Annotated in this window: 178 protein-coding genes, 1 tRNA gene, 29 pseudogenes and 1 riboswitch (2 of these 209 running past the window's edge); of the genes and pseudogenes, 96 read left to right on the top strand and 112 right to left on the bottom strand. The window is 69.7% G+C overall.

What is annotated here, in order from left to right:
* Positions 1–150: the 5' portion of a helix-turn-helix domain-containing protein gene (locus QEG98_RS35600; protein ID WP_316564480.1), read on the bottom strand. It extends 96 nt beyond the left edge of the window; the window shows 150 of its 246 coding nt (coding positions 1–150); it begins with the start codon at positions 148–150; its stop codon lies beyond the left edge, outside the window.
* The gene (locus QEG98_RS35595; protein ID WP_316564479.1) at positions 150–815 is read right to left on the bottom strand and encodes a hypothetical protein; all 666 of its coding nucleotides are present in this window, start codon (positions 813–815) and stop codon (positions 150–152) included. The genes QEG98_RS35600 and QEG98_RS35595 overlap by 1 nt, the downstream gene beginning before the upstream one ends.
* Positions 816–1024: 209 nt before the next feature.
* On the opposite strand from QEG98_RS35595, the gene QEG98_RS35590 reads away from it, so the two are divergent.
* From QEG98_RS35590 to QEG98_RS35550, 9 genes and pseudogenes are all read left to right on the top strand, one after another.
* Positions 1025–1384 (top strand): hypothetical protein, encoded by a 360-nt coding sequence (locus QEG98_RS35590; RefSeq protein WP_316564478.1) that lies wholly within the window; start codon positions 1025–1027, stop codon positions 1382–1384.
* Positions 1385–1395: 11 nt separating this feature from the next.
* Positions 1396–2340, top strand: a complete 945-nt coding sequence (locus QEG98_RS35585) for a hypothetical protein (RefSeq protein WP_316564477.1) — start codon at positions 1396–1398, stop codon at positions 2338–2340.
* A gap of 245 nt (positions 2341–2585) precedes the next feature.
* Positions 2586–3584 carry an AAA family ATPase gene (locus tag QEG98_RS35580; protein WP_174257146.1) on the top strand — a complete coding sequence of 333 codons (999 nt, stop codon included), beginning with the start codon at positions 2586–2588 and terminating at the stop codon, positions 3582–3584.
* Complete coding sequence (locus QEG98_RS35575) at positions 3577–5328, top strand: hypothetical protein (RefSeq protein ID WP_316564476.1); 1752 nt, start codon at positions 3577–3579, stop codon at positions 5326–5328. The genes QEG98_RS35580 and QEG98_RS35575 overlap by 8 nt, the downstream gene beginning before the upstream one ends.
* Positions 5325–6311 (top strand): ABC transporter ATP-binding protein, encoded by a 987-nt coding sequence (locus tag QEG98_RS35570; protein WP_090488414.1) that lies wholly within the window; start codon positions 5325–5327, stop codon positions 6309–6311. Before QEG98_RS35575 ends, QEG98_RS35570 begins: the two co-directional genes overlap by 4 nt.
* A gap of 118 nt (positions 6312–6429) precedes the next feature.
* A complete protein-coding gene (locus QEG98_RS35565) occupies positions 6430–7836 on the top strand; it encodes an ABC transporter permease (RefSeq protein WP_316564475.1) in 1407 nt (468 codons plus the stop codon).
* 8 nt (positions 7837–7844) lie between these two features.
* Positions 7845–8689, top strand: a pseudogene (locus QEG98_RS35560) (DUF58 domain-containing protein).
* Positions 8690–8735: 46 nt separating this feature from the next.
* Positions 8736–10517 (top strand): annotated as a pseudogene (locus tag QEG98_RS35555) (BatA domain-containing protein).
* A 37-nt stretch (positions 10518–10554) separates the two neighbouring features.
* Positions 10555–13298, top strand: a pseudogene (locus QEG98_RS35550) (VWA domain-containing protein).
* Between the two features lie 364 nt (positions 13299–13662).
* Here QEG98_RS35550 and trxA read toward each other — a convergent pair.
* Together trxA and QEG98_RS35540 are read right to left on the bottom strand one after the other, a co-directional pair.
* On the bottom strand, positions 13663–13992 hold the full coding sequence (gene trxA / locus QEG98_RS35545; protein ID WP_316564474.1) for a thioredoxin: 330 nt from the start codon (positions 13990–13992) through the stop codon (positions 13663–13665).
* A 118-nt stretch (positions 13993–14110) separates the two neighbouring features.
* Positions 14111–15018 (bottom strand): annotated as a pseudogene (locus QEG98_RS35540) (LysR family transcriptional regulator).
* A gap of 348 nt (positions 15019–15366) precedes the next feature.
* On the opposite strand from QEG98_RS35540, the gene QEG98_RS35535 reads away from it, so the two are divergent.
* Positions 15367–16413 (top strand): hypothetical protein, encoded by a 1047-nt coding sequence (locus QEG98_RS35535; protein WP_316564473.1) that lies wholly within the window; start codon positions 15367–15369, stop codon positions 16411–16413.
* A 58-nt stretch (positions 16414–16471) separates the two neighbouring features.
* On the opposite strand, the gene QEG98_RS42465 is transcribed toward QEG98_RS35535, so the two are convergent.
* From QEG98_RS42465 to QEG98_RS35525, 4 genes are all read right to left on the bottom strand, one after another.
* Positions 16472–18664: a translocation/assembly module TamB domain-containing protein gene (locus QEG98_RS42465; protein ID WP_410477891.1), complete on the bottom strand. Its 2193-nt coding sequence runs from the start codon at positions 18662–18664 to the stop codon at positions 16472–16474.
* Complete coding sequence (locus QEG98_RS42460; protein WP_410477890.1) at positions 18639–19190, bottom strand: hypothetical protein; 552 nt, start codon at positions 19188–19190, stop codon at positions 18639–18641. Before QEG98_RS42460 ends, QEG98_RS42465 begins: the two co-directional genes overlap by 26 nt.
* Positions 19191–20505: 1315 nt before the next feature.
* Positions 20506–21198 (bottom strand): AsmA family protein, encoded by a 693-nt coding sequence (locus QEG98_RS42455; RefSeq protein WP_410477889.1) that lies wholly within the window; start codon positions 21196–21198, stop codon positions 20506–20508.
* Complete coding sequence (locus QEG98_RS35525; protein WP_316564472.1) at positions 21195–23342, bottom strand: BamA/TamA family outer membrane protein; 2148 nt, start codon at positions 23340–23342, stop codon at positions 21195–21197. The genes QEG98_RS42455 and QEG98_RS35525 overlap by 4 nt, the downstream gene beginning before the upstream one ends.
* Positions 23343–23498: 156 nt before the next feature.
* Between QEG98_RS35525 and QEG98_RS35520 the strand changes: the two genes are divergently transcribed.
* A complete protein-coding gene (locus QEG98_RS35520) occupies positions 23499–23810 on the top strand; it encodes a hypothetical protein (RefSeq protein ID WP_090488432.1) in 312 nt (103 codons plus the stop codon).
* Between the two features lie 54 nt (positions 23811–23864).
* Here QEG98_RS35520 and QEG98_RS35515 read toward each other — a convergent pair.
* Positions 23865–25414 (bottom strand): annotated as a pseudogene (locus tag QEG98_RS35515) (4-alpha-glucanotransferase).
* Between the two features lie 107 nt (positions 25415–25521).
* Between QEG98_RS35515 and QEG98_RS35510 the strand changes: the two are divergent.
* The 5 genes from QEG98_RS35510 (at position 25522) to QEG98_RS35490 (ending at position 28880) form a co-directional block, all read left to right on the top strand.
* Positions 25522–26106: a DNA-3-methyladenine glycosylase gene (locus QEG98_RS35510; RefSeq protein WP_316564471.1), complete on the top strand. Its 585-nt coding sequence runs from the start codon at positions 25522–25524 to the stop codon at positions 26104–26106.
* A gap of 35 nt (positions 26107–26141) precedes the next feature.
* Positions 26142–26756 carry an RNA polymerase sigma factor gene (locus QEG98_RS35505; protein ID WP_090488437.1) on the top strand — a complete coding sequence of 205 codons (615 nt, stop codon included), beginning with the start codon at positions 26142–26144 and terminating at the stop codon, positions 26754–26756.
* The gene (locus QEG98_RS35500; protein WP_316564470.1) at positions 26753–27061 is read left to right on the top strand and encodes an anti-sigma factor family protein; all 309 of its coding nucleotides are present in this window, start codon (positions 26753–26755) and stop codon (positions 27059–27061) included. Before QEG98_RS35505 ends, QEG98_RS35500 begins: the two co-directional genes overlap by 4 nt.
* Positions 27058–28134, top strand: coding sequence for a radical SAM protein (locus tag QEG98_RS35495; RefSeq protein ID WP_316564469.1), 1077 nt, complete (start codon positions 27058–27060; stop codon positions 28132–28134). Before QEG98_RS35500 ends, QEG98_RS35495 begins: the two co-directional genes overlap by 4 nt.
* A 125-nt stretch (positions 28135–28259) precedes the next feature.
* Positions 28260–28880: a DedA family protein gene (locus QEG98_RS35490; RefSeq protein ID WP_316564468.1), complete on the top strand. Its 621-nt coding sequence runs from the start codon at positions 28260–28262 to the stop codon at positions 28878–28880.
* Between the two features lie 166 nt (positions 28881–29046).
* Here the strand turns inward: QEG98_RS35490 and QEG98_RS35485 are convergent, their stop codons facing one another.
* Positions 29047–29433, bottom strand: a complete 387-nt coding sequence (locus QEG98_RS35485) for a hypothetical protein (protein ID WP_316564467.1) — start codon at positions 29431–29433, stop codon at positions 29047–29049.
* Between the two features lie 354 nt (positions 29434–29787).
* Here QEG98_RS35485 and QEG98_RS35480 point away from each other — a divergent pair, with 354 nt between their 5' ends.
* Together QEG98_RS35480 and QEG98_RS35475 are read left to right on the top strand one after the other, a co-directional pair.
* Positions 29788–30456 carry a hypothetical protein gene (locus QEG98_RS35480; RefSeq protein WP_316564466.1) on the top strand — a complete coding sequence of 223 codons (669 nt, stop codon included), beginning with the start codon at positions 29788–29790 and terminating at the stop codon, positions 30454–30456.
* A complete protein-coding gene (locus QEG98_RS35475) occupies positions 30453–31112 on the top strand; it encodes a hypothetical protein (protein WP_316564465.1) in 660 nt (219 codons plus the stop codon). Before QEG98_RS35480 ends, QEG98_RS35475 begins: the two co-directional genes overlap by 4 nt.
* A gap of 36 nt (positions 31113–31148) precedes the next feature.
* Here the strand turns inward: QEG98_RS35475 and QEG98_RS35470 are convergent.
* Positions 31149–34294, bottom strand: a pseudogene (locus QEG98_RS35470) (ABC transporter substrate-binding protein).
* A gap of 62 nt (positions 34295–34356) precedes the next feature.
* On the opposite strand from QEG98_RS35470, the pseudogene QEG98_RS35465 reads away from it, so the two are divergent.
* Positions 34357–35381: pseudogene (locus QEG98_RS35465) on the top strand (transglutaminase domain-containing protein).
* Between the two features lie 9 nt (positions 35382–35390).
* Here the strand turns inward: QEG98_RS35465 and QEG98_RS35460 are convergent.
* Positions 35391–36416, bottom strand: coding sequence for an arginine N-succinyltransferase (locus QEG98_RS35460; protein WP_090488449.1), 1026 nt, complete (start codon positions 36414–36416; stop codon positions 35391–35393).
* A 256-nt stretch (positions 36417–36672) separates the two neighbouring features.
* Between QEG98_RS35460 and QEG98_RS35455 the strand changes: the two genes are divergently transcribed.
* From QEG98_RS35455 to QEG98_RS35435, 5 genes are all read left to right on the top strand, one after another.
* Positions 36673–37821: a polysaccharide lyase gene (locus QEG98_RS35455; RefSeq protein WP_316564464.1), complete on the top strand. Its 1149-nt coding sequence runs from the start codon at positions 36673–36675 to the stop codon at positions 37819–37821.
* Positions 37822–38571: 750 nt separating this feature from the next.
* A complete protein-coding gene (locus QEG98_RS35450; RefSeq protein ID WP_316564463.1) occupies positions 38572–39162 on the top strand; it encodes a hypothetical protein in 591 nt (196 codons plus the stop codon).
* A 309-nt stretch (positions 39163–39471) separates the two neighbouring features.
* On the top strand, positions 39472–39894 hold the full coding sequence (locus QEG98_RS35445; protein WP_316564462.1) for a hypothetical protein: 423 nt from the start codon (positions 39472–39474) through the stop codon (positions 39892–39894).
* Complete coding sequence (locus QEG98_RS35440; protein WP_316564461.1) at positions 39792–41066, top strand: serine hydrolase domain-containing protein; 1275 nt, start codon at positions 39792–39794, stop codon at positions 41064–41066. The genes QEG98_RS35445 and QEG98_RS35440 overlap by 103 nt, the downstream gene beginning before the upstream one ends.
* Before the next feature lie 82 nt (positions 41067–41148).
* Positions 41149–42432, top strand: a complete 1284-nt coding sequence (locus QEG98_RS35435) for a TIGR04013 family B12-binding domain/radical SAM domain-containing protein (RefSeq protein ID WP_316564460.1) — start codon at positions 41149–41151, stop codon at positions 42430–42432.
* A gap of 47 nt (positions 42433–42479) precedes the next feature.
* On the opposite strand, the gene QEG98_RS35430 is transcribed toward QEG98_RS35435, so the two are convergent.
* The gene (locus tag QEG98_RS35430; RefSeq protein WP_316564459.1) at positions 42480–43895 is read right to left on the bottom strand and encodes a HEAT repeat domain-containing protein; all 1416 of its coding nucleotides are present in this window, start codon (positions 43893–43895) and stop codon (positions 42480–42482) included.
* A 412-nt stretch (positions 43896–44307) separates the two neighbouring features.
* On the opposite strand from QEG98_RS35430, the pseudogene QEG98_RS35425 reads away from it, so the two are divergent.
* The 5 genes and pseudogenes from QEG98_RS35425 to QEG98_RS35405 form a co-directional block, all read left to right on the top strand.
* Positions 44308–45104, top strand: a pseudogene (locus QEG98_RS35425) (IS4 family transposase); the annotation flags it as partial.
* Between the two features lie 16 nt (positions 45105–45120).
* Positions 45121–45513: pseudogene (locus QEG98_RS35420) on the top strand (TIGR02269 family lipoprotein); the annotation flags it as partial.
* A complete protein-coding gene (locus QEG98_RS35415; RefSeq protein WP_316564457.1) occupies positions 45510–46238 on the top strand; it encodes a double-CXXCG motif protein in 729 nt (242 codons plus the stop codon). The pseudogene QEG98_RS35420 and the gene QEG98_RS35415, both read left to right, overlap by 4 nt.
* Before the next feature lie 67 nt (positions 46239–46305).
* Entirely contained in the window at positions 46306–46644 is a 339-nt protein-coding gene (locus QEG98_RS35410; RefSeq protein WP_011556377.1) for a hypothetical protein, read from the top strand.
* Between the two features lie 67 nt (positions 46645–46711).
* Positions 46712–46954: a hypothetical protein gene (locus QEG98_RS35405; RefSeq protein ID WP_171441032.1), complete on the top strand. Its 243-nt coding sequence runs from the start codon at positions 46712–46714 to the stop codon at positions 46952–46954.
* Positions 46955–46957: 3 nt separating this feature from the next.
* On the opposite strand, the gene QEG98_RS35400 is transcribed toward QEG98_RS35405, so the two are convergent.
* From QEG98_RS35400 to aceB, 3 genes are all read right to left on the bottom strand, one after another.
* On the bottom strand, positions 46958–47212 hold the full coding sequence (locus QEG98_RS35400; protein ID WP_316564456.1) for a hypothetical protein: 255 nt from the start codon (positions 47210–47212) through the stop codon (positions 46958–46960).
* A gap of 330 nt (positions 47213–47542) precedes the next feature.
* Positions 47543–48829 (bottom strand): isocitrate lyase, encoded by a 1287-nt coding sequence (gene aceA / locus QEG98_RS35395; RefSeq protein ID WP_316564455.1) that lies wholly within the window; start codon positions 48827–48829, stop codon positions 47543–47545.
* A gap of 57 nt (positions 48830–48886) precedes the next feature.
* On the bottom strand, positions 48887–50512 hold the full coding sequence (aceB, locus tag QEG98_RS35390; RefSeq protein WP_316564454.1) for a malate synthase A: 1626 nt from the start codon (positions 50510–50512) through the stop codon (positions 48887–48889).
* Between the two features lie 248 nt (positions 50513–50760).
* Here aceB and QEG98_RS35385 point away from each other — a divergent pair, with 248 nt between their 5' ends.
* From QEG98_RS35385 to QEG98_RS35370, 4 genes are all read left to right on the top strand, one after another.
* Positions 50761–51114 (top strand): PspC domain-containing protein, encoded by a 354-nt coding sequence (locus tag QEG98_RS35385; RefSeq protein WP_228557770.1) that lies wholly within the window; start codon positions 50761–50763, stop codon positions 51112–51114.
* Between the two features lie 99 nt (positions 51115–51213).
* On the top strand, positions 51214–52614 hold the full coding sequence (fumC, locus tag QEG98_RS35380) for a class II fumarate hydratase (RefSeq protein WP_316564453.1): 1401 nt from the start codon (positions 51214–51216) through the stop codon (positions 52612–52614).
* Positions 52615–52719: 105 nt separating this feature from the next.
* Positions 52720–53331, top strand: coding sequence for an ATP-dependent Clp endopeptidase proteolytic subunit ClpP (clpP, locus tag QEG98_RS35375; RefSeq protein WP_141589324.1), 612 nt, complete (start codon positions 52720–52722; stop codon positions 53329–53331).
* Positions 53332–53596: 265 nt separating this feature from the next.
* Positions 53597–54046, top strand: coding sequence for a hypothetical protein (locus tag QEG98_RS35370; protein ID WP_316564452.1), 450 nt, complete (start codon positions 53597–53599; stop codon positions 54044–54046).
* Here QEG98_RS35370 and QEG98_RS35365 read toward each other — a convergent pair.
* The 3 genes and pseudogenes from QEG98_RS35365 to QEG98_RS35355 form a co-directional block, all read right to left on the bottom strand.
* Positions 53959–54231, bottom strand: a complete 273-nt coding sequence (locus QEG98_RS35365) for a DUF3293 domain-containing protein (protein ID WP_316568017.1) — start codon at positions 54229–54231, stop codon at positions 53959–53961. The genes QEG98_RS35370 and QEG98_RS35365 overlap by 88 nt on opposite strands.
* On the bottom strand, positions 54119–54421 hold the full coding sequence (locus QEG98_RS35360) for a DUF3293 domain-containing protein (protein WP_316564451.1): 303 nt from the start codon (positions 54419–54421) through the stop codon (positions 54119–54121). The genes QEG98_RS35365 and QEG98_RS35360 overlap by 113 nt, the downstream gene beginning before the upstream one ends.
* Before the next feature lie 265 nt (positions 54422–54686).
* Positions 54687–55909: pseudogene (locus QEG98_RS35355) on the bottom strand (M48 family metalloprotease).
* 360 nt (positions 55910–56269) lie between these two features.
* Here QEG98_RS35355 and QEG98_RS35345 point away from each other — a divergent pair.
* The gene (locus QEG98_RS35345; protein WP_186817743.1) at positions 56270–56896 is read left to right on the top strand and encodes a hypothetical protein; all 627 of its coding nucleotides are present in this window, start codon (positions 56270–56272) and stop codon (positions 56894–56896) included.
* A gap of 8 nt (positions 56897–56904) precedes the next feature.
* On the opposite strand, the gene QEG98_RS35340 is transcribed toward QEG98_RS35345, so the two are convergent.
* The 3 genes and pseudogenes from QEG98_RS35340 to QEG98_RS35325 all read right to left on the bottom strand — a co-directional run bounded on the left by QEG98_RS35340 (position 56905) and on the right by QEG98_RS35325 (position 59434).
* A complete protein-coding gene (locus tag QEG98_RS35340) occupies positions 56905–57390 on the bottom strand; it encodes an ester cyclase (RefSeq protein ID WP_316564449.1) in 486 nt (161 codons plus the stop codon).
* A gap of 63 nt (positions 57391–57453) precedes the next feature.
* Positions 57454–57849, bottom strand: a complete 396-nt coding sequence (locus QEG98_RS35335; RefSeq protein WP_316564448.1) for an acyl-CoA dehydrogenase — start codon at positions 57847–57849, stop codon at positions 57454–57456.
* Positions 57822–59434 (bottom strand): annotated as a pseudogene (locus QEG98_RS35325) (acyl-CoA dehydrogenase family protein). The gene QEG98_RS35335 and the pseudogene QEG98_RS35325 overlap by 28 nt, the downstream one beginning before the upstream one ends.
* 492 nt (positions 59435–59926) lie before the next feature.
* Between QEG98_RS35325 and QEG98_RS35320 the strand changes: the two are divergent.
* The gene (locus tag QEG98_RS35320) at positions 59927–61201 is read left to right on the top strand and encodes a phospholipase D-like domain-containing protein (protein WP_316564445.1); all 1275 of its coding nucleotides are present in this window, start codon (positions 59927–59929) and stop codon (positions 61199–61201) included.
* A gap of 2 nt (positions 61202–61203) precedes the next feature.
* Here QEG98_RS35320 and QEG98_RS35315 read toward each other — a convergent pair whose 3' ends face one another.
* Together QEG98_RS35315 and QEG98_RS35310 are read right to left on the bottom strand one after the other, a co-directional pair.
* Positions 61204–61926 (bottom strand): endonuclease III domain-containing protein, encoded by a 723-nt coding sequence (locus QEG98_RS35315; protein WP_011556357.1) that lies wholly within the window; start codon positions 61924–61926, stop codon positions 61204–61206.
* Between the two features lie 129 nt (positions 61927–62055).
* Positions 62056–62562, bottom strand: a complete 507-nt coding sequence (locus QEG98_RS35310; RefSeq protein WP_316564444.1) for a GNAT family N-acetyltransferase — start codon at positions 62560–62562, stop codon at positions 62056–62058.
* Positions 62563–62763: 201 nt separating this feature from the next.
* On the opposite strand from QEG98_RS35310, the gene QEG98_RS35305 reads away from it, so the two are divergent.
* Positions 62764–67050: a hypothetical protein gene (locus tag QEG98_RS35305; protein ID WP_316564443.1), complete on the top strand. Its 4287-nt coding sequence runs from the start codon at positions 62764–62766 to the stop codon at positions 67048–67050.
* A gap of 1155 nt (positions 67051–68205) precedes the next feature.
* On the opposite strand, the gene QEG98_RS42450 is transcribed toward QEG98_RS35305, so the two are convergent.
* Positions 68206–68664 (bottom strand): hypothetical protein, encoded by a 459-nt coding sequence (locus QEG98_RS42450; protein ID WP_410477888.1) that lies wholly within the window; start codon positions 68662–68664, stop codon positions 68206–68208.
* 27 nt (positions 68665–68691) lie between these two features.
* On the opposite strand from QEG98_RS42450, the gene QEG98_RS42445 reads away from it, so the two are divergent.
* The 4 genes from QEG98_RS42445 (at position 68692) to QEG98_RS35285 (ending at position 71359) form a co-directional block, all read left to right on the top strand.
* Positions 68692–69174, top strand: coding sequence for a CHAP domain-containing protein (locus QEG98_RS42445; protein ID WP_410477887.1), 483 nt, complete (start codon positions 68692–68694; stop codon positions 69172–69174).
* Between the two features lie 68 nt (positions 69175–69242).
* Complete coding sequence (locus QEG98_RS35295; RefSeq protein WP_316564442.1) at positions 69243–69650, top strand: hypothetical protein; 408 nt, start codon at positions 69243–69245, stop codon at positions 69648–69650.
* A gap of 63 nt (positions 69651–69713) precedes the next feature.
* A complete protein-coding gene (locus QEG98_RS35290) occupies positions 69714–71009 on the top strand; it encodes a hypothetical protein (protein ID WP_316564441.1) in 1296 nt (431 codons plus the stop codon).
* Positions 71009–71359: a DUF2019 domain-containing protein gene (locus QEG98_RS35285; protein ID WP_316568015.1), complete on the top strand. Its 351-nt coding sequence runs from the start codon at positions 71009–71011 to the stop codon at positions 71357–71359. Before QEG98_RS35290 ends, QEG98_RS35285 begins: the two co-directional genes overlap by 1 nt.
* Before the next feature lie 53 nt (positions 71360–71412).
* On the opposite strand, the gene QEG98_RS35280 is transcribed toward QEG98_RS35285, so the two are convergent.
* The 4 genes and pseudogenes from QEG98_RS35280 to QEG98_RS35270 all read right to left on the bottom strand — a co-directional run bounded on the left by QEG98_RS35280 (position 71413) and on the right by QEG98_RS35270 (position 76026).
* Positions 71413–72096 carry a hypothetical protein gene (locus tag QEG98_RS35280; RefSeq protein WP_316564440.1) on the bottom strand — a complete coding sequence of 228 codons (684 nt, stop codon included), beginning with the start codon at positions 72094–72096 and terminating at the stop codon, positions 71413–71415.
* Positions 72097–72378: 282 nt separating this feature from the next.
* Positions 72379–72462: pseudogene (locus QEG98_RS42440) on the bottom strand (DNA methyltransferase); the annotation flags it as partial.
* A gap of 76 nt (positions 72463–72538) precedes the next feature.
* Entirely contained in the window at positions 72539–73771 is a 1233-nt protein-coding gene (locus tag QEG98_RS35275) for a DNA double-strand break repair nuclease NurA (protein ID WP_316564439.1), read from the bottom strand.
* Between the two features lie 128 nt (positions 73772–73899).
* Complete coding sequence (locus tag QEG98_RS35270; protein WP_316564438.1) at positions 73900–76026, bottom strand: ATP-binding protein; 2127 nt, start codon at positions 76024–76026, stop codon at positions 73900–73902.
* 351 nt (positions 76027–76377) lie between these two features.
* Here QEG98_RS35270 and QEG98_RS35265 point away from each other — a divergent pair.
* Positions 76378–77612 (top strand): annotated as a pseudogene (locus QEG98_RS35265) (IS3 family transposase).
* 122 nt (positions 77613–77734) lie between these two features.
* On the opposite strand, the gene QEG98_RS35260 reads toward QEG98_RS35265, so the two are convergent.
* Together QEG98_RS35260 and QEG98_RS35255 are read right to left on the bottom strand one after the other, a co-directional pair.
* Entirely contained in the window at positions 77735–78463 is a 729-nt protein-coding gene (locus QEG98_RS35260) for a hypothetical protein (protein WP_316564437.1), read from the bottom strand.
* Positions 78460–80226, bottom strand: a complete 1767-nt coding sequence (locus QEG98_RS35255) for a protein kinase domain-containing protein (RefSeq protein WP_316564436.1) — start codon at positions 80224–80226, stop codon at positions 78460–78462. Before QEG98_RS35255 ends, QEG98_RS35260 begins: the two co-directional genes overlap by 4 nt.
* A 154-nt stretch (positions 80227–80380) precedes the next feature.
* Here QEG98_RS35255 and QEG98_RS35250 point away from each other — a divergent pair.
* The 7 genes and pseudogenes from QEG98_RS35250 (at position 80381) to QEG98_RS35220 (ending at position 95851) form a co-directional block, all read left to right on the top strand.
* A pseudogene (locus QEG98_RS35250) lies at positions 80381–89919 on the top strand (flagellar hook-length control protein FliK).
* A gap of 20 nt (positions 89920–89939) precedes the next feature.
* Positions 89940–90545, top strand: coding sequence for a hypothetical protein (locus QEG98_RS35245; RefSeq protein ID WP_316564435.1), 606 nt, complete (start codon positions 89940–89942; stop codon positions 90543–90545).
* Positions 90545–91237 (top strand): 7-cyano-7-deazaguanine synthase QueC, encoded by a 693-nt coding sequence (queC, locus tag QEG98_RS35240; protein WP_316564434.1) that lies wholly within the window; start codon positions 90545–90547, stop codon positions 91235–91237. The genes QEG98_RS35245 and queC overlap by 1 nt, the downstream gene beginning before the upstream one ends.
* A complete protein-coding gene (gene ddpX / locus QEG98_RS35235; RefSeq protein ID WP_141617423.1) occupies positions 91234–91890 on the top strand; it encodes a D-alanyl-D-alanine dipeptidase in 657 nt (218 codons plus the stop codon). The genes queC and ddpX overlap by 4 nt, the downstream gene beginning before the upstream one ends.
* A 99-nt stretch (positions 91891–91989) precedes the next feature.
* A complete protein-coding gene (locus tag QEG98_RS35230; protein ID WP_316564433.1) occupies positions 91990–93321 on the top strand; it encodes a YfbK domain-containing protein in 1332 nt (443 codons plus the stop codon).
* A 9-nt stretch (positions 93322–93330) separates the two neighbouring features.
* Positions 93331–95153 (top strand): annotated as a pseudogene (locus QEG98_RS35225) (sensor histidine kinase).
* Positions 95150–95851 carry a response regulator transcription factor gene (locus QEG98_RS35220; RefSeq protein WP_090488530.1) on the top strand — a complete coding sequence of 234 codons (702 nt, stop codon included), beginning with the start codon at positions 95150–95152 and terminating at the stop codon, positions 95849–95851. Before QEG98_RS35225 ends, QEG98_RS35220 begins: the two are co-directional and overlap by 4 nt.
* Before the next feature lie 2 nt (positions 95852–95853).
* Here QEG98_RS35220 and QEG98_RS35215 read toward each other — a convergent pair whose 3' ends face one another.
* Both QEG98_RS35215 and QEG98_RS35210 read right to left on the bottom strand, forming a co-directional pair.
* A complete protein-coding gene (locus tag QEG98_RS35215; protein WP_316564432.1) occupies positions 95854–96297 on the bottom strand; it encodes a hypothetical protein in 444 nt (147 codons plus the stop codon).
* Between the two features lie 475 nt (positions 96298–96772).
* A complete protein-coding gene (locus QEG98_RS35210; RefSeq protein WP_316564431.1) occupies positions 96773–98635 on the bottom strand; it encodes a protein-arginine deiminase family protein in 1863 nt (620 codons plus the stop codon).
* Between the two features lie 176 nt (positions 98636–98811).
* On the opposite strand from QEG98_RS35210, the gene QEG98_RS35205 reads away from it, so the two are divergent.
* A complete protein-coding gene (locus QEG98_RS35205) occupies positions 98812–100398 on the top strand; it encodes a DUF1800 domain-containing protein (protein WP_316564430.1) in 1587 nt (528 codons plus the stop codon).
* 47 nt (positions 100399–100445) lie between these two features.
* Here QEG98_RS35205 and QEG98_RS35200 read toward each other — a convergent pair whose 3' ends face one another.
* From QEG98_RS35200 to QEG98_RS35135, 14 genes are all read right to left on the bottom strand, one after another.
* Positions 100446–101777: a hypothetical protein gene (locus tag QEG98_RS35200; RefSeq protein ID WP_316564429.1), complete on the bottom strand. Its 1332-nt coding sequence runs from the start codon at positions 101775–101777 to the stop codon at positions 100446–100448.
* A 5-nt stretch (positions 101778–101782) separates the two neighbouring features.
* Positions 101783–102526: an outer membrane lipoprotein-sorting protein gene (locus tag QEG98_RS35195; protein WP_316564428.1), complete on the bottom strand. Its 744-nt coding sequence runs from the start codon at positions 102524–102526 to the stop codon at positions 101783–101785.
* Positions 102527–102545: 19 nt separating this feature from the next.
* A complete protein-coding gene (locus QEG98_RS35190) occupies positions 102546–103772 on the bottom strand; it encodes an ABC transporter permease (RefSeq protein WP_316564427.1) in 1227 nt (408 codons plus the stop codon).
* The gene (locus QEG98_RS35185; protein ID WP_316564426.1) at positions 103769–104497 is read right to left on the bottom strand and encodes an ABC transporter ATP-binding protein; all 729 of its coding nucleotides are present in this window, start codon (positions 104495–104497) and stop codon (positions 103769–103771) included. The genes QEG98_RS35190 and QEG98_RS35185 overlap by 4 nt, the downstream gene beginning before the upstream one ends.
* Before the next feature lie 17 nt (positions 104498–104514).
* On the bottom strand, positions 104515–105732 hold the full coding sequence (locus QEG98_RS35180; protein ID WP_316564425.1) for a beta-ketoacyl-[acyl-carrier-protein] synthase family protein: 1218 nt from the start codon (positions 105730–105732) through the stop codon (positions 104515–104517).
* 38 nt (positions 105733–105770) lie between these two features.
* Positions 105771–107006 carry a beta-ketoacyl-[acyl-carrier-protein] synthase family protein gene (locus tag QEG98_RS35175; RefSeq protein ID WP_316564424.1) on the bottom strand — a complete coding sequence of 412 codons (1236 nt, stop codon included), beginning with the start codon at positions 107004–107006 and terminating at the stop codon, positions 105771–105773.
* Positions 107007–107068: 62 nt separating this feature from the next.
* A complete protein-coding gene (locus QEG98_RS35170) occupies positions 107069–107842 on the bottom strand; it encodes a 3-oxoacyl-ACP reductase family protein (RefSeq protein WP_316564423.1) in 774 nt (257 codons plus the stop codon).
* Complete coding sequence (locus QEG98_RS35165; RefSeq protein WP_316564422.1) at positions 107839–108588, bottom strand: SDR family oxidoreductase; 750 nt, start codon at positions 108586–108588, stop codon at positions 107839–107841. Before QEG98_RS35165 ends, QEG98_RS35170 begins: the two co-directional genes overlap by 4 nt.
* Positions 108575–109282 carry a 3-hydroxyacyl-ACP dehydratase FabZ family protein gene (locus tag QEG98_RS35160; protein WP_316568014.1) on the bottom strand — a complete coding sequence of 236 codons (708 nt, stop codon included), beginning with the start codon at positions 109280–109282 and terminating at the stop codon, positions 108575–108577. The genes QEG98_RS35165 and QEG98_RS35160 overlap by 14 nt, the downstream gene beginning before the upstream one ends.
* Positions 109177–110037, bottom strand: a complete 861-nt coding sequence (locus QEG98_RS35155; RefSeq protein ID WP_316564421.1) for a beta-ketoacyl synthase N-terminal-like domain-containing protein — start codon at positions 110035–110037, stop codon at positions 109177–109179. Before QEG98_RS35155 ends, QEG98_RS35160 begins: the two co-directional genes overlap by 106 nt.
* Positions 110034–111245 (bottom strand): beta-ketoacyl-[acyl-carrier-protein] synthase family protein, encoded by a 1212-nt coding sequence (locus tag QEG98_RS35150; RefSeq protein WP_316564420.1) that lies wholly within the window; start codon positions 111243–111245, stop codon positions 110034–110036. Before QEG98_RS35150 ends, QEG98_RS35155 begins: the two co-directional genes overlap by 4 nt.
* Positions 111242–112012: an MBL fold metallo-hydrolase gene (locus QEG98_RS35145; RefSeq protein ID WP_316564419.1), complete on the bottom strand. Its 771-nt coding sequence runs from the start codon at positions 112010–112012 to the stop codon at positions 111242–111244. The genes QEG98_RS35150 and QEG98_RS35145 overlap by 4 nt, the downstream gene beginning before the upstream one ends.
* Positions 112013–112031: 19 nt before the next feature.
* A complete protein-coding gene (fabZ, locus tag QEG98_RS35140; protein WP_316564418.1) occupies positions 112032–112514 on the bottom strand; it encodes a 3-hydroxyacyl-ACP dehydratase FabZ in 483 nt (160 codons plus the stop codon).
* Positions 112507–112887 (bottom strand): phosphopantetheine-binding protein, encoded by a 381-nt coding sequence (locus tag QEG98_RS35135; protein ID WP_316564417.1) that lies wholly within the window; start codon positions 112885–112887, stop codon positions 112507–112509. The genes fabZ and QEG98_RS35135 overlap by 8 nt, the downstream gene beginning before the upstream one ends.
* Positions 112888–113005: 118 nt before the next feature.
* Between QEG98_RS35135 and QEG98_RS35130 the strand changes: the two genes are divergently transcribed.
* Positions 113006–113614 (top strand): hypothetical protein, encoded by a 609-nt coding sequence (locus QEG98_RS35130; RefSeq protein WP_316564416.1) that lies wholly within the window; start codon positions 113006–113008, stop codon positions 113612–113614.
* Positions 113615–113677: 63 nt separating this feature from the next.
* Here the strand turns inward: QEG98_RS35130 and QEG98_RS35125 are convergent, their stop codons facing one another.
* The gene (locus QEG98_RS35125; RefSeq protein WP_316564415.1) at positions 113678–114133 is read right to left on the bottom strand and encodes an acyl-CoA thioesterase; all 456 of its coding nucleotides are present in this window, start codon (positions 114131–114133) and stop codon (positions 113678–113680) included.
* Between the two features lie 546 nt (positions 114134–114679).
* Positions 114680–114891, bottom strand: a riboswitch (cobalamin riboswitch).
* A gap of 469 nt (positions 114892–115360) precedes the next feature.
* The gene (locus QEG98_RS35120) at positions 115361–115531 is read right to left on the bottom strand and encodes a hypothetical protein (protein ID WP_316564414.1); all 171 of its coding nucleotides are present in this window, start codon (positions 115529–115531) and stop codon (positions 115361–115363) included.
* 84 nt (positions 115532–115615) lie between these two features.
* Between QEG98_RS35120 and QEG98_RS35115 the strand changes: the two genes are divergently transcribed.
* The gene (locus QEG98_RS35115) at positions 115616–116227 is read left to right on the top strand and encodes a DUF1501 domain-containing protein (protein WP_316564413.1); all 612 of its coding nucleotides are present in this window, start codon (positions 115616–115618) and stop codon (positions 116225–116227) included.
* Between the two features lie 128 nt (positions 116228–116355).
* Here QEG98_RS35115 and QEG98_RS35110 read toward each other — a convergent pair whose 3' ends face one another.
* The 3 genes from QEG98_RS35110 to QEG98_RS35100 form a co-directional block, all read right to left on the bottom strand.
* The gene (locus tag QEG98_RS35110; protein ID WP_174257142.1) at positions 116356–116598 is read right to left on the bottom strand and encodes a mersacidin/lichenicidin family type 2 lantibiotic; all 243 of its coding nucleotides are present in this window, start codon (positions 116596–116598) and stop codon (positions 116356–116358) included.
* An 85-nt stretch (positions 116599–116683) separates the two neighbouring features.
* The gene (locus QEG98_RS35105) at positions 116684–117499 is read right to left on the bottom strand and encodes a lanthionine synthetase LanC family protein (RefSeq protein ID WP_316564412.1); all 816 of its coding nucleotides are present in this window, start codon (positions 117497–117499) and stop codon (positions 116684–116686) included.
* Positions 117424–119880: a type 2 lanthipeptide synthetase LanM family protein gene (locus QEG98_RS35100; RefSeq protein WP_316564411.1), complete on the bottom strand. Its 2457-nt coding sequence runs from the start codon at positions 119878–119880 to the stop codon at positions 117424–117426. Before QEG98_RS35100 ends, QEG98_RS35105 begins: the two co-directional genes overlap by 76 nt.
* A 203-nt stretch (positions 119881–120083) precedes the next feature.
* On the opposite strand from QEG98_RS35100, the gene QEG98_RS35095 reads away from it, so the two are divergent.
* The 4 genes and pseudogenes from QEG98_RS35095 (at position 120084) to QEG98_RS35080 (ending at position 123707) form a co-directional block, all read left to right on the top strand.
* Positions 120084–120893 (top strand): alpha/beta hydrolase, encoded by an 810-nt coding sequence (locus QEG98_RS35095; RefSeq protein ID WP_090488568.1) that lies wholly within the window; start codon positions 120084–120086, stop codon positions 120891–120893.
* Positions 120894–121053: 160 nt separating this feature from the next.
* Positions 121054–121938 carry an S-methyl-5'-thioadenosine phosphorylase gene (locus QEG98_RS35090; protein WP_090488570.1) on the top strand — a complete coding sequence of 295 codons (885 nt, stop codon included), beginning with the start codon at positions 121054–121056 and terminating at the stop codon, positions 121936–121938.
* A pseudogene (gene mtnA / locus QEG98_RS35085) lies at positions 121935–123039 on the top strand (S-methyl-5-thioribose-1-phosphate isomerase). Before QEG98_RS35090 ends, mtnA begins: the two are co-directional and overlap by 4 nt.
* Positions 123036–123707 carry a class II aldolase/adducin family protein gene (locus tag QEG98_RS35080; RefSeq protein WP_316564410.1) on the top strand — a complete coding sequence of 224 codons (672 nt, stop codon included), beginning with the start codon at positions 123036–123038 and terminating at the stop codon, positions 123705–123707. The pseudogene mtnA and the gene QEG98_RS35080 overlap by 4 nt, the downstream one beginning before the upstream one ends.
* On the opposite strand, the gene QEG98_RS35075 is transcribed toward QEG98_RS35080, so the two are convergent.
* Both QEG98_RS35075 and QEG98_RS35070 read right to left on the bottom strand, forming a co-directional pair.
* On the bottom strand, positions 123661–124887 hold the full coding sequence (locus QEG98_RS35075; RefSeq protein ID WP_316564409.1) for a metallophosphoesterase: 1227 nt from the start codon (positions 124885–124887) through the stop codon (positions 123661–123663). The two genes, QEG98_RS35080 and QEG98_RS35075, sit on opposite strands and share 47 nt — an antisense overlap.
* A 106-nt stretch (positions 124888–124993) precedes the next feature.
* A complete protein-coding gene (locus QEG98_RS35070; RefSeq protein ID WP_316564408.1) occupies positions 124994–125527 on the bottom strand; it encodes an FHA domain-containing protein in 534 nt (177 codons plus the stop codon).
* Positions 125528–125725: 198 nt separating this feature from the next.
* Between QEG98_RS35070 and QEG98_RS35065 the strand changes: the two genes are divergently transcribed.
* Both QEG98_RS35065 and QEG98_RS35060 read left to right on the top strand, forming a co-directional pair.
* Positions 125726–126643, top strand: a complete 918-nt coding sequence (locus tag QEG98_RS35065; RefSeq protein ID WP_316564407.1) for a hypothetical protein — start codon at positions 125726–125728, stop codon at positions 126641–126643.
* Complete coding sequence (locus QEG98_RS35060) at positions 126588–127769, top strand: hypothetical protein (RefSeq protein ID WP_316564406.1); 1182 nt, start codon at positions 126588–126590, stop codon at positions 127767–127769. The genes QEG98_RS35065 and QEG98_RS35060 overlap by 56 nt, the downstream gene beginning before the upstream one ends.
* Positions 127770–127835: 66 nt before the next feature.
* Here the strand turns inward: QEG98_RS35060 and QEG98_RS35055 are convergent, their stop codons facing one another.
* The 3 genes from QEG98_RS35055 to QEG98_RS35045 all read right to left on the bottom strand — a co-directional run bounded on the left by QEG98_RS35055 (position 127836) and on the right by QEG98_RS35045 (position 132116).
* Entirely contained in the window at positions 127836–129479 is a 1644-nt protein-coding gene (locus tag QEG98_RS35055; RefSeq protein WP_316564405.1) for a long-chain fatty acid--CoA ligase, read from the bottom strand.
* Between the two features lie 91 nt (positions 129480–129570).
* Positions 129571–130608: a 6-phosphofructokinase gene (locus QEG98_RS35050; protein WP_011556305.1), complete on the bottom strand. Its 1038-nt coding sequence runs from the start codon at positions 130606–130608 to the stop codon at positions 129571–129573.
* A gap of 80 nt (positions 130609–130688) precedes the next feature.
* Positions 130689–132116 (bottom strand): amidase, encoded by a 1428-nt coding sequence (locus QEG98_RS35045; protein WP_316564404.1) that lies wholly within the window; start codon positions 132114–132116, stop codon positions 130689–130691.
* Positions 132117–132183: 67 nt separating this feature from the next.
* On the opposite strand from QEG98_RS35045, the gene QEG98_RS35040 reads away from it, so the two are divergent.
* Positions 132184–132912 (top strand): glucosamine-6-phosphate deaminase, encoded by a 729-nt coding sequence (locus QEG98_RS35040; RefSeq protein WP_316564403.1) that lies wholly within the window; start codon positions 132184–132186, stop codon positions 132910–132912.
* Positions 132913–132927: 15 nt separating this feature from the next.
* On the opposite strand, the gene QEG98_RS35035 is transcribed toward QEG98_RS35040, so the two are convergent.
* The 3 genes from QEG98_RS35035 to QEG98_RS35025 are packed head-to-tail and all read right to left on the bottom strand — an operon-like array spanning position 132928 to position 134397.
* On the bottom strand, positions 132928–133659 hold the full coding sequence (locus QEG98_RS35035) for a lytic transglycosylase domain-containing protein (protein WP_090488589.1): 732 nt from the start codon (positions 133657–133659) through the stop codon (positions 132928–132930).
* A gap of 10 nt (positions 133660–133669) precedes the next feature.
* A complete protein-coding gene (locus QEG98_RS35030) occupies positions 133670–133855 on the bottom strand; it encodes a hypothetical protein (protein ID WP_316564402.1) in 186 nt (61 codons plus the stop codon).
* Entirely contained in the window at positions 133852–134397 is a 546-nt protein-coding gene (locus tag QEG98_RS35025) for a TetR/AcrR family transcriptional regulator (protein WP_316564401.1), read from the bottom strand. Before QEG98_RS35025 ends, QEG98_RS35030 begins: the two co-directional genes overlap by 4 nt.
* A gap of 98 nt (positions 134398–134495) precedes the next feature.
* Between QEG98_RS35025 and QEG98_RS35020 the strand changes: the two genes are divergently transcribed.
* The gene (locus QEG98_RS35020; RefSeq protein ID WP_090488593.1) at positions 134496–135056 is read left to right on the top strand and encodes a sterol desaturase family protein; all 561 of its coding nucleotides are present in this window, start codon (positions 134496–134498) and stop codon (positions 135054–135056) included.
* An 11-nt stretch (positions 135057–135067) separates the two neighbouring features.
* Here QEG98_RS35020 and QEG98_RS35015 read toward each other — a convergent pair whose 3' ends face one another.
* The 3 genes from QEG98_RS35015 to QEG98_RS35005 all read right to left on the bottom strand — a co-directional run bounded on the left by QEG98_RS35015 (position 135068) and on the right by QEG98_RS35005 (position 137605).
* Positions 135068–135613 (bottom strand): hypothetical protein, encoded by a 546-nt coding sequence (locus tag QEG98_RS35015; protein WP_090488595.1) that lies wholly within the window; start codon positions 135611–135613, stop codon positions 135068–135070.
* 18 nt (positions 135614–135631) lie between these two features.
* A complete protein-coding gene (locus QEG98_RS35010) occupies positions 135632–136258 on the bottom strand; it encodes a hypothetical protein (RefSeq protein ID WP_316564400.1) in 627 nt (208 codons plus the stop codon).
* A 141-nt stretch (positions 136259–136399) separates the two neighbouring features.
* On the bottom strand, positions 136400–137605 hold the full coding sequence (locus QEG98_RS35005; RefSeq protein WP_410477886.1) for a M28 family metallopeptidase: 1206 nt from the start codon (positions 137603–137605) through the stop codon (positions 136400–136402).
* A gap of 672 nt (positions 137606–138277) precedes the next feature.
* Here QEG98_RS35005 and QEG98_RS35000 point away from each other — a divergent pair.
* From QEG98_RS35000 to QEG98_RS34990, 3 genes are all read left to right on the top strand, one after another.
* Positions 138278–138532: a hypothetical protein gene (locus QEG98_RS35000; RefSeq protein ID WP_316564399.1), complete on the top strand. Its 255-nt coding sequence runs from the start codon at positions 138278–138280 to the stop codon at positions 138530–138532.
* 176 nt (positions 138533–138708) lie between these two features.
* A complete protein-coding gene (locus QEG98_RS34995) occupies positions 138709–139233 on the top strand; it encodes a hypothetical protein (protein WP_316564398.1) in 525 nt (174 codons plus the stop codon).
* Between the two features lie 113 nt (positions 139234–139346).
* On the top strand, positions 139347–140438 hold the full coding sequence (locus tag QEG98_RS34990; protein WP_090488601.1) for a hypothetical protein: 1092 nt from the start codon (positions 139347–139349) through the stop codon (positions 140436–140438).
* 10 nt (positions 140439–140448) lie between these two features.
* Here the strand turns inward: QEG98_RS34990 and QEG98_RS34985 are convergent, their stop codons facing one another.
* The 5 genes from QEG98_RS34985 to QEG98_RS34965 form a co-directional block, all read right to left on the bottom strand.
* Positions 140449–140937, bottom strand: coding sequence for an STAS/SEC14 domain-containing protein (locus tag QEG98_RS34985; RefSeq protein WP_244171591.1), 489 nt, complete (start codon positions 140935–140937; stop codon positions 140449–140451).
* Positions 140938–141037: 100 nt separating this feature from the next.
* Positions 141038–141754 (bottom strand): hypothetical protein, encoded by a 717-nt coding sequence (locus QEG98_RS34980; RefSeq protein ID WP_316564397.1) that lies wholly within the window; start codon positions 141752–141754, stop codon positions 141038–141040.
* A 38-nt stretch (positions 141755–141792) separates the two neighbouring features.
* Positions 141793–142374: a carboxypeptidase regulatory-like domain-containing protein gene (locus QEG98_RS34975; RefSeq protein WP_316564396.1), complete on the bottom strand. Its 582-nt coding sequence runs from the start codon at positions 142372–142374 to the stop codon at positions 141793–141795.
* Between the two features lie 272 nt (positions 142375–142646).
* Positions 142647–144434 carry a hypothetical protein gene (locus QEG98_RS34970; protein WP_316564395.1) on the bottom strand — a complete coding sequence of 596 codons (1788 nt, stop codon included), beginning with the start codon at positions 144432–144434 and terminating at the stop codon, positions 142647–142649.
* Between the two features lie 37 nt (positions 144435–144471).
* On the bottom strand, positions 144472–144837 hold the full coding sequence (locus tag QEG98_RS34965; RefSeq protein ID WP_316564394.1) for a hypothetical protein: 366 nt from the start codon (positions 144835–144837) through the stop codon (positions 144472–144474).
* A gap of 186 nt (positions 144838–145023) precedes the next feature.
* Here QEG98_RS34965 and QEG98_RS34960 point away from each other — a divergent pair, with 186 nt between their 5' ends.
* Entirely contained in the window at positions 145024–146430 is a 1407-nt protein-coding gene (locus tag QEG98_RS34960; protein ID WP_316564393.1) for an FAD-binding oxidoreductase, read from the top strand.
* A 12-nt stretch (positions 146431–146442) separates the two neighbouring features.
* On the opposite strand, the gene serA is transcribed toward QEG98_RS34960, so the two are convergent.
* From serA to QEG98_RS34935, 5 genes are all read right to left on the bottom strand, one after another.
* Complete coding sequence (gene serA, locus QEG98_RS34955) at positions 146443–147594, bottom strand: phosphoglycerate dehydrogenase (RefSeq protein WP_410478094.1); 1152 nt, start codon at positions 147592–147594, stop codon at positions 146443–146445.
* A 171-nt stretch (positions 147595–147765) separates the two neighbouring features.
* Complete coding sequence (locus QEG98_RS34950; RefSeq protein WP_316564392.1) at positions 147766–150531, bottom strand: hypothetical protein; 2766 nt, start codon at positions 150529–150531, stop codon at positions 147766–147768.
* A 457-nt stretch (positions 150532–150988) separates the two neighbouring features.
* The gene (locus QEG98_RS34945; protein WP_090488617.1) at positions 150989–151363 is read right to left on the bottom strand and encodes a hypothetical protein; all 375 of its coding nucleotides are present in this window, start codon (positions 151361–151363) and stop codon (positions 150989–150991) included.
* A 153-nt stretch (positions 151364–151516) separates the two neighbouring features.
* Entirely contained in the window at positions 151517–153160 is a 1644-nt protein-coding gene (locus QEG98_RS34940) for a serine protease (protein ID WP_316564391.1), read from the bottom strand.
* Positions 153161–153274: 114 nt separating this feature from the next.
* Entirely contained in the window at positions 153275–153652 is a 378-nt protein-coding gene (locus QEG98_RS34935) for an STAS/SEC14 domain-containing protein (RefSeq protein ID WP_011556283.1), read from the bottom strand.
* A gap of 215 nt (positions 153653–153867) precedes the next feature.
* Here QEG98_RS34935 and QEG98_RS34930 point away from each other — a divergent pair, with 215 nt between their 5' ends.
* The 4 genes and pseudogenes from QEG98_RS34930 to chrA all read left to right on the top strand — a co-directional run bounded on the left by QEG98_RS34930 (position 153868) and on the right by chrA (position 157368).
* A complete protein-coding gene (locus QEG98_RS34930) occupies positions 153868–154257 on the top strand; it encodes a hypothetical protein (protein ID WP_316564390.1) in 390 nt (129 codons plus the stop codon).
* A gap of 194 nt (positions 154258–154451) precedes the next feature.
* Entirely contained in the window at positions 154452–155432 is a 981-nt protein-coding gene (locus QEG98_RS34925) for a fumarylacetoacetate hydrolase family protein (RefSeq protein ID WP_316564389.1), read from the top strand.
* A pseudogene (gene maiA, locus QEG98_RS34920) lies at positions 155429–156087 on the top strand (maleylacetoacetate isomerase). Before QEG98_RS34925 ends, maiA begins: the two are co-directional and overlap by 4 nt.
* Before the next feature lie 69 nt (positions 156088–156156).
* Positions 156157–157368: a chromate efflux transporter gene (gene chrA / locus QEG98_RS34915; RefSeq protein WP_316564388.1), complete on the top strand. Its 1212-nt coding sequence runs from the start codon at positions 156157–156159 to the stop codon at positions 157366–157368.
* On the opposite strand, the gene QEG98_RS34910 is transcribed toward chrA, so the two are convergent.
* The 6 genes from QEG98_RS34910 to QEG98_RS34885 all read right to left on the bottom strand — a co-directional run bounded on the left by QEG98_RS34910 (position 157355) and on the right by QEG98_RS34885 (position 161817).
* Positions 157355–157840, bottom strand: coding sequence for a hypothetical protein (locus tag QEG98_RS34910; RefSeq protein ID WP_316564387.1), 486 nt, complete (start codon positions 157838–157840; stop codon positions 157355–157357). The genes chrA and QEG98_RS34910 overlap by 14 nt on opposite strands.
* Positions 157837–158295, bottom strand: coding sequence for a hypothetical protein (locus QEG98_RS34905; protein WP_316564386.1), 459 nt, complete (start codon positions 158293–158295; stop codon positions 157837–157839). The genes QEG98_RS34910 and QEG98_RS34905 overlap by 4 nt, the downstream gene beginning before the upstream one ends.
* The gene (locus tag QEG98_RS34900) at positions 158292–158414 is read right to left on the bottom strand and encodes a hypothetical protein (RefSeq protein WP_316564385.1); all 123 of its coding nucleotides are present in this window, start codon (positions 158412–158414) and stop codon (positions 158292–158294) included. Before QEG98_RS34900 ends, QEG98_RS34905 begins: the two co-directional genes overlap by 4 nt.
* Entirely contained in the window at positions 158399–159787 is a 1389-nt protein-coding gene (locus QEG98_RS34895) for a fused MFS/spermidine synthase (RefSeq protein WP_316564384.1), read from the bottom strand. The genes QEG98_RS34900 and QEG98_RS34895 overlap by 16 nt, the downstream gene beginning before the upstream one ends.
* 109 nt (positions 159788–159896) lie before the next feature.
* A complete protein-coding gene (locus tag QEG98_RS34890) occupies positions 159897–160721 on the bottom strand; it encodes a hypothetical protein (RefSeq protein ID WP_316564383.1) in 825 nt (274 codons plus the stop codon).
* A 25-nt stretch (positions 160722–160746) separates the two neighbouring features.
* Positions 160747–161817 (bottom strand): aminomethyltransferase family protein, encoded by a 1071-nt coding sequence (locus tag QEG98_RS34885; RefSeq protein WP_090488636.1) that lies wholly within the window; start codon positions 161815–161817, stop codon positions 160747–160749.
* A gap of 38 nt (positions 161818–161855) precedes the next feature.
* On the opposite strand from QEG98_RS34885, the gene QEG98_RS34880 reads away from it, so the two are divergent.
* From QEG98_RS34880 to QEG98_RS34860, 4 genes and pseudogenes are all read left to right on the top strand, one after another.
* On the top strand, positions 161856–162182 hold the full coding sequence (locus tag QEG98_RS34880; RefSeq protein ID WP_316564382.1) for a cupin domain-containing protein: 327 nt from the start codon (positions 161856–161858) through the stop codon (positions 162180–162182).
* Positions 162179–163596 (top strand): annotated as a pseudogene (locus QEG98_RS34875) (thioredoxin domain-containing protein). Before QEG98_RS34880 ends, QEG98_RS34875 begins: the two are co-directional and overlap by 4 nt.
* A gap of 18 nt (positions 163597–163614) precedes the next feature.
* Positions 163615–164004: a translation initiation factor gene (locus QEG98_RS34865; RefSeq protein WP_316564379.1), complete on the top strand. Its 390-nt coding sequence runs from the start codon at positions 163615–163617 to the stop codon at positions 164002–164004.
* A gap of 141 nt (positions 164005–164145) precedes the next feature.
* A pseudogene (locus QEG98_RS34860) lies at positions 164146–164298 on the top strand (imm11 family protein); the annotation flags it as partial.
* 70 nt (positions 164299–164368) lie between these two features.
* Here QEG98_RS34860 and QEG98_RS34855 read toward each other — a convergent pair.
* Both QEG98_RS34855 and QEG98_RS34850 read right to left on the bottom strand, forming a co-directional pair.
* Positions 164369–165373, bottom strand: a complete 1005-nt coding sequence (locus tag QEG98_RS34855) for an isocitrate dehydrogenase (NAD(+)) (protein WP_090488644.1) — start codon at positions 165371–165373, stop codon at positions 164369–164371.
* A 145-nt stretch (positions 165374–165518) separates the two neighbouring features.
* On the bottom strand, positions 165519–166289 hold the full coding sequence (locus QEG98_RS34850) for a DUF2270 domain-containing protein (RefSeq protein ID WP_090488647.1): 771 nt from the start codon (positions 166287–166289) through the stop codon (positions 165519–165521).
* Between the two features lie 13 nt (positions 166290–166302).
* Here QEG98_RS34850 and QEG98_RS34845 point away from each other — a divergent pair, with 13 nt between their 5' ends.
* The 4 genes from QEG98_RS34845 (at position 166303) to QEG98_RS34830 (ending at position 173021) form a co-directional block, all read left to right on the top strand.
* Positions 166303–168462, top strand: coding sequence for a response regulator (locus tag QEG98_RS34845; protein ID WP_316564378.1), 2160 nt, complete (start codon positions 166303–166305; stop codon positions 168460–168462).
* Between the two features lie 279 nt (positions 168463–168741).
* Complete coding sequence (locus QEG98_RS34840) at positions 168742–170931, top strand: serine protease (protein WP_316564377.1); 2190 nt, start codon at positions 168742–168744, stop codon at positions 170929–170931.
* A 148-nt stretch (positions 170932–171079) separates the two neighbouring features.
* Positions 171080–172672 (top strand): hypothetical protein, encoded by a 1593-nt coding sequence (locus tag QEG98_RS34835; protein WP_316564376.1) that lies wholly within the window; start codon positions 171080–171082, stop codon positions 172670–172672.
* A 106-nt stretch (positions 172673–172778) separates the two neighbouring features.
* Positions 172779–173021, top strand: a complete 243-nt coding sequence (locus QEG98_RS34830) for a DUF1059 domain-containing protein (protein WP_316564375.1) — start codon at positions 172779–172781, stop codon at positions 173019–173021.
* A 12-nt stretch (positions 173022–173033) separates the two neighbouring features.
* Here the strand turns inward: QEG98_RS34830 and QEG98_RS34825 are convergent, their stop codons facing one another.
* The gene (locus QEG98_RS34825; RefSeq protein WP_316564374.1) at positions 173034–173759 is read right to left on the bottom strand and encodes a double-CXXCG motif protein; all 726 of its coding nucleotides are present in this window, start codon (positions 173757–173759) and stop codon (positions 173034–173036) included.
* 6 nt (positions 173760–173765) lie between these two features.
* Positions 173766–174437 (bottom strand): TIGR02269 family lipoprotein, encoded by a 672-nt coding sequence (locus QEG98_RS34820; RefSeq protein WP_316564373.1) that lies wholly within the window; start codon positions 174435–174437, stop codon positions 173766–173768.
* A 3-nt stretch (positions 174438–174440) separates the two neighbouring features.
* Between QEG98_RS34820 and QEG98_RS34815 the strand changes: the two are divergent.
* Positions 174441–175747, top strand: a pseudogene (locus QEG98_RS34815) (tetratricopeptide repeat protein).
* A gap of 7 nt (positions 175748–175754) precedes the next feature.
* Here QEG98_RS34815 and QEG98_RS34810 read toward each other — a convergent pair.
* Together QEG98_RS34810 and QEG98_RS34805 are read right to left on the bottom strand one after the other, a co-directional pair.
* On the bottom strand, positions 175755–176369 hold the full coding sequence (locus tag QEG98_RS34810) for a DUF4230 domain-containing protein (protein ID WP_316564372.1): 615 nt from the start codon (positions 176367–176369) through the stop codon (positions 175755–175757).
* 41 nt (positions 176370–176410) lie between these two features.
* The gene (locus QEG98_RS34805) at positions 176411–176968 is read right to left on the bottom strand and encodes an XRE family transcriptional regulator (RefSeq protein WP_316564371.1); all 558 of its coding nucleotides are present in this window, start codon (positions 176966–176968) and stop codon (positions 176411–176413) included.
* 85 nt (positions 176969–177053) lie between these two features.
* Here QEG98_RS34805 and QEG98_RS34800 point away from each other — a divergent pair, with 85 nt between their 5' ends.
* Together QEG98_RS34800 and QEG98_RS34795 are read left to right on the top strand one after the other, a co-directional pair.
* Entirely contained in the window at positions 177054–177782 is a 729-nt protein-coding gene (locus tag QEG98_RS34800) for an SDR family oxidoreductase (RefSeq protein ID WP_316564370.1), read from the top strand.
* A pseudogene (locus tag QEG98_RS34795) lies at positions 177779–178803 on the top strand (S-adenosylmethionine:tRNA ribosyltransferase-isomerase). The gene QEG98_RS34800 and the pseudogene QEG98_RS34795 overlap by 4 nt, the downstream one beginning before the upstream one ends.
* A gap of 20 nt (positions 178804–178823) precedes the next feature.
* Here the strand turns inward: QEG98_RS34795 and QEG98_RS34785 are convergent.
* The 6 genes from QEG98_RS34785 to QEG98_RS34760 form a co-directional block, all read right to left on the bottom strand.
* Positions 178824–180044: a zinc-dependent alcohol dehydrogenase gene (locus QEG98_RS34785; protein WP_316564367.1), complete on the bottom strand. Its 1221-nt coding sequence runs from the start codon at positions 180042–180044 to the stop codon at positions 178824–178826.
* A 147-nt stretch (positions 180045–180191) separates the two neighbouring features.
* Entirely contained in the window at positions 180192–181709 is a 1518-nt protein-coding gene (locus QEG98_RS34780; protein ID WP_316564366.1) for a Ppx/GppA phosphatase family protein, read from the bottom strand.
* A gap of 106 nt (positions 181710–181815) precedes the next feature.
* The gene (locus QEG98_RS34775) at positions 181816–182712 is read right to left on the bottom strand and encodes a type VI immunity family protein (RefSeq protein ID WP_316564365.1); all 897 of its coding nucleotides are present in this window, start codon (positions 182710–182712) and stop codon (positions 181816–181818) included.
* Positions 182709–183509: a hypothetical protein gene (locus tag QEG98_RS34770; RefSeq protein WP_316564364.1), complete on the bottom strand. Its 801-nt coding sequence runs from the start codon at positions 183507–183509 to the stop codon at positions 182709–182711. The genes QEG98_RS34775 and QEG98_RS34770 overlap by 4 nt, the downstream gene beginning before the upstream one ends.
* A 49-nt stretch (positions 183510–183558) precedes the next feature.
* Positions 183559–184692 carry a phospholipase D-like domain-containing protein gene (locus QEG98_RS34765; RefSeq protein WP_316564363.1) on the bottom strand — a complete coding sequence of 378 codons (1134 nt, stop codon included), beginning with the start codon at positions 184690–184692 and terminating at the stop codon, positions 183559–183561.
* An 80-nt stretch (positions 184693–184772) separates the two neighbouring features.
* The gene (locus tag QEG98_RS34760; protein ID WP_225909537.1) at positions 184773–184976 is read right to left on the bottom strand and encodes a hypothetical protein; all 204 of its coding nucleotides are present in this window, start codon (positions 184974–184976) and stop codon (positions 184773–184775) included.
* A gap of 177 nt (positions 184977–185153) precedes the next feature.
* On the opposite strand from QEG98_RS34760, the gene QEG98_RS34755 reads away from it, so the two are divergent.
* Complete coding sequence (locus QEG98_RS34755) at positions 185154–186167, top strand: serine/threonine-protein kinase (protein ID WP_020478036.1); 1014 nt, start codon at positions 185154–185156, stop codon at positions 186165–186167.
* Between the two features lie 14 nt (positions 186168–186181).
* Here QEG98_RS34755 and queF read toward each other — a convergent pair whose 3' ends face one another.
* Positions 186182–186550: a preQ(1) synthase gene (gene queF / locus QEG98_RS34750; RefSeq protein ID WP_090488789.1), complete on the bottom strand. Its 369-nt coding sequence runs from the start codon at positions 186548–186550 to the stop codon at positions 186182–186184.
* 161 nt (positions 186551–186711) lie between these two features.
* Here queF and QEG98_RS34745 point away from each other — a divergent pair.
* Positions 186712–188609: pseudogene (locus QEG98_RS34745) on the top strand (ATP-binding protein).
* Here the strand turns inward: QEG98_RS34745 and QEG98_RS34740 are convergent.
* The 3 genes and pseudogenes from QEG98_RS34740 to QEG98_RS34730 all read right to left on the bottom strand — a co-directional run bounded on the left by QEG98_RS34740 (position 188593) and on the right by QEG98_RS34730 (position 192537).
* Positions 188593–189342: a carbohydrate deacetylase gene (locus QEG98_RS34740; protein ID WP_316564362.1), complete on the bottom strand. Its 750-nt coding sequence runs from the start codon at positions 189340–189342 to the stop codon at positions 188593–188595. The pseudogene QEG98_RS34745 and the gene QEG98_RS34740 overlap by 17 nt on opposite strands.
* Positions 189225–190388, bottom strand: a complete 1164-nt coding sequence (locus QEG98_RS34735; RefSeq protein ID WP_316564361.1) for an alpha/beta hydrolase family esterase — start codon at positions 190386–190388, stop codon at positions 189225–189227. Before QEG98_RS34735 ends, QEG98_RS34740 begins: the two co-directional genes overlap by 118 nt.
* 47 nt (positions 190389–190435) lie before the next feature.
* Positions 190436–192537, bottom strand: a pseudogene (locus QEG98_RS34730) (protein kinase domain-containing protein).
* Between the two features lie 179 nt (positions 192538–192716).
* On the opposite strand from QEG98_RS34730, the pseudogene QEG98_RS34725 reads away from it, so the two are divergent.
* Both QEG98_RS34725 and QEG98_RS34720 read left to right on the top strand, forming a co-directional pair.
* Positions 192717–194008 (top strand): annotated as a pseudogene (locus tag QEG98_RS34725) (amidohydrolase family protein).
* Positions 194009–194056: 48 nt separating this feature from the next.
* Entirely contained in the window at positions 194057–194587 is a 531-nt protein-coding gene (locus QEG98_RS34720; protein WP_090488685.1) for a peroxiredoxin, read from the top strand.
* A 17-nt stretch (positions 194588–194604) separates the two neighbouring features.
* On the opposite strand, the gene QEG98_RS34715 is transcribed toward QEG98_RS34720, so the two are convergent.
* The gene (locus QEG98_RS34715; protein ID WP_090488687.1) at positions 194605–195117 is read right to left on the bottom strand and encodes a GNAT family N-acetyltransferase; all 513 of its coding nucleotides are present in this window, start codon (positions 195115–195117) and stop codon (positions 194605–194607) included.
* 217 nt (positions 195118–195334) lie between these two features.
* Here QEG98_RS34715 and QEG98_RS34710 point away from each other — a divergent pair.
* A pseudogene (locus tag QEG98_RS34710) lies at positions 195335–196542 on the top strand (glycosyltransferase family 4 protein).
* 12 nt (positions 196543–196554) lie between these two features.
* Here QEG98_RS34710 and QEG98_RS34705 read toward each other — a convergent pair.
* The 3 genes and pseudogenes from QEG98_RS34705 to QEG98_RS34695 form a co-directional block, all read right to left on the bottom strand.
* Positions 196555–198587, bottom strand: a pseudogene (locus tag QEG98_RS34705) (chloride channel protein).
* A 262-nt stretch (positions 198588–198849) separates the two neighbouring features.
* Entirely contained in the window at positions 198850–199848 is a 999-nt protein-coding gene (locus QEG98_RS34700) for an acyl-CoA desaturase (RefSeq protein ID WP_410477885.1), read from the bottom strand.
* Positions 199849–199930: 82 nt separating this feature from the next.
* Complete coding sequence (locus QEG98_RS34695; protein ID WP_090488695.1) at positions 199931–201358, bottom strand: M50 family metallopeptidase; 1428 nt, start codon at positions 201356–201358, stop codon at positions 199931–199933.
* Positions 201359–201453: 95 nt separating this feature from the next.
* Between QEG98_RS34695 and dusB the strand changes: the two are divergent.
* A pseudogene (gene dusB, locus QEG98_RS34690) lies at positions 201454–202466 on the top strand (tRNA dihydrouridine synthase DusB).
* Positions 202467–202525: 59 nt separating this feature from the next.
* On the opposite strand, the gene QEG98_RS34680 reads toward dusB, so the two are convergent.
* A complete protein-coding gene (locus tag QEG98_RS34680; protein ID WP_316564358.1) occupies positions 202526–203833 on the bottom strand; it encodes a glycoside hydrolase family 1 protein in 1308 nt (435 codons plus the stop codon).
* Between the two features lie 355 nt (positions 203834–204188).
* Here QEG98_RS34680 and QEG98_RS34675 point away from each other — a divergent pair, with 355 nt between their 5' ends.
* The 4 genes and pseudogenes from QEG98_RS34675 (at position 204189) to pyk (ending at position 208554) form a co-directional block, all read left to right on the top strand.
* Complete coding sequence (locus QEG98_RS34675) at positions 204189–204428, top strand: hypothetical protein (protein WP_020478039.1); 240 nt, start codon at positions 204189–204191, stop codon at positions 204426–204428.
* 97 nt (positions 204429–204525) lie between these two features.
* Positions 204526–205982: pseudogene (locus QEG98_RS34670) on the top strand (NFACT RNA binding domain-containing protein).
* A gap of 383 nt (positions 205983–206365) precedes the next feature.
* Entirely contained in the window at positions 206366–207019 is a 654-nt protein-coding gene (locus tag QEG98_RS34665; RefSeq protein WP_316564357.1) for a hypothetical protein, read from the top strand.
* Between the two features lie 101 nt (positions 207020–207120).
* Entirely contained in the window at positions 207121–208554 is a 1434-nt protein-coding gene (gene pyk, locus QEG98_RS34660; RefSeq protein ID WP_316564356.1) for a pyruvate kinase, read from the top strand.
* Positions 208555–208558: 4 nt separating this feature from the next.
* Here pyk and QEG98_RS34655 read toward each other — a convergent pair whose 3' ends face one another.
* Positions 208559–210061: a GAF and HD-GYP domain-containing protein gene (locus tag QEG98_RS34655; protein WP_316564355.1), complete on the bottom strand. Its 1503-nt coding sequence runs from the start codon at positions 210059–210061 to the stop codon at positions 208559–208561.
* Between the two features lie 173 nt (positions 210062–210234).
* On the opposite strand from QEG98_RS34655, the gene rpe reads away from it, so the two are divergent.
* Positions 210235–210894, top strand: coding sequence for a ribulose-phosphate 3-epimerase (rpe, locus tag QEG98_RS34650; protein WP_140867369.1), 660 nt, complete (start codon positions 210235–210237; stop codon positions 210892–210894).
* A 13-nt stretch (positions 210895–210907) separates the two neighbouring features.
* Here the strand turns inward: rpe and QEG98_RS34645 are convergent, their stop codons facing one another.
* Positions 210908–211294: a two-component system response regulator gene (locus QEG98_RS34645; protein WP_044276566.1), complete on the bottom strand. Its 387-nt coding sequence runs from the start codon at positions 211292–211294 to the stop codon at positions 210908–210910.
* A gap of 253 nt (positions 211295–211547) precedes the next feature.
* Here QEG98_RS34645 and QEG98_RS34640 point away from each other — a divergent pair.
* A tRNA-Pro gene (locus QEG98_RS34640) sits at positions 211548–211624 on the top strand.
* A 1296-nt stretch (positions 211625–212920) separates the two neighbouring features.
* Here the strand turns inward: QEG98_RS34640 and QEG98_RS34635 are convergent.
* Positions 212921–213652, bottom strand: coding sequence for a hypothetical protein (locus QEG98_RS34635; protein WP_316564354.1), 732 nt, complete (start codon positions 213650–213652; stop codon positions 212921–212923).
* A gap of 698 nt (positions 213653–214350) precedes the next feature.
* On the opposite strand from QEG98_RS34635, the gene QEG98_RS34630 reads away from it, so the two are divergent.
* Positions 214351–215154, top strand: a complete 804-nt coding sequence (locus QEG98_RS34630) for a DNA alkylation repair protein (protein ID WP_316564353.1) — start codon at positions 214351–214353, stop codon at positions 215152–215154.
* 724 nt (positions 215155–215878) lie between these two features.
* Here QEG98_RS34630 and QEG98_RS34625 read toward each other — a convergent pair.
* Both QEG98_RS34625 and QEG98_RS34620 read right to left on the bottom strand, forming a co-directional pair.
* Positions 215879–216211, bottom strand: coding sequence for a hypothetical protein (locus QEG98_RS34625; RefSeq protein WP_316564352.1), 333 nt, complete (start codon positions 216209–216211; stop codon positions 215879–215881).
* A 208-nt stretch (positions 216212–216419) separates the two neighbouring features.
* Positions 216420–217529: a sterol desaturase family protein gene (locus QEG98_RS34620; RefSeq protein ID WP_316564351.1), complete on the bottom strand. Its 1110-nt coding sequence runs from the start codon at positions 217527–217529 to the stop codon at positions 216420–216422.
* Between the two features lie 310 nt (positions 217530–217839).
* Between QEG98_RS34620 and QEG98_RS34615 the strand changes: the two genes are divergently transcribed.
* On the top strand, positions 217840–219327 hold the full coding sequence (locus tag QEG98_RS34615) for an endo alpha-1,4 polygalactosaminidase (RefSeq protein WP_316564350.1): 1488 nt from the start codon (positions 217840–217842) through the stop codon (positions 219325–219327).
* Between the two features lie 127 nt (positions 219328–219454).
* Here QEG98_RS34615 and QEG98_RS34610 read toward each other — a convergent pair whose 3' ends face one another.
* Positions 219455–221707 carry a DUF262 domain-containing protein gene (locus QEG98_RS34610; RefSeq protein ID WP_090493580.1) on the bottom strand — a complete coding sequence of 751 codons (2253 nt, stop codon included), beginning with the start codon at positions 221705–221707 and terminating at the stop codon, positions 219455–219457.
* Between the two features lie 103 nt (positions 221708–221810).
* Between QEG98_RS34610 and QEG98_RS34605 the strand changes: the two genes are divergently transcribed.
* From QEG98_RS34605 to QEG98_RS34590, 4 genes are all read left to right on the top strand, one after another.
* Complete coding sequence (locus tag QEG98_RS34605; RefSeq protein ID WP_316564349.1) at positions 221811–222170, top strand: hypothetical protein; 360 nt, start codon at positions 221811–221813, stop codon at positions 222168–222170.
* Between the two features lie 467 nt (positions 222171–222637).
* Complete coding sequence (locus tag QEG98_RS34600) at positions 222638–222979, top strand: hypothetical protein (protein WP_316564348.1); 342 nt, start codon at positions 222638–222640, stop codon at positions 222977–222979.
* 191 nt (positions 222980–223170) lie between these two features.
* The gene (locus QEG98_RS34595) at positions 223171–224007 is read left to right on the top strand and encodes a TrmB family transcriptional regulator (protein WP_316564347.1); all 837 of its coding nucleotides are present in this window, start codon (positions 223171–223173) and stop codon (positions 224005–224007) included.
* Positions 224004–225833 carry an aspartyl protease family protein gene (locus QEG98_RS34590; RefSeq protein WP_316564346.1) on the top strand — a complete coding sequence of 610 codons (1830 nt, stop codon included), beginning with the start codon at positions 224004–224006 and terminating at the stop codon, positions 225831–225833. Before QEG98_RS34595 ends, QEG98_RS34590 begins: the two co-directional genes overlap by 4 nt.
* A 132-nt stretch (positions 225834–225965) precedes the next feature.
* On the opposite strand, the gene QEG98_RS34585 is transcribed toward QEG98_RS34590, so the two are convergent.
* The 6 genes and pseudogenes from QEG98_RS34585 to QEG98_RS34560 form a co-directional block, all read right to left on the bottom strand.
* A complete protein-coding gene (locus QEG98_RS34585) occupies positions 225966–226604 on the bottom strand; it encodes a DUF4476 domain-containing protein (protein WP_316564345.1) in 639 nt (212 codons plus the stop codon).
* A gap of 837 nt (positions 226605–227441) precedes the next feature.
* Positions 227442–228575 (bottom strand): alpha/beta hydrolase, encoded by a 1134-nt coding sequence (locus QEG98_RS34580; protein WP_316564344.1) that lies wholly within the window; start codon positions 228573–228575, stop codon positions 227442–227444.
* Positions 228576–228692: 117 nt separating this feature from the next.
* Complete coding sequence (locus QEG98_RS34575; protein WP_316564343.1) at positions 228693–229178, bottom strand: SRPBCC family protein; 486 nt, start codon at positions 229176–229178, stop codon at positions 228693–228695.
* A 4-nt stretch (positions 229179–229182) separates the two neighbouring features.
* Positions 229183–229536, bottom strand: a complete 354-nt coding sequence (locus tag QEG98_RS34570) for an ArsR/SmtB family transcription factor (RefSeq protein ID WP_011556213.1) — start codon at positions 229534–229536, stop codon at positions 229183–229185.
* A gap of 110 nt (positions 229537–229646) precedes the next feature.
* A pseudogene (locus QEG98_RS34565) lies at positions 229647–230398 on the bottom strand (SDR family NAD(P)-dependent oxidoreductase).
* Positions 230399–230526: 128 nt separating this feature from the next.
* Positions 230527–230686 carry the 3' end of a polysaccharide deacetylase family protein gene (locus QEG98_RS34560; RefSeq protein WP_316564342.1) on the bottom strand. Its footprint extends 1646 nt past the window's final position, so only the last 160 of its 1806 coding nucleotides appear in the window; its start codon lies off the right edge, out of view — the gene reads right to left on this strand; the stop codon is at positions 230527–230529.

The raw sequence follows: 230686 nt of genomic DNA, 5'->3' as shown, positions 1-230686 counted from the left end.
CGTCAGGTGCGCCGCATCCGAGAAGCCGGCCGCGTGGGCGGCTTCACTCAAGGTGTGGCCCGCGGCGATGGCGCCCGCGGCCCGCTGGAGCCGGAGCCACAGGAGGTAGGGCCGCAGTGGCACACCGACGGATTCGGTGAACGTGTGCATCAGCCTGCCGGGCGAGAGGCCCGCGACCTGGGCCAGGGCCTCGAGCGAGGTGTCTTCCGGCGCGGCCTCCGCGCGCAGGTGGCGCAGCAGCTTGCGCACGCGCGGGTGGAGGTGACGGGGGCTTCGGGCGTCCCGGAGAGGGTGGCCAGCGTGGACTCCATCCATCCGCCGACCGCCTCGTGTGCCAGTGCTCCCGCAGTGGGCAGCCCGCCGAGGAGGGCATCGCGCTGCGTCGTCTCGAACAGGCGTAGCGGACCGTCGAGCGCGGCCTGGAGTCGCGCGCCGTCGTCGCTCTCGGGTTCGACGAAGAGGATGATGACCTCGCGGTCTCGTGCGTCGAGCGCGTGGAGAATGTCCGGGCCCACGAGCACGCCGGCTGCCTGCTCGGCGGTCTTCATGCCTTGCGCGCGGACGGACAGGGTGCCCTGCCGGCACAGCACCAGGTGCATGGCGTGGTGGGCGTGCTTCGTCGTCGCGTCGCCGGGGCCCCACATCGCCAGCGCGGTGGGCCACACCACCAGGGGCATGTCCGGCCACGGCGCCTGGGGCGCCAGTTCTGGAGGGCGGGCGAGGAGCATCCGGAAGAGGGGTTGTAGCAGCAGTCCGGTGGGCTTGATGGCACTGGGGGACGGTGCGTGGGCCGTCTTTGCCGCGCGGGGCGGCACCTGGGGCAGTCTCGCGTGAAGGCGCGGCCATGGGCACTTCCTCCGCGGAGATGCTGCGTCGGTGTCCGCGAGGCTCGGGCGATCCGTGCCAGGCGGCGGAAAGGGGGCGTCAATGCACGGCGGGATGCGACCGCACACACCCGGACCGCGACGGCTGGGCGTCGCGTTGCTTGTGGGGAGTGGGCCGAGTAGTCGACACTCGCCGCTTCATGGCTGCCAGTGAAGAACGCCGCTTCCAGGCCCTGGTGCTCGCGCCCATCCGGCGTGTGCAGCGGCGCCTCAACGCGGTGGCATGGGCGGAGGCCGGCATCGTTCCGATGTGGGCCACCGCCACGGCCTGCGTGCTGGCCCGGTTCCTCCTGCGCGGCGCCTTCGTGTGGGCCCTGCCACCGCTTCTGGCGCTGGGGCTGGGCGCGTGGTTCTGGCGTGCGCGTTCCCGGCGGGTGTCGTTGGAGCAGGCGGCGGTGCTCGCGGACCGGTCGGCGAACGCGGGCGGGCTGCTCCTCACCCGACTGGAGCGCCCGGTGGGGAGTGGGAGCTGGCCGTCAATCAGTTCGCGGGTGGGGTGAAGCCTCCCGACGTGAAGTGGCGGCGCCCGGCCGCGGCGCTCGCGGGCGCGGTGCTGTTCGCGGCAGCGGGCTTCCTGTTGCCCCTGTCCGCGCCACGAGGCCGCGCCGTGAATGCCGCTGCCGCGGCGAAGGTGGCCGCGGTCCAGGCGCAGGCGGAGGCGCTCGCCAAGGAAGAGGTGCTGGAGGAGGCCGTCGAGGACGAACTGCGGCGCCTGGCCGAGGAAGTCGCCGAGGGTCGCTTCGACGCCGGAGACTGGGAGGCCGCCGACGCGCTGGAGAAGCGGTTGGCCGAGCAGGCCGCGGAGGCCGCCGCGCAATTGGCCCAGGCCGCGGAGGCCGCGCGGGCGTTGGAGGACGCGCTGGGCGCCGCGGGAGGCGCCGAGGCCGCCACGCGTGAGCGCGAGGCCTTGGAGCTGGCGCTGATGGCGCTGGAAGGCGGCAAAGAAGGTGGCTCGTCCGACGACGCGGACGGAACGGGGAGGACGGGGCGCCGCACGAGTCCGAGAACGGCGAAGCGGCACAGGCGGATGCCACGCGCGCGTCCGGGCAAGGAACGCAGGGCGCCGAGGGACAGCAGGGAACGGAAGGCTCGCGGAGTGAGCGCTCCGGTGAGGCGCAGAGCGCTGCCCGCGCGCGGGCCTCCGGTTCACCGGACCAGATTGCAAGCCTGCGCGAGGCGCTGGAGCGCAGGCGTCAGTCGCTGGAGAACCGCTTCGATTCGAACCGCCGCAACGGTTCCAATTCGCAGGCCCGTCGCCAGGGTTCTGGCGGCCAGGGGCGCCAGGGGCAGGGGCAGTCGGGGCGCGGCGGCGAGGGCGAGGGGCAATCCGGCGCGGGCGAGGGGCAATCCAACTCGGGCCAGCAGGGGCATGCGAGCCGGGGCGTGCGGAAGGGCGCGGGGGTGTCACGTGGCGGCGGAAGCCAACCGCTCGTCTTTGGTGACGAGGCGGAGATGAACCCAGAGCGGCTTGCTTTCGAGCCGTTGCCTCCCGGGCAGGGGGGCGACGAGGGCGAGGAACTCTGGGGGCTCCGGGCCGCGGATCCTCGGCGGCGCGCGGGGCCGGCGGGGCCGGGCGGAGCGCAGGGCACCCAGGCGCGGGGGAGGCGACGGCGGGGCCCGGTGCGGCGCCGCTGCTTCCCCGCAACCAGGACATGGTGAGGCGGTACTTTGGTGGCGAGTCGTCTGGAAGGGGGCAATGACGTGGCAGCGGAGCTTCTCAGTCCCGCCGAGGCACAGGGAGCGGCGGAGGTGGCGGCCCGGCTCAAGGACGGGCTGAACACCGTCATGCTGGACCAGGAATCCGTCGTCGAGCAGGTGGTGGTGGCGGTGCTCGCGCGCGGGCACGTCCTGCTGGAGGGCCTGCCTGGCCTGGGCAAGACGGAGCTGTGCAAGGCGCTGGCGCGGCTGCTGTCGCTGCCCTTCCGCCGCATCCAGTTCACTCCCGACCTGCTACCCGGCGACATCACGGGGACCTACGTGCTGGAAGGCGATGGCCGCCGCGACTTCGTCTTTCGCGAGGGCCCGCTCTTCGCCAGCCTGGTGCTGGCGGACGAAATCAACCGCTCCAGCCCGAAGACGCAGTCCGCGCTGCTGGAGGCCATGCAGGAGCGCAGCGTCACCGTGCTGGGGCAGACGCGCCCGTTGCCGGACCCCTTCTTCGTGCTCGCCACGCAGAACCCCATCGAGTTGGAGGGCACCTATCCGTTGCCCGAGGCGCAGCTCGACCGGTTCCTCTTCCGCATCCAGGTGCCCCCCGTGGGCGCCAAGACGCTGCGCGCGCTGCTCACCACGCGCGTGCGTGGCGCGCCGCCGGAGCTGTCGCCGGTGCTGGACGCGGAGGGCCTGGGCCGCCTCTTCGCCGCCGCGGACCGCGTGCACCTGCCGGGCCCCGTGGCGGACTTCATCGGCCGGTTGGTGGAGGCCTCGGACCCACGCCAACCGTCGGCGCCCGACGCCGTGCGCCGCTTCGTCCGTTATGGCGCCAGTCCTCGCGCGGCGCTCGCGCTCGCCGCCGCCGGGCGTGCGCTGGCGTTGCTGCGAGGCAGGCCCAACGTGGGCTTCGATGACGTGGTGGCCGCCGCGCCTTCCGCCCTCAATCACCGGTTGGTGCTCGCCTACGAGGCCTCGCTGGAGAAGGTCAGCGCGGCGGACGTGGTGCGCGCGCTGCTCCAGGCCGTCCCCGAGGTGCCGCGTGCGTAGCGCGGTGCTGACCGCGAGTGTCCTGCTCTGCGCCCTGGGTGGCTCGCGGGCCTTCGCCACATCGCTCGCGGACGAGGCCGCGCCCACGGGCTACGGGTATCGCGATGCTTCTGGAACCATTGATACGCGGAACCACGGCGACCTGCGCGTCTCCATCCGGACCAGCGCGCTGAAGCCGGAGCGCGGCTACACCCCCATCGATGTCGTGCTCCAGAACACGGGGCTCGTGTCCCTCCAGGTCCGTCTGACCTTCCAGGGACATTCGAACTCGGGGACGCGAACCTCCGAGCGCACCGTGGAGGTGCCGCCGCAACGGCGGCTCGTCACCTGGCTGCCGGTGCCAGCGACAGTTCAGGCGGGGAGCATCCTGGTGGAGTCGCCCGGCCTGTCTCCGCTGACGCTCCCCGCCCACACCCCCATCTATGTGGAGCGTTCCACGGGAGGGACGGTGTTGGTGCTGGGGACGCTCAAGGACTTCGACGACACGTCGGGGGTGCCTCGGGTGGAAGCGTCCGGCAGCCCGCTGTTCTCCGTGCGCACCGTTGACCTGCGCGATGCGCCCAGGGAGCTGTCCTCCTACGTGGGTTACTCCGTGGTGATGGTGCCGGGGGACCTGGCTTCCGTGCCCGCGGATGTCTGGGCCGTGCTGGAGTCCTATGTCCTTTCGGGAGGACGGCTCGTCCTGCCGCGGGTGTCGAGCAGCCTGACGGAGCATCTGCCGCTGTTCACCGCGGAAGGCTCCAGGGATGCCGTGCCGTATGGCTTTGGGCGGGTGCGGCTGTGTGGCGCCGCGCTCGAATGCGGACAGGCCTTGAACGCGATGCTGGGGGAGTTCATCCCAGGGCCCGTGAATCCCGCGGGGGCCGCGCCTCGGTGGGAGCGAAGCAACCTGCTCGCCGGGGGCATCACGCCGCTGCTGGACCATGCCAATACGCCCGTGGGGCGGTTCCTGCTGCTCATCTTCGCCTTCGTGCTGGCGGTGGGGCCGGGCGGGCTGATGCTGGCGCGGCGCCGAGGGCCGGTGGCGGTGCTCGTGGCGGTGCCCCTGGTGTCGGTCCTCACCTGTGTGGCGCTCGTGACCTGGTCGGTGCTCGTGGATGGTTTCGCCGTGCACTCCGCGCGCTACAGCCTCACGTGGCTGGACGCGGAGCGTTCGCGCGCGGTGACGCTCGGCGTCTCCGCCTGGTACGCCAACGTGTCTTCGGGGCCGGTGCGCTTCCCGGCGACGAGCGCGCTGCTGGCACCGGACAACGCCGACGAGATGCTGGCGGACCTGGACTGGACGAATGGCCTGACGGTGACGCATGGCTTCTTGCCGCCACGGACCTACCGTGAGTGGGGCGAGGTGGCCGTGCTGCCTTCTCGCGCGCGGCTCGTCGTCCGGCGGGAGGGCGGCACCGTCCGCGTCCAGAACGCGCTGGGGGCACGGCTGGAGCAGGGCTACGTCCGGGTGGGGAGCCAGAGCTACGCGTTGCCCGCGTTGGAGGATGGCGCGGAAGGGACGCTGGGCGAGCCGCTGCCCGAGGGCGCGACGCCGGTGAACCAGTTGGTGTCCAGCGTGGGGGCCGTCGCTCGCCGAGGGGCGTCTGTCAGGGGGCGAGGAGAACTTCCGCGCTCCGCTCCCGGAGGGAGGCTTCATCGCGCGCCTGGGGGCTTGGGGCCGGCGCCCTCGTCCGCCGTTGACGTGGAGCTGGAGGCCGGCATCCACCTGGTGCGAGGCCAGTCGGAAGGGGGGCTGCCATGAGCCTGCTGGAGGTGAAGGGACTGCGGCGCGACTACGGGCCGCTGCGCGCGGTGGATGACGTGTCGTTCTCCCTGGAGGCCGGCAGCATCCTGGGCTTCATCGGGCCCAACGGCGCGGGCAAGAGCACCACGCTGCGCATCCTGGCCACGCTGGATGTGCCCACGTCGGGCGAGGTGCTCCTGGATGGGCACTCGCTGGTGGATGCGCCGGACCGGGCGCGTCCGCTCATCGGCTACATGCCGGACCGGTACGGCACCTATGACGACGTCACCGTCTTCGAGTTCCTGGACTTCTTCGCGCGCGCCTACGGACTGAAGGGCGCGGCGCGCCGGCAGCGGGTGGAGTCGGTGATGGCGTTCACCGGACTCACGCCCCTGGCGGACCGGCTCACCACCGCGTTGTCGAAGGGCATGCGGCAGCGCGTGGCGCTGGGGCGCACGCTGTTGCACGACCCGTCGCTGCTGCTGCTGGACGAGCCCGCGGACGGGTTGGACCCGCGCGCCCGTATCGAGCTGCGCGAGCTGTTGCGCGCCCTGGCGGACCAGGGCAAGGCGGTCATCATCTCCAGCCACATCCTCACGGAGCTGGCGGAGATCTGCGACACCTGCGCCATCATCGAGCAGGGGCGTCTGCTGGCCACCGGGAAGGTGGCGGACCTGCTCCAGCAGCAGGAGGTGGGCGCGGCGGTGACGCCCGAGCTGACGGTGCGGCTGGCCGTGGGCGACGCGGGCAACGCCGTCTGGGAGCGCGCGGAGCGGGTGCTCCTCGAACAGCCGCGTGTGACGCGTGTGGCGCGAGAAGGCGAGGCGCTGCGTGTGCGCCTGGAGCTGGATGCGGGCGCGGGCCCCGCGCAGGTGGACGCGGCGGCGGCGGTGCTGCTGGCGGCGCTGGTGGCCGCGGGGCTTCCCGTGTGCGCCTTCAGCACGCGGGAGCGGAACCTCGAGGATGCCTTCATGACGGTGACGAAGGGGAGGGTGGCGTGAGCGCGCCCGTGGATACGGCGATGAGCCCTCCGGCCCCGGAGCCGATGGCTTCGGGTGGTGGCCGGTCGCGGGCGCGGAGCCCTGGTCGCAGCGGTGGGGGGACCGGCTCAACCCGCTGGTGGTGAAGGAGCTCCGCCAGGGACTGCGCACGCGCGTCTTCTGGGTGTGCTTCGGGTTGATGCTGCTGGCGTGCCTGGCGGTGGCGCTGGTGGCCTACGTGGACACGCGCGAGGGCGCCTACGCGCGGCGCGGCCAGGGTTACTTCTTCTCCTTCTTCGTCTGCCTGGGCGTCGCGCACTTCTTCGTCATCCCGTACAGCGCCTACCGCTCGTTGGCGCGTGAGCGCGAGGACGAGACGTGGGTGTTGCTGGTGCTCACCGGCCTGGGGCCGCGCCGCATCCTCCGGGGCAAGGTGGCGTCGTTCCTCGTGCAGGCGGCCCTGTATGCCTCCGCGGCGGGGCCCTTCCTCCTCTTCAGCTACTTCCTCAATGGCATCACGCTGCCCACGATTCTGGTGGTGCTGGCGCTGGGCGGCGCGTGGCTCGTCTTCCTCACGGTGGCCAGCGTGTGCGCGGCGACGCTGGCCGACGCCCGCATGGGGCGTGCTTTCGTCCACTTCGGCCTGCTGGGCGCACTGGGTCTGGCGCTGGTGCAGGGCCTGGGCGCGGCCTACGCGATATCGGAGATGGGAGACCGGTTCCTGAATGATGTGGAGTTCCTCTATCTGGTGGGCATCGCGCTGATGCTGATGCTCATGGACGGCTGGCTGCTCTTCGAGGCCGCCGCGTCCCGGCTGTCCCTGCCCACGGAGGACTACACGCGGGGGCCGCGTCGCGCGGTGGGGGTGCAGGTGCTGGTGGGCATGCTCGCCGGCTGTGCCATCTGGTGGCTGACGGGGCGTAAGCACAATGTTCCGGAGATGTTCGCGCTCCTGGGCGGCGTCCACCTGCTGGGCGTGGGCATGTTCGTGGTCGCGGACGTGGATGGTCAGGCGCGCCCGCTGCGCGCGACCACCCGGCCCTGGTCCGTGCTGCGGCCCGGCGCGCTGAGGGGCTTCCGCTGGATGGTGTTCCTGCTGGGGGCCTGGAGCGCGCTGTTCTGGGGCTTGCAGGTGGGGTCCTCGGACCTGCCGCTGAAGGGCCTCTCCCTGCGGATGGCCACCCTGGCGTTGCCGGCGTATGGCGTGCTCTTTCTATCGCTGGCGGTGTGGCTGGGTCGGAAGGTGCGCCCGGACCGGCTGGCCACGCCCGTGGCGGTGCGCTTGATGTTCGTGGCTTCCGTGGCGCTGGCCTCGGCGCTGCCTCCGTTGGTGGCGGTGTTGATGGGATTCGATGGGGATGACCCCATCCTCAACCTCTTCAACCCCGTGGTGGGCATCGCGAACTTCGCCACGTACGACTACGGGGCGTCCGGGCCGAAGATGTCCTGGGACTTGCTGGGCGCGGTCGTGGGCCTGGCGCTGGTGGCCGCCTTCGGGACGGACCGGATGCTCATGGCGCGTGAGCAGCGAGCCCACACGTCGTGAGCGAGCGGATGGATGCATCCACCGTCGCGCGGCTGGTTCCGGGGTTGGTCCTGGCGCTGCCCAGGGGCCCCACCGGGGCTCGTGGGGAGGTCCGTGCCACGTCCGCGGGGAGCGCGCTGGAGCTGCATGACTTCCGTGCGTACCAGCCCGGGGATGACCTGCGGCAGGTGGACTGGAACGCGGTGGCGCGCACGGGAGAGCTCGTGCTGCGCATCCGCCAGGACGAGGTGTCTCCGCGCGTGGAGGTGGTGCTGGATGGTTCGCGCTCCATGGCGCTGTCCCCACGCAAGGCCGCGTGCGCGCGGGAGGTGGCGCTGCTGACGGCGGAGGTGGCGGCGCGGCAGGGGTTGTCGCCCACGTTGCTGGTGTCCGGTGCCCGGCCGGAGCGTGCTCAGGGACCGGCGTGCCGGGCGGCCTTGGAAGCGGCGGACTTCGACGCGCGGGACGGGCTGCCGGAGTCGCTGGGGCGCCTGCCGCCGCTGCGGCCGTGTGGGCTGCGCGTGGTGGTGAGTGACTTCCTCTTCGAAGCGGACCTGCCGGCGCTGTGCGCGCGGCTGGCGCGTGGCGCGTCGGGCCTCTTCCTGGCGCAGGTGTTGGACGCCGAGGACCTGGACCCCGCTGGGGGGACGGGGCCCGGCTGGTGGATTCGGAGAGCGGCGCGGCGCTGGAGGAATTGCTGACGGACGAGGTGCTGGCCGCGTACACGCGCCGCTTCGCGGAGCACCAGCGCGGCTTGAGGGGCGCGGCCTTGCGTGCTCGCGGGGCGCTGCTCACCGCTCGGGCTCAGGATGGGCTGGGCGCGTTGGTCGCGGGGCCGTTGCGGCCTCTGTTTCTCGCGGCGGGTGCGTCGTGAGCGGGCGCGGGGTGGCGGGCATGGAGCGCGTCGCGGGAGGTGACGCGTGAGCTTCGGTTTCCCGTGGGGGCTGCTGGCGCTGGGCGCGCTCGTGCCGCTGGTGGCGGCGTATTTCCTGCGGCGCCGGCAGAAGCCGGTGGTGGTGAGCGCGCTCTTCCTGTGGCGCAGGCCCAGTCCCCGCGCCGAGGCGGGACCTCGCTGGGAGCGCTTTACGCGGGAGGCGTCGCTGCTGCTGGAGGTGCTGGCGGTGGTGGCCGCCGCGCTCTTCCTGGCGGACGTGCGGTGGGGAGATTCGGCGCGGGTCCGGCACCTGGTGCTGGTGGTGGATGGGAGCCTGTCCATGTCCGCGCGCGGGTCGGACGGTGTGACGGTGTTGGAGCAGGTGCGGCGCGAGGCGGCGGCGCGCGTGGAGTCGGAGGAGGCGACGCAGGTGACGCTGCTGGCCAGTGGCGGCACGCCGCGCATGCTCGCGGGGCCGGAGGCGGAGCCTTCCCGGGCGTTGGCCGCGCTGGAGTCCTTCCAGGCGCAGGGCGCGGACCATGACCCGATGCCCACGCTCATCTGGGCGCAGGAACTGGCGGGGGCGGGACGGCGCGTGGCCTTCTTCACGGATGTTTCTCCGGTGAACGCGGCCCTGGTGCCCGCATCCGTGCGGTGGACGGCGCTGGGGACCGCGCGAGGCAACGTGGCGCTGGTCTCCGCGCAGCGGCGTGATGAGGGGCCCACTGCCACGGTGACGCTGAGGGTGGCGCGTTTCGGGGAGGCACCGGAGGAGGTGGACGTTCGGGTCCGCGCGTTGCCAGGGGCCGGTGCGAAGGCAGGCACGGAGCGGGTGGAACGCGTGCAGCTTCCAGAGGAGGGAACCGCGACGGTCCGGTTGACGTTCCAGGAAGCGGGCGATGTGGAGGTGTCGCTCCCAGACGACGCGTTGCCCGAGGACGGCGGTGCGGTTGCCGCCCGCGCCCATGCGGCCCATCGCGGTGGCGTTGGCGCAGGGACTGGGCGCTCCCGAGCAGACCGCACTGGAGCGGTTTCTCGCGGTATCGCCGGAGGTGGCGCGCGGCACGGAAGGCTCGGAGACGGACGCGGTGTTGGTGCTGGGCCCGCCGGGGACGGATGCTCGGGTGACGGTGGGGGCGGGCGGCGCGCCGCGCACCTTCGTGGGGCCGTTCTTCTCCGAGAAGGGGCACCCGCTGCTGGATGACGTGCAGCTTTCGGGCGTGCGGTGGACGGCAGGGGACAATCCGCCTGGAAAGCCATTGGTGAGCGCCGGGGACGCGGTGCTGGTGTCCGAGGAGGCGGACGGCCGGGTTCACGTCAACGTGGACCTGTCGCGTTCGAACGTGCAGCGCGTGTCCGCGTGGCCGGTGCTGCTGAGCAATCTGGTGCGAGAGGCCCGCCGCACGCGGGAGGGGTTTCCTCGGCGGCAGTTGATGCTGGGCGAGCCGCTGCCAGTGGTGACGCTCGCGGGTGCGCGTTACACGCTCGTGGGGCCGGGTGGCAGCCGGCCGGTGTTTGGCGCTGGCGAGGTGACGCTGTCTCCCCCACCGGGCCTGGGGCCTATTCGCTGGAGCGTGGCGGCGATGTGGTGGACACGGCGCAGGTGCTGGCGCTGGACGCCCGGGAGTCGGACCTGCGTGAGCGCGGACGCGCGGAGGTGCCGGCACGTGAGGCCGGCGACGACGACGCGGGAGGCAGCGCGCCGGGCCGGGCCCGATGGCCTCTGGTTCTTCTGCTCGCCGCGCTGGTGGCGGACTTCTACCTCACGCGGCGAGAGACGCCGGGCGCTTCAGGTGCGAGTGCGCCAAGTACCGGGGGCGCGTCATGAGCGCGTCCGCCATGGCTTCCCTGCGCTGGAGTCGCGCATGACCTTCTCCCTCCCGCAGGCGTGGGTGCTGCTGCTGCCGCTGGGCCTCTTCCTTTGGAAGTACGGCCGCCGGCCGGGCCGCCCATGTGGCTGCGCGCCGCGCTGCTGGTGCTTGTCGTCGGCGCGCTCTCGGGCCCCGAGCTGCGATGGGCCGATGCCGGCAGTGACGTCGTCGTGGTGGTGGACCGCTCCGCGTCCATGCCTCGCGACGTGGACCGCACGGCCCAGGAACTCATCACCCTCCTGGAGTCGCAGCGCCGTCCCGGGGACCGCGTGGGGGTCATCACCTTCGGCCGGGAAGCGCGCGTCGAGCAGCCCCTTTCCACCCTCGGAGGCTTTGGCGGTTTCACGCGCCCCGTGGACGCGGAGGCTTCCGACCTGTCCGCCGCGTTGGATGCCGCGAGCGCCCTCATCCCCGACGAGCGCACCGGCCGCGTGCTGGTGCTGTCCGATGGCCGCGCTACGGGCGTGGATGCGCGCGGCGCCGCGCGGCGACTGGCGGCCCGGGGCCTCGCCGTGGACTGGCGCCACATCGCTCGCCCCGAACCGCCGCTCGATGTGGCCGTCGTCTCCGTGGACGTCCCCGCCGCCGTCTCCGAGCGCGAGCCCTTCCAGTTCTCCGCCGTGGTGCATGCCTCCGCCGCCGTCACCGGCACCGTCCGCCTGGAGCGCAATGGCCGCGTGCTCCTCCAGGGGCCCTTCGACTTCCAGCCGGGCCCCAACGTGCTGCCGCTGCGCGACCTGGTCGAGGAGCCCGGCCTGGTCCGGTACCGGCTCTCCGTGGCCGCTCCCGGCGACGGCGTCGTGGAGAATGACCAGGGCGTCGCCGTGCTGCGCGTGGAGGGTCCGCCCCGCGTGTTGCTGCTCACGAACCAGTCCCGGGGCACGCTCGCGCAGTCGCTCGCCGCTTCGGGGTTGCAACTCGACGTGCGCACGCCGTTCCGCCTCACGTTGGATGACCTGGATGGCGTGGGCACCGTGGTGTTGGAGAACGTGGACGCCAATGCGCTCGGCGAGCCGGGGCTCAACGCGCTGGCGGCCTACGTCGAGCAGGCCGGAGGCGGGCTGGTGATGACCGGCGGACGCAACAGCTTCGGCGAGGGCGGCTTCCGTCGCTCGCCCGTGGAGCCGCTGCTCCCGGTGTCCCTGGAGATGCGCGAGGAGCAGCGCCGCGCGTCCCTGGCGCTGAGCGTGTTGATGGATGCCTCCTGCTCCATGGGGATGACCGTCCCGGATGGGCGGACGAAGATGGAGCTGGCCGCCGAGGGCGTCGTGGCCGCACTGACACTGCTCAACCCCAAGGACGAGGTCTCCGTGCACATGGTGGACACGGCGGCCCATGAAATCTTCCCGCTCAGCCCGGTGGAGGCGGGGTTGCCCCTGGATGCCGTCGCGCGCGGATTCAGCGGTGGGGGTGGCATCTACGTGGGCGAGGCGCTCCGCGCCGGCCGCACGGAAATCCTCCGCAGCGAGAAGCCCACGCGCCACGTCCTCCTGTTCTCCGACGCAGCGGACTCCGAGGAGCCCGATGACTACCAGCGCACGCTGGCCCACTTGCGCGAGCAGGAGGTGACGGTGTCCGTCATCGGGCTGGGCGTGCCCTCGGACCCGGACGCGGACCTGCTCCGGGAAGTGGCCCACCGGGGCGGTGGGCGCGTCTACTTCGCCGAGGACGCGATGAGCCTGCCGCGCATCTTCAGCCAGGAGACGCTCACGGTGGCGCGCGCCACCTTCGTGGATGAGCCCGCGTCGCTGGAAGGCGCGCCGGACCTGCCGCTGCTCGGCCGGCTGTCCGCGGAGGGGCTGCCCCAGGTGGGCGGCTACAACCTCACCTACCTCAAGCCCCGCGCCAACGTGGCGCTGCGCACCCTGGACACGAATGGCGCGCCCATCCTGGCGATGTGGCCGCGAGGCGCGGGACGCACGGTGGCCTTCACCGCGGAGGTGGACGGGCCGTACACCGGCGAGCTGCGAACGTGGTTCTCCCTTCGCGCGGCACTGGAGGGGATGGTGCGCTGGACGCTGGCGGGCGCGGCGCCCGTCGGGGACGCGGTGGTGCGGACCGAGCGGAGGGGGCACCTGCTGCGCGTGACGCTGGACCTGCCTCCCGGCGAGGCGCTGCCCGGCGCGGCACCGACGATGGTGCTCTTGCCCGGCGACGGACGCGCCGCGCCGGTGGAGCGTCCGATGCGGTGGGAGGATGAAGACCGGCTCGTCGCCGAGTACCCGCTGGAGGGCAGTGGAACGTGGCACCCGGTGGTACGGCTGGGAGCGAAGGTGCTCCGCGCGCCGCCCGTCACGCTGCCCTACGCGCCGGAGTTCGAGCCCGGCTCAACGAAGGCGGGACTGGAGCTGCTGCGCGCCATCGCGGCGGTAGGAGGCGGCGTGGAGCGCTTGTCCATGACGGGCCTCTTCATGGAGGCCCCGGAGTCGCTGGGCCGCGTGGCCCTGGCGCCGTGGCTGGTGGCCCTGGTGCTGGCCCTGCTGCTGGCGGAGGTGGCCGTGCGCCGCTTCCTCTCCGCGCCGCGGCTGCGTGCGCCGCGGACCCGCGAGCGCTCCGTGTCCATCCCCGCGACACCCACGGCGCCGTCGTCCACTCCGGCAACACGGACAACCCCGACGTCAGCTCCGCAGGCCCGCGAGGGCGACGCGGCGCCGGTGCCAGCGAAGCCGGCCGAGGGCAGCGTGGACTCCGCGCTGGATGCCGCGCGAGCCCGGGCCCGCCGACGGCTGGACCGTTGAGACGAAGGCGTTGGTGGAGGTGCGGGCCGCCCCGGACAGGAAGGGGCTGGCACGGAGGAGGGCGACTGTCCGCGGTGGGTACGAGTCGCCCCGAACGAGATGGGGGGATCGGAGATGTGGGGCGACCCGCGCCCTGCGAGACTCACAGGGCGAATGAGTGGATACACGAACAGTGTACACTTTGCAACACGGGCCTAAAATTATCCGTGAGCGGAATGTGGTGCGGTAGCGCACGTCCTGGTCGGCCCGGGGTGTTGGGCACCCGACAGGGCAGAAGGTGCTCGACCTGTCCACTGGCGGCTACGAGAACCACTGGACGCGCAACCTGCTGGCCAATACGGCCTGAAGGAAGAGGGGCGCCGCGTCACCCGAGGTGGGTGCGCAGCTCCTGCTCCAGCTTGGCGCGAGGCTGGGCGCCCAGCAGTTGCCGCACCACCTTGCCCTCCTTGAAGAGCAGCAGCGCCGGGACGGAGCGGACGCCATAGCGCATGGCGGACTCCGGATGGTCGTCCACGTCCAGGCGGGTCACCTTCAGCCGGCCCCGGAAATCGGCGGCAATCGCGTCGAGCACGGGGGCGAGCGCACGGCACGGCGGGCACCAGGCAGCGGTGAAGTCCACCAGCACGGGCTCGGATGACTCCAGCACCTCCCGTTGAAAGTGCGCGTCGTCCAGCGAGATGACGTTCGTCGTCATGGCGTGTCCTCCTCGTTCGGCCGGGCGCGTGGCCCTGCCTGGGTGTGGACACAGGTGTAGTGGCCTCAACGGGAATGGACGAGCGCCCGCGAGGGAACGCTGTGTTGCGCGAGGTCCCTTATCGGCTCCGGGAGGATGTGGGCTCGGTGGCGTCGTCCCAGGGGAGCGAGGCGCCGCGTTCACTCAACAGCGCCAGGAAGGCGCGCACCTTGGGCGGGAGCTGTCGCCTGCTGGGATAGACGGCGAAGACAGGGATGCCCGGCGGCGTCTCGGCTTCCAGCACCGGAACGAGGAGCCCGCCGCGCACGTCCTCGGCGACGAGCGAGGCGGGAAGCCGCACCACGCCCAGGCCCGCGCGCGCGGCTGCTTGTCCCGCGCGCACGCTCGGAACGCGCAGCCGTCCCGTCACCGGCAGGCTCTTCGCGCCGCGGCCCTCGCCGAAGAACCAGACCTCGTCGGTGCCGGCGTGGCGAGCACGACGCAGGCATGACCTTGCAGCTCCGCCGAGGTCCGGGGTGCCCCTTGCCTCGCGAGATAGGCGGGGCTGGCGTAGTAGCCGGTGCGAAGGCGCCCGAGCCTTCGGGCCACCATGGCGGAGTCCGCGAGCGGGCCGGTCCGCAGCGCCACGTCGTACTCCTCGGAGATGAGGTCCACGTGCGCTTCGGCGAGTGAGACTTCCACGCGGAGCAGGGGATTGCGCAACAGCAGCTCGGCGATGAGCGGTGTCAGCAGCTCGCCCAGCAGTGAGAGCGTGGCGATGCGCAAGGTGCCCTGCGGCGTGACGCGCGACTCGCCGAGCGCGCGATTCACCTCGCGAGCCTCCGCCACCAGCCGCGCGCAGTGGGCGTGGTAGTCGCGGCCCACCTCCGTGAGCCGGAGCCCGCGCGTATTGCGCTCGATGAGCCGGACGCCGAACCGCTCTTCCAACGCCGCGAGGCGGCGGCTCACCGTGGATTTGCGCAGCCCCAGCCGCTCCGCCGCGGCGGTGATGCCACCGGTCGCCACCACCTCGGTGAACAGGAGCATGTCATCCAGGAGGGGCGGGCTTGCGGGCACGCGGTCAGCCTACGGACGGGCAGGGCGCTCAGGGCGCCAGGGTGGAGATGCACGGGGCCTGTCCGTCTCCGGCGTCGTCTGCCGCCCTTCGCCAGCGAGGAAGTGCCTCATGGCGGGTACGCTACTCCCGGCGCCCACGCTCTGTCTGTGTAGCCCGGGTGACGGATTCAGCAGGGCACTAATAATCCGTTAGGCATTAAAGATAAGAAATTCTTGAATAATGTTTCACGCGGCTGGAGCCTCGGACTCCCCCAGGCCGTGTCCGGTGGACGGTGAGCACCGCTCTCCGGGTTCGCGGCCCATCCCCCCGAGGACGCGATGAAGACGCGATTGTGGTTGCTCCTGGTGCCCGCGTTGGTGGCGGCCGGCTGTGGTCCCATCGACGAGGCAGATGAGCCCGTCATCGATGAGCTGACCGGCCAGGTGCTGCTGGAGGCCACCACGAAGTACGACATGCACCGGCTGCTGGAGGACACCGACATCACCGGTGGCCAGTGGATTACCACCGCGCAGGTGCAGGCCTTCCTCCAGCAGAACAACTCGTTCCTGGCGAACTACCGGGACCCGGCCTTCAGCAACAAGACGGCCGCCGCGCTCATCGTCGAGCGCTCCAAGGCCTTTGGCATCAGCCCGCTGTACATGCTGGCCCGCATCCAGGTGGAGTCCAGCCTCATCCAGAGCGGCAACTCCAACAACCTGGCCAAGGCCACTGGCTGTGGCTGTCCGGACACCAGCGGCTGTGACGCGCAATACGTGGGCTTCGGTAAGCAGATTGACTGCTCCGCCAAGAAGCTGCGCGGCTACCTGACGGACCTGGACGCGGGCCGTGCCACCATCTCCGGCTGGCGCGTGGGTGTGACGAAGTCCACGTCGGACCCGTGCTCGGTGCGTCCCGCCAACAAGGCGACGGCGGCGCTCTACACGTACACGCCCTGGGTGGGCGCGTACGCCCTCCAGTGCGGCCGCACCACCGTGGGCGGCTCGTCGCTGGTGTCCGTCGTCTACCACCGCTACGAGTCGGCGTATGCGTGGGGCTCCGCCTCCGGCTGCTACTCCGAGACGGCCGACACCACCGTGCCGGAGCTCGGCTGCGTGCAGAGCTCGTCGGATGCCATGTGGCGGCAGTGCCAGTCGGGCGCCTTCACCGCGGGCAGCACCACCAAGCCCACGAACTGCACCGCGTCCTACGGCTGGTGCTCCTCCGCCACGCTGGGCCGCTCCGTGCCGCCGCGCACCTGCGTGCAGTCCACGGGCGACCAGCAGTGGCACCAGTGCGGCGCCAACAGCACGTGGCTGAGCGCGCCGAGCGCGCCCATTTCCGGTGCGGGCCCCGCGGGCTCGTGCTTCGCGATGTACGGCCTCTAGTCGTCGAAGCGGCGGCTCCCGCCCGGAAGGACGGGAGCCCGCCGTGCCCCAGCGAGCCTCAGTACTGGTTGGTCCAGATGAGGTCCAACCCGCCCGAGCGCGCGTCGCCGTACTGGCCTTCCAGGCTCCAGCGCGTGCCCAGCTGGTACTCGAAGCGCACCGCGTTGGCGTTCTCTCCCTGCTGGAGGTTGGCGCCCACGCGGCCGGTGTAGCCGACGTAGATTTTGTCCGTCACGTAGGTGCCGACTTCCAGCTTGGTGCCCGCGATGCCGGAGTCCCCCGCCTCGATGGAGACCACGTCCAGGGGCAGCTTCGCGGCCAGGGCCTTGCGGGCCTCGTTGGCCACCAGCGAGCCCACCACGGACGCGGCCTGCGCGCTGGCGTTCATGGAGGCACCGGAGCTGCGCTCCAGCGTGCGCCGGCCCGTCGCCAGCAGCGTGTAGATTTCCGACTCCGGCAGCGGCGGGTCACTGGTGGGCTTGAGCGTGATTTCCCGCCCCTGGCCCCGGATGGTGACGAACACGGTGACCTTGGCGCTGTCGTTGCGGTGCTCGGCGGTGACGTTGATGTACGGCGCCATGGCCGGGCCGGTGAAGCGCACCTGGCTGTCGCGCTGGATGTCGAAGCGGCGGCCGAGCACGTCCACGCGTCCGCGCAGCACGCGCACTTCACCGAACAGGCGCGCCACGTCCGTGTATTCGACGCGGAAGTCATCCGACAGTCCCAGCTCCGCGTTGATGTCGGAGCCCTTCACCCAGAGGTTGCGGGGCGCATTCACATTCACCCAGAACACAATGGGGGGCGTGGCCGCTTCCTCGTCTTCCACCGCCACGCCCTCCGCCGGGGCCGTGCCTTCCACGGGGGGCTCGTCGGGATTCGGCGGGGGCTGCGCCTGGGCCGCTTCCTTGCGCTTCTTGCGGCCCAGCGGCTCTCCGTTGCGTACCAGCACCACGTCACCGGGCCGCTCCAGCGCCTGCAGGTCCTTGCGCTTGGCTTCCGGCAGCTCGATGGTGGCCTCGGGGATGGTGACGTTGCGCAGGTTGACCAGTCGCTGGGACAGCGTGCCCTCCACCTTCGCGCGCAGGCTCACCAGCGCCATGAGCTGGTCGTCGACGATGATGGGGAAGTTGCGCATCACCAGCGGCGGGTCGGACGTCCCGGGGCTGGACAGCTCGTACTCATTCCGGGCGTTGAGCACCGCGGTCAGCGGCGAGTTGAGGTGCAAGGAGCCGTTGCCGGCCTTCGCCGACAGCGTCGTGACGGCGATGGATTCGCGGCTGGCCTTCAGGGCGAGCTGGATGTCGCGGTACTCGCCCAGGCCCATCAGCCCCAGCTTGCCGTCCTTCCACTCCACGCTGCCGTTGATGCGGGGCGCGCCCAACGTGCCGGCGACGCTGGCGTCCGCCTGGAGCACGCCGCCGATGCTGCGCAGCATCTCCACCGTACCGGACAGGAAGGCCGGGTTGAAGTTGCGCGCCTTGAGCGCGACCTCCACCGGCGCGTTGTCTGTCTGGAGGCCCCGGTTGAGCGCGGGCAGTGACACGTCCAGGCCCAGACCTCCGTTCACCAGCATGGTGCCGCCGCCCGGCTCGGTGAGCAGCAGGTCGAAGCGGGAGCGGGTGTCCCGGTACGTGTAGTTCAGGCGCACCTGGCCCAGCCCCGTGTTGCCCACGCCCAGGTCCTGCACGCCGGCGGTGAGCTCCATCTGCGGCGTGTCGAGCGTGCCCCGCGCGCCCAGCTCCATGGCGAGCACGCCCTGGATGCCCTGGGGCCGGCCGCCCTGCGGTGGCGGCGCGCCCTCCGCCACGGGCGACGCCGGGGTGGCCAGGCCGGGAAGCTCCTGGAGCGGCACCGGGCCCACGCGGCCGGTGATGTCGAAGGGGATGTAGCCGTAGACCTCGCGGTCCTGGAGCGCGCCCAGCGGGGCCGCCAGCGTGGCCGTCAGCTGCGCCAGCGGTCCGTCCTGGCGCTGCGCGTTCAGCGTGAGCTTCACGTCTTTGTCGCCGCCCACGACGCTGAGCTGCCCGTTCATGGGTGGCAGCCCGTTCATCGTCACCGCGTTGGCCTGCACGCGCAGCGTCGCGTGGGGCACCAGGACCGAGCCCTCGAAGTCCAGGTGCGCCGTCACCGTGCCGCCCGGCCGCTGCACACCGCTCATGCCCTCGAGCAGCGTGAGGGGCAGCTGCGTCACGCGGGCCTCCACGCCCAGCGTCGTCGCCAGGAGCTCATCGGGCGTGGGCGGCTTCGCCATCAGCCCGCCCACCGTGAAGGGCGTCCGCAGGGCGGTACATCTGCGAGCCCACACCCTCCACGTCCAGGCGCGCATCCAGCGTCTGGTCCTCGCGGTCGGACGCGGCGCGCAGCTGGAAGGCCAACGGCACGGGCAGCGAGAAGCCCGGCGGCGGCGTCTGGTAGCGCACGTCCTGCCCGCGCAGGGTGAAGTCCAGCAGGGGCTCACGCGCGGGGCCTTCCACGGTCAGCGTGCCGGCCAGCCGGCCGCTGGCGCTCTCGGGCTGGCCCGCGAGCTTCATGGCGCCGGCGATGTCCAGGTCCTCCAGATTCAGGCGCACGGACATCGCATCGCGCCGGCGCTTGAGCACGCCCTGCACCGGCACGTCGAACTCGGCGGCGAGCCGCGCCACGGGCAGGCTGGCCGCCAGCGTCCCGGTGGCGCGGTCCTTCACGTAGCGCGCCTTCAGCTTCGCCTGGAGCCCCTCGTAGCCGCGCGCGCTGCCGTCTTCCAGCCGCAGGTCGGTCTCCGCGTCGGGGCGCGCCATCGTCCCGCTGACGGCGGCGTGGCCTGTCAGCCTGCCCCCAGGCCCAGCGACTCCGGGACGAAGGCGCTGGGCAGTCGCGACAAATCGAACGCGCCCAATTCCACGCGCGCGTTGACGCGCTGGCCGCGCATCGCGCCCTGCAGCGACAGCGTCTGCCCCTCCGACGCGAGCCGCAGCGGGGGCGCCACCTCGACGTTGCCTCCGCCGAAGCCCAGGTGCGTGGGCGCCTGGAGCGTCCAGGTGGCCTCCGGCCAGAACAGCGCCAGCTGCCGGATGGCCAGCCCCTGGCGATTGCCGTCCACCGGCCACTGAGCGTGAGCCCCAGCTCCGCGTCTCCCGCCACGCGCACGCTGGCCTCCAGCGCACGCTCTTGCGTGGCCAGCGTGACGGCGACGTCGCGCAAGTCCCGTCCGCCCGCCTTCAGCCGGGACACCACCAGCGTGGCGTTGGACGTGAGGGTGGCTGACGTCCGGCATCTCCAGCTTCAGGGACACCTCCTGCGCCGCCACGTCGCCGTACCGCAGCGTCGCGAAGCCACCGTCGACCTTCACGGCGGGCGTGCGCAGCGGGCCCTTCACGGAGAAGTCCAACGTGCCGTTGCCCGCCATGGGGGCCACCACGCCCGGCATCAGCTTGGTCAGCATCTGCGAGAGCAGGGCGAGGTTGCCGGCGGTGAGGCCGCCTTGCAGGTTCACCGACTCCGCGGTGCCGTCTCCCTTGGCCTGCAGGGCCACGCCCGGCGCGAGCATCCGCAGCCGCATCAGCGAATACCGGCCCTCCTTCGCGCTGGCCTCCAGCTCCACCGGACCCAGCGGCTGGCCCAGGTATTGAGAGGGGGACACGGTGAGCTTCACCTCGCCTTCCATCGACTCCAGGCTCGTGCCTCCGCCCTTCGCGTCCAGGTCCGCGGCGATGCGCGTCTTGGGGCCCTGCGCCATCAGCTCCGACAGGTCCACGTCGCGCGCCTTCACGGACAGGCCGTCGGTGCGCATCCGCTCCAAATCCATGCCGCCCTTCACGGACACGGAGGCGCTGGCGGCCTTCGCGGTGACGTCCACCCGCGCCGCGTCGCCGTCCAGTCCGGTGGAGCCCTCCGCGGACACCGGCACCCGCAAAGGCCAGTTGGGCACGAAGGCCCGCAGCAGGTCGGGCGGCGCGGACAGGCGCCGCAGCTCCAGTCCTGCTTGGAGCCGGCCCTCCGGCGCGCCCGGCGGCGTCTCTGGCGGGAGCTTCGCGCGGCCGCTGGCGTCCAACACCAGCCCCGCGGCCTCCAGGTCGACATCGCCTTCGAAGGCGCCCTCTTCGCCGCGGGCCTTCAGCGCCAGCCGCACGGGCCCAGGCACGGGACGGGCGAGGTTCGCGGTGGCGTCCAGGTTCGCGGCCACGCCCTGCGTCGCAGCGGCGTAGCGGGCCGAGCCCCGGGCATCCAGGTCCTCCAGCCGCACCTGCCGCTCACCGCCTTCGGGCAGCGCCGGCGGAAGTCGACATAGCCGTCCTCGAGCACGAGCTCGTGCAAGTCGAGCGTCAGCGAGCCGCGGCCCTTGGAGGGCTCCTCGGGGCTGGGCGTGCGGGGCTCCAGCGCGCGCGTCAGGTTCAGCCCGCGCTCGTCCTGGGCCAGATACAGGCGCGGACGCTCGAGGCGCGCGGAGGGGAGGTTCACGTGCTGGCGTACCAGCCCCGCCAGCCGCGCGCGCACGTCCACCCGGGCGATTTCCGCCACCAGCTCGCCTTCGGGGTCATACAGCTTCACGTCCTCGAGGATGACGCCGCTCAGGGACAGGTCCAGGCGCCCCAGCTCCAGCCGGCCGGAGAGCTGCTCATGGGCCAGCGCGAGTCCCTTCTGGACGAGCCAGGCCTCTCCGCGCGACGTCGTGACGAAGACGAGCACGCCCGCGACGACGAGCACGATGAGGCCCACGAGGCCCAGCAGGCCCCACAGCACGCGGCGGCCCCAGCGCGCGGGCCGGCGGGGTGGGGGAGGCGCGGCGCTCGGGGCGGATTCCGTCAAAACGCCTCTCCAATCGACAGGTGCAGCGCGCACAGCCCGTCCGGAGCGCCCGCGAACGCGCCGCTGGGCGTCGTCGGGCCCGTGGGCCTCCACCGGCTTCCGATGCCGAAGCAGCCTCCGGCTTCGGGATAGATGTATCCCGGGGTGGAAACGGGCAATCCCCCGCCAATGTTCAACCGCCGGGCGATGTCCAGCCGGACGGGCCCGACGACCGTCAGATACCGCAGGCCCATGCCCACGGCGTGGTAGTGCTGGGGGCCGAAGAGCTTGGGCCGGTTCGCGTGGGAGAAGTCCTCGATGCCCACCAGGCCCGTGTCATAGAAGGCCGCCACCATCAGGCTCTCCGTGAACTGGTAGCGCATCTCCACCGAGGTTTCGAAGAGGCTGTTGCCTCCCACGGGCACGGTGTCCCATTCCGCGTCCTGGACGACATCCGGGTTGCCGTCGCCGTCCACGTCCGCCGTGCGTTGCAGGGCGGCCAGGGGGGACAGGCGCTGGCCGTTGAAGCCGCGCATGAACGTGCCACCGCCCGAGAAGAAGCGGGTGACGATGGAGCTCTGGCTGCCGCCCGCGGGGTTCAGCGTGCCCGCGCGCACCTTCGCCGCCAGGATGAACCGCTTGTCCTCGCCGAACGAACGGTAGACGCGCAGGTCGGGCAGCAGGCGGACGTAGTTGAAGTCTCCCATGAGGGGCGTGCCTCCGCCCTTCTGGACGGAGAGGGAGATGTAGTAGCCGTCGCGCGGCTCGATGACGTCATCGCGCCGGTCCCAGGTGAAGGCCAGCTCCAGGAAGCTGAGCGCCACATTGCACTGCGCCTGGCCCTCGCCGCAGCCCAGGACGATGGGCGGCACGCGGGAGTCGGCGCTGACGCGGCCGCTGAGCCGGTACACCTGGAGGTTGTACGACGGGAAGATGGAGAAGTCGGGGTGCGGCTGCCAGATGACACCCGTCTGGAGCCTGCCGCCCCAGAAGTCATAGGCCTGCTCCAGGCCCTTCTCCACGCTGAGCGAGTTCTGCGCCCGCAAGTCCCTGAAGAGGAAGCGGGGCTGCTCGTACTCGGCGGTGACGTCGAAGACGGGACCGTCCTTGTTGAAGTTGAGGACGTTGGGGATGAAGGCGTAGCCCAGCCGGCCGCGGACGGTGAAGCGGCGCAGGCCGCCGCCGAAGTTGCGGTGGGTCCACTCGCCCACCGCGCGGACCTCCTGCCGGGCCGCGTCCACGCCCAGGCCGCCGCCCAGCCGCACGGAGCGGAAGGGCGCCTCGCGCACGTCCACCACCACCGGCACCGTGCCGGATTCGCGGTCCGGCGCGCCGCGGTTCACCTTCACCGCGCCGAACACGCCCATGCGGAACACGCGCGCCTGCGCGTTGGCCAGCGCCGTCTCGCTGTACCAGTCCCCCTTCTTCAGCGCGCCCGTCACCTGCTCGATGATGCGGCGCGGAGGCACCTGGGGATTGGCGTCCGTGGCGACGAAGGTGTTGCCGAAGCGGTAGCGAATGCCGGGCCGGGTGCGCAATTCCACCACCGCCTGCCTCGTGTCCACGTCCACCCGGACCTCGCCGTCGACTTCGGCCTCGGCGTAGGCCAGCTCGCGCAGCCGCTCCTGGACGCGGACCTTCGCTTCCTCCCAGGACTCTTCCTTGAAGATGTCGCCTTCGCGCAGGGGCAGTCCGTCCAGGACGTACTTGCGGTGCTCCTCGCGCACGTCCTCCGGCAGGGTGTCCAGGCCCGTCACCTGGATTTCGCTGATGCGGGTGGGGTCGCCCTCCTGCACGCTGATGTCGATGGCGACCTTGTCGTCACCGGCCGGCTTCACCTCGGCGTGGGTGACCTTCGCCTGGTAGAAGCCCTGGGCCTGGTAGTACCGCTCGATGCGGCGCAGGTCCGCCTGCCAGGCGTTGGCGTCGAAGTAGCTGGGGCCGCCAAAGGGCCAGAAGCCCCAGAAGGGCGTGGCGGTGGTGAGGATGCGGTCCTTGATGGCGCCCTCGCTCACCTGGTCCGTGCCCCGGATTTCCAGGTCGGTGACCTTGGGCCCCGAGGGGGGCGGCGCATTCGTGGTGGCGCAGGCCGCGGTGAGCAGCAGCGCGAGCGGAGTGGCAAGGCGGAGGTATCTGAGCAGGTCGGCGGCCACGGGGTGTTTCATAGCTGGAAGGCTCGCGGCCCCAACACTTCTTCCGTCCAGGATGGCAATGCTTTGTCGCATACCGGGACGTCGGGTCAAACCCCAGTGTCCGGTGCCGCGGAATGGCGCCTCGCGAAGACGTGCAAGCCGCTCCCACCTGGCCCAAGATGGGGGGTCATGGCCCAGTCCCGGCGAATCAGAAGCCTGGTGTTCTCCGTGCTCGCGGTATGCGCGTCCTCGTGTGGTGTCTCCGAGGACGAGGCGGTGCGCCCCAAGGAGGGCGAGAGCTTGTCGGACGCGCCCTACTGCGGCTCGTTCGGCTGCGTGAACCCGTACCAGTTCTGCGCGGAAATCTTCCTGGAGTTCGGCCGCTCGCCGCCCATCTGCGTCTTCGACGACATCTGCGAGCGGCTGGAGTGCGCCAACTCCAACCGCACCTGCGCCCTGTTCGACGGCTTCCCGGCCCAGGTGAAGTGCATCAAGCCGTGAGGCCGTCACGGCCGCGCGTGTCCGCTCACTTCGGGGCCCCGGGCGGACGGTGTCTCAGCGCCGCGCGGACGCGGTGAGCCAGGCCAGCCGTTCAGCGGCCTCGCGCGTGCGCGAATCGGTGAGCAGGTCGCTCACGTTCTGCTCGATGCGGTAGGCCCAGTTCGAATCGCTCATGGAGCCGGGCAGGTTGATGCGGTCCCGGGTGCCGAGCACGTCCTGCCAGGGCAACACGCACAGGTCGCTGTTGGCGTTGAGCGCCGAGGCCAGCATGGCCCGGTGCACGTCCGGGGTGAACTCGCGGGTGATGGCCACGCCGTTGAGCTCCGGCCATGCGCGCGCCGCCGCATGCCGCTCGTGGTCGCCCGCGCCCTCCCACCACTCGGCCACCGTGTCCGTGTCATGCGTGCCGGTGGTGACCAGGGACACCGCCGGGAACTGGCGCGGGTCGCGGTAGTGGTTGTCGTCCCGCTCCCAGCGCATCACCCGGTAGCCGGGCAGCTGGAGCTCCGCGAGGATGTGGCGCACGAAGGGCGGAATCACGCCCAGGTCCTCGGCGACGATGCCAGCGCCCTCGGACAGCAGGCGGAAGGTCTTCTCGCCCAGGCGGCGGTGGCTCTCCTCGTCCGGCGGGATGAAGCGCCCGGTGGGCGTCTGCGCGTCGCGAATCCACTGCCGGAAGTACCCCACCGCGTGGTCCACGCGACGCAAGTCGTAGTAGCTGGCCGCCTTCTTCGCGCGCGTCTTCAGCCACGCGAAGTCGTCCTTCTCCATGGCCGCCAGGTCGAAGTAGGGCAGGCCCCAGTCCTGGCCCGTGGCGGAGAAGTCATCCGGAGGCACGCCCAGGCGGGCGTCGCGCCGCAGGATGTCCGGGTGCGCCCACACGTCCGCGCTGTCCTGACCGATGATGAACGGCTCGTCGCCGCACAGGAGGACGTCCTTGGCGCGGGCCTGCGTCCGCACCTCGTTCCACTGCTGCTCGGCCACCCACTGGAGCCAGGCGTGGTAGCGCACGCGGCGCTCCAGCTCCCGGCCCTTCTGGGCCAGGGCCTCGGGTTGACGGGTGCGCAGCGGCTCCGGCCACTCCCACCACGGGCGGCGGTCCTCCTGCTCGCTGATGGCGGTGAAGAGCGCGTAGCTCTCCAGCCACTCGCCCTGGGCGTCGCGCCACTGGCGGAAGGCCTTCGCCCGCTCGGACTGAGGCGCCCAGTGCTGCGCTTCGAAGACGTCGAAGGCGCGCGCGAAGGCGGTGTCCTTGAGGGGAAGACCAAATCGTAGCGCACGCGCGGCGCCGAGCGCGCCTCGGCCAGCTGGGCGCGCTGGGCGTCGGACAGGGCCGCCTCGCCGCCGGCCGCGGTGAACTCCGGCAGCCGCTGCAGGTCGATGAAGAGGGGATTGAGGCCGAAGGCCGAGCGCGTCGCGTAGGGGCTCGGGTCGCCCGGCGCGGTGGGCAGCAGCGGCAGCACCATCAGCATCCGCTGGCGGGCGGCCTTCATCCAGGTGAACAGTCCCTCCAGGGCACCGAAGTCACCGATGCCAAAGTCGGTCTGCGAGCGGAGGGAGAAGAGCGGGAGCAAAAGACCGGAGAGCCGGCCAGGGGTGGACATGGTGCGATGCAATCTGCCCCAGCCCCGCGCTGGTGGGAACTGCGGACGCTCTCCGAGTGTGTCTGGGTTCTTCGCTTTCCGGACGGAAGGGCCGTTAACATCCAGGTGTGAACTGGTTGCCGGAGTCTTTCTACGCCCGTCCCGCGCTGGTGGTCGCCCGGGAGCTGCTCGGCGCCTGGCTGGTGGTGGAGGAGGGCGGGCAGCGCCGGGTGGGCCGCATCGTGGAGACGGAGGCCTATGTCGGCGAGCATGACCTGGCGTGCCACGCGGCCAAGGGGCTCACCCCTCGCACCGAGGTCATGTTCGGACCGGCCGGCGTGGCGTACGTCTATCTGATTTATGGCATGCACCACTGTTTCAACGTGGTGACGGATGCCACGGGGGTGGGCGCGGCGGTGCTGGTGCGGGCGGTGGAGCCGGTGGAGGGCCTGCCCCCGGGGACGCGCACGGACGGGCCGGGCCGCTTGTGCAAGGCGCTGGGCCTCACCCGGGCGCACAACCGGCGGGGCCTGTGCACGCCCGCGCTGCACCTGCGACCCGGGACGCCTGTTCCCGAGTCAGCCGTGTCCCGGGGGCCTCGGATTGGCGTGGATTACGCCGGGACCTGGGCCGCCGAACCCTTCCGGTTGTGGGTCCGGGACAGTCAACATGTCAGCAAGGGGCCGCCACCGGGGCGCCGCAAGCCCGCTTGACGGCGGGCTTCCTGGCTGGTTGGGTGCGCCCCGCCATGTCCGACGAGGCCGTCATGGGCGAGGACCGTCAGCTCCTCGCTCGCGCACAGGATGGGGATGTTTCCGCCTTCGAGGCCCTGGTGGATGCCCACCGGGACAAGGTGTATGGCCTGGCGCTCCGGATGACCCGTTCGGAGGCCGATGCGGCCGAAATCACCCAGGACACCTTCCTGTCCGCCTACCAACATCTGAAGGATTTCCGGGGGGATGCGGCCTTCGGTTCCTGGGTGCACCGCATCGCCGCCAACCATGCGCTCATGCGCCTGCGCCACCGCCGCGTGGCCCAGGCAGCCGAGCAGGAGCTCCAGGGCCCGGAGTTCACCGAGCGGGGCTCCCTGGCGGAGTATCCCCAGACGGATTGGAGCCGGGACGCCGAGGAGAAGGCCCTGGACGCCGAGCTGGGCTCCGCCATCCAGCAAGCCTCGGACCGCCTGCCCGAGGGGTACCGGGAGGTCTTCCTCTTGAAAGACGTGGAGGGCCTCAGTTACGAACAGATTGCAGAGGCGACGGGGGACTCCATCCCCGCCATCAAGAGCCGGTTGCACCGGGCACGGCTCGCGCTCCGTGAAGCCATCGACGCTTTCTACAACCGGGATAGCCGCGAGTTGTGAAACGCGACGAAGCGCTCGGCATCATCGAGAGGAACGAGGGCGCGCCGCAGCCAGCCGAGGTTCGGATGTACAACTGCAAAGATTCCATCAACCTCCTGCTGCAATTCCTCGACGGAGAGATGTCTCCCGAGGACACACAGCACCTACGTGAGCACCTGCGCGGATGCAGTCCCTGTGTGGACTTCCTGCGCACCTACCGGGCCACCCCCGGGCTGTGCAAGAAGGCGCTGGCGGCGAAGATGCCGAAGGAAGTCTCCGACAAGCTCACCGAGTTCCTTCGCTCCAAAATCAAGTCCGCCTCGTGAACCTGAAGTCATTGTCGTTGCAGGAGCTGGAGGCCGCGCTCGCGCCGCTCTCCCCGTCGCCCGCCGCCGTCCGCAAGGTGTTCGCGGCCGTCTTCGCCCACGGCGCGCAGTCCGTGGAGGAGGTCGCTTCGGCCCGTCAGGTGCCGCGCCGCGTGGGAGACCACCTGCGTGCCCACGCGGAGATGCCGAAGCTGGCAATCGTCGAGCGCCGCCGCGCGGACGACGGCTTCGTGAAGTACCTCTTCGACTCGCCGCTGGGCGGACGTATCGAAGCGGTCCGCATCCCCATCTTCGATGAGAAGTACGTCATCTGCGTCTCCAGCCAGGTGGGCTGTGCGCTGGCGTGCGACTTCTGCATGACGGGGAAGTTGGGCTTCAAAAGGAACCTCCAGACCTGGGAGATATTGGACCAGGTGCTCCAGGTCCGGGAGGAAGCGGACCGGCCGGTGCGCGGCGTCGTCTTCATGGGGATGGGGGAGCCGCTGCTCAACTACAAGGAGACGCTGCGGGCCGCGGACATCCTGCGGCACCCGGCGGGGTTCTCCATCGCGGGCGAGGCGATTACCTTCTCCACGGCGGGCCATGTGCCGGCGATCCGCCGCTACGTGCGCGAAGGGCATCCGTACCGGCTGGCCTTCTCCGTGACGAGCGCCATCGCGGAGAAGCGAGCGAAGGTGCTGCCGATTGAGAAGACGCACCCGCTGCCGGAGCTCATCGCGGCCATCCGCGAGTACAGCGAGGTGCGGCGCGAGCGGGCGATGATCGCCTATGTCGCCATCAGCGGCTTCAACATGGGCCGCGAGGACGCCGAGGCGCTGAAGGCCGCCTTCGAGGGCATCCGCATCAAGGTGGACCTCATCGACGTGACGGACCCGACCGGGAAGTACCTGCCGCCCACGCCCGAGGAGCTGAGCGCGTTCCGCGACCACCTCCAGATTCTCAAGTCGCCGGTGGCGCGTCGGTACTCCGGTGGCAAGGAGATTGGCGCGGCGTGTGGCACGCTGGCGGCCACGCAGTATGGCGGCACGGTGATGCCGCGGCCCTCCGAGGCGCCTCCGTCCACGACGCCATGACGCGGGCCCCGTGTGGGCCCCGGGGATGTTCACCGCTGGCGGGGCCAGGGCGGAAGCACCTTTCGCGTTGGCGGCTTCCGACTTAAATCCGACGGGGCACGACTCGCCGGAGGTCGCACGCTCGGATGGTGGAATTCATCGACCAGCTCATCTCGGCCCTGGGGCCACTGGGCCTGCTGGTGCTAGGGCTGGCGGCGATGCTGGAGTACGTCGTGCCGCCCTTTCCCGGGGATACCATCACCCTGCTGGGGGGCGTGTACGCGGTGCGTGGCTCGCAACCGTGGATGCTCGTCTTCCTGGTGGTGACGGTGGGCAGCGTGGCGGGCGCGGCCATCAACTACGCGGTGGGGCATTGGCTGGCGAAGCGCCTCGACGCCCGCCCCGAGCGCAGCTTCTTCGGCATCACCCATGCGCGGCTGGAACAGGTTCAAGCACGCATGCGCGTGAATGGGCCGTGGCTGCTGCTGGTGAATCGTTTCCTGCCGGGCATCCGGGGCCTCATCTTCGTCGCCGCGGGGGCCTCGCGCATGCCGCGATTCAACGCGCTGGCGCTGGGCGCGGTGTCCGCCATGGCACATACCGGGCTGGTGCTGGGGTTGGGCACGGCGGTGGGCGGCAATCTGGAGCGGCTGACGGCGCTCGTCACCCGGTACCAGTACGCGGTGGTGGGGCTGGTCGTCATTGGCGTCATTGGCGTGGTCATCCGGATGTTGGCTCGGCGCCGTGCCCCCGCGCCGGGGCCTTGAGTTCGTCTCAGGACGGCGCCTTGGCGTTGCATTGCAGGGGCGCGCGGCCCCGCGCTTGAGTCGCGGGCATGCATCTGCCGGCGCGTTCCTGGAGTCCATTGTGGGTGGCGCTCATGCTCGCCGTGGGCGGGTGCCAGTCGGGGGACTCCGGGACGGGAGGCTCGCGTCAGGGGTTCCGGCCCCGGGATGCGGTGGTGGACTTCGGCCGTGTGCTGGAGGGGACGCAGGCGCGCCGCGCGGTGACGGTGCTGGCCACGGGCCGTGTGGGCCTGACGGTGGCGGCATCCGTGGAGGCGCCCTTCGCCGTGGTGACGTCCGAGGTGAGCGTCGCTGGCGGCGGCGCGACCGAAGTGGAGGTCGTCTTCACCGCGGGGCATGGGCCGTCGGAAGGGACGCTGCTGCTGTCAGGCGCGGGGCTGACGGAGTCCGTTCGCCTCACGGGCCTGGGCATCCGGTCCACGCCGTGTCCGGAGCGTCCCTGCTTCGACTCCCGCTTCGACGTGGCATCCGGGACGTGCGTGGAGACGCCGCTGGAGGAAGGCGCCGCGTGCACGCCGGAGAGCCGCTGTCAGGTGGATGGCCGCTGCCAGGCGAGCGTCTGCGTGGGCCACCCGAGGACGTGTGACGACAACAATCCGTGCACGGTGGATGCGTGTTCGCCCACGCGAGGGTGTGTGACGTCGCGGGTGGCGTGCCCCGCGCCGGAGAACCCCTGCAAGGTGGGGCTGTGCGACCGGGACGAGGGCTGCACGGCGGTGGACGCCGACGACTTCAGTCCTTGCGGCCCGGCGGACTGTCAGAAGGCGCGTCTGTGCTTCAGCGGCGCGTGCCGGGAGGTGACGCCCCCGAGGGTTTCGTCTGCGCGCCCGCTACCGCCTGCCAGGGAGAAGGGACGTGCCAAGGCGGCGTGTGTCAGCGGCCGGACCCTGTCGAGCTCGCGCCGGAGCTCAGCCTGGAGCTGGAAGGCGTGCCGGTGGCGGCGGACGGTGGGACGGTGTTGCTCGTCTCGGAGGACGCTCTCTACACCTCCGTGTGTGGCGGGGACGCGGGCTGCCAGTTGGTCGCGTACACGCGCTCTGGGCTGCTGCGGTACGCGTCTTCGTACCCGGATGGGGGCGCGCGGTCGCTGCTGGCCGCGTCGGATGCGGGCGTGGTGGTCCATGCGCCAGAGGGGCTCGAGGCCTATGCGCCGCGCGGCTCCGGTGCGCGCCTGTGGCAGGCGTCGTGGGCGTCGCTAGGGGCGAGCGAGGGCCTGCCACCGGGAGCCGCCGTCGCGAGCCACATCGCACTCACGCACGAGGAGGACATCCTCGCGTACGTCGCGTGGCGGGCCGTGCCGGATGCCGGCGGCGTGGATGATGGCGGCACCGCGCCCGAATCCGCGAGGCTCGTCTGGCTGTCGGGTCGCGAGGGCGCGGGCGCGTTGCTGGGCGCGTCACAGGTCGAAGCCTGGCGAGGTGAGGCGCGGCTGGGGCTGGACGTGCTGGGGACGGCCTATCTCTACACGGTGGATGGACGGCTGGCGCGGGTGGAGGTGTCGCCAGGAGTGGCGGATGGCGGTGGGGGACGGCGTTGACGTTGAGCGCGCTGCTGGATGGCGGTGTTCCGGATGGAGGTGCGTCACTGGCCATCGCGGGTGGGCGGCTGCTGGTGGGCGCGCGAGCCTTTGTTCCGGAGGATGGCGGCGTGCCCGTCATGCTCTCGGAAGGGGGCGGTGGGGCCAGCGGGCGGGTGCCCATCGCGGAGCCGGCGCTCCTGTCCTCGGCTGGACAGCCTGGCCAGCTCTTCGCGCGGGCATGTGCGCGCACGGACGGCGTTCCCTGCACGGCGCGGGAGGAGCGTGTCGTGCTTCGCGCCGTGGACCCGGAGTCCGGACACGTGGTGTGGGAGGTGGATGCACTTCCGGATGAGGTGGCACCGGGCACGGTGTACGAAGCCGCGTTGCTTCAAGGGGGCGCGGTGGGGGTGCTCGCTGACGCCGAACTGCCGGAGGGCCCCCAGGCCTGGATACAGTTCTTTGCTCAAGGTGCCCGAGTCGGCAGCTGCCCGCTTCCCAGTCGCCCACGGGTGGCGGGTGCCGCGTTCCTGGGGCAGCACCTGTATGTCGTCTTGAACCGCGATGGCGTGTGGCGGCTGGAGTCGTACGGCCTGGGGCGGGACTTCACGACGGAAGACCGCGGCTGGCCGCAGCGCCATGGCGGGCCCTCGCGGAGGAGAATCGAATCTCCGTGATGCCGGCGTCGCGCGCCACCCGTGCCTTGGGCTGTCTCAGGTGGCGGCGTTCGGGTCGACCCAGAGGTCGTCGAAGCGCACCTGGGGCGGCGTCTGGTGCAGCCGCAGGCTTTGGACCGCGGGGGTCGCGGCCGCGTGGGCGCGGTCGTGGTACAGCGGGATGAGGGGGCAGTCTTCCTGGAAGAGCTGCTCCGCGCGCAGATAGAGCTGACGGCGCAGCTCCGGGTCGATGGAGACGCGGGCCTCGGCGGTGAGGCGGTCCAGCTCCGGGTTCCGGTAGCCCATGGGGAACACCGTCTGGGCGTTGGAGTGGAGGAGGAAGTGCAGGAAGGTGTCCGGGTCCGGGTAGTCGGCCAGCCAGCGGCTGCGGAAGGCGGGGAGGCGGCCCTCGGTCACCTGGGTCGTGTATTCCTCGAGCGACATCTCCACGTAGCGCAGCTCCAGCAGCCCGGCCTGGAGCAGGGGGCGGAAGAGCACCGCGTCCTCCGCGGAGTGGTCATTGCCGGTGGGACGGTGGAGCGTCAGCCGCAGCCTGCGCAGGCCTGCCTCTCGCAGCAACCGCTCGGCGAGGGCCACGTCCGGGACGGGGGCGGGGCCCATGTCCGCGTCATCCAGCAGCTCGGGTGGGGTCAGCGAGCGAGCCACGCGCGCGCCGGGATGGAACTGGCTCACCATGGCCGGGATGTCCATGCCCGCGCGGAGTGCGCGCCGGACTCTCACGTCGTCGAAGGGCGCCTCCCGGTGGTTGAGCACCACGAAGGCCGTGGAGGGCGTGGTGCTCGCGGCGAGCTGGAAGGCCTCCAGGCCGGGCAGTTCCACATGCTCCGTGTCGAGGAACGACACCAGGTCCACCGCCCCCTGGCGCAGCAGCGTCACCGCTTCCTTGCGAGAACCGGCGAGCAGGAACTCCAGCCGGTCCACCATCGGTACGCCCGGGCGCCAGTAAGAGGGGTTTCGCTCCAGCACCACGTGCTCGGGTTCCAGGGCGAGGAGCCGGAACGGTCCGGTGCCGACCAGCCGCCCGTTGGCGTCCGTCCGGGCCACCGCGGTGGCGGTGAGCGCCATCAACTGGAGGAAGAACGCCTTGGGCTCGCGGAGGCGAATCTCCAGCGTGTGGTCGTCCAGCACCTCCAGGCCGGACACGTCGCGCGCCATGCCAGCGGCGTACTCCGGCGCGCCCTCCACGTCCTCCAAGAGGCTCCGGTCGGGCGAGCGGAGTGCCGGGTCCAGCAGCCGCTCCAGGTGGCGCTTCACGTCGTTCGCCGTCAGCAGCGTGCCGTCGTGGAAGGCGACGCCACGGCGCAGATAGAAGCGGTAGCGGCGCGCGGAAGGGTCTGCGTCCCAGCGCTCGGCCAGGTCGGGCTCCAGCCCGCCGTCCTCTCTGCGCACCAGCGTGGAGAACACGCACGCGGTGAGCTCGGAGACCTGGTTCTCCACGCTGAAGAGCGGGTCCACCGCCTGGCGGTTCCGCAGCGACGCGGCCTGGTGCATGCCCACGCGCAGTGTCCCGCCGGAGTGGGGCGTGGGGAGCTTGAAGTGGTACACTTCCGCTTCCAGGCCCTCGGCTTCGTGGCCCAGCTGGTCCACCGTTCGCGTCAGCCCGTCGCCGATGCGGATGACCCGGCGAGCGTCCTCGCGCACCTGGGCGACTTCCTCGCGGATGGAGGCGTCGGCCTTGGTGAGCACCACGTTGGCGGAGCGCAGCTCCTCCAGGGCGGCGCTCAGCCGCACCACCGACTCGGAGAGGTCACGCCCGGTGCGCGCCTGGGCCTCCGCCTTCTGCGAGGCGCCCTGGCCCACGCGGGCCATCTCCTGCGTCTGGCGCAGCAGCTCGCGCGCATGGCCGGACTGTTCGATGGCCATGCGCGTGACGTTCTCCACCCGCAGGGCCACGCGGCGGCTGGCCTCCACGACCGTGGCCCCCTGCGCCTCCAGCCGTTGCGTCTCCGCCACCGTGGCTTCAACGGCGGTGAAGGTGCGCTGGGTGATGGTGCGAATCTCCACCAGGGCCTCGGCGGCGCGGTCGCCCAGGGCCACACCGGCGGTGGCTCGCTCGCGGCCTTCCTGCACCAGCGCCGCCGCCGTCTGTACGGCGTCGCGCACGCCCGCCACCATGGCGCCGATTTCGCGGGTGGAGCGCGTGGTGCGCTCGGCCAGGTTGCGAATCTCGTTGGCCACCACGCCGAAGGGCCGCCCCTGCACGCCCGCCTGGGCGGCGATGATGGCGGCATTGAGGGCCAGCAGGTTGGTCTGGTCCGCAATCTCCTGGATGACGTCGACGATGCGGCCGATTTCCATCGAGCGCGTGCCCAGCATCTCCATCAGCTCGGCGGCCTTCCGGACCGTCTCCTCCACCCGGTACATGCCCTTGACGCTGTCGCCCACCAGCACCTCGCCGCGCTCGGCGGTGGCCGTCACGGCGATGGCCAGCTGGTTCGTCTCATTGGCACGGCGGCGCACGGAATCGATGCCGCCTTCCACGGCGGCGACGAAGTCCTCGGCCTCGCTGGCGAAGCGGCCCAGCTCGTCACCGGACGCGGCGATGTTGGCCATCCGTTCGGCCATGGCCTGCATCAGCGACGTGGTGTTGTGGGCGAAGGTGTTGACCTGGGCCAGCGAGTCCACCACCTGCTCCAGCCGCTCCGTCATCTCCAGCAGCGCGCCGGTGGTGTCGACGGCGAAGACCTCCAGTTGGTGCACCCGCTTGCCTGCCACCTGGAGGCTGCCGCCCATGCCGCTGACGGCCTCCAGCGTGCGCTCCACCGCGCCGCCCTGCCGCCGCGCGGCCTCCAGCAGCATCCGGGCCTGCCCGCTCACGTCCGTGCTGGTGCGGTGCAGGTTGGCCGTCACCCGCTGCACCTGCGCCAGGGCGCGCCGCAGGGACAGGATGAGGCGGCGCACGTCCTCGTGGCCTTCATAGCGCGGCCCCACCGTGGTGGTGAGGTCGCCCTCCGCCAGCCGCGCCATCACCTGCCGGCGCACCCGCCGCCGCTGCGCCGCCCAGCGGAACCACGCGAGGTATCCCCCGCGAGATAGAGCGCGGGCGTGGCGAGCAGCACCACCGCCCAGGTGGCATTCGGAAGCGGCGCCCCGGACACGGCTCGCAGCATCCCCCCCAGGAGGAGCGCGGAGACCAGCCCTGCCGCCAGGCCGAACGTGAACAGGTACCGTTTGGCGCCCATGAAGGAGTGGAACGCTACTCCGCCTTCTCGCGCCGGTCCTCAAAACGCCGCACACTGGGGCCGTGGCCACCCTGCTTGCCCTGCTGCTGCTGACGCTCCCGGTAAAGCCAGAGAATCCTGGTAGCGCTGGCGCGCCACCCGCGCTCCAGGCGGATTCCACGCGCTACGTCTTCGCCTGGCGCGGCGTGCCGGTCGGCACGGTGACGCTGAAGCTGGAGCCGGGCCGTTTTACCTATGTCAGCCAGCACCTGCACACCCGCGCCGGAAAGGCGGGAGCGCGCCGCCGGGAACAGTCCCTGGAGGTGGATGCCCAGGGGCGGGTGCGTGGCTCGCCGGCGGTGCCGCAGGCGCTGTGGCTCTGGAAGGGCGTGCCCGCCGTGGGGTGTGTCGTGGGGCGGGAGGAGCTGACGGGCCGCGAGGGCCCGCACTGCGTCACCCGGGTGGAGGACCGGCGCGTGGAGGGAACGTTGTTGGGGACGGCCTTCCAGGCCCGCTATGGGGCGGACGGCCGGATGGAGGCGCTGGAGGTGGGCGACTCGCGCTTCACCGTGGCCGCGCCTGGGGAGCGCCTGCGCGCGCCTCCTGAGCTCTTCGCGGATGGACTGCCCGTGGAGGGGGCTCGGGGCGCGCTGTCGCTGGAGCCGCCGCTCGCCGTTCCCGCGCGGCTCGCGGGGCTGACGCCGTGGAAGGCGGCGGCGGCGCGGGCGCTGGCGGCCGAGGTCCACGCGGCCTTCCCGGAGAAGATTCCCGGTGGCGCGGACTGGAGCGAGGACGGCGAGGGCGAGGCGGGAGGGTGCACGGCGCACGCGCTGCGCTTCGCGGAGGGGCCCGTGCTCGGGGCGTGAAGGTGGCGCTGGTGCACGGGCTGCTGGTGGTGGATGGCGGGCCGGCGCGCCCCCACGCCTGGGTGCGCGTGGCGCTGGCGAAGGGCGGGACGTTGGATTTGGACCCGACGTCCCTGGACGAGGTGTCACCGCAGACGCACCTGCCCGTCGCCCTGGCGGAGGCGCAGGGCCCCGCGCTGGAGGCGGGGGCGCGCTGGCTGTCGCTGCTGCGCGGGGCGCACCGGGTGGTGCGCCGGCCGTGAGGCAGCGGGTTACTCGAAGGGGATGATGGACACCTTCGCGCCGGCCTGGATGTCCAGGACCTCCTTGGCTCGTGCGGGCAGGAAGGCCTGGGTGTTCTCCAGCCGGGCCTGGCAGCGCACGGCGCGGAAGCGGTTGCGGCCGGAGTCGCTCTCCGCCGCGACGAGGACGTCATCCCCCTCCAGGTCGAAGTCCTCCTCCGCCACCTTGAGCGTGCGGAACTTGCGCACGAGGGAGATGTCGGCGGTGTTGGCCTCGAAGTGGGGACCGCCGTCGAACGGGTCGATGCGCTCCATGTACTTGAAGCCGATGCGCTCCAGCATGCGCTGCACGCCGCGCGTCTGCGGGCCCACCTCGCCCAGGACCTTCTGCACGCGCGCGGGGAAGAGCGACGCGTAGATGTCCGAGGCGGGGAAGAGCTCCTTGATGAACTCCTTGTTCTGCCGGCTGAGGCGGTCCGCCTCCTGGTAGGTGAGGCCGGTGAACTTCTTGCCGCAGGCCTCCCACAAGAGGCTGCGGCCGTCCGGAAGCAGCGGCGGCAGCAGCTCCGCCAGCACGCGAGGGCGGAAGAGCCGCCGGTGCATGGCGATGAAGAGGAAGCGCCCGTAGGACAGCTGCTTGCCGGGCTTGTCCGGCGTGGCGCGGTAGGGCGGGTCCACGACGAGGCCGCCCACCTCGGTGGGGCCCTCGTAGTTGTAGGCGATGGAGAGGACCTTGTGGCGAAGGTGACGGGAGAGGGACGCGGAGTAGTGCTCGCGCTCGCTCACCTCGTAATAGATGTGCGGAGCCTCGTAGGTGCCGTGCTGCGCGATGATCATCGACGTGCCGATGATGAGGCTGTTGCGCACGTCCTCCAGCACGAAGAGGTACTCGCGCTCGAAGGGGTTCTTCACCTTGCCCGCGAAGCTCTTCACCGACGTGTCCACGATGGCCGACAGCGTTTCCTCGTTGTTCGGCAGGTTCACCGTGTTCAGCACGGCCGCGAGCCTTTTGAGCCCGGGCAGGTCGGTCTTCTGGACGTCACGCAGGACAAGCATGGGGACACTCGGGGCGCCCCCGGAACGGAGCGCCGGAAAGTGCGGACTATACCCCACACCTGCCGCCAGTCAGCTTGAAGGTTGGCCGGCGTGTTGATGACGCGACGTGTTGCTGTCGGCTTGCCAGGACGCCCGGAGTGTGTCAGCCGCCCTGCGCTCGACGTGAAACATGGCGTGAAACATTCAAGGCCTTGCATGCCCGCCTGCCCACTTGCCGGCCCAGCGGGAAGGATTTCGCGGGGGAATGAAGCAGTGAATGGTTTGCGGTACCGTGTGCTGGTTGTTGCATTCCAAACCTTTGCGAGGATGTGTTTTGAGAGCCTTTATCCCCGGATGGCTTGTGATGTGGTGCGTCCCCGGGCTCGCCATGGCAGGCGTCGTGTGGCGGGGGGACTTCGAGACGGGGGACCGCTCGCAGTACTCCCGCGCGCAGATGGTGAACGCGGACCGGCTGCAGGTGGTGACGTCACCCGTGGCCGAGGGCAGATACGCGCTGAAGGCGACGGTGCATCAGGGCGACGACCCCATCAACGCCAGCGGGAATCGCAACGAGCTGGTCTACCTCGGCAACGAACCGGTGGGCTCGGAGTACTACTACCGCTGGAAGGTGATGTTCGCGAACGACTTCCCCAGCGTGGACACCTGGCAGCTCTTCACCCAGTGGCACCACGACGGATGCTGTGGTTCGCCGCCGGTGGAGTTCTACGTGAAGGGGGAGGAAATCCGGCTGTCGCTCCCCGGCACCAGCGAGATTCCGTGGCGCACGAAGCTCACCCGAGGCGTGTGGCACGAGTTCATCCTGCACGCGAAGTGGTCGTCCGACCCGAAGGTGGGCTTCGTCGAGCTGTGGCACAACAAGAAGTTGGTGCTGCCCAAGCGCGGCGCGATGACGATGTACTCGGGGCAGCGCAACTACCTGAAGCTCGGCCTCTACCGGAGTGACACCGTGAAGCCGGTGGGCGTCGTCTACCATGATGGTTTCATCCAGGCGACGGCGCTGTCGGACGTGCTCGAGCAGAAGCCGGAGCCGCCACCCGTGGACGCGGGGACGCCGATGGATGCGGGCTCGCCCATGGACGCCGGCTCGCCCGAGGACGCGGGGACGCCGATGGATGCGGGCTCGCCCATGGACGCCGGCTCGCCCGAGGACGCGGGCAGCGTGGACCCAGACCCCGTGGACGCGGGTGGGGCCGAGGAGCCGGGGCCGCAGCCGGAGGCGGACGCGGGGACGCCAGCCTGGGATGCGGGCACGGAGCCTGGGCCGAACGTGCCCCCGCCCGGAGGTATCTCCTCGGATGAGGGCGCCGCGGCACAGTCGGGGTGCAGCAGCACCGGTGGCTCCGCGGCGGCCTTCGCGCTGCTGGGGCTGATGGGCACGGCCGGCTACCGCCGCCGCAAGGGCTGAGCCTCCCGGGGCGCGCGGGCCCTCGGGCTCGCGCGCCATCGTGGGGAAAAGTGAGGGACGCGGCGCGCTCCACGTGTCTGGAGCGCTCGCACCCACGGGCGAGGTCGGCTCGCCCGGGAAGGTCCGTCCGGCTCCGAATCGGTGCGCCGCTCTCGTTCGAGCCATGAACCCGACGTGATACGTCTCATGCCTCGCCGTATCGATGCTGAGGCGGCCGGTGGAGCGCTACTCCAGGCGTGAAATCCAGCCTCATTCCTGACGGACTCGGAGTACGTTTGACGTGTCAGCAGCGCTCCGTGCCGGTCCTCTGCTCGTGAGCAGCAAGGCCAATGACCTGACAGGTCTGAAAGGGGCCTGTCGGGTGCGGACTCGCCCGTCACGGGCCGCGTCGTGGCGCTCCCTGGCCTCGCTGTGGGAGATGGCGACCTGATGCGGCGGGTCCAGGTATCCACACGATTCCATGTGCTGCGGCTGGAATGGAGGTGGATTGTGTCTGGGATTGGGGTGGACTTAAGCGTTCGGGGCAATGAATTGCATGGAAAGGGTTGTCGTTCCGGCGGTTGGAGCTGACGCGTCAGTCGGAGGGTGCAATTCCAGGCTCGATGCGAGCTTCAGAGGAAGCAGGGACAGGGCAATCGATGGCATGTGCGTTGCTTTGGTGAGTGTCAGGCGGGATGGACTCCTTGCCGTGAACCCGATGTGAGGGTTCAGCAACGACATACATCAACCACGCGAAGGGATTGGTGCGACATGCAGAGTGACAACCTGAATATCGTCTTCCTGATTGATTCCAAGAAGCTCCCCAAGGGCGGAGCCACCATCAACACCGCGACCGCGGTCGCACATCCGCCGTTCCTCCTGAACGGCACGCTCGAAGACCCCGAATTCAAGGTGCCCGTCCCGAGCGGGAAGACTGTCTGCATCTACACGGAGGAGGCGAATCACGACGAGTCCGTGAAGATCGCGCCCACTGGCATCATCGCGCATTCGTTCCGGAACGTTCAGCTCAAGGTCGCGGACATGAAGGACCCCGCGACGCGTCCCATCGACATCCCCAACTTCGACATGGATCCGGGCCCTGTGCCGGACTTCATCGCGTACAGCGGCGATGACGTGCAGTGGACGCCGGCGCCTTCTTCCTGGAGCAACTGGGCCAACAACCCGCTCATCGACGAGACTCTCACGCCGGGCATGAAGCGCACCTACATTCCGTTTGTCACGTTCAGAGCCAGTACGATCGTGAGCGGTGAGTTCCAATACGGAATGGTGTTTGGACTGACGAAGGACGGGACGAACGTCGAGTACTTCTACTTCGACCCCTATCTCGTCATCGGCTCGTGACGCTGACAGCTCCTTCAGCGCACGCGCTGCCCGCGCAAGCCGGTTGCTGTTGATGACGCTGGACTTGCACGACGCCGCGCAGAAAGCCACCGCTGCCGTCCGGGCCTCGATGGAACCCGGGCGGCCAGCGGCGGCCCCGCGCCGTTTGATGGCGCGGGCGCTCGAGTGGCGGCCGCATGCCTCGTCCCTCTCCGGCCCGGCGTCAGTGCCCTCGCAGGGGATTGATGCCGCTTCGTCATGGCGTGCGGGCCATGCAATATCGGCGCTTCCGGTGCGTAGTTCGAGCAGGTCCGCCCCCGGGGAACGCCCATGCGACACAGTCTCTACCTCCCGCTCTGTACCTTGCTGGCCTGTGCCCACACGCAACCCGTGGCCGCGCCCGCTTCGTCTCCAGTCCCTGCCGTGCAGCCGGCGCCAGCAGACCCCGAGTCCCAGCTCCGCGAGGCGTTGCAGCGGGCTGGCAGGGCGATGGAGGCGGGGCACTTCGACTCCGCGCTCTCGGAGATGCAGCGGCTGTGGGAAGGGGGCCGCCAGACGGACGAAGTGGCATGGTTCGCCGCCTACGCCTCGCTGGGCGCGGGCGACGACGCCGCGGCCTTCCAGTGGCTGGAGCGCGCCGTCGAGCGGGGATGGGCTCGCCGGGCGACCTGCTGCACGACAAGTCCCTGGAGCCGTTGCGGCGGATGCCGGGCTACGACGCACTGGTGGCGCGGGCGCGAGAGAACGCGCTGAAGGCGCGCGCCGAGGGCAACGTCGGGGCGGGGTTGGAGAAGGCGACGCCCGCCGAGGCGGGGCTGTCGGAGCCGGCGCTCGCGGCCTTCGTGAAGGCGGCCGAAGAATCGGGCTCGTCGGCCCTGGTGGTGCTCCGCCACGGCAAGCTGGTGGGAGAGTGGTACTTCGGCGGCGAGACGCAGCGCATCGAGTCCATGTCCGCCACCAAGGGCGTGGTGGCGCTGGCCATCGGCTTGCTCATCGACGAGGGCCGCATTCCCTCCGTCGACGCGCCTGTCTCCACCTTCTTCCCGGAGTGGAAGGACGGCCTCAAGGGGAAGGTCACGCTTCGGCACCTGCTCAGCCACACCTCGGGGCTGGCCGCGAACGCCCACGCGATGGACATCTACGAGTCGCGGGACTTCGTCCGCTACGCGCTGGACAGCCACGTGGTGGACGTGCCGGGCAGCCGGTTCTTCTACAACAACAAGGCCACCAACCTGCTGGCGGGCGTGGTGGAGCGCGCCTCGGGCGAGAAGCTGGACGCCTATCTCATGCGGCGCCTCTTCGAGCCGCTCGGCATCCGTGACGTGTTCTGGCAGAAGGACCCGTCCGGCAATCCGCTGGGCATGTCCGGCCTGCGCCTGCACCCCGTGGACTTCGCCAAGGTGGGCCAGTTGATGCTCCAGCGGGGCGTCTGGCAGGGCCAGCGCATCCTGAGCGAGGCCTGGATTCAGGAATGCACCGCCGCGTCATCTCAGGCCCATACCCCCACGGCGGGCTTGTTGTGGTGGCTCGTCTACGACAAGGCGTTCCGCGTGCTGGGGCAGGACATGGTGAACGAGGCGCGCCGCAACGGCATGCCGGAGGCGTCGCTGTCCCGCCTGCGGGACGTGGTGGACAAGCCGATTCCCTCCGGGGACTTCATGCAGGTGCTCTCCGAGCGGCTGGGCGGGATGAAGGGCGTCATGGCGTTCATGGAGAAGAGCGCCCGCATCCCGCTGCGCACGCACGTGGAGGGCGCGCCCCGGGGGTACTCCGCGCGAGGCTCCTTCGGGCAGCTCCTGCTGGTGGTGCCAGCGCAGGACCTGGTGGTGGTGCGCATGGCTGTGCCGGACGGGCGGGTTCCTCCAGACGTCATGGAGTTCCCTGCGTTCAACACGCTGGCCCTCTCGCTGGTGCCTTCTCCCTGACTGGCCAAGGGCGCACGCGGCGGGCCCGGTTGCCAGCCCGTGTGTCTGCGCCGCCGACCCTGTGGCATAAAGCGCTTCCAGCATGCAGCCATCTCGCCGTGTTTCGCTCGTCCTGAGCTACCAGTACCCGGGTAAGTACGCCTTCACCGTGCTGGCGGGCGCCGTGGAGTCGGACCCGGCGCTGGCGGACGTGACGCTGCACTTTCCGCGCAGCCGCGAGACGCTGCTGGACACGATTCGCGAGCGCGTGGACGCCGGAGACACGGTGGTGGCGGCGTGGTCTTTCTACTCGGCCAGCTTCGCCCCGGCGGCGGAGGAGCTGGCATGGGTGCGTGAGCGGCTGGAGGGACGGGACGTGCTGTGCATCGCCGGCGGCGTGCACGCCACGGCGGAGACGCTCCAGACGCTTCAGGCGGGTTTCGACCTGGTGGCGGTGGGCGAGGGTGAGTACTCCCTGCGTGCCTTGCTCGGCCGGGTGCTGCGCGGCGAGGAGCCGCGTGAGACGCACGGCGTCGCGTATCTGAAGGACGGGAAGCTGGTGCAGCACGGCCGAGGGGAGGGCGTGCAACTGGATGACTTCCCGCCCTTCGCGGCGCGTAACGGGCAGTACGGCGCCATCGAGATTACGCGCGGCTGCATCTACGCGTGTCGCTTCTGCCAGACGCCGTTCATGAGCAAGGCGCGCTTCCGCCACCGCTCCGTGGCCAACGTGGCGCACTGGGCAAGGGAGCTGCGGCGCTCGGGCCGGAGAGACATCCGCTTCATCACGCCCACCTCCATGTCCTACGGCACCGCCGACGAGTCGGTGAACCTGGACGCGGTGGAGGCCCTGCTCGCCGCCGTGAAGGAGGCCATGGCGCCCGATGGGCGCGTCTACTACGGCACCTTTCCGTCGGAGGTCCGCCCCGAGCACGTCACGCCCGAGGCGCTGGCGCTGCTCAAGCGCTACGTCCACAACGACAACCTCATCATCGGCGGCCAGTCCGGCTCCGAGCGCATCCTCCAGAGCACCCGACGGGGGCACGACGTGGAGACGGTGGTGCGCGCCACCCGCATCGCGGTGGAGTCTGGCTTCGTGCCCAACGTGGACTTCATCCTCGGGCTGCCCGGCGAGGAGCCCGCGGACGTGGATGCCACGGTGGCGCTGATGGAGAAGTTGGCGGGCCTGGGCGCGCGCGTGCATGGGCATACATTCATGCCGCTGCCGGGGACGCCCTTCCGTGATGCGCCGCCCGGGTCGGTGGATGAGGCGACACAGCGCAAGCTGGACCGGTTGGCCTCGCAGGGGCGCTTGTATGGGCACTGGAAGCAGCAGGTCGCGCTCGCCGAGGGCATTGCCTCACGCCGTCGCCCGCGTGCGGGGTAAGGGCCGCGCGGAACGGGCAAGACAGACCTGAAGTCTACCCCATGACGTCAGGGCTGTGCCTCGCGTCGAACCAGGTGCTGCGCGAGCAGGTCGCCCAGGAACTCGCAGAGGTAACCTCGCTGTACCAGCTCCAGGAGCGCGGAGAGGTCCTCGTCCGTGCCCAGTTGGGAGAGCGCCAGGACGGCTTCCCTGAGTTCAGGAGAGAGGAACGGCGTTGAGCAGCAGGGGTAGAGGTCCTCGTCCCCTCGCGAAGGTGCTTGGGCAAGCACGTCCATGAACAGAGGGCGGCTGGCTTCCCCGTCCAGCACTCCGAGCCACCGGAGCGCCTGGGCACGCACTCCTGGGGCCGCTGCTTCACGCGCCAGGGGCCGAAGCACTTCCAGCCACTGGCGCTGCCCCTGCTGGACGAGCCCCGCGAGCGCATGCAGCCGGACCTCGGGATGCGCGTCATTCGTCAGGGAGAGGAGGCGGTCGGTCCACGCCGCGCTGGCTTCACCGAGCATCACCAGCCCCGCGATGGCCAGGGGGCGCGCTTCCGCGTCTGGTCCTTCCAGCGCGTCGAGGAACAGGGGCCGCGCGTCCGGGGCTCGCGAGTCCAGCGCCAGCCGGAGGACGCTGACGATGAGAGGCGTATTGCCAGGATAGCGCATGGCCACCCGGGCCCAGCGCATGGCCATGGCCGGGTCGTGGTCGCACAGCTGTTCGAGCAGACTCCTCCGGGCGTTCTCCTCCAACTCGAAGTCACACAGCCACCGGGGCAGGACGCGCCGCCGCGCTTCTCTCCATTGCCCCAGGACAGGCAGTGCCCAGTCGAAGGCGGGCGGATGCGCCAGGATGCCGTAGGGCGCGAGTCCGGCCGCTCTCTCCATCCGGACGACGGAGTCAAGCCGACGCAACAGCCTGTCATCTCCGAAGTGGGCTCGCAGCTCCTCCAGGGGAAGCATGAGTCCTTCCGCCGCCCCGCGACGAAGCGCGGGGTTCGCGGCCACGAATCGTGACAGCTCGTCGCGCGACATCTCCCACCCCCACGCGCTCCGCATGACCTTCCGCTCCAGGGCCTCGGCACTCAGGTCCTGGCTCCACGTCATCAGGAGCGCCCAGGCCTCGGGCCGCTCCCGCTGGGAGAAAGCCACGTCGAAGTTGAAGTCATGACCCCAGTCGCCCTCGGCGTCGATGAGGGGACGGTCGACTTCGTACCAATGCGCGAACAACCAATCGACGTAGGCGCGAGGCTGCGGAACTTGAATGAATGGGAATGTGCAGAGGAGACGTGCCCGGTCGCAGGGGGACAACCGGAGCAGCATGTCCTTCAGCGGTGTCGTGAAAGCGTCGAGCCTCGCGTAGCGCAGGGCCACTCCCAACGAGAGGCCCGTGCCGCTTGCACGAACGTGCTCCTCGTGGAGCCGGGCCAGCTCCGCTCCCGAAAGCCACAGGCCCTGCTGCGCCCCGACCGTCAGCGCCATGCTCTGGAGGTCTGGATATGTTCCCCGATCGAGGATCATCGACCGCAGGAGCGGAAGGGGCGCGCCGCCGACGATGCCAAGCAGCCAGAGCGCTCGGTTTCGTGAGTCGGAGGATTCCGGGGGAGTTGTTTCCAGCAGGTTGAGCAACTGCGCGCGGAGGTGCTCGCGCGAGGACCACACCAGACGGGACTGCGAGGACACACAGGACGCCGGATTGGGTCCGGTTGGCGAGGCCGGCCGCGAACACGCGGGATGCTGCTTACAGCCTATACCACCCAGGCCCGGCGACCAGAAGCCCCCACGGCGCTCCGTCGTCGTCGGCGATAGAGCGTCCGCTGATAGACGCGATCGACTCCGACGCCAGGAACGTCACCAGCGCCGCGAACGCCTCCAGCCTGCCCAGCCGCCGTGGCTGACGAAGCACGGACGCGCCACCCCGCTCCTGTGGCACACGGCCCTCAAAAGTGGCCTGGCCGGCAACCGGAACGAGGCGGAGGACCTGGTGCTGCGCCGGCTTCGCGAGGTGCTGCCCGAGGGCGTCAAGGTGACGGTGCTGGCTGACCGTGGCTTTGGGGATGTCGAGTTGTACGAGTTGCTGAAGGCGGAGCTTGGCTTCGATTTCGTCATCCGCTTCCGCGAGTGCATCCACGTCGAGGACGCGAAGGGCGCCGTGCGGACCGCTGCCGAGTGGGTCCCCCGGAGTGGACGCGCGACGGCTTTGAAGAACGCAACCGTCACAGCCCGGCGCTACGGCATCACGGCCGTCGTGGTGGTGAAGGCGCCTGGGATGAAGGATGCCTGGTGTCTGGCCACGAGCCTTGCGGCCAGCGCCGCGGAGTTGGTGAAACGCTACGGATGGCGCTTCTCGATGGAGGAGAGCTTCCGCAGTGCCGAGGACTGGAGATTCGGTATGGGCCTGTCCTCCGCTCGTCTGAAGGACCCGGAGCGGCGCGACCGATTGCTGCCGGTGAGTGCGATGGCCGTGGCGCTGCTCACCCTGCTTGGGGCGGCCGCCGAGGACACCGGCCTGGACCGGACGCTCAAGGCGAACACCGTCACCATGCGCACCCATTCTCTCTTCAACCAGGGGCTGTATTCTACGGCGCGCTGCCCATGATGAAAGACCATCGATTCGAGCCTCTGATGAGGCGTTTCGGCGAACTCGTCCTTGAGCAGATGTTCTTCCGAGAGGTCTGCGTCGTCCTATGAACGAGGGGATGCCTCAGGGGGTGGGCAGCAGCTGCCTCGGGGCACTGTCATGGTGTTCCCCAGCTGGGGTGGTGCGCCTGGGCGAGTCATCCCGCCGTCACATCGGCTGCCGCCCGGGCGCTGGGAGAAGCACCACATCTTTCCCCAGGCACCAGAGCTTGCCCAATGGTTCACGCAGCGGGGCGTCAAGATTCACGATTACACGATGCCGATACCGCGAGAGCTCCATCGACGCATTCACGGTGGTGCGGGAGCCGGTGGTGCCTGGAACGAAGCCTGGCGCGCGTACATGCGGCGGAACAGTGAGGCGAGTCCTGAAGAGATTTTCAAACACGCCGGAGAGTTGATCTACCGCTTCGAGCTGCTTGGTGGGCCGATTCGCCCGTACTATTCCAGGCCCGGAACATGACCCTTCGTGTGTTTGAACTCTCCCAGGACAGCGCGATGTGGCCCCGAATCAACGGGAGCTTCAACGCCGCGCACAAGTGGGGACTGCCTGGGTTGGCGGGGTGCCCTGGCTGTGGGGTGACCTGGGCCTCCTCGGGCCATCAGTACCCCGCTGTGGATTTGTCGAACCTGCCTGCGCAGAGCGAATTCCTGAAGGCCCGGCCCGAGCCATTCGAGGAGTTCGCGAGGCTGCGTGAGTTGGTCCGCCCCTTGGCTCCGCCAGGCGCGCTGCTGCCTCCAGGGACAGTGTTCGGCCCGCTGGTTGGAACTGCCTCGGGACGATTCGCCGACTTCGAAACGCAGGGGAGCATGCTGCTGGTGGTTCGCCGGGAAGCACTGGAACGGCTCCAGATGGAAGGTGTGTGCGGCCTCGTGGGCTGCAAGACGGAGCTGCGCTTTCGGCAGAAGGACCCGCCGGAGCTCTTGGAGCTTCAGCTCGAGCCTCGCGGGCAACTGCACCCAGACTGCTATCCGCCGGAGCTGCCTCCACCGTGTGACACCTGTGGCCGGTTCAAACTCACGCTGCCAGACGCCCCCATCCTCGACGCGGCCTCGCTGCCCACGGACCGCGACGTCTTCCGCGTGGGCAACTTCGCAACCGTGATGGTGGGCACCGAGCGTTTCAAGGAGGCGGTGCAGCGCTTGGAGCTGGAGGGCATCACCTTCCGTGAGCTGCCCACCCGCTAGGCGCTCGCAAGGGGGCCCGTCACTTCCACGGGCCTCCGCTCCGCCAGGCGCTTAGGATGGGGACGCGATGTCCACCGACCAGGCACCTCCCTACTGGCTCCTCATCTCCGTCCTCTTCAGCAACCAGCCGCTGTCGCCCTCGCTGGCGATGACGCTGCACCAGGTGGCCTATGAGCTCCACCAGCGCGGTGAGGGCGCCAAGGAAGTGGCCGGGGACATGGTGAGCGGCCGGGTGGTGAACCTGCGCAAGGACGTGTCCTTCGGCGGCATCGCCGGGCCGGCCTTCGAGGCGGAGATCGAGACCGAGCGGGGCTCCGGCGTCGTCCGCTTCGTCCTTACCCGGCAGGGGCTGGAGATGATGAAGCAGCAGCCCGCCGAGCCGCCCCGGCCCAAGTACCTCAACTGAGCCAGCACGGGCCCGCCCGCCTGTCCGCCCCCTGCTCGCGGACGGTGGGCGTCTCCACTTTGGAGACATGGACCCCAAGGACTACCTCAAGCGCGGCGCGGGCATCCCGCTGGATCCGAAGAAGCAGAAGGACCCCGAGGAAGACGGCGAGCGCGTCCCCGCCGAGGGGCGCGCCGAATTCCTCAACGACGTCTCCGAGCACAACGGCGGTCAGCGCACCGACGTCGACGTGCCGTGGCGCAAGGGCCCCGAGCTGCAACGAGGCCAGCGCGACGCCTACAACGCGGAGAGCGACAAGAAGAAGGGGTGACCCTTACTCCCGGTCGAGGTCCACCTTCATCTTGTTGCCCATGTGCAGGATGGAGTTCGACAGCGTCGCGGCGGACATCTCCGCCAGCTCCATCAGGACCTGCTCCTGCTGCGCCTGCTCCGAGCCGGCCGGGGCCTGGGACACCGGGCCCCGCGAGCCATCCTCGGAGATGGGCCCGCGGCCCACGGCGGACAGGTAGGAGTTCAGGAGGCCGTTGTTCGGCGAGCTGCCCACCGAGGCGAGCGCCGAGGCGACCACCGCGCCCCCGACACCATCAGCGGATCCCCAGGCCGATTGGCAGGGGCCATCGGGTTCACCAGCGCGCCAAAGCTCGTGCTCGCGGCGCGGGTCTGCGCCTGCGTGGTGGCGGGCTGGATCATCGGACCGGTGAAGGAGTTGATGCGGGTCATGGCGCCTCCGTCTCGGCCCGGGACGCGCACCACGCACGTGTCGGACCTCTCGAATCCCCATTATCGCCCGGCCGCCGGCGAAGTTGCGCGGAAGGCCGAAAACGCCCGAAGGCCGCGGACTTACGGGCGTGCTCCCCGTCAGCCGCGGCCTTCTTGGGACTTCAGGTGGCGCCGTTGCCTAGAACTGGTGGGCCTCGGTGGACTCCGTCAGGGCGAGCGTGCTGGCGTTGCCGCCGCAGATGGCCTCGGCCACCTGGTCGAAGTAGCCGGTGCCCACCTCGCGCTGGTGGCGGGTGGCGGTGTAGCCGTCCTTCTCCGCCGCGAACTCGGCCTGCTGCAGCTCGCTGTAGGCCGCCATGCCACGGTCCTTGTACTTCCGCGCCAGCTCGTACATCCCGAAGTTGAGCGCGTGGAAGCCGGCCAGGGTGACGAACTGGAACTTGTAGCCCATGGCGCCCAGCTCGCGCTGGAACTTCGCGATGGTGGCGTCGTCCAGGTTCTTCTTCCAGTTGAAGGACGGCGAGCAGTTGTAGGCCAAGAGCTTGTTCGGGTACTTGGCGCGGATGCTCTCGGCGAACTTCTTCGCCTGGGCCAGGTCCGGGGTGCTCGTCTCGCACCACACCAGGTCCGCGTACGGCGCGTACGCCAGGCCGCGGGCGATGGCGCAGTCCAGGCCGCCGTTGAGGCGGTAGAAACCTTCGCCCGTGCGGCCGGACTTCTTGTCGATGAAGGCGTGGTCGTACTCGTCCGCGTCGCTCATCAGCAGCTTGGCGCTGTCCGCGTCCGTGCGCGCCACCAGCAGGGTGGGCACGCCCATGACGTCCGCCGCGAGCCGGGCCGCGTTGAGGGTGCGGATGAAGTGGCTGGTGGGCACCAGCACCTTGCCGCCCATGTGGCCGCACTTCTTCTCGCTGGCCAGCTGGTCCTCGAAGTGCACGCCCGCGGCGCCCGCTTCAATCATGCCCTTCATCAGCTCGAAGGCGTTGAGCGGACCCCCGAAGCCGGCCTCGGCGTCGGCGATGATGGGCGCGAACCAGTAGCGGTCCTTGCGGCCCTCCGCGTGGTCAATCTGGTCCGCGCGGCGCAGGGCGTTGTTGATCTTGCGGACCACGGTGGGGACGCTGTCCACCGGGTAGAGGCTCTGGTCCGGGTACATCTGCCCCGCGGAGTTCGCGTCCGCCGCCACCTGCCAGCCGGACAGGTAGATGGCCTTCAGGCCCGCGCGCACCATCTGCACCGCCTGGTTGCCGGTGAGCGAGCCGAGCGCGTTGATGTAGTCCTCGGTGTGGAGCAGCTCCCAGAGCTTCTTGGCGCCCAGCTCCGCCAGCGTGTGGCTGACGGTGATGGAGCCGCGGAGCTTCTCCACGTCCTTCGGGGTGTAGTTGCGCTTGATGCCCTCGAAACGCCGCGCGTGGAGCTTGGCGTGAGGGGAGGCATCGGCGGTCGTCGGCGTGGCGTCGTACATCGTGGGCTCCTCGCTACGGTAAAAGTGGTGGGTTGCTGCTGCGAAAGTGCGAAGGGTTCAGCGTTGGGCTTCCAGGGCGTCGTAGGCCGGCAGGGTGAGGAAGTCCTCGAAGGTGCCGGCGGTGGAGAGCTGCTCGAAGAGCACGCGCGCGCGCTCCAGGTGGGCGGCGCCGTAGCGCTCCCTGGCGCCTTCCTTCTCGAGGCGGCCCATCTCCTCGCCCAGCGCGTCGCGGAAGAGGGCGGGCGTCACCTTGCGGCCGTCCTCCAGAGAGGCGCCGTGGTGAATCCACTGCCACACCTGGGCGCGTGAGATTTCGGCGGTGGCCGCGTCCTCCATCAGGTTGTAGAGCGGCACGCAGCCCAGGCCGCCCAGCCACGCGGCGGTGTACTGGATGCCCACGCGGATGTTGTGGCGCAGGCCTTCCTCGGTGCGCGTGCCGGACGGCACCTTGAGCAGCTCCGCCTCGCCAATCTTCACGTCCTCGCGCTTGTTGGAGAGCTGGTTGGGGCCCTTCATGTGCGAGTCGAAGATGTCGCGCGCGATTTCAACGAGGCCGGGGTGCGCCACCCACGTCCCGTCGTGGCCGTTCTTCACCTCGCGCAGCTTGTCCGCGCGGACCTTGTCCATGACGGCGTCGTTGGCCGCCGCGTCCCCCTTGATGGGGATGAAGGCCGCCATGCCGCCCATGGCGTGCACGTTGCGGCGGTGGCAGGTCTGGATGAGCAGCTGCGAGTAGGCGTTGAGGAACGCCTTGTCCATCGTCACCTGGCCGCGGTCGGGCAGCACCACGCGGGTGTCCGACTGGAGCGTCTTGATGAAGCTGAAGATGTAGTCCCAGCGGCCGCAGTTGAGGCCGGCGGAGTGCTCGCGCAGCTCGTAGAGGATTTCGTCCATCTCGAACGCGGCGGGCAGCGTCTCGATGAGGACGGTGGCCTTGATGGTGCCGCGCGGGATGCCCAGCTCCGCCTGGGCCAGGTGGAACACGTCGTTCCACAGCCGGGCCTCCAGGTGGCTCTGCATCTTCGGCAGGTAGAAGTAGGGGCCGGTGCCGCGCGCCAGCTGCTCCCGGGCGTTGTGGAAGAAGAAGAGCCCGAAGTCGAACAGCGAGCCGGAGATGGGCTTGCCGTCGATTTCGATGTGCCGCTCCGGCAGGTGCCAGCCGCGGGGGCGCACGAAGAGCACGGCGCGCTTCGGGTTGAGGGCGTAGTGCTTCCCGTTCTCCGCCGTGAAGGAGATGGTGCCGCGCACGGCGTCGCGCAGGTTGATTTGCCCGCGCACCACGTTGTCCCAGGTGGGGCTGTTGGCGTCCTCGAAGTCCGCCATGAAGACATTCGCCCCGGAGTTCAGCGCGTTGATGACCATCTTCCGGTCCACCGGGCCGGTGATCTCCACGCGGCGGTCCTGAAGGTCGGCGGGCAGGGGAGCCACCGTCCAGTCGCCCTCCCGGATGGCCTTCGTCTCCGGCAGGAAGTGGGGCCGCTCTCCCTTGCTCCAGGCCGCCTGCACCGTCTTGCGGCGCTCCAGCAGGGCCAGCCGGCGCTCGCCGAAGTTGCGGGCCAGCTTCGCCACGAATTCCAGGGCCTCGGGCGTGAGGACCTCGGCGTAGTCGGGGTGCCAGGTCCCCTTCACCACCACTCCCGGTCCGAACGCCGGGGGATTCACAGAGGGGGCTTGGTCCGACATCTGAGCTCCTTTGGCTAGGTGCGTTGTAAATCTGCCGTGACGGCTCGGAAAATGAGTCCTATGAGGGCAAAAAGGAAGTGCGGAGTGAATCTTTGCCTGCTTGCCTGTAACTGTGTCAACAGCCGGCGTGTTAAATCTGTAAATCAACAGATCGTCCCCGGGGCGTATGCAATGGGGTGCACCAGGGCGCGTAGGTAGGAATGAGGGCCACGGACGCCAAGTGGGAGCGGCCCCAGAAGGGAGATGTGATGGACGCCAAGAGACGCTGCGCCACCTGCACCGAGGAAGTGAGCCTGGAGGTCCGGAGGTGCCCGCGCTGCGGCGCGCGCACGGAGCCCATGCACCGGGGCGTGGATGGGCGGCTGCTGACCGGGGTGTGCGCGGCGCTGGGGCGGGAGCTGGGCGTGGACGCGGCGCTGATTCGCGTGGGCTTCGTGGTGGCGCTGGCGGTGTCCGGGGGCACCGCGCTGATGGTGTACCTGCTGCTGTGGGCCTTCACGCCGCCGTCGGCGACGGGCACCGCGCCCCTGCGGCGCACGTACAGCTGGCTGTCCGGTCTGGGCAATTCGGAGCGCACGCCCCGCGTCGAGCGCCGGGTGTAGTGCTCAGCGTCCAACGGAGAAAATCACGCCGGAGCCCTGCCTGAGGGCTCCGGCCTGTTATTCGATGGGGCCCACCTTTCTTTCCGAGGAGCCCCGCGCGTGAGCACGAAGAACGTCCGTACCGAGAAAGACACCTTCGGTCCCATCGACGTCCCCGCCGACCGGCTGTGGGGCGCGCAGACGCAGCGCAGCCTCCAGAACTTCGCCATCTCCACCGAGCGCATGCCGCTGGCCCTCATCCGCGCCCTGGTGCTGGTGAAGAAGGCCGCCGCGCGGGTGAACGTGGAGAACGGCTCGCTGGCGAAGGAGAAGGGCGAGGCCATCATCCGGGCCGCGGACGAGGTGCTGGCCGGCCAGCACGACGCGGAGTTCCCCTTGAGCGTCTGGCAGACGGGCAGCGGGACGCAGACGAACATGAACACGAACGAGGTGCTCGCCAACCGCGCCTCGGAACTGCTGGGCGGCGAGCGCGGCGAGGGCCGCAAGGTCCACCCCAACGACGACGTCAACAAGGGGCAGAGCTCCAACGATGTCTTCCCCACCGCGATGAGCGTGGCCGCCGTGGCTGCCATCACCGAGCACGTGCTGCCGGAGCTGAAGGCGCTGCGCGACGTGCTCGCGCAGAAGGCCCGCGCCTTCCATGACGTGGTGAAGGTGGGCCGCACCCACTTGCAGGACGCCACGCCCCTGACGCTGGGGCAGGAGGTCAGCGGCTTCGTGGCGCAGCTGGACCACGCGAAGGGCCACCTGGAGCGCACCCTGCCGCACCTGTTGGAGCTGGCCCTGGGCGGCACGGCGGTGGGCACCGGCCTCAACGCCCCCAAGGGCTATGCCGAGCGGGTGGCGCAGGAGGTGGCCCAGCTCACCGGCCACCCCTTCGTCACCGCGCCCAACAAGTTCGAGGCGCTGGCCGCCAACGACGCGCTGGTGCAGGCGCACGGGGCGCTGAAGGGGCTGGCGGTGGTGCTCTTCAAGGTGGCCAACGACGTGCGCTGGCTGTCCTCGGGGCCGCGCTCGGGGCTGGCGGAAATCACCATCCCGGAGAACGAGCCGGGCAGCTCCATCATGCCGGGCAAGGTGAACCCCACCCAGAGCGAGGCGCTCACCATGCTGTGCGCCCAGGTGATGGGCAACGACGTCGCCGTCACCGTGGGCGGGGCGTCCGGCAACTTCCAGCTCAACGTCTTCAAGCCGCTCATCGCCCACAACCTGCTCCAGAGCTGCCGGTTGCTGGCGGACGGCATGCGCAGCTTCCGCCTGCACTGCGCGGTGGGCATCGAGCCCAACCGGCCCCGCATCCAGGAGAACCTGGAGCGCAGCCTGATGCTCGTCACGGCGCTCAACCCCCACATCGGCTACGACAACGCGGCGAAAATCGCCAAGACGGCCCACAGGGACGGCACGACGCTCAAGGAGACGGCCGTGGCGCTGGGGCTCGTCACGCCCGAGCAGTTCGACCAGTGGGTCCGCCCGGAGGACATGACGGGCCACAAGGGGTAGGCCCCCAGGGGGGCAGGGGGCCCCGGCGTCGAAGCGTGGGGCAGCGCACGCTCCGGGAAGAAGGGACGGGCGCGGCGGCGGAAGGGCGATTAGGGTAGGGGCGTCATGAACGTCCCCTTCGTCATCGAGACCACGCACCGCGGCGAGCGGGCGTACGACCTGTACAGCCGGCTCCTCAAGGACCGCATCATCATGCTGGGCACGCCTGTCAATGACGACGTGGCCAACATCATCGTTGCCCAGCTCCTCTTCCTGGAGTCGGAGGACCCGGACAAGGGCATCAACCTCTACATCAACTCGCCGGGTGGCTCCGTGACGGCGGGCCTCGCCATCTACGACACCATGCAGTACGTGAAGTGTCCGGTGTCCACCATCTGCGTCGGGCAGGCGGCCTCCATGGGCGCGCTGCTGCTGCTGGCGGGGGCGAAGGGCAAGCGCCACGCCCTGCCCAACAGCCGCATCATGATTCACCAGCCGCTGGGCGGCGCGCAGGGCCAGGCCACGGACATCGACATCCAGGCCAAGGAAATCCTCCGCCTGCGCAGCTACATCAACGGCCTCATCGTGAAGCACACGGGGCACACCATCGAGCGCATCGAGAAGGACACCGAGCGCGACTACTTCATGAGCGCCGAGGACGCGCGGCAGTACGGCCTCATCGACGAGGTGGTGGAGAAGCAGCGCGCCATCGCCCCGACGCCCGCTCCGGCGAAGTAGGGCCCTTCCCGCCCCGGACGCATGCCGGGGCGGGGTGCTCCTCCCGGCGGGGTGCCACACGGGCGCCGCGCCGGAGGCAGGTCCAGCACTGGACGTTTCCGGCTTCCCTGCCTGCAGGTGGCACGCGGCGTGCTCACCATGGGCATATGACGCCGATCCGATTTCGCATCGTCCCCCGGTTCCTCTTGCCCGGCGCCATCCTGGCCTCCATGGCCTGCGCGACGGGGCCCACCGGCCGTCCCCCGCCCCTCCCAGCTCGGCCGCCGTGCAGACGGAGCTGGGAGCCCGGGACGTGGTCCAGGCCGGTGAGGAATACGCCCGCAACAACGCACTGGTGTTGGCCGAGACCGGGGAGGCGGTGGAGATCCGCCCCAACTTCTGGCGCATCCGCTTCGGCCTCGCGGACCAACCCGGCCGCGTGCTGGAGATCGAGTTCGATGAGCTGGCGCGCAGGGTCATCAATGCCCGCGAGTTGGAAGTCATCCCGGAGAACCCGGGTGATGCCGCCCTGGGGGCAGCGGCTCCGTGCCGGCGGCGGGGCAGCCCCGAGGCCCCATTCCCTGAGCGTGGGCGTCGCCCCGCGCCCCGGTCCTCACGGGCGGCGCGGGGGCACCCTGTCCGCGTGCTTCACGGGGCGGGTGCGCGGGCTTCCTCGCAGAACAGCAGCTCCGCCCGGCCTCCCGTGCGTCCCACGAGCACGGCGACCTGTCCGTAGGCGCGGCCGAAGCGCCCGGCCTCCTCGCGAGGAAGCCCGGGGACGAAGAGGCTCTGCTCGCACCAACTGCTGTCATCCGCCTCGCCCAGCGCGGGGCTGCCCCCAACCCCCGGCGACGAGCTGCGCGACCATGCGCTCCTGTGCGCGGCGGTTCTCCTCGTCGCTCCGCCACTGCGAGCCGGGATTCCACGCCGTCAGGAAGGCCCACTCGCGGTGGCCGCGCGCCGCAAGCGTTGCGTCCAGCGCCGGGTGCAAGGCGCCCACCCGCAGGATTTGCTCGACACCACCCGTGCTGGGATGGGGCCGGATGAGGTAGCGCGTCGCCGCGTAGGCCGTCGCCAACCGCTCGCGTTCGTGGTGGCTCATTCCGCTCATGATGCGCCGCGTGCCTTCCGTGGAAAATCGGGTTTCGGATAATTCAATGTGAATGTTCGATTCAGTGAGCCACGTCCAGACGGCGGACACACTCGGAGCGGGTCGCTTCCAGGTTGGCCTTGAGCCGAGCGTCCTCGGCGCGGCCCCGACACCATCCCCACCGACTACACGGAGGAGACGGACCGCCGCCAGGCCGGGCGCGCCGGCAGCGACATCGAATACGGAGAGACGCACCGTGCTCCGGCGCACCCTGCCGGAGCACGGCTCAGGGCGTGGACCGCACCCCGCCCGTCACTCGCTTCACCGTGCGGCCCGCGGGAAGCATGTCACCGGGCTGCACGCCGTTGATGATGGACAGCTCCTCCACGGGGATGGTGGACGGGTGCTGCTCGTTGAACTGCTGCAACGTCATGGGGGACGTCACCTTCGCCAGTTCAATTCGTGCGGGCTGGACGGCCAGCGCCGAGGCATCCGTGAGCTCGCCGAAGCTGGAGAAGGTCGCGCGGAAGGCGTCCTCGTAGGCGGGAAGCTGCTGCGCGCCGGTGTAGCCCAGGAGCTGGAGCGTGGTGCCGCCCTGGGTCACGAAGGCCGTGACGCCGGCGATGACGCCCTGCTCCGTCTGCGCCTGGAAGAACGCGGCGCCCGGCGGGAAGCCCGTGGGCGCCGCGCTCACCGGCTGGATGCCGTCCTGCGCGAGGAAGCGCCGCATCGCCTCCTGCGGCGCGATGTTGCCAGTGGGCACCAGCCCGACGATGGCGTCCTCCTGCGGGCTGATGCCCGCCACCTGCTGGGGCTGGTTCGCCGTCTTCCATCCCTGGGGGAAGGTGAGCTGGAAGCGCAGTCCCGGGTGCATGAAGACGTTGCTCCGGAAGAAGCCCTGCCGCGGGTCGTCGCCGTAGGCCATGCCCTGGAGCATGGCGAGGTATTCCTCCCGGCCATCCTTGAGCTGGTTGAAGTCCACGTTGGCTTTCGCGGCGCGCTCCTTCGCCGTCTTCACGCGGTCGCCCGGGTCGGGGTGGGTGGACAGCCACGTGGGGAGGCTCTGTCCACCCGCGGACTTGCCCACGCGGTCCAGGGTGGCGAAGACGTTGGCCGCCTGGCGCACGTCGTAGCCGGCGTTCAGCATGTACTTGAAGCCCAGTTCGTCCGCCTGGCGCTCGTCGTCGCGGCCGTACTTGAGGAACAGCAGTTGGAGGCCAGCGGCGGCCAGCCCCCGAAGCGGGCCACGTCCTCGCTGAGCACGCTGCCCAGCAGCAGGCCGGCCTGGGCGAGCTGCGCCTGGGACAGCTGCTCCACGGAGTGCCGGGCGGTGATGTGGGCGATTTCGTGCCCCAGCACGGAGGCCAGCTCCGCCTCGGAGTTCATCGCGGTCAGCAGGCCCCGCGTCACGAACACGGGCCCTCCGGGGAGGGCGAAGGCATTCACCACCGGGTCATCCACGGCCTGGACCGTCCAGGGCAGCTCCGGCCTTTCGGAGGCCTTCGCCATGGGCAGGCCCACCCGGGCGACGTATTCCTGAACCTTGGGCTCCTGGATGAGGCCAATGGACCCGCGCACCTCCTCCGCGCTCTGCTTGCCCAGGGCAATCTCGTCCTGTTGAGAGACGAGCGACAGCATGCGCTTGCCGGTGGCGGGGTTGCGCACGCAGGTGGTCAGCGAGAGCAGGGCCAGCAGTGGCAGCAGCCGGAGTCGTGAAGTCATGGGGCCTTCCTGGTAGTGGTGGATGCGCAAATAGGTCAGCGGCGGCACGGCGACCACGGTGGGGGTGGGCGGGCCGTCAGTGCTGGACAGTCGGGCGCGCGCACCGGGCCCGCTTCCGTTAGCTTCTCTTCGCGAGGAGGCGTTCGAATGGATTCGGATTCGCTCGAAGCACGGATGGCGCGGCTGGAGCGCAGTTGCCGGCGGTGGCAGGGGCTGACGTTCACCGCGCTCGCGTTGGCGGGACTGGGGCTGGGCGCGGCGGCGCTCCGGGGCGAAGACGTGTCCTCCGGGACGCTGGTGGCCTCCCGGCTGGTGCTCACGGACGCGCGCGGGCAGACGCGGGCCACGCTGGACACCGACGCGCAGGGCAACGCGGGCCTGGTGCTGCGCGACGGCGCGGGCCGGCCCCGGGCGCTGCTGGGCGTGGGCGAGGACGGCTCGCCCCGGCTGCGCTTCTCCACCGCCGAGGGCCAATCCCTGGCGGAGCTGATGGTGTACTCCGACGAGGCGCCGCGCCTGACGCTGTCCAAGCCCGGCGGCGGGGAGCTGTTCGCGGTGGGCCTTCAGGTGGATGGCTCGTCGCGGCTGGAGCTGTCGGACGCGGACGGACGGCCCCGGGCCATCCTGGGTGCGGACGAGCATGGCTCTCCCGGTCTGGTGCTGAGGGACCGCAAGGGGCTGCCACGCGTGGCGCTCCGGGTGTCGCCGTCGGACGGCGCCAGCCTGGTGGTGGAAGGCCAGGACGGCGCGGTGTTCCGCGCGCCCGGCGGCTGAGCCGAAGGCTACATGGTGGGCGGCACCACCTTGTAGCCGCGCTGGAGCAGCGGCGACAGGCGGTCGGAGATGTCCCAGGACTCCACCACCTTGCCGTCGCGCAGCCGGTACAGGGAGTGCCCTTGCAGCAGGAGGGGCTGGGGGGCCGGTGCGGTGGCCTTCCAGTGCGCGAGCACCAGGTCGCCGTCCGCCACCAGGTGGAGGATGTCGAACTTCAGCTCGGGGAACGTTTTGAAGCTGGCCTCCGCCTGCTGACGGATGAAGGCGGGCCCCACTGCGTTGAGGGGCGCGCCCTGGGAGCGGTCCACGAAGTCCTCGGCGATGAACTCCGGGATGCGGTCCAGCTTGCGCAGGTTGTAGAGCTCCTCGGTGAGCTGTCGCACCCGCTGCTTGTTCTGGGCCTCCAGGGCGGCCGCGCGCTCCACGGGAGACATCGTGGCGCAGCCCGACAGCCACCCGAGGGCGCACATCAGAATCGTCGTGTGTCGTGTCATGGCCCCACGATGCTGTGCATGGGGGAGGCAGGCGGGCAGTGCCGCCTGCCTCAAACGTTCACCTCATGGCGACAGGTGGCCCAATCCAATGGGCGCGGCGAGGCAGGTGTCCGGTACTCCAAACGCGTTCACCAGCGCCACCGCGTCCGGGCGGAGCTCGGCGCACAGCCGCGTCACCTCCTTGCGGATGGCCTTCGCCTTGGTGCCCTCCAGCCACCCGTGCTCCTGGAACCAGCCGTTGGCGGACTCCAGGCAGGACAGGCCGTAGAGGTCGCACAGGCGTCCCAGCACCGTCTTCAACCCGGGGTCCTTCACGTCGGCCACGCCCTCGAGGAACTGCTCCAGCACCAGCCGCTCCACGTGGGCGTGCGCCAGCTCCAGCAGGTGGACCTGGACCTGGTTGAAGGCCTCGAAGGCCTCCACGCCCGCGCTCAGCCGCTTGCGCAGGCGCCGCGACACGGTGGCCAGCAGCTCCTCCTCACGGAAGCGCAGCGCGCGCAGGTGGTAGTCGTTGTCGCGCAGGTGGTCGCTGTCGGTGCGCCGCGCGACGAAGGGTTTCGGTCCACCACGCGGGTGGCCCGGTCCGCCAGCAGCTTCAGCACGGCGAAGACGCGGTCGTCCTCGAAGCGCTGGCGGTGGCCGGTGAGCAGGCCCTTGGCGACCAGCTGCATCAGCACCGTGTTGTCGCCCTCGAAGGTGGTGAACACGTCCGTGTCCGCCTTGAGCGCCGCCAGCCGGTTGGCCTGGAGGTAGCCTTGGCCGCCGCACGCCTCGCGCGCCTCCTGGAGGACGGCGGTGGTGTGCCGGTGCTGTAGGCCTTGAGGCCGGCCGCCAGCGACTCCACCTCGCGCGCGTCCTCCTCGGTGCGCTTCACGTAGCGCTCGACGAGGTATTCGAGCGCGAAGTCCATGGCGTACGTCTTGGCCAGGGGCTGGAGCAGGCGCCGCTGGTGGGCCTGGTGGTCCAGCAGGCGGAACTCCTTGTCGCCCGCGGGGCCGAACTGGCGCCGCAGGTCGCCGTAGCGCACGGCGATGGTGAGCCCGCTCTTGGCCGCGCTCAGCGCCGCGGCGGCCACGCTCACCCGGCCCGCCACCAGCGTGCCCAGCATGGTGAAGAAGCGCTTGGAGTCGCCGGTGATGGCGCTGGTGTATTCGCCCTGCGCGTTCACCTGTCCGAAGCGGTCCAGCAGGTTCTCGCGCGGGACGCGGACGTGCTCGAACCAGATGCGGCCGTTGTCCACGCCGTTGAGGCCCATCTTCTCGCCGCAGTCCTCGATGCGAATCCCGGGCAGCACCTTCCCGGCCGGGTCGCGCAGTGGCACCAGCAGCGCGTGGACGCCCAGCGCCCGGCCGCCGACCTCGAGCTGCGCGAACACGGTGGCGATGCGCCCGTGCCGCGCGGCGTTGCCAATCCACTCCTTGCGCGCCGTCTCCGTCGGCGTGTGCACCACGAACTCGCCGGCCTCCGCGTCGTAGCGGGCCACCGTCTCCACGTCCCGGACGTTGGAGCCGTGGCCCAGCTCGCTCATGGCGAAGCAGCCGGGCAGCTCCAGTGAGGCCACCTGGGGCAGGTACTTCCGGTGGTGCTTCTCGGTGCCGAGGAAGAGGATGCTGGCGCCGAAGAGGCCGAAGTGGACGCCAGCCTTGATGACGAGGCTCAGGTCGAAATAGGCCAGCGTCTCGAAGGCGGTCACGAAGGCGCCCAGGTCCGCGCTCGTCTCATTGTCCGCGGGGAAGGCGATGCGCCCCAGTCCGTGGTCGGCCATGGCCTTGAGCCAGGCGAGCACCTTGTCGCGGTACCTCGCGGTGTCGCGGGTGTCCGTGTAGCGGAAGGCCGGGTCCGCCAGCCACTGTCGCACCTGGGCGCGCGTCTCCGGATAGGTCCGGTCCAGCACGGCGCGCAGCGCCTCCGGGTCGAAGGAGGTGGGCGTGCCCTCATGGGCGCGGCTGGGGGAGGCGGCGGGGACGAGCGCGCGGACGGCCTCGCTGCCGGAGACGCCCAGGGACGCCTCCAGCTGCGCCAGCGCGCGCGTCAGCTCCGGCATGGGCGCGGGGAGGCCCTCGTCGCCGTTGCCCACCTGGGCGAGCCGCGCGCCCAGCTCGGCGAGGTTGTTGTGTTCGCTGTGGGACAGTCGCTCGGCGGTGCGGCGGATGTGCTCGCGCACCTGGGCCAGCTCACCGGGGCTGGGCGGCACCAGCGGGTCCAGCCAGCGCGCCAGCACGGTGTTGGCGCGCAGGTCCAACCAGGGCTGCGCGCGGGCGGCGGAGCCCATGGCGCGAATCTCCTCTGGCGTGAGCTCCCCGTCCGTCCAGGCCACGTACAGCATGGGCACGAGCGGAGCGAGTCGAGGCAGGGACAGCAACTCGTGGGCTGTCGGTCGGGTGTCATCCACCATGGTTGGCGCTCCTGGAGGCTTGAGGACGGGCGCAGTGTGGCCAGCATGCCGCCGCGCGGCAACGGGAAGCGTGTGTCGGGCCCAAGGCAGGCGAGCAGGCGCGGCATTCCAAGCGGAGGGAGGCATCCCTAGCTTGTCCGTATGCATGAAATGCAGGAGCTGGAGGCGCTGATTCCCAAGCCCGGGGCGCTGGGCTTCTCGGGAGGCGTGGAGCGTGCGCGACATGAGATGCACGGGCCCTTCACGCTGCCGCCGGGGCCGGAGGCCTTCTCCTTCGCGCTGTACCAGTCCACGGGCGTGGGGCTGATTCCCGGACACGCGCTGGAGTTGCTGGAGAACAGCGCGGTCTTCGAGCGCATGCTGGCGGACATCCGCGCCGCCCAGAGCAGCGTCCATGTCCTGGTGTACATCTGGCGGCCCTGTGAGCTGTCGGACCGTGTCGTGGAGGCGCTGGTGGAGCGCGCCCGGGCGGGCGTGGCGTGCCGCGTGGTGGTGGACCCGGTGGGCAGCGAGGAGATTCGCGGCGACCGTGACTTCGACCAGAAGGTGGAGAAGGTGCTCACGGACGCCGGGGTGGAGGTCCACTACTTCCGGCTCCTGGCGGGCAAGGTGCTGGGCCGTCTGCTGGGGCGCAGTCACCAGAAGCTCGTCATCGTCGACGGGCGCATTGGCTACACGGGCGGCTTCGGCATCTGGAAGGTGTGGGAAGGCGACGGCCTGAAGCCGGACGAGTGGCGCGACACGCACATTCGCGTCGAGGGCCCCGAGGTGCGCCGGATGCAGTTGTCGTTCTCCCGGCACTGGCAGGAGTCGGGTGGCGGGTTGATTCCACCGAGCGCCTTTCCGGAAGCGGAACCCGCGGGTCCCTGCGCCGCGGGCTTCATCGACAGCGCGGGCAAGCTGGGCCTCACCGACGCGGAGCGAATGATTCGCATCGTGATTGGCGCCGCGTGCGAGCGCATCTGGATTGCCAACGCGTACTTCTCACCGCCCAACGCGATTCTGGAGCAGTTGGAGGAGAAGTGCCGTCAGGGCGTGGAGATTCGCGTCCTGGGGCCGGGGCCCAACCATGACGTGCCCATCATGAGGGCGTCCCAGCGCTCGACGTACGAGCGGCTGCTGGCCGCGGGCGTGCGCATCTGGGAGTACCAGCCGTCGATGCTGCACTCGAAGACGCTGCTCGTGGACGACTGGCTCGCGGTGGTGGGCTCCACCAACATGGACTCGCTGTCGCTCAACAAGCTGAAGGAGGGCTCGCTCGTCATCCACGACGCGTCCTTCGTCCGCAAGCTGGCGCGGTGCTGGGCGAAGGACCTGCGGCACTCGAAGGAAATCACGCTGGAGAATGGGGGCCGCACCAACCCCTGGCGGCGGCTGGCCCGCCGGGCGACGCAGCTCGTGGGGCAGGACCGGTAGCGTCAGCGCGCGTCCCTCACGCCGACCTGTCGGCAGAAGCTCAGCACCGGGCACGTGGAGCACTTCGGCCGCGTGCCCGTGCAGACGTGCTTGCCGAAGGGCACCAGCAGCCGGTTGAGCTCCACCCACCAGGCGCGCGGGAGCACGGCCTCCAGCGCCTCCATGGTGGCCTCCGGCGTGCGCGCCTGCACATAGCCCCAGCGGTTCGTCACCCGATGGACGTGGATGTCCACGCTGATGGCTTCGTGCCCGCAGGCGATGCCCAGCGCCAGGTGTGCGCACTTGGGGCCCACGCCCTTGAAGGACTGGAGCACCTGGGCATCACACGGCAGCGCGCCTCCGAATTCATCCCGCGTCCGCGTGGCGATGGCGTGAAGCTGCCAGGCCTTCGCTTCGTGGAATGTGACGGGCTGGATGAGGGCGTCGATGTCTTCCGGCGACATGCGCGCCAGGGCCTCCGGCGTGGAGGCGCGCTGGAGCAGGGCGAGCGAGACGGGCAGACTCACCTCGTCGCGTGTGCGGATGGAGAGGATGCAGGCGACGAGCTGCTCGAAGAGCGTGTCATGTCCTCGGGCCGCGAGCGCGAACATCGCCGCGTCCGCGAAGTGGCGCACCGCCTCTCGGATGCGGCCGAGCACCTCGTCGATGTCGAAGGGCTTCTTGTCCGGCCGGGGCGGTGGTTCCACGACGCGGCCGGGCTTCGTGGGCGCCTGCCGGCTAGGCATGGCGCGTTCCTTCCGCGGGATGGATGCTCGTCATGTGCTGCCTCCCGCCCCAAACCTGGGGACGCGGGCGCGACGAGGCCCTGGGCCGTACGAAGGGCCGCCGACAGGGCAGGGGGCCGTCCGTCTTCGTCAGTCGAGCGGCTTTGACAAATCCCGGGCGTACCAGTGATCGCAGCCGAAGTGGCCCGTGCTGCCCATGGGCGCGCACAGCGGCTCGAAGCCCATGCGGCGGTAGAGCTTCTGGGCCTGCTGCATTCCCGCCAGCGTCTCCAGGTAGCAGCGCTGGAAGCCCGCTTCACGTGCGAACTCCAGGCAGCGTCGGAGCAGGCGCTCGCCCTGGCCGAGTCCTCGGGCTTCGGGGAGGAAGTACATCTTCCGCAGCTCGCAGACGCCCGCGTCTCCTCCTTCCAGTGGGGCGATTCCACCGCCGCCGATGACACGCCCCGCCCGCTCCACGACGAAGTAGGCGTGCCGGGGCCGGACGTAGGCGGCGGTCATCGCCGACACTTCGGGGTCGTGGATGGCGAAGCCAGGGCCGTCCGCGCCGAACTCCGGCATCACCGTCCGGATGATGCCGGCCACCGCCGCGTCATCCCTCGATTCGATGCGTCGCAGCGTCAGCTCTTCCGTGCTCATGCGCGCAACGTTTCACAGCCGGGGCCGAGGTGCCAGCGGCGGTAAGGCGGCCGCCCGCTGCGTTGACGCTCACGCACGGGTTGTGCAGCCGGATGCACAGGTGTCACGGGCGTGATGCAGCGTGTACGCGTTCCCCTTCGTCAGGGGTGCCTGTACGCGACGGCCTCTTGGATGGCATGTTCGTTGTATCGAGGGGGATGTATGTACTGCGCTGACTGCCGCGAAGAGCGGCGTGGCAAGGACTTGTGGTGCGCGCTGTGTGGCGCTCGGATGACGGGGCGGTCGCGTGAGGTCATCGAAGCCGAGCTCACGCACGTTCAATTCCTGCTCGATGAGCTGACGCGGTGGGAGTCGTCCGAGGTTCCGCCCAACGTCCGGCGCTTCATCTCGGAGCGGTATGAGCGGCAGGCTCGCATCCTCCTCGCGGTCTTGACGGAGCTGCCTCCAGCGGGCTCAGCGGAGACGGCCACCGTCGTGGCTCCGGCGCATGCGGATGTCGCGACGTCCGTTCCCGCGGCCTTGATGCAGGAGCCTCCCTCGCAGCAGGAGACGGCCTCGGTACAACCGGAGGTCGAGGCGACTCCGGCCGTGGAGGCTCCGGGTCTCACCGAGGAGCCGCGCCAGGCCGAAGCGTCTGCTCCGTCGGAGCCGGAGGACGTCGCGGCGCCGTCGCCCCCGTCCGCGCCGGAGGCCGATGCTGGAGTGGACGCTGCGCCCGAGGCTGTGCAGCCGGATGAGCCGCTTCCCGAGGAACCGCCTGTCTGGCTGCCGCTGCCCGCGAATCCGGCGGAGCCCTACGCGGAGCCGCCGTCGGCGCGAAGCCTCACCGCGCGCCTCGTCGAGGAGACCTCCACCTGGAACCGCGTGTGGAGGCCGTTCCTCTACGAGAGCCTCATGTGGTTCGTCGGGGCCTTCCTCATCCTCTCCAGTGCCCTCTACCTCGTGTTCGAGAGTTGGGTGGGGATGTCGTCCGGCTTCCGCTCGCTCACGGTGTTCGGGCTGACGGCGAGTTGCTCCGCGGGCTTCACCGGTTGGGGAGCGTACCTCGCCAGGCGCGAGGCGTTGCGCAAGCCTGGGTACATCCTGGGGCTCATCGGTACAGCCGTGGCTCCGCTCGCTGGTATCGCACTGGGGCCCATGGGCTTGGGGGACGTCTTCCAACTGGGAGGCGTCGGCACGGTGTGGCTCATTCCCGCGCTGCTGGCATGGGCGGGAGTGGCGGCCTTCCTGGCGCGCAAGCCGCTGGAGGCCTTCGATTCCACGTCCCGTCCCTTCATCCAACTGGCGCTCGTGGCCAGTACCTTGATGATGGGGTTGGCGCCGCTCGCCGCGGGGCTGGGCATCCATGCGCTGTGGCTCAACGTCCTGCCGTGCGCGCTCTTCTTCCTCTTGTCCTCGCGTCCGCCACCAGCGCCGCGTGAGGGCACCGCGCTCGCTTTCGTCCTCGCCGCGCCGCTGTACCTGCTGCTGCTCTATTTCACGCGCCTGCACGTCGCGCTGGCGGGCGCGGACGTGGCGGTCTCCGTTGGCACCTATGCCCCGTTCGGCGCCTTTCTCCTGGCCACCGCGTTGCGCTTCCGCACCCTGGACGCCGAGCGGGGCGCGGATTCGCTGTCCATTGGCGTGGTCTCACTCCAGGCCACCTGCCTCATCGCCGCGGCGCTGGCTCCGGCGCCGGCGCTCTTCGTCACGGCGGCGGTCATCTCGTGGACGTTGCTGTCGCTGTCGCGCGGCGGCGTCGCCCGCATCCGGTGGGTCTACGCGGCCTATGCGAGCACGTACTTCGCCTATGCCTCCTTCTCCCAGCTCATCCCTGGGCCGGTGCGGCGCATCATCAATGCGGTGAAGGCCTGGTTCGGTTACGTCACCGAGCCGCTGCCGCTTCAATTCGGAGCGCTGTCCGCGCTTCCCTTCATCTTCGCGGGCGCGTTGTTCGCCGTGTCGCGGCTGTGGCGAGGCCAGCGTACGGGCAATGCACGGGACCTCGCGCTGGCGGAGGTGCTGCTGCGCGCCACCGCGGTGGCGAGCCCGCTCTTCGTCTTCTTTGGCCTGTCGGGACCGGATGCTCGGCCCTCTTTCTGGAGCGCGCTGGCGCTGGCGATGCTGTGTCTCGTCCTGGGCCTGCTGGTGGAGCGCTTCTTCCTGACGGTGGTGGGGGCGGGGCTGTCGCTGTTCCTTCCCTTCCAGGCCTACGCCGTCCTGGGGGCATCCGGCGGCGCGGTCGCGTCAGGGGCGCTGGCCCTCGTGCTCGCCGCGGTGAGCATGCTGTGCACCGCGCGCACGCGCGGGTTGCTGGGCGCTGTCGTGGGCGTGGTGGCCACGGTGGGGTTCCTCATGGGCCTGATTGCTGGCGATGGCTTCACGGCCGTGACGGGCATGGCCCTGTGTGGCGCCGCCGCGGTGCTTGTCGCCTGGGTGCTCCAGCGTGCCTCCTTCATGGCGCTGGCGTCCGTGCTGGCGGCGGCCGCGCTTCCGCGCCTGGCCGGAGAGCTCTCGTCCACGGCGGTGGCGCCCACGCTCGCGGCGGTGGCGCTCGGGCTCTCGCTGCTGGGGATGCGGGGTGGGCTGACGCGGTGGCTGGGTCTGCCGGGCGTCTTCTACGCGGTGCTCGCGATTCCCTGGGGCGTGCTGGCCCAGGCGCCGGGGCTGGCCGGCGTCATTCTGGTGTCCGCGGGCGCGGTGGCCGTGGCGTCACGGACCTTCCCGGTGGTGCGTCCCCTCGCGGTGCTCATGTCGGCCCTGGCGCTGGTGCATGACATCCCGGGTCTCTATTCGCCATGGAGTGGATGGATGTCGCCGGGCCTGTCCGTGGCGCTGTTCTGCTGCTGGGCCCTGGGGGCTTCCGTCGCCGCGGCGCGGTGGGGTCGAGGCATCAGCGCGACGGTCGCCGGGCTCATCGCGCTCGTCTTCCCGCTGACGGCCCTGCTGGGCGCGCGTTCGTCGGAGCAGGCGCCCCTTTTGCTGGGGGCAGCGCTCGCGGCGCTGCTCACCGCGCGCGTACTGCCTGCGGGGCTGAGTGTCGCCGTGTCCGCGCTCTATGCGCTCACCGCGACATTCAGTTTCGGCGCCGTGCCGTTGTTGTGTCTCGCCGCGGTGTTGAGTCTCCTGGCCATGCTGGAGGAGGTCTCCGCGGTCTTGCGCGTGGGGGCGGGCGGTCACCGTTTCGCCCTGGCGGCGACGTTGTCCGCCGCCGTGGTGCTGGGCGTCGCGGTGGTGAAGTGGGACGACGCGGGGCTGCCGTTGCTGCTCGTGGGCACCTGCGTGCTGCCCCTGCTCTGGACGCGAGCCAGCCGTCAGCCGTTCTTCGCGTCGCTCGCTGTCCCGTATTCCTTCGTGGGCATCGTGGTGGTGGGAGGCGAGCTGCCCTCGTGGGTTCAGGCGCTTCCGCTGCTGAGCCTGGCGTTGGTGCGTGTCGTGGCGCACGTCCCCGCCGCGGCATCGCTGCTGCTGCGCTCGCGTGAGGAGGCGCCTCGCCAGGCGCTGTCATCGTGGATGCAGGGATGGCTCGCCGTGGTGGCCCTGCCCGTGCTCGTCGTCGCGCTCAGGCCGTACCATGTCCCCACGTCGCTCTATGTGCTGTTGGCGTCCCTGGCGCTGATGCCCGGGCCGCGTCCCTTCTTGCGCGTGTGCGGCTCCGCGCTGGCCCTCCTCTTCTTCCTGGAGGCGCGTCCCATCGTCATCGGCCTGCTGCTCGCGCTGGCCATCGCGGAGAGTCAGCGGCCCGCTCGCGTGTGGGCGTTCTTCCGGAGCGCGCCGGACACGGCGCTGCGGCCCGGCGCCGTCGTCACGGCGCTCATCCTCGCGGCGCTGCCCACCCTCTATTCGCCCACGCCGTCTCATCTGGCCACGCTGGCGGGCGTGTTGGCGCTGGCCGCGTTCCTGCTGTCTCGGCGGTGGCTGCTGGCTCCGGCCATCTGGGCGTTGGCGTTGGCGCCCATGGGCGCGGTCAGCGTGAACGAGCTGTTCGAGCGGGGGCTCGACGCGGGCCTGTCCGTCATCGCCGTGGTGTTGGGCGCGGCCGTGGCGTCCGCCGTGCTCCAGTCCGGAAGCCTCCAGCGCGCGCTCACCCAGACCTTCGCGAAGGTGTTGCCTCCGCTGGAGGACACCTGGAGCGAGCCGCTGTGGGTGGGCAGCGCCGGTGCGTTGGGCGCGCTGCTGCTGGAGCGCCTGCTCCTGTCAGGCCCTGGCTCGCTGCCCCTGCCGGTGGCGGTGGGCGCCGCGGTGACGGCGTGTGTGTTGATGGTGGCGAGGAGCGGTGGATGGCCAACGTGGCCACCGCGTTGCTGGGGGCCTCGCTCGTCGCCGCCGTGGACCCGCTGTGGGTGCCCGCTGTCGTCAGTGGAACAGGGCTGGCGCTGTGCCTCATCGGGTCGCTCGTGGACGCTCGCGGTGTGCGCGTGGGCGCCTCGCTGCACCATGGCGGCTGGGTGCTGGCGCTGCTGTCGCTCGCGGGCTTGCGCGAACTGGAGCACGTGGGCACCCCGCTGACGTTCCTCTTTGGCGTGGGCGCGGCGTGGGCCGTGGTGTGGCGGCGTCGCGAGCGCGAGGTGGTGGGGTGGCTGGCCTCGCTCGCCGCCGTGCACGGATGGCTGCTGCATCTGGGCGCGGTGTACTCCAGCGGCCGGGGCGCGGCGTTCATCCTGCCGTACCTCGGAGCGGCCAGCGCGCTGTTGGCGGCCCTCTCGCTCTTCGTGGCCAGCAAGTCGCGGCGCCGGAGCGTGGGGCATGGCTTCGCCGGGGTGGCGCTCTTCGAGGTGATGGCGGGGCTGGCGCTCGTGGACACGTCGCTGGGCGCGCTCCGCGAGGGACTGGTGGCGAGCGTGGCGCTGGGTGTGCTGCTCCTCGCCCTGGTCCGCCGCGCGGCCACGGAGAAGGAAGAGGCGTCCGCCTACATGGCGCAGGTGGTGCTCGCGCTGGGCTATCTCTCCGTCCGCATGTTGGGAATGGGGGCGCACCCGGGCCCCGGCGACAGTCTTGCGGCTCTGGTGGGCGGTGCGCTGTTCACCGGCCTCTACTTCTTCGTGCAGCGCGAGGGTTCCTCCCTGGCGTGTTTCCGACGGCCCGCTTTGTTGGGCGCATACCTCTTCCCACTGGCGGGGCTGTTCTCCGCACCCTGGAGCGAGCCCCTTCACGGGGCGGCGTTGATGGTGGGGTATGCCGCTCACTTCGCCGCGCTGGCCACGCACCCGCGGCATCGGGGTCTGGCGTCGCTGACGTCGGTGGTGGCGTTCAACGCGGCGCTGCTGCTGGTGTGGCAGGGGACGGGGGCGGGAGAGGCGCAGTTCTACGTCATCCCCGCGGGGCTCTCCCTGCTCGCGTTGCTGCGCGTGTTCCGCGAGGCCATCGAGGCGGAGACCTATGCCCGGTTGCGTGCGCTGGCCGTCACCGCCATCTACGTGGCGGGTGCCTGGAAGCCGCTCATGTTCAATGATGGCGCTTCGATGCTCCTGTGCGTCACGCTCTGTGTGGTGGGCGTGGCGTGTGGCATCGCGCTGCGCATCCGCTCCTACGTGTATCTGGGTACGGCGTTCCTGGTGACGTGCATCGTCGCGAACCTGGTGCGCTTCGGCATGCGGGACCACCGGATTGCCGCGGCCTCGTTGTTCGTCCTGGGACTCTTGGTCATTGGTTCCATGGTGATGCTCACTGCGCACCGCGCGGCGCTGCTCCAGAGGTATGCACGGGTGCGAGCCATGCTCGCGACCTGGGAGGGCTGACACCGGGAGTTCTTGGCGGACGGCCTGGGAGGTGGTCTTGAATGCGGCCCCTCATGTCGCTCCGCCTTCCACTCCTTGCCGTCTTCCCCCTCAGCGTGCTCGTGGGGTGTGCCACCGTGAAGCCGCGCCCCACGGCGCCCGTCGCCACGGCGGAGGCGGTGACGGTGGCCGCGCCAGGAGGCCTCGCGCAGCCGGTGCCGGTGCCCGTCACGGCGGTGGAGCTGGGGGCCGCCGAAGTGGCGCCCACGACGGTGGCGACACAGTGGGTGAGCGCGGGCGTGCTGGAGGCCACGCTGCGAGCGGCCGAGCAGGTGACGGGGCCCGCCAGCACCACCGGCCGGTTCTGGGACGTGGTGCTCGCGCCCACGCAGATGTCGCGCTCCATCGTCCAGCGCTCCTCCAACTCGTGGGCATGCGCAGCCTGCGCCGAGTCAGCCGCGGCGTCCCGGATGACTGCTCCGGCTTCGTGCGCCTGGCGTACCGCTCCGCCGGCATCGACCTGGTGGCGCACGGCTTCCGCGCGGGAGAGAACGCCGTCTCCGCCATCTTCCGCCGCGCGGTGGATGTCGGCTCTGTCCACCACCAGCCGCCGCGTCCCGGAGACCTCGTCTTCTTCCGTGAGACGTATGACCGCAACCGCGATGGCCGCCGCAACGACGGCATGACACACATTGGCGTGGTGGAGGCCGTGGATGCCCATGGCACCGTCACCTTCATCCACCGGGGCGGCAAGGGCGTCGCGCGAGGCCGGCTGAACCTGTCCTTCCCGTCGAGGCACCAGCTGGAGCAGGGCGGGCCCGTGGTCAACGACTACATCCGTCCCGCCGCGAAGGGCTCGCGGGCCTATCTCGCCGGTGAGCTGTTCGCGGCCTTCGCGTCGCCTGAAGGGCTGTAACTTTCCAGTGCCTGGCTCATACCCTGCGTGGCTTTGAAGATGTGCCGCGCTGATGCGTCATGGATGGCATGCGACTCGCCCTTGTCATTGGCTGTCTGATGCTCGCTTCGGGTTGTGTCCTGCACACCCGCTCACCTCCACCACATCCACCGCCTCCTCCGCAGCGTCCGGTGGCGATGACGTACAGGGAAGCGGTGAACCTGGGCTTCAACCAATGCCGCTCGCGTGGCTATGAGTGCCGCCTGAAGGACGCGGACCGCAAGGGGCGGGACGTGTGGCGGGTGAAGTTCCATGCCTCCACGCGGCGGGCGAAGGGCCACCTGCACCTGGACTTCGATGCGTACTCGCGCAGCCTCCTGCGGGTGGATGACAAGGTGAAGGCCCGCCGACATGACTGGGACGACGATGACGACGACGATGACCGGCGCGGGCGCGGGCGCGGCAAGAAGAAGGGGCACGCACGGCGGGATGACTGATAGCGGGGACAGCTACACGGCCTTTCCGTAGCCTGGAGCCTTCCTCGAGCTGGAAAGCGTCTCATGGCAACTCGTCTGGGCGTCACGGTCCTGCTCTTCGTCCTCCTCGCTGCGTGCTCCACCCCGCGTGCCATCCGCCTCGACACGGGGCAGGGCCCGCCCCTGGAGTACAGGCCGTCTTCCTCGAAGAAGTCCGTGACGGTGGACGCAGAATCATTCGAGGCGGCGCTGGAGCGGTTGGTGCTGGAGGTGCCCCTGACGCTCCGTGCTCCCCAGCAAGGCTTGCTGGTGCGCGCCTCCCACCCCGGAAACAGTGCTGACGCCCGCTGGCAGCGTCTGATGCGCAAGAGCTTTGGCGGCCTCTGCGAGCCCGGCCAGCGCAGGGACCACTGCCTCTCCCTGCTCGACATGGGGCTTGGCCTGGGCGAGTGGGACAAGCTGGGGGTGGCCCTGGGTCTGTCGCTGGAGCCCCTCAAGGAGAGCATCGCCCGGGCGGTGGAGAAGACCCTGGCACCCCAGCTCTTCTACACCGTCATCGCCACGGGCCTCATCACCTGGGCCGTGCTGGCGGCCAATCCCGAGCCGGTGTTCACCAAGGCGGCGGCCATCGTCTCGGCGGTCCTGCTCATCTACCTGGGAGTGGAGACGTTCCTGGAGGTGGTGGACGCGAGCCGGGAGCTGAAGCGGGCCACGGACCGGGCCACGACGTGGGTTGAGCTGGAGCAGGCGGGTCATCGCTTCGCCAACCGGGTGGGACCGGAGGTGGCGCGCGTCTTCGTGCTCGCGGTCACCGTGGTGGTGAGTCATGGCATGACCGGCGGCGCCGCGTGGCTGGCCTCTCGCCTGTCGATGCTGCCCAGCTTCATGGAGGCAGCGGCGGCCGGGGCCTCACGGGTGGGTATCGGCCTTGCGAATGTGGGGCAGGTGAGTGCGGTCGTCGTTGAAGGAAGCACCGTCGTCGTCTCCCTACCTGCTACGGCGGTCGCCATGACGGCCCGGGGCGTGAGAGGAGCCGTAGCGGGGGGCAGTGCTGCCGGCTTCAGGTCCTGGGGCTCGTTCAGCGGGCTCAAGAGTGCCTTGGGCTCGGCGGGACCTGGCAAGAACTGGCACCACATCGTCGAGCAGACGCCTGGCAACATGGAGCGGTTCGGGCCTCATGCCCTGCACAACACCGAGAACGTCATCCCTTTGGGAGAAGGATTGCACACCCAAGTGAGCGCCTTCTATTCACGGAAGAACCTGAGGATCACCGGTTCGCGAGATCTCACCGTAAGGAAATGGCTGAGCACGCAGCCTTACGAGGCCCAGCGCGCATTCGGGTTGCAGGCCATCGAGAACATCAGGAGCGGAGTCTGGTGATGAAGATCGAAGAACTGGTTGAGCGATTCGCCCGGTATGTGCAAGCAGAGACAGAGGCTGGCTGGAAGGGAGATTCTAAAGCTGCCAATAGGCATGTTGATGAGTACCTGGCGGTTTTCGACGAACTCCGCGCCCGTGGAGATACAGGACGCGATGCGCTTGCCGTTCTTTTCAAACATCCACGCCTGGATGTCCGTGTTGCAGCGGCGGCATTCCTGCTCCGCCATCGCACGGAGGAGGCCAAGGCAGTTCTGGAAGAGGCCGCGAAATGCAAGGGGTTGGTCCCCTTCGAGGCGCAGCAGGCCTTGAAGCGGTGGGAGGAAGGTACCTGGGCCTTGGATCCGGCATGACCATCCCTTCCTTACTTTGCCCCCCGCATGCCTGAGGCACCCGCTGGTGGGCGTCAGCTCCCAGAGATGATGAAGTCCACCTCGCCGGCTTTGACTGAAGCGTCGCCAAAGAGGCTCGTCTGCGTCGGCCGCACGAAGGGTTGCTCCTTCACGCGGATGCGTCGGCCCGGGAACGTAGATCTCAGGATTTCGTTGGTCACGTCTCGCGTTAGCTCTCGGCGATCGGTACGGACATAGACGCTGCTCTTCTTGTCGAGCAGCGCGGCGGCTCCCTCGAAGACCCGCGCAAGGAGGCGACGGTACTTCTCCAAGTTCTCGAACTTGTCCCGGTGCGCTCCCGCCCCCTTAGGTCGGCGCGCGTTGGGAGCGCCACCGAGCAGCCACAGTCGCAGCCACTGGTCGTAGTGGTAGTTCGTAACCCCGTAGTAGGGTGGAGACGTGAGCAAGAGCCGGACTGGTTTGAACTTTCCCTCACGAAGCTCACGCTTCAACTCCGGCAGGCGCTCGACGCTGTCACGCAAGTACACCCAGCATTTCGCAGTGGAGGGGCGCCCCTTGGCATAGCGCCACTCCAACCTCCGGGTAAGAAAGTCCACCGGATCCACATCTGGTGGCGCGAGCTGGCGTTCCGTCCACCAGCGTACTGCGTAGTCAGGGGCCATGGACTTGGCCTGCCTCATCTGGTTCGACAACGCCCCACCCCGCTTCCCGTGCAGGTATACCAGCAGGAGCGCCATGAGCGTCCGATCCACTTGGTTTCCACGCCAGTCCAGGTCCTTTCGAGCCATGAGAAGGAATTGCCTCACTCTAGGGCTGTAGCAATGGTGGAAGAATTCCGGCAGAGCCTCCGCTTCGCGTCGGAAATTCCCTGCTTGCGTGTCCAGTTCACGAATCCGGTTGCTCACGGCCCGTTTCCCAGCAGGAGCCAACTTCGTCCGGGTGTACACCCAACCCACCGGGCTCAACTCGATCCCGATGCCAGAGCGGCCTTGCACCGCAGCGCTGAAGATGGAGGTGCCCCGACCCGCGAACGGATCGAGAACGGTATCCCCTGCATGCGTGTAGTGCCGTACTACCCGGTCGGCAAAGTCGGTGGGGAACATGGCGTAGTAGGGGCCGACACCAGCCCACCGCTTCGCCGCGGTGTCATACTGCCCCGGCCCTGTTCCACCCATCTTTTCAACCCCTCCCCATCAGGGCCCGGGCAAGCTGCTCCAGGACTCTGGCTCCCAGGTTGAGCGGAATTGCCGCCTGGGCATTCGCCGAGACGAGCGGCGAGAGAGAGTTGGGATAGCGGGAGGAAACGAGTTTGTCGAGAAGTGCGCACGCTGCTGCGAACTGGGGGTAGGGGGCGATGTCATCCGAGTCGAGTGTGTCCTGCTCGTCGGTTAAGAACGGAATGGTGGCCACGATACGGGCCCCACTTGCCGTCTTATAGAAGAGCTTGCGACCGAAGTAGGTATCCGCGCCGTACCGCTTCTCGCTCTCGGAGAACTTGATCCGCTCTTTAATGTAACGGTCAGTGAGCAATTGGTAGGCTCGCTTGGGGAAATGCTCCTCGCCAGCCATCTGCGTCTGGTCGACCTGATCGAAGTGAGTGACGAACTCACCCGTCTTTTCAATTCCGAGGATCAGCAGATCCCTCCCCGTCTTAGCTCGGTACAGCGAATTGAGCCGCTTCAACTCCTTGGTGATTGCCGTGCTGATCCACGCCGGGTGCCCGAAGACCGCCAGCGGACCGTCCACGATGAATGCGAGCCGCCCCACCTTGTCTTCGCGGTCAATCCATCCCTTGCGTTCGAAGCAGCGCAGGAGGTGAACGAGAAGTACCCGCTCCCAAACCTGCATCACCTCGCCGATCGCCTCCATGTTCGAGCCCAAGTCCCGGAAGCGCTCGTACACGCGGAGGGCGTCTGTGGAGTAGATGGGGCGGCGCTTGGGACACTCGCACGACGTGATACCCGGCCGAACCTGCGCCAAGTGCTGGTCGCATCCGTCGGGCTGGTAGGGACACTGCTGTCCATCCCGGGTTGTCGGCTTGAAAGCTAGAAGGGCTTCGTAGGTCGAGAGGAGAGGCTGCCGATCCTGCTCATCCGGGACCTCGTCATGGAAGACCTCATACAGGGTTTCCCGGAACGAGTCGCGCGCCGAGGTGTTGGTGCGGGTGACCACGTTGCTCCCAGGGAACGCGGCGTCGATCGTCGCGGACTGCTCGGTCTTGCGAAATTCCCGCGGATCCGCAGGCCGCTGCTCATCTAGTTCCGCCATGAGAGCAAGGTCGATCAGTACACTGGCCACCGTGCAGTACCCTACTCGTGCGCCGGGAAAGCCATTTTCCACCGAAACTTCAGCGAGGCTCCCATCGATAGCAACAACGAAGTCCGGCAGGTCCGGCGGAGCGGCCGGGGCCATGGGGGGCGAAGGTCGAGCTGCATCGCTCCTGGGAAGGACGCGGGCCTTACGCAAAAGGAGTTGGACCCGCTCCGTCTCCGCGATGCGTTGGAGGGAACGGTACCCTGCAAACTCACCTTCGTAGGGCATCACTTCACCTCACTGGTGGCGTCGATGGAGAATCGCTCCACCTGGACCGGCACCACGAACGGGTTGGACAATGTCTTCACGCGGAGGAAGCCCTTGTCTTGGGCTCGGAGCACGCTCGCCTCGAAATCGGCGAAGTCGTAGAACTTGTTCAATTCCTTGGTCTCGTCGGTGTTGTTTAGGTGGCCGATGAACCAGTTGGCCGTATTCCGCAGGATGTTCCTCTGGATAGAGCTGACCTCCTGCGTCGCGTAGACAAGGCCTATCCGGTACTTCGCCCCCTCCTTCGCTGTGCGAACCCAGATATCGGACGTGTCGAGATCGCTGGAAGACGGGAGGATGTTGTGGGCCTCTTCCACATACACAAGGATGTCCGGCAGGGAGGGATCGGCCCGGCGGAACTTGCCTTGGTTGCTCTCGAAGATCTTCCGCATCACGCGGTCTGCAGCAGACTTGTTCAGCTCGGGGTTACCACTCGACTGATCGATGATGACCAAGCGCCCCTCCGAGAGCTCCTTGTAGATATCCTCCGCGTAGTCCGTGGTGGTGCTGGATGTATGCTGCTCTCGCACGCTGCCCACCTGACGAGAGCCGTTCGGGTAGACGAACATCTCAAGGATCTTCTTCAGGTCATCATCCGCCCATGAGCCAGAGCTGCTTTCCTTGATGTACTCCTGATCGAAGGCTGCGAACCCTGAGGTGTTGTCGGAAATGAAATTCCGGAGAATCCTGGAGGCTTCAGCTATCTCCGCCCAAGTGGGCTGCGGTTTCTGAAGCATCGTTGCGCAGCTGGCATACTCCGCCTGGGTCTTTCCGGTAGAGGACTTGAGGGCTGCGACGAGATCCTGGTTGAAAAGCCCCTTCGTGACCGGCTTAATGTTCGTGGGATTAGGCAGCCCGGCCTTGTAGAGGAGTGCCCGATAGCAGAGAACCCTCCGAGCGTAGCGGGTCATTGCCGAACGGTCCGTCCTATCCGGCGGCTCCAAGGTCACATCCCGGAAGGCGGAGATGAACTTTGTACCCTTGTCCTCTGCCAAGGCCGCATCAATGACTTGTTTGCCGATCTGAAGGTTCTCGTCGACGTAGAAGTTCAGTAGCATCAATCGCCGGTCCGGATCGTTCGGATGGCGAGTGATACCATACGTCACCACGTCCTTCTTTAGTTCAGTCTGAATCGACTTGGGCCCGCATGCCCAGACGTTCTTGAGAGCGTTGGGGTTGCGGTTCCTGTCCTCGTCTTGCGCATTCTCGTTTGCATACTCGCCATTCGGATCGAACACGATTTGGCCAATCCGTTGCTTCGAGGGCAGCCACCGCAACTCGAAGATGGACTTGAGTACGATCTTCGTAGTGTTCGACTTGCCCGTACGGGTCATACCGAAGAGCGCAGTCTTCTGCCCCAACATGTCTAGTGGCGTGATGGCGAAGCGTACATCCCCGATCTGCTGGAACGGTCGGTTCGTAGATGCGTAACGCACTTTTCCGACGTAGACGAGCGAGTCCTCACCCTCACGCTGGGCTAAGGGGTCGCGGAAGTTGACGATCTGCGAAAGCACCCTTGCCCGGGGCTTGTAAACCTTGAGCCCCCGGTTCGGGTAGTAGTTGCTCAGGTCGGAGCCGAACGCGAGAGCATACCTTGGTGCGCCATCCTCACCGACGTTGGTCACGTAGAATGTTCCCACGACCCGGCAATGAACGCCCGCGTAGCTGAGCAAGTTGTGGGTGGTCGGGTCCATCACCGACCGGTCATCCCAGTTCTTCTCCAACTCGCCACTAACCCGTTGGGCATTCTCGACTCTCACCCGCAGGGCCTCCGCGCCATTGGGCAAGTCCGCATGGTCCAAGACGCGGAGGAGGATTACCGAGGCGTCCTCCTCTCGCACATCGGTCTTCGCCAAAGGTACCACTCGGGTGGCGATGAGGAACGAGAGGGCTGGAATCCCACCGACCTTCCTGCGGTGGTGATCATGAATCTGCACGAGCGCCTTCTCGTAGCCGAGCGAGTAAACCTCCCCAACGTAGGCATCGGCCTCGACAAGCCCTTGAAGGAGCTTGGAGGCCTCCGTGAGAGCCTCGTCCAGTTGCGGCTCCTCAAGACGCCGACCGACGCGATCCATCAATCCCGACATGTCCCCTCCCGTAGCGTGCGTTGGGTGTACACCGCACCTAAGCACCACACGTGAGCAGCATAGGACGCGCTGCTGGCACTGCAAAAAAGCGGGTAGATACCTCCACCCAAAGTTCCCGCTACTGTGGAAGCGCAGGCTTCCTCTTTCCGTCTGCTGCTGACACGTTCCCAGGAACGAAGAGGCACCCTTGAGCGGTACGCAATTGGTATGTAATCGATTGGCCGTCGGTGAACGCGGGTGAACGCCAACATCCAGTAATCTCAAGGACATATCTGCCACCACCCGAGGACCAAGGTGGTGTAGCCCCCATTTCGAACGGACAGGTCCCTAACGCATAGGACCAGCCGAGAGATGGACACGAAGGCACTCGAAGTAGAAGTCATCCCACCAGCTCGCCCTGGTCGCCGACGACGCTTCAACGCCGAGGAGAAGCAACGGTTCCTGGCAGAAGCGGAGATGGCCGGGCAGAGCATCTCCTCGGTGGCCCGGCGCTATGGACTGTCGGCGAGCATGTTGTTCCACTGGAGGCGACTGGCGGAGGAGGGCTCGATGTCCAGCCTAGGCGCAGACGAGGCGGTAGTCCCGGAGTCCGAAGTGAAGCGGCTGTAGGCCCAGGTGAGGGAGTTGGAGCGACTGCTGGGCAAGAAGACGATGGAGAACGAGATTCTGAAGGAGGCGCTGGAATTGGCCCGCCCCAAAAAACGGACCTCGCCGCCCAGCTTGCCTCCCAGGGGCGGTTCCCGTTGAAGGCCGTGGCTGAGGCGCTGGACGTCTCGCGCAGCAACCTGGTCCTCCGAGTTCAGTCTCCCGCCCAGGAGGCCCCCAATCGGCGCGGCCCCTATTTCAAGCGCACCGACGAGTCCCTGCTGGCGAGAATTCGTGCTGTCACCGACGAGCGGGGCAGCTACGGCTACCGCCGCGTCACAGCCCTGGTGAACCGACAGCTGCTCTCCGAGGGACAGCCCCGGGTGAACCCCAAGCGGGTGTACCGGGTGATGAAGGCCGCGGGCTTGCTGCTGGCGCGCCACACCGGCAAGCCCACCCGCATCCATGAGGGCAAGGTGGCCACCCTCAAGAGCAACCTGCGCTGGTGCTCGGATGCCTTCGAGATTCGCTGCTGGAATGGGGAGCGCATCCAGGTCGCCTTCTCGCTGGACTGCTGCGACCGCGAGGCCATGCGCTTCGTCGCCACCACCGGGGGCCTCACCGGGGAACTGGTGCGCGACTTGATCGCTGAGACACTGGAGTACCGTTTCGGCGCTGGCTGCCGGCGGGCCTCGAATCCCATTGAGTGGCTGACCGACAACGGCCCGGCCTACACGGCCCATGAGACGCGCGAATTTGGGAGCAGCCTAGGCCTGCTCATCCGCACCACGCCGGCCTACTCCCCCGAGAGCAATGGCATGGCGGAGTCCTTCGTGAAGAGCTTCAAGCGCGACTACGTGTACCTGGCCCGACTGGACAGCGCCGAGGCGGTCCTCCAGCAGCTCCCCGCCTGGTTTCACGACTACAACACCGTGCACCCTCACAAGGCGCTGAAGATGCGCTCCCCGAGAGAGTTTCGACTCGCCGCTTCACCCCTCTGACCATGTCCGATTTGACGGGGCAACTCCACAAGGGGCCCTTCAAGGGTTAGGAAGCCGCCGCTCTATCCAACTGATCTACGGGGGCGTCATCCCACTGGCCCTCTCTTCAAGGACTGCCGTAGTCAGTCGCTCTTCTGCTTGAGTGACTTGATGGCAATCGCCGCTGCTTCGTGGCCGCAGTCCTTGCTGCCCAGGAGGCTTTTCGCCTTGGGGAGCGAGGTGACGCGCTCCAGCGCGGGGATGGCATCCGTGTCACCCAGGCCCGCGAGACGGTTGGCGGCCTGGGTGCGGATGTCGCAGTCCGGGGAGTTCAGCGCCTCGCTATAGGCGCGAACCAGGTTGACTCCGTCCGCGGCCTTCACAAACTCCAGGTAGCGCAGCGCGCCCCACTGGCGCAGGGAGTACGCCTCCTCGGCCAGGTCCTCGTAGTGGGCGCGCAAGCGGTCCTTCGGAAGCCGGGCCAGGGCATTCCCCAAGACGGTGAGCGGCTCCTTGCCGTAGTCCTCCGCCAGGCCGTCGAGGATGAGCGGCTCCACGTCCTCGAGCTCCTCCTCCTTCAGGTGGCTGAGCGCGGTCCGTTCGCTGATGTGGTGCCCCTTGGCATGGTGCGCCGCCACGCGCGCGCGCCTCAGCGAGGGCAGTTCCTTCTCCTCGTCGGTGGCGGCGTCCATCAGCGCCAGGGCTTCGTCCAGCTTCCCATCCTCCAGCAGCGCGAAGGCCCGGGTGCCGGCGTCGTTGCGCTGGCTCAGCCACGCGGCGCCAGCGCCCAGGAGCACCACCGCGCCGGCGACCAGCGCCGCCTCGCGCCGCCGCTGACGCAGCAGCTCCCCCAGGCCGGCGGGCAGCTTCACAGCCTGGAGCTTCGCCAGCAGGGGCGCGAGCGCGTTGCCCCGGCTGCCTTGCGAGGCGAAGCGGTCTCCAAAGGGCGGGCCCTCCGCGGCGCGCTGGCAGCGGTAGAGCTGGAGTTGCTCGTCGCGGCCGGGGAGGGCGATGGCGCCGCAGGGCTCGGCGGTGACCTCCGCGCGGTTGCGCGCCAGTTCACCGCTTCGGTGAAGGTGACCTCACCCGCGCTGGCGACATGCTCCACGGCCTCGATGACCTCCATGGGCTCGCCCAGCACGGTGTCCGGCGTGGCGAGCACCTCGCCCGCATGCAGGCAGACGCGCACATTGAGGCGGTCCACTTCCGGCACCGTCTGGTTGTGGCGCCACAGCCGGTCCTGCATGGCCATGCCGCACAGCACGCCCGCGGTGGGGGAGCGGAACACCACCAGCAATGCGTCCCCGCGCTTCTGGACCAGCCGCCCGTCGTGCTCCTTCACCAGGGGCATCAGCAGCTTGTCGTGCGTCTCCAGCATCCGCGCGTTCTCTTCGTGCGTCTGCCGGCTGGTGCGTTCGGTGAAGCCCTGGATGTCGGTGAGCATCACCGTGAGGTTCTGCGGCTTCACCACCGACGCGTTGCCGCCCGTGACCGCGGCCACGCCGCCGGAGGACTTCAGTCCGAAGGACGCCGTCCCCGTGCGCGGGGAGGCCGCCGGCAGGGCGCCCGAGGCCGAGCCGCCGCTGGAGGCGACGCCGAACGCGGCGGTACCGTTGCTCGCCTGCGGCGCCGGAGCGGCTCCCGCGAAGGCCGCCGTGCCCGTGGGGCCCGAGCTGCTCCCCATGGCACTCCCGGTGCCGAACACCGACGTGCCCGAGGTGGGCGTGGCGCCACTTCCCGGCGGCGGGACGTAGGCAGGGGTGCCCAGGCCGGGCGTGAAGGCGGAGAGGGCGGAGTGCGCCGCGGCCAGCGCGTCGGCCAGTTCGTGCGCGCTCTGGGGACGCTTGCTCGCGTCCTTCTCCAGCAGGCGCATCACCAGCGACAGCAGGCCCACATAGCGCGACAGCGCGGGAGCCGCGCGGTCCAGGGGCAGCGGCGCGGCGGAGGCGTGCTGCGACAGGAAGTTGCGCGGCAGGGGCCCGTCGAAGGGGAGCCGTCCGGACAGCACGCGGTAGGTCAGCACGCCGAACGAGTACAGGTCGCTGCGCGTGTCCACCTTCGCGCCCACGGCCTGCTCTGGAGACAGGTACTCCGGTGTGCCCAGCACCACGCCAATCTGGCTGACGCTGCTGGCGGCGTCTGGCTCCACCAACCGGGCGATGCCGAAGTCCAGGAGCCGGGCCTGCTCGCCCCGGGCGCTCTTGGAGATGAAGACGTTCTCCGGCTTCAGGTCGCGGTGGATGATGCCCTTGTCGTGGATGGCGGCCAGGCCCTCCGCCAGCTGCTGGAGCAGGGGCAGCGCGCGGCCTGGGGGCATGGGGCCCGGCGTGAGCACGTCGTACAGGCTCTCACCTTCGACGAACTCCATGACCAGGCAGGCGTGGTCGCCGGATTCGCCGAAGTCGACGATGCGCACCACGGCCGGGTGCTCCACGGCGGAGAGCAGGCGCGCCTCGCGCTTGAAGCGCTCCGCCATGCCGGCCTGGGCGTGGAGGTCATGGTGCAGGACCTTGATGGCCACCTTGCGGCCCAGGGAGACCTGTTCGCCAAGGTAGACCTCCCCCATTCCGCCCGAGCCCAGCGGACGGAGAACCCGGAAGCGACCGTCGAGGACAAGGGAGTCAGGGGCCAGCACGCGGGGCGCATCTTGTCCGACTTCGGTCCAGCGCGCAGCCCGTTCCTTCACCCAGGATTCGGGGAGCCATCACGTCTCGTTGCTTGCCCCACAAGCGGGGGTTTGCCAGAAATTTCGAGGGCTTGGACCCCGTGCTAACGTCCCTGCTCCCGCGATGGCTACCGAAAGCGATTCTCCCAAGCCCGCCACGGCGCTGGATGCGCGCGCCGCCGCCCCCGAATTGCGCCTGCTGGACCGCAGGGCGTTCGTGGGCTTCCCGGCGCTGGAGGTCCTGCCGGGACTGCGCATCTCCGACTTCGCGCTCCAGATTCCGGACGTCAGCTTCCCCTTCAACGTCAGCGCCGGCGCCACGCGCTACCAGCGCAAGAAGCTGCACTTCGGCTTCCTCGAGCTGTCCGTCGACGCGGACCTGGTGACGCGCCGGGTGGCGGAGCTGGCCGGGCGTCTGGCCGGCGTCGAGGACCTGCGCCTGCACTTCCGGCCCGGCTACCTCGAAGGCCAGGGGCGGCTGCCCGCGCCGGAGCACACGCCCTTCACCTTCAAGGTGGCGTTCGACGCGGATGGGGAGCGGCTCGCCGTCTACCTCTACGACGTGCGCCTCTACGGCTTCTCCTCCACGCCGTCCGTGCAGGTGCCGGGGCTCTTGTCCGCGGCCGTGGGCGCGCTGGCGCTGGTGCCGGATGTCGAGGTCCGCGGGGCCACGGGTTTCTCCACGCGCGTGCTGCCCGCGCTGTGCCAACTGGCGGCGGTGAGCCGCGGCTACAAGATGCCGACGCTGGACACCGCGCGCCTGTCGGCCGCGGAGGTCTCCAGCACGGGCCTGCGCCTGCGCTTCTCCGCGGGAGGACTGCCGCCGCCGTCGCCCCCGGACGAGGAGCTGCTGCTCGCACTGGAAGGTGCGCGCGCCTTCGCGGACGCCGAGGGCCTCATCGCGCAGGGCCGGCTGGCCGACGCGCGTCAGGCGTATCTCCAGGCCGGTGACGCGCAGGACGCGCACCCTTCGCCGCCGAGCGGCTGCTGTCGCTGATGGTGGCGGACCCGCAGGCGCATGACCTGGCGCTGGACGTGGCGGCGACGCTGCAACGCCGCAGGGACCGCAGCCCCGCGTCGCTCTGGGGCGAGGCCGTGGTGCGCGAGCGCCGGGGGAAGGTGCCCGCGCCGCCGAGCGCTACCGGCGCTGTGCGCGCTCGCGCGCCGGACCTCGGAGGAGGCCGCGGCCTTCTTCGCCGCCGAGGCCGCCGCCCGCTGCTCGCGCGACACCGCGCCCCAGGTGGCGGTGAAGGCGCTGCACGAGCTGCTGGGGCTCAAGCCCGACCACCTGCCTTCGCTCAAGGCGCTGGCGCGTGCGTCCGACCAGGCCCGCGACAGGGCAGGCGCGGTGCGGGCCTATCGCCGGTTGGCGGCGCTCGCTCGCGACCCGGCCGAGGCCGCCGATGCGCACGTGCACTGGCCCGGCTGTGCGCGCAGACGGAAGACGACATCGCCGGCGCGCGCCTGCACTGCGAGGCCGCGCTGCGGCTGGCGCCGGACCATCCGGACGCGCTGCTGCTGCTGGGTGAGCTGTGCCATCGCGGCGGTGAGCACCTGCGCGCGCTGAAGGCCCTGGACCGTCTGCGCGAGGTGGCCATGGGCCGCCACGAACTGGACCGGGTGGGCCATGCCGACCTGATGGCCGGCCGCGTGTGGGACGAAGGCCTGAAGCAGCCGGAGAACGCGCTGCTGCGCTACCGGGAGGCGGTGTCGCTGCTGCCCGGTGAGCCGGAGCCGCTGTTCGCCGCCGCCCGGGTGGCGGAGGGGCTGGGCCGGTTGCAGGAGGCGCTCGCGGGCTACCAGCAGGCGCTGGAGCTGGCGGGGCCGGCGCCGCGCTCGGAAGGGGTGCGGCACGCCGCGCACGCCAGCCACCACGCCCTGGCGCGGCTGTACCGCACGCGGCTGGGGGACCCGGCGCGCGCGCGGGAGCACCTGGAGTCCGCGCTGGCGTTGGACCCACGCGACGCGGTGGCGCTGGAGGAGCTGATTCCGTACTTCCGCGCCACCGGCCGCTCGCAGGAGCTGGCGGAGGCGTTGGAGAAGGCCGCGGCGCTCCAGGACGCCCCCGGCAAGCGCGCTGCGGCCTGGGCCGAGGCGGGCGAGCTGTACCGGGGCAAGCTGCAACAGCCCGAGAAGGCGGAGCGGCTGCTCCTGCTGGCGCTGGAGGCGGATGGCGACCACCGGCCCGCGCTGGAGTCGTTGCTGGCGCTGGCCGAGGCCCGGCGTGACGGCGCGCTGCTGACGCGGTGCCTGTCTTCGCTGGCGCGGCTCGCCACGGACCTGAAGGAGCGCGCGCAGAAGTACCGCCGGCTCGCGGTGGCCGCGCGCGACCTGGCCTTCGATTTGGACCTGGCCGTTCACGCGCTCCAGGAAGTGCTGCGCGCCGAGCCGGATGACCTGCCCGCGCTGGGCGAGCTGTGCGCCTTGCAGCGCAAGCGCGCCGACATGGCGGGGCTCGCCGACGCGCTGGAGGTGCGCGCGCGGGTGGCCGAGGCGCAGGGCGACAAGCGGCTGGCCGCGGCGGCGCTGCGTGAGCTGGCCGGCGTGCTGGAGGCCCGGCTGGGCCGCGTGGGCGACGCGCTGGTGGCGCTGGAGAAGGCCGCGCGGCTGGCGCCGGACGCCGCGGTGCTGTTGGACCTGGCGGACCTGTCGCTGCGCTGCGAGCGCCCCGAGCATGCGCGGCGCGCGCTGGAGAGCTTGCTGTCCACGCTGCCTCGCACGGCGGCGCCGGAGAAGCTGGCGGACGTGCGTTCCCGGTTGGGGCGCGCGTGCGAGATGCTGGGTGACCGCGAGGGCGCCATCGCCGCCTACGCGCAGGCCTTCCCGCTGCGCCGGCTGGATGATGCCCTGGCCGCGCGCCTGGAAGCGCTCTACGCGGAGGCCGGGGAGTCGCAGGCGCTGGCCGAGCTGTGGGCCAGCCGCGCCCAGGCGCTGATGGGCGCCGACCGCGCCGAGGAGGCCGCGCCGCTGTTCCTCCAGAGCGCTCGCGCGCTGCTCGAGCGAGGCGAGAACGCCGCGGCGCTGATGCGCCTGTCGGCCGCGCTGGAGGCGAGCCCCGAGGGCCCGCTGGCCGCCGAGGTGTTGGAGTCGCTGGCCGAGCTGGAGCTGGAGCGCGGCGAGAAGCTGGAGGCCGCGCGCCTGTACGCGCGCCGCGCCGCGCTGATGCCCGAGGCCCGCGCTGGCGCGAAGCTGTTGTTCCGCGCCTCGCTGCTCGCCGCGGGGACCAGCCGCGAGGAGGCCTTCCTCGCCGACGCCCTGGAGCGTGACGCGAGCTACGCGCCCGCGCGCCAGCGCCGGGGAGAGCTGCGCCTGCCCACGGATGCACGCGCCGCGCTGGAGGACTTCGAGGCCGTGCTGGCCCTGCCGCCCGCGGACAGCGATGCGCCGCGTGAGAGCGAGCGCGTGGCCCTGACGCGCAAGGCCGCCACCGCCGCGGTGCGCGCGAGCCGCACGGATGCCGCCCGCCGCCTGCTGGCCGAGTACAGCGCCCGCGCGCCGGAAGACCTGGACGCCCGGGTGGAGCTGGCGTCACTGCACCGCAAGGCGGGTGCGCGCGAGGCCCTGGCGGACTTGCTGGTGGAGTTGTGGCCGCGCCTGTCCGGCGAGCCCCGCCGCGCCGCTCGCCGCGAGCTGGCGGAGCTGTCGCTGGGCCTGGGGCGCGCCACCACCGCGGTGGACGCGCTGCGCAGCCTGCGCCTGGAGGAACCGCACGACACCTGGGCGGCGCAGTCGCTGCTGGACCTGCTGCCTCCGCCCGGCACCGGCACGCCGGAAGAGGAGACGGAGCGGCTGGAGTTGCTGAGCACGCTCGTGGCCGCCGCCTCGGGCGAGGCGCGCGCGGAGTTGCTGGCCCGTCGCGCCGTGCTTCACCGCGCCGCGGGCCGGGTGTCCGCCGCGCGCGACGACTTCTCGGAGGCCGCGAAGGGTTCTCGTCGTCCCGCATCGCTGCTGCTCGCGCTGACGGAGCTGGCGCGCGAGTCGGGCGACGAGGCCGCGGAGCTGGACGTGTGGCGCCGCGCCGTGTCCGCCGACGCCAGCCTCGCCACCCGCGCTCGCGAGCGGCTGCTGGCCCTGTCCGCCACGCTGGTGGAGAAGGACGAGCGCGCCCTCGCGCGCGAGGCCCTGGGCGCGGCCATTGGGCTGGAGCTGTCCGCGGCGGAGCGGTGTGACGCCTTCTTCTCCCTCGCCGAGCTGGCGCGCCGTGATGGCCAGCCGGAGGACGAGGCCGCCGCGCTCGCCGAGGCGGCCCTCCAGGGACCCGCGCCTCGTCGCGTGGAGGCCCTGCTGGCGCGCGCCGCGCTGCTGGAGTCCAGCGGCCGCATGGAGGACGCGGGGCAGAGCCTGGAGGCCGCGCTCGCGCTGGCCCCTCGGCACGCGCAGGCCACCGCCGCGCTCCAGCGCGTGTTGCGGACCCGGGAGGACTGGGCCGCGCTGGCCGAGCTGCTCGCCACCGAGGCGCCCCACATGGCGCCCGCCGAGGCGGCCGCGATGTACGCCGAGCTGGCCAGCCTCTACCTGGACCGGCTGTCGCAGCCGGTGCCCGCCGAGGCCGCGCTGCGGCAGGCGCTGCGCCTGTCCCCATCTGACGCCGCCGTTCGCCGTCGCCTCGTCTCGCTGGTGGCGGAGCGTGGGGAGCTGCGTGAGGCCGCGGCGCTGCTGGAGACCGCTGCGGAGAGCGCCACGGCGCAGGATGCCGCGCTGCTGCTGCGTGAGGGCGCGGGTTACGCGCGCGGCGCGCACGACCTGGACAAGGCGCTGAAGCTGGCGCGCAAGGCCCACGCGCTGGTCCCCGCGCAGGGGCCGGAGCTGGCGTCGCTGGCGGAGTTGCTCTACCTGCGCGGCGCGGTCATCGAGGCGCTGCCGCTGCAAGACGCGCTCGCCGCCGCCGCGGATTTCCGGAGCGCGCCGGAGGCCGCGGAGTCCACGTGGCTGCGCCTGGCGGAGCTGGCCGAGCAGACCGGAGAGACGAAGCGCGCGGTGGCCGCGTACCGGAAGCTGCTCGTGGAGCGGCCCCTGTGCGAGGCCGCCGTCATGCGTCTGGCCGCGCTGCTGGAGAAGGATGACCCGCGCGGCGCCTTCGAGGTGCGCGTCACCCACGCGCACGCATTGGCTCCGTCCGAGGACACCGTGCAGCGGCTCGTCGAGCTGTCGGCGCGGGCCCGCGAGGTGCTCGCGGACGCGGGTGTGGCGGCCTCGCTGCTGGCGCGCGCCGCGTCGCTGGCGTCGGAGCCGCTGCCGCTGCGTCGCCGGTTGGCGGCGCTGCACCGGGAGACCGGCCGCACCGTGGAGTTGCTCGCCGAGCTGCGCCGGTGGCCACCCTCAGCCTCGAGGCAGGGGACCCGGACGCGGCGCTCGAGGCCTATCAGGAAGAGGCCCGGCTCGCGGTCGACCTGGGCCGCGCGGACGACGCACTGCGGGCGCTGGCGGATGCGCGCGACTTGCTGGAGGCGCGGGGGCAGCAGTCTGAGGCCGCGGCGTGCGAGCGCTACCGGGCGAAGCTGCTGCGTGACGTGAAGCTGGACCCCGCCGGCGCCGAGGTCGCGCTGGAGCGCGCCTTCGCCCTGGCCGTGGACCTGGGCACCGCGAAGCTGGGCGCGGCGCTGGCCGAGCGTCGCGACGACGCGGAGGCCGAGGCGCGTTGGCTGGAGCGCGCGCTGCCGCTGCTGGATGACGCGGGCGAGGCCGCGGCCGTGTTGCTGCGGCTGGCGCGGCTGAACCTGGGCGTGCTGTCGGACGTGGCGAAGGCCGAGGAGTTGCTGCGCTCGGCGCTGCGCAAGGACCGGGCGCTGACGGAGGCCGAGGGCCTGCTGGAGAAGCTCCTGGAGAGCGACGGCCGGCTGGCGGAGCTGGCGGCCTGGTACGAGGAGTGCGCGGAAGGCGAGCCCGACGCGGCCCGTCGCGCGGAGCTGTTCCTGCGCGCCGCCGTGCTGTACCGCGACCGGGCAGGGCGCCCGGAGTCCGCCGCCGCGGCCTTCATCGCGGCGCGTGGCGCGCGCCCGGACGACCTGGAGCTCACCGCGCAGGCGGCGGAGCTGCTGCACGAGGTGAAGCGCCACGCGGACGCCGCGGAGTTCGACGCGGTGCTGCTGGAGGCGGACCCGTTCCGCGAGCCCGTCTTCGCTCGGCACCTCGCCTTCCTGGAGGAGGCCGAGGACCATCAGGCACTCGCCGAGCTGATGCTGCGCAGGGCGCAGCGCCAGGAAGCCGCGGGCGCGGCGGAGAGCTACCTGTCCGCCGCCCGTGCCTTCCGCGCGGCCGGTGCCCGCGAGCGGGCGCTGCTGTGCGAGGACCAGGCCTTCGAGCTGAGCCCCGCGAGCGCGGAGGCCTTCGAGCGCGTGCGTGAGCGCGCGGCCGGTGACGTGCGCCGGCTGGCGGACCTGCTGTCCCAGCGCGCCGCGGCCCTGTCCACGTCGGAGGCCCTGCCGCTGCTGCGCGAGCGCGCCTCTCGACTGCTGGACGCGGGCGAGGCGCTGCTGGCCGCGGAGGCCTTCGACGAATACCTCTCCCTGGCGGGGGACGACGTGGACGCCCTGTCCGCGCGCGCCGAGCTGGCCGCGACGGGCGGAGGCCCCGTCGCCGCGCGCCCCTACGACCGCCGCCTGCTGGACGTGGGGGACGCGCTGCCGGTGCCGGTGCGCACGCGGACCTGGCTGCGGTTGGGCCATGCCTCGCTCGGCGCGGGCGCGTTCCACGACGCGGCGGATGCCTTCGAGGCCGTGGTGGCGCTGGAGCCGGAAGGCGAGCGCGGCCGCGAGGCGCTGTCGCTCCTGGCCGAGGTGCATTCGCGCACGGGCAACGCGCCGGGCCTCTACCGGGCGTCGCTCCAACTGGCGCGCCATGCGGAGGACGCCGCCACCGCCGAGGTGCTCTACCGCCGCGCGGCGGACCTCTTCGATGACCCGAAGGACGCCATCGACGCGCTGTTGCCGCTGGCGCGCCTGCGCCCCGCGGATGCATCCGTCATCGACCGGGCCGTGGCGGGGCTGCACGCCCTGGGCCGTCATGGCGACCTGCTGGACGTGTACGCCTCGGGCGCGGAGGCGGCGGGTGGCCGCCGGGCCGCGGAGCTGCTGTTGGCCGCCGCGTCGGTGGCCTCCAGCTCGCTGGCGGATGAAGACGCGGCCTGGACGCTGACCCAGCGCGCGGCGGAGGCCGCGCCGGAGGACCTCACCGCGCTCCAGGCACTGGTGACGGGCCTGCGTCAGCGGGGCGACTCCACGCGGCTGCTGGAGGCGCTGGAGCAGTGGGTGCCGCGCGTCGAGGACGCCGACGAGGCCGCGGTGCTGCGGTTGGAGCTGGCCGCGCTCGCGCGTGACGCGGGCCGCGTGGACGTGGCCCGCGAGGCACTGGAGGAAGTGGCCGCGCGTGGCGCCTCGGGCGCGGGTTACGCGGACGCGCTGGAAGCCCTCGATCCGCTGCTGAAGGACGCCCCCGCCCGCCGCGCGGAGGTGCAGGTGGCGCGCGCGGAGCTGGCCTCTGGCCGTGAGCGGCAGGTCCTGCTCCTGGCGGCCGCGCGGGGCTTCGAGGCCGCCGGACAGCTGCCGGAGGCGCTGAAGGCCGCGAAGGACGCCGCCTCGGTGGAGCCGGACGTCGACGCCGCCCTGCGGGTGGCCCACCTGTACCGCGCGTCGGGCGAGGCGCCTCGCGCGGCGCGGGCGCTGCTTCAGGCCGCGCGGCTGGCGGCGCCGGAGGAGCGCCCCCGCTGCTGCTGGAGGCCGCGGGCCTCTGGGAGAAGGCGGGAGAGCACGGTGAGGCGCTGGAGGTGTTCGAGCGCATCGCCACCGAGGCATCGGACATGCTCGCGCCCTCGGAGCTGGCCGAGCGCTTCGGCCGGCTGGGCGCCTTCGCTCGCGCGCTGGAGGTGGGCTTCGCGCCCGCCATGGCCTCGGGCGACCTGACCGACGCGCTGGCCATGGCCGCGCAGGCGGGCGACACGGCGCGCACGCGCGAGGCGCTGTGGGCCCTGGCCGCGCTGGCGGACGCGGACCCCGCGCATGCCTCGGCCCTGGCGGATGGCCTGCGCGCGGAAGGCGACGCGGAAGGGTTGCTGGAGCTCGCGGGCCTGTCCGCCGCGCGTGACGCCGCGTTCGCGGTGGCGCTGCGCGATGAGGTGCTCCGCTCGGCGGCGGCCTCGGTGCTGCCTCGCCTGCGCGCGCTGGAAGAGCTGGCGCCCGAGCCGGGCTTCGCGGCCCGCCTGACGCTGTTGCTGCCCACCCTGGAGAAGCTCCCGGAGGCGCTGGCGGAGGCGGTGCTGACGCAAGTGCGCGCGCAGCCGGGCACGGTGCGCGTGGAAGCGCTGGCCATGGCGGCGGACGGCTGGCCCTCGCGGCGCAAGGCGCTCTTGCGCGAGCGTTACGCGCTGGAGCTGGAGCTGGGCCGCTACGAGGCCTGCGTGCGCACGCTGTCGCAGCTGGCGGGCGAAGAGTCGGACGCGGTGGCTCGCGCCGTCCTGCACCTGGAGCGCGGCGAGCTGCTGCTCAGCCCGCTGGAGCAACTGCCCGAGGCGCGCGAGGCCTTCGAACAGGCCCTGAAGGACGACCCCGCGCAGCTCCATTCCCTGCGGCACCTGTTGTCGCTGGTGGACCTGGGCGAGGAGCCCGCTGTCTTCGTGTCGCTGGTGGAGCGGCTGGAGCAGGCCGCGGGCGCGGAGTCCGGCAACACCTACCGCGAGCGGCTGGCGGACGCCTACGAGGCCCTGGGCATGGTGGCGGACGCGGCCGCGCAGCTCGAGCGGCTGCCGGAGACGGACGAACGGCTGGCCCGCCGCGCGCGGTTGGCGGAGGAGCGCGGCCTCACCGGCGAGGCCCTGCGCCTGCGCGAGCGGCTCACCGACGAGCCCGCGGTGCTGGAGGCCATTCTCCGTGGCTACCTGGACGCGCAGTTGGTGTCGCCTGGAGCCCGGCTCGCCGCGCGCCTCTTCGATGCCGGCGAGCTGTCCCCTGAAGTCACCCGCATGGCCGCCGAGCACCTCTCCACGGTGCCCGAGGGTGTGTCCCTGGCCGTCCGCATCTGGCCGCACCTGCTCCGGGAGCACCCGCTGGACGTGGATGGGTGGACGCTCTACGCGGAGGCCCTGAGGGCGCTGGGCCGGACGGAGGACTCGCAGCGCGCGGACGGCGTGGGCGCGGCCCTGTCCTCCAGCGACGCGGCGGCGCCTCAGGCCCCGGTGTCCACGCTGCCGGTGCCCTCGGGCTTCGAGCACCCGGTACCCGCCGGCGCGGTGCCGGTGACGGCCGAGCGCCTGCCCCGGCTCGCCGCGGCGCTTCGTCCCGTCCTGGCCTCGTTGGGCGCGGGCTCGCTGCAACTCGTGGTGGACCCGGTGGGTGGGGTGGAGGCGTACCGGCCAGCGGCGACGTGCTGGTGCTGGGCGCGGGCGCGCTGTCCTGCTTCGGCGCCTCCGAGCTGAGCTACCTGTGCGCGCTGGCGCTGGCGCTCGGGGAAGACGGCGTCAAGCTGGCCCGTCCCGGTCCGGTGCCGGCCATGGAAGCGGCGGCGGTGGCGGCCTTCCGCGCCGTGCCGGCCTCGCTGGCGGCGGGGCGCGTCCTGGCGCGGCTCGACGCGGAGGTGCGTGGAGGGGACCCGGCGCAGGTGGATGTAGGCGCCGTGCTTGCCCGCGGCGACACCTTCCGGGCGCTGGCCCTTTGCGTGCTGGACGGCGTCTAGCCGTGTAGCGTGACGCCGCCATGCACGTGAAGCGCCTTGCTCTCGCCGCCCTGCCCGTCACGGCCGTCGCCGTGGCGATGGCCTGCTATTCCGAGCCGGTGTACCCGGGTGACCAGGTGCTCGGTTCGTTCCGCTTCGAGGCCCGGCTGGATGCCGCGCGCACCACGTGCGACGCCTCGGTGCCGGACTTCGCGCAACTCAACGACGCCGGTGTGTTCCTCTTCGAGGGCACCTTCTCGCGCGACACGGACGCGGGCACGGGCTTCTTCACCGTGCAGGGCTACTCGCGTGACGCGGGCTATGAGGGGCAGGTGGCCACGTCCACATTGAAGGCCGTCGCGCCTCGCGCGTCCTGTGGCACGGGCTGCGAGGACTCCTCCATCGAAGAGACGCTGCGGGTGACGCTCTTCAGCGACAGCCAGGCGCGCAGCCTCAGCCGCGACTGTCGCCAGTTCGACGGCGGCATCCCCGACGGCTCGGTGCCGGGCCCCACGGAGAACGGTTACGACGTGTCGCTGGCGTGCGGCTCCCTCACGGATGTCTTCTTGCCGGGGACCCGCAACTGCAATTGCCAGCCGTCCACCTGCACCACGGTGTACACCGTGCAGGGAGAGCGGAGGGATTGATGGTGAAGCGCGCGGTGGTGTTGATTTCGGGTGGCCTGGATTCGACGACGTGCCTGGCCATGGCCAAGGCGAAGGGGTTCGAGCCCGTCTGTCTGGCGGTGGCCTACGGACAGCGGCACGCCGTGGAGCTGGAGCAGGCGAGGAAGGTCGCCGCCGCCATGGGCGTGACGGACTTCCGGGTGGTGTCCATCGACCTGCGGCAGGTGGGCGGCTCCGCGCTGACGGCGGACATCGAGGTGCCCAAGGACCGGCCTTCGGATGAGATGAGCCACGGCATCCCCGTGACGTACGTGCCGGCGCGCAACGCGCTGTTCCTCTCGCTGGCGCTGGGGCTGGCGGAGGTCGTGGGCAGCACGGACATCTACATCGGCGTCAACGCGGTGGACTACAGCGGCTATCCGGACTGCCGCCCGGAGTTCATCCGCTCCTTCGAATCGATGGCCAACCTGGCCACCAAGGCGGGCGTGGAGGGTGCGCGCTTCACCGTGCACGCGCCGCTGTCCGGCCTGACGAAGGCGGACATCATCCGTGAAGGCGTGAAGCTGGGCGTGGACTACGGCCTGACGCACTCCTGCTACGACCCGGACGCCCAGGGCCGCGCCTGCGGGCGCTGTGACAGCTGCGTGCTGCGCAAGAAGGGCTTCGAGGAAGCTGGCGTGCCGGACCCCACGCGCTACACGGAGTCCGCGTGACGCCGCGCCTCGGCTGGGGCGTGGTGGTGGCGCTGGGCCTGTCGTCCGGGCCCGCGCTGGCCAACGACGCGGGAACGCCGAAGGCCACTGCGACACCGAAGGCCGCGGCCTCCCTGGTGGATGCCACCACGGTGGTGCCGGACCTGGTCGTGGACCTGCGCTACGCGACGGCGGACAACTTCTTGAAGCGGAAGGTGTACCCGGACACGGCGCGCTGCCTGCTGCTGCCCGAGTCGGCCGAGCGCCTGAAGAAGGCCGCGGACGTGCTGCGCGCTCGGGGCTACCGGCTGAAGGTGTACGACTGCTACCGGCCGCGCGCGGTGCAGTACCAGATGTGGGAAATCATGCCGGTGCCCGGCTACGTCGCCAACCCGCGCACTGGCTCCAACCACAACCGGGGTGGGGCGGTGGACCTCACGCTGACGACGCTGGAGGGCCAGGAGGTGGAGATGCCCACCCCCTTCGACACCTTCACACGCGCCGCGCACCATGGGTACGAGGGCGGCACCGAGGCGTCGCGCAAGCACCGCGAAATCCTGCGCGAGGCCATGGAAGGCGTGGGCTTCAAGCGCAACCGCATGGAGTGGTGGCACTACGACCTGCCGGACGCGAAGAAGCGCCCCGTGCTGGACGTGCCCTTCTCCCCGCCATGACATGATGAAACCATGATGAACGGAGGGCCCGCCTGCGGCACGCTGCAGGCACCTCCCCAAGGGTGGTCACGGCGTGCGTGGCCCGGGATGGCACCCACGATGAAGCCCACCCTCTGCAATGCCCTCTGTGTCGTCCTCCTGCTGCTGTCCGCGCCTGTGCTGGCGGCCGGAGGCCTCTCCGGCACCGTCGTGCGTGCCAGCGACAAGAGCCCCATCCCGGAGGTGCGCGTCACCGCGACATCACCCGCGCTGACAGCGCCCCGCTCCACGGTGACGGACGCGCAGGGCGCCTTCCGCTTTCCCCAACTGGAGGAGGGCGTCTACTCACTCCGCTTCGAGAAGGAGTCCTTCCAGGCGCTCATCCGGACGGACATCACGGTGAAGGCCGGGCATGAGCCCCGCGTGGACGTGGCGCTCTCCGCGGCGTTGCAGACGCGCCCCTCCGTGCTGCCCCCCGCGCCGGTGGACGATGACCGGGAGCGGGCACCCGCCTGGACGTTGCAGCACCTGCCCGTGCTCGTGCCGGATGGGGCGTGGCAGACCGTCTATCGCGCGTCGCTGGGGAAGCCGGGCTCCGGCGTCGAGACGCGGGGCTTTGGGGTGAACCCCACCATCGACACGGAGGAGTCGCGCGTCTCGGAGGTCCCCGTGGCCGTGGACACCAGCGCCTACGCGGTGGCGCGCGACTACCTGTCTCGTGACGTCTTCCCCGCGGAAGGCGCGGTGCGGACGGAGGCCTTCATCAACAGCTTCGACTTCGGGGACGAAGGCGAGCCGTACGGCCCCTTCTTGCTCTACGTCGAGGGTTTCCCTTCGCCCAGCCGCAAGGGCTATCACGTGGTGCGAATCACCGTGAAGGCCCGCGAGCCGGTGCGCGAGGTCGGCGTCCAGATGGAGTTCAACCGGAAGGCCGTCGCCCGCTACCGGCTGCTGGGCTACGAGTACCTGTCTCCGAACCCGGAGCCGCTCGACCCAGGCGACGAGACGGTGCTGTTTCCACTGGCCGCTGGCCAATCCGTCACCGCCATCCACGAGGTGAAGGTGCACGGGCCCTCCATCGCCTTCGGGATGCTCCGGGTGCGCTACGAGCAGGGCAACTCGAGCACCTGGCGCCGCGTGCAGATGATGATGCCCTCCAGCACGTTGCGCTCCGACTATGCCCGCGCCGCCCCATCCACGCGCCTGGCCTACGTGGCCTCCGCGTTCGCGGAGAAGCTGCGAGGCTCCTTCTGGACGCGCGCCCTGGACTGGCCCCGGCTGCTGACGCTGTGGGAAGGCATCGGCGAGCCGCTGCGAGCCCGCAAGGACGTGGCGCAGCTGGGGGCGCTCATCCGCAAGGCACAGTCGCTGGACACGCGCAAGGAGCGCTTCGAGCGCCTGATGCCCGGCGGAAGCTCGGACTTCGACGACGTGCCCTCCCTGGGAAACTGAGCCGCTCCGATGCTCCGCCGGTTGCTGCCCACCCTCATCGCGCTCCTGTTGGGCTTCGCCGGGCTGGCCTGGGGCCTGGGCTCGCTCCAGCGCATCTTCGCCACCGAGCGGGATGACGCGCAGGCCTCGCTCGATTCCCGCCGGGAGGCCCTGGAGCAGTACGCGCGTGCCTCCCTGGCGCAGTCCCTGAGAGACCGCCTGGAAGCGGCGCGCCCCGCGCTGGAGGCCGCCGCGCTGGATCCGCTCGCCCCCGCGACGGGGCTCTACCTGAGAGAGCGCGGCACGCAGCTGCTGCCCCGGCTGGCCCTCCACGACACCGGCGAAGACACGTCCGCGAAAGAGCGCTACGCGGGCCTGCGCGCCGGCACGGAGCGGGCGGACGAGGCGGAGGACCCCTGGGCGGAGCGGCTCGCGCTGATTCGCGAGATGGACCGGGCGCTGTCACGCGGCGACCGCCGTGCGTCCACCGTGGCGCTGATGGCGCTGCTCCAACACCGCGCGCAGTACGTGCTGGCCTCCACGCGCGACGTGCCGGGCTTCCTGGTGGTGTTGGAGTCGCTGGCGGAGCGGGCGACCCCGTCCCCCAGTTGATGCACGCGCTGGTGCGTGACGGCCTGGCGGACGGGCGCAGCGGCCGCCTGGATGGATTGCAGCGGCTGCTCCTGCTGCGCCGCGCGCGCTTCACGAAGGCGGACTTCGACTTCCTGCGCGAGCGCATCGTGGCGCTCTCCATGAAGGCCGGCGTGCCGGCGGCGGACTTCGAGGCCCGCGCCGCCGAGCTCGCATCCGAGCCGTTGCCATTGCCCAGGACGCTCCCGGGCCCCGCGCTGGTGCGAGCGGGGTGGTACCTGGAGCCGCGCGGCGGCAATCACGTGCGGGGCGTGGCGGTGGACTCGGGCGCGTTGCTCCAGTCGCTGACACGGGAGATGCGCGAGCGTGGGTTGCTGGAAGCGGACGGGCAGGTGCGGCTGCTCGCGGACGCGGAGGTGTTGCCGCTGGCCGACCTGCCCCTGTCGGTGGACACGCCGGAGTGGGCGCGGGCCCAAGGGGCGCTGGCGCGACGCTACCGGCTGAAGACGGGCATGGTGGCCGCGTGCGCGGTGCTGGCGCTGGGCATCGCCGCGCTGGCCTTCGTGGCCCAGCACCGCAAGTTGCGCTTCCTGGAACTGAAGAGCGACTTCGTGGCCACCGTGTCACACGAGCTGCGCACGCCACTGGCCTCCATCCGGCTGCTGGCGGAGACGCTGGAGTGGCGGCTGGCGGAGGGCACGGACGCGCGCGACTACCCGGCGCGCATCGTCCGGGAAGCGGACGGCCTGGGCTTCCTGGTGGAGAACCTGCTGTCCTTCAACCGCATCGACAAGGGGCGCTGGGTGCCAAAGCTGGCGCCGGTGCGCCTGGACGAGCTGGTGGCCCAGTTGCGCAAGGACTTGGAGTTCTGGTCCAAGGTCCCCGTGGAGCTGGAGGCGGACGTGGGGGAGTTCTCCCTGCGCGCGGACGGACAGCTCCTGCGCCTGCTGTTTTCAAACCTGGCGCGCAACGCCTGTGCCTACAACACCCGCAGCCCGGTGCGCCTGCGCATCGAGGCGCTGTCCGATGGCCGCGTGCGCTTCTCCGACAACGGCGTGGGCATCCCCCAGGCGCAGTGGGAGCGCGCCTTCGAGGAGTTCGTGCGCCTGCCGGGCCAGGGACATGATGCACCCGGCAGTGGCCTGGGACTGGCCCTGTGCCGCCGCATCATGCGCGTGCACGGCGGCACCCTGCGCGTGGCGGCCTCCAGCCCGGAAGGCACCACCTTCGAGCTTCGCTTTCCTCATACGGTGACGACATGACCTCATCCGTTCCGGCGCTCCTCCTGGTGGAGGACGACGCCAACCTGCGGCTCGCGCTGCGCGACAACCTGGAGAACCAGGGCGGCTACGCAGTGGAGGAAGCCACCTGCGTGCGGGAGGCGCGCGAGCACCTGGGCCGGCGCGACTTCCAGCTCATCCTGCTGGACGTCATGCTGCCGGATGGTGACGGCTACACGCTGTGCCGCGCGCTGCGCGAAGAAGGCGTGGCGACGCCCGTCCTGATGCTCACCGCGCGCACCCTGGAGGATGACGTGGTGCGGGGCTTCGAGTCAGGCGCGCAGGACTACCTGGGCAAGCCCTACCGGCTGCGTGAACTGCTGGCGCGCGTGGGCGCGTTGGTGCGCCGCTCCGGCGCGGCGCCGGTGAAGGGGCTGCGCTTCGCGGGCTACCGGATGGACCTGGACCGCCGGAAGGTGGAGACGCCGGCGGGCGCCTCGGTGGAGCTGACGCGGACGGAGTTCGACCTGCTCGCGTTCCTGGTGCGGGAGCGCGAGCGCGTGCTGCGCCGCGACGAAATCCTGGACGCGGTGTGGGGCCGGGACGTCGTCGTGGACCCGCACACCGTGGACAACTTCGTCTCCAGCCTGAAGAAGAAGCTCGGCTGGAACAGCACGTCCCGCTTCGCCATTCAGACAGTGCGCGGCGTGGGGTACCGGATGGAAATCGAAGCGGCCTGACGTCAGCGCAGCGGGTTGTGGCGCAGCCGTTCAGCCAGGGCGTCCAGCGCCGCCTGTTGGGCGGGCGGGGCGCTCAGCCGGGCCGCGTCGATGAGCGTGGGCGTCTGGGGCGCATCCACGCGCAGCAGGGCGTTGGAGACGGCGCGCCGCACGTCACCGTCCGTGTCCAGGTACGCCCGCACCAGCGCCTCGGCCGCCACGCGACGGATGGCGTCCTCCTCCGAGCGCGCCTTCACGCCGGACGTCTTCCATGCCCACGCGGACCCGGCATCCCCCAGGGCCTTGGCCAACCGTCGCATGACGTCGCGTTCCGGCCGGGCGTCCAGTGCATCCGCCAACGCCCGTGTCGCCACGAGCCGCCGGCACAGACCCAGGGCCTCCATCGCGGCCTCGCCCCGGGCGTCCTTCTGCTTCGACGCGGCGATGAGCGTGTTCGCCGCGTCCAAGGTCTCCAGCCGCGCCAGCGCTCCGCGACCGCGCGAAGGACCTGGGGCTGGGTGTCCGGACCTTTGAGAAGGCCCTTCCACAAGGGGGCCAGGCGGAGGTCACGCAGCGCCCCCGTGGCTTCCACCAGGCCCACCTTGAAGGCCAGCCGCGCGGACTCACGCGAGGGGAGCCGCCGCGTCTCCTGAGGTGGGAAGGCGAGCCGCTCCACCATGGGCCACAGCGCCTCCGGCCCCAGCGCACGAAGCCCGGGTGACACCGCGGCCAGGGTGCCCCGCTTCTTCGCGTCCAGCGCGTCCACCTGGGCAGCGGCCGTGTCGAACCGGGTGAACGCCGCTGGAGTCTCCCGGCGAGCCCGGGAGATGTTCGTCTTCAAGCTGGCCCTCCAGTCATCATCCGGGCGGGGCGTCTCCGCCCCACTCGCGCTCAAGGAGACCAGCATCCAGGCGGCGCTGATGCCGCGAAGCAGTGCGCGTCTCATCGTCCACCCTCCCACCACTTCACGTCGGGCACCTGCCGAGCGCTCTGGGTGGCGCAGTGGACTTCGCCCTGGGCGATGTGGAACGGCGCCCACGCATCCACCCAGTGCACGCGGATGCCATGGGCCCCGAGCGCCTCCTCGAACCGCGTCTTGAACGGGTCCTTCCCATCGATGAGCGGTCCGTGCGGGTCTGGCGCGACGACCTGCGTGGGCGTCAGCGACAGCAGGTTCAGCGTGGCGGGCTGGTACGCCGTCACGCCGTCGGAAGCGTGCTGGAAGAGGAAGGGCACGCGGATGATGTCGGCGTCCGTGAGGCCCGTCTCCTCACGGAGGATGGAGAGCTGCGTGTCGATTTCCAGTGCCGCCACGGCGCTGGCATCCATCAGTTCGGGGTTGTCGAGCACCTCGGCGATGCTCGCCTCCGCGGGAATGGAGTACGCCCAGGACAGGCCGGCGAAGAGCTTCGCGTCTCCGTGCCCCCGGGCCTGCGCGTCCTGGAGCATCCGCCGCGCGAGCGCCGGGTCGGCCACCAGGGCAATCCAGCCCCGAGGCGTGGGGGCGGGCAGGAAGGTGAACGTCTCATCCACGTGGTCCACGAACAGCCACGAGGTGTCCACGTAGATGGGAGGCTGCACGGCCTGCGCCTCCAGCATCTTCGTGAAGCTGGGGTCGGGCTGATAGTCCGGCCGCGAGTCCGGCCCCCGGCCCCGGAACAGCCGGCCCAGGGGATACGTGACACCGTCCTTCTCGTAAGGCGGGATGACCTCCGTATTGCCGAAGGAGTTCAGCGTCTGGGATGCCATGGACATGCCCTGCTGGTACTGCTGGATGGCGGCATTGTCGGGGCCGCGAAGCCAGAACGCGATGCGGCCGGCCGCGCGCAGGGGCGCGTTCGCGTCGGTGTTGTAGACGTGCGGCGCGCGGTAGTGGACCTGCATGACGTGCTGGCGGCCCCCCGGGGCGGGCATCGACATGTACGCGGGCTCGAAGTAGTCCTGTGTCCACAAGTCATCCACCGCGAACTCGGAGTAGACCATCCGCTCTCCTGAATCCGCGAGCACGCCGCCCAGCGCCTGCCGGAACTGGTTGGCCTCGATGCTGGCGGCGGGCTTGGAGACGAAGACGTTCCACGCGGGCGTCATGTGGTGGAAGAGCACCACGGGCGCCACGCGCATGCGGACGGTGTCGGTGAACACCGGGTCGTGCGGATTGTTCCGGCCGATGGTGAGCACCACGTCCGCGAAGCCATCCCACTCCTCGGGGGCACGAACGATGTCGCGCCCCTCGATGGCGAGCACCACGCCGCGCCGTATCTCGGCGGTCGACAGGAACACCGTGTCGGGAAAGCCGCCCGAAATGAAGTTGCCCCGCACGCGCTTGAACAGGCGCACCTTCTTGCCCGCGGCCCCGGACACGATGACGGAGCCCACCGTGCCAGGGGGCGCCTCGGGCCAGGGCACCGTGCGCAGCCGGGCCATGTCCTCCAGGTCCGACTCGCCATTCACCACCGCGTCCATGGCGTCATGGCACTGCGTCAGCGCGTCATCGCTGATGCGGTGGGGGTCCATGGAGAAGGGGCAGGCGTCCTCGTCGTCGTCCAGGTTGGCCAGGAAGATGGCGCCGCGCTCCGCCGTCCAGGTGTCCTCGCCCTCGTCCTCCGTGGGGTTGTCGAGCTCGACGATGCCATTGCGATTCACATCCGCGCGCAGGTCGACCACCGGATGGAAGGGCCCTGCGAGTGGATCCTCGTTTCCGGGGCGTCCCCCTTCGTCATCGGCCACGGGCCCGCAGGCGCTGGCCCACAGGCATGTCAGCAACAGCGGCAGGAGACGTGCTCGGGCAGGCGGGGTCGGGGGCATGGCGCTCTCCGGGGGCACCGACGGGCAGCCCGGTCCCGGTGGAACGACATCGTGCGCCCCACGGCAAGTCACGATGCAGTGGCCCGGGAGTCCTTTGCGCCAGGAAAGCGTCATTTGACTTCGAGCCCACAGCTCACCGCGTAACTTCAGGTACCGTGTGGGGTTCCTCCATCGTCATGCGACTTCTGTCTGTCGGATTCCTGGCGGCCTTCGTGCTCTCATGTGCGAGCGGGCCGCACCCCACGACCGTGGTGGCGTCGGAGCCTGTGTCGGCTGAACCCGCCTTCGACGAGGCACGCGCGGTCCACGTCCTGAGGCGCATGGCCTTCGGACCTTCGCGGCAGGCGTTGGCGGACCTGCGGCGCCAGGGCGTGGAGGAATGGATGGCGTCGCAGCTCTCCCGTCCCGGTGCGCCGCTGCCCGCCGGTCTGGAGGCGAAGCTTCAAGCGCTGCCCACGTTGACGATGTCCATGGCGGAGCTGGTGCGGGAGTACCCGCCGAAGCGCCAGCGGGAGGAAGCCTTGAAGGACGGGCGTGAGCCACAGCGTCCCGCCCTCATCGGCCTGGAGCAATCCGCGGCGAAGCTGTTGCGGGCGGTGGAGAGTCCCAACCAGCTCGAAGAGGTGCTGGTGGACTTCTGGTTCAATCACTTCAACGTGTCCTCGGACAAAGGCGCGGTGCGGTGGATGGTGACGGCCTACGAGCGCGATGCCATCCGCCCGCATGTCTTCGGCAGCTTCCGGGAGCTGCTGGGCGCCACGGCCCGCCATCCGGCGATGCTCTTCTACCTGGACAACTGGCGCAGCGTCCGTGACGGGATGCCGGAGCGCGTGTCACTCGAGCCCGAAGCGCCGAAGCCCGGCCTCAACGAGAACTACGCGCGCGAGCTGCTGGAGTTGCACACGTTGGGCGTGGAGGGCGGCTACACGCAGCAGGACGTGCGCGAGGTGGCCCGCTGTTTCACGGGCTGGAGCATCCGCAAGCCGCGCCAGGAGCCTGCGTTCTATTTCCGTCGCCGGGCGCATGACCCGGACGACAAGTGGGTGCTGGGACAGCGCATCCCCGGTCAGCGGAGCGTGGCGGATGGGGAGCAGGTGTTGGACCTGCTGGCGCGACACCCCTCCACCGCGCGCCATGTCGCTCGCAAGCTGGCGCGGCGCTTCGTCTCGGACACGCCGCCGCCGGCGCTGGTGGAGCGGGTGGCGAAGGTGTTCCTCGACTCGGGCGGGGACCTGCCCACCGTGTACCGCGCGCTCTTCCAGTCACCAGAGTTCTGGGCACCCGAGGCGCGGGCCGCGAAGGTGAAGACGCCCTTCGAGTTCGTGGTGTCCGCGCTGCGAGCCACCGACGCGGAGGTGACGGTGCGCCCCCGGCTGGTGCAGTCCCTGGCGAAGATGGGCGAGCCGCTCTTCCGGGCTCCAGCGCCCACGGGCTTTCCGGAAGGGGCGGCTCCGTGGGTGAACAGCGGCTCCCTGGTGGCCCGGCTCAACTTCAGCCTGGAGCTGGTGTCCGGGCGGATGCCGGGGACGAAGGTCGCGTTGAAGACGTTGGCCACGCCGGCCGAGCCCACCGAGCGCGCCTGGGTGGACGCGCTGGGTCAGGCGTTGCTGGGCGCGCCTCCGTCGGAGGAGACGCGAGCGACCATCCTCGACGCGCTGTCGAAGCGCGCGGAGGCCGCCAGCGCCGTGGGAGAGACACGCCCCGTGGATGTCCCGCTCATCGCCGGGTTGTTGCTGGGCTCGCCGGAGTTCCAGACGCAGTAGGGGAGATGTTCCACTCCTGGGGTGGATGCATGCCCATGTCCGCGCGGCTACAGGACGTAGCCCTTGGCTCCCACGAGGATCGACTGGCTCAGCAATGAGTGGAACTCGGTGCGGTTGCCTCCGTGGTGCATGACGCCTACCGCGAAGAGCGCCAGTCGGCTCCAGACATTCCATTCGGCATAGGCGGAGGCCTGTCCGCTGCCGTCCACCAGGTTGAGCGCGTAACGGAGCTGCCAGGTGGGCCCGGTGTCGGTGGGGTTGTTCTGCACCTGCAAGAACAGATAGTGCCGCCCCAGCAGCGCCAGCCCATTGTTGAGCGCTGCCCCCAGCGTCTGGCCCGCGAGCGCGGCGTCAGCGGAGGGCGTTGCGAGGACGGAGGAGGCGCTGCTGGCGATGTCGAAGTACCGTGCGCCATCCGCCCACCGGTAGCCTTCATTGTTGCTCAGGTACTCCAGGTAGACGGTGTGGCCGGAGTCCAGCGTGTAGCCACCGCCAGCGAGGGCGGAGTAGATGAGCCGGTGGTCCCGGGCATGGCGTGGCAGGAAGGCGCCTCCCACGGCGTTGGGGAGCCGCTCGGGGTAGAGCGCGGAGGTCCCCTGCCGCAGGCCACCTTCCGCGTAGAGGAGCAGCGCCTCGCCGACGGTGGTCTGCCCGAATGCACCGAAGCGAGGGCGTTCGTGGGCCCACCGCTTGGAGGCGTTCAGTCCCACGACGGAGGCTTCGGCTGTGTAGTCCACCTTCAGCAACGACAGGGCCTTGAACCCGTCCTCCTTCTCCCATTGCCAGTCTCCGCGTCCGTCGCCGAACTGGTGCAGCAGCGACAGGGCCAGGGCCTGCGTGGGGGACCAGGTGGCCTGGGCCACGTCCACGCCGCGCAGCTCGCGCATGGGATTGTTCCGGCCGTTCTCGAAGTAGATGGGATTGCTGGGCGAACGGAAGTTGGAGGGCCCCCACACGAGCACGTCCCTCCCCAGAGACACCGCGAGCGACTGCACCGGGTAGAGCGTCACCAATCCCTGGTTCACCCAGGCGTCGAGCCGCGTCTCCGGTCCCGTCTCTCCGAAGCGCCGCCACTCGAAGCGGGCCCGGGGCTTCAGGCTCACCTCGAAGGTGTCCGTGGCGAACTTCAAATCAAGCCGGCCCTCCACCTCCGTCTGCCCTGCTGGAAGACGGGCGATGCGGTTGCCAGGATTGAGCAGGCTGTTCTCACGGAGTCCACGCTCACTGTCCAGCGCCAGCACCTGGAGGCCGGCGGAGCCCTGCTCCAGCAGCTCCTGGAACGCCTGGGCCTTCGCGTTCGTACCCAGCCCTCCCGCCATCAAGCCCACGAACAACGGTAGGCCCGCTGGCGAGAAGACAGCGATTCGCTTGGAGCGCATGCGCCTCAGTTCCCAAGCCGGTTGACGTCGAACGTCCCGCGCGCCAGCTCCGTCACCTGAACGTCGGCGTACTCCAGCGTCGTCTTGGCCGGGGTGAGCGCGTCCTGGATGGTCATCTTGCTCACGAAGGGGAACGTCTTGCCTCCGTGGGTGAGCTGGTTGCCGTACTCGAAGGTGGCGGACTTCAGCAGCTTGCCGGAGAGGGAGAAGAACTCCGCCTTGACGCCGACCTGCCGCTCCTTGGAGACCCAGTAGGTGATGCGGTCATAGGTGCAGAACGTGTTGATGGCCTTCAACTCCAGCACGTAGGTGGCCTCGCCGTTGACCTCCTCTTCGCGCAGCAGCTTGCCCTGGTAGTCGACGGCGTAGTTCGTTGACGCGATGTCGCCTTGAGACGCCTGACCGGAGAGCTTCTGCCTCGGTGAGATGGGGATGGGCTTGCGGAGGCCGGGACGGCTCATCCACATGTTCCGGTCCACCTGGAGCAGCTTGGAGCCCTTGAACCGCACGGGCTCTCGCGTCTCCGCGAGGCTGGCGGTGGCGTTGGCCTTCAGGGTGAGCAGCCGCTCGGGTTCCTTGTCCACGCCGCTTTCGGGAGTGATGCGGACCGTCCAGCGGATGCCAGGAAGCCCGCCACCCCGCGAGCGGTCCGAGGCCCTGAGAATCTCCGCCGCGTCTGGCTCCGCCGCCCGCGCCGGGCCGGTGTGCAAGAGCAGCAGCCCCAGGATGAGCGCCAGGATGTGTTTCATGGTGATGTCTCTCTTTCCGTCAGACATGGCCCAGCGAATCGGTGATGCACTTGCGCGCGGCGGTACGCGCCGGGAAGAAGGCCGCGGCGATGCCCAGCAGCGAGAGCATGACGAACGTCCTCGCCATCCGGGGCACGTCGAGGTCGACCATGAGGCTGACCACGTTGGAGGAGTTGGGCGGGGTATAGGTGATGCCCGCGCTGTTGACGGCCAGCCGCACCAGCAACGTGAAGAGCAGCCCTCCGGCGCATCCCAGCACCACGAGCATGAAGGCCTCGGTGGTGAAGAGCCGCAGGATGCCCGAGCGGCGAAGACCCATGGCGCGCAGCGTTCCAATCTCCCGCGTCCGCTCCACCACCGTCATGCTCATGGAGTTCACGATGCTCATGACCACCACGATGAAGACGTTGCTGAAGATGAAGGCGAAAATCATGTCGAACAGGCGCTTCACCTGTGAGTAGAAGCTCGACAGTTCCAGCCACGTCTTGAGCTCCACGTCGAAGCCCGCTTGCTTGAGTTGCGCCGTGAGCTCCGTCCGCGCCTGCTCGGTGAAGGCCTTGTCATCCAGCAGCACGATGAGCCGCTCGGCGCCGTCGAAGTCATACAGGGACTTCGCCAGGTCGAAGGGCAGGTACAGGAACTTGTCGTTGGTGCCGACGTTGCCCGTGTTGAAGTCGTCCACGATGTCCACGTCTAGCGCATTGGCCTGACCTGTCACCGTGCTCACCAGCAGCGCGGCCGAGTCGCCGGGCTTCAGGTTGAGAATCCTGCCCAGGTCCTCCGCCGTCGCCACTCCGATGGGGTTGTCCGCCTTCAAGTCACCCGACAGCTTGCGCTGGAAGTCACCCTGGAGCTTCTTGACGTCCTCGGGGACCATGCCCTCGCCCACGAAGACGGTGGACGCGGTGCCGTTGGACACCATTCCGCTGAGCGACATGCGCGGCGTCACCAGCCGGGTGTGAGGGTATTGCCGGAGAATGGGCATCACCCGGTCCAGCTCCTCCTTGGAGAACATGTATTGCGCCGGATGGAGGCGGCCTTCGGTGCGCAGGCCTTGCTTCATCACCGTCAGGTGCCCCAGCAGCTCCCCATGGATGGCCTGCTTGGCCAGCCCGCTGTACACATACTTGATGTATCCCGCGAAGAGGCTGATGGAGGCGAAGCCGAAGCCCACCGAGAGGAGGGTGACGAGGCTGCGCCGGTGATTCTTGAGGATGTTGCGGAAGCCAATGGAGAAGTAGTTCATCGCACAGCCTCGTCTGTCTGGAGCAGACCGTCCTTGAGCAGGAGCTTCCGGTCGACCAGGTCCAGGAGCCGCGGGTCATGGGTGGTGAAGATGAAGGTGACGCGCTTGGTGCGGTTGAGCTCACGCATGAGCTTGACCACCATGTAGCTGTTCTCCGAGTCCAGGTTGGCCGTGGGCTCATCCGCCACGACGATGGACGGCGACGTGACGAGCGCGCGGGCAATCGCCACGCGCTGGCGCTGACCGCCACTCATCTTGTCCGGGCGCGCGCTGGCTTGATTCTCCAGGCCCACGTCCTTGAGGGCCTGACTGGCGCGCTCGCGTACCTCGGCGGCGCCCACGCCCTGAATCTGCAGCGGCACCATGACGTTCTCCAGGGCGCTGAGCACGGGGATGAGGTTGAAGCTCTGAAAGACGAAGCCGACCTTGCGGCTGCGCAAGTCGGAGAGCGCGTTGTCCGTCAGCTTCGCGATGGGCGTGCCTTCCAGCGACACCTCACCCGAGGTGGGCGCGTCCACCAGCCCCAGGATGTTCATCAGGCTGGACTTGCCGCTGCCCGAGGGACCCCAGATGGCGACGAACTCGCCCCGGTGGATGCGCAGGGAGACGCCTTTCAAGGCTTCGACCCGTGTTTCTCCCAGGACGTAGTCGCGCCGGATGTCATTCAGGGACAGGAGCACGTCCTCGTTCACCGTGCTCGCCGTTGTCCCTTCCAAGTTGGCCATGTCTGTGTTCCTCGATGCTAGAGCGCCCGGACCAACGCCGCGCCGGCGTTGCCCCCGAACGAATAGGAGTGCGCCAGGGCCGCACGGACGGGCCGGTGGGGCCGCGGCTGGCGCACCAGATTGAGCTCGAACTCCGGCTGCTCGGTGCCGGCGTGGACAGGCAATCCGCCTCCCCGAACCGCGCTGACACAGGCGAGCAGGTTGAACATGTCGCTGGCGGACTCGGCCTCGCCCATGAGCCCCTTCACGCTGCTGAGGGGAACGGCGCTCGCCGCGGCGCCCATCACCGTCTTCAGCGCGGCCACTTCCGCCCTGTCCAACGACTGCGTGGAGTTGCTGGCCGCGGCGATGTAGTCCACGGCCTCGGGTGAGGCTTCCGCGTCGCGGAGCGCCTGACGCATCGCGGAGGCCAGTCCCCGGCCCTCTGGGTGGTGGATGCCGAAGGCGTGCCCGTCGTGCGCCACGCCCAGGCCCGCGAGCTCCGCCAGCGGGGTGGCGCCTCTTGCCCGCGCGGACGCGAGCGTCTCCAGCACCACCACCGCCGCCCCCTCTCCCATGATGTAGCCATCTCGCCGGGTGTCGAAGGGGCGGCTCACGTTGGCATCACTTAGCACGCCAATGTCATCCATGTCGAAGTGCGTGGCCGTGGTGAACAGATCGAACGTCCCCGCGATGAGGGCGTCCGCCCGCCCACTGCGCAGCGCCTGCGCCGCCAGCGCGAGCACCTGGAAGCCGCAGGCGTTCCCCGCGCTGATGGCGTAGTTGGTGCCGCGCCAGCCCCAGCGGATGCTCAGCGCGCTGGCCACCGCGTTCGTCACGGTCTCCTGGAACAGCAGCGGTTGGACGAAGCGCGGCTCGCTGGTGATGATGCGGTGCCAGATGTCCTGGCTGACCTCCGCCATGGCCCGGTAGGTGCCCAGGAACACGCCCACCCGCTCCGGGTCCCAGGTGGAGGGCCCATGCCCCGCCATCTGGAGCGCCTCCTCCGTGGCGAGCATCGTGTACTGCGTCCCTCGGGGCGCCCGCCGCAGGTTGTTGGAGCCTGTCAGCGCGGACAGGCTCCCCTGCGGGACGCGCGCCCCGTGTTTGCAGCCGCACCCGGACACATCGAAGTCGTCGATGGGGCGGATGGCGCTGCGTCCCTCGGCGAGCGCGTTCAGCAAGGGCGGGACGCCCGCCCCGTAGGGGGACACCGCCCCCATGCCGGTGATGACCACTCGCATCTCGTCTGTCATTTGCGTACCGCCAGCCATGCGTTTCCCCTTGTGTTCCATCAGCCCTCCCAGCGGCGGAAGACCATCGCGGCGTTGTTGCCGCCAAAGCCAAACGCGTTGGAGAGCACCGCTTCCAGCTTCGTGGGCCGGCTGTGATGGGGCACGTAGTCCAGGTCGCACTCGGGGTCTGGCGTATCCAGGTGCAGCGTGGGCGGCAGGAAGCCATCGTTCAGCGCCACCACCGCCGCGGCCGCCTCCATGGCGCCGCTGGACCCGAGGCTGTGGCCGACCATCGCCTTGATGGAGCTGACGGGGACTCGGGTCTGCTCGCCAAAGACATGCTTGATGGCGCGCGTCTCGATGACGTCATTGGCCGGCGTGCCCGTGCCGTGCGCCTTGATGTAGCCAATCTGCTCGGGCTTCATGCCCGCGCTCGCCAGCGCCGCCTGCATGGCCCGCGCGGGGCCTCGCCCCGTCTCGTCGGGCCGGGTCATGTGGTAGGCGTCCGTGGAGCCGCCGTAGCCCGCGAGCTCCGCCAGGATGTTCGCTCCGCGGCGCTTCGCGTGGGCCTCGCTCTCCAGCACCCACAGCGAGGCGGACTCGCCCAGCAGCGTCCCATCGCGGTCCTTGCTGAAGGGCCGCAGCTTGTCGCTCGCAAGGGAACGCAGGACGCCGAAGCCGGCCTGGGGCATCTCGCTGAGCGGATCGACTCCGCCCGCGAGCATCACCTCCGACCGCCCGGAGCGAATCACATCCATCGCCACGCCCAGGGCATGCAGGCCCGCGCTGCACGCGGTGGACATGACCAGGCTGAGTCCCCCCAACTGGTACTGGCTGGCGACGTGGTCACTCATGGCGCAGATGAAGCTGTCGAGCACCAGGGCTCGCCAGGGCTCCTTCGGGCCCGCGCGCCCGCGCCGGTAGGGGTAGTGCAGCGCGGCGTAGCCTTCCTTCCTCGCGGGCATTCCTCCCAGGTTGGTTCCGAGCACCACGCCAATGCGCGAGCGGTCCTCGACGTCCAGGTCCAGCCCGGACGCCGCCAGCCCCTGCGCCGCCGCCACGCGAATCATCTGGGCGCCGCGACTGAGGTAGGGCAGCTCCTCGGGACTGAAGTGCGCGGAGAAGTCGATGTTCTTCAGCTCGCCAGCGGACTGACAGCGGTGCTTGCTGGCGTCGAACTGGGTGACGGGCGCGATGCCATCCCTCCCCGAGCGAAGCCCTTCGGAGAACTCCGCCAGGTTGTTGCCAATGGGCGTGAGAACGCCAATGCCGGTAACGACGACTTTGTTGCTCATCCTGTTCCTCTCAGCCCGTGTTGCGCGATTCCTTGAAAAGACAGACGTCCGCGAGCGGCGCGCTACAGCACCAGCCCGCCATTCACGCGCAGCACGTCGCCGACCACGTAGGCGCTCTCAGGAGACGCCAGGAAGAGCGTGGCGTTGGCGACGTCCTCCACGGTTCCCAGCCGGCGGATGGGGGTGGCCTGGATGAAGCCCTCGCGCACCCCGGGACGGTTCATCAGCCCCGCGACCATCTCCGTCTCCACGAAGCCAGGCGCCACGCAGTTCACCCGGATGCCATGTGGCCCCAGCTCTCCCGCCAGCGCCTGCGTCAGACCAATCAAGGCCCCTTTGGTGGCGGCGTAGGGCACCTGTCCCGCGCGGCCCCGGATTCCGGCGGAGGAGGACATGTTGATGATGGCGCCACGGCCTTGCTGCACCATGGTCGGGATGACCGCCTGACAGCAGGCGAGCGCGCCGTAGAGATTGACGTCCACCGTCTCCCGCCACGCCGCGGCCTGGAGCATCATCAAGTGCCCATCCCGGCTGATGCCGGCGTTGTTCACCAGCACATCGATGCGGCCGAAGTGGGAGAGCGCCGCCTCCCGGAGCTGTCCTGGTACGTCGGGGTTGGCGACCGAGCCAGGGACCAGCACGCAGCGTCGGCCCTGCGCCTCGACCTCGGCGGCGGCCTGACGCGCGGCCTCCGCGTTGCTCCCGTAGTTGAGGACGATGTCCGCGCCCTCCGCGGCGAAGGCGAGGGCAATGGCCTTGCCAATGCCACGCGAGCCGCCCGTGATGATGACCGCCTGCTGCTGGAACCGCTGACGTGCTGCCTGGGACTCACTCACCACAGACCTCCGGTGGCAGACAGGCGCTGACCCGTCGTGAGGTTCGCCGCGCTCGAACCGAGGAAGAGCACGGCCTCGGCAATCTCCTCCGCGCTCCCGAGCCGCCCCAGGGGACCCAGCTCGCCATCGAGCCGCTCGCGCTGCGCTGGGGTGAGGTGTGCTGTCTCCTCCTCGAGGAGTTGGACCGCCAGCGTGTTCACGGAGATGCCTTGCCGGGCCACCTCGTTCGCCAGCGCGCGTGTCATCGCGGTGATGCCTTCGGCGGCCACGCGACTCGCGCCTCCTGAAGCGGCATCCAGCAGGTTGATGATGCGCCCCGAGCGCTTGCGCATCATCGGGCGGATGACCTCCTTGCAGAACCACGCTGTCCCACTCAACTGGCGGTCGAGCACGGCCTTCCACTGGTCGGCGGACAGGTCGCTGAGCCGGCCGGCCGCGCGACTCAATGACGCGTTGATGAGCAGGTCGATGCGGCCCAAGTCCGTGGCGACGCGGCGGACCACCGTGCCCACCGCTTGCGCGTCGGAAGACTCGCAGGCCAGGGCCAGCTCCGCGCCCAGGTCCTTGGCCAATGCCGTTGCCTCTGCCTCATGCTCCGGCAGGAACACCAGGGCCAGACGCGCCCCCGCCTTCCCATGGCGCCGTGCAATGGCATTGGCGATGGGCTGTCCCGCTCCGGTGACCAGCACCACCTGCTGGTGGAGAAAGCCGTCCAGGAACGGTGTGTTTGTTTCAGGGTGACTCATGTGACTTTGAACCTCTCTGGGAAAGCACCATGACGCCGCTGGCAGCCAGGACAGCGTCGGCCCAGGCCTTGACCTCGACGCGCACCGTGGTCCGCCACCGCTTGAGAATGTTGGCTTCCATCCGCAGGACGCTGCCGGCCGGGATGGGTGTGTGAAATGTCATTGTTTCGATGCCGCCGAGGTACCAGACAGACGGTGTGACTTCGTCGGGCTCGCGCAGGAGCATGATGGCGACCTGTCCCAGGGCATCCACCAGCAGGCAGGAGGGCAGGGCGGGGGGCGCGTCTCCGAAGCGCTCGAACATCATCTCGTTGCCGGAGACCTGCTTGAACGCCCTGCCAAAGCCCGGTGAGAGCGCCTCCACCGCGTCGACCAGCAGCATGGGGAACCGGTGCGGCGTCCCGCCGTAGATGCGGGCCATGGGGTGCTCAGTCATGAGCACCCCCGCGCAGCACCACGGCCAGGGCGCTGCCCTCACCCCCAGGGCGGTGACCAGCGCGCACCCCTTGTCGAGGGCCCGCGTGGCCAGCACGACGGCCAGCATGCCCGCCGTGCTGAACGTCTCCCCAAGCACGTCCTTGGGACAGCTCACGGGCACCTTCGCCGCGTGCGCCCCGAGGGCTTCGTGGAGCCCACGTTGCTCCCATCCGTCGAAGTCTCCTCGGCCGCTCGCACAGGAGAAGACGGCGCCCAGGTGCTCGGGCTCGATTCGGGCCGGTGCATCGCGTCCCGCACCGCGCGGGCCAGCGTGTGCGCCTGGTTCGTGAGCGAGCCTCCCCGGTGCCCGGTGCCCAGGACTTCCGCGTGGCGGTGTGCGCCGCGCGTCAGGGCCCGCGTGTGCTCCTCCAGGACCAGGGCGCACGCTGCTTCACTCACCCGCATTCCCTCAGGCAGGGCGATGCCAGCCAGGAGCATGGGGCTCAGGGTGTCCGCGCCCACCACCACCATCCGCTCCGCCTGCCCCTCCTCGATTTGCTGGCAGCCGAAGCGAAGCGCCTCCAGTCCCGCGGCGTGGCCTGAGCACAAGGTCGCGGTGGGACCGCGAAGGTCGTGCACCATGGAGATGTAGCCCGTCGCCGCGTTGGTGACGGTGTTCTGGAACACCACCGGGTTTCCGTAGCGGCCGCCCCGCTCCAGGATGGCTTCCAGGTACTCCGCGTTCGTGGGCAGGCAGCCGTAGCTGGAGCCGAACGCGATGCCTGTCTGGAGGGGATTGCCGGGCCCGGCATCCTCGATGGCCAGTGTGGTCGCGGTGAGCGCGATGCGCCCGAGCCGGTCCATGTGCCGGAGCTGGGCGGACTGCTTCGCGAACGCCGCGTCGGGAATGCGCTCCGCCAAGGAGGACGGTGGGCCCGCATCGCCTTGGGAGAAGCGCTCCCAGAGGGCCGCAGGTCCCGTGGCCCGGGGACACACCGCGCCGAGCCCGCTGATGACGATGCGCCGGCTCATCGTGCCGCCCTCCTTGTCTCCGGAAAGCGCCGGGCGACGAGGGCGACGTTCGCCCCACCGAACGCGGACTTGGTGCTCATCAGCGTGTCGATGCGTCGGGCGCGGCCCTCGCCACACACCACGTCGACGTCGCATTTCGGGTCCAGCTCTTCGCAGTTGAGGGTGGGCGGGAGGAAGTCGCGAGCCATGCCCAGCACGGAGCCGATGAGCTCCAGCGCGCCGGAGGCCCCCAGCGTGTGGCCGAAGTAGGGCTTGAGGGAGTTGACCGGCACCGACGCGGCTCGCGTGCCGAAGACGCCTCGCAGGGCCTGGCACTCCGCGGGGTCATTGGCCGGCGTCCCGGTTCCGTGGAGGTTGACGAAGTCGATCTGCTCCGTCGTCAGCCCGGCCTGTCGCAAGGCGAGCGTCATCGCCTGTTGGAGCCCCCGGCCCTCGGGGTGCGGGCTGGTGGGGTGATGGGCATCGCCCGCCGTTCCCCAACCGCACAGCTCCGCATGGATTCGCGCGCCCCGCTGGCGCGCGTGGTTCAGCTCCTCGAGCACGAGGATGCCCGCGCCCTCGCCGAGTACCATCCCATTGCGCCGATGGTCGAAGGGGCGGCACACCGTGGGCGTCATGGCGCGCAGGACGGAGAATCCACTGAAGCTGAGCAGGGTCAGTGCGTCCGCTCCTCCCGCCAGCATCACGGAGGCCCGTCCCTGACGGATTTCGTCCAGTGCCCGGCCCATGGCGAGGCTGCTGGACACGCAGGCCATGGTGACGGTGGACAGGATGCCACCCAGGCCGAACCGGTCCGCGACGTTCCGCGCGATGGAGGAGAAGGGAACTTCCCCGAAGTGTCTCCGGCGAGCGTCCTCATCACCTCCGGAGCGAATGACCTGTTCGAGGGACAAGGCGGGCCCACGGCTCGTGCCCAGCATGACCCCCGCCACCTCCCGCCAGTTCCCCTGGGCTTCGAGCCCACTGTCGCGGAGGGCCTGCTCCGCGGCGTGAAGGGCCAGCTTTGACACGCGGTCCACACCGTTGTCGGGCGTCTCGTCCGGCAGGTCCACCACGCCCGCGGAGTAGGTCCGGCCTTCGATGTCGAACGGGGCGGTCCGCCGGATGCCGCTGCGGCGGTTCGCCAGGGCCTGGGCAAGCTCGTCGGTGGACAGCGCATTGGCGGCCGTCACGCCAAGGCCCGTGATGACGACGCGGTGGGGGCTCATGAGAGCTTCTCCAGTGGCTCGGACGGCGCCGTGTCCACCAGACAGTCGTGGCCCGGGATGATGTGGCGGTATTCACGGAGGAGCTTGCGGCGGGTGTGGCTGTAGAGCTCGGTGTCCTGCGCGAGCTGGAGCTCCCGCTCGGCGTTCTCCACCAAGGTCTTCCGTGTGAAGAGCGCGTCCCCCGCGATGAGGATTTTTCGCGGCGTGCCCTCATCGTCCGTGCGGGCGCGGTGCGCGACGACGGAGATATGCCCATGGGTATGGCCCGGCGTGGGCAGCACCTCGACCTCCTCCGTCAGCCAATGGCTGCCGTCGACAGGGACGAAGCGCGAGTCACGTTCGAGCACGCGGTTGTAGAACCCGATGTTCCGAGTCACCTCGCGCACGATGGACCGGACATAGAACTCCTTCACCGTCTGGTAATGCTCACGCAGCAGCTCCGAGGTCGCGGCCTTCCCTGGGGTGTCGTCCTGGTGATACGCCTCGATGAAGTGCGCGTTCTCGACGAAGTCCTTGGCGCCCACGACGTATTGCGCGTTGCGGAACAGCAAGTGATTGCCGCAGTGGTCGTAGTGGAGGTGCGTGGCGACGACCACGTCCACGTCATCCGGTGTCAAGCCGCGTTCCTTGAGTGCCAGCACCAGGCGTCCCGCGTCGTCGCACAGACCGCTGTCCACCAGGATGTTTCGCTGTTGGGATTGCACGAGGGTGACCGTGGAGCGCAGCCGTGGAAAGCCGCTCCCCTGGAGCAGCACATTCAAGAGCATGGTGATGTGTTTCCTTGGGCTAGGAGCCCAGCATCAATTCGCCGTCGGCGACCAGTTCTTCACCCACGCGTGCTTCGACCTTCACGTGGTGGATGGTGCCGAGGCTCTTGAGGTGCGTGGCCCGGACACGGAGCTGGTCTCCCGGAACGACAGGGCGGCGGAAGCGCATCCGGTGGATGTTGGCCATCACGCCCGGCCGCGCTGGCTTCTGTGTCGCCGGCTCCACGGGCGCGAGGTCGGGGCGGCTCCTCGTGCGGAGCATGACGCCCGCCACCTGGGCCATGGATTCGACGATCAGCACGCCGGGCATGATGGGGTGCTCGGGAAAGTGCCCCTGGAAGAAAGGCTCGTTCGCCGTGACGCACTTGATTCCCTCGGCGAACACGCCGGGTTCCAAGCTGTCAATCCGGTCGACCATGAGCATCGGATAGCGATGCGGCAGGAGCTGGAGGAGTTCCTGGATACCGAGCCCGGCGGGCGTTGCTGCCTGCTGGCTAGGCACAGGCGGCCTTCTTCCCGCCTTCCGCGATGAGCCGGTTGACCAGCGCAGCGAGCGTGTCGATGGAGTGGAACTCCTTGGCGACGCTGTCATCCGCGATGACGACGCCCCACTTCTCCTCGATGCCGACCACGATTTCCAACGCCTCGACGCTGTCGAGTCCCAGTCCTCCCGCCTCACCTTCCTGCGAGTCACCGCCGAACAGTGGTGCCCCGTCCGGAATGCTCGCGGGGTCGATGTCCAGCCGCAGGCGGTCGACGATCATGGCCTTGAGGCCGCTCTTCACTTCCGTGTTGTCGGGGTGCATCCGCTTCTCCTGATGTTGAGAAACCAACGTATCGGAGCCCTCTGACATCGCCGGATAGGTTGGAGACATGGGCTGACGTGTTTGGTTTCTTGGGAGTCAGGATTGGCTCGGAGGCTGCGTGGGGGGCCGCTGCGTCCTCTGCTTCGCGGTTCGAACGCAAGACGTCGTGCGAGTCACGTCTCTCGACATGACTCCATTCACCCAGCCGTCCTGTCTCTTCACGCCGGCTTGTTCGCTGGCGCTGCTGCTCCTGCTCACTGCTTGTGGTGGGGATGAGCCGATCTGGAACCTCACCATGCGCGCCCGTCATGGCGAAGCATGGAAGGATTTCACGGAGTCCCCCGGCTCGCATTTCATCACTGAAGAGGGTGCGGGGAGCGCGGGGCTCAGAGGGATGTCCGTGTGCGGCTTCCATGGTGTGACGGACGTCGACGCCGACGGCACCCACCAATCCTGCATGGAGCTGCGATTCGACTCCACGGCCCTGGGCGCCGACCGCTCGGCGCTGACCATCGCGGGCACCGCCATCCCCCTGGCCTACGGTGCCGATGGATCCGCTGAGTTTACCGCGCAGGCGGGCCACGCCCCGGCAATCGTCTCGGCGTGGGCATGGACAATCTGTGACGAGATGCCGCGCTACATCGAGCAGACGCCTCAGCAGCTGCGTGGAGAGCTGGTGCTCGATGAACCTCCGAAGCTCAAGGGCCGTCTCTCGCTCCGGGCCGACGTCACGAGCGAGGGGCCCTGCCAGGGGGATGTCACCGAGCTCGAGCTGGTGTTCGACCTCGACCGCTGACGGCTGTCATTCGACCGGCAGCTCCTGGACCGGCTGCGCTGCGGCGGACGGGAGCCGCCAGCGTCACGGCGCGGGCGCGGCGTCCTCCAGCTCCGGCGTCGCCGGAGGCTGCAACGGCGGAACGCTCGTGGGCTTACCGTGGGCGTCGAGCGCGACGAGCACGAAGCGCCCCCGCGTCCCGAGCTGCCGGTCCCCCGTGAGCAGGTCCTCCGCGTAGAGGTCCACCTCCACCGTCATGGACGTGCGGCCCGTGGCGACGATGCGGGTCTCCAACTCCACGAGCTGGCCCTGCCGCACGGGGACGTGGAAGTCGACACGCTCGCTGCTGGCGGTGACGACGGTGCGCCGTGCGTAGCGCGAGGCCCCGATGAAGGCGGCCTTGTCCATGAGGGCCAGGGCCTGTCCGCCGAAGAGGGTGCCGTAGTGGTTCGTCTGCTCCGGGAAGACCATCTCGATGAGGCTGACCTCGGTGATGCGTCCCGCTTCGATGCGCTGCTTGGAGGAGGGCTCGGATGTCATGCAGGGTCCTGGGGTTCAGAGAGAAGGAAGGCGGCGGCCCGCCGAAGGTCGGCAGCTCGGTCCAGGGCGGGTCTGTCAGCAGTCCGCCATGGCGTGTCAGGACATCGGCGAGCGCGTCCAACGAGTCGATGACGCCCGATTCCGGGCCGGGGCCCGTGAGGCAGTAGCCCCGGTGCGGGGCGTGGCCTCCGTGTCGAGAAAGATGGGAAGCGCTCCGTTCGTGCGCCACAGGAGCCCAGCGGAAGCCCCAGGGCGATGCAGCCTCCATGGATATTGAATCGTCCGTCCTCCACGCAGCGCGGGCGACCGAGGTCGCCCGACAGGGCTCCCGCGTGGAAGAAGGGTTGTCGCGATGCACGCGTGTCGGCGCACACCAGGCCCCGGAGGAGCCCACGGACCGACCTTCGCCCCCACGGGCGACTGGACACACGAGCGGGGTTGGGTCGGAAAAGCCGAGGCGCGCGCGAAGACTGGCTGGAGGCTCCAGTGCTGCTCGGACCTTCCGGCCGTCCCACGCGGCTCCAGGTCGAAACCGTCCGTGGATTTCTCCCACGAGCGGATGCGGGCAGGTCTTCGGGCTCGTGAGCACTCCGGCCGGAGCCGGGTTCCTACTGTTCGTCGCTTCCCAGTGCCCAGGGGGAACCAGTGCGTGTGACGAGGTTCGTTCTCACTTACCGCTGCGGGGCAGCCCCGGATTCACACCGGGTTCCCTTTCAAGCCCGGGCCAAGGCCCCGGCACCCACATGGGGCGGTATGTACTGTCGGCGTTCTTGGACTGTCAAGGCGCGCGGACGCGCCGCGAGGGACGGCCGCTGGAGGTGTTGTGCGAGTTAACCTCTCGTTCGGAGCTCCAGACGCCATGACCGCACCGCTGACTCGCCGCCATCTGTTGCGCGCCCTGGGAGTGACGGGCGCGGGGCTTGTTTGGGCTCCGGGGTTCCTGGGACGGGCGCTCGCCGCAAGTCCATCGTCAGCCGCTCGCCGCACGCTGGTGACAGTCTTCCTGCGCGGAGGCGTGGACGGGCTCTCGCTGGTGCCGCCCATCGAAGATGCGGCGTACCACCGGGCGCGCCCTTCGCTGGCACTGCGGGCAACCGGGCCGGATGCCGCGCTGAAGCTGTCTGGACCGTTTGGTTTGCATCCGAGGCTCGATGCGCTGATGCCGCTGTGGCACGACGGCCGGCTGGCGGTGCTGCATGGCGTGGGATTGCCGCAGCCGGTCCGCTCTCACTTCGACGCGCAGGACTTCGTGGAGTCCGGAACACCCGGGCGCAAGTCGACGCCGGATGGCTGGCTCAACCGCGCGCTGGAGGAAGAGGAGGGCGCCGCGCTGCGCGCCGTGGCGCTGCAACCCACGCTGCCCCGAGCGTTGTTCGGAGACGCGGGGGCGGTGGCCATGGGGCGGCTGGAGGAGTTCCGGTTGCGAGGCGGACGCCGGGGGAGGAAGCCACCCGGGGCTTCAGTGCGCTCTATGCGGGCGCCGTGGACGAGGCGCTGCGGACGACGGGCCAGGGCGCATTCGAGGCGATGTCCCTGCTGGACGGGAACCGGCTGGCGGAGCTGCCTTCGCGCGCGGCGGTGGCGTATCCGAAGGGGCCGCTCGGGCAGCGGCTGCGGGACATCGCGCGGCTCATCCACGGAGAAGTGGGGCTGGAGGTGGCGGCGACGGAGTCGGGCGGCTGGGACACGCATGCGGCCCAGGGGGCCGCGACGGGCGCGTTCGCCAACCGCTGCCAGGAGTTGGGAAGCGCGCTGTCTGCCTTCGCCGTGGACCTGGGCCCTCGGCTGGAGCAGGTGACGGTGGTGGTGTTGACGGAGTTCGGCCGTACCGTGCGGGAGAACGGCAGTCGCGGAACGGACCACGGTGTGGGCAGCGCGATGCTGGTGCTGGGCGGCGGCGTGAAGGGCGGCAAGGTGTACGGACGCTTCGATTCGCTGGAGCCGGACCACTTGCAGGACGGGCGCGATGTGCCTGCATGGACGGACGTACGCGCGCCGTTGGCGGAAGTCCTGCGTGCCTGTAGGCCCGGTGTGGAGTTGGCGAGGGTGTTCCCTGGCTTCACGCCGCCTCCGTCACTGGGCTTGTTTGGATAGGCGCTGCGCTCAGCTTCTCGGTGGAGCAGGCGGGGGAGCGGCATTTCTCCGCCGCTCCCCCGAGCGGTCCACGTCCGTATTCACGTCGAGCCGCCACGGTTCTTCCACATCAGTTCACGTCCCTCCGCTCAGCGGCAGCAGGCGATGCGCCCGCAGTTCGTATAGAGACAGGTGAGCTCGTTGGGCGTGGGGGTGGCGGGGCAGGTGGCCTCGGCATCGCCGCCGGTGATGAACGCCAGCGTCGCATCCTCCAGCTCCATGACGGAGGCGGGGCTCGCCGGAAGCGCGGCGCGCTCCGCGTCGGAGAGGCTGTCGTAGTAGTCGGCGTCACGCCAGGCGCGGAGGATGTGGTTCTTGTCGCTGTGGCTCATGGTGCTGCTCCTCTTGGGTTGTTGGGGGACTGCCAACGGACCGCCAACCCTCGCGGTGCCGGAGTTCGTCGGGAACGAAGCCGCTTCACGAGACGGGAGGGGCCACGGAGAGCACGTCCGCCACCCGCTCCGGCGCCGCGAGCCGCAACAGGCCGTGGGCGATGCCCGCGAGCCCCACCATCAGCCCTGGCGTCTCGATGCTGTCGGGCAGGCCATGCAGATAGCCGTGCGACTCGATGCCCTGGAGGATGCCGCCCGCGAGCTGATAGGTGCGCCGCAGCAGCGTGTCATCCTGCAGTGCGCGCGCGGCCTCCAGCAGGAAGAGCACGTTGCCCAGGTCGCCATGACACAGGCCATGGTTGTAGCCGAGGCCTCCCGCGAGCGTGGCGCGGACCGCCGCGGCGATTTCCTCACGCACCCGGTGGTCATCGAGCAGCGGCAGTCCGGAGATGCGCGCCAACCCGATGCCGGGTGCGCCATTGCACCAGCCACACATGAAGGCGAGGCCATCACCGCCGTGCATCCCGGCGTCGGCGCGGAGGTCGGGCCAGTCGCCGGCCTGGGGCGAGAACCGGTCACGCTCATACGCCAGCGCCTCCAGCGCCGTGGTGTGGAAGCGGGACTCTCCCGTGGCGGAGGCCAGCCGCAGCAGCGCCAGCGCGATGCCCGCTCCTCCATGTGCGAGTCCGCACAGCGGCTGGCCGCCGGTCGCGGGTGAAAGCCAGCCCATGCCATGGGATTGGGGCGTGGCCGTCTGGAGCAGCTTCTCCCCACAGACTCGCGCGAGTCGTGACGCTCGCTCGGACGGATGCCGCGCCGCGAGCGTCAGCAGGCCGAGCAGGGCGCCCGCGCAGCCACTGCCCAGGTCCAGGTGCTCGTCCTGCTCCACGCGGGGAGCCATGGCGCCCACGAACGACTCGGCGGTCTCGAACAGCGCGCGCTCCCCCACAGTGCCCCCAGGTGGGTCAGGGCGTAGAGAATGCCGCCCCAGCCATTGAGGATGCCCACGCCACGGACCTGCGTTGGCGCGGCCTCCAGGCGCCAGGTCAGGTGGCGCAGTGCGCCTCGTGCCGCCTGCGTGAAGCGTGCTTCGCCCGTCAGGGCTCCGAGCTGCGCCAGCACCAGCGCGATGCCTGAGAGCCCCTGGTAGAAGTCCACTCCCACCTGGACGAGCCGCCACTCCTTCGTGTCGGACATCTCGAGCGACAGCCAGTGGGAATGGCCCGCGCCGGAGAACGACAGGGCCACCAATCGCTCTCCTACGCGTCGTGCAGCCGTCAGCAGCGCGTCTGGGTGCGCGGGCTCGGGCGGCTCGCGGAACGGATAGCGGGGGCGGTCGCCAGGGCTTGCCGCCAACCGGACCCGGCCGAGCGCGCTTCGCAGCAAGCCGAGCTGCCGCTCGTGGTCATCCGGCGACAGCCCCATCAAGCGCCGCCGCGCCCGCTCCAAGCCAGAGTCGTCGAAGAAGTCGGGCAGGTGGCGGCCCGCACCTGACCACAGGTCCTTCGAGCCGGGCAGGGCGGTGAAACGGGGGATGTCGCCGCGCTGCAATTCCTCCTGCTCCAAGGGGATGAGGGCCGCCAGGTACGGGCGCTCCTTCACGGCCAGCCAGAGGTGGTCGAAGAAACGCTGCCGGTCCAGCGCGTCCCCCATCGCATGAGGATGCATGCTCTCGTGCAGCAGGGCGTCGTAGCTGGCTGTGCCGCGAAAGAGCACTCGCACGGGCGCGTGCTCGAAAGCCGCGAGCGGCCCTCCAGGGGCGAGCAGCGCATCCCGGTGCGCGGCGAGTAGCCGGTACAGGGTAGAGAACCCCTGCGCGAGCGCGTCCGCTTGCACCGTCACGGAGACGTCCTGTCCTTCCATGCGAGGACGGTTCGCCGCGCCTGGAATCTCCATCCGCCGTCGCTCGAAGCGGAGCTGGTCCGTGCCGTGCGCTGTCGCCACCAGATAGCCCAGTGGTGTGAGCTGTCCCTCGCCAGCGCCCAGGGCGCTGACGTCCACCTCCGTGCCGTCTTTCGCGCGCCATGCGGGTTGGGGCAACAGCCCGCTCTTGAGCACCGTACCGTTCAGCACCGCACCGGGTTGCTTCTCCACGTCCCGGATGGATGCTGCGAGCGTGTGTGGATGGAAGAGTGTCTCCAGGTCCACCAGGACGGGGTGCTCGCCCACCGCGATGAGGTTCTCGTAATGGATGTCGGTGACGTCCAACGCGTAGAGCAGCGCGACGAGCGCGCCTTGCCGCAGATGGAAGCGCCGCACCTCCTCGGCTGACTGGCAGGGCGCGGCCTCCACGTACTCCATCCACCCGTAGCCCTCCGAGGAGAGGACCTCCACCGTGCGCAGCGGAGGCGTGAGGCCGCGCGCGTTCAGCCAGGAGAGGAGTTGTTGGAAGGCGGCCTCCGCCGTGAGCGGGCGCGGCTTGTACACGAGCCGCAGTCCCGAGGCGAAGCGGAGCAGGAAGACGGTGCGTCCACCTCGGTGCGGGTCTGACAGACCACCTTGGGCCTCCACCAGCGGGCCGGGAGGAACGCCGCCGTGGAAGCGGTGCCACAGCGCGGCGGCGTCCCGGGCCAGCCGCTGCATCAGCTCCACGCTCGTGGCTTCCCACGCGGTGACGTACTCCACGGCTTGTCGCGCGAGCACCGGGTAGCGGGCAAGGATGTCGAGCGCCACGTCGCGTCGCCGGAGGTGCTGGGCGAAGTCCTGGAAGCGCGCTTCGGGCGTGTCTCCCTGGAGTCGCCCTTCGAGCTGAGCGATGCGCAGCTCCACCGCGAGCGTCCGTCCCAGCAAGGGCATCAACATCCGCGGGAGCGGCGCGAGCAACATGCGGGCGGTGTGCTCTGGCTCGAACGGCGCTTCGGGCGTGTCACGCAGACAGGTGTCCAGGGCGGAGATGAGCCGTGCGTGTGCCGCATGGACGAGTGGTTCGACCAGACTGAGCAGGGCCACGCCCGGTGGCGTGGGCTCCGGCCAGGAGAAGGGCGGCGATATCTCCGACACGTAGGCCTGCTCGATGACACGTTGCCACGGCGGAGGCGCGCCCATGCGTGCATGCAGCGCCTCCGCTGGTTCTCCCAGGAGGGTGTGCAGTTCCGCTTCCGTCAGCCCCGAGGTACGCAGTCGCTCGGCCCAGAGTGCGTCCCGCGTGAGCGGTTCTTGTTTGCGCCAGCGTTCCAGCCTGCGCCGCGCGCGTGCCTCGTCCACCGCCTCCGGCGTGCCGCGCATCCGGAGCGATGGCAGCCGCTCTTCCAGGGCATGGCCCAGCACCCAATGAGACGTCACGCCTTCTCCAATCCAGGCAGCGGCCTGGGGTGTCCGAGTCGTCCTTCGGCGTGTCTGTGAGAGGGCTTCCAATCGCTATCGTTGCATTGCCGCCGGTTCGGATGCCAGGGGGCCTGGCCGGGTGGGGATGACAGGTTCTGCGCACCACCGGCGTGACGCCACTCGCCGTCGCACTGCGTTGCGAACTGCGGCACACTGGGCCGATGCTTCGGCTGCGCCGCATGCTCATCCTCATCCTGGCCACCTTCGGATCGCTCTACCTCGTGTTGTGTGTGGCGGTGTTCGCGCTGCAACGCTCCTTGCTCTACCCGGCTCCCAAGGGCACGCCGCCGCTGGCGGAAGGTGACGGCTTCAGCCGCCTCCCGTTGGAGGGCGGCCTGTTCGTGGACTTGTTCCACCTGCCGGCACCTCCGGGCGCGCCCACGGTGGTGCACTTCCACGGCAACGGGGAGGAGGTGTTGACGCAGATAGGTCTGGGCAACTTGATGCAAGCGCGGGGGCTGGGCTTCCTCACTGTCGAGTACCCGGGCTATGGCGCGTCACCGGGGCGTCCCACGGAGGAAGGCATCTACGCCGTGGCGGAAGCGGCGCTCGCCTGGCTGCGCGCGAAGGGGGTGAGCGCTGAGCAGACGGTGCTCAGTGGCCGCAGCCTGGGGACGGGCGTGGCGGTGGAGATGGCGCGGCGCGGGCACGGTTCGCGGGTCATGCTCGTGAGCCCGTACACGTCCATCCCGGACATCGGGGCCACGGCCTTTCCCTTCCTGCCGGTCCGCCTGTTGGCCCGGGACCGGTATGACACCGCGTCGAAGGCCGCCGCCGTGAAGCTCCCCGTGCTCATCATCCACGGCGAGGAGGACACCCTCATCCCCGTGGACATGGGGCGCCGGCTGGGCACGCTCTTCCCCCAGGCCGTCGTGGAGACAGTGGCGGGGGCGGGGCACAACGATGTCCTCGAAGACCCTGGAAAGGTCTACAGGCATCGGATGGCGTCATTCGCGTTGGGAGAACCCTGAGCGGCGGAGTCGGGTGGATTTGACGCTGACGGGGACCGGGCGCACGGCCCCATGCGCGCTTGGACAGGACCGCGCTCTGGCTTGCTCGAGGCCGCCGCGACTCCTACGCTCCCTGCCGCCGGCGCAGTCCTTGTGCCGGCGTCCACCGGGAGCCCGCCGCATGTCCAACCCCACCTCGCCCGTCATCGGCATCATTGGTGGCAGTGGCCTGTACCAGATGGATGGCTTGACGGACGTCGAATGGAAGAAGGTGACGTCCCCCTTCGGTGAGCCTTCGGACGAGCTGTGCTTCGGCACGCTCGGAGGGCACCGCGTCGTCTTCCTGCCGCGTCACGGGCGAGGCCACCGGCTGGCGCCGACGGACATCAACTTCCGCGCGAACATCGACGCGCTCAAACGCAGCGGGGTGACGGACCTGCTGTCGTTGTCCGCCGTGGGGGGCCTGCGCGAGGAATACCCACCGGGCACCTTCGTCGTCGTGGACCAGTTCATCGACCGGACCTTCGCCCGGGACAAGAGCTTCTTCGGCACGGGGCTGGTGGCGCACGTCTCCATGGCGAAGCCGGTGTGCTCGCGGCTGGGGGACGCGGTGATTTCCGCGTGCGAGGGCCTGGGCGTCGTCGCGCGCCGGGGCGGCACGTACCTGGCCATGGAGGGGCCGCAGTTCTCCTCCATCGCGGAGAGCCACCTGTACCGGAGCTGGGGCTGTGACGTCATCGGCATGACGAACATGCCGGAGGCCAAGCTCGCGAGGGAGGCGGAGCTCTGTTACGCGACGGTGGCCATGGTCACCGACTTCGACTGCTGGCATCCGGACCATGACGCCGTCACGGTGGACCAGGTCGTCTCCGTGCTGCTGGGCAATGCGGGCAAGGCGAAGGGGCTGGTGAAGAACGTGGTGCCGCTGCTCGGGTCGCATGCCGGTCCCTGTGCACAGGGCTGCCACAAGGCGCTGGACCACGCCATCATCACCGCGCCCCCGGCCTGGGACGCCGCCATGGTGGAGAAGCTGTCCGCGGTGGCGGGCCGGGTGCTGCGCCGATGAAGGTCCATGGCAAGCCGATGCGCTCCATCTGGCTGGCGCCGGACGCGCAGGCCGCGGAGGCCATTGACCAGACGCGGCTGCCCCACGCGCTCGTCACCGTGCGGCTGACGACGCTGGATGAAGCCGCTCATGCCATCCGGAGCATGCAGGTGCGCGGCGCGCCCTCATCGGTGCCACCGCGGCCTATGGCGTCTGGCTGGCTTTGCGCGCGGATGCCTCGGACGGCGCGTTGGAGCACGGGCTCGCGGTGCTGCGGGGCACGCGCCCCACCGCCGTGAATCTGCACTGGGCCCTGGATGACATGCGCCAGCTCCTGGCGCCGCTGCCTCCCGCGGAGCGGGTGGCTGCCGCGCTTCGCCGCGCGGAGGCCATCAGCGACGAGGACGTGGCCATCAACCGCGCCATCGGTGCGCACGGCCTGAAGCTCCTGGAGGACGCCTGGGCGCGCAAGGGGCGCCAGGGCCGCCTGGAGGTGCTCACGCACTGCAACGCCGGCTGGTTGGCCACGGTGGACTTCGGCACCGCGCTCTCGCCCATCTACCAGGCGCACGACGCGGGCATCCCCGTGCACGTCTGGGTGGACGAGACGCGCCCGCGCAACCAGGCGCGCAGCTCACGGCCTGGGAGCTGGGGCAGCACGGCGTCCCGCACACCGTCATCGCGGACAACGTGGGGGGCCACCTGATGCAGCACGGGCAGGTGGACCTGTGCATCGTCGGCACGGACCGCACCACGGCCCAGGGCGACGTGGCGAACAAGATTGGCACCTACCTCAAGGCACTCGCGGCGAAGGACAACGGCGTGCCCTTCTACGTGGCGCTGCCCTCGCCCACCATCGACTGGACGCTGCGGGACGGGGTGCGTGAGATTCCGATTGAACAGCGCGACGGCACGGAGCTGAGCGACGTCACCGGACGGCTGGCGTCGGGCGAGGTGGCCACGGTGCGGATTACGCCGGAGGGGAGCCCCGCGGCGAACTACGCCTTCGACGTGACGCCCGCGAGGCTGGTGACGGCGCTCATCACCGAGCGCGGCGTGTGCCCGGCTTCGCATGACGGGCTGCTGTCGCTCTTCCCGGAGCGGCGCGGGAGGGCGGAATGAGCGGTGCGTGTGAGCACCTCGCCCTGCGCGAGTCGATGATTGCCACCGCGCGGCGGATGAATGCGTCCGCGCTCAACCAGGGCACCTCCGGCAACCTGAGCGTGCGGGTGGAGGCCGGCTTCCTGCTGACGCCCACCGGCATGGACTACGACGCGCTGGTGCCGGAGGACCTGGTCCTCATGCGCTTCGACGGCAGCCACGAGGGTCGCCGGAGTCCGTCCTCGGAGTGGCAGCTCCACCGGGACATCCTGGCCGCCAGGCCGGAGGTAGGCGCGGTGCTGCATGCGCACTCCATGTTCTGCACCACGCTGGCGTGCCTGCACCGGGACATTCCCGCCTTCCACTACATGGTGTCCGCCGCGGGCGGCACGGACGTGCGCTGCGCGCCCTATGCCACGTTCGGCACGGCGGAGCTCGCGGCCCACGTGCTGGCCGCGCTGGAGGGGCGCAAGGCCTGCCTGATGGCGAACCACGGCATGGTGGCGGTGGGCAGGGACCTACCGGCGGCCTTCAAGCTGGCCGTCGAAGTGGAGACGCTGGCCGCCATGTACTGGCGGGCGCTCCAGGTGGGTGAACCGGTGCTGCTGGACGGCGCGGAGATGGCGCGCGTCCTGGAGAAGTTCAAGACGTACGGACAGCAGCCGACGCCCCCGTCGCGCGAAGCGTGAGGACCGTCACCTCTGTCGGCACGCCGATGCGGAAGGGCAGCCAGTGCCCCGTTCCGCCGGACACGTAGAGCTGGTGGTCGCCCTGGCGGTAGCGGCCCAGCATGTATTTGAAGGCGAACCAGAAGGCCGGGACGCCCAGGAAGGCCACCTGTCCGCCGTGGGTGTGGCCGGCCAGCGTCAGCCGGGCGCCGCGCTCGGCCGCGAGCGGGAAGAAGTCCGGATGGTGCGTCAGGCAGAGCACCACCTCTTCGGGCGCCACGTCGCGGAAGCCGGCTTCCGCGGACTGCTGCATGCGCTCCGCCTTCACGCGGTGACTGCGGCCGGACATGGGATAGTCCACGCCCACCACGCGCACGCGCTGGCCGGCGTGCTCGAAGGCATGGGACGTGTCCACCAGCAGGCGCACGGGGCCGCCTCGCGCCTCCACGTCGGCGTAGGCCTGGCGGATGGCCTCCAGGCCGCGCCAGTGCTCATGGTTGCCCAGGATGGCGAGCATGCCGTGGCGGGCCTTGCACTCCGACAGCGCCGCCATGGTGCCGTCGAGCTGGTCCAGGTCGTCGATGAGGTCCCCCGTCATCACCTGGAGGTCCACCTTGGCGTCGTTCATCGCCCGCACGGCGTCTTGCAGGTACTGGGTGTCGATGAACGTGCCGACGTGGACGTCCGTAATCTGGCCGATGCGGAACCCATCCATCGCCGGAGGCAGGCCGGGGAGGTGGATGTCGACCTCGCGGACGGAGAACTGCGTGTAGCCGTTGGCGAGCCCCACCGAGCTCGTCCCGGCCGCCAGCAGCGGCACCGCGCGGCCGGCGTTCGTCAGCAGGTTGCGGCGCGCCATGTTCACCGGCGGGGTGGGGTTGGCCTCGGGCGCGGTGAGGGGCGGCGCCCGACGGGCGGGCCGGTCCAGCCACTTGCGCAGCAGGAGGAAGGGCGCGCCGGCGAGGACAATCATGATGATGGCGACGGACCAGCCCACGGAGAAGACGCGCAGGGCCGCATCCCCCACGGGGAGCTGCGCGTGCCGTCCGGCCACCGCGGAGTAGAGCCACGCCACCAGGGACAGGAAGGTCCCCAGCGCGAAGACACCCAGGCGCCACTTTCGGAGCAGGCCGGGCCACAGCGACCGGAGCACGGCCCAGGCGCCGACGTTGAAGACGAGGAGGAACAGCAGCCTACCCATTGACGGTGCTCCCGTGGCGTGAAGGGGAACAGTCATAGCCGGGGCGGGCGACATGCGCCGCAGGAAGTGGCTGGGGCTTGGACGGAATGTTCCGTCCCCGGGCCGCTCAGCCCCGGCTGGGACTGGCCATCCGCAGGTGGGCGTGGAGCGTCTCCGTGCGCAGGTAGAGGAACTGGGCATCGCCAAAGGCCAGGGCGTCGCCGTCGTTGAGCATCCGGTCCTGGTCCGGCCCCAGCGAGGAGGCGTTGACCCAGGTGCCATTCATGGAACCCAGGTCGCGCACCGAGCAGTCACCGGCCTGGGCGTGCCACCGCAGGGTCGCATGGTGCTTGGACACGGACGGGTCGGGTACCACCAGGGAGCAGCCTTCGATGCGTCCCACGGAGAACTCCTCTCCCTCCGCCTCCGGCCTGAGGAAGTGGACCTCCAGGGCATCGAACCCGCGCAGCATGACGAACAGCCGGTCCACGAGCCGTGTCCGGTGAGCCATGCCCACGGTGCGTGCCTCGCCGAGCCGCATGGCCACCTGTTGGAAGACGGGCTCGGGAGGTTGTTGGACCAGCACGACGCGGCCGGACGCTTCGAGGAAGGCCTCCAGGGTTGCCAGGGCGAACGGGCGCAGTTGCTTGACGGACGGCATGGTGCCCGCACCTTAGACCGCGTTGCGCGAAGTTGGCGCTGGACCGCGTCCATTCCCCACGGAGTGTCCACCGCCGGTCGGGAGCCGCGCCGTCCTTCCGCGCCATGACGCGCGCGACCTTTCTTGGGGGAAATGCGTCCGCTTTCATCGCGCCGGGGCAGTTGAACCCCTTCCGCGAAGCCCTCCAGGAGCGACGACATGATGATGCGGATGAAGCGGTATGGCGCTGGACTGTTGACGGCGTGGTTGCTGGCGGTGGCTCCCGCCTGCGGCGACTCGGATGAAGGCGCGCCACCGGACGCGGGATTGCCCGACGCGGGTGACAGTGGGGTTCCGGATGCGGGAGACAGCGGCACGCCCGATGCGGGTGAGGAGCTGCCTCCGCTGCTGGTGCCCGCGGGCTGCAACCCGCTGGCCTCCGAGCATGACTGCCTCCTGCCGTACCCCTCCGACTACTTCCTCGAGGAGGATGCGGCGCTGCCATCCGGCCACCGGGTGCGGCTCTCCGAGGCGGCGAAGTTGAAGGCACCGGACGGCGCCGCGTTCGACTTCACGGACCTCCACCCGGCGGACGGCTACTCCCATGGCACGCAGGTGCTCGCGCTCTTTCCGGACGGGGTGGATGACGCGCGCCTGCCGTCGGTGACGAGCCCCACCGCCGCGACGAATGGGAACACGGTGTTCCTCGACGCGGAGCGCGGCGAGGGCGTGCTCCACTTCGCGGAGCTGGACCCCAGGGCTCCGGATGACGCGCGCCGTGCCTTGCTGCTGCGGCCCGTGGTGCGGCTGCGCAACACGGCTCGCTACATCATCGCGTTGCGCGGGCTGACGGCGAAGGACGGCACGCCCGTGCCGGTGCCCGAGGGCTTCCGCCGCATCCGGGATGGCCAGACGGCGGGAGACCCGCTGCTTGCGCCCCTGGCCGCCGGTACGAAGCGGACATCTTCCCGGCGCTCGAGGCCGCGGGTGTTCCACGCGCGGAGCTCCAGCTCGCGTGGGACTTCACCACCGAGTCGCAAGAGGGCGTCACGCAGGACATGCTCCAGGTGCGCCGCCGGCGATGGAGGCGCTGGAGGCCACGCCCCCCGCCGTCACGGTGACGGACGTGCGAGATGACGTGGACGCCAACGTCGCCCGGCGCATCACCGGCACCTTGCGGGTCCCGCTCTTCCTGGAGAGCGACCAGCCCGGTGCGCTGCTCGCCCGTAACGAGGAAGGCCGTGTGCGGCGCAATGGCGACGCGGAGGTGCCTTTCACGCTCCAGATTCCTCGCAGCGTCTGGGGGCAGTCCGTGGCGCCGGTGCGCTTGCTCCAGTACGGCCACGGCTTCTTCGGCCGGCAGGCGGAGGCGGATGGTTCCTTCGTCCGGCCCTTCATCCAGGCCACGCGGATGGTGGTGCTGACGGTGGACTGGTGGGGCATGTCGCAGACGGACGCGCCGGGCGTGCTCCAGGCAATGGCGGGCAACCCTGGCCAGACGTTGCGCTTCACCGACCGCGTCCACCAGGGGATGGTGAATCAGCTCGCCGTGACGTACGCGGCCCGGACGACCCTGGCGGAGCTGGCCGAGCTGCAAGACGACGGCGTGCGCGTCTTTGACCCGGAGCAGACGTACTTCTACGGCATCAGCCAGGGCCACATCCTGGGCGGCACGTATGTCGCGCTGTCGCCGCACGTCTCACGGGCCGTGTTCAGCGTGGGCGGGGCGGATTTCTCGCTGATGATGTTCCGCGCCCGGCCCTTCGGCATGTTCCTGGATGCGATTGCCCAGACGGTGCCGGACGCGCTCGACCAGCAGAAGTTCGCGGCGCTGACGCAGACGTCCTTCGACCGCATCGACCCGCTCACCTATGCGCCGCACGTGCTCGGCGACCTGTTTCCCGGAGCGCCCGTGTCGCGCCGGGTGCTGGTGCAGTATGGCCTGGGGGATGCGCAGGTTCCCAACGTGGCCACCGAGCTGCATGCCCGCGCCATGGGATTGACGCAGCAACTGCCCGCCACCTGGCGCGTGCCCATGCTGCCCGCGGAAGAGGGAGCGGTGGAGGGTTCGGCGCTGGTGCAGTTCGACTTCGGGCTGCCGCCGCCGCTGCCCGGCACCGTGGCGGACCTGCCGGCCGCCGACAATGCCGTTCACGAAGGCGTACGCCGGGACGACGATGGACGGGAGCAGGTGGACCGGTTCCTGCGGCCAGACGGACAGGTGGAGGTCACCTGCGACGGCATCTGCTTGGGTGGCAACTAGCGCAGGGGCAGAAGTGACCTCCGCGCGTCAGAGGCGGACGCGTGGAGGTCACTGCCTCGTCGCGGTCTACGTCGCCGCGTCCGCCTTCGGATTCTTCAGCAGGTGGTCGCCGTAGTCCTCACGCAGCTTCGTCTTGAGGAACTTGCCGGTGGACGTCCGCGGCACCTGCGGGACGAAGACATAGTCATCCGGCAGCCACATCTTCGCGAACTGGCCCGCCAGGTGCGCGGTCAGCTCCTCCTTCGTGACCTGCTGCCCCTCCCTCAGTGCCACCGCGGCCAGCGGGCGCTCATCCCACTTCGGATGTTTCCCCGCGAAGACGGCCGCCTCCAGCACCGCCGGGTGCGCCATCAACGCGTTCTCCAGCGCCACGGAGGAGATCCACTCACCGCCCGACTTGATGACGTCCTTGCTGCGGTCGCAGATTCGCACGTAACCATGCGAGTCGATGGTCACCACGTCGCCCGTCTTGAACCAGCCGTCCTTCGTGAAGCGGTCCGCGCCCTCGTCGCTGAAGTAGGACGACGCGACCCAGGGCCCCCGGACCTCCAGTTCGCCCATCGTCTCCCCATCCCAGGGCAGCAGCGTGCCGTCGTCGCTGGTGACGCGCGTCTCCACGAACGGCAGCGCGAACCCTTGGGACGCCCGCGCCGAGGACTTCGTCTCTGGCGCCGCCTGCCGCAGCGGCCCCTTGACCTTCGCCATCGTTCCCACGGGGCTCATCTCCGTCATGCCCCACGCGTGGACCACTTCCAGTCCATGCCGCTGCTGGAAGCCCTCAATCAGCGACGGAGGCGCCGCCGAGCCACCAATCAGCATCGACCGCATGCTGCTCAGGTCCCACTTGTTCGGCGACTGGTCCAGCAGCGCCAGGATTCCAATCCAGATGGTGGGCACGCCGCCCGCCAGGGTGACCTTCTCCGCCGCCATCAAGTCCAGCAGGGAGGGCGGGTCCAGGTGCGGCCCGGGAAGCACCAGCTTCGCGCCGGTGAGGACGGCGTCGAAGGCCAGCCCCCATGCGGCGGCGTGGAACATGGGCACCACCGGCATCACCGCGTCCGCCTCGCGCATGCCCGTCACGTCTGTCATGCAACACGCCAGGGCGTGCAGCACGGTGGAGCGGTGGCTGTAGAGCACGCCCTTCGGATTGCCCGTGGTGCCCGACGTGTAGCAGAGCATTGACGCGGAGTTCTCATCGAGCTGGGGAAAGTCGAAGTCCGGGGACTCGGCCGCCAGCAGTGCTTCGTAGTCGAGCGTCCCCTCCGGCGCGGGGCCCGCGTCCGGCACCACGATGACGTGGCGGATGCTGGGCACCGCGTCCTTGAACTTCTCGAACAGCGGCAGCAGCGAGCGGTCCACCACCACCACGGAGTCTTCCGCGTGCCGCGCGATGTAGCCCAGGTCATTGGGGTGCAGGCGCAGGTTGAGCGTGTGCACCACCGCGCCCATGCACGGCACGCCGTAATACACCTCCAGGTGCCGGTAGTGATTCCAGCTCAGCGTGGCCACCCGGTCCCCCGCCTTCACGCCCAGCCGCGTCAGCGCGTTGGCCAACTGGCACGTGCGCGCGTAGAAGTCCGCGTACGTGTAGCGGTGCAGCGACTTGTCCGGGTTGCGGCTGACGATTTCCGAGCGTGGGTAGAACGTCCGTGCACGCTCCATCAAGTGGCTCAGCGTGAGCGGGAAATCCATCATGCGGCCTGGCAGCATCGGCACCCTTCCTTGTGACGGCGTGAGGAGGTGCCGATGCTAACGGAGCGCGGACCCGTGCTTCATCCGCGCTCCGCGATGCTGCGTCGCGTCAGCCGAAGAAGACCTGGGCGACTTCGAAGAACTCCTGCGGGACGCGCTTGAGCTCGCGGGTGGCGTCCGCCAGGTCCACGCTGATGATGTCGTTGCCTCGCAGCGCGGCCATCTTCCCGAACTCGCCGCGGGCCACCATGTCGCAGGCGTGGACGCCGTAGCGGGTGGCGAGCACGCGGTCATGCGCGGTGGGGGCGCCGCCGCGCTGGATGTGGCCCAGCACGGACACGCGCGTCTCGAAGCCGGTGCGCCGCTCGATTTCGTGCGCCAGGATGGTGCCCACGCCACCGAGCCGCGGCCTGCCTGCCTCGTCCAGCGCGCCGCTGGTGACGAGCTGCTCCTGCTGGTCCGCGGACAGCTTGATGCGCGTGCCCTCCGCCACCACGACGATGGAGAAGGTGCGCCCGCCCGCGTGGCGGCGCTGGATGTGCTCGGCCACCTTCGCCAGGTCGGCGGGAATCTCCGGCACCAGGATGACGTCCGCGCCGCCAGCGATGCCTGCGTAGGTGGCAATCCAGCCCACGTGACGGCCCATCACCTCGCAGACGATGACGCGCTTGTGCGACTCCGCGGTGGAGTGCAGCCGGTCAATGGCCTCGGTGGCGATGGCGACGGCCGTGTCGAAGCCGAAGGTGAAGTCCGTGGCGTTGATGTCGTTGTCGATGGTCTTCGGCACACCGACGATGCGCAGCCCTTCCTGCGACATGCGCGTGGCGGCCGACAGCGTGCCTTCACCACCAATGGCGATGACGGCGTGGATGCCGTTGCGTTCGATGGCGCGCTTGACGCGCTCCAGCCCGTTTTCGACCTTGAACGGGTTGACGCGCGAGGTGCCGAGGATGGTGCCGCCCCGGTGGAGGATTCCGGACGTGGTTTCACGCGTGAGGCGGAAGTGGTTGTCCTCCAACAACCCTTTCCAACCATCTCGGAGGCCCATCATCTCGAAGCCGTGGGCGTTGGCGCGGCGGACGACGGCGCGGATGACGGCGTTCAGGCCGGGGCAGTCGCCCCCGCCGGTGAGCACGGCGACTTTCATGGAGAAACGTTCTATCGCGCCCGGCGCCAGACGCGATGTCCAAGTTCGCCCGAGCGCTCACCCGGGGACCTTCCAACCCTCTATCCGAACACCGCTGGACGACGCTGGGCCCAGGGGCGGGCAGCCTCCAACTGGGCGGCGAGCCGGAACAGGGTGGCCTCATCTCCAAAGCGCCCCATGAACTGAACGCCCACGGGCAGGCCGTCCGGGCTCCAGTGGAGCGGCATGCTCATGGCGGGCAGCCCCGTGGTGTTGGCCATCGGGCAGAGGGAGGCGAAGGCGCCCGCGCGGAGCAGCGGGGCCAGGGGCTCGCCCGGTGGCGAGGAGAACGTGCCCAGTGGCGGCGCGAGCTCGTTGAGGGTGGGCATCAGCCAGACGTCCACGTCGTCGAAGTGATGGAGCGCGGCGTGGCTGTGACGCTGCAATTCCGCGCTGGCGCGCAGATAGGCGGACAGGCCCTGGTCCAGGCCATATTGGTAGAGGGCCCAGGTGAAGGGCTCGAAGTGCGAAGCCTCCGGACTGCGTCCCAGGCGCTCGGCCATCGCGTCGATGCTGAAGACGACGCCCGCGGTCCACATGGTGATGAAGTGCTGGCCCACCGCGTCATCACCGGGCACCTCCAGGCTGCCCTCGTCCACGTGGTGGCCCAGGTCCTCCAGCAGCCGGGCCGCGGAGTGGATGGCGGCCAGGCACTCCGGGTGGATGGCGGCGCCCATGGGGTTTCGTACGGCCACGCGGATGCGCAGGTGGCCCGGGGGCGTGTTGACCTCCTGGGTATAGGGCCGCGCCTTGGCGGGGGCCTGGTAGGGCGTCCCCGCGTCCGCGCCGCAGGTGACGTCGAGCAGCGCCGCGCTGTCTCGCACGGAGCGGGTGAGGGCGTGTTCGGTGACGAGCCAGTGGACGGCGTCCGCGATGTCGGCGCCCATGGGGTTGCGGCCCCGGGTGGGCTTGAGGCCGAAGAGGCCACATGCGGCGGCGGGGATGCGGATGGAGCCGCCGCTGTCCGTCGCGTGGGCGAAGGGCACCATGCCGCTGGCCACCGCCGCCGCCGCGCCGCCGCTGGACCCGCCCGGAGAGCGCGAGGTGTCCCAGGGGTTGCGGCAGGGCCCGTGCAGCTCGCCCTCCGTGGTGGGGAGCAGCCCCATCTCCGGCGTGTTCGACTTGCCCAGCACCACCAGGCCGCTGCGCCGGTGGCGCTTCACCAGCTCGCTGTCCTGGTCTGGAACGTAGTCCTTCCCGAAGCGCGAGCCGTGAGTGAGCGGGTGACCCTCCTGGGCCGTGAGCAGGTCCTGGAGCAGGAAGGGGACGCCGGTGAAGGGGCCCGGAGGCAGCGTTCCCCGGGCACGCTCGCGCGCCTGGTCGAACTGCGTCTGGACGACCGCGTTGAGCGTCGGGTTGAGGCGCTCGATGCGGGCAATGGCCGCATCCACGAGCTCGAGCGGCGTGGCCTCCCGGCGCCGGACGAGCTCCGCCTGTGCCGTCGCGTCGAGACTGACAAAGGGGTCCATGTCCCTGACTCTGTCATGATTCACGCGGCCTGGAAGTGCACCCGGTGCATGCCTATGTTTCGGACCCATGCGCATCCGCGTCTTCGATTCCGAGCGGGAGGCCGCCGCCACGTGCGCCCAGCGAATCGCCCGAGCGGTGACGGCACGCCCCTCCCTGGTGCTGGGGCTCCCCACGGGGCGCACGCCGCTCAATGTGTACCGGGAGCTGGTGGAATTGTTCACACGCGGCGGTATGGATTGGACCCAGGTCCGCACCTTCAACCTGGATGAGTTTCTGGGTGTGTCGGCGGACGACGCGGGCAGCTTCCGCGCCTACATGGAGCGGCACCTCTTCCAGCACGTCAACCTGTCGCCCGCGCACATCCAGTTCCTGGATGGCGCGGTGGAGGACGCGGAGGCGGAGTGCGCGCGCTACGAGGCCCGGCTGGCCGAAGCGGGGGGACTGGACCTGGTGTTGCTGGGGCTCGGTACGAACGGGCACCTGGCCTTCAACGAGCCGGCGGACGGACTGCGCGCGCGGTGTCACCGGACGCGGCTGAGCCGCCAGACGCGCGAGGCCAACCTCATGCTCTTCGGGGATGACCCATCGCGCGTGCCGATGGAGGCGCTCACGCTGGGCATGGCCAGCATCCTCCAGGCACGGCAGGCGCTGCTGCTGGCTTTCGGCGAGGCCAAGGCGGAGGCGGTGCGCGGCATGGTGGAGGGCCCCGTGTCCCCCCGGTGTCCCGCCTCCTTCCTCCAGCTCCACCCGGACGTCGAGGTGTGGCTGGACCCGGCGGCGGCCCGCGCGCTGTAGGCTGCTGCGCCCGCCTCAGCTCCGGCCATTCTCCGCGGGCGCAGCGGGCTTCTTCGGCTCCTTCGCCGCGGACGCCGGTGCCTTTGAGCGTGCCGGAGCCACCGGCTTCGGCTTCGCCACGGGCTTCACCGCGGGCGGCGCCTTCCGCGGCGGAGGCGGGCGCGTCAGCTCCCACGCCGCGAGCACCTTGGGCACGTAGAACTCCGTCTCGCCATTGCGCGGCACGCGGCCATTCACGGCGCCTGGGCCCGCGTTGTACGCGGCCACCGCGAGCCGCACGTCACCGAAGCGCCGAAGCTGCTGGGCCAGATAGCGCGCGCTGCCATCAATCGCCGGCTCCGGGTCGAACGGGTCCTTCACGCCCAGCATGGCCGCGGTGCCGGGCATCAGCTGCCCGGGCCCCATGGCCCCCGCCGGGGAGATGCGGTGCACGCGCGTCTCCGACTCCACCTGCACCAGCGCGCGCAGCAGCCCCGCGGGAAGGCGGTGCCGGCGCTCGGCCGCGTCGATGACGGGCTCCAGGGGCGCGTGTCCCTCCACCAGGCACGACGGCCGGTGCGCCAGATACGCGCGCAGCGCACCCGCCTTGGCCTCCAGGAACGAGAAGGACAGCGGCGACACGAAGCTGTTGCCGAACCAGGCCACCGCGACGTTGAGCAGCACCACCGGCGCGAGCACACACGGCAACCACCACGCCCACCCGGGCACCGTCATCCCCGCACGCCGTGCCGCCCGCTTGCGTCCCACCCCTCCACCCTTAGGGGCGCTTGGGGCCTCCGTCCAACTTCCGGCGCCCAGGGCGGACCTCCGGGGGCAGGCGCAGCCCGTCCAGCACCAGCGTGGTGAGCGCGTCCGGCAGCTCCAGCGGGTTGCCGATGTCCTCCTCGCTCAGCACCGCCAGCAGCAGCCGCTCCACGGCGCCCACCACCGCCAGTCCGCTCACCGCCGGACGGATGGGGCGCAGCAGCCCGCTGGTGTGCGCCTTCTGCGTGATGTCCACCGCGTGACGCGCCACCTGCCGCGCCAGCTCCGCCACCTTCGTCCGCGCCCCCACGGCGGGCCCCGGGACTCCTGGAGGTACAGCCGCACCACACCCGGGTACTGGAGGAGGGCGCTGGCAATCACCGCCGCCACCGCGCGGTACGCGTCGAACATGGCCTCCACGTTGCGCGCCTCCGCCAGGGAGTGGCCGCACGTCTCCAGCCCGGCCAGCAGCTCGCGGCGCACCGGCTCCAGCAGGCCGTCCACCAGCGCCGCCTTGTCGTCGAAGTACCGGTAGAACGTCCCCTTGGCCACCCCGGCCGCCTGGGTGATGTCGTCGATGGTGACGCCATCCAGGCCGCGCGCCAGGAACAGCTTCAGCGCGGCGTCCTCCAGTGCCTGCGCTCGCTCTCGGCGGTGGGCCTCGCGGCGGCCTCCGGGCCGTGCGGGCGGCTTGCCCGTCTCCTGGGCGCCATCCGCCCGCGTGCCATCCCGGCTCGCCATTGCCGTGCGCTCCAGTCCATTGCGCGGTAGAAAAAGAGTGACCAAATAGTCATTCATGGGAAGCGAAGCGCCGGCCGGGCGCTTCGCCGGAGGCGACGATGATCGGCATCCCCCTGGGCTGGGTTTACTCCAATTTCGGTGAATGGGTCCTTCACAGGTCCGTCCTGCACGGCCTGGGGAAGAACCGGAAGAGCTTCTGGAGCTTCCACTGGCACGAGCACCACCAGAAGTCGCGGCGCCACGACATGGTGGATGACCAGTACATGCGCTCGCTGTGGAGCTGGTCGGCGCAGACCAAGGAGCTGATGGGGCTGGCGGTGCTGGCGCTGGCCCACGCGCCGTTGTTGCCGGTGGCGCCCTTCTTCGTGGGGACGGTGTGGGCCTGCGCGGCGAACTACTACTTCGTCCACCGGCGCGCGCACCTGGACCCGAAGTGGGCGCGTGAGCACCTGCCGTGGCACTACGACCACCACATGGGCAAGGACCAGAACGCGAACTGGTGCGTGACGCACCCGTTCTTCGACCTGGTCATGGGCACGCGGCGCGAGTTCCTCAACGTGCAACCTCCCGCGTCCAAGCAGCCCGCGCCCGTCGAACAGCCCGTGCCCGCGCCCGTGGAGGCCCGGAAGCGCGCGGCGGCGGCTTCCGGGCTCCGGTAACGGCGGGCGGCCTAGAACACCAGGTCGAAGTAGTTGGCGTGCGCCTTCACGCCCGCGCAGGCGCGCAGCGAGGCGGTCCAGTCCTCGGAAGGCAGCGTGCCCCGGGCGTCGAAGATGAACTCCAGCTCGGGCTGCCGGGCCAGGTCCATCAGGTCCACCGGGCCGGTGCTGGTGAGCTGGAGGGTGCGCGTGGGCGCGGTGCTGGTGCGCGTGTACTCACCGATGACGTGGGTGTCGTTGGAGCCCGGCAGGCGCACGGAGACGTTGGCGCGCTCCACGCCGCTCAGGTCCGTGTCGGCCGTCACCTCGAAGAGGCGCAGCCGGAGCTCGGTTTCGATGTCCGTGTCCTCGGGCAGCGGGTCGGAGAAGTCGCCCAGCGGGAAGGTGATGCTCCGCTCCACGTTGACGGTGAGCGGCAGCGCCGCGGGGAAGGACAGGTCACGCTCCGTCTTGCAGATCTCCTCGGCCTCGGCCTCGATGAAGAAGAGGGACTCACAGCCGGTGGCGAGCATCGCGATGCTGGAGAGGAGCAGGATGCGGAAGGAAGTCGTTCGCATGGTTGAAAAGCTCCTGGCTCAGAAGAAGTAGAGGATGAAGCCCAGCTTCACGGAGGGCATGGTGGCGCGCACGGAGAGGTTCCTCGCGGTGACGTCCGGGTCATCCGTGGCGTCCTGGAGCAGGGCGCTCGCGTCGTCCACGCCCAGGTCCACGTAGCTGAGGCCCAGGTGCAGGAAGAAGTTGAAGCGGCTGGCCGCGCCCACCTCCAGGCCCACGCTGCCGGTGACGTAGTTGTACGTCACGTCGCGAATGGCCGCGCTGGCCCGGCTCGGCGTCGCGCCCAGCCAGTCCACCACGTCGTTGTAGTCCGAGCCGAAGTAGTGCCCCGCCTCCACGTTGAAGGACGGCGCCACGAAGGTCCGCATCGGCAGGATGCTCAATCCGCCGCGCAAGCCGAAGCTGAGCGTGTTGGTGGTGGGGCCCGCTTGCAAGCGCAGCCACGGCAGCGGCCGCAGCACCGCGGACAGGCCCACGCCGTGCGGCGCGCCCGCGTCCAGCATGAGGCCGAAGCGGTGAGGGGTATCCGACCCGTCGGCCAGGGCCGGCGTCGCGGCCCCCAGGCCCAGGGCGCACGTGAGCGCCGCGCCGTGCCGTCCCAGCAGGAATGTCCTTTGTCGTCTCGTCGAGGATGTCGCCATCGTCATGTCGTGTTCCAGCGTCTTCCGGCCCGGTGGCCATCATTCGCGCGACCGGGCGGAAAAAGAAGCGACGTCAGGAAAAATGACGGCGGGAAGAGGCCGCTTCGGCGCTGGTATCCGACATTGGCGGTCAGGGCCGCCGGTATTTCAGGGCTCTGTCGTCCGATTGGCGGCGAGCCCGATGACGTTGACCATCAAATCCTTGATGCGGCGCGGCTTCTCTCCGCCGTTGTCGCGGAGGATGAGGTCGATGTCGTCGTCGGCCCGGTGGTACTCGGGGATGAGGTCTCCGCCGCCGTTGGGATTGGACAGGCCCTCGAACATGAAGAGGACGTCCTCGCCCTTGCGCCCGAAGGACGCACCGTCCTGCCGGTCGCGGAACACGTTGATGTCCCGGTTGATGCGGTCGAACGGGTCATCGAGCTTCGCGTTCGCCTGGTCCAGCACTTCCCGGAAGTAGTTGGGCTGTCCGCGCGAGTTGGTGTCCACCACCGACAGGCGCTGGTCATCCCAGCGGCCCACCATGTCCACGTTGATGACGCCGGCAATCTCCTCCATGCCGAGCCCCGGAATCGGGTGGTCCACGAAGTACTGCGAGCCCACCAGGCCCTTCTCCTCGGCGCCCGTCCACAGCAAGAGCACGGAGCGGTCCAGCTCGCCGCGCCTGGCCGCCTCCGCCAGCTCCGGCACCGCCGCCATCAGCACCGCGCTGCCGGAGGCGTTGTCGTCCGCGCCGTTGAGGACGTTGCCGCGCCGGTCCACGCCGTCGTGGTCCAGGTGGGCCATCACCACGATGACCTCATCCTTGTTCGGCCCCGAGCCCGGCAGCAGCGCCATGGTGTTCACCGCCTGTCCGGACGCGGAGGCCAGCTGGCGCAGCTCCTCCACGCTTCGCTGCGCCCCGCGCGGCGGCGCCAGGGGCAGGCCGCGCGCGTTCATCGACTTCTCGTACTGCTGGTTGAGCAGCGCGAGCGTCTCCTTGGGCATGTTGTCGTCGAGGTAGAAGCCGCCCTCGAACAGCGCGTGTCCGTAGGTGCTCGGCGTGTGGGCGTGCTCGCCCGACTCGCCGCGCACCCCGGGCCGGCCCGCGAACGAGTACACGTCGAAGCGCTGCTCGAAGGCGTTGTCCGGGTTGTTCGTGTTGGGGCCGACGAGGCCGTACTTCTGCACGTGCTGCTGCACGTACAGCGACGCGGCATCCAGACCGGCTGACGGGCTGTCGCGGCCCTGGAGCTCGTCCGAGGACAGGTACGCGATGTGCGTCATCGGGTCCGAGTCCACCGCGACGCTGTCCACCTCCGGCTCCGGCGCGGGGGCCGGCTCCACCGGCGCGGTGGGCGGCGGCGTGGGCACGGTGCACACGAGCGGCCGGGGCGCGCGGGCCGATGACTCGAAGCGGTCCGCGTTCCAACCAGGAGGCGCGCTGGCGGGCTTCGCCGGGGACTCGGAGGCCCGGGGTCCTTCGCCACGGCGGCGCGCGGCGGAAGTGAGGGGAGAGGACGCGGGCTGTCGCTGACTTTCGTGGCCATGGTGGAGGAGTCCCGGTGCGCGTGGGGGGAGCGCGTCTTGGAATTATCCGTCCCAGCCGTCCGAGAGTTGTGTGACTTCTTTTTCCCTGCGATTGCCGGGGGTTGTTGAAGGCCGGACGTCGCTCCGCCCCGCCGGTCAATACCTGCACCTGGAAGCCGGTGACACGTTGCAAGTCCGGAAAGCACCGGGCTGCGAGTGGCCCGGGTCGACCGGCCCAGGACGGGGGGTCCGGATGATCGACGAAGTCGATCAACGTTTGAAGGCGTGGGTGGGCCGCATTGCCGGTGATGTCCCGGTGTTCCTGGGCGTGCCGGACCGCGAATCGCTCGAGCGAGGCGTCTGCCTGTACCTGCTGGAGCTGGGGCCCGCGCCTCCGGCCCGAGGCGGGGGCGGGGGCGCGCGTCGCTGCAGATTTCGGTCTGCTACCTCATCACCGCGGGGGCGGAGTCCCCGGAGCGAGCGCACCGGCTGCTGGGTGAGCTCGTCTTCGCGGCCATGGAGGAGGCGGACTTCGAGGTGGAGCTCACGCCGGTGCCCACCACGGTGTGGGCCGGGCTGAGGACCGCGCCGCGTCCCTGCTTCCGCCTGCGCGTCCCGGTGCGGCGGGAGCGCGCGATGCCCGTCATCCACCGGGTGCTCTTTCCCGCCACGCTCCAGGCCACGCCGACGCCCGCGGAGGCGCTGCTGGGCTGTGTCGTCGGCCCGGGGACGTGCCGATTCCGGGCGCGCTCGTCGAGCTGCCCACGTTGAAGCTCACCACGCGCACGGATGCCAAGGGCTGCTTCCGTTTTCCCAGCGTGCCCCCGTGGCCACGCTGGGCCGGCTGGAAGTGCGCGCCAGGGGTGAGCTGCTTGAGCTGGGCTCGGAGGTGCTTGCCGCCGAGCCCCAGCCGCTGCTCATCCGCCTGCCGTTGAAGGAGGAGTGACATGCCGCAAAGCCACCCGCCGTCTGTCACCTCCGAGGAGACGCCACGCGGCGCCGAGCGCGTTCCCGCGTCACCGGGTGCCACCGCGCCGAACCCTGCTCACGGGACGCTGGAGACGTCCTGGATTGATGAATGGGGCATGGCGCCCGAGGCGTCCTTCCCCGATGCGTGGAGCGCGCGGCTGAAGGCGTCCGTCGCCGGTGCGCCCGATGCGTGGAGCGTGGGCCCCGTGGCTTCCATTTCCGGTGTCTCCGATGCGTGGGGCGCGGGGTTGGAGGAGACTGTCTCTGTCGCGCTCGACGCGTGGGACGCAGGGCGGGTGTCGATTGTCCCTGCTGCGCTTGCCGCGCGGAGCCCGGGGCCGGAGACGGCAGCGCCTGATGCGTGGGGCGTGGGGCCCGAGTTGCTCGCGGTGTATGCGCTGAGCCCGGCGGCGCGGGGCCTTCGAGCGGCCACGTCGGAGGCCTGGGAACGGAGCGAGCCTCCCCCCGTGGCCACCGCAGGGACGCCACGACGAGGCGAATGATGGAACGGACAGCCTTCCGCGACAGGCCGGGCGATGGGGGAACCGCCGGGCTTGAGGCGGGCGCGCTGGCCTGACTCGCTCAATGCCGCACGGTCCTCCAAGAGAGCAGGTCGATGTCTCGCGTCTTCGATGTCTCCGCAGTCACGGACACCCTTCGTCTGTCCCCCAGCGGGACGGGGGAGGCCGTCTTCCACGTCATCAACGCCTCGCGTGCACCCGTGCGCGCGCGCCTCTCGGTGGTGCCTGAAGCAGGTGCCCGGCGGGAGTGGCTCTTCATCGACGGCGAGACCCAGCGCGACTTTCCTCCGACGGGCGCGCAGCGAATCCTCATCCGGCTCCGCGTGCCAGCGGGGACACCACCGGGCCACTTCACCTTCCACCTGCGAGTGGAGGACTGCGACAGCCCCGACGCGCGGTTCGCGCAGGGGCCCGCCGTCACCGTGGAGGTGGTCTCCTCGCCGCCCGCCGCCAGGGCGTTCCCCATGAACTGGGCTGTCATGGCGGTGGGGACGTTCATCCTGCTGGGGACGGTGGCCTCCCTGCTCGCCGCGGGCAGGGCGCGGCAGCCCAGCCCCGGGGCCCCCTGTCCGGATGGGCATTGTGGCAGGGGGCTGACGTGCGCGAAGCAGTTCGATGGGGGCGTGTGCCTGGCCTCGCAAGGCCAGCCCTGTGAGGCCGGCTCCCAGTGCATCACCGGCTACTGTGAGCCCGGCGTGGGGTGCACGGTGCCGCTGGGAAAGGACTGCGCCTCCCCGGAGGACTGCCCGGGCGCGCTGACGTGCGCCGACGTGCTGGGCTCGTCCGTCTGTCTCCTCGAGCCGGGAGAGGACTGCGAGCACGACCGCGACTGCGCCAGCTTCTTCTGCAACGCGGAGCGCAAATGCAACCGGGATGACGGGCGCTGTGACAGCAACGCCGAATGTCATTCGCCCACGCAGTGTGGCGCGACGAAGCTGTGCCAGCTCCCAGATGGACAGCCGTGCATGCGGCACGAGGCCTGCCTCTCCGGCTACTGCTCGGAGACCTGCCAGATATCGCCGGAGTCCTTCCAGTGCGAGTCACCGTGCCCCGCGTACACCGCCTGTGTGTCGGGAAGCTGCACCCCCGTGGATGGAAAGCTCCTCAACCAGAACATGCTGCTGACGGCGCCCCGGATCCTCAAGGGCATCCGGGAGCTGCGCATCCAGCAGGGCACCCAGCCGTAGCCGGTGCGTGTCACTGCAGTTCCGGCCGCACCGTCTTGCCGATGTCCACCAGCCGCCGCACCTGTTCTTCGCTCAAGCCCAGGTGCCGCGCGGCGCCCGGGACGTCCCCCGGAATGAAGGCGCGCATGGCCCGGGGACTGAACCAGTTGAAGAGCGTCACGACGCCGCGGACCAGTGGGGACTCGGTGAACACCGCCGTGGGCGGAATGACGTAGTCCTTGGGCACCTGGTTGAGCGCCTGCTGCCGCTGGGTGGCATTGGGCCCGGGCCCTTCGGCCAGGACGAGCTGCCCGGTGGCCGTGTCCTGGTGACGCGCGATGAGCTCGCAGTAGCGCGCCCAGTCGTCGGGGGCCGGTGGCTGCGCGTTGTGCGCCACCACCAGCACCGTGCCGACATATGCCAGCCCCAACGTTCGGCTCCGCACCACATCCTGGATGTCGGGCGCGTCGAGCTGGACGGGAGCTGTCATCGCCGCGTCTCTCCGTTGGATTGCGAGCATGCCGGAGTGTTCCTCCGCATGACTCCATGTGCAACCTGTATTCCTTGGAATACTTGTCGCTCAGCGTCCGAGGTGAGAGCGCGGGAGGAGCGGCTTGGGGCTACCGGGCAGGGACGCGGAGGACCAGGCCCGGCGGAGGCAGGGTCCAGGCAGAGGTGGTGTCTCCCCAGGCCGCGATGGTGCCGTTGTGCCGGAGCGCCAGGCTCTTGTTGAAGGCCTGGCCCGCGACGGCGGCGACATCCGTCAATCCCGCGGGGAGCGTCGTCTGGCCATAGGCGCCGTTCCCCCAGGCGATGACGGTGCCGTTGGACCGGAGCGCCATGTAGTGGTGTTCGCCTGCCGCGACCTCCACGACGTCGCTGAGGTCCGGGGTGAGCGCGAGGTCGTAGTACGCCGCGCCAAATCCCCAGACGGCCGCGGTCCCGTCCGCCCGCAGCGCCAGTGCGCTGCTGCTCGTGTTGGCGATGGCCACTGCGTCGTCCAGGTCCGCCGGGACGGCGAGGAGGTCGAACACGTCCTGCCCCCAGACGGTGAGGGTGCCATCCGCCTTGAGCGCCATGCCGTGGTACGCCCCCGCGGACACCGCGACCACGTCCTGAAGCCCTTCAGGGACATGCGTCTGCGGGTCGGTTTCCGCGCCGATGGCCACGACCGTCCCATCCCGCTTGAGCGCGAGGACCAGGACTCCGTTCGCGCTGATGTCCACGACGTCCGACAGGCCCGCGGGCACCGGGACGGGGTCGGGGCCTCCCCACTTGACGACGGTTCCATCCGCCTGCAGGGCCACGGCGAAGGACATCCCCGCGCCCACGCTCACGACATCGGAAAGCCCCGCTGGCGTCGGAGTGACATCATTCAGGGAGTCGGCCGAGCCCCAGACGGTGACGGTGTTGTTCGGCAGGACGCCAATGCCCCAGTCGGCCGCATGCGCGAGGGTCCGCTGCCGGAGCACTCGCAGCGACGCGGTGGCGGCGGGCTTCCAGTCCACGCCGGCGTGACGACGACCTCCTGCTCGCCGGGCACGAGGCTCCCCGGCACGCGCACCACCACCTCGGTGTCCGACCAGGACAGGTATTCCTCGGCGTCCACGCCGCCGATGGAGACGCGGGAGGTGCCACGCGCCTCGCCGAAGCCGGAGCCGGTGAGCTTCAGGTGGCCCCGCTGCACGGTGAGGGCGGGCGCCTGGAGCACCAGGGCTTCCTGGCGGCGGCTCAGCGACAGGTCGACCGACGTCGTCTGACCCGGTTGGACCTCCAGCGTGTTCCCGGCCTGCTCGTAGTTGCTCCGATGGGCCTCCACGGTGTGCGTTCCCGGGGGGACGTTGTCGAACGTGAAGCGGCCTTGCGCGTCCGTGGTCACGCTGTCGCGCACGCCGGAGAGGATGACGGTGGTGCCCTCATGGTGGCTCTCCCCTTCGAGGAGGGCCTGCCCCGTCACGCGGCCGAGCTGTGTCCCTGAGTCGTGTGGCGGTGTGCCGGCGTCGGGCGTGGGGGCGGGACTGTCAGGGGTGCAGGCGGAAAGGACCAGGAGGAGGACCCAGAGCCATGAGGTTCTTGCAAGACGCATCATCGGGATTCCAGTGTGTGCGGGGGAGGCGCTCCTCGGGCGGGAGGAGGAGGCCTTCGACGAGGAATAAAGCCTGTGGCAGCGACCTGTCGCCCACTGGGAATTGTTATTCAGAATGCGTCTGGCGTTGCCAGCGTCTGCGCCTAGTCGAGGATGAGCTCCAACATCAGGTCGTCCTCGGGGTCCTCCTGGATGGACGTGTCCGAGTCGTCCACGTCGTAGCCCTTGAGGGAGAAGCCCAGGGGTGTCTGTGCGCCGATGCAGGGAGTCGTGCGGGGCGAGGTCCCCACGCCGTCGCCATCCACGTCGGGGTAGAGAACGACCCTCCGGTAGCGCGCGGCGTCCGTGTCATCGCAATCGTTACCCGTGGCCTGGGTGAAGTAGGGAGCGGGAAGTGACGCACCGGTGCACAGGGTTCCGGCCTCGGGTTGGGTGTGCCCATCCGCGTCCCGGTCCACATGTGCGTAGGCCACCTGTCGCCAGCGCGCCGCGTCTTCCACCGCGCAGTCCGTTCCCTGGGCCGACCACGGCGCGGGCACCGTGCCATCCGTGCACAGCGCGACCGCGTCTCCCTCGCCCACGCCGTCCCCGTCCGCATCCGTCCATGCCTGGAGCGTGGTGTGGACGCTCTGGTCCGCGTCGTCGCAGTCGTTCCCCCGGGGAAGGGTGGCGTAGCCGGCCGGAAGCGTCGCCCCCGTGCACAGCGTGCCTGCTTCGGGCTGGGTGAAGCCGTCTCTATCCGCGTCCCGATGCGCGTAGGCCAGGTCCTGCCAGCGCGAGGCATCCACCGCGTCACAGTCCGTGTCCACCGCGGAGAATCCCTGGGGCATCGAGCGGCCCGCGCAGACCGTCTGCCGGGCGCCCGCGCCAGAGCCATCACCATCCGTGTCCGGGAACACGCTCCAGCTCACCATGCGGCTGGCGTCGCGGTCGTCGCAGTCGTTCCTCGTGGGCCATTGGGCATAGCCTTGGGGGAGCTGCGTGCCACTGCACAGCACGCCCTGCTCGGGGACGGTGTCGCCGTCGCCATCCGCGTCCCGATGAGCATACGCGCGCCACTGCCACGTCGTGCGGTCCTCCGGCGCGCAATCCTCCGCGTCCAGGGCGTAGCCGGATGGAGCCGTGCGGCCCATGCACAGTGTCTGGGGCTCGCCACTGCCGAAGCCATCTCCGTCCGTGTCCGCGTAGACGGTGCGTTCCATCCAGCGCGCGGCGTTCGTGTCATCGCAGTCGAGCCCGTTGGCGCTCCGGGAGTAACCCTCCGGCAGCCGGTCGAGGCCACACAGCCTGCCTGCTTCCGGTACCGTGTAGCCGTCCCTGTCCGCGTCCCGGTGGGTGTACGTGAGCCAGTGGGCGCGGAGGAGGTCGTCGGGCGCGCAGTCTCCGCCCACCGCTACATGGCCTGGAGGCGGCCGTCTGCCGGCGCAGTGGGACACGGGCTCGTCGCTGCCCACGCCGTCGCTGTCGAGGTCGGGCCACGCCAGCGCGACTTCCGCGACGCGCGGGTCATGGTCATCGCAGTCCGTCAGGCCCGCCTCCATGCGGTAGCCCACGAGCGTGTCGCCCCCGCACTCCGACACCGGGCCTTCGCCGGTCGCGCCGTCGTTGTCCACGTCACGGTAGAGCCCAGTCAGCACGCGCCAGCGGGACGCATCGGCGGGCGCGCAGTCATCGCCTTGAGGGCTCAGGCCCGCAGGAAGCCGCTGGCCCACGCAGCTCTGCAGAGAGGGGCCCGCGCCCACCCCATCCAGGTCCGCGTCCACGTGGCCCGCCAGGAATCGCCAACGCGTGCCATCACCGGGCGCGCAGTCCAGGGCGTCAACGACACCGTCGCGGTCCGAGTCTTGCTCCGGGCTGTCGCCATCCGCGCAGCCCGCCAACGTCGCCATGGCCAGCGTCAGCGCCAGCCACGTCCGTCCATTCGTCCCCATGGAAGCCGTCCGTTCCGTCCGCGTGTCCGTGGGGCGTTCAGGGGAGGCGGGTCAGCTTGCAGGTGGTTGCCTGGTAGGAGGAAGGCATCCGGACGGTGAGGTGGAAGTGTCCCGGTCGGGTCATCAGGAGCAGCGCCATCCGGTCACACCGCGTGCCAAAGCCCTGCTGGGATTCGTAGTTCCCGCCTGTCGACATGAAGGTGAGGGTCCGGGGGGTCGCCTCTCCCTCCAGGATTCCCGTCACTTCGAAGCCACCATTGAGGGAGTAGGCCATGACCGCATCCACCGTCGTGAAGACGTAGGACGTGCCGTATGCGGCCTGCTCCGCCAGCGCGGAAGGGGCCAGGGCCAGTGTGGCGAAAACGGAAGCGGTCCGGACACGACGCGGGAGCGACGAGAACATGGGGGCCTTCCTCGGAAGCGGGCACAGGAATGGCGGAACTCCGCTCATGGCCCATGCCCTATACGTTCTCGCCCCGTTTTCTTGGCCGGCGCACGGACGGTTCCATCCGGTGCCCTCCCGGTGACGTCGAACGACGCCCCGTGCTGCACCTTGTCACAGCCGTCCGGCTGCAATACGCCTAGAGGCATGTCCACCGCCGAGCTCCCCGCCGACTTCCTCCAGGCCATCACCGAGGGCTTCCCCGTAGATTTCCTCACCCGGGAGCCAGGCGAACTCCAGGAGTACGGCCGCGATTGGACGCGCGTCTACGCGCCCGCCCCCGCCGCCGTAGCGCTCCCTCGAACGACGGACGAGGTCTCCCGGCTGCTCGCCCTGTGCCACCAGCATCACATCGCCGTGGTTCCCTCCGGCGGTCGCACCGGGCTGGCAGGCGGCGCGATGGCGGCCCGGGGCGAGCTGGTCCTGTCCCTCCAGCGCATGACGCGCATGGGGCCGGTGGACCTGCTCGGCAACACGGTGCGCGTGCAGGCGGGCGCGGTGACGGAGGCCGTCCATCACCACTGTGCGGAGCACGGCCTCACCTGGCCGGTGGACTTCGCCTCCAAGGGCTCCAGCACGGTGGGTGGCAACATCGCCACCAACGCGGGCGGGGTGAAGGTCATCCGCTACGGCCTCACCCGCCAGTGGGTGCTGGGGCTCCAGGTCGTCACCGCCCAGGGGGAAGTGCTGGAGCTCAATGGCGCGCTGGAGAAGAACAACACCGGCACGGACCTGCGCCAGCTCTTCATCGGCAGCGAGGGCACCCTGGGCGTCATCACCGAGGCCACCCTCAAGCTCACCCAGCTCCCCGGCAAGCAGGACGTGTTCCTCTTCGCGGTGCCGGACGTGGCGGCCGTGCTGAGGCTGTTCCGCGACGCGCGCCGGCAGAACGCCTTCAGCATCTCCGCCTACGAGTTCTTCACCGACCGGTGCATGGCGCGCCTGGGCCGCCACCGCAAGCTGCGCCCGCCCTTCGAGACGCCCAGCGAGTGCTACGTGCTGCTGGAGGCGGAGGCGAAGGACGCCGCCGCGGTGGAGGGCTGGTTGGGCTCGCTCTTCGAACGCGAGCTCGTCACGGACGGCGTCCAGGCCCAGGGCGCGGCGCAGGCGGCCGAGCTGTGGGCGCTGCGCGAGGGCATCAGCGAGAGCCTCTCCGCCACCGGCCTGCCGCACAAGAACGACATCTCCCTGCCGGTTGCGGGGCTGGAGGCCTTCTGCGCGGAGCTGGAGGCCCTCTTCAGCGCGCGCTACCCGGGCTGGGAAATCTGCCTCTTCGGCCACATCGGCGACGGCAACCTGCACGTCAACGTGATGAAGCCGGACGCGATGGACAAGGCGGAGTTCCTGGCCCACACGAAGCAGGCGGACCCCACCATGTTCGCGCTGGTGCAGAAGCACGGCGGAAGCATCTCCGCCGAGCACGGCGTCGGCCTGCTGAAGAAGGACTACCTGGGCTACTCACGCGCGCCGGCGGAGCTGGCCTTGCTGCGCACCCTCAAGCGGGCGCTGGACCCTCGAGGCATCCTCAACCCGGGCAAGGTCGTGGATGCCTGAGGCCGCCGGACGTCAGGACAGGATGCGCGTCTTGATGTCCGTCTCCAGCCCCGCGATGGCCTCGCACACCGGGGTGGACACGTCCTGGTCCAGGTCCATCAGCAGGTAGCCGATGTTGGCGTCCGTGCTGAGCACCTGGGCGTGGATGTTGGCGTTGAGGTCGGAGACGATGCGGTTGATGTCGCGCAGCACGCCCGGGATGTTGCGGTGCACGTTGAGGATGCGGTGCGTGCCGGGGATGAGCGGCGCCTCGATGTTCGGGAAGTTGACCGCGCCCGTGCTGGCGCCCGCCTTGAAGTACTTCAGCAGGCTGGTGGCCACCTCCTTGCCGATGGAGGCCTGCGCCTCTTCCGTGGACCCGCCGATGTGCGGCGTGAGGACCACGTTGGGCAGGCCCTGGAGCGCGGTGACGAAGCCGTCCGAGTTGCTCTCCGGCTCCTCCGGGTAGACGTCCACCGCGGCGCCGCCCAGGTGCTGGGACTGGAGCGCCCGCGCCAGCGCGTCGATGTCCACCACCGTGCCTCGGCTGGCGTTGATGAGGCAGGCGCCCTTCTTCATCTGGGCAATCTGCTCGGCGCCCATCATCATGTGCGTGGTGGGCAGCGCGGGCACGTGGAGGGTGACGAAGTCGGAAGCGCCGAGCAGCTCCTCCAGGGTGACGGCTGGCTGCGCGTTGCCCAGCGGCAGCTTGGTCATCACGTCGAAGTAGAGGACGCGCATGCCCAGCGCCTCGGCGATGACGCCCAGCTGCGAGCCGATGTGGCCATAGCCGATGATGCCCAGCGTCTTGCCGCGCACCTCATGGCTGCCGGTGGCCACCTTGCGCCACTGGCCCGCGTGGACCTCCCGGCTGCGCTCGAAGAGCTGCCGCGTCAGGACGATGACTTCCGCAATCACCATCTCCGCCACGCTGCGCGTGTTGCTGAAGGGCGCGTTGAAGACGGGGATGCCGTGCGTGTTGGCGGACGTCAGGTCCACCTGGTTGGTGCCGATGCAGAAGGCCCCGATGGCCAGCAGGTTCTCCGCGTGCTCCAGCGCCGCGAGCGGCACCGTCGTCTTGCTGCGGATGCCCAGCAGGTGCACCCCCTTCAGCCGCTCCGCCAGCTCGTCCGGCTTGAGGGCGGACGAGACGCGCTCCACCTGGAAGCCCTCGGCGGCCAGCATCTCGCCCGCAGACGGGTGGATGTTCTCCAGCAGCAGGGCTCGGAAGGGGCCGTCACTGCTGATGGCGCGCGTCGGAGAGGGCGGGAACTGGGGAGTGCTCATGGCGCCTTGCGTTAGACCTGGGGCTCGGGACTGTCAAGGGTGGGGTGGGGCTCGCTTGAGGACCCTGCGTCATTGCGTGGGGAAGCGCGGCTCGTAGAACTCCTTGGAGTCCCACTTGACGTCGTGGAACTCCGCCTCGCCCGCCTTGGTCTTCGCGACGCAGCGGACGATGTTGTCCTTCGTGAACAGGCAGGGCTCGGCGTGGGGGTGGCCCGTCGCCGCGGTCTGGAACGCGCGGTGGATGAATTGGGGCTCGAGCTTGCTCAGGGCCAGGATGCGGTAGAACTCCTGGCTGAAGGGCAGGGCCTGGGAGGTCTGGTAGCGGCTGCGGAAGGCGATGACATAGGGCGTGCCGTGGTCGATGAAGAGCCGGGCGAAGTGGTGCTCCCAGCCAATCAGGCACGAGCTGAAGAAGGCGAGCAGCCGGGGCGGCTTCTTGCCGCGCTTGAGGGCCCGCTCGATGGCCTCGTAGGTGAACTCGACGTCGCGGCTGCTGTCGTTGTCGTCCACGGTCCACTGGATGACGCTTCTCAGTGTGTGGTCGGGGCTCAAGAGGCTCCAGCCCAGCTTCGGCATGATGAGTGACTCCTTCGCCCACTGGGTGAGCGCGACCGGGTCGAAGCCGGTCTCCACGCAGAGCTCCTCCTCCCGGGTCGCCAGACTCTCCACCTTGGACCGGTCGTTCCTGCACCACGTCGGGTAGCGGGGATAGGCCATGTCCATGGACGCGAGGCGCATGGCGTGCTTCGAGCAGCGCACGTTCCCGTGGGTGACGTGGTGGTAGATGTCGCAGTCGCCGAGCTGGTTCACCCAGGTGTCGAAGTTCGCGTCCCGGTCGAAGAAGCGCTCACGGAACGGACCCCGTGAGGCCAGGGCGAAGGCGTTGCGCACGTGCCCCATCTCGACGTTCCACTGCAGCCCGGGGTCCGCGCGGTCGTAATAGAAGAGCGTGCTGAGCTGGTCGACCGGCGCGGGCGGGTCGAGCGCCAGGATGTCGTCGTGGGTGATGTCCCAGCCCCGCAGCTTGAGGTTGCACTTGCCGCAGAAGTGCGGGTCGAAGCGGGCCGGCGCGTGATGCGGGTATTGCGGCCGCTTCTGCTCCCAGTCGGGGTAGCTCATCATGCAGTTGTGGTCGAGCGGGTCGTGGTGCTGGGGAACCACGCCCGAGGAGGCCTCGTGGTGGGTCAACCAGAAGCAGTGGCCCACCTCGTGGGTGAAGACGAAGTCGGGGTTCGCATCCACGCTCTGGTCGATGATGCCCAGCAGGTCGCCGTTGCCGTTGGAGGTCGTGGGCACCTCTCCGGCGTCCGACGTCTCGAGCGCGTCCACGATGTCGTCCGACAGCTTGTATTCGAGCATGACGATGCCGCCGCAGGGCGCATCCCCGGTGCGGAGTCTGTCGGAGATGCGCGAGAGCAGGAATCCGCCGGCGCTGCGGACGTTCGCCGTGCTGACCAGTTCGTTGAACATGTCGCTGACGAAAAACCAGATGTTGTTCTTCTGGTTGGCGCTGAGTTCCACGTCAGGGCGGAGCCGCACGACGGGGCTGGCGTCATGCACGTGCGTGGTGTCCAGCAGGCCGACGACGCTGGCGACGGACGGCTTGACGTGCGTCCGGATGTGGGTGAACCAGTCCGAATAGTCCGTGTCGTTGATGACCTGGGAGATGCGCCGGTACTGCGTGTGGGAGAAGTCGACCTCCAGGTAGGCCTCCGCATAGCGGTCCCGGCACTTCTGCGGCAGGTTCCCGTGGTTGCGCAGCGGCCATCCCACGATGCCGAAGACCTCCACCCGGCGCCAGACGACGATGGGCTTCGTCTCGTACTGGCAGATGGGGTTGGCGGCCTTGAGCTGCATGGCATTGCCGCGGCCCGCGTAGCTGAGCCGCGCGCGCACCTGGTATCGGTCGCCGGCAATCAGTGACGGCTGGAGGTAGATGCCCGAGCGGCCCACGCGGTTCGGATGCGCGGCGCCGTCCGTGAAGGCGGGGACCCAGAGCTTCCTGGCCCTGGCGTCCTCCGTGGGCGTTGCGTAGGGGGCATAGGACTGGGGCTCCCGCCAGAAGGGGTTGCGGAAGTTGCCGTCCTTGGTGCGGATGCCGCCGTAGGCCACGGGGCAGTTCGTGCCACCGTCACCCGCGAGGTCGACGAAGTCGCTACCGAGGACGCGGTTGACGTAGGCCCGGGTTCCCAAGTGCAGGTCGTGGTTCAAGGGCAGGTGTGACACGTCCTCGCCCGGCTCGAGCGCGGACCAGTCCACCCTCACCGCGCCCACGGCCTGGGGGGCGGCGACGCGGCTTCCATCATGGCCCTTGAGGTAGATGACCGCTTCGAGCGGCACGAGCGGGCGGTTGAGCTTGCCGGCCTCACTCCTCGTCTTGTTGTGCAGCGTGCTCCAGTCGATGGCGGCGTTGCCCCGGTTGGGAGGAATCTGCCGCATGAACTCGTCGGTCTGGTTGGCGAGGTCCTCCTCGAAGCCCACTGCCTCCACGTAGACGCGCAGCGGCGCTCCATTCCCTCCTGGAATCGCGGTGCCTTCCGGGATGGGGGTGCTCTGGTCATCGACCAGCGTCGGCCGTGCGCCATGGGCGTGCCCCAGCGCGCCGTCCAGCGCGTTCTCGAATTCGTCGTTCGTGGGCGCGGCGATGATTCGCAGGTCGCCGTGGTTGCGACGGAAGCGCTCCTTGGCCTTGTCCAGCAGGTCCGTGGTGGCCGCCGCGCGTGCCGGAGGGCCGGCGTAGTACCCGAGCCGGTTGAGCTTGTGGCAGATGCTGGCGGCGGTGCCCCGGACGAACACCTCGCCGGTGGCCAGCCAGGGGCCGCGGACGACCTCCACCGAATGGTAGAGGACGTTGACCCGCGCGGTGGTGGGGGCGGGGGCGGCAGCTCCTCGCTTCTTCCTCCGGGAGTGATTCGTCGCGCCGGGACTCGCAGGGCGCCACGCTGCCCAGCTCGGTGTTGGGAAGGTCCTCGGGCTGGCGCAGGTCCTCGCGCGCATCCGCTTCGATGACGGCTGCGACCTGGAGCGTGTAGGGCGCCCTCAGCGGCGTGGCGAAGGGTTCCTGGACGGCGTCATTGCCCACGTTCAGCGCACCCGACCAGGTGATGGCCGCCGGGCCGCCGCGGCAATCGAGCGCGTCCGAGCGGTACACGAGGGCATCCGCGTAGTCGCGCACCTCCAACTGGACGGAGACGAGCCGTCCTTCGTCCGGCGGGTCGTAGGTGACGGCGAGCGTCTCCTGGGAAGGAGCGAAGTGCGTCCAATCGCAGCGCAGGGGAAGGTAGGGCATTGGTCAGGGCACGGTGGGGGAGCGCCCGCGGCGGGGCCGCAGGTAGTGGCGCTCAATCCAGTCCATCTTCCGGGAAGGCGTGAGGTACGGCCGCGCGAGCACGGCCTGGGGCCAGGCATGGGCCGGGTCCGTGTCGAAGTGCTCGCCCAGGCAGAGCTGACAGGCGATGAAGCGGGCCACGTCCCAGCGCGCGGTGATGCCATGCCGGGCCGCGGCGTCGATGCCGCGCTCGGCCCGCGCGCGCAGCTCCCGCTCCTTCAGGTCCGCGCTCTCCCGGGGGAGCTGCGTCCTCAGGAAGCGCACCACGCTGCTCACGTAGGCGCCGCGTACCGAGGTGTCGAGGCACGCCATCTGTTCGGGGCGAATCCTCAGGACCACGCACGCTCCGGGACCGAACGGCCGAATGTGTGAATTTTAACGCGCCGCGGAGAGGTCCTTCAACCGCGAGCGGGTGGTCAGATGCGACAGCGGGGCGGCCACTCCGTGAAGAGTGACGCGCCCCGCGGTGCCCACCTCGTCGGTGGAACGTGACTACTGGACGGTCCAGCCCACCGTGCCGCTGCAGCTGGTGTTGCCGTAGCAGCCCGCGCGGATCTGATACGTGCCGCCCGCGCCCGCCGGCACCGTGTAGGTGGCGTGGGACAGCGAGCCGCAACCGGCGCCGTCGTCGTTGAACTTCACCTGCGTGCCGGCGGCATTGTACAGGCGGATGAACGAGTCACCCGTGCCGGAGGCGCCCGCCACGTTGCAGGTGCCGAAGGAGAGGCTCTGGCCGGCCGTGAGGGTGACGTTCTCGTTGGTGGTGTTCTGCCGGGCGCTGTCGGAGTTGACCGAGCTGTAGTTGAACGTGCCGGAGTTGGCCGGCGGCGTCGCCGTGCCAATGGTCCACGCCACCGTGCCGCTGCAGCTGGTGTTGCCGTAGCAGCCCGCGATGATTTCGTAGTTCCCAGCCGCGCCGGCCGTGAAGGTCACCTTGGAGCCGCGGCCCGTGGCGCAGCCATCATCGTTGGACGCGACCTCGATGCCGCTGGGGCCATTGACGCGCAGCCACGTGTCACCGGTGGCGCTGGCGCCCGTCAGGCCGCAGGTGCCCACGGTGATGCTCTGGCCGGCGGTGAGCTCCACCGTGTGGCGGGTGGTGTTCACGGTGGCGTTCTGGGTGTTGCTGGCCGTGAAGTCGAAGGACGTCGGCGGCGGCGGCGTGGTGTTGCACAGCCGGACGCTGGTGTGGGCGGCGCAGAACGCCTCGATGGCCGGGCGGACGTAGGTGATGTCCTCGCCGTCGCAGTCCGTGCCGTTCTGGCTGCACTCGTTCACGACGCGGCAGTTGCCCTGAAAGATGTAGTCCGTTTCGCCGCGCACCAGGATGCCGGCGATGGTGTGGCTCGACATGTCGTAGACGGCCGAGCCGGAGTTGCCGCCGAAGGTGTCGGTGGTGGCGGTGAAGTAGTCCAGGGTGCTGGCGCGGCCGTTGCGGACGATGCCGCCCGAGTCAATCTTGAGCGGGATGCCGCTGCCCGAGCCGATGACGGCCACGTTGGCGCCCGTCGTCATGGCGGCGTTGCCCGGGCGGATGGGCGCGGGCGTGAAGCGCGGCGCCGCCGGACGGTCCAGGCGGATGATGGCGTAGTCCAGCGTGCGGCCGCTGGAGGTGTTGTCCCGCCGCACGACAATCTCCTTGCAGCTGAAGATGTCCTGCGTGGTCATGGTCTGCACCGAGTTCGCGTCAGGCCGGTAGAAGTTGAAGGCCCACTTGAAGTCCCTGCAGTCGGCCGCGGTTTCCACGCAGTGGCCGGCGGTCAGCAGGAGGTCATCGTCGATGAGCGTGCCCGAGCAGTAGCCGGGCGACGGGTCGTCGATGAAGCGCTGGCCCGGGCAGAGGTCGGCATACTCGCCCAGCGTGAGGCTGGTGAAGACGACGTTGTTGGGGTCCGAGTCGTCAATCTCGAAGGGGTCGACCATGACGGCGCTGGCCTGCATGGCGTACTGCCGCAGGGTGGCGTCGGGGTGCGCGTACACGTCCATCCGGTCGTCGTTGCCATAGACGACGGGCTGCTCGGTGGAGCCGTTGCCAGCGGGCTCGCCCTCCGGAGCCGGTCCACAGGCCGCGACGGAGAAGGTACACAACAGCGCGCCGAGCAGCTTCCTGCGGGCGTCGGTCCGGGGGATACGCATGAGACAACCACTCCTACGGGAGATGTGAGGCCCAGCCCCGTCGGGGGCGGGCTGCCGCAATATATGTGAAAAAAGGCGTTCCTGCTGTCTGCTGGCGGACAGTCCGCGCGCGCCTCAGTCCGCGTCGGGGTCGCGCAGCCACTGGAGGGCTTCCCCGCGCGTCTCGAAGGTGCGGGTGGGGATGCTCAGCATGGCGCGCTTCGTCATCCGCCAGGCCTGGAGTCCGGAGGGGGCGTCACTGACGACCCGGGCGGAGCGCTTCATGCCGTGGAGCTGGGCGAAGGCGTTGAGGCTGGCCATGGCCGTCACCACGTCGCTGGGCATCACCCGGAGCTGGGACTGGTCCACCAGGGCGGACCACTCACCGGCCAGGTCGTTGATGGCCTTCTTCACGTCGGCCAGGTACTCGGCCAGGTCCGCGGTCGTGACTTGCGGGGGATAGACAACCTCGAGGATGCGGTCCTGCGAGTGAACGGTGATCTGGAATGGCATGACGGTGACGGGCTCCGGGCGGGCGCGCCATCCTAGCCGCAGGCGGTGACACGTCTAGAGCGGGAGGGCGGATGGGGCGCCCTGGCGGCACCTTCCCGGCCCTGTCCGGAAGGGCAGGGAATGTCAGACCCACCTGGTACTGACGTCCCTGCCGCTGCTCCGGTACCGGCGCGCCGAAGGGGCGCGCCGGCGGCTGCACCCGGCAAGGGGGTTTCATGAACACGAAGTTGTACGTCCTGGGCGCGGTGCTGGGCGCCGCCCCGGGCCTGCTGCCGGTGGTGTCGGCGCCGCCGGTGGCGTCCACGCAGGAGTCGCGTCAGGACTCGCGCGGGACTTCTCGAAAGGGCCGGGGAGGCCCGGCGAAGGGCGCAGCCGCTCCCGTCCATCCGGCGGGGGTGACGCCACCTCCAGACGCGAAGGACGCGCTGGAGAACCAGGGCGCGGTCCCCGACGAAGGCCGCACGAGGGGTGGAGGCCAGAGCAAGGCTCCGCGGCATCCGTGCGAGGCCATCACCATCATCCAGGTGCCCTGCGATGCCGAGCAGGAGGCCTGCGAGTACACGTACTGGCACTGCCCCGAGGTCGTGAATCCGCTCCGGGCGTGAGTGACTGAAGCAGCGAGGAGCGCACGGGCGGCCGGTTCCGCCCGTGCGCTCTTTTTTTCGCGACGTGTCGGCCGTTCGCTTTTCTCCGGCGGCGCGTGTCCGTCTTGCTTGACACCCCGGAATCTCCGTCGGAAAAGCCCGGACACACGAGGCGGCCCGGCTCATTTCCTCAGAGGCCGCCGGGGAGCCCGGCATTGAAGCTCGCGACGCTCAAGGACGGAACCCGTGACGGCCGCCTCATTGTCGTCAAGCGGGACAACACGGCCTATGCGCTGGCCACCAACGTGGCGCTCACGCTGCAAGCCGCGCTGGACGACTGGGAGACGAAGGAACCCCAGCTGCGCGCGCTGGATGCCCAGTTGGAGGCGGGCACGGTGCAGAGCCGCCCGCTGGACGTCAGCGCCCTGCACGCGCCCCTGCCGCGCGCCTACGAATGGGTGGACGGCAGCGCGTACCTCAACCACGTCATCCTGGTGCGCAAGGCGCGCGGCGCCGAGCCCCCGGAGACGTTGAAGACGGACCCGCTGGTGTACCAGGGCGGCTCCGGGGACTTCCTGGCGCCCACCGCCGACATCCCCCTGGCCGACGAGGCCTGGGGCCTGGATTTCGAAGGCGAGGTCTGCGCCATCCTGGGCGACACGCCCCAGGGCACGAAGGCGGAGAACGCGGCGCCGCACATCAAGCTGCTGATGCTGGCCAATGACGTGTCCCTGCGCAACCTCATCCCCAACGAGCTGGCCAAGGGCTTCGGCTTCTTCCAGAGCAAGCCGGCCACGGCCTTCAGCCCCTTCGCGGTGACGCCGGACGAACTGGGCGCGGCCTGGCGCGACGGGCGCATCCACCTGCGGCTGCGCTCGGTGCTCAACGGGCAGCAGGTGGGCGACACGGACGCGGGTCCGGAGATGCACTTCTCCTTCTTCGACCTCATCCAGCACCTGTGTAAGACGCGCAGCTACACGGCGGGCACCATCCTGGGCAGCGGCACCGTGTCCAACGCGGACCGCGAGCGCGGCATCTCCTGCCTCGCCGAGCGCCGGATGATTGAGACGATTGAGCAGGGCGCGCCCAAGACGCCCTTCATGAAGCCGGGCGACACCATCGATATCGAGATGACGGACGCCGAGGGCCGCAGCGTGTTCGGCCGCATCTCTCAGAAGGTGGTGAAGGTTCCATGAAGGGCCTTCGGCTCTACAGCTACTGGCGCTCGTCCGCGTCTTGGCGGGTGCGCATCGGCCTGCACCTGAAGGGGCTGGAGTTCGACTACGTGCCGGTGCACCTGGTGAAGGACGGCGGCGAGCAGAACAGCGCCGCGTACCGGGCGGTCAATCCCATGCGCACGCTGCCCACGCTGGAGTGGACGGAGGCGGATGGCACGGTGCGCCGGTTGTCCCAGTCGCTGCCGGTGCTGGAGTACCTGGACGAGCGCTTCCCGGCGCCCGCGCTGCTGCCCGCTGACGCGTTCCTCCGGGCGAAGTCCCGGATGCTGGCGGAGATGGTGAACTCCGGCATCCAGCCCCTGCAGAACCTGTCCGTGATGCAGCACGTGAAGCAGTCGCTGAACGCGGATGACAAGGCGTGGTCGGCCTACTGGAACACGCGGGGCCTGGAGGCCCTGGAGGCGGCGGTGCAGTCCACGATGGGGCGCTTCTGCGTCGGGGACGCGGTGTCGCTCGCGGACGTGTGCCTGGTGCCGCAGCTCTACGGTGCGCGCCGCTTCGGCGTGGACCTGTCGCCGTACCCCACGCTGCTGCGCATCGAAGCCGAGTGCCGGCGCTGCCCGCCTTCCAGGCCGCCCAGGCCGACCGGCAGCCGGACGCGGTTCCCGCCTGAGTCCGGTGTGGCGGCCGCGCCTGTCGTGGGCGCGGTCGCCGGAAGCGCGGCGTGGGACACTCGATTCCCATGAGTCCCTCCTCGTCCCCGCAGGGTGGTCTTCCGTCGTCTCCCGCTTCGCCGGTGGACCGCGCCGCCGCGCTGCGGGAGCTGGCGGGGTTGTTCCTCCGGCTGGGGACGTTCGCCTTCGGCGGCCCGGCGGCTCACATCGCGATGATGGAGGACGAGGTCGTGCGCCGCCGCGGCTGGCTGTCGCGCGAGGAGTTCGTGGACCTGCTCGGCGCCACGAACCTGATTCCGGGGCCCAACTCCACGGAGCTGGCCATCCACATCGGCCATCGGCGCGCGGGCTGGCCCGGCCTGCTGGTGGCGGGCGCGTGCTTCATCCTCCCCGCCTTCTTCATGGTCGCGGTCATCGCCTGGGCGTACACGCGATTCGGCACGCTGCCGAAGGTGGACGCCGTGTTGCACGGCGTGAAGGCCGTCATCATCGCCGTGGTGGCCCAGGCGCTCTGGGGGCTGCTGCGCACCGTCGTGCGGACACCGCTGGCCGCCAGCGTGGGCGCGGCTGCCGTGGCGGCGGCTTTCATGGGCGTCAATGAGCTGCTCCTGCTGCTCCTGTCGGGGCTCGCCGTGCTCGCGTGGCGCGGCATGGAACGACAACGGGCAGGCGCGCCTCGGGCGGGGGTGGCGCCGCTGTGGCCGTTGCTGTCCTTGGGGGCCACGACCGCCACGGCCGCCGCGCCGTTCACCCTGCACGGCCTCTTCCTCTTCTTCGTCAAGGTGGGCTCTGTGCTGTACGGCAGTGGCTACGTGCTGCTGGCCTTCCTCCGCACCGGGTTGGTGGAGCGCTACGGTTGGCTGACCGAAGCCCAGCTGCTGGACGCGGTGGCTGTTGGGCAGGTGACGCCGGGGCCCGTGTTCACCACGGCCACCTTCATCGGCTACGTGATGGGCGGCCCATCGGGCGCGGTGGTGGCCACGGCGGGCATCTTCCTGCCCGCCTTCGTCTTCGTGGCGCTGAGTGGACCGCTGGTGCCACGGCTGCGCCGCTCGTGGGTGGCCGGCGCCTTCCTGGACGGCGTCAACGTGGCGTCGCTCGCGCTGATGGCGGTGGTGACGTGGCAGTTGGGGCGGGCCGTGCTGGTGAGTCCGTTGCCGGTGGCCCTGGCGGCCGTGGCCGCCGTGCTGCTCATCCGCTATCGCGTCAATTCCGCGTGGTTGGTGCTGGGCGGCGGCTGCGTGGGAGTGCTGGCCGCCGGGGGCCTCAGCGCGGGGTGAGCACGGCCTCGCAGGCGCGCACCTGCTCGTTGGCGAGGTCCGCCCTGCGCGCGGTGCACTTCAGCCGGAGGACCTCACCTTCGCGCAGGACTTCGCACGCGCGGTTGACCTCGACCGTTGTTCCGCTGCCCGCGTCGCCGGGCAGCGTCCCACCATCCGCGTCCACGGTGATGGCGACGTTCATGTCCGCCAGGTACCAGTTGTCGCCCTGGCGGAGGTCCACGTTGCCGTCGTAGACGTCCCCCGTCATGGGCAGGCCCGTTCGTTCCTCCACCTCCACGTCGAGGCGGCAGGTGTCTTGGGGGGTGCTCACCATGAGGATGCCCGGCGCTCCGCACGTGTTGTGGCCCACGTCGAAGGTGACGCTCTGGGCGGGCTGGTGGCAGCCCTTCTCTCCCGAGTCCGCGACGAGCAGCACCGCCGTGGTGGCGAGCGCGGCCGTGGCCGCGAGGTTCATCAGGATGACTTTCACGTGCTGACTCCAGTGGAGGGTGAGGCGGGGAGGGACGACGGTTCACGGGCGGCGGCGCGGCTGTAACGCACCGCCGCCCAGACAAGCGGCAAGGTGACGAGGTCGGTGGGGTCGGCCCAGGCTCGGAAGCTCCGGATGCCGAGCGGCAAGCCCAAGGGACGCAGCAGCTCACAGAAGAGGTCCGCCGCGGGCTGGGAGACCTTGAGCGCGGTGTAGAGGCACGCGGTGAAGCCCGCGCCCACGGCCACCCTGCGCGCCCTGGGCCAGCGCGTCACCAGCGCCAGCAGCGCGGACACGTAGAGCGGCAGGAAGAAGCAGATGGCGACGTCGGACAGCTTGCCGGTGAGGGCGTTGTGGAAGGTGGGCTTGAGCCAGCGGTCATTCACCGCCATCAGCACCACCGCGAACAGGGGCAGCGGCGCGAGGAACTCCGGCATCGAGGGGAGGCGCTTCATTGGAGCTTCTCCCCACTCGAGAGGGCCCGCAGGAGGATGGCGTCCGTGAGCAGCTCCACCGGGGCCCGGTCGTCCGTCAGTGGCTCGCCCGCGGGCACCGGCTTCAGCTCTCCGGCCACGCGCTCCGCCAGCGGGCGCAGCGATGCGGGGAGCGACGCCGTGCGTTCCGCGAGCCGCTCCGCGAGCCCGGGGCCCCGGCGAAGAGCAGCGTGTTGCTGTGGTTGCGCGCGTCGGCGGCCCGGACCTCCGGGAAGATGGTGGCCAGCGTGGCGCCCACGGCCTCCACCACCGCGCGCTCCTGCGCGTAGCGCCCCACGTTGAAGCAGGCCACGCCACCGGGCTTCAGGCGCGCGGCCACGGCGGCGGCGAACTCGCGCGTCGTCAGGTGGAAGGGGACGTAGGGGAAGCGGAACGCGTCGACCAGGATGACGTCGTACTGGCGGGTGTCGCTCGCGAGGAAGGCGCGCGCGTCTCCGACGTGGACTTCCACCTCGGAGGGCAGGTCGAAGTGCGCACGGCCCAGCCGCACGACCTCCGCGTCCAGCTCCACGCCCACCACCTCCACGCCGGGGTACGTCTCCCGCAGGCCCCTGGCGCTCGTGCCCGCGCCCAGGCCCAGGACCAGCACCCGGGGCGCTCGTGGCGCTGCCTGGGCCATGGCGGGGACCAGCAGGTAGTGCCCGAAGACTTCTCCGCGCACAGGCAGGCCAGGCCGGTGGACGCTCTGCACCGCGTAGCCCTCATCGAAGACGAGCGAGCGGGTGCCATGTTCGTCCTTCACCACCTGGATGAAGGCATAGGGGGACTCGGCCACGTCCACGGCCTTGGGGGCGCGGGGCAGGGCGTGGGCGCCCAGGGCCAGCGCCACCATGGGCACGCCCACGGCGGGCAGCCGCCACCGCCACCCCAGGCGCCAGGAGGCCGTGAGCCCCAGCACCGCCGCGAAGAGCGCCATGGTGCGCGCGGTGCCCAGCAGCGGCAGCACGACGAAGGCCGCCAGCAGCGTTCCGGTGATGCTGCCCACCGTGGATGCGGAGGACAGCCGTCCGGCGTGCGCGCCCGCTGACTCCACTCCTGCCAGCCCCACGCGCAGCACGTACGGCCCCACCGCGCCCAGCACCAGCAGGGGCGGCATCGCCACCACCAGCAGCAATGCCACGCGGCCCAGCCCCTCCATGGGGCGTCCGCCCAGCACCGCGGCCGTCGCGCCGGGCAGCAGCACCCGCGCGAGGAAGGGCAACATGGCCAGGGCGAGCGCGGAGAGGCAGAGCGCGCTCAGCAGCAGTGTCAGGCGACCCGAGCGGTCCGCCACGCGGCCTCCCAGATGCGCGCCCAACGCGAGCCCACCCAGGACCAGGGAGATGAGCGCGGCCCAGACGGGCGTGCTGCTGCCGAAGTAGGGCGCCATCAGGCGTGACGCCGCCATCTCCGACGCCATGACGGTCGCGCCGGTGATGAAGGACAGCCATGTCAGCGAAGACGTGGGTCGCATGCTCGGACGCTTGCTTCAGCAAGGTCCGTTCCAAGGCGAAGTCCTCGAAATGATTGATGCAGAGGGACAGCGACGGCAGGGGTGCTGTGACAGGTGTGTCAGGGGCGTGTTATCGGGCGGCGATGCCCCGCCGCTTCCGGGCGGCGGCGACCGTCAGCAGCAGCACCACCATGGGAACGCCCAGCACCAGTGGCCACAGCCAGAGCGGCTCGCCGCCGTGGATGACGGCGCGGAACTCGCGGCCCTCGGCGGGGGCGTCCATCAGCTCCGCGAGGTTGAGCTTCCACTCCACGGTGTCCTTCTGCTCGTTCACCGTGCCGTTCGTCTCGCCGATGCCAGGGCCGTGGATGCGGAGGGTGAGGCGGTTGTTGATGAGCATGGCCTTCACCATGCCCTTCGCGAGCTCCTGGGCGGCCTGCTCCGCGGCCTCGTCACCGATGCCGACCGGCGCGGTGAAGGCCTTCTCCGGGTTGAAACGCTGGGTGTAGACGTAGTCCCCGCCCTGGCGCTCGATGCGGAAGTCCCACGCATCCTTCGGCGATGACGGTTGGCCCTGAGTGTGCTGCTCGGCGGCGCGGCGGTAGAGCTCCGGGAGCCGGGTGACGTCCTTCACCGTCACGTCGTAGACGAGATGGACCTGGCCGTCCTTCTCGTAGTCCCGGAGCATCACCTGGGAGACTTCCGGGTCCTGGCGCAGCATCTTCTCCGCCTCGCGCGCCTGCGCGAGCAGCGCCTCCCGGGCGTCCGCCGTGCCGCCCAGGCGCGCCAGCGCCGTCACGGACCTGGGCATCCCCATGTCGACGACGAGGCGCGCCGAACCTCCCGGCTCAATCCAGAGGTCCTGCTCGACGTTGAAGCAGCCCGTCAGGAAGAGGGACAGCGCTGTGAGCAGCAGCGCGGGACGAAGCAGGGTGCACGGTGAGCCATGGAACATGGCTCACCAGTATGCTGGGACTGTTTCACGCGGAGAAGGGGAGGGACGCCACCTTCACCGTGGCGGGGCCCGCCGCCAGCGTCAGCTCGGTGCCCGGCTCCAGCGAGTCCCGGTGCACGTAGCCCAGGGCCACCCGCTGCCCCGCGACAGGCGACTGCACCACGCTGGTCAGCCAGCCCACCTTCTTCTCCCCGCGCCGCAGCTCGGTGCCGGGGGCCACGTCCGCGTCGCCCAGCAGCAGCCCCGTCAGCTTGCGGTTCATGTGGCCGCGGAAGGTGGCTCGGGCGATGACCTCCTGCCCGATGTAGCAACCCTTGTTGTAGGAGATGGCGTTCGCCAGGTTGGCTTCCAGCGGAATGGTGGTGTCCACCATGTCCTGGCCGTACCGGGGGACGCCGGCCTCCACTCGGAGCAGCTCCAGGGCCTCGAAGCCCAGGGGCTTCAGGCCGTGAGCGGCGCCAGCCTCGGACAGGGCCCGCCAGGCGTCCTCCAGGCCGGCGCGTGGCACCCACACGTCGACCCCATGGGGCTCGATGGCGGTGCTCCCCAGCAGCCACACCTCATGGCCCGCCAGCGTGGCCGTGCGGGAGGCATGGTGCGACAGCGGCGCATGGGGGCTGCCCAGGGCGGCCGACAGGACGTCCGCCGTCCGGGGCCCGAGCAGCCGGAGCAGGGCCAGTTCCCCCGTGGCCTCGTGCAGCTCGGCGTCCTCGGAAATGAGGTATTTATCCAGGAACTCCCGCACCTTGGCGCCGGTGCCGGGCTCCAAATCCAGGAGGAGGTCTGTCTCCCGCTTGAGGATGCGGGCATCCGCCACCATGGCCCCCTTGACGGTAAGCATGGCGGCATAGGCCGCGGTGCCCACGGGCAGGTTGTTCACCTCCTGGGTGACCATCCCGTGTAGGTAAGAGGTCCGGTCTTCTCCAGTGATTCGGAGGGTTTCGCGGTAGGAGGCATCATGGAGGGCCACGGACGCCTTCGCCGCCCGGTACTCTCCCTCCGAGTCTCCATACCCGGCCACGGTTTCCCGGCCGCCCACAGCGCCAAAGCGGGCGCCCGCCTTCTCGTGAAGAAAATGCAGAGACAGCGGTTCCATGTCCGTCGCTATATAGAGGCGAAGGAGCGAATGCCACGATGGATGTGAAGCACCTGTCGTCCTTCCAGGACTTCTCACCGGAGAAGCTCCTGAAGCACAATGTCTTCCAGTCCGGCCGTTTCTTCCTGGACGTGTACTGCCTCCAGCCGGGACAGGCCCAGAAGCCCCACCGCCATGCCACGTCGGACAAGGTGTATGTCGTCCTCGACGGGCGTTGCCGCTTTCGCGTGGGTGCCGAAGAGGAAGTCCACGGCCCCGGTGCCGCCATTTTCGCCCCCGCGGGCGCCGAACACGGCGTCGCCAACGACAGCCCCGATGCTGCCCGCCTCCTCGTCCTGATGTCCCCGCCCCCGGAGCATGCATGAGCTCGACGTCTTCCCCTTCGCCCACCCCCGTGGCGACTCGTGGCGCGCTGGCGCTGCTGGTCCTGGGCCTCGCGGAGAGTGGCCTGTCCATCTTCCAGTGGATGCAGTTGCTCACCCTGCGCGGTGGCGGCTCCACCGTGTGCGGCGTCTCCGACACGGTGAACTGCGAGACGGTGTGGAACTCCGCCTTCGCCAGCCGCGTGCATGACCTGGTGGGCCTGCCCGTGGCGGCCCTGGGCCTCGTGTGGGGGCTGGTCGCGGTGGGCCTGTCCGCGGTGTTCCTGGCGTGGGCGCGCTCGGGCCGTCCGGTGCGTCCGGCGGCCAACGGGCTGCGGCTGGTGGCCGCCGCGGGCCTGGTGTCCGTGGGGGTCTTCGCCGTGGCCAGCGCGCAGTCGGGTGCGCTGTGCCCCACGTGTCTGGCGACCTATGCGCTGGTGGTGGCCTTCGCGGGTGTGGCCTGGAAGGGCCTGCCCGGACCGCTGCTGCCCGGCGCGGGCGAGTGGGGCGCCACGCTGAAGTGGACGGCGGGTGTCACCGCCGCGGTCTTCCTGGCGACGTTGCTGCCCGGCCGGGCCACGCCCAAGGCGTCGGAGGCGTCCGGTGCCGCGCTGCTGCCGCCCGCGCCGCAGGTGGCCAGCACGCAGACGCCGGGCGTGACGCCGCAGACGCCGCCGCCTCCGCCCGCGTCGCTGGAGGAGTTCCTGCGTTCGCTGCCGCCGCAGCACCAGCAGTTCATCGCGGACGCGCTGGCCGCGTACCGCAGTGAGACGCCGCAGCCGGCCGCGGCGCCCGCGCGCCACCGCTACGGGCCGGTGGATGCGCCGGTGAAGATTGTCGAGTGGACGGACAGCAAGTGCCCCCACTGCAAGATGCTGGTGGAGGAGCTGTCCGCGCTGAAGAAGCGGGTTCCCGAAGGAAGATGTCGCTGGAGGCTCGCCAGTTCCCGCTGGATGGCGCGTGCAACCCGGCGATTCCGCGCCGGGGCCCGGATGCGCCCAGCGTGCGCTGCGTGGCGGCGCGTGCGCAGATCTGCCTGGAGGGCGCGCCGGACTACTGGGAGCTGCGTGAGAAGATGTTCGCCGCGCAGGCCGTGCTGGACACGGAGCGGGCGGTGGAGATCGCGTCGTCGGGCTCGGTGCCGCGCTCCCAGCTGGAGGTGTGCATGAACAGCCCGGCCACGGCGGCGAAGATTCAAGAGGACTCCCGCTACGCCATGCGCCACCACATCCAGGGCACGCCGCTGGTGTTGGTGAACGGCCGCGAGACGCCGCCCTCCGCGCCGTTCCTCTACGCGCTGGTGATGGCGGACGGGAACCCGAGCGCCCCTGGCTTCGACGTGCTGCCCCCGCCGCGCCCGCGCCCGGCCGGTGGCCATGGCCACGGCCACGACGACCACGCGGGCCACAACCACTGAGGACGCGGCACCCGCACCATGGGCAAGCGCGACAAGAAGGGTGCGCCGCCGGCGGCACCGGCGGCTCCGTTCAACAATCCGTTCGCCGCGCTCTCGGCGCAGCGGGAGGCCTTGCCCCAGGCTCCCGCCGCGCCCGTGGCCCAGGCGCCTGTGAAGGCTGAGCCCAAGGGCCCCGCGCGCGCGGTGGTTCGCATGGAGCGCAAGGGCCGTGGTGGGAAGGAAGTCACGGTGGTGGAGCACCTGGAGCTGCCCGCGGCTCAGCGCGAGGTGTGGCTCAAGGCGCTGAAGAACTCGCTCGGCTGCGGCGGCGTGGTGGAGGACGACACGCTGGTGCTCCAGGGCGACCAGCGTGAGCGGCTGCCCGCGCTGCTCGAGGCGCGGGGCGTGCGGAAGGTCACGGTCGGCTGACGGGCTCGGCGTCGGGCTTTGCTCGCGGAGGGCGAGGCCTGGTGTTCTCCACCAGGCACGAGCCCACCACGCTCCGGCCATGTCAGGTGACGACGCGGAGACGGCGAAGGTCGAACCGTGTGTCGCTTTCGCTGCCACAAATCAGTGGGCGACTTGCTCATCGACCCCGCCAAGGTGGGCGAAACCAAGGTGTTCCGCACGGAAGGCTGGACCCTGGCCCTCATCGTCTCCGAGGACATCAAACAGGCTCTGGAGCGGCTAGAGGCCACCGGCGTGAAGTTCACGAGGGTGTAGCCCGGACACGAAAAAGCCCGGGCCGCCGTGAAGGCGTCCGGGCTTCTTGCTACGGCCTGCGCCGAGCGAACTACAGCGCGCCGATGATGGCGTCGGTGAACTCGCGGGTGGTGGCCTTGCCACCGAGGTCGCCAGTACGGACCTCGCCCGAGCCGTACACCTTCCAGATGGCGTTCTCCATGCGGCGCGCCGCCTCGCCCAGCTCCAGGTGGTCCAGCATCATCACCGCGGACATCATCAGGGCGGTGGGGTTCGCGATGCCCTTGCCCGCGATGTCCGGGGCGGTGCCGTGCACGGCCTCGAAGACGGCGGTGCGCTCGCCGATGTTGGCGCCCGGCACCACGCCCAGGCCGCCGACCAGGCCCGCGCACAGGTCGCTGAGCACGTCGCCGTAGAAGTTCTCCGCCACCAGCACGTCGAAGCGCGTCGGGTCCTTCACGAGCTGCATGGCGAGGTTGTCGATGATGACTTCCTCGTAGGTGATGTCCGGGAACTCACGGCCCACCTTGCGGCAGCAGTCCAGGAAGAGGCCGTCCGACAGCTTCATGATGTTCGCCTTGTGCACGGCGGTGACCTTCTTGCGGCCGTGCTTGCGGGCGTACTCGAAGGCGAAGCGGGCAATCCGCGTGGAGGCCTTCTCGGTGATGATCTTCAGCGACTCCACCACGCCCGGGACGATGATGTGCTCCAGGCCGGCGTAGAGACTCTCCGTGTTCTCACGCACCACGACGAGGTCCACATTCTCGTAGCGCGTCTTCACGTTCGGTACGCTCTTCACGGGCCGCAGCGACGAGTACAGGTCCAGCCGCTTGCGCAGACCCACGTTGGCCGACGGGAGGCCACCGCCCACCACCGTGCCCGTGGGGCCCTTGAGCGCGATGCCGCTGCGCAGCACCGCCTCCACCGTCTCGTGAGGCAGGTTGGTGCCGTACTTGGCCACCACCTCCGTGCCTGCGTCCTTGTACTCGAAATCAAGGGGGACCTTGAGCGCCTCGAGGACGCGAACGGTGGCCGCCATGACTTCGGGGCCAATGCCATCGCCATTGATGATCGTGACAGTTCGTGTGGTCGCCATGGGTGCGGAGTCACAGCACAATTTCCCTGGTGTCGAAAGGACGAAAACGCCCGGAATTCAGCCGCAGGCATGGCGGCCATGAGGTAGGCGCACCCTGGTGGGTCACCCGGCCGGTTTCCGGGCGGGAGGGCATCCGCTCCGAGTGTCAGTGCTCGGACGTGGAAGACGGCCGCGGGCGGCGGGTGGGTTTGCGCCGGGTGCGGATGGCGTAGGGCCGGTAGAAGGCCTCCCACAGGGCCGCCCGGCGTCCCCGGGGCCGGGTCCGCAGCTCGCCCAGGGGCGCCCGGATGAAGAAGGACGACAGGAACAGGTAGGACGCGGTCAGCGTGAGCAGCAGCAGGATGGCCGTCACGGCCTCGCCGGGAATCCAGGCCACCCCCGCCCGCGCCAGGAACTCGTCGAGGTCCACGGGGGGCTTCGGGTGGCTGTAGACCTTCACGAACCACGTCATCATCAGGACCATCAGGATGGGCCCGTAGGCGCGGTTGAGCCGGGTGGAGATGGCGGAGAAGAGGGAAAGCTGGATTTGGGGCCGTTCCAGCTCCAGGGCCAGCTCGCGCAGGGCGTCCGGGTCCACCGGCTCGTGCCGGAGCATGGGGGCCCACCAGCCGTCCTCCAGCAGGCGCACCCGGCGGTTCCACAAGTCGTAGTAGCGGTAGCGCCGCGCCTCGATGAGGAGGAACGACACCACCATCCAGATTCCCACCAGGAAGGTGACGTGTGAGCTCTGCGTCGACGCGAAGCCGAAGGAGATGACCGCCGCCGTCGTCGTGATTGCCCAGTTGGTGGTGGTGTCCAGGCGCGTGCGCCAGGTATCGGAGCGGCTCAGCTCCCCCCGGAACAGCTGGGCCATGGCCTGCTGGGAGAGCCAGGGCGACTCCAGCACATCGTTTTTGTCACGTTCACGCACGGGCATCCTTCGCCGGAAGGTGGGCTGGGCAGTGGGCGTTTGCAACGCAGGCGGGGTGGGGATGGCAGGCAGGCGGGCGGGCGCACGGGTGGCCATGGCGGGCGCGCGTGTGCAGCTTGCTGACTTGAACGTGCCCGACGTGAATCCCATACAGGCCCTGTCCCACCTCCTCCAGGAGGAGCGCGAGCGCCTGGCACGCCTGTGGGCCAAGCGCCTGCGTGCGGAGACATACGACGTGGAGGTCCCCGGCAGGGACCTGCGCGCCCCGCTGCGCCGGTTGCTGGACGAACTGGCCCGCCTGCTCAGGGACCGGCCCGACGACGTCGTCCGGCTCTGGCCGGAGGTGGTCCGCCCGCACGGCGCCTTCCGCTACACCCAGAACTTCGACCCCGAGGACCTGACGCGTGAGTTCAAGTCCCTGGAAGAGGTGATGCTCCACGTCTACGCGCGCCGCAACGGTGGCTTCATCGAGCCCCAGGTGGCGGAGCTCGTGGCGGAGCTGGTGTGGGAGGCGGACGCCGCGGCCCAGGCGTCCTATGCGCGCATCCTGAAGACGGAGGAGGTGCGCTTTCGTGAAGCGGCGGTGATGGAGTCGGTGCTCAACCAGGTGGACGTGGGCATCATGCTGGCGGAGGTGGACGGCACCGTCTCCTTCGCCACGCCGCCGGTGAGCCGCCTCATGGGGGTGCCCATGCGCGCGGTGGTGGGGGGGCGGGCGGCGAACACCATCAACCCCGTGCTGACGCAGGTGAACGCGCGCCACCTCACGGGCGAGCCTTTCAGGCTGGCCGACATGCCCTTCCTGCGGGCACTCAAGGAGAAGGGGCCCGTGCGTGGGGTGATGATGGTGGTGGAGCGCCCCGGCGGCGACACCGCGACGCTGGAGCTGAGCGCCACGCCCGTCTGGGAAGAGGAGGGCGAGCTGGCCGGCGCCATCCAGACCTTCACCGACCGCACGGAAGCGGTGAACAAGACGAAGGCACTTCAGAGCGCGCACGGGGAACTGCGCAGGCTCCAGGGCCGCCTGCTCCAGCGCACCCGCCAGCAGGCGCTGGGACAGCTCGCCAGCGGCGCGGCGCATGCGCTCAACAACTTCCTCAACGTGCTGCGGCTGCGAATCACCCTGCTGCAACGCGAGTTCAAGCCCGAGCACCTGGAGGCGCTCGACAAGACGGTGCAACAGATTGGTGAGCTGGTGGCCCGGCTCCAGGAGTTCAACATCCAGCGCACCCAGGAGCAGCCCACCGACGTCCCCGTGGACCAGACGGTGCGCGAGGCGCTGGAGCTGGCGCGCGGCGAGCTGGAGCAGCGCGAGCACCCGGTGTACGTCGACCTGGACCTGGGCGACGCCGGCAACGTGCGCGCGGATACGGGCTTCTTCCGCGAGCTGGTGGTGAACCTCTTGCTCGTCTCGAGAGACCGGATGGAGACCGGCGGACGGCTGCACGTCTCCACGCGCGCGGACGGGGCCTCGTGGCTGGTGCTGCGCATCGAGGACGAGGGCACGCCCTACGCGCCGGATGAGCTGGCGCGGCTGTTCGACCCGCTGCGCCGGGACGCGAGCGCGCCGCAGTTGTCCCTGTTCCTGGCGGTGGCGCGGGCACAGGTGGAGCGCTGGGGCGGCGAGCTGACGGCGGAGGTTCCGGCCTCGGGCACGGGCACGGCCTTCGTGGTGCGTCTGCCCCGCGTGCATGAAGGCGCCGTGTCCACCGCGCCACGTCCGGAGCCGTCGCGCGCGGAGCTGATGCGGCCGACGGGGCCCCGGCGCTTCCAGCAGACGCGCAGCGTGCTGGTGGTGGATGACGACCTCGACAACGCGCGGATGATGGCGGAGGTGCTGGGCGAGGAAGGCTACGAGGTCCAGGTGGCCCACAGCCCCGCGGTGGCGCTGGGGATGTGGGACCGGCGCCGCTACGACGCCGCGCTGCTGGACGCGGTGATGCCGGAGATGAGCGGCTGGGAGCTGGCGCGCGAGCTGCGCAAGAAGACCCCTCAGGCGCTGCTGGCCATCGTCACCGGCATGGACGTGCGTGGACAGAACCGCGCCAACCTCGCGCTGGTGGACGCCGTGTTCCGCAAGCCCATCGACGTGGGCGCGCTGGATGACTTCCTGGGGCAGTCCGACACCGCCGCTTCCGAAAACGGTGCGTCGACCTCGGGTTCCGCGCCACCCGCCTGAGCGCAGCGGACTGGACGACGTGGTGCCTCCGTCGGACCGGTAGCTCGAGGCGTTACACTTTCACTCAAAGTGTTGCGGCGCGGGTCACACCGCGAAGCCCGTTCCGCCGGGATGGGCCCGTGTCCGAGGGGAGCGGGTGCTTCCCCAGTGCAATCTCCTTGTCTGGATAGAACTTCGAGTGTGGCTCGTCGCTTGCTCCAGGACCGCGGGCCCGCCGGTGCCCGCGGTCCTGATTCGGGCGTCCACCCCCGGTGGTTGCCACCCCCCACGAGGTGCTGCGTGAGATTCAATCTGAGAGGCCTGTTGCTGGCCGGAATGATGCTGGCCGGCGGCGGTGCCATGGCGGAAGAGAGCGCGGTCTGCGAGGGCCGCACGTCACAACCTCCCTTGCAGCGGGATGCCCAGGGGCGCGTGAAGGTGGGCGAGGACGTCGTCGCCACCTTCAAGTCACGTCAGCCCAAGGCGCGGCCGGAGGGCGTTCGCGCCAAGGCCGAGCTGGCCTGGACGGACCGCGTCAGCAGCCCGGGTGCCACGTACATCGCGCCGCACTTCAGCCAGTTCGCGCTCGCGTCGGGGGACTACGTCATCGTCCGCGCGCCGGACGGCTCGCGTGAGTACCGCTACGAGGGCTTCGGCAAGGGCGAGGGCAACGCGCCAGTGAGGGGCGGCTTCTGGAGTGGTCACATCTCCGGTGACGTCGCCATCGTCGAGCTGTGGAGCACGGGCGGCCACGCGAAGTCCGGCTACACCATCGACCGGTTCGCTCGCGGCTTCGCCAACCTGGCGGCGCTGGGCGAGGACCTGGACAACAAGGCCCTCTGCGGTCCGGACGACTCGCGCAACGCGCGTTGCTACCAGACATCGGACCCGCGTCAGTACAAGCACTCGCGCGCGGTGGCCCGTCTGCTCATCAACGGCAGCGGGGCCTGCACGGGCTGGCTCGTGGGCAATCAGGGCCACGTGATGACCAACGAGCACTGCATCGCCAACACCTCGGACGCGCTCAACACCGACTTCGAGTTCATGGCCGAGGGCGGCGCCTGTACCTCCGCTTGCAACAGCTGGTTCGGCTGTCCGGGCACGGTGGTGGCCACGAGTTCCACGCTCATCGCCGTGGACGCGCCCCGGGACTACGCCCTGGTGCGGCTGCCCACCAACCCCACGGCCACCTACGGCTACCTCCAGCTGCGCAACACCACCGCGTTCGTGGATGAGCGCATCTACATTCCCCAGCACCCCGCCGCCTGGGGCAAGCACATCGCCCGCAACTCCACGCACGCGTCGGACGCCTCGGGCTTCGCGGAAATCTTCGCCCTCAACCGGCCCGCGTGCTCGCCGGGGGGCCCGCTGGACATCGGCTACTACGCGGACACCCAGGGCGGCTCGTCCGGCTCTCCCGTCATCGCCAACTCCGACCACCGCGTCGTCGCGCTGCACCACTGCGCCAACTGCCCCAACCGTGGCGTGCCCATCACCTCCATCATCTCCCACCTGGGCTCGCTGTTGCCTCAGTGCGCGCTGCGCAGCGCCACCTGCCCGGACCCGTATGACGTCTGGATGCGCGACACCTGGTCCGACACCGGCCTGGAGCCGGACCCCGCCACCGCAGGCCAGGACATGTGGGCCAGCCCGTACATCTGGATTCGCCGCAACCCGGACGGCGTCGCCAACCCGCACGTCCACCAGAACCCCGAGCTGGGCGCGACGAACTACGCCTACGTGAAGCTGCACGGCGGGCCCCGTCCGGGCGCCTCGGGGCGCCTCAAGCTGTACTACGCCAACGCCTCCACCGGCCTGGCCTGGCCCACGGACTGGACGCAGTTCGGTGACGTCGCCGTCAACGGCTTCACGCCCGACACGCACATCGTCCAGGCGCCGTGGAGCAGCCTGCCCGGCGAGGGCCACTACTGCCTGGTGGCGCGCTGGGAGTCCGCATCCGACCCCATGTCGTTCACCGAGACGACGAACGTCGACGCCAACGTCCGTCAGAACAACAACATCATCTGGCGCAACGTGAACATCGTGGACCTGGAGTCCGGAAGCGAGGAGGTCCACTTCATCGTGCGCAACGTGCACGAGGGAATCCGGGCGCTGCGGCTGGCCGTGCGGGTGCCGGAAATGGACCGGCAGCGGCCCTTCCCGGGGAATGGCGGACGTGTCGTCGTGCGTCTGCCGGACGAGCTGTTCAGGCGCTGGGTGGAGGCGGGCGGCAAGGCCGAGGGCATGAAGATGCTGCGCGAGGGCGAGTTCGAGGTCGTGTCTCCGGAAGGGGGCGTGTTCCACGAGCTGCCGCTGGGCTTCCGCGAGGAGCACCAGTTGCGGATGTTCTTCGAGCGCTCGGTGGACGCCACGCCGGAGCCCTACCACCTGGAGGTCGTGCAGTTCGACCAGGACAAGCCTGAGCGTGAGAGCCTGGGCGGCATCGGCTACGACATCTACACCCACGGCGAGCCGAAGCCGAAGGAGTAGCCGTCGCTTCGCCTGACGCGGCTTCGCTCGCGTGCCGTCCTGGCGCGGGCGGAGCCGTGACGTGTTTGCATCCGTCCGTCGCCGTGCTTTGTCTGGTCTCCGGCGCGGCGCTTCCCGCCGCGTCCTTTCCCGGAGGCAGTGCGTGCGGGTGGATGACCTTTGCCTGGTGCTGGTGTCCTCGCTGTTGCGGGAGGACCGTGCCCGGTGGCCTCAGCGGCTCGAGGCGCTGGAAGAGGAGCTGGGTGCGGCTTGGGCGCTGCGGCGGCTCGAGGTGCCGAGGGCGTACTCCCTGGGGGTGCGGCTCCTGGATGGGCGTGAGCTTCCGCTCGCCACCTGGCTCGACTCGTTCGATGCGGGTGGGGTGCGCTCCGTTCGCGTGGTGGACCTCGGCGCGTCCTCGTCCGAGGCGCTTCCCGCGCACATCGCCGCCGCGTTCGCCAACTCGGGAGGCGTGGTGCTGGAGGTGACCTCGAGTGGGGCGTCCTCGCTCTTCCTCCTGCGAATGCACTCCAGCCGCCCGCACCTGCTCACCGCGCGGCAACTCGTGGACTTCGCCCGTGCGCAGTCGCACGCGGACCGTGTCTTCGAGGCCTGGGCGGCGTCCATCTCCGAGAACAACCAGCTCAACGACCGGCCCGCGGTGCCGGCCTCGGAGGTGCCGGACTACCTGGCCTCGCAGGACGGGTTCGTGCACTACGACTTGCGCGGCGGTGACCTGGTGGAGGAACTCCAGGCCACCCTTCGCCGTCACGGCGCGGACGTGACGATTCCAGACGCGCTCCGGGCCTGCTTCTACACCAGCGACCCGGACGCACTGTTTCGCGAGATGCTGTCTCCCGAGCAGCAGGCGGAGTTCGTCCCGTCGGAGGAGCAGCTCCTCCTCACCGACACCACCACGCCCCAGCAGTTCGCGGACCTGGTGGCCGCGCAGCCCTTCGCCGTGGATGCCTGGACGCGCATCGCCCGGGACCAGAACTCGTTCCTGGCGGAGGGGGAGCCGCCCGTGACGCCGGAGGGTTTCGAGGCCCGGCTCCGGACGATGGCGCCGGATGGGCTCCAGTCGATGCTGACCGGCAACCTGATGATGGCGTTGCAGCAGGCGGCCCGGGCCCATGGCGCGGAGTTGGTCATCCCCGAGCCTTTGCGCGGATGCGTCCGGCCTGTGTTCTCTCAGGAAGAAGACCCGGGGCGGATTCCGGGCAAGGAGTTGCTGCGCCTGCAGTCCAATCCCGACGTGTACCAGATGTACCTGTTCCACGAACTGGCGGCCGGGCCCGCGCCCGTGTCCGAGGGGCCGTCCTGGGACGAGGCGCGGCGTGGCTTCACGAAGGCACTGCGGGAGGCAGTTGCCTTCTCGGCCGCGCAGGGCTCGAACTTCGCGGATGCGTTCAAGCTGGCGCTCTTCGCGCTCGAAGGACAGGCGCCGCGCTACGACGAACTGTCACCGGAGCGGGTGCCGGATTACCTGGAGGCGGTGAAGGCCGCGGGCTTCGACGGGCGGCCGGTGCAGGTCTTCGAGGACAGGCTGGGCTCGTTGGGACTGTTCCAGTCGCTGGGGATGTCCGAGGCGAAGCTGCGTGGACTGCTCGCCTACCTGCTGTCCGATGTATTTGGCGGCATGGGCTCGTGGAACGACCAGTACTTCGAGACGCCCGAGGCGCAGCAGCAATACGATGCGGTGTCAGCGCGGCTGTTCGGCGAGCGGAGTGCGTTCTTCGTGGCCACGCTCAACACGCGCTGAGGCGGAAGGTGTGATGGTGGGCACGGCAGCCGGGCCCTGGCTGCCTGTCCCTCCCTTGTGGCGCTGGATGGTGGTGTCCACCTCTGAGGGAGGAGGAGACACCACCATGTCACGCAAGACGATGGACTGCCGGAAGGCGCCCAGTGACACCCACTGCACGCTGACGATTTCGGGCGAGGAAGACGAGGTATTCCAGGCGGCCATCGCGCACGCGGTCTCCGCGCACGGCCACGAGGACTCCGGTGAGCTGCGCGAGATGATTCGCGGCATGCTCGAGGACGAGGCGCCCGAGACCAGCATGGGCCGGCCCATGTCGATGCAGGAGCCGCAGCAGCCGAGCAGGCACTGAAGGACGCGCCTGTCAGCGCGTGGGCAGCTCGCGGAACGAGACTCCGTCCAGTTCCAGGCGGCGCACCGTTTCCATGAACCGCTCGGTGCAGACAATCATCGTGGCGAAGTTGCCCACCCGGAACAGGTCCACGTCCACTGGGAGCGAGGCCGCGTCGAGGATGGGCTCGTCGGGTCGACGGAACCCGAGGCGCCCGCAGGTGGCGCACCGAGGGGGCAGGTCAGGAGGCATGCAGTCCGCGTGCAATTGGCCACGTGGGTCGAGCTGAAGCTCCAGGAGCTCGGGGGCGTCCTTCTGCCGGAACCGCAGCGCTGTTCGCGCGCCGAGCAGCCCGCGGATGCCTTCCTCCCGAAGTCGCTCCAGTTCTTCGTGGCGAATCAGCAGCAGACTGCTGCCCAGCCATGCGAAGGAACCGAACCGCCCGGAGGCGGTTCCCACCAACGGGCCGAACGTCGTCCCCGGAGGAAGCAGGGCACCTGGCGGTGCCAGGGGCCGTACCAGCTCCCGGAGCCGTGAGAACTCGGTGAATGGCTCAGGCCTGGCTTTCAAGAAGGCGCTCTGCTCGGGCAGGACGGACAAATCAACGGCGGGATACTGGTGTCCTGAACTGGCCCAGGTTTCACCGCAGCCCGGGCATCCCGCAAGGCCGGGCAGCCCCCACTTGTGCGCGGCGTTGAGGCTGCAGTTGGTGTGGGCTTGCACCGTCGAGTCTTCGCGCAGCCAGAAGAAACGCGTCATTCGTCCTCATGCTCCAGGGCGAGAATAGTAGGGCTGGATGGGACCGCCCATGAGCTCAAAGCGGTGAATCAGCTCTCCTGCGTGTCTGAAAATCTCGGTGGGGGTCGCACCCTCGTTCGCGTCTTTGAACTCACGCCAGGCCCTGTTCCACTCGCCTCCGCGTTCGCCGCCCCGGTGAATCCGCTGATGGACGTGGCGTGGAATGGGCATCGTGTAGTCGTGGATTTTCACTCCCTGCCGTTCGAACCAGCGGGCGAGGTCCTCTGCCTGCGGGAAGATGTGGTGTTTCTCCCAGCGCCCAGGCGTGAGTCGAGGTGGCGCTGAGAAGAAGCGCTCAGGGGCGCCCTTCCAGTTGGGGAACACCATGACGGCGCCCCGAGGCAGGTGCTGTCCTCCGCCCCAGTGCCTCCGGGGGCCTCTGCCGGGAGCCGCGACCGCCGCGGGCGGGCGAGCCGGTGGGAAGCGCGCGAGCTCCACCGCGCCGTCCAGATCCTGACACCGGTAGAAGCCACAGGCGTCTCCCATGCACAAGAGCGAGACGCACTGGTCCTCATCTGGCGTGGCGCACGCCTCCTCGGCGCCGTTCCATGCTTGTTGAGTGGGCGCCTGTGGAGCCGACGCGCAGCCTGCCCACGGTGCCGTGAGCAGCAGTAGCCAGAGTGACAGGAGTGCTCGCATGGTTTGGGGAACCTATCGTCCAGCGCCGAGATGGTCGTTAGAGTCCCGCCAGTGAGTGCCCCCCTGGACCTGGAGCGCGTCCGCCGCAAGGTGGAGGCGGGTGAGATTCTGAGCGACGCGGAGCTGGCCCTGCTCCGTGCCGAGGCGCAGCGTGGCACCGGCTCCGCCTTGCGCCTGGCCCTGGCGCACGCTCTCATCAACGCGGGCGCTGAACGTGAGGCGTTGCCCCTGCTGGAGGCCCTGCGGCGGGACTTCCCACGCGACCTGCCTGTGCGGCTGGGACTCGCGCGGGCCCTGCTCGGACTGGAGCGCCACGGCGACGCGGAGCGGCTGCTGACCGAGGTCCTGGCCCAATCGCCAGGAGACCCGGAGGTGCTCAAGGTGCTCGCGGTGCTGGGCCTGCGGCGCGGTGAAGCGGACAAGGCGCGTGCCTATGTCGCGGATGCGCTGGCTCGCGACCCCTTCGACGCCGAGGCGCGGCTGCTGAAGGAGGAGCTGGAGTCTGTGGACCTGCCGCCTCCGTCCGTTCCCCAGGAGCAGGTGCTGCGCCCGGAGTTCACCGCCGCGCTCACCGCAGCGCTGGGCCGCGCCCGGGTGGCGTTCCGACGGCAGGGGAAGGACCTGCTCGTGAAGCTCGCCACGGGCGGTGTCGGACGCGTGGACGTGGGCTCGCTGTACGCGGCCTACCAGGAGACCCCGGGCACGCAGGGGCTCACTGCCTACGCGGATGCGCTGGCGGCGCGGCTCGGCGGGTTGTCCTCCGGCCTGAGCGCGGAGGTCGCGGCGTTGGAAGCGCGGCTGCGTCCGGTGCTGCGCCCAGCGGACTTCGCGGCGCGCGCCGTGGGCGCCTTGCACCGGCCCGGTCCCGCGGGTCTGGAAGTCTTCTACGTGCTGGAGGACGCGGAGTTCGTGCGCTACCTGCCCGAAGCCGCACTGGCCCCCGCGGGACTCTCGCCGGAGTCGGCGGACGCGGCGGCTTGGCGCAACCTCGCCTCGCGTCTGGCTCCGGTGCGGCCCGTGCTCGTCGACCAGGGGGAAGTCCGGTTGGCGGAGGCCTTCTCCGGACTCTGGGCCGTCGCGGAGGGGACGGCCACGACGCCGCGCGGCTGCTCCTGCCTCCGCAGCGCAAGGCGCTGGCACTGCTCGCCGGAGAGGGCCCCCTGCGCGTGGCCCTCGGACGGCGGGAGTTGGTGCTCGTCTGCCGCGAGTCGGATGCCGCCGCGTGCGAGGCGCTGGCGCGACTCGTGCCCTCGCCAGATGGAATCCCGGGCACCTTCCGCCTGACGGAAGAGGGACTGTCCGCGGTGTGAGGTGGTTTCAGCCCGCCGTGCCCGCGGGCAACTGGTCCACGAACAGCACCTCGCGGTAGCCCAGCGTGAGCAGCAGCGCCCGCAGTGAACGCTCCGCTGACTCCCGCGCCCGCCGCTGGAGTTTCCCGTTCGAGCGGACCTCCTGCTCGAAGGCGAGGCGGGCCTTCTCCAGCAACTGCGCCGTCTGCTCGCTGTCCAGGTTGGAGTCGATGATCTCCGTTTCCCCGGGACGCAGCTCCACCTTCACCTCCATGGGTGGCAGCACCACGTAGACGCGCGTGCCCGTCACCTGGAGATGAGAGCGGTCGAAGCGCTGGAAGTCGAAGCCCAGGTGCGCGTTCGCGAAGACGATGGCGCGGCCATGCGGATTCTGGAGCGCGTAACGCGCCCAGTTCAGCACGTCCTTCCAGAGCGCATCCGTGGCCTGGGGCTCCGGCGTGAAGGTCACCTTCTTGTAGAGCGCGACCTCCAGCGTCTCCAGCCGGGCCACGTCCCGCATCTGCTGCACGACGGACGGCGTGTCCGGCAGCGACGGCGAGGCGGGCTTCATCAACAGCCAGGCCCCCAGCGCGCCGAGCGCGGCGCCCAGGACGACGGTGAGGACTCGCGAGAGGTGCGCCATGGGCCCCAGTGTACCTCCCCGGGCAGGCGCTTCCGGCGAACTCATAGCGAAGGCGCCAGCAGGACGACCGAGTAACCCACGGCCGTCCGTGCTCCAGGATTCTCGTACGAGTGCTTCTGGTCCCCCCGGAAGACGACCACGTCCCCGGGCTGGAGGTGGAAGCGCTCCCCACTGGCGACGAGCACCAGCTCCCCCGACTCACACGCCAGGTACTCCCGGGTGCCGGGGGTGTGCGGAACGCCGGTGATGCGCACCTGCGGCGGCAGCTCCACGCGGTCGAACTCCATGCCAGGCAGCGGGTCCGGCAGCAGCTTGCGCAGCATGCCGCCACCGCGCGTCCGGACGGGCAGGGTGGCGCGCGGGTAGTGCCGGGCACTGGCGCGGGGCTTCGCAATCAGCTCCTCCAGCGACACCTGGAGCGCGGCGGCCACGCGGTGCAGCACGGACAGTGTCGGGTTGGCCGCGCCGGACTCCAGATGGGCCCAGGTGGCGCGCGGCACGCCCGCCAGCCGGGACAGCTGCGCCTGTGTGGCGCCTCGCGTCTCGCGCAGGGAACGGATGTTGCGGGCCAGTCTGCCGGGCAGGTCATCGTCGTTCATGGATTGGCAATCTGCCAAGTCCTTGGCCCACATGCCAACGCAATGGCGAGCGGCGTGTATCTCCCGTTGCAAGGAGAACGCACGAATGAATCGCATCGACAAGAGCATCCTGATTACGGGCGCGAGTCGGGGACTGGGGCTGGCGCTGATGAATGGCTTGGCTCGCCGAGGCGCGCGGGTGGTGGGCGTGGCGCGTCATGCCGCGGAGATGGAGGCCGTCGCGGAGGCGCTGCGCTGGGAGGGGCTGGAGGCGCACGCGCTGGCCTATGACGTGGGGGACAAGGAGGCCATCTACCCGATGGTGGGGGCGGCCACCGCGCTGGTGGGCCCGCTGGACGTGCTGGTCCACAACGCGAGCACGCTGGGGCCCACACCGCTGCCGCTGCTGCTGGACACCGCCTGCGAGGACCTGCAGCGCGTGCTGGAGGTCAACGTGGTGGGCCCCTTCCGCCTCACCAAGGCGGTGGCCGGGAACATGGCGGTGCGAGGCAAGGGGCTGGTCATGCACATCACCTCGGATGCGGCGGTGTCCGCCTATCCCCGCTGGGGCGCATACGGCGTGTCCAAGGCCGCGCTGGAACACCTGGGGCGCGTCTGGGCCGCGGAGTTGGAGGGCACGGGCGTGCGCTTCGTCTCGGTGGACCCCGGGGAGATGGACACGCGGATGTACCGCGACGCGGTGCCGGATGGGGACTACTCGCAGTTGAGCCGCCCGGAGGCGGTGGCGGCCCGGCTCGTGGAGTGGGTGGCGTGGCGGTCGGAGTCGCTGCCCTCGGGCGCCCGCCTGGAGGCGGCGAAGCTGGAGGCCGCATGAAGCCCGCGCGCTGGCCCGTGGACCGCCCCGAGGAGGGGCGCCTGCTGCATGTGGAGCCGCGCGCCCGCCGCTATCGCGACACCCGCGTGGCGGACCTTCCGTCGCTGCTGCGCGCCGGGGACCTGCTGGTGGTGAACGACGCCGCCACGCTGCCCGCGTCCCTGGTGGGGCGAACGGAGTCCGGAGAGCGAATCGAGCTGCGCCTGTTGTCACGCGAGCCGGACGGCACCTGGACAGGGGTGCTCTTCGGCGCGGGGGACTGGCGACGGCGCACGGAGGACCGGCCACCGCCGCCGGTGCTGGCCGTGGGCGCGAGGCTCGTGGTGGGAGGCCTGAAGGCGCGGGTGGTGGCGGTGCTGCCACCGTCTCCCCGGTTGTTGCGCGTGGCCTTCGACGACACGGGGGCGGCGCTCTGGTCCGGGCTCTACCGGAGCGGGCGTCCGGTGCAGTACGCGTACATGGAGGCGCCGCTGTCGCTGTGGCATGTGCAGACGGCGTATGGCGCGCGGCCCTGGTCCGTGGAGGCGCCCTCCGCGGGGCTGCCCCTCTCCTGGAGCGTGCTGCTGACGCTGCGCAAGCAGGGCGTGCGGCTGGCCTCGCTCACTCACGCGGCGGGGCTGTCGTCCACGGGAGACGCGGCGCTGGACACGGCGTTGCCTCGGCCCGAGCGTTCCGACATTCCCGCCGCCACGGTGGAGGCCGTCCTGCACACGCGGGCCTTCGGGGGCGGGTGGTGGCGGTGGGCACCACCGTGGTGCGGGCCCTGGAGGGCCGCGCGGCGCGGCACGGCGGCTGGCTGGTGGCGGGGGAGGAGGTGACGGACCTGCTATTGGGGCCCGGCTTCGTCCCGCGACTGGTGCACGGGCTGCTCACCGGCGTGCACGAGCCGGGGAGCAGCCACCATGCATTGCTTCAGGCCTTCGCGCCGCTTCCGCTGCTCCAGGAGGTGGCCGCGCACGCGGAGGCGCGCGGCTACCTGGGGCACGAGTTCGGAGACTCGTGCCTGCTGCTGGACGCGTGAGCGGCGTGGGCCTCGGAGTTCTACTGGAGCTGCGTGGGCTCCAGCTCCACCTTCACCCAGCCGGGCTTGCGCACGTCGAAGTTGCGGTACGCGTCAATCGCGCCGCTCATGGGTTCCACGTGGGACAGGATGGCCGTGGGGTCCACCACGCCGGTACGCACCAGCTCCAGCAGCTTGGGGATGTACTTGCGGTGGTTGCAGTTGCCCATCTTCATCGTGAGGTTCTTGTTCATCGCCATGCCGATGGGGAACGTGCGCACCTGCGCCGGGTAGACGCCGATGATGGACAGGGTGCCGGCCTTGGCCAGTCCCTCCACGGCCCACATCAGGGCCTGCGCGGGCGCGTCACCGGGCACCCAGTTGTCACCCTTGGGATTCGTCTTCGGGGCGGCTTCCTTCACCTCGCGCTTGAACTCGGCCTTCTCCTGGTGGGCCTTCTTCGCCGCGGGGCCGTGGTGCGGATGCATGGCGTCCACGCCCACCGCGTCGATGGCGCGGTCCACGCCAATGCCGTTGGTGAGGCGCTTGAGCGTCTCGAGCGGGTCTTCCTCCTCGAAGTTGATGACCTCGGCGCCCTGGGCCCGCGCCAGGTCCAGCCGGTCCTCGTGGCAGTCGATGGCGAAGACGCGTCCGGCGCCCAGCAGCTTCGCGCTGACGATGGCGAAGAGGCCCACGGGGCCGCAGCCGAACACCGCCACGGTGTCACCGGGTTTGATTTCCGCCAGCTCCGCGCCCATGTAGCCGGTGGGGAAGATGTCGGAGATGAGGATGGCCTGCTCGTCGCTGACCCCCTCGGGAATGCGCACCAGGCCCACGTTCGCGAAGGGCACCCGCACCTTCTCCGCCTGCATGCCGTGGAAGGGCCCCGTCTCCTGGGGACCGCCGAAGAAGGCCGTGCCCGCGCTGGGGCCGTTGGGGTTGGCGTCGTTGCACTGCGCGTGGTACCCGGCGCGGCAGTACGAGCAGTTGCCACAGGCGATGGTGGACGGGATGACCACCCGGTCGCCGATGTTGAGGTTGCGGACGTCATCGCCCAGCGCTTCGATGATGCCCACGCCTTCGTGGCCCAGGATGGTGCCCGGCTTCATGCCCGGCATGGTGCCGCGAATCATGTGGAGGTCCGTGCCGCAGATGGCGCTCGCCGTCAGGCGGACGATGGCATCCGTCGGCTTTTCGATTCGCGGCTCCTCCACGTCGTCGAGCCGGATGTCCCCAATCCCATGGAAAACGACAGCCTTCATTGCGCGCGCTCCTGCCCCCTCGGGGCCCCAAGACGAAAAGGGCCTGCGCGGACGCAGACCCGCGTGACTTGGAGCCTGGGCATCGCCCCGAATGAGGGCAAAGCGAGCGCCGCCCCCTCTTCTGCCCGGCGGCCGGGGGAGCGGGGGCTAGCGGCCGCTGGAGGCGTGGTGGACGTGGAAGGTGAGCCGCTTGCCGAAGACGCGGCGGAAGTTCACGACCTCGCGGTCCGCGTTCCACAGCTCCAGGTCCACGGGGTGCCGGGTGTGCAGGTGCAGCGCCACGCCATCGCGGCCGTTGGTGGCCTTGAAGTCCTTGATGGGCTGGTGGTGGCTGACGTCCAGGGCGTTGGCCACGCGCAGCAAGGTGGCCAGCTTGCGCACCGTCCGCGCCTCGGCTGGGTTGAGGCCCGCCATGCCGGCGTGGGTCAGCTCCGGCGGGCTGCGCCGGTGGTAGCGGGCGACGCGGGCTACGAGCTCGCGCTCGCGGTCAGCGAGGCCTGGCAGGTCGGCGTGGCGGATGAGGTAGTACGTGTGCTTGTGGTGCCGCTCGTAGCTGACGGCGTGGCCCACGTCGTGGAGGAGGGCGGCGACCTCCAGGTGGGAGCGGACTGACAGCGGCAACTGGTGCAGGGCGGCCAGGTTGTCGAACAGGGTGAGTGCCAGCCGGGCGACCTGTCGGGCGTGCTTCTCGTCGAAGTAGAAGCGCTTGCCCAGGGCGAGGGCGGCGTCCGCGAGGCTGTGGTCCTGGCGGTGCTCATCCTGCCGGTAGAGCAGGTCCACGAGGATGCCGTCGCGCAGGCCGCGGTTGACGACGCTGACGGACTCGACGCCCAGGTGCCTGGCCACGCCCTCCAGGATGACAGCGCCGGAGACGATGATGTCCGCGCGTCGCGGGTCGAAGCGCTTGCGGCGGCGCTCGGGAGGCATCTGCGCCAGGGTGTCCACCGTCTGCGTGAGCTGCCGGACGGTGGCGTTGCCGCTGTTCTCCGCGGCGGCGAAGGACACCACGGCGTTGATGGTGCCGGACGAGCCGAGCGCCACGCGGGGGACGTTGGGCACCGTGGGGGGCAGCGTCTTTTGCAGCACGTCCGAGACGAAGCTGCGCATGAGGCGCAGCTGCCGGGGCGGCACGGTGCGCGAGGCGTCGAAGACCTCGGTGAGGCGCACGGAGCCCAGCGCGAGGCTCCAGAGGTTGTCGGGCTTCTCGCCCATGGCGGTGGCGATTTCGGTGCTGCCGCCGCCGATGTCGATGAGGAGCGAGCGCGTGTGGGACGGCTTGCGGTGGAGCACGCCCAGGCAGATGAGGCGGGCCTCTTCTTTGCCGCTGACGACCTCCAGGTTGAGGCTGGCCTCCTCGCGCACGCGGCGGACGATGTCGGCGCTGTTCTTGGCCTCACGCATGGCGCTGGTGGCCACGGCGCGCACCTGGGCCTTGTGGCGGCGGCAGAGGGCGGCGTAGCGGCGCAGGGTGGCCAGCAGGCGCTCGGCCGTCTCCTCCGGCATGGAACCGGTGGCGAAGACGCCCTCTCCCGGGCGGATGGCGTCGCGTTCCTGGTGCAGGGTTTCGAGCGCGCCGTCGGCGTCTGGCCGCGCCAGCTCCAGACGGACGGCGTTGGTGCCCACGTCAATGGCGGCGAGTACGGGCGGAGTGGGGCGAGAAGGCATGGGTGGTTCTCGCCGGAGTCTACGGGGCTCCGGTGGTAATCGCAGCGGGAACCGCACCGGCAGGTTGGCCCCTCGCTTCAGCGCGTGACAGCCCTGTATCAGTTGCTCAGTCGAGGAAGCGGCGTTCCCAGCGGCGCGCTGCCTCGGGTGTGAGTCCCAGGATGGACTTGCCCTCTCCCCACAGTGTCCATGGTTCCAGGATACGAGCCAGCTCCCGATAGCCGGACAGTGACTCGCCGTGCTCGCTATCGCCTGTCGTGGGCCCGTCGCCCAGGGTGACAACGGCGCTTGTCGCCTCCATCGTCTGCACGGTGGTGCTGGGCGCGTTGATACGCGAGTGGAGTTGGGCGGCCCCTCCGAGTTGGCTCAGCACGGGGGCTCCCAAGAATGTCAGCCAGGAGGGGGCTCGAACGCGCGTGCCAATGTGAAGGGACGTCATGCCGAGCCTGAGGACATCCAGTCCCGGATAGCGAAGGCAGTCGCGACGCACTTGCCGGATGTTGGCCGCTACGTCGAGGGCGCCGTTGAAGGCCAGGCCCGCGTTGCCCGAGGAAAAGGGGAGGGGGGCGGCAAGCGCCATCAGCAGCTCCCGGGTCTGCCGTGGACCGTGCCGTTCCAGATACTCGGTTGGAAGCCAGAACGACACGGCGCTGACTTCACCGAGACCGCTCACGGAGGGGACGTCGACGCGCTCACGTCCCAGATAGTCAAAGCGGAAGGACGCCTCCGGGGATGCGTCGGAAAGATGGACGTTGGCCCATGGCTCCTCCTGCATCCCACGATGAACTTCCGCCCAGCCCTGCGAGTCCAGGGGGCGCCATTCTCCATCTTCGCCCTCGTATGAGGACAGGACACGTGGGCCCACGGTTCGCTGGTAGACCTCCAGGGATTGCAGCACCGCGGTTGCCACCGCGGAATGGGTATAGGGGAGGTAGAAGCTCGCACTGAGTCCTGTGGACACGCCCGGCGTATGAAGTCGAAGGCTTGGCGGGTGCGCGTTCATGGCAGGGTTCCCAGGCGAGGTGTGACTTGGAGGGGGGCTTGCTTCGGCTTCAGTGCCCGTTGGTACATGGCATCCTGTTGCTGCCCCTCGTGGGGATGTCCTTTGGGGTATCGAGGCCAGTTCGAGGGGCGGTTGGGCGTCACACAGGGGAACTTGAAGTCGTAGATGGCCAGGACCTGCATCTCCGACCCGGTATGGATGCCGACGTCCGGGACAAGCGTTCCCTTCAATTCACGGCCCCGCCCATGTCTCAGCAGTGCGCGCACGTCCGCTTCCCGCATGGGTTCCCAGCTGCCTGAATCGGGGTTGTAGCGATAGCGTGGTTCGAGGCGAAAGCCTCCCGGTCGGATCTCACTCAGCCATTTGTGCGCGCACGGGAGCGCGACCTTGTGCATCTCGGTGCCGAGCTGCATCGCGAGTGTGATGGGGCGCCCCTGCGTGTCCACCGTGACCTCCGAGCGGCATTCGTCCGGAGTCGGGTTCCTCCCGTTGAACATCGCGATAAGCACGGTCGAACGCGCGTCGTCGGCGCAGGCTTCCAGGGCCTCTTCAATGGCATCCCGCTCCTCCGCCTTCAGCAGTCGCAGCGCCGCGTCGCCCGCGGTGCCAATGGAGGCCGCCACCCGCAGGGCCCGGGTGCCAGGGAGGACGGCCTCCTCGCCCGCCATTCGCGCGCACACCGCCGGATTCTGCCGGCACGCGCTGGTCGCTGAGTCGAAGCCGTAGCGCTCCGGCCGCGCCGCGCAACCGGCGACCAGGCCACTGACCACCAGCGCCATCCACGGACGTCGCGGCATGTCCCCTCCCGTGCAGGGCCATGGGGGCCGCGCACACACGGGGGACACGCTACCGCTTCCGCCGCCGGCCCATGAAGCTGGCGAAGCGCTCCGCGAGGCGGGCGACGGCCAGCCCCACGATGTCCAGCAGCCACTGCTGGAGCCCGGAGCGCGCGCAGTCCTCCAGGTACACCCGCCGCGAGCCGCGCAGGTGCTTGTCGAACCACCGCTGCGCCTGCGCCGCCACGCCGGGCTCCTCCACCTCCACCAGCGTCTCCAGGTTCACCAGCGACAGCGGGTCCAGATTGAAGCTGCCCACCAGCAGCTTCCTTCCATCCACCAGCGCCGCCTTCGCGTGCAGCGTGGAGTCGGTCCACTCGTGGATGCTCACCCCGGCGCGCAGGAAGTCGCGGTACAGCCGCATGGTCGCCGCGCGCGCGAACACCACGTCGCTGCGCCCGGCCAGCATCAGCCGCACCGCCACGCCTCGCCGCGAGGCGCGCTTGAGCGCCCGCATGAAGCCCTTGTCCGGCAGGAAGTACGCGTGCGCCAGCACCACCTCGTGCTCCGCGCCGTCAATCGCCTGGAGGTACCGCTTGCGCAGCCGGTGCCCACCCGCGAAGCCGGACAGGAACAGCCGCACCGCGCCCGACTCCAGCGCGGAGGCCCCCGCGTGCAGCGTGGCCCCCAACTGGCGGCAGATGTCACCTCGCAGCTCCAGCGCCAGGTCGGCCCAGCCGGGCTGGCCCCCATTCGCCGCGTACGCGTCCCCGATGTTGATGCCTCCCAGGAACGCCACCGAGTCATCGACGAGGAGAATCTTCCGGTGGTTGCGCCAGGAGCGGCCGGTGCACAGCGAGGTGAGCGGGTTGTACACGCGCACCTTCGCCCCCGCGGCCTCCAGCGTCTGCGTGAGGTGCCGGCTGGCGCCAATGCTGCCCCAGCCGTCCACCACCACCTTCACCGCGACGCCCCGGTGCGCCGCGGCCACCAGCGCTTCGAGGAACCTCGCGCCAATGCCATCCCGCTCGAAGGTGTAGACCTCCAGGTGCATCCGCACCTGCGCGGAGGCAATGGCCTCCAGCATCCGCGGGTACGCCTCCGTCCCGCCGTCGAGCAGGGTGAAGCGCTCCTCACGGACCTCGTTGAGGGGAAGGCGGACGCCAGGAGCGGTCAACGGCGGCGGTGAGGCTTCGGCGCGCATGAGCGCCTTCCACCCTACCGTTCCCAGCGTCTCGACGGGACAGCCTCACCGTGACATGGGGGCCGTCCCGCCGCGAGCACTCAGCGCCCGTCGTGCTTCCGCGCGCCCTTGCCCTTGCCCTTGTGCTTGCACTCGGTGCCGTCCCAGTACTGGCTCGGGTGGCAGTGCTTGCTGCTCCGCTTGGACTTCTTCGACTTGGGCGGACGCGAGTCGTAGTGGTGATGGTGGAAGCAGCCACTGAAGGTGAAGAGCGCGAGAACGGGGAGGAGGAGACGGGCTTTCATCGTGCGGGGCCAGGACATGAATGCTCGGACCCGGCTCGGCGGCGCGCGGCCACATTCCCCCCATCGACGCTGTGCGATTGCTTCGATAGCCTGCGCGCCGTGCCCCCTGCTGCGAAGCCCGTTCGTCATCGGAAGATTGGTGCCTACCGCGTACTCGGAGAGCTGGGACGTGGTGGCATGGCCCTGGTGTACCGAGGCCTGCACGAGATGCTGCAGCGCGAAGTCGCCATCAAGGAGCTGCTCCCGGATGGCCAGCGCGACAGGGAGACGTTGTCGCGTTTCCGGCGCGAGGCGCTCGCGCTCGCGGCCTTCCGTCACCAGAACATCGTGACGCTCTACGACATGGTGGAGAAGGGTGAGAGCCTCTTCATGGTGATGGAGCTGGTGGACGGGCCCACCCTCCACACGCTCATCAAGGAAGGCCCGCTGCCAGCGGACGTCACCGGCGTCATCGCCGCGCGCATCGCCAGCGCGCTGGACCACGCGCACTTCCGCCACATCATCCACCGCGACCTCAAGCCCGCCAACGTCATGCTCACCAAATCCGGCGAGGTGAAGCTGATGGACTTCGGCATCGCCAAGGACGTGGGCATGGAGGCGCTCACCCAGCAGGGCATGGCGGTGGGAACGCCTTCGTACATGTCCCCGGAGCAGGTGACGGGCGTGCCGGTGGATGGCCGCACCGACATCTTCTCGCTCGGCGTGCTGCTCTACGAAGCCCTCTCCGGCGCGCGCCCCTTCCACGGCAAGACGGCGGGCGAGGTCTTCGCGAAGATTCGCGACGGCAAGTACACGCCGCTCTCCAAGGTGGCGCCCAACGTCCCCGCGCCGCTGGTGCGCATCATCCAGCGCGCCATGGAGGTGAAGCCGGAGGACCGCTTCCCGGACGCCGCCGCCATGCGCCGTGAACTGGACGTCTTCCTCGCGCAGGAGGTGCAGGTGTCCCACGCGGCGCTGCTGGTGGCCTTCCTGCGCCACCGTCAGAAGCTGACGGAGACGGAGGCCCAGCAGCTCATGCGGCCGCACGAGCTGGACGCCGCGGTGGAGGTGTTCGACACGGGGCGCTCCCGCCAGGGCGGGAAGCTGCGGTGGGCCCTGGCCGCCGCCATCGCGTTGATGACGGCGGCGGGCACCGGGCTCTACTTCACCCAGGCCCAGTGGGCGCCGCTGGTGGAGCAGCTCACCCGCTGAGGCCGGCGGGTGGCTCAGGCCTGCTGCTTGGACTTGTCGTGCGTGACGGTGACGATGGTGCCGATGCCGCCGCGCACGAAGAAGTCGCCCACCACGGTGAGCTTGCGCGGCTGGATGGCCTTGATGATGTCGTCCGCGATGGTGTTGGTGACCTTCTCGTGGAAGGCCCCCTCATTGCGGTACGCCCACATGTAGAGCTTGAGGCTCTTCAGCTCGATGCAGCTCTGGTCCGGCACGTAGCTGATCTTGAAACGTGCGAAGTCCGGCTGACCGGTGAGCGGGCAGAGACAGGTGAACTCCGGGACGTCGAACACGATTTCGTAGTCGCGATCGGCGGCGGGGTTGGGGAAGGTCTGAAGTTCCTTGGACGGCTGCGAGGGCATGGCGCTGTCGTCTACCACACCAACGCCGCGTGTCATCCCTCCCTTCGATGTCCGCCTGCCAACGCGCCTGGCGCCCAGCAGGGGGGAATCCTGGGGAGGGCCCGGTTGCCGCGTGGGCAGGGGCCCATAATCAAGGGAGCCTCTTCCCCCTGCCCGAGCACATGCCGCTTCCCTCCGACGTCGAAGATGCATTCTCGTGCCTGCCGCTGGCGCTGGTTCGCGTCGGTCCGGACCTGCGCGTGCAGTGGTGCGAGGAAGGATTCGCCCACAAGACGGGCGTGGCGCTGCACGCCGGTGGCGACCTGCGGGACGCCCTGGAGCGCACCCGGAGTCTGGACGCCCTGGAGCGCGCCATCCGGGACGGTGCGTCCCACACCGGCCACGTCATCACCCGTGCGCTGCGTCAGGTCCGGGTGCAGGTGAAGCCCGCCTCGGCGGGCGAGGCAGCGGGCGTCTGGTTGGTGGTGGAGCCCTCGGGCGTGGACGACGAGGGGGCCTTCTCCCAGGCGGTGCAGGAGATTGCCCGTTCGGTGGGGGAGACGCTGGAGGTGGACAGCGTCTGCGCCGCCGCCGTGGTGGCCCTGGTCCGCTGCGCGCACGTGCGCCGCGCCGAGGTCTTTCTCTGCGAAGAGGAGGGCGGGAGCCTGCGCCGGGTGGCGGTGTCGGACCGGCCGGCTCGGAGTCCCCCGAGGCGACCTTCGACTCTCAGTCGGACCCGTTCCGGCAGGCGCTGGCGCTGCGTCAGGCGCAGCTGGGCATCCAGCGGGGCTACGGGGATTCCATGGGCTCCATCTTCGCCGCGGTGCCGCTGTGCGCGCCGCGCCGGACGGTGGGCCTGCTGCTGCTCTACAAGGAACAGGGCACGTCCTTCTCCGTGCGGGAGCTGGACTTGTGGAGCGCCGCGGCGAACCAGCTGGCGGTGGCGGTGGAGAACGCGCGCCTGCTGCGCGAGGCCAAGGCCGCGCTTCAGGTGCGCGAGGAGTTCATCTCCATCGCCAGCCACGAGCTGAAGACGCCGCTCACGCCGCTGAAGCTGGGCCTCTTCACCATGGAGCGGCGCCTGTCGTCGGGCCAGCCGGTGGACCTGGCCACGGTGCTCAAGTCCAAGCGGCAGGTGGACCGGCTGGTGGGGCTGGTGGATGACCTGCTGGACGCGTCGCGCCTGGACGCGGGCAGGCTGGCGCTGGATCTGGCGCCGCTGGAGGTGGGGCAACTGGTGGCGGAGGTGGTGGACCACTTCCGCGCGGCCTTCGAGCGGCCCTTCGCCGTGGAGGTGCCCCGCGAGCGTGTCTGGGTGCGCGGGGACCGGGACAGGCTGGAGCAGGTGCTGGTGAACCTGTTGGAGAACGCGCACAAGTACAGCGCGCCGGAAGAGCCCATCGCCGTGACGGTGGAGCGCTCCCAGGGCGAGGCGCGCATCCACGTCCAGGACCACGGCATCGGCATCCCGGGCGCGGACCAGTCGCAGGTGTTCCAGCGCTTCTATCGAGCGCGCAACGTGTCGCACCGCCACTTCGGCGGACTGGGGCTGGGCCTCTTCATCAGCCACTCCATCGCCCGGCTTCACGGCGGCGCGCTGTCGATGCGCAGCGCGGAAGGGAAGGGCAGCACCTTCTCGCTGAGCCTGCCTCGCATGGCGCCGCACGACGTGAGGCGGCTGCCCCACCGGCTGTTGCTGCTGGACGAGGACCAGACCCAGGAGGCCGCGGCGGAGCAGGTGCTGCTCTCCGAGGGCTTCGAGGTGCTGACGGCGCGCGACGGGGCCGAGGCGCTGCGGCGAGCCACGCACCTGCCGGTGGACCTCATCGTCCTGTCCACCAGCGCCACGCAGGGACAGACGAGCGTCTTCCTGGAGACCTTCGCCACGCTGCCTCGCGCGCGGCCGGTGCCCATCCTGCTGGCTGGAGACGAGCGCCCCTGGTGGGCGCATGAGGGCACGTCGTTGTGTACGCGCCCCTACCGGCCCGAGGACCTCGTGACTCGGGTGCGCAACGCGCTCTCCGTGGAGCGGCGGTCCACGGCCGAGGCGCCGCTGGACCTGCTCAGCTCCCGGACGTGAGCACGCGGAAGTCCACCGGGACGATTCCCGCCTGGGCCAGGAGCTCGCGCGCCTGGGGGTGGAGGAAGGTCTCCAGCTCGACCTCCCGCTGGGCCGCGTAGCCACTCTTCAGCGTTTCGGGCCGGTAGCCCGGGTGGCACATCAGCTCGATGACGCCGTCCTGGGGCAGGGCGGCGAGCTCCGACGCGAAGCGCTCCAGCGTCCAGTATGCCTCCGCGCCCGCGTCACCCACGAAGTGCGCGTTGGTGGCGACGCCCTGGGCCCGCAGCGTGCGCCGCATCTCCGCGTCGATGGAGCGCACTGGGATGCCCACGCTCCGCGCCGCCCGGGCCAGGCCCTCCAGGACCCCCGCGTGCAGGTGCAGGTGCTTGTGCACGTCCACATGCGTGGCCGGCTGGCCCAGCAGGCCCGCGAGCCGTGCGAGCTGGGCGAAGGTCTCCGCCTCCACCACGTCCGCCGGCAGGCTGCCCGCGCGCGCCTCCACGAAGCCGCCGTCCTCGCCGAGCAGCTCGCGCGGGAAGCCGCTCCACACGGGCGCGCCCCGGGCGAGGTTGAGGTGCAGGCCGATGGAGAGTCCCCGGGCCTCGCGCGCGGCGGCCTCGGAGAAGGGCGTGTTCACCATGAAGGTGGCCGACGAGACGACGCCCTCGCGCATGGAGCGGAGGATGCCGCGCGTGACGGCCGGGTCGTAGCCCAGGTCGTCGGCGTTGATGATGAGGGCGCGTGACGGCATGGCGGGGTTCTCCTCGCGGTGGGCTCAGGGCCGGGGGCGTGTCTGGAAGAACTTCCACGCTTCCCGCGTGGCGTCCAGGTGGGGTGTGCCGCCGTGGTTGAAGCCCGTGAAGCCGGGCCGGTGTGCTGGCCGCCCTGCACCGTGCACAGGGACGCGGTGGCGGACTCCGGGCTGCACCCGGTGGCGGCGGTGCAGGTGCTGTCGCCCTGCTGGTATGTCTCCACGGTGGGGCCCATACAGCCGTTGCGCTCGGCCCAGCGGCGCACGGACTCCTCGGCGGACGGGTAGGTGCCGCCGAAGGGGCTCAGGTTGCTGCCACCCTGGTAGCGGATGACCGGGTCGGCGGTGCCGTGCATGTGCAGCACCGGCACGGGGCGCGACGGGTTGCAGGGCGTGGCGCCCTCCATGCCCGCCACGGGGGCGATGGCGGCGAAGCGGCTCGCGCGCTGGCAGGCCAGTTGGTACGAGAAGAAGCCACCGTTGGAGAAGCCCGTGGCGAAGGTCCGGCGCGTGTCCACGCACACGCGCGTGTCCAGGTCCGCCAGCAACGTGTCCACGAAGCCCACGTCATCGACCTTGGCCGTCCAGGCGGGGCCGCAGCACGCGCCCGCGTTCCACCCCCGGTAGGTGCCGTCAGTCCCCTGGTGATTGATTTCGGAGGCGCCGAGGCCCCGGGGATACACGGCGAGGAAGCCCTCCGTGTCGGCCAGCGTGGACAGGCGCATCAGCCCCTCCATCTCCACCTCGTTGGAGCCGAGGCCATGGAAGGCCACCACGGCGGCGGTGGGCCGGGTAGCGTCGTAGCCCGGGGGGACGTGGACGCGGTAGTGGCGGGTGCGCCCGTCGTGCTCCACCGTCCAGTCGTAGGTTCCGGGCCCTACCGTGAGGCCGGTACAGGCCGTGCGCTCCGGCACCGTGGGCTCCTCACCCGTGGGAGGGACGATGCCGGCATCCTCCGTGGGCCGGCGGGAAGTGTCCGAGGACGAGCACGCCGTGGCACCAGCGAGCAGGACTCCGAGGGCGAGGCGAGTTCTGCGAAAGCGCATGGCCTCGAAGTTAATGGGCCGGAGCCGTGACGCACGAAGTGTCGGCGTCATTTCACCGCGACGCACTCCGCGGCCAGGGCCTCCGCGCGCGTCGGGAAGCGCTCGGACAAGGCGCGCTTCGCCTCGGTGACCCCCGCCGTGTTGCCGGTGTGGGCGTGGAGCTGGCAACGGGAGGCCAGCGCTCGTGGGTCCTCGGGAGAGAGCCGGTCCGCTTCGACGTAGGCACGCTCGGCGCCCGCGGTGTCGCCTTGCCGGAAGAGCACGGCCCCCAGGTAGTAGTGCGCCACGGCGAGCTTGGGCGCCCTCCGAATCGCGCGCTTGAGAAGGGTGGCGGCCTCGTCCACGCGCTGCTGTCGGAAGCGCACGAAGCCCAGCTCGGCGAGGCTCGCGGCGTCATCGTGGGAGCGCGTCCACGCGGAGAGCACGCTGGCGGCCTCATCCAGCCGGCCACTCTGCGAGAGCAGCAGGCCGTAGCGGGGCGTCACCTCCGAGGAGCCGGGCTTCCGGGCGTGGACCGTGGCCAGCGCGGCCAGCGCGCCCGGGATGTCCCCCTGACGCTCGCGCAGCTCGGCCAGCGCCAGCGGTGGGCGGAGGTCCTTGGGGGCCAGCGCGGTGGCCTCCTCGAGGGCGCGCTCGGCCCGCTTGCCCAGTCGCAACTCCGTGGCGGCGCGCGCGGCGATGAGGTGCGCCTCGATGTCCTTGGGAAAGCGCGCGACGAAGCCATCCGCCAGGGCCAGGGCCTGCGCGTGCGCGCCGGCTTCCAGCAGCAGCGCGCCCGCCCGGCTCAGCTCCTCCGCGCTTGCCCGGTCATCCGACGCCAGTCCCTCCAGGGCAGCCGCCTTCGCATCCGCCGTGGAGGCGGACTCCGCCCGGGCCAGGCGCTCGGCGGGGGCGCTGCGGGACGCATAAGGAACCACGTCGCGCCCGCGCCCGCAGCACCCAGCGCGAGCACGCCCGCGATGAGCGGGACCATGCGCGAGCGTCGCCTGCTCGGGGCGTGTTCATCCGGGGCGGTGGAGGCGGCCGTGCCCGTGGGGGCCTTCCGCGTGGCGCCCGCCACCGTCGCCGCGTCGGGATTCGTGGTCCGGGAGACCTGGGGCCACGCGGTGGGCGCGTCGACGACGCCCAGGATGGGCCGGGTGTGGGGCGCCGGTGTGCTTCCGTGGGACGGGTCCGCGAGCCGCGCGCGCCGCAGGGCCAGTCGCTTGGGGTCGCGGTCCGGAGGGAAGAGCGAATCCACGTAGGCGGCCAGCTGCTCGGGCGTGGCCATCTCCGCTGCGCCACCAATCGCTTCGATGGCGGCGATGAAGTCTTCCAGGCTGTCGAAGCGCGCGGCCGGTTCTCGGGCCAGCGCGGTGAGGCACACCAGCTCCAGCGCGGTGGGCACGGACGGGTCGAAGGCGGTGGGCGGCTTGGGACGTCCCTCCGCGATGCGGCCCAGCACTTCGTCGGCGGACAGTCCGGTGAAGGGTCGGCGGCCACAGAGCTGTTCGTAGAGCATGACGCCCGCGGCGAACAGGTCGGCGCGGTGGTCCACCGGCTTGCCGGCAATCATCTCCGGGGACATGTAGAAGAACTTGCCCTTGAGGGTGCCGGGCTCCGTGCCCGAGCCCAGCGCGTCCGCCTTGGCGATGCCGAAGTCGATGACCTTCACCGCGCCATTCACACCCACGTGGATGTTGTCGGGCGTGAAGTCGCGGTGGACGATGCGCAGCGGCCGGCCCGCTTCATCCACGGCGCGGTGCGCCGCGTCCAGGCCCCGGCAAGCCTCCACCAGCACGCGCAGGGTGATGCCCAGCGGCACGCGGTGTCCGTGCTCGGCGGCCTCCTGACGCAGCTCGGCGAACGAACGTCCCTCCAGCAACTCCATGGCGATGAAGGGCTCGGTGCCCTCCATGCCCAGCTCGATGATGGTGACGACGTTGGGGTGTCTCACCTGCGCGGTGATGCGGGCCTCGTTGAGGAACATCTGCACCACGCGCCGGTCCGAGGCGAGGTGCGGCATCAACCGCTTCACCGCGACCGAGGGCCCACGGCTGCCGTCGTCCTCGATGCGGCGGCCCAGGTACACCTCCGCCATGCCGCCTGTCGCGATTCGCGCGGACAGTCGGTAGCGACCCACCTGATAGGGGTTCTGCTCCGGCTCCAAAGTGCGCGCAGTCTACGTGTAGGCGCCCGTCCGCGCACAGTGTTGTGGCCATTACGGCGGGTGGGGGTCCTCTACCTCCCCGCTCGCGCCAGGGAGCGGGAATGTTAACGTCCGTCCTGTCTCATGGGCCTGGCGGGAGGTGGCCCAGACACACGCACGCGCTGCGGCCGGAGGGATGGTTGGGCACAGTCCTCAAGGGTGGTTACGTCGTCGAACTGGAGCCGGCGCTGGTCGAGCGCGTGGACCTGCGCATCGAAGGAGAGCGAATCGTCGCCCGTGGGCCGGACCTGACGCCGGGCCCGGATGACGAAGTCGTGGCGCTGTCGGGCAAGCTCGTCTTCCCGGGGTTGGTGAGCGCGCACCACCGCCTGTACGCGGTGCTGGGCCGTGGCATGCCGCGCCCGCCGCTGGAGACCTACCAGGAAATCCTCGAGCAGGTGGCCTGGCCGTACGAGAACGCGCTCGACCTGGACGCCGTGCAGGTGGCGGGCTGTGCCGGAGGGCTGGAGGCGCTTCAGTGCGGCACCACCACCGTGTGCGATTTGCACTCCTCGCCCAAGGCGATTTCGGGCTCGCTGGTGCGGCTGGCGCGCGGGCTCCATGAGGTGGGCGTGCGCGGCGTGCTCGCCTACGCGGTGTCGGATCGCCAGGGCGCGCTCGGCCGCGAGGAGGGGCTGGAGGAGACGGTCAGCTTCGCGAAGAAGGCGAAGGGGCGCTTCCGGGGGCAGGTGGGCGCGGCGCCGTGCTTCACGATCGGGCCGGATGCGCTGTCAGGCCTGGCGGAGGCGCTGAAAGCGCTGGGCGATGGTGGCCTGCACCTGCCGTTGGCGGAGGACCCGCTCGATGAGCGCCTGTCCAACGAGAACTACGGTGCCTCGCCGGTTTCGCGGTTGCTGGAGGCGGGCCTGCTGTCGCCCAAGAGCCAGCTGGCGCACGTGGGCCACCTGGACTGGGCGGACCTGGCGCAGGTGATTGCCACCGGTGCGTGGCTGGTGCACACGCCGCGCGCCAACCAGGGGCTGGAGGTGGGGTACGCGCCGGCGCTGAAGTTCGGGGCCCGGGCCACGCTGGGCGCGGATGGCGTGTCGGCGGACCTGTTCGCGGAGGCGCAGGCGGCGTACCTGCGCTCACGTGAGGCGGGGCAGCCCATCGATGTGCTGCGCTACCTGGCCAACGGGCACCGCATGGCGTCGCAGATTTTCGAAGCATCGGTGGGGCCCATGCGCGAGGCTCGCTCGCGGACCTGCTCATCCTGGACTACCTGCCGGCCACGCCGCTGACGGCGGAGAACCTGGCCTGGCACGTGGTGTTCGGCCTGGGCAGCCGGCACGTGGAGGCGGTGATGGTGGATGGTGTGTGGCGCATGTGGGCGCGCCGGCCGCTGTCGGTGAGCCCCTCCGTGGTGGCGGAGCAGGCGCGGGAGGCCGCGTCGGCGGTGTGGGCGCGGATGGCGGAGGCGGCGAAGAAGTAGCCCGCCTCTGCCTTGTCCGGGGGCGGGATGTCCTGTCTAGTCCCGCCCATGCTCGTGCCATTGCTCGTTGCGGGATTCTTCAGCGGTGCCATTCCCCAGGCCGGAGAGACGGCGCCGGACTTCACGGCGAAGGACTCCGAGGGGAACGTCTACACGTTGTCGGAGATGGTGAAGAAGGGCCCCGTCATCCTGGCCTTCTTCCCCAAGGCCTTCACGGGAGGCTGCACCCGCGAGCTCAAGGCGTACCGGGACCGTTACGCGGACGTGGAGAAGGCGCAGGGGCAGGTGTTGGCCATCAGCATGGATGACGCGGAGACGCTCACGCGCTTCAAGACTGAGCTGAAGGCGCCGTTCCCGTTCATCCCCGACCCTGAAGGGAAGGTCGTCTCCGCCTATGACGTGAAGATGCCGCTGCTGTCGGTGCCGAAGCGGTACACGTTCGTCGTGGGGGAGGGCCTGAAGATTCTCAAGGTCGAGTCCGGCAACGACGCCATCAACCCGCACGGAGCGATTGTCGCGTGCCCGCTGCGCAAGCCGGCCGGCGCCGACGCGAAGACGCCGGATTCGGGCACGAAGTAGCCGCGTAAGGCACGTGGCTACCGTCCCCGCGCGGGTGCCACGCGCTGCCGGCTGTCGAAGACCTGCGCGGGGGAACCGTCGATGAAGGTGTCCTCGAAGGCGCCCCCCGTGTATTCGTCGATGACCCTGCGCCAGAAGGCGATGGCGGGGCGGTTGCGTGGCAGTTGGGACAGCTCCCAGATGCCAGGGAAGAGGTCGAACACGGCCCTGGCCGCGAGCCGTCCCAGGCCGATGCGCCGCTCGTTTCGGAGGATGAAGAACTCGCTCATCCGGAAGTCGCGTCCAGGCGTCATGTAGGGGAAGGGGGACTGTCCCACGAAGGCGAAGCCCACGACGCGGCCCTCCCAGCGCAGCAGCAGGGGGTGGACCTCGGGGGCTTGAATCAACCACGTGGGCAGGAAGTCCGGCCGCCAGCGCCCCTGCTCGTCCAGGGCGTAGTCGACGCCGAACTCGCTCAGGTCGTGGAGGTAGAGCGGGTAGAGGTTTCGAAGCAGCGTGTGCTCGGACGGAGTCGCTCGGAGAATCTCCATGGAGGGCCTCTCGTGTTCCCAGCATGACCCTTCGGGCGTCCGGCGGCCAGGGTGTCTCGGAGGGTATCTGCTGGGCCTGGGCGGGTCCTCGTCTCTCCATCCATCGGGTGTCATGCAGGGAAGGGGCGCGGTGGGGCAATCCTCCCATGGAGGCGCTCGGCCTACGTTGCCCTCCACGAGTCCGGGGCTCTGCGGGGGGACCATGAACAGTCAGCGGATGCGCATGGCGAGTGGAATGGAAGGCCAGGAGACCCATGCCCCACCCCACGAGGGCAGGCATGCGCACGGCAGTGACGTCACGTCGAGCCGGACAGTGCGGCGGGTGCTGATGACGGCCGACGCCGTGGGCGACGTCTGGACGTACGCGCTGGAGCTGACCCGGGCGCTCGCGCCGCACGGGGTGGAGGTGACGCTGGCGACCATGGGGGCGCCGCTCACCAGCGCGCAGTGGGCAGAGGCGCGGGGCATTCCCAATCTCACGGTGGAGGAAGGGCGCTTCCGGTTGGAGTGGATGGAGGACCCGTGGGACGACGTGCGCGCGGCGGGCGACTGGCTGCTCGCGCTGGAGCGCCGCGTGCGTCCGGACGTGGTGCACCTCAATGGCTATGTGCACGGAGCGCTGCCGTGGCTGCACCGGCCCCTGGTGGTGGGGCACGCATGCCGCCTGTCGTGGTGGCGGGCGGTGAAGGGCGAGGACGCGCCCGCGTGCCATGCGCGCTATCGCGAGGCCGTCACCGCGGGCCTCGGCGCCGCGGGCCGGGTGGTGACGCCGAGCCGGGACCTGCTCGAGTCCCTCCAGATGCACTATGGCCCGCTGCCCGCCGCGGAGGTCATCCCCCATGGGCGGCGCGCGGACCGGGTGCCGCCTCGCTCGGAGCGGGAGCCCTTCATCCTCGGCGTGGGCAGTCCGTGGGACGCCGCGAAGAATGTCGCCGTGCTGGACGCCGCCGCGCCCCGCCTGGGTTGGCCGGTGCGGCTCGCGGGAGACGCGCGCCATCCCTCCGAGCGGAAGGCGGAGCCGCGCCACCTTCAGTGGATGGGGCACCTGGAGCCGCATGTCCTGGCGGAGTGGATGTCGCGCGCATCCATCTTTGTGCTGCCGGCCCGCTACGCGCCCTTTGGCCTCACCGCGCTGGAGGCGGCCCTGTCCGGCTGCGCGCTGGTGCTGGGCGACATTCCGGCGCTGCGCGAGGTGTGGGGGATGGGGCCGCGTGCTTCGTGCCCCCGGACGACGTGGATGCCCTGGTGGAGACGCTGGAGCGGCTGCGCGAGGACACCGGGCTGCGCACCCGGCTGGCCTTGCGCGCGCGGGCGTGGGCGCTGACGTACACGCCCCGGCGGATGGCCAGCCGCTACCTCTCCGCCTACGCCAGCCTCGTGGGCACGCAGGGGGTGCTGTCTCCAGCGGGCACCCCCACGCACTGAGCGGGTGGGGCGTCAGCTCGCCTCGGTGGGGCTGACCGGGTAGTTGCCCGACGCGTGGGCCTGGGCATGCTGCGCGAAGAGGAACCTGCGCACCGCGGCGCGGGTGAGCAGCCCGCAGGTGGGGCTGCCCGCCGGGACGCTGACGGGCAGGGCATCCACGTCCTCGTGGTCCATGACGTGGAGGGCATGGGACAGGTTCGCGTCGGGGGAAAGCGCGGGCAGCTTGCGCGCCAGGTCACTGGCCACCAGCAGCGGGTACACGGATTCATCGCGCCACACCTCGCGCAGTTGCTCCACCTGCACGGTGCCGTAGATGCGGCCCACGGTGTCCAGGACGGGCAGGGTGCCCGCCTCGGAGGTGAGCAGCAGGTCCGTCAGCGCCCGCAGCGGCGTGCCCGCGGGCACGGGTGTCAGGTGGGTCATCAGCGAGCGGACGGGGGTGGCCTCCAGCAGGTCCGTGTCGCTCTGGACCTTCGGCGTCTTCCGCTCGGTGAGGTAGTGACAGAGCGCCGAGGCGATGGTGCACGTCACCATCAGCGGCAGGATGATGTCGTGGTTCCCGCTCAGCTCGTACAGCATCATCATTCCCGTGAGCGGGCCGCGGGTGAGCGCCGCCACCGCGCCGCCCATGCCCACCAGGGCATACGCGCCACTGGGGCCGGTGCTCTCCGGGAAGAAGTAGTGCACCAGGGTGCCGAAGGCGCCGCCCGCCATGGCGCCAATGAGCGCCGCCGGGAAGAACGTCCCGCCCGAGCCACCCGAGCCGATGGTGAGGGCCGTGGCCACCAGCTTCAGCAGACACGCGGTGATGAGGAACAGGAAGGGCAGCCGTCCCAGCGCGGCCAGGTTGATGTAGTCGTGCCCGCTGCCCCAGACGGTGGGGCTGGCGAAGGCCAGGATGCCGGCGCACAGACCGCCCAGCCCCGCGCGCAGCGGCAGCGGCTTGCTGCCCAGCCACGGGGACAGCCGGTCCTTCACATGGCCATGGAAGTAGTGCTCCACGCCGTGCAGCAACTGCACGAAGGTGAAGGCGAGCAGCCCACAGGCGATGCCCAGGCCCGCGTAGGCCAGCACCTCGCCGCCGCTGACCAGCTCGTAGGGAACGTGCCGGAGCATGGCGGACTCACCCATGACGCCCTGGCTCACCAGGGTGCCGGCCACGCTGGCCAGGATGATGGGGGAGAAGACGCGCAGCTCGAACTCGCGAAGGATGATTTCCATCGCGAACACGGCGCCGGCGATGGGAGCGTTGAAGGACGCGGAGATGCCCGCGCCCGCGCCGCACGCCAGGAGGATGGACAGCTCCTTGCGGCTGAAGCCCAGCACCCGGCCCACGGTGGATGCGAACGCCGCGCCGCCGTAGACGATGGGCCCCTCGCGGCCCGCCGAGCCGCCACTGCCAATGGTGATGGCGGACGCCACCAGCTTCAGCAGGCCCCGGTCCGCCGGCAGGGCGTTGGCGCCACTCTTCACCGCCCGCACCACCTCGGGGACGCCGTGGCCATGCGTCTCGGGCTTGTCCCGCAGCAGCCGGCCCACCACCACGCCGCCCAGCGTGGGCGCCAGCAGCATCAGCCACCAGGGCAGGTGGGGCAGCGCCTCGGGCAGGTTGTGGCTGTGTCCGAACACACTGTTGAGCGCGGACAGCGCCACCAGCGGGTAGTAGAGCGACAGCCCACCCAGGGCCAGCAGGGCCAGCAGGCGCAGCCGGCGCTTCACTTCGTCACGGGGCCCGCCCGGCTCGATGATGCGCGCCAGCAGCAGCGCGCCGGAAGCCAGGGCACGCCGATGAAGGCGTACTCCGGATGCCAGCGGGCCGCGGCGAACGCCTCCATGAGCGACTGGAACTGGTCCTGGCGAAGCGTGTGCTTCAGCGAGGCCGCCCCGAAGGTGAGCCCGCTCACCAACCCGATGAGGTTGGAGAAGATGCCGGCCGCCAGCCCGCTGTACAGACCGACCACCGCGCCCGCGACCGGTAGGACAGAGGGGCCGGGCAGCCGCAGGCGGTTGGACGCTCTCAGCGCGGCGTGGACGAAGCGGCCCATCGCCGCGCGCAGTTGTGCCCAGAGGGCGCGCTGGGCCGCCGCGCTTGATGCGGGTACATCCCCTGCACTCATTGCAGGTCCCACTAACAGTGGGTCAGGCGCCACTCAAGGTTCGTGACGCGGACGTGTGCAGGGCGGCCAGCCGTCGGGTCGCGCCCATGACAGGCGCGTCACGGTTTCGCTTCAGCTCCGAACGGCTAGCGCCGCTTGAGCATGGCGGAGGATGGCGGCGCGGCGGTGGGCAGGTGGTCCGCGGCGGTCGTCAGGGCCTCACGCACCTTGTCGCCCGCGGCCTTCGCCGCATCACTGGCGGCCCGGGCCGCATCCCCGCGGCCTTCGTGGCCACGAACTGGGCCCGCGCGCCCGAAGCACCCCAGAAGCGGGTGGGAGCCGCCAGCGCCGCGCGCTCCTCGTCGGTGTACTTCTGGAACGCGAACTTCGTGGCCTCGGAGGGAAGCCGCAGCCCCTCCACCACCTTGAACCAGGAGAGGACCTTCAGCGAGTAGTAGCTGAGGTCCACCTCCCACCAGAACCAGCCCTGGTTGGCGGTGTTCTGATGGAAGTGGTGGTTGTTGTGCCACCCCTCGCCCAGGGTGACGAGCGCCAGCAGCCAGTTGTTCCGGCTGGTGTCCGTCGTCTTGTAGCGGCGCTTGCCGAAGATGTGGCTGAGCGAGTTGATGGTGAAGGTGCCGTGCCACAGCAGGGTGGTGCTGACGAAGAAGCCCCACACCAGCATGGAGAAGCCGCCGATGAAGTAGAGCGCCACGGCCAGCAGGACGGGCGGCACCAGGTGGAAGCGGTTGAGCCACACCAACTCCGGGAAGCGGGCGAAGTCCTTGATGCCCTCCATGCGGGTGTCGTTGTACTTGTCGGAGAGAATCCACCCCGCGTGGCTCCACCAGAAGCCCTTCTGCAGGGGCGAGTGGATGTCCTCTGCCTGGTCCGAATAGCGGTGGTGGTGGCGGTGGTGCGCCGCCCACCACAGCACGCCCTTCTGCGCGGACATGCTGCCCACGAAGGCGAGGATGAACTGGAAGACGCGTCCCGTCTTGAAGGCCCGGTGGGAGAAGTACCGGTGGAAGCCCGCGGTGATGCCCCACATGCGCACGACGTAGAGGCCGACGCACACGGCCACGTCCACCGGCTTCGCCCCGACGGCGAAGACGAACAGGCACATCAGGTGGACTGCGAAGAAGGGGATGGAGGAGAGCCAGTTGAGGCGCTCATCCGCCGCGGGCAGGGCTGGGGACGGTGTCTGCAAGGGAGCCTCGTGCGCTGGGTGGGCCGAGCTGGAACGTGCTCAGCCTCACCCCGCATCAACACCCCCGCCTGTCATCCCTCTGTCAGGAGGCGGCGGATTGCCGCAGCTCCGTCAACCACTCCTCGAATGCGGGGTACCCATGGAGCGGAGCCAGGTCCTCGTCCGAGGCGGCATAGGCCCCATCGGTGAAGCCCAGCTCCGTGGCGCGGCGCAGCAGGCGCATCGCGTCAGGCACGTTGCGCGCGCGGGCATGGGCGCAGGCCGCGTCATAGGCCAGCGTGGCGCTGGGCGCGTGCTGCAGCGCCGCCTCGCCCACGGCCGCGGCTTCCGAGTACGCGCCCCGGATGAAGAGCACCCGCTCCGCGCAGGAGAACGCCGCCTCCGGGTCCAGGCCCGGGAGCTTCAGGGCCTCCGACTCGCGGCCCATGCGGATGAGCGTGCCGGCGTACTCGTGCATCACGGTCCGGTCCGACGAGGACTGCCAGGCCTGCTTCCACCACTCCACCGCGCGGGCGTCATCGCCCACCAGGGAGAAGGACGCCGCCACCGCGTGCGGCTCCACGGGCAGGCCCTGCACCTGCGAGAAGTGGTCCAGCGCCTGGCGGCCCTGGCCCTCCTTCAAGGCGAGCCAGCCCATCAGGTGGTGGGCATGGCTGGCCACCCGCGGCGTCAGGCCCTCGTTGGCCTCCAGCACGGACGCGCCCAGCCGCCTCGCCTCGTCCATGCGGCCCGCGTCGAGCGCGGCCCGGGCCTCGCGCAGTTTCTCCGCCAGCGGCCCTTTCAGTGGGACGCTCTGCGCCTGTCCGTTGCGCAGCGCCTCCGCCACCACGCGGAAGGACTGCATGCCGTACATGGCGAAGATGAGGGTGAGCAGGAGCCAACCCGACCGCAGGCCGTACACCACGGCCCCCACGCACACCAGCAGCGCCAGCCCCTGCGCCAGCACGAAGCCGCGCCGCGGACCGAACACCCGCGTGGCCAGGGTGGTGGTGATGCGCCCCCCATCCAGCGGGAGTACGGGCAGCATGTTCAGGAACGCCCAGAAGAAGTTGGCGATCATGAAGGTGAGCAGGAAGAAGTCGAGCGCGGGCGAGCGGCCCTCGAGCAGGAGGTAGCCCACCCCGCTCGTCACCCCCAGCATCAGCCCGAAGAAGGGGCCGGCCGCGGTGATGAGCAAGTCCCGCTTCCACGGAAGGGGACCTGGCGCGTCGGTAGGGAGCGTGTGGCCACCCATCCAGACGAGCGCGATGCTTGGCCGGTAGCCGAACAGGCGACTGGCCAGCGCATGCCCCATCTCATGGATGAGCACGGACACGAAGACGATGAGCATCCACGACAGGATGTAGACCACCATCGCGCTGGCGTGGCCCAGGGGCGGGGCTCCATCCACCTGGCGGAACGGCCAGCCGTTCTGGGCCGCGGGGACGGAGCTCCAGGCCAGCATGCCGGACACCAGCAGGTGGCTGGGGTGGACTTCGACGGGAATGCTCCCGAGGCGAAAGCGGAACATGGGGACGGACCTTAACCGTTAGGACCTCCGAGCGCAGGCACTTGCTCACCGTCTCCGCCATGTCCCGGGCAAATCCGCTAGGTTCCCCGCCCTTCATGCCGCAGCTTGGTCCTTACACCCTGCCGAATCCGTACATCCTGGCCCCCATGGCCGGGGTGAGCGAAATGCCCTTCCGTGTGCTCGCCTTCCGTCTGGGCGCGGCGCTCTGTCCCACCGAGCTCGTCAGCTCGCAGGGGCTGATGCGCGCCAACCAGCGGACGTTGAAGTACCTGCGCTACGACGCCGCGGTGGAGCGGCCCTACTCGCTCCAAATCTACGGCGGTGAGCCGGACGCCATGGCTCGGGCCGCGGTGGTGGGGCGCGAGGCGGGCGCGCAAATCATCGACATCAACATGGGCTGCCCGGTGAAGAAGGTGGTGAAGAACGGGGCGGGCAGCGGCCTGCTCTGTGACGTGCCCCGCGCGGCGGACATCGTCCGGCGCATCCGCGAGGCCACCGGCCTGCCCGTCACCTGCAAGATTCGCTCGGGCTGGGACGCCCGCAGCCTGAACTATCTGCAGGTGGCTGGCGCGCTCCAGGAGGCGGGCTGCGCGGGGCTGGCCATCCACCCCCGCACGCGCGAGCAGGGCTATTCGGGGCAGGCGGACTGGAGCGTCATCGCCGACCTCAAGCGCCACTTCCCGGAGCTGCCCATCATCGGCAACGGGGACGTGAAGACGCCCGCGGACGCCGCGCGCATGCTGGAGACCACCGGCTGCGACTTCGTGATGATTGGCCGCGCCGCGCTGGGCAACCCGTGGATCTTCCGCGAGCTGCTCGGGGGCCGCCCGCCACGCCGCGCGAGCGCTGCGAGCTGGTGCTGGAGCACTTCCGGGCGCACCTGGACTTCATGGGGGACCCGCTGGGCGCCGTGCGCTCCTTCCGCAAGCAGTTGGCGTGGTACGCCCACGGCCTGTACGGCGCCGCGGCCTTCCGTGCGGAGGTGAACGGCCTGGAGGTGCCGTCAGCGGTGGAGGACTGCGTGCGCCGCTTCTTCACCGCGGCCCAGGTGGACCTCGCGGGCCCCGGTGAGGAGCAGGACGTGGACTACCGGGCGGCCCTGGGCTGAGGGCACGGCGCTTCTCTATATAAGGAGGGAGCGCGTGCCCTTCGTGGGCGGCGCGCCGCTCAAGCGCCCGAGGGGAGGACGGCGTCTGGCGGTACCAGCTTCCGTCCGGTGGCCACGGCGCGGAAGTAGTCACACGCGGGCGTGGGGCTGCGGCGGAGCGTGTCGAAGTCGACGTGGTAGAGGCCGAAGCGCGGGCCCCAGCCCTCCAGCCACTCGAAGTTGTCGAGCAGGCTCCAATAGAGGTAGCCGCGCACGTCCACGCCCTGCGCGCGCGCGGCCAGCACCTGGGCCAGGTGGGAATGGAGGTAGTGGGGCCGGCGGGTGCCGGCGCGGTCATCGATGCCGTTCTCCGTAACCCACACCGGCTTCCCGTAGCGCTTCACGTCGCGCAGCGTCTGGAGGAAGCCCTCCGGCCAGTCCTCCCAGCCGATGTCGGTGAGGCCCCGGCCGTGGATGTCCCGGTACTTGAACTCGATGAAGGGCGGGCGCGGCACGAAGCGCAGGTGCGCGCGGGTGTAGTAGTTCACCCCGATGAACTCCACGGAGTCCCGCGCGCCAGGGATGTCCACGCGCGTGGAGGCCACGCCCGGCATGGTGACGCGCAGCTTGCCGGTGGCCAGCGCCTCGTGGAACGCATGGTTGTAGGCCTGGGCCCCGAGCCTCACCAGCGCACGGTCCAGCGGGTGCCACCAGCGGTCCGGCGCGAAGGCGAGCATGTTCTGGGAGATGCCCAGCTCCACGCGGCCCAGCCGGGACAACAGCTCCTCCCGGGCGGCCACGTGCGAGCGCACCAGGTTCTCCATGGCCCGCATGGTGGTGGGGCCATCCGCGAGGCCCGGAGGAATGGCGCCCTGCAGATACCCCCCCAACAGCAGCACCATGGGCTCGTTGAAGGAGATGACCAGCGCGTCCAGCCCCTCCAGCAGCGCCGCGCACCGCTTCGCGTACCGCCGGAAGACGTCCACGCTGGCCGGCTGGTGCCACGGCGTCTCCCGGTGGAACCAGGTGGGGTGCGTGAAGTGGTGGAGCGTCACCACCGGCCGCAGGCCATGGGCCTTCATCCTCAGGAGCCGCTCCCGGTAGGCCTCCAGCGCCGCCTCGTCGAAGCGCCCGCGCTCCGGCTCGATGCGCGCCCACTCCAGGGAGATGCGGAACGCGGTGGCGCCCACCGCCCGGGCCAGGGCGTAGTCCTCCTCGTAGCGGTTCCAGTGGTCCACCGCGGGGCCGCAGCGAGCGTCCGGCTCCTTCAGCTTCCCGGCGCGTTCCCACTCGGCCCAGTCGTTCTCGATGCCGCCCTCCACCTGGTACGCGGCGGTCGCGACGCCGAAGGTGAAGTCCGCGGGGAAGGTCTGCTCGGTGGCGCTCATGTGGTGGCGAACCGTAGACGCCGCACCCCACGACGAAAAGCGCCGCGTCGCTCGCGCGCATGCGCCGCGGCATGCGCCGACGTCGTGCTCGAAAGTGGCCGAAACGTGTCCGGAGCCGGAAACTCGGCCTCGCGCGCGACACCTCGGATGCGCTCGCGAGTGTCCGCGAGGTGGCGTTCGGCACCTCCGGACGCGCTCGATGCCGAAAAATCGGCCTCGCACGCGATGCAATACATCACCATGCGTTGACACACTGGCATGTCGCCCGTACCATTCACTTCAAGCACTCACTCCCATCAAGAAGAGTGCAGGGCCTCGGTTGACCTGGGGCCAACCACTGAACTGGAGGATTCTGATGGCCGCTAAGAAGAAGACCGCTGCGAAGTCCGCGACCAAGAAGGCTGCCAAGACCGCGAAGGCCACGAAGGCGGCGAAGTCGGCGAAGAAGACGACCGCTCGCAAGACGGCTGGCAAGACCGCGACCAAGAAGGCGGCCGCCAAGAAGACCACCCGCAAGGCGGCCAAGAAGGCCCCGGCTCGCAAGCGCACCACCAAGGCCAAGACGGTGGCGGCCCCGGTTACGCCGGAGTCCTGAGCAGTCCCGTCGTCATGAGCGGACGGTAGTTGACGTCCGGTGAACGGCTCGGCGAAACCCGCCGGGCCGTTTTCATTTTCAGGACCCGGAGTGCCCCATGTCGCTGCGTCCCGTGGAGCTGGAGCAGGTGGTGGCGGAGCTGGCGGAGCGCCTCACGGGCGCGGTGGCGCAGAAGGCCTGGTGTCCCCTTCCCAGGCTCGCCTACGTGGAGCTTCGCGTCCCGGGCAAATCCATCCTGTTGTGCCTGTGCGCGGAAGGTGACCTGGCCCGGGTGTCCGTGGCGGATGATCGCTTCCCCACGCCGGGCGAACCCGCCCCCTTCCAGCGGTGGCTGCGTCAGGAGCTGACAGGCTTCAAGCTCCAGGACGCCCGCTTCATGGAAGCCGAGCGCGTGGTGGCCTTCGACTTCGAGCGCGAGGACGTGCGCAGGCGCCTCCTTCTGGAGGTGGGCGCGCCCGGTGGTCTGCTGCTGCTCAGCGACACCGGCCGCGTGCTGATGCTCTCCGGTGAGGGCTTCGCGCAGCGCCGGGGCCTGCATCCGGGCGCGGCGTGGACGCCGCCGGAGCCGCCGCCGCCCGAGGCCCGCGAGAAGGCCCGGAGCCAACCCTCGCGGCTCGCTCCCCAGGACTCGGATGCGCTGCCGTATTCCCAGGCCGCGGAGCGCCTGCTCGGAGCGCGCGACAAGGCCAGCCGCTCGGAGACCATCCGCCGCCGGTTGGCGCAGCCGTACCGCGCCCGCCTCAAGCGCGCCTCCCGCACCTTGGACAAGGTGCGCGCCGAGGCGGCCCGCGGCCCGGACGCGGAGAAGCACCGCGAGGTGGGCGAGCTGCTGGCGCAGAACCTCTACCGCCTCAAGCGGGGCGCCACCGAGGCGGTGCTCACCGCCTATACAGAGGAGGGCGCGAAGGAGGTCCGGGTGACGCTGGACCCGAAGCGCACCCCGAAGGAGGAGGCGGACTGGCACTTCCACCAGTACCGGCGGCTGTTGCGGGGCGTGGAGCAGGCGCGTCACCGCGAGGCGGAGCTGGCGCGCGAGGTGGCGCACGCGCAGCAGGCGCTCGCGCAGATTGAGCGGATGGAGGACGCCGCGCTGCTGTCGCAGGCGGAGGTGCTTCAGCTCCCCAGTGGGGGCGAGGGCGCGCGGGAGGGCCGGCCCTTCAAGGAGTACGTGGGCCATGGCGGGGCGCGCATCTGGGTGGGGCGCGGCTCGGAGGACAACGACGCGCTCACCTTCAAGGTGGCCAGGCCCTGGCATCTGTGGCTCCACGCGCGCGGTGTCCCGGGCAGCCACGTGGTGCTGCCGCTGGAGAAGGGGCAGGAGGTGGCGCAGGAGGTGTTGCTGGACGCGGCGCACCGGCGCTGCACCACTCCGGAGCCAAGGGCGAGCCGCGCGGTGAGGTGAGCTACGTGCCCGCGAAGTTCGTGCGCAAGGTGAAGGGCGGCGCGCCGGGGCAGGTGACCTTCACGCGCGAGAAGACCTTCGTGGTGCGCATGGAGCCCGAGCGCCTGGAGCGGCTCCTCAAGTCCCGGCACGCCGAGCCGCCCGCACCGTGAGGGCGCGTCGTACGCTCGCCTGCCTTTCCCTCCTGTTAGTGGACGCTGCGTGCGAGCGCGGTTGACGGGCTGACGGTGAGGAGGCGGGCAGGGGACCGCCGCCCTTGAGTCCCCGGAAGTGCGGGGTACGATGCGCAGCCGCGTGTCCCCCGAGCAATTTCGCCAGACGTCGCTCTTCCCTCGAGGTCTCTCTGCCGCCGGCCGCGCGGCGGAGGGCACGGCCGCACCCCGGCCCGAGGGGGACCTGCCGCGCCCGTGGCGCCCGCGCCGCGGCCCGTCGCACCGCCCGTGCCCATGCCGCAGCGCAACCTCCTGCCCGACGAGGCCCCCGCATCGTCACGCGTGCGCCCACGCGGGAGGAGCTGTGGTCCCGGGCTGAATCGTTGGCTTGGCGGCTGAGCGCCGAGCTGGGCATGCCGGTGCGCCTGTCGGTGACGGACAACCGCTCCACCATGGTGTCCTTCCGCCGGGGCTCCGCGGTGCTGGCGCTGCGGCTGCACCACATGTTCCTGGACGCGCCGGAGCCGGTGGTGCGCGCGGTGGCGGACTATGCGGGCCGGGGACACCGCACCGCGGGCGCCATCCTGGACGAGTACATCCGCGGTCAGCAGCCGCGCATCCGCCAGATGCGCCGCGAATCCGACGCGGACCTCAACCCGCGCGGGCGCTGTTTCGACCTCCAGGCGCTTTACGACGCCACCAACCGCGATTTTTTCCAGGGCCTCATCCAGGCCCGGATTGGCTGGGGGCGCATGCCTCCGCGCCGCCGTCGCAAGTCCATCCGCCTGGGCGTCTACGACCACCAGACGCGTGAGATTCGCATCCACCCGGCGCTGGACACCCCCGAGGTGCCTTCCTTCTTCGTGGAGTTCATCATCTTCCACGAGATGCTCCACCAGCTCTTCCCGAGCACGGGCCGGGGTGGCCGCCGCGTGCATCACCCGCGTGCCTTCCGCGAACGCGAGAGAACATTCCCGCATTACGCCGCCGCACTGCGTTGGGAGCGGGAGAACCTGGGCGTGCTGTTGCGCGGCTGAGCGCCGCGTCGTTCGCTGGCTCATTTACCGTTTTACCGAGCGAAGCGGCCCATGCAGCGTGCTTGACGCTGCCGTGAGGGAAACCCATCCTCACGAGCTCTATGCGAAGAGCGAAGATTGTCTGCACCCTCGGTCCCGCCAGCCAGAGTCAGGAGATGCTCGAAGCGCTCCTGGAGAACGGCATGGACGTGGCTCGCCTGAACTTCTCCCACGGCAGCCACGAGCAGCACGCGGAGAACATCGCGAAGCTGCGCGCCGCGTCGCTGAAGGTTCGCAAGGCGGTGGGCATCCTCGGCGACCTGCAAGGCCCGAAGATTCGCACCGGCCGTTTCGTGAAGGGCAGCACCGAGCTGAAGGAAGGCGGCACCTTCCACATCACCACGGACGAAACGGTTCCAGGCACGGACGAAATCGTGTCCACGACGTACCCGTTCCTGGCCGCGGACGTGAATCCGGGGGACCGCATCCTCCTGGATGACGGCCTGCTGGAGCTGAAGGTCCTGGAGACGGACAAGCAGAAGCTCATCCGCACGCAGGTCATCCACGGCGGCACGCTGAAGAACAACAAGGGCATCAACCTGCCCGGCGTGGCGGTGCGCGCGGAGGCGCTGACGCCGAAGGACCGTGAGGACCTGGTGTTCGGCATCAAGGCCGGCGTGGACTACATCGCGCTGTCCTTCGTGCGCCAGCCGTCCGACCTGGACACCGCGCGCCAGGCCATGGCCGAGGTGGGCCGCACGGTGCCCATCATCGCCAAGCTGGAGAAGCCGGAGGCCATTGCCCGGCTGGACGCCATCCTGGACAAGACGGACGGCGTGATGGTGGCGCGCGGCGACCTGGGCGTGGAGATTCCTCCCGAGGAAGTGCCGGCCGTCCAGAAGGACATCATCCGGCGCTCCAACCTGCGCGGCCTGCCCGTCATCGTGGCCACGCAGATGCTGAACTCCATGATTGATAACCCGCGCCCCACGCGCGCCGAGGCCAGCGACGTGGCCAACGCCGTGTTCGACGGCGCGGACGCGGTGATGCTGTCGGGCGAGACAGCCAGCGGCAAGTTCCCCATCGAGTCCGTGCAGATGATGGAGCGCATCATCCTGGCGGCCGAGTCCTCCGCGCGCACGACGCAGTCGCTGATGCGGCCGCTGGAGACGCCGCTGGGACTGCCCAGCCACTTCCCGGACGTGATTGCGCGCGTGGCGTGCGAGGCGGCCAAGGCGAGCAACGCCTCGCTCATCGCGGCCTTCACGCTGTCGGGTGTGACGGCGCGCCTGCTGTCGCACTACCGGCCCACGGTGCCGATTGTCGCCTTCAGCCCCAACCAGGAAGTGCGCCGCCGGCTGTCGCTGCTGTGGGGCGTGGTGCCGCGCGTGCTGGAGCCCATCCAGGACACGGAGGCCATGGTGAAGCGCGTGGAGGAAGAGCTCCTGGCGCGAGGCCTGGGCCGCAAGGGCGACCGCATCGTCATCGTGTTCGGCGCGCCGGTGGGCCAGCCGGGCAAGATCAACAGCCTGCGCCTGCACACCATCCAGGGCTGAGCGGCTACTTGATTCCCTGGAGGACCTTCCGGGGGATGTCGGCCTCGATGAAGACGGTATAGAGCGCCGGGTCCAACTGCCCGGCGTCGGACTCGCGCCGGAGGATGTCGAGCGCGAGCGTGTGTGGCACGGCCTTCTTGTAGGGCCGGTCGCTGGCGGTGAGCGCGTCGTAGATGTCGCAGATGGACATCATCCGTGACTGGACGGGGATGTCCTTCTCCGCGCGGGGGTAGCCGGTGCCATCCAGCTTCTCGTGGTGGGCGTAGGCAATCTCCGGCACCCGGCGCAGCGTGCGCGTCCACGGAATCTGGGACAGGAAACGGTAGGTGTGCTCGACGTGGCTCTCGATTTCGCGGCGCTCCTCGGGAGAGAGCGTGCCGCGGGCGATGGAGAGCGACTGGATTTCCCCCGGCAGCAGCAGCGGCTGGGCCTGGTCGTGGGCATCCAGGAAGCGCAGCGCGCCCAGCTCGTGGAGCCGCTCGAAGTTGCCCTGCGCGAGCACGGTGGGGCGGTTGCAGGAGAGGATGAACTCCAGCACCTCGTCCAGCTGCCACGACTCGCGGGCGAGCCGCTCCTCTTCCTCCGCCTCGATTTCCGCCAGGTTCGCCTGGCCACGAATCTTCACCGCCTCCAGGCGGCGGCGGTAACTCTGGAGCTGCAAGTCCTTCCGGGCGAGCTGGAAGCGGGCGCGCAGGCCTTCGAGCTCATGGGGGTAGAGCTTCTCCGCCTTCACCAGCACGGGCTCGCGCACGCCCACCTTGCCGAAGTCGTGCAGCAGTGAGGCGTAGCGCAGCTCCTGAATCTCCCCGGCGGAGAAGCGCGTGTGGGCGTAGGGGCCGGTGGACAGGTGCTCGAGCGCCTGGGCCATGGCCACGGTGAGGTCGGCCACGCGGCCGGAGTGACCGGCGGTGGTCGGGTCTCTGGATTCGATGGCGACGACGGAGGCGGAGACGAAGCCCTCGAAGAGGCGGTTGATGTCCTCGTGGAGGAGGGCGTTCTCGATGGCGCCCGCGGCCTGGGCGCCCAGGGCGAGCAGCAGCTCCTCGTCCTCGGCGTTGAAGCTGGCGCCGTCCAGCTTGTTGAGGGCCTGGATGACGCCCGTCACCTCGCCGCCGGCATCGCGCATGGGGACGCAGAGGATGGTCTTCGTCTGGTAGCCGCTGGAGACGTCGAACGAGCGGTTGAAGCGAGCGTCGGCGTAGGCGTCGGGGATGTTGATGACGGCGCCCGTCTGGGCCACCTGTCCGGCGACGCCGCTGCCCACCGGGAGGCGGATTTCGCTCTTGGAGCCCTGGGCCACCTTGCTCCACAGCTCGTTGCGCTCGCGGTCCAGGATGAAGAGCGAGCAGCGGTCCGCCTCCACCACCTTGGTGGCCTCGAAGAGGATGAGCGGAAGGAGCAGGTCGAGGTCGCGCTCGGCGCTCATCGCCTTCGCGACATCCAGGATGGACGTGAGCTTCGCCAGGCGGCGGTTCAGCTCGGGCTGTGGGGCGGGTTGGGCGAGCACCAGGCGGCTCCGTGAGAAGCGGCCAGCGGCCGCGAAGAGCTACAAAGTTCTAGCACGGGTAGACAGCACGCTGCCTCGGGGGACCCACCTGGCAGGTCCCTGGCTGTCTGGTGGACGTCGCCGCGTTGCGTTCGGCCTTAGCCAGCGCGCGGGTTGCGGTTATGAAGCGCGGCATGAGCCGCCGCCCCGTTCGCATCTCTCCTTCGCTTTTGTCCTGTGACTTCGGCCGCTTGGCCGAAGAGGTCCGTGCCATTGAAGCCGCTGGTGCGGATTGGATTCACGTGGATGTCATGGATGGCCGCTTTGTGCCGAACATCACGATTGGCCCCGTGGTGGTGGAGGCCATCAAGCGGGTGGCGACGAAGCCGTTGGACGTGCACCTGATGATTGTGGAGCCGGAGCGCTACGTAGAGGCCTTCGTGAAGGCGGGAGCGGACGTGCTGACGGTGCACGTGGAGGCCAGTCCGCACCTGCACCGGACGCTTCAGCAGATTCGCAATGCCGGGGCGAAGCCGGCGGTGGTGTTGAACCCGGGCACGCCGCTGTCGGCCATCGAGGAGGTGCTGGGCGACGTGGACATGGTGCTGCTGATGAGCGTGAACCCGGGCTTCGGTGGGCAGGGCTTCATCGAGTCCACAGTGGAGAAGGTGCGCCGGCTGCGCGGGATGTTGGATGCGCGCGGGCTGAAGGACGTGGACATCGAGGTGGACGGTGGCATCAACGCCACCACGGCGAAGCGGGTGGTGGAGGCCGGGGCCACGGTGCTGGTGGCGGGCAGCTACGTCTTCGGCGCGAAGGACTACGCGGAGGCCATCCGCTCGCTGCGCTCGTGAGGCACGGCGGACTTCAGGTGCGAGGGCGCGCCACGGAGGAGGCGAGCCGGGCGACGCGGGTCATGAAGGTGGGGTCGAAGGGCTTCACCTCGTAGTCGTCGGCGCCGAGCTCGAAGCAGACGTGGCGGGTGAACTGGTCCTCGACGGCGCTGAGGATGATGACCTTGCAGTCGCGGGTGTTGGGGTCCTGCTTGAGCTGGGCGAGCAAGTCCCTGCCGTCCTGGTGCTGGTTGATGTCCAGGATGATGACGGCCGGCCGGTGCTCGCGGGCGAGCTCCAGGACGCGCTCGGACGTGGTGTCCGAGATGCAGTTCAGCCCGGAGCGTTTCCCCTCGCGGGCGAGGGCGGAGACGATGAGGGGCTCGTCATCGGAGATGAGGACGACGGGGGGCGGCGTCATGGCATCGCGGTGCAACAATGCAGGCTGCCTCGTGAGTGTAGCAGGAGGGGAAACTGTCCGGGAGTACAGGAAATTCGTGGTCTTGGGAAGCGGAGTCCGGGGGCACCCGGGCATCGCTCGGCTGCTTGCTCCCTCTGGGCGGGGAGGGGTGGAAGAAAAGGTGATCCGAGGACGTTGACTCGGCTGGGCGGCTCGGGTACTACCGCCCGCACTTCGCCGGTCCCGAGAAGGACCGTCCGGCGAGGCGACATATCGGGGAGTGGCTCAGCCTGGTAGAGCACTTGGTTCGGGACCAAGGGGTCGCAGGTTCAAATCCTGTCTCCCCGACCACGTCATGAAGCGGGCTGGAGATCGCAAGGTCTCCAGCCCGTTTCGTTTTGGGGCCGATAATCCTCGCGGCTCTGGCCGACCGGTTGCGGGCGCGAACCTCGGGTCAGCTGGGCTGGACGGGGACGCGAGCCTGGAGTTCCTGGCGCGGGTAGGTGCGGAATTCATCGGCTCATTTGCCGGCAGATGGCACCACTTTGAACTGTGGCCGTTCTTGCTGAGTGTCGCCATCCGGGTCCTCAACTCGTCGAAGGCGTCCGTGACTTCGTCTGTCGCGGCGAAGGAGCGCTGCTGCCCGTCGGCGAGGCGGTACCGGCCGGTTTCTTCGGAGAAGAGGGGTGATGGCCAGGTACGAATAGGTGGCCTGAACCCAGCCGTCGTCAGCTTGTTGTACACGCCTTGGGCGATGGTCTGGTGAAGCTGTTCGATGTCGGGCGTCACGTCTAGAGTCTGGGGTTGGCGAGCAAACGGCTCTTCGTGGTCGTGCCGATTGTCCCGTTAATCCGAAGCTTGCTGGCGCGAAGTATAGGATGGATGGGAGCCCTGTTTGTTGGAGTGGGTCATCGGTACAACGAGCCGTGGACGAGATTGCTCTCTCGACGCCTGGAGCCAAGACTTCACTGCCTCTCATGACTGACTTTGACAACCCAGGGCGATGGCTCATCGCGCAGGCGGTCCGGATCCTGATGGCCGACTGGTCGTCACGTGATGAGCGGAGGCGTCCTTGGGGGACCTGGGTTCTGCTGTGGGGGGCTATCGAGAGTGATGAGGAACTTGAACGCCTCAGGATTGCTGTGCCGCTGCTAGGGGCTTGGTTCCTGAGCGACTCCTGTTTCGTTCGTCATGACGTGTGGCGCTATCTGCGCCACCGCTCCATGCAGCATTCTTCCTTGTACTCCCCACTGGCGACAAGGGTCGGAGTGATTGAAGTCGCTCCGTATCGTCGCGAGCCTGCGGTGTACGCGGCAAGTCACTGCGGACCACGGGATGCGTACGGAGTGCGACTGGAGAGGGATTCATCCGGCCAGTTGACCGAGCATCGCATCTGGGTGGCGTGACCTTTCGCGGACTCCATCAGATCGCTGTTAGAACGCCGCCGCGCAGGTCTGGTAATGGAACTACCCCGCCAAATCAGGCACGACTCGGATTGGCTCACCCTCTTACGCGACAACTTCCCTGACACAGGGGGAAGGTGCTGTGTCCTGGTACGAAGACCAGCGTGCGAGGCCATTGCGGCAGCGTTGAAGCACCGTAAGCGTCCGCCCAACGACGTGCTGAGAGCCCGTGCAGGCTCCCCGATTAGAATGGGGACTTCCGCAGGTCCGTGTTGTCTTCAAGGATCATCTGGAATCGCTCCAGTTCCTTGGGACGCTGCATGCCCACGCGAAGGTTGAAGTGGGGGCTATCAGGAGGGCGGTACAGTCGTGCTGCGGCCTCCTCTCGCTCGAAGAGTAGGCTGTAGCGGGGATAGGGGAGCCGGGCGAAGCCCATCTTCTCGATGAGACGCGCGAGGTCCTCGGCGCTGGGAGTCGAGTGTCCCTCCCTACGTACATAGCTGGCTTGATGAGGGTGGGTGGGCAGGTGGACGTGCTCCATGGCCCAGAGGAAGAGCAGCTCCCGGAAGCTGATGGCCTCCCGGTGCAGCTTCGTCTTCCATGCGTCCGCACCAAAGGGCATGCGCACGACCTGACAGTCTCCTTCTTCGGAAGGGGACTCCAGGTCGACCCAGTAATGATGTGGGGCCAGTGGGTCGGGGTCTCCGAAGATGAAGAGAAAACGCCTGGGGGGCATCTCTCCCTTGGGCACGACCCGATAGAGTTCGGCGACATCGAGGATGGGGTCGAAGGAGCGCACATGGGCCAGGAGCGGCCCTCCACGCAACCCGAAGACCTCGGCGAAGAGACGGTAGACGGCTGGGAGCGGACGACCGAAGACGTCCTCCAATTCATCCACGAGAAAGTCTGGGTAGCCTTCGATTTGACCGCTGGAGCAGGGAGCGTAGCGCCCGAGCAGTGCAAGTAGTTCATCCATGGTTCAGACGCATTCCTTGCCGTTGTCTCACAGCATTTCGGGGGGCAGACCAGGACCTGGAATTCCTTGCAGGAGGGAACGGATTCTCGTTGGCCGAACGCCTGCTTGATCTTGCAGGGCTCCGCGTCGCCCTCATCTTGGCGTCTGTACTCCACGCTCACGGTGAAGTTTTCCTGGTTCCGCAGCCCCGCCTCACCGCCGCCTTTACCAGCCGCTCGTACTCCTGCGGCTCGTAGAACTCCAGGTGGTGGGGCCACCGTTCGATGGTGGCGGGCATCGGCTCGATATCTCGCACTCCTATACGAGGATCGAGTGTCTGAGGGCGGAGAACAGTTCCAAGAAGGAGAAGGACCAAGTGCATGGGTGGCGATTGGTGACCCCGAACCTCGCCAGGGCGCCTGTCCGTCCTTTGCTTCCGCCTCGAGTGGCGGCAGCAGCGGGGGGGCGCTCGCCAGATGATTTCCCGGCGGTGGGCCTCTACACGCGCTGGGGACGCGCGCCTGGTTGCAGCGTTTCGGTTCCCGTGGGGACGGTGCCACATCCGGATGGCCGCACCCTCGCCTCCGAAGCTGCGCGGTGGCAGTGCGCGGAAGCGGTTCTCGACCGAGGGCGCCCGTGGTGCCACCATTCCGGCCGCTCTCAATCCACCGCCCGTCGAGGTGCTCCCCATGCCGAAAACAATGTCGTTGTCCCAGGTAATGAAGCTGCTCGAGAGCCATGGTGACGAGAAGGTGCGCCAGCGCTACGTGCGCGACGGGGTGGTCGATAACGTCTTCGGTGTGCTGCTCGGCAAAATCCGTGGCCTGGCAGCGACGTTGGGGACGAACCACGGGCTCGGACTGGAACTGTGGGGGACCGGCAATCACGATGCGCGCATCCTCGCGTGCATGCTCCTGGACCCCGCGGCGCTCACTGAGAAGGAGGCACGCGGGCTCCTCGAGCCACTCTCGAACCCGAACCTGGTCGACGAACTCGTCGGTCGCGTGCTCGTGCATGCGCCCGTCGCCCCGAGGCTTCAGGAGAAGTGGATGGACGGCAGCAAGGAACTCCCTCGCCGCGCCGGATGGAAGCTTCTTGCCGGGCGCATTGCGCGAGGCCTCGAGAAGGAACTCGACGTAGGCGCGACGCTCGAGCGCATCGAGCGTGAGCTTCCGGATGCACCGTACCGGGTGAAGGAGGGCATCAACTTCTGCCTGGTCTGGATCGGCCTCCACCTGCCTACGTACACCTCGGAGGCCATCGCCATCGGCGAGCGCCTCGGTCGCTGGGACCCGCGACCGATTCCGAAGGGATGCACTTCGAGCTACGCACCGGAGTGGATCGCCGCGGCGCTCGCGCTGCGGAAAGGCGAGAAGACCGAAGCCCGAAAAGCGATGGATGCGGCCGCAAAGGCGAAGGCACCGCGCGGCGAAGGGAAGCCGGCAGTCGCGAAGGCGAAGGTCGCTTCGGCCAGGAAGAAAAGCGCCGCGAAGAAGCCCTCCGCCAGAACGCGGGCGCGCTGACGTCCCTGGCCGCCTTGCTTGAGGAGGGCGGCAGAGCGTTGTGGGGCGTGGCTGCGCCAGGCTCGGCACAACGCCTGTTTCACCCGGAGCGCGGCGCTTGGGGATTGCGCCCCTCGCCGAAGAGGTCGGCATGGGCGGCGAGCGGCTCACCGCCCTCGGCGGCCCCCAGTGCTCGCGAAGGTGAGCCCGGTGGCCAGCACGCTCACGCCCTCGCGGCTTTTTCGCCCGTGCGATGCGCAGTCGCGGCAGGGGGTGCACAGTGGGCGTGGCCTTGGCGGAGTCCACAATGCCCAGCTCCACCTGGCCGCGCACGGTGCCCTCCTCGTTGAGCCACAACCCGAAGCGGCTCTGCTTCACCTGGAGGCTGAAGCGCTCCTGGTCCGGCTTGTGAGTGCCCGCCGCCACCACGGCCACAGGGGACCGATGGGTGAAGGACTCCACCGTGGCAGCACTTCCTCAGCAAGACGAGTCAGCGGCACACGGCAGCGTGTCGCGGCGACTGCGCGGTGGACGCGCTATCGTCGCGCCAATGATGAGCTCACTCGACTTCACTTCCTGGCGTGGCCTCGCGGCGACGCTGGCCAGCCTCGTGCTGGTGTCGCTGGTCGTCGTCAGCATCCGCCTGCTGGTGATGCAGACCGTGCAGCGCCGGCGCGAACGCGAGAACCGCCAGATCAACGAGCGGCTGAAGACGCTGATCTCCGCATACAAGACACTCGGCGGCTCATTCACCGGTGAGCTCGTCGTGGACCCGACCCATCTGCGCGACATGCGCCGTCGGCTCGCGGCTGGCGAGCCACTCGAACAGGAGCCGGACCAGGGCCTCGTGCTGGCGTCGTCGCTCGACCACCCGGCGCTCGAACGCCGTCGGCGCACGCGCGACGCGGTCGAAGCGGCGCTGTCGGATGTGATGCTGCTCGGCACCGAGGATCAGGTGCGGCTCGCCGCGGAGGCTGCCGCGGACATGGTCGCCGGGCGCAAGGTCGGCACCGCGCGGCTGGTCGTATCGCTGCGCGATTTCATCCGCCGGGCGCTCGACCTCGAGCCCATCCCCCACGGACTCGCGATTCCCGACCAGGGCCCATTGCGTCCCAGCGGCGGAGGGGGGGCAAGGGCGGCGACAAGGGGGCGGAAGAGGGGGCGGCGGCGGAGGTGCCGGCGGTGGTGGCGCTGGAGGCGTCGGAATGGGCGGAGCAGGCGTCCATGCGGACACCGACGACACAGAAGACGGCCATCGCGCTTGAACCCGGAATCGAGTTTCAATTCTATCCGTAAGGCGTTTCTTCGTGCCGTCGGAACGGATAGGCGAGCTGACCCAGGTAGGTCTCTGGAGGCTGGAACTTCGTCGTTCCATACCGCGACGGCCAGTGCTCGGGCAGATGCGCGGTGCCGAAAATCGCATCAATGAAGGACAGGAAGACAGCGAAGTTCTTGTCGATGCCTTCCTCGTCGGACGTGTGGTGCCAGTGGTGGAATTCGGGCGTCGCGAACACCCAACGGAGATAGGGCCAGCGGTGGCTCACGTTGGCGTGGATGTAGACGGCGTGGAAGGACACGAAAACGAGGTAGCCGTAGATGGCGGCTGGGCTGAAGCCCAGCAGGAACACCGGTATGAACCCCGCGAACCGGTTGACGAGCACGTCCACCAGGTGAGAGCGCGAGCTGGCCAGCCAGTCCATCTGCTGACTGGAGTGGTGGATGGCGTGGAACTTCCACATCCACGGCACCTGGTGGAAGGCGCGGTGCACCCAGTAACTCACCAGGTCCACCACCAGGAGGACTTCGAAGAATTGCAGCCACACGGGCTGCGCGGCCACATGGGCCTGGAAGTCCATGCGCACCGCCCAGGAGAAGAAGACCTGCACCGGAATCATCACCGCGAAGGAGATGAGCTGTACGCCCACGTGGCTGACAAAGAAGTGCTTGAGGTCTGTCTGCCAGCCTTCGCGGAAGATGCGCTGCGGGTGGAGCCCCCACAGCCGCTCCATGGGGATGAACAGGAGCCCCAACACGAGGAGCTCCAGCGCGAAATAGTCCAGGCCCGCGCTCAGCGCCCGCGGCTGGTGGGTGAGTGGCTCCGCCTGGCTGCCGCCCAGCAGCATGGCCACCAGCGCGAGCAGCATGGCGATGCCGCCATGCGCCTTGGAGCGCAAGGTGAGCACGCTGAATGCGCCCAGCGCGAAGGTGGCGACGATGGCGGCCTGGAGGATGCCCCGGAACACGCCCAGGTGCTCCACGTAGAAGGCCCGGCCGTCGTTGGACACCAGCAAGTGGGGAAACAGAAAACAGAATTCGACGCACACGCACAGCACGCCCAGCAGGCCGCCGGTGACACCAGCGCGCTTGCCCAGGTTGATGCGCAGGGCAGGAGTCAAGGGGAGGTCCAAGAGGAGTCTTCCTGAGAGAGATTGCCTTGGGGCAAGCCTATTCCACTTCCCGTCCGAGGCCAGCATCGGCCTCGTTGGCTCCGGCGGTCGCCTGTACCTTCCACCCGAGGCCAGGCCCCATCACCTGCAACGCACCACTCCATCCAGACAGGAACGAATGTTCCAGGACATGGCTGAATGTCGCGTGTCGCGCGCCACATCGCGTTGCTGATTCCGGGCGCCTGCAGTTAAAGCCCGCCATGTTCGCCGAGCGCATCGACATCGGGTCGGGGCCCGGCTCTGGCGACAGGGAGCGCACATGCGAGTCGCGGTAGGAGGGTGGACGAGTCTGTGGTGCATCGCGCTGTTCGCCTGTGGTGGTGCCTCCGGAAGCGCGGACAGCGCGGAGCGGGGCGAGGACACGGCCGTCCTCGCGGCTACCCGGACCTTGACGTGCACCAGTCTCCAGGTCGAAAGCGGCTCCATCGGCTCGGGGCAGACCGTCCAGGGGCTGCACACGCAGACGTTGTCGGGCACGCAGGACCGCTGGGCGGAGTACGTCGAGTTCTTCCCCGGCACCTCCGCCACGTGCACGTACGCGCTCCCCGCGGACGTGGGCGCCGCCGACGTCGTCGCCGCCGAGGTGGGCATCAACTATCGAGGGCCCCTCAAGTCGCAGATGCGCTGGCTGTTCGAGGCGTGGGACTACACGGCGGGCGCCTGGGTGCTGGTGGGCGACAACACCTTCGCGCAGTCCTGGAGGTGGACCGCCACGTCGCTCGCGCTGACGTCTCCCCAGCGCTTCGTCAGCGGAGGCCCGGTGCAGCTGCGCTACCGCACGACGTCCACGGCGGATGCGTCGCTGCTGGACCTGCTCGTGGTGCGCATCCAGGTCGCCGCCTCGGACGCGGGGACTCCCACGGACGCGGGCACCCCTGGCGACGCGGGCACCTCCTCCGACGCGGGAACGGGGACCGACGCCGGCACGCCCGTGTCGTGGGAGGGCGTCCAAAGCTTCACCTACCAGCTCACGAACTATCCCCAGGGGAAGCTCGACACCATCGCCGACTCGAAGTTCGACCTCGCCATCGTCGAGCTGTCGCGCGACGGCTCCGATGGCTGGTTCACCGCTGCCGAAATCAGCGCGCTCAAGGCCAAGGGCAAGCAGGTGCTCGCGTACTTCGAGATTGGCGCCATCGAGGAGTATCGCCCCGAGTGGCCCCAGGTGCCCGATGACTTGAAGCTCGGCCCCGTGGCCGGCTGGCCCGACGAACAGTACGTGAAGTACTGGGACGAGCGCTGGTGGCCCATCGTCCAGGGCCGCATCGACCAGGCGCTCGCCGCGGGCTTCACCGGGTGCTACCTGGACATGGTGGTGACGTATGAGGAGATTCCCGCGAACGCCGCGGGCACCAACCGCGCCGACCTCGCGCGGAAGATGGTGGCCCTCATCGCGCGCATCAACCAGTACGCCAAGGCACGCAACCCGGCCTTCAAGGTGATGCCCCAGAACTCCCCCGAGCTGGTGGATGACCCCGCCTACCTGCCCGCCATCGACGGACTGGGCATGGAGGACATGTACTGGTCCGACGACAACGCCTGCGACGAGGGCTGGTGCGAGGAGAACCGGACGAACGCCGCCCGGGTCCGCGCGGCTGGCAAGCTGGTGCTCTCCACCGACTACGCCATTCAGGCCGAGCACGTCGCGGACGCCTATACCCGCTCACGCGCGGCGGGCTTCGTCCCCTACGTCTCCGTGCGCGCGCTGGACCGGATGACAGTGAACGCGGGGTGGGATCCGCAGTAGCGGTTCTGGCCGTCCGGCGCTCCTCCGCGAGTGGGAGGGGCGCCGGTGGCGGCTGCTTCTTCACCGCTTGCGTGAGCCGTCCGTCCGCCAGCCCCGCGAGTTCCGTCCTGCTGACTCCATCGACGGCTCAGCTCCGGAACCGCTCCTGGATGTAGGCCTGCATTCTCGCCCCTGACAGGTCTTGGGAGGAGGGACCCGCACGAACGTAGAAGCGCTCCACGTTGCCGTCCTTGACGAAGATAGGAGACCGCCCCGGCAGGCAATCCACGGCCAGCACGCGGCCCCCCTGGTAGTCATCGAACCGGGGATGGATGTACATCATGTGGCTGGTCCCCATACGGTCCTTGATGAGCTCCACCAGGCGCAGGCTCATCTTGTCCTCGCTCTCGAACTTGTCGGGTCCGAGCCCCACCAGCGTGCCGTCATCAGCCACACCGATGAGCAGAGTACCCCCGCCCGTGTTGATGAAGGCCGCCAGTGTCTTCAACACGCTGAGCACCATCTTCGGGTCTTCCTGGCCCGTGTGCAGGTTCACGCGCAGGGTGGACTTGAACTCGACGCTGGAGGACTCCCCGCCCTTGATGAGCTCCCCGGTGCTCAGCACCGGTTCCGGCTTGGCGCCGTCCTTCCCCGCCAGTAGGGAGTAGGCGTCGCGAATCACCTTCGCCATCAGCTCCCTGCGCTGCTGGAGAAACTCGCGGTACTCCATGCGCTCCCACCCATCCGGCAGCGCATGCCAGTAGTGCATCCGCTCCAACTCCTTGGAGGAGAAGGGCTTGCGCAGGACCTGCACGTACTCCTCCGGTGCCCTCTTCGCGAGCTGCGCATTTTCCCCCCACTCCACCACCGTGAAATTGGCGATCTGGGACGTCTCCCGGGGATCTCCGATGCCCTGGCTCTCCAGGAGCCGCTTGGAGAAGAGGGGCTGGCGCTCCAGGGACGTGGTGCCGGACTGGGCCACCACCGCGTCCATCCACTCGCTGACCTTTTGTCTCGAGAAGAGCACCTCTGCGGCATGGAGGTTCAAGGATGCGAAGTAGGCGAACATCGACGGACTGCGCGCTGCCGAGGTGGCGAGGTCCGTCGGCAGGGTGATGGTCCAGTAGTCACTCGTCAGGGTGGCATTGCAGGTGGCCGCCAGCACGGCAACAAACGCGTCCGAGTCTTTCACTTGGCGCAGCCGGGCCAAGTCGAACTCCATCGCTGACTCTGGCGAGCCGGAGTACCGCCCCGTCAGCGCGCTCATGAAGAACCACTGCGCTATCGAGCGCCGCAGCCGCTCCTCTTCGACGCCGTACTCCGTCTTCCCGAGCAGGTACAGGGTGTAGGCGAAGAGCAGGGCATTCTCGGAGCTGATCATCCCCTTGTTGAGGAAGCCCGCCTGCTGGATGGCGCGCAGGAAACCATGCCAGTGCTCCAGGCTCAGGACCTGGGCCTGGGCCTGCCGCAGCACCTGGAACTGGGCGTCACGGCGCTCCGCGCTGATCTCTCCCGTCTCCAGGTCCTTGCCCCGCAGGATGGAGTACACATGCTTCAGCCGGGCGCGCCGGAAGCCGAGCCCCACGCTGGCGCGCAGCAGTTGGTCGGGGTCCGGCTGGATGTATGGGTTGAACGGCGAGGGCTTGCCCGCGGTCTGCGTTCGGGCCTCGCGGCAGAACGTCTCCAATTGGCTACGGCCCTCATCCCAGAAGACGGACATCAAAGTCAGGATGAAGTCCGCCTGGTTGAGCTTCTTTCCCTCGCTGTTGATGCGGACGAACACCTCGGAGACCTGCTCCTCGTCGAGGCTCGAGGACAACTCCAGCGTGGTGAAAGGGAAGCTCAGCAGGTTCTGCAGCTTGGAGAAGGTACTGCCAATCTGCCTCCGCTCCTGCGCCGTCACCTCCCGTACCGTCGCGAGGTCCTTCAGGTAGGTCTCGACCAGTTCGAAGAAGTCGGTCGACTTGTCCCAGAGGATGGAGATGTTGGGGATGAATGCCTTGTCCTGGCGGATGGCCGCATCCGCCACCTCGAACTTCTCCACCAATGGGTTGAAGGCAATCTCGATCTTCTCCGGCTTGTAGTTCTCCCGCACCACCGGGACGCCCTTCACCACGGCGTAGAGCGAGGTCAGTCGCTGCTGCCCATCCACGATGAGCAAGCGGGGAACCTTCTGCTTCTCGTCGGTGCCAATGGCCTTGCTTCCCGCCGCCTCGTTCTCCCAGAACAGGAGGTGGCCTACGGGATAGCCCCGGTACATGGAGTCGAACAGGTTGCGAACCTTGGCGTTCTTCCACACGAAGGGACGCTGGATGTCCGGAAGCCCGATTCTACCCAGTGCAATCGACTCCATGAGACTGCCCAGGGTGTTGTCAACCTTGGTGAAGACGGTCCTGCTCACTTGCCCCCCTCTGTGATCGACCTGCTGAGGATCGTGGTGTCTCTTAGTTTCGCCAAGCTGCCCAGCGAAGTATAGGACGGATGACAGGGCGATTGAGGGGGCGGTGTGGGCCGACGAGACGCCGCCGCACGTACTGGACGTGAAGAAGACGAAGCTGGGTTCCTCCCATTCCAGCCATGGGCCCGCTTCAGGAGCTCTTCACCCTCAGGCCCAGCTCCTTGATGCGCCTGTTGAGCGCCACGCTGATGAAGGGTTCGAGCGGCTGGCGGTCTTCCAGAAGAACGCTCGTCCCCTGGACCCTCCATGCGCCTCGTACTTCTGGGAGGTTCGGACTCTCGGAAAGGGGGCTCAGCTCTCGCTCCAGTGGCCCCGCCTCGACCTCCAAGTGGCGGGCCTCATTGGCGTCGCGGGCTCGGGCGAGACGACGTCGACGAGCAACATCGAGGACGCGAAGGACGAGTGAGAAGCGTCGATGGTTGGAGTGGTGATGAGCGACTTCTGCGCACCGGTCCATGCTTGGGCCGTGCTCGTCGGTAGTAGGCCCGAGCCTCTTCCACCACTGCGCTCATTGTTCCTGCCTGGGCCGACCCGCACAATGAACTGCTGGGTACGAACTGCCTCCCGAACGGGCCCTGACCTGTACACGATGCGGGTGTGTGATGGGGTTGGTTGGCTCACCAGGCATGGTGGGGGGCAGGGGCGCGAACGCGTCTCCGACGCTTCTCCAGGCCGCGCGCACGCGAGCGCTGGGATGCCCTGCCCGAGCTGCTACCGGAGCGAGGATGGGGATTTGTGTAATTGCGTTCAATTCTTGATTTACAGCTTTATGTCTGGTTTGGCTTCATTGTAGGGTGGCGGGCGTGGACAGGACGCGTCCACATGGCAACGCCCTCCTCAGGCGTTTCAATTTCCAAGGAAGAGAGAACAACAATGAAGAAGCTGCTCCTGGGGTTCATGCTGGCCGTGGTTCCTGCCGTGGGCTGTGGTGTGGGCGCGGAGGATGCGCCGACGGACACTGTGGAGACGGTGACGACCGAGTCCGGTGAGAGCATCAACCTCGACTACAGCCCCCTGACCTCGGAAGAGGAGCCGCTGGCGTCGACGGGTGACGCGGACGGTGAGGTCTCCGCGATGGGCCCGAACTGTTGGGTCACGCTCCTGTACTGCAAGGACCCTCGCTACAACGGCTGGGCGACCTGTAAGCAGAACGGCAAGTGCACAACCAAGCAGTTCGTCGACAACTGCCTCGCGCTCTACAAGAAGACCTGCTAGGCCTTTTCGGAGCCGCGAGCGCGGTGTGAAGAGCCCGGCACCCGAGAAGGGTTGCCGGGCTTTTCCATTTTCGAGGGGCAGGGGGGGCAAGGGTTGAATGGGCCGCTGGAGGGGGGCGCCTGGCGCGACGGCGCATGCCCTGACCCCCTGTCTCTTGACCATTATTACCGTCCAGTAATAACACCACCTCCATGGACGCGGATGAAGGGCTCGTGGCCCTTGGGTTCACGGAGGTGGAGGCGCGGGTGTACTGCGAGCTGCTCAAGGGGGCGCCCGCCACCGGCTACCGGCTCGCGCAGGCACTGGGGAAGGCGCCTCCGAGCATCTACCAGGCGCTCGCCTCGCTCGAGCACAAGGGGGCGGTGCTCGTCGAGGAGGGGGAGCCCCGCTCCTTCCGGCCCGTTCCTCCGGACGAAGTGCTCACGGCGCTCCAGCGTGGCTTCGAGACGCGCAGGCGCGAGGCCGCGGACGCGCTGCGCAAGCTCCACGCCCCGGTGCAAGACGACCGCATCTACCACCTCAAGAGCCACGCACAGGTGATGGAGCGCGCGCGGGCGATGATTGCCGGCGCCACCGAGCGACTGCTCTTCGACCTCTTCCCGCCACCCCTCGCGGCCCTCACCCCAGCGCTCACGGAGGCGAGCGCCAGACGCGTGTCCATCGTGGGGCTTGTCTATGACGAACCCCCCAAGGCTCCCTTCGCCTGCGTGCGCTCGTCCAGCGCGGACTTCGTTCGGGAGCGCTGGCCGGGCGCGCAACTCACGCTCGTGGTGGATGCCCGCGAGTTCCTGGTGGCGTTGCTCACGCCGGACGGCACCGGCGTCAAGCAGGCCATCTGGAGTGACAGCGTCTATCTCTCCTGTCTGCAACACAGTGGGCTGGCCGCGGAGATCCAGTTGAGCGCTCCTCCGTCCGCGCGCACGCGGCTAGCGCGGTCCTTCTCCCTCATCAACTCGAGCCCTCCGGGGCTGCGCCAGCTCGTCGGGCGACAGCCCCGTTTCTCTTCCAAGCGCGGAGACACCCCATGAGAGCCCTCATCGCGGTTCTGCTGACCCTGCCCCTGCTGTTTGGCCCCTCTGAAGCCTGGGCAGAGGCGCTGCAGCCGGTCCTCGCGCGTCACCTCGCGTGGCGTGGCGGGGACGCCTTCACGCGATTGGAGAGCATCCACGCGAAAGGGAAGTCCGTGACAGGCGGACTCCAGGGCCGGATGGAGTCCTGGAGCCACCGGGACGGGAGGGCACGCCGGGATGAGGACTACGGAGTGATGCGTCAGTCGATGACCATCACCCCAGATGGTGGCTGGAAGCTGAACGCCAGCGGACAGGTCGAAGATGCCTCGTCCACGGACGCGCGCGATGTCCGGCACCAGGTGGCGCTCGACTTCGGGACGGCGCTGCGGGGGAGCGCCGGCGCGACGCTCGCGCTGCAACCCGACGCGCAGCGCGACGGCCGCTCCTGGAAGGTGGTGCGCGTCACCTTTGGCGATGAAGACCTCTACGACTTGTTCCTCAGTGAGGCCGACGGAGCCCTCCACGGCCTGCGCATCCGCGAGAACAACGTCACCCGCTTCGTGCGACTGGGAGACTGGCGTCAGGTCCAGGGCGTGCGAATCCCCTTCCTGGAGGAGGTGTTCACCGACAACCCGGACTCCGACTCACGAACGGTGGTGGAGGCGCTGGAGCTGAACGTCCCCATTCCGCCCGCGGTCTTCGAACGCCCCCAGGATGTCCGCAAGGCGATCTTCGCGAAAGGTCACCACAGCACCGGCTTCATCCCCTTCGAGTTCTTCGACGAGAACCGCGTCTACATTCCAGCGCGGGTGAATGGTCATGCGACGCAGGTGCTCCTGGACAGCGGCGCCGAGATGACGGTGGTCGACACGGCCTATGCGCGTGAACTGGGGCTGAAGACGCAGGGGCAGCTCGCGGCGGTCGGCAGCGGAGGACATGCACAGGCCCAGCTCGCGGGCGGCGTGGACATCACCTTGGGCAACCTGCGACTGACGGGGCTGACGGTCGCCGTCATCGACCTGTCCGAGGTCGCACGGATGATAGGCCACCCGCTGCCCGTCGTCCTGGGCAAGGAGTCCTTCAACCAGCTCGTCGTGGACGTGGACTTCCCCAACCGGCGTGTCGCCTTCCATGAGGCGTCCCGCTTCAAGGCTCCGCCGCGAGCGGTTCGGCTCCCGCTGGTCGAATCCGCGGGCGGGCAGCGCGCCGTCCACATCTCCATTGAGGGCCGTCCCCCCATCCCAGTGCTCTTCGACGTGGGCAATGGCGGAGCACTCTCGCTCTTCCCCGCCTACTGGCAGCAAGCGGGGCTGCTCACGGGAAGGCGCAGCTCCAGGACGCTGTCCGGAGCCGTAGGCGGACTCCGGGAGCGCGATGTCGCGACGCTGAAGGACATTCAACTCGCGGGCATCACCCTGAAGGACGTGCCCACGGTGTTCGACGACGCGGGCAAGAGTATCTCCGCCTCGGACCGGCTCCTCGGCAATCTGGGCCTCGCCGTCCTCGGCCGCTTCCGGATGATAACGGACTATGCGACGGACACGCTGATGCTGGTCCCCGATGCCCGCGCGCTGCGGCAGCCCTTCCGCAAGGACCGGTCCGGCCTGATTGCCCTCCCGGCGGAGGGACGGCTCGTGGTGAAGCTGGTGGCCCCTGGGAGCCCCGCCGCCGGCTCGGACTGGAAGGCGGGGGACGAAATCATTGCCATTGATGGCAAGCCCATTGGCCCCGACTACGCGGGCACGGAACTCGCGCGTTGGCGATATCGCGCAGCAGGTCAGACGGTGGTGCTCACTTTGAAAGACGGCAGCAAGCGCCGGCTCACCCTACGCGACTACTACTGAGCCGCAGTCGAGCACGTCACTGCTCCTGGGCGCCGCCCCGCCCAGGGCGGCCCCGGGTTCTGCTGGCACTGACCGACCGGGTAGGCGGGGATACGTCGGTGCGCAGTGGCTGCTGGAACGACATCCCGTGGATTACTGCTCGGTGATGATCTCCACGTACTCGTCAGCAGAGATGGAGTTCCTCCACTTGGAAGAGAACCCCAGCGCGTGCTGCGGGTTCACCACGCGGGGCGCGGCCGTCTTCGCCACGTCCAGGCGGGTGATTTCGTTCTGGAATAGATCCAGGACGAGGCCGAACTGCTTCGCGGTGAGGAAGGCTCGGTTCATCACCTTCTCCACCATCTCCTCTCGCGTCAGCTCGTTGCGGGTGCTCTTGAGGGCCTGCATGAAGCCGTGGAAGGTCTCCGCGTCCATCGCGAAATGGCCGTTGCGCTGCATGGTGCAGCCCGGGTCCTGGTTCGTCCCACAGTCGCGGAACGCGGGCTCGGAGTGGTGCCGCACATGTCGGACGGGCGTCTCGCGCGGCGCGACTTCCTCGCGATGCTCACGGCGCTCACGGCGCTCATGTCGCCCCGACGGCGGCGGAGTTCCGGTTCCCGACACGTTCACCTCCATGCGAGCGCCGCCGCCACGAATCTCCATGTTGACGCCCGCTGCGTTGCCATCCGGGGACATGCCCTCCACGGAAATGCTGGTCGACGGCATGCCCATGTCATCGGCATGGATGTTCATCTCGACGTCCTGGGCGAAGGCGGAGGAAGCGGCGAACATGGATGAGGCAAGCACTGCGCGAGCAATCGAGTTCATCGAGCTTTTTCTTTCTATATGAGAAGCCGGTGGGCCGCGTTGGGGCGCGGGGAGTCATTCACCGACTGGCCCACCTGGACGCACCTCAGGGTGGATTATTCACGGCTCATTTGTCGACGAAAAAGCCTCGCTTGCTCGTGATGTCGTGCCCGGCGTAGGGCGCCCCGAGCCATGCGTCCCGGACCTCGATTTTTGCCGACGATTCAATGCAACGGTGCCGCCCGGCTTGTCTCATTCATTCGAGAGGAGGCATTTGAGGTGTTCGGCTCGCTGCGCGCTACGACGTCAGAAACGAGTGTGTCCTCGGTCGTCGCGTTTGAGTGAATCGCAAGCGCTGGCGTGAACCACAGGCAACCTTGCCCATTAGTCACTGCTCGCGGCACGGCTCGAAGGGAACGAGGTCTACCGGATCCTCGCAGACGGAGTCCCAGCTCCCTGCCGGGTCTTTGAACGTGAACGTCATGGTGCAGATGATTCCTCCCCCCAGCCCGGCCTCGGGCTCGGAGAGGTAAACCGTTACTTTCGCGTTATCGACGAGTGGAACCGGAAGGTCCTTGGACGAATGCCTGCACCTGCTCAGAAGCTTGTCCATCCACCCGGGTTGCTACATCCCCGGTGGGCGCGGCGAGAAGCGCGCGTCAGCAAGGCGTTGCGAGGGGACTCGTGCTCAGGGAGACATGGCCATCAGGCGGCCTGCGCCTCCGGCGCTCCGTTGCAGGGCCCTGACGCCGCCGATGTGTATACATTGGACGAGAGGCCGGACTCTCGTGACTCTTGGCCCGAAGAATGAGGGGAACGCCCTCAATCGACGGGCGCGTGCTGCTGGAGAAACCGCCCCACCTGCGCCCGGGCGAGCTGACGGCCGAAGCCGCCATCCCAGATGTCGAAGCCGTGCTCCGCGTACGGCAGCACGAAGAGGGCATGGGAAACGCCAGCCTGGGCCAGTCGAGCGGCCATCGCTTGCGAGGCGTTGAGTGGCACGACGCTGTCGGCCCCGCCATGGAGCAGGAGTGTGGGAGGGGAGCGTGGCCCAACGTGGTTGATGGGGGAGAGCAGCTCGTACAGCTCGCGGTGGCCTTCCTGCGGCACACCCGTGAAGCCCTCGAGCGGAGCAGGGGCGCTCGCGGCGTAGGTCACCAGGTCGCTGGGCGCGTAGAAGCTGATGATGGCCGCCACCGACGTGTCCCCGGGGGCGCAGGAGGACGGAAGGCGTGCATCTCCCTCGGTGTACCCGGCCAGGGTCGCGAGGTGCCCGCCTGCGGACTCTCCGAAGAGGACGAGCCGGTCCGGGTCGATACCGTAGGTGGCCGCGTGGTCCTTGACCCAGCGAATGCCACACTTGACGTCCCCTGGGGCCTTCAGGCCGGTGGCAGGAGGAAAGAGCCGGTAGTCGAAGGAGATGAGCGCATATCCCCGCGCGGTGAGGAAGTCGGCCCAGGCGCGGGCATAGCCGCGCTCTCCGCCACGCCAGCCGCCCCCGTGAAAGTAGAGCACGGCGGGGCGGGCCCGGGAGGCGGAGGCATCGGGAAGGAAGACGTCGGCGTGGAGTTCGTGCCCCTCGACCACGGCGAAACGAGCGGTGTGGCTCGGGAGGGGGCGGGCTCCGACGAGGGGATGGAAATACTCACGGAGGTGGAGTGGAATGTCGGCCGCCCTGGCCATCCGCCACGCGGAGGCTGCGGGCCACACCGCGAGGATGCCGACGAGCAGTGCGGATGTCGCCGTCCCCCAGCGCAGCCACCTCCATACGTCCACGTGGGAAATCCAGACGGCCACCAGCGCGGTGAGGAGCGTCGGCAACAGCATCACCAGGCTGTATTCCCGCACGATGCCCTTGAGCAGGTGGACGAGCGTGGGCACTCCAGCGGGAGCGAAGAAGACGGCCGCGAGCAGCACGCAGCCTGCGATGTGCAGTATCGCCAGGAGGGTCGGCATGGACGGGAGAGGGCAGGGCGCTGACGTCATCCGGCAAGAGGGGGCAGACCGTCACATTCCAAGGGACCTGCCCCCGCTGCAACGCGAAACGCGCACGGATGACGGCGGCGCACCGGCTCAGTCGAGGCCCGGCGACGACACGAGCGCTTCGAGCTGCTCCATCGTTTCGCGCAAGCCGTGCTCCATGCCGGACGCGAGGACGGCCTCCCGCACTTCCTTTGACGGATACAGTTCGCGGGAGACCATGTGTGTCTTGCCGTCGCGCTCGTCGAAGGTGACGGTGATGGTGACCGAACCCGCGTCCGCCATCGGTTCGAAGACCTGCGTGTACACGAGCCGCGAGGGCGGAGTGATTTCAGCGTACTGGCCGGAGAAGGCGACTTCACTGCCGTCCGGATTGCGCAGCACATAGCGGTAGCCGCCGCCAACGCGCACGTCCGCCTCGCAGCTCACCATGGTGACACAGTGGGCTTTCGGCGCCCACCAGCGCTTCACCAGGTCCGCGCGAGTCCACGCGTCGAACACGATGCGCGCGGGCGCATTGAACTTGCGAGAAATGACGATGGTGCGGTCCGACTCCAACTCCACTGACGTAAGGCTCATCACTTCATCCCTTCTTCTTTCGAGCATGTCGCTGCGCTGCTTCCATGTCCTGCGTCTTGAGTTCTTCGATGAGCGAGTCGAGCTGTCCCAGCCGCTCGTCCCAGATGTCGCGGTAGCGCTCCAACCACGCGTTCAGCTCGCGCAGTGGCTCGGGTCGCAGGCCGTAGAGACGCTGCTGGGCGCGCGCCTCCACGTCCACCAGCCGGGCCTCCTTCAGCACGCGCAGGTGCTTCGACACTTGCGGCTGGTTCAGGTTCAGCGCTTCTCCGATGGCACCCACCGAGCGCGCGCCCCCCAGCAGGTATTCCACGATGCGAAAGCGGTTCGGGTCGGCGAGCGCCGTGAAGGTCTCAATCACGAGGATATATATTCCTCGTGGGGAATATTCCCGTCAAGGAATATTGCGCCGGCAGGCCGAGTCGAGCGTTTGAACCGCGGGCCATGAGTTCCGGAGGAGCGGCCGCGTACTCAGAGCGTGTAGCCGCCGTCGCTCAGCAAGGTCGTGCCTGTCATCAGCGCGCAGTCATCCGACAGCAGGAAGCCAATCTGGCGCGCGACCTCCTCCGGCCTGGCATAGCGGCCCAGGGGCGTCGCCAGGGCGGCGAGCTCGGCGAACGCCGCATCGCGCCCGACCTGCGCCACGCGTCCCGCGAACATGGGGACGGCATCCCATACCGGTGTCTCGACGCCCGCGGGCGCGATGGCGTTGACACGGATTCGGTCAGCCGCGCCTTCCTCGCCGCCACCTTCACCAGGTGAATCAACGCCGCCTTCGACGCGCCATACGCCGCGACGCCAGGCTCGGGCTTCACGCCCGCCGCGGACGCCGTCGCGACGATGGAGCCACCACGCCCCCGCATCGCGCGCATCGCAGCACGCAGCGTCAGGAACGCACCGTCCAGATTGATGGACAGGATGCGCCGCCATTCGTCGAAGCCATGGTCGACGATGGTCGCTGCCCCCGCGACACCCGCGTTGACCACGGCATGGTCAAGCCCCGCCAGCCTTGGCGCCAGCGCCTCCCAGAATGCCTCGTCTCGTACATCCCCCACGGCCCGGTCGACCGCGCATGGAAGCGTCACCGCCTCCAATGCCTCCTGCGCGAGGTCGACCAGAATCAGCCGTGTGACACCTTCCTCTGCCAGATGTCGCGCCGTCGCCAGCCCGATGCCAGAAGCAGCCCCAGTCACGAGCGCGGTTCGATGTGTGAATGTCCCCATCGCCTCTTCTAGCCGCGCTTTTCGAGCGAAGTCGAGCGACGCTGACCTTCGGCGTGGGCATCGCGGGGGCCGGCCAGTCAGGTGGAGCGCGGCACCGGTGGAGGGGCCGCGCTCCGTTACCTCAGGCGTTACTCTTTCCGCTTCCTCCTCCTGGTTCGCGAACGCGAGAGGGCGAAGAGTCCGCCGACCACCGTGAGAAACAGTTGCCCCGTACCGCCGCCCTCACATCCCCCGCAACCACCGCTCGCGCCATTCACCTGCCCGTCACCAAGGTCCTCCTCGGGAGGC

It is taken from the genome of Myxococcus sp. MxC21-1 (assembly GCF_032612255.1).
GTDB lineage: Bacteria > Myxococcota > Myxococcia > Myxococcales > Myxococcaceae > Myxococcus > Myxococcus virescens.
Note: the sequence above shows the minus strand (reverse complement) of the source record. Positions and strands in the feature narration are given on the sequence as shown.

Bases quoted from the DNA above. Each gene is read 5' to 3' on its own strand.
- QEG98_RS35590 (WP_316564478.1), top strand. From the start codon at position 1,025: ATGGCTGCCAGTGAAGAACGCCGCTTCCAGGCCCTGGTGCTCGCGCCC.
- QEG98_RS35570 (WP_090488414.1), top strand. From the start codon at position 5,325: ATGAGCCTGCTGGAGGTGAAGGGACTGCGGCGCGACTACGGGCCGCTG.
- trxA (WP_316564474.1), bottom strand. From the start codon at position 13,992: ATGACGACGAACGTCATCTCGCTGGACGACGCGCACTTTCAACGGGAG.
- QEG98_RS35535 (WP_316564473.1), top strand. From the start codon at position 15,367: ATGAAGACGCGATTGTGGTTGCTCCTGGTGCCCGCGTTGGTGGCGGCC.
- QEG98_RS42465 (WP_410477891.1), bottom strand. From the start codon at position 18,664: ATGGCGAAGCCGCCCACGCCCGATGAGCTCCTGGCGACGACGCTGGGC.
- QEG98_RS42460 (WP_410477890.1), bottom strand. From the start codon at position 19,190: ATGGCGCGCCCCGACGCGGAGACCGACCTGCGGCTGGAAGACGGCAGC.
- QEG98_RS35525 (WP_316564472.1), bottom strand. From the start codon at position 23,342: ATGAAACACCCCGTGGCCGCCGACCTGCTCAGATACCTCCGCCTTGCC.
- QEG98_RS35520 (WP_090488432.1), top strand. From the start codon at position 23,499: ATGGCCCAGTCCCGGCGAATCAGAAGCCTGGTGTTCTCCGTGCTCGCG.
- QEG98_RS35505 (WP_090488437.1), top strand. From the start codon at position 26,142: ATGTCCGACGAGGCCGTCATGGGCGAGGACCGTCAGCTCCTCGCTCGC.
- QEG98_RS35490 (WP_316564468.1), top strand. From the start codon at position 28,260: ATGGTGGAATTCATCGACCAGCTCATCTCGGCCCTGGGGCCACTGGGC.
- QEG98_RS35460 (WP_090488449.1), bottom strand. From the start codon at position 36,416: ATGCTTGTCCTGCGTGACGTCCAGAAGACCGACCTGCCCGGGCTCAAA.
- QEG98_RS35455 (WP_316564464.1), top strand. From the start codon at position 36,673: ATGGTTTGCGGTACCGTGTGCTGGTTGTTGCATTCCAAACCTTTGCGA.
- QEG98_RS35450 (WP_316564463.1), top strand. From the start codon at position 38,572: ATGCAGAGTGACAACCTGAATATCGTCTTCCTGATTGATTCCAAGAAG.
- QEG98_RS35445 (WP_316564462.1), top strand. From the start codon at position 39,472: ATGCGACACAGTCTCTACCTCCCGCTCTGTACCTTGCTGGCCTGTGCC.
- QEG98_RS35440 (WP_316564461.1), top strand. From the start codon at position 39,792: ATGGGCTCGCCGGGCGACCTGCTGCACGACAAGTCCCTGGAGCCGTTG.
- QEG98_RS35435 (WP_316564460.1), top strand. From the start codon at position 41,149: ATGCAGCCATCTCGCCGTGTTTCGCTCGTCCTGAGCTACCAGTACCCG.
- QEG98_RS35430 (WP_316564459.1), bottom strand. From the start codon at position 43,895: ATGGCGCTGACGGTCGGGGCGCAGCAGGGCCTGTGGCTTTCGGGAGCG.
- QEG98_RS35415 (WP_316564457.1), top strand. From the start codon at position 45,510: ATGACCCTTCGTGTGTTTGAACTCTCCCAGGACAGCGCGATGTGGCCC.
- QEG98_RS35410 (WP_011556377.1), top strand. From the start codon at position 46,306: ATGTCCACCGACCAGGCACCTCCCTACTGGCTCCTCATCTCCGTCCTC.
- QEG98_RS35405 (WP_171441032.1), top strand. From the start codon at position 46,712: ATGGACCCCAAGGACTACCTCAAGCGCGGCGCGGGCATCCCGCTGGAT.
- aceA (WP_316564455.1), bottom strand. From the start codon at position 48,829: ATGTACGACGCCACGCCGACGACCGCCGATGCCTCCCCTCACGCCAAG.
- aceB (WP_316564454.1), bottom strand. From the start codon at position 50,512: ATGTCGGACCAAGCCCCCTCTGTGAATCCCCCGGCGTTCGGACCGGGA.
- QEG98_RS35385 (WP_228557770.1), top strand. From the start codon at position 50,761: ATGGACGCCAAGAGACGCTGCGCCACCTGCACCGAGGAAGTGAGCCTG.
- clpP (WP_141589324.1), top strand. From the start codon at position 52,720: ATGAACGTCCCCTTCGTCATCGAGACCACGCACCGCGGCGAGCGGGCG.
- QEG98_RS35360 (WP_316564451.1), bottom strand. From the start codon at position 54,421: ATGAGCGGAATGAGCCACCACGAACGCGAGCGGTTGGCGACGGCCTAC.
- QEG98_RS35345 (WP_186817743.1), top strand. From the start codon at position 56,270: ATGGATTCGGATTCGCTCGAAGCACGGATGGCGCGGCTGGAGCGCAGT.
- QEG98_RS35340 (WP_316564449.1), bottom strand. From the start codon at position 57,390: ATGACACGACACACGACGATTCTGATGTGCGCCCTCGGGTGGCTGTCG.
- QEG98_RS35320 (WP_316564445.1), top strand. From the start codon at position 59,927: ATGCATGAAATGCAGGAGCTGGAGGCGCTGATTCCCAAGCCCGGGGCG.
- QEG98_RS35315 (WP_011556357.1), bottom strand. From the start codon at position 61,926: ATGCCTAGCCGGCAGGCGCCCACGAAGCCCGGCCGCGTCGTGGAACCA.
- QEG98_RS35310 (WP_316564444.1), bottom strand. From the start codon at position 62,562: ATGAGCACGGAAGAGCTGACGCTGCGACGCATCGAATCGAGGGATGAC.
- QEG98_RS35305 (WP_316564443.1), top strand. From the start codon at position 62,764: ATGTACTGCGCTGACTGCCGCGAAGAGCGGCGTGGCAAGGACTTGTGG.
- QEG98_RS42450 (WP_410477888.1), bottom strand. From the start codon at position 68,664: ATGGAGCGCGACATCTGCGTGGGCGCGAGCACCACGTCCCAGAACCGG.
- QEG98_RS42445 (WP_410477887.1), top strand. From the start codon at position 68,692: ATGCGCAGCCTGCGCCGAGTCAGCCGCGGCGTCCCGGATGACTGCTCC.
- QEG98_RS35295 (WP_316564442.1), top strand. From the start codon at position 69,243: ATGCGACTCGCCCTTGTCATTGGCTGTCTGATGCTCGCTTCGGGTTGT.
- QEG98_RS35290 (WP_316564441.1), top strand. From the start codon at position 69,714: ATGGCAACTCGTCTGGGCGTCACGGTCCTGCTCTTCGTCCTCCTCGCT.
- QEG98_RS35285 (WP_316568015.1), top strand. From the start codon at position 71,009: ATGAAGATCGAAGAACTGGTTGAGCGATTCGCCCGGTATGTGCAAGCA.
- QEG98_RS35280 (WP_316564440.1), bottom strand. From the start codon at position 72,096: ATGGCGCTCCTGCTGGTATACCTGCACGGGAAGCGGGGTGGGGCGTTG.
- QEG98_RS35275 (WP_316564439.1), bottom strand. From the start codon at position 73,771: ATGGCCCCGGCCGCTCCGCCGGACCTGCCGGACTTCGTTGTTGCTATC.
- QEG98_RS35270 (WP_316564438.1), bottom strand. From the start codon at position 76,026: ATGTCGGGATTGATGGATCGCGTCGGTCGGCGTCTTGAGGAGCCGCAA.
- QEG98_RS35245 (WP_316564435.1), top strand. From the start codon at position 89,940: ATGCACGTGAAGCGCCTTGCTCTCGCCGCCCTGCCCGTCACGGCCGTC.
- queC (WP_316564434.1), top strand. From the start codon at position 90,545: ATGGTGAAGCGCGCGGTGGTGTTGATTTCGGGTGGCCTGGATTCGACG.
- QEG98_RS35230 (WP_316564433.1), top strand. From the start codon at position 91,990: ATGAAGCCCACCCTCTGCAATGCCCTCTGTGTCGTCCTCCTGCTGCTG.
- QEG98_RS35220 (WP_090488530.1), top strand. From the start codon at position 95,150: ATGACCTCATCCGTTCCGGCGCTCCTCCTGGTGGAGGACGACGCCAAC.
- QEG98_RS35210 (WP_316564431.1), bottom strand. From the start codon at position 98,635: ATGCCCCCGACCCCGCCTGCCCGAGCACGTCTCCTGCCGCTGTTGCTG.
- QEG98_RS35205 (WP_316564430.1), top strand. From the start codon at position 98,812: ATGCGACTTCTGTCTGTCGGATTCCTGGCGGCCTTCGTGCTCTCATGT.
- QEG98_RS35200 (WP_316564429.1), bottom strand. From the start codon at position 101,777: ATGCGCTCCAAGCGAATCGCTGTCTTCTCGCCAGCGGGCCTACCGTTG.
- QEG98_RS35195 (WP_316564428.1), bottom strand. From the start codon at position 102,526: ATGAAACACATCCTGGCGCTCATCCTGGGGCTGCTGCTCTTGCACACC.
- QEG98_RS35190 (WP_316564427.1), bottom strand. From the start codon at position 103,772: ATGAACTACTTCTCCATTGGCTTCCGCAACATCCTCAAGAATCACCGG.
- QEG98_RS35185 (WP_316564426.1), bottom strand. From the start codon at position 104,497: ATGGCCAACTTGGAAGGGACAACGGCGAGCACGGTGAACGAGGACGTG.
- QEG98_RS35180 (WP_316564425.1), bottom strand. From the start codon at position 105,732: ATGACAGACGAGATGCGAGTGGTCATCACCGGCATGGGGGCGGTGTCC.
- QEG98_RS35175 (WP_316564424.1), bottom strand. From the start codon at position 107,006: ATGAGCAACAAAGTCGTCGTTACCGGCATTGGCGTTCTCACGCCCATT.
- QEG98_RS35165 (WP_316564422.1), bottom strand. From the start codon at position 108,588: ATGAGTCACCCTGAAACAAACACACCGTTCCTGGACGGCTTTCTCCAC.
- QEG98_RS35155 (WP_316564421.1), bottom strand. From the start codon at position 110,037: ATGAGCCGGCGCATCGTCATCAGCGGGCTCGGCGCGGTGTGTCCCCGG.
- QEG98_RS35150 (WP_316564420.1), bottom strand. From the start codon at position 111,245: ATGAGCCCCCACCGCGTCGTCATCACGGGCCTTGGCGTGACGGCCGCC.
- QEG98_RS35145 (WP_316564419.1), bottom strand. From the start codon at position 112,012: ATGCTCTTGAATGTGCTGCTCCAGGGGAGCGGCTTTCCACGGCTGCGC.
- QEG98_RS35135 (WP_316564417.1), bottom strand. From the start codon at position 112,887: ATGTCTCCAACCTATCCGGCGATGTCAGAGGGCTCCGATACGTTGGTT.
- QEG98_RS35130 (WP_316564416.1), top strand. From the start codon at position 113,006: ATGACTCCATTCACCCAGCCGTCCTGTCTCTTCACGCCGGCTTGTTCG.
- QEG98_RS35125 (WP_316564415.1), bottom strand. From the start codon at position 114,133: ATGACATCCGAGCCCTCCTCCAAGCAGCGCATCGAAGCGGGACGCATC.
- QEG98_RS35120 (WP_316564414.1), bottom strand. From the start codon at position 115,531: ATGGCCACCGCCCCCGCGTCTCCGAACAACGCTCGGGGCAGCGTGGGT.
- QEG98_RS35110 (WP_174257142.1), bottom strand. From the start codon at position 116,598: ATGAGCCACAGCGACAAGAACCACATCCTCCGCGCCTGGCGTGACGCC.
- QEG98_RS35105 (WP_316564412.1), bottom strand. From the start codon at position 117,499: ATGGCTCCCCGCGTGGAGCAGGACGAGCACCTGGACCTGGGCAGTGGC.
- QEG98_RS35095 (WP_090488568.1), top strand. From the start codon at position 120,084: ATGCTTCGGCTGCGCCGCATGCTCATCCTCATCCTGGCCACCTTCGGA.
- QEG98_RS35090 (WP_090488570.1), top strand. From the start codon at position 121,054: ATGTCCAACCCCACCTCGCCCGTCATCGGCATCATTGGTGGCAGTGGC.
- QEG98_RS35080 (WP_316564410.1), top strand. From the start codon at position 123,036: ATGAGCGGTGCGTGTGAGCACCTCGCCCTGCGCGAGTCGATGATTGCC.
- QEG98_RS35075 (WP_316564409.1), bottom strand. From the start codon at position 124,887: ATGGGTAGGCTGCTGTTCCTCCTCGTCTTCAACGTCGGCGCCTGGGCC.
- QEG98_RS35070 (WP_316564408.1), bottom strand. From the start codon at position 125,527: ATGCCGTCCGTCAAGCAACTGCGCCCGTTCGCCCTGGCAACCCTGGAG.
- QEG98_RS35065 (WP_316564407.1), top strand. From the start codon at position 125,726: ATGATGATGCGGATGAAGCGGTATGGCGCTGGACTGTTGACGGCGTGG.
- QEG98_RS35060 (WP_316564406.1), top strand. From the start codon at position 126,588: ATGGAGGCGCTGGAGGCCACGCCCCCCGCCGTCACGGTGACGGACGTG.
- QEG98_RS35055 (WP_316564405.1), bottom strand. From the start codon at position 129,479: ATGCTGCCAGGCCGCATGATGGATTTCCCGCTCACGCTGAGCCACTTG.
- QEG98_RS35050 (WP_011556305.1), bottom strand. From the start codon at position 130,608: ATGAAAGTCGCCGTGCTCACCGGCGGGGGCGACTGCCCCGGCCTGAAC.
- QEG98_RS35045 (WP_316564404.1), bottom strand. From the start codon at position 132,116: ATGGACCCCTTTGTCAGTCTCGACGCGACGGCACAGGCGGAGCTCGTC.
- QEG98_RS35040 (WP_316564403.1), top strand. From the start codon at position 132,184: ATGCGCATCCGCGTCTTCGATTCCGAGCGGGAGGCCGCCGCCACGTGC.
- QEG98_RS35025 (WP_316564401.1), bottom strand. From the start codon at position 134,397: ATGGCGAGCCGGGATGGCACGCGGGCGGATGGCGCCCAGGAGACGGGC.
- QEG98_RS35020 (WP_090488593.1), top strand. From the start codon at position 134,496: ATGATCGGCATCCCCCTGGGCTGGGTTTACTCCAATTTCGGTGAATGG.
- QEG98_RS35015 (WP_090488595.1), bottom strand. From the start codon at position 135,613: ATGCGAACGACTTCCTTCCGCATCCTGCTCCTCTCCAGCATCGCGATG.
- QEG98_RS35010 (WP_316564400.1), bottom strand. From the start codon at position 136,258: ATGACGATGGCGACATCCTCGACGAGACGACAAAGGACATTCCTGCTG.
- QEG98_RS35000 (WP_316564399.1), top strand. From the start codon at position 138,278: ATGGAGGAGGCGGACTTCGAGGTGGAGCTCACGCCGGTGCCCACCACG.
- QEG98_RS34995 (WP_316564398.1), top strand. From the start codon at position 138,709: ATGCCGCAAAGCCACCCGCCGTCTGTCACCTCCGAGGAGACGCCACGC.
- QEG98_RS34990 (WP_090488601.1), top strand. From the start codon at position 139,347: ATGTCTCGCGTCTTCGATGTCTCCGCAGTCACGGACACCCTTCGTCTG.
- QEG98_RS34985 (WP_244171591.1), bottom strand. From the start codon at position 140,937: ATGCTCGCAATCCAACGGAGAGACGCGGCGATGACAGCTCCCGTCCAG.
- QEG98_RS34970 (WP_316564395.1), bottom strand. From the start codon at position 144,434: ATGGGGACGAATGGACGGACGTGGCTGGCGCTGACGCTGGCCATGGCG.
- QEG98_RS34965 (WP_316564394.1), bottom strand. From the start codon at position 144,837: ATGTTCTCGTCGCTCCCGCGTCGTGTCCGGACCGCTTCCGTTTTCGCC.
- QEG98_RS34960 (WP_316564393.1), top strand. From the start codon at position 145,024: ATGTCCACCGCCGAGCTCCCCGCCGACTTCCTCCAGGCCATCACCGAG.
- serA (WP_410478094.1), bottom strand. From the start codon at position 147,594: ATGCTGGCCGCCGAGGGCTTCCAGGTGGAGCGCGTCTCGTCCGCCCTC.
- QEG98_RS34940 (WP_316564391.1), bottom strand. From the start codon at position 153,160: ATGCGTATCCCCCGGACCGACGCCCGCAGGAAGCTGCTCGGCGCGCTG.
- QEG98_RS34935 (WP_011556283.1), bottom strand. From the start codon at position 153,652: ATGCCATTCCAGATCACCGTTCACTCGCAGGACCGCATCCTCGAGGTT.
- QEG98_RS34930 (WP_316564390.1), top strand. From the start codon at position 153,868: ATGAACACGAAGTTGTACGTCCTGGGCGCGGTGCTGGGCGCCGCCCCG.
- chrA (WP_316564388.1), top strand. From the start codon at position 156,157: ATGAGTCCCTCCTCGTCCCCGCAGGGTGGTCTTCCGTCGTCTCCCGCT.
- QEG98_RS34905 (WP_316564386.1), bottom strand. From the start codon at position 158,295: ATGAAGCGCCTCCCCTCGATGCCGGAGTTCCTCGCGCCGCTGCCCCTG.
- QEG98_RS34895 (WP_316564384.1), bottom strand. From the start codon at position 159,787: ATGCGACCCACGTCTTCGCTGACATGGCTGTCCTTCATCACCGGCGCG.
- QEG98_RS34890 (WP_316564383.1), bottom strand. From the start codon at position 160,721: ATGTTCCATGGCTCACCGTGCACCCTGCTTCGTCCCGCGCTGCTGCTC.
- QEG98_RS34885 (WP_090488636.1), bottom strand. From the start codon at position 161,817: ATGGAACCGCTGTCTCTGCATTTTCTTCACGAGAAGGCGGGCGCCCGC.
- QEG98_RS34880 (WP_316564382.1), top strand. From the start codon at position 161,856: ATGGATGTGAAGCACCTGTCGTCCTTCCAGGACTTCTCACCGGAGAAG.
- QEG98_RS34865 (WP_316564379.1), top strand. From the start codon at position 163,615: ATGGGCAAGCGCGACAAGAAGGGTGCGCCGCCGGCGGCACCGGCGGCT.
- QEG98_RS34855 (WP_090488644.1), bottom strand. From the start codon at position 165,373: ATGGCGACCACACGAACTGTCACGATCATCAATGGCGATGGCATTGGC.
- QEG98_RS34850 (WP_090488647.1), bottom strand. From the start codon at position 166,289: ATGCCCGTGCGTGAACGTGACAAAAACGATGTGCTGGAGTCGCCCTGG.
- QEG98_RS34830 (WP_316564375.1), top strand. From the start codon at position 172,779: ATGTCACGCAAGACGATGGACTGCCGGAAGGCGCCCAGTGACACCCAC.
- QEG98_RS34825 (WP_316564374.1), bottom strand. From the start codon at position 173,759: ATGACGCGTTTCTTCTGGCTGCGCGAAGACTCGACGGTGCAAGCCCAC.
- QEG98_RS34820 (WP_316564373.1), bottom strand. From the start codon at position 174,437: ATGCGAGCACTCCTGTCACTCTGGCTACTGCTGCTCACGGCACCGTGG.
- QEG98_RS34810 (WP_316564372.1), bottom strand. From the start codon at position 176,369: ATGGCGCACCTCTCGCGAGTCCTCACCGTCGTCCTGGGCGCCGCGCTC.
- QEG98_RS34805 (WP_316564371.1), bottom strand. From the start codon at position 176,968: ATGAACGACGATGACCTGCCCGGCAGACTGGCCCGCAACATCCGTTCC.
- QEG98_RS34800 (WP_316564370.1), top strand. From the start codon at position 177,054: ATGAATCGCATCGACAAGAGCATCCTGATTACGGGCGCGAGTCGGGGA.
- QEG98_RS34785 (WP_316564367.1), bottom strand. From the start codon at position 180,044: ATGAAGGCTGTCGTTTTCCATGGGATTGGGGACATCCGGCTCGACGAC.
- QEG98_RS34780 (WP_316564366.1), bottom strand. From the start codon at position 181,709: ATGCCTTCTCGCCCCACTCCGCCCGTACTCGCCGCCATTGACGTGGGC.
- QEG98_RS34775 (WP_316564365.1), bottom strand. From the start codon at position 182,712: ATGAACGCGCACCCGCCAAGCCTTCGACTTCATACGCCGGGCGTGTCC.
- QEG98_RS34770 (WP_316564364.1), bottom strand. From the start codon at position 183,509: ATGCCGCGACGTCCGTGGATGGCGCTGGTGGTCAGTGGCCTGGTCGCC.
- QEG98_RS34765 (WP_316564363.1), bottom strand. From the start codon at position 184,692: ATGCGCGCCGAAGCCTCACCGCCGCCGTTGACCGCTCCTGGCGTCCGC.
- QEG98_RS34760 (WP_225909537.1), bottom strand. From the start codon at position 184,976: ATGAAAGCCCGTCTCCTCCTCCCCGTTCTCGCGCTCTTCACCTTCAGT.
- QEG98_RS34755 (WP_020478036.1), top strand. From the start codon at position 185,154: ATGGCCCTGGTGTACCGAGGCCTGCACGAGATGCTGCAGCGCGAAGTC.
- queF (WP_090488789.1), bottom strand. From the start codon at position 186,550: ATGCCCTCGCAGCCGTCCAAGGAACTTCAGACCTTCCCCAACCCCGCC.
- QEG98_RS34740 (WP_316564362.1), bottom strand. From the start codon at position 189,342: ATGCCGTCACGCGCCCTCATCATCAACGCCGACGACCTGGGCTACGAC.
- QEG98_RS34735 (WP_316564361.1), bottom strand. From the start codon at position 190,388: ATGCGCTTTCGCAGAACTCGCCTCGCCCTCGGAGTCCTGCTCGCTGGT.
- QEG98_RS34720 (WP_090488685.1), top strand. From the start codon at position 194,057: ATGCTCGTGCCATTGCTCGTTGCGGGATTCTTCAGCGGTGCCATTCCC.
- QEG98_RS34715 (WP_090488687.1), bottom strand. From the start codon at position 195,117: ATGGAGATTCTCCGAGCGACTCCGTCCGAGCACACGCTGCTTCGAAAC.
- QEG98_RS34695 (WP_090488695.1), bottom strand. From the start codon at position 201,358: ATGTTCCGCTTTCGCCTCGGGAGCATTCCCGTCGAAGTCCACCCCAGC.
- QEG98_RS34680 (WP_316564358.1), bottom strand. From the start codon at position 203,833: ATGAGCGCCACCGAGCAGACCTTCCCCGCGGACTTCACCTTCGGCGTC.
- QEG98_RS34675 (WP_020478039.1), top strand. From the start codon at position 204,189: ATGGCCGCTAAGAAGAAGACCGCTGCGAAGTCCGCGACCAAGAAGGCT.
- pyk (WP_316564356.1), top strand. From the start codon at position 207,121: ATGCGAAGAGCGAAGATTGTCTGCACCCTCGGTCCCGCCAGCCAGAGT.
- rpe (WP_140867369.1), top strand. From the start codon at position 210,235: ATGAGCCGCCGCCCCGTTCGCATCTCTCCTTCGCTTTTGTCCTGTGAC.
- QEG98_RS34645 (WP_044276566.1), bottom strand. From the start codon at position 211,294: ATGACGCCGCCCCCCGTCGTCCTCATCTCCGATGACGAGCCCCTCATC.
- QEG98_RS34635 (WP_316564354.1), bottom strand. From the start codon at position 213,652: ATGGATGAACTACTTGCACTGCTCGGGCGCTACGCTCCCTGCTCCAGC.
- QEG98_RS34630 (WP_316564353.1), top strand. From the start codon at position 214,351: ATGAAGCTGCTCGAGAGCCATGGTGACGAGAAGGTGCGCCAGCGCTAC.
- QEG98_RS34615 (WP_316564350.1), top strand. From the start codon at position 217,840: ATGCGAGTCGCGGTAGGAGGGTGGACGAGTCTGTGGTGCATCGCGCTG.
- QEG98_RS34600 (WP_316564348.1), top strand. From the start codon at position 222,638: ATGAAGAAGCTGCTCCTGGGGTTCATGCTGGCCGTGGTTCCTGCCGTG.
- QEG98_RS34595 (WP_316564347.1), top strand. From the start codon at position 223,171: ATGGACGCGGATGAAGGGCTCGTGGCCCTTGGGTTCACGGAGGTGGAG.
- QEG98_RS34590 (WP_316564346.1), top strand. From the start codon at position 224,004: ATGAGAGCCCTCATCGCGGTTCTGCTGACCCTGCCCCTGCTGTTTGGC.
- QEG98_RS34585 (WP_316564345.1), bottom strand. From the start codon at position 226,604: ATGTTCGCCGCTTCCTCCGCCTTCGCCCAGGACGTCGAGATGAACATC.
- QEG98_RS34580 (WP_316564344.1), bottom strand. From the start codon at position 228,575: ATGCCGACCCTCCTGGCGATACTGCACATCGCAGGCTGCGTGCTGCTC.
- QEG98_RS34575 (WP_316564343.1), bottom strand. From the start codon at position 229,178: ATGAGCCTTACGTCAGTGGAGTTGGAGTCGGACCGCACCATCGTCATT.